This window comes from Streptomyces sp. NPDC059852 (genome assembly GCF_042731455.1).
In the GTDB taxonomy this organism is placed as follows: domain Bacteria; phylum Actinomycetota; class Actinomycetes; order Streptomycetales; family Streptomycetaceae; genus Streptomyces.
Window position 1 is genome coordinate 1 of the sequence record NZ_JBHWJK010000017.1, and the last position, 171,289, is coordinate 171,289.

Annotated in this window: 158 protein-coding genes and 2 pseudogenes; 71 read left to right on the top strand and 89 right to left on the bottom strand. The window is 73.7% G+C overall.

Translation table 11 applies throughout. The annotated features are described in order from the left end of the window. Positions 1–140 precede the first annotated feature (140 nt). Complete coding sequence (locus ACFV46_RS21615) at positions 141–803, bottom strand: response regulator transcription factor (RefSeq protein WP_062739789.1); 663 nt, start codon at positions 801–803, stop codon at positions 141–143. A 229-nt stretch (positions 804–1,032) separates the two neighbouring features. Then, the gene (locus ACFV46_RS21620) at positions 1,033–1,710 is read right to left on the bottom strand and encodes a DUF3000 domain-containing protein (RefSeq protein WP_115504767.1); all 678 of its coding nucleotides are present in this window, start codon (positions 1,708–1,710) and stop codon (positions 1,033–1,035) included. A gap of 105 nt (positions 1,711–1,815) precedes the next feature. Between ACFV46_RS21620 and hemE the strand changes: the two genes are divergently transcribed. After that, complete coding sequence (gene hemE / locus ACFV46_RS21625; RefSeq protein ID WP_385499274.1) at positions 1,816–2,871, top strand: uroporphyrinogen decarboxylase; 1,056 nt, start codon at positions 1,816–1,818, stop codon at positions 2,869–2,871. A gap of 44 nt (positions 2,872–2,915) precedes the next feature. Here the strand turns inward: hemE and ACFV46_RS21630 are convergent, their stop codons facing one another. Further along, positions 2,916–3,734 (bottom strand): rhomboid family intramembrane serine protease, encoded by an 819-nt coding sequence (locus ACFV46_RS21630; protein ID WP_361936473.1) that lies wholly within the window; start codon positions 3,732–3,734, stop codon positions 2,916–2,918. Positions 3,735–3,859: 125 nt separating this feature from the next. Between ACFV46_RS21630 and ACFV46_RS21635 the strand changes: the two genes are divergently transcribed. Continuing rightward, complete coding sequence (locus ACFV46_RS21635) at positions 3,860–4,183, top strand: hypothetical protein (protein ID WP_361351846.1); 324 nt, start codon at positions 3,860–3,862, stop codon at positions 4,181–4,183. Between the two features lie 20 nt (positions 4,184–4,203). Here the strand turns inward: ACFV46_RS21635 and ACFV46_RS21640 are convergent, their stop codons facing one another. Both ACFV46_RS21640 and ACFV46_RS21645 read right to left on the bottom strand, forming a co-directional pair. After that, entirely contained in the window at positions 4,204–5,601 is a 1,398-nt protein-coding gene (locus ACFV46_RS21640) for an FAD-dependent oxidoreductase (protein ID WP_361936469.1), read from the bottom strand. Between the two features lie 27 nt (positions 5,602–5,628). After that, a complete protein-coding gene (locus tag ACFV46_RS21645) occupies positions 5,629–6,633 on the bottom strand; it encodes a DUF4349 domain-containing protein (RefSeq protein WP_385499277.1) in 1,005 nt (334 codons plus the stop codon). 186 nt (positions 6,634–6,819) lie between these two features. On the opposite strand from ACFV46_RS21645, the gene hemG reads away from it, so the two are divergent. Next, positions 6,820–8,301 carry a protoporphyrinogen oxidase gene (hemG, locus tag ACFV46_RS21650; RefSeq protein WP_385499278.1) on the top strand — a complete coding sequence of 494 codons (1,482 nt, stop codon included), beginning with the start codon at positions 6,820–6,822 and terminating at the stop codon, positions 8,299–8,301. Between the two features lie 4 nt (positions 8,302–8,305). Continuing rightward, the gene (gene hemQ / locus ACFV46_RS21655; RefSeq protein ID WP_361936462.1) at positions 8,306–9,037 is read left to right on the top strand and encodes a hydrogen peroxide-dependent heme synthase; all 732 of its coding nucleotides are present in this window, start codon (positions 8,306–8,308) and stop codon (positions 9,035–9,037) included. A gap of 69 nt (positions 9,038–9,106) precedes the next feature. Here the strand turns inward: hemQ and ACFV46_RS21660 are convergent, their stop codons facing one another. The 12 genes from ACFV46_RS21660 to zapE form a co-directional block, all read right to left on the bottom strand. After that, the gene (locus ACFV46_RS21660; protein WP_385499279.1) at positions 9,107–10,750 is read right to left on the bottom strand and encodes an alpha/beta hydrolase; all 1,644 of its coding nucleotides are present in this window, start codon (positions 10,748–10,750) and stop codon (positions 9,107–9,109) included. A 104-nt stretch (positions 10,751–10,854) separates the two neighbouring features. Then, positions 10,855–11,670: a TIGR04222 domain-containing membrane protein gene (locus ACFV46_RS21665; protein WP_385499280.1), complete on the bottom strand. Its 816-nt coding sequence runs from the start codon at positions 11,668–11,670 to the stop codon at positions 10,855–10,857. A gap of 102 nt (positions 11,671–11,772) precedes the next feature. Then, positions 11,773–12,582, bottom strand: a complete 810-nt coding sequence (locus ACFV46_RS21670) for a DUF4142 domain-containing protein (protein WP_361936453.1) — start codon at positions 12,580–12,582, stop codon at positions 11,773–11,775. Positions 12,583–12,727: 145 nt separating this feature from the next. Beyond that, positions 12,728–14,026: a DUF692 domain-containing protein gene (locus tag ACFV46_RS21675; protein ID WP_385499390.1), complete on the bottom strand. Its 1,299-nt coding sequence runs from the start codon at positions 14,024–14,026 to the stop codon at positions 12,728–12,730. Between the two features lie 169 nt (positions 14,027–14,195). Then, positions 14,196–14,927 (bottom strand): peptidyl-tRNA hydrolase, encoded by a 732-nt coding sequence (locus ACFV46_RS21680; protein WP_385499282.1) that lies wholly within the window; start codon positions 14,925–14,927, stop codon positions 14,196–14,198. A gap of 42 nt (positions 14,928–14,969) precedes the next feature. After that, a complete protein-coding gene (locus tag ACFV46_RS21685; RefSeq protein ID WP_361936447.1) occupies positions 14,970–15,149 on the bottom strand; it encodes a hypothetical protein in 180 nt (59 codons plus the stop codon). Positions 15,150–15,167: 18 nt separating this feature from the next. Then, positions 15,168–16,034, bottom strand: coding sequence for a polysaccharide deacetylase family protein (locus tag ACFV46_RS21690; RefSeq protein ID WP_361936444.1), 867 nt, complete (start codon positions 16,032–16,034; stop codon positions 15,168–15,170). A gap of 127 nt (positions 16,035–16,161) precedes the next feature. After that, the gene (locus ACFV46_RS21695; RefSeq protein WP_361936441.1) at positions 16,162–17,559 is read right to left on the bottom strand and encodes a PhoX family protein; all 1,398 of its coding nucleotides are present in this window, start codon (positions 17,557–17,559) and stop codon (positions 16,162–16,164) included. A 94-nt stretch (positions 17,560–17,653) separates the two neighbouring features. Then, complete coding sequence (locus ACFV46_RS21700) at positions 17,654–18,568, bottom strand: slipin family protein (RefSeq protein ID WP_361936438.1); 915 nt, start codon at positions 18,566–18,568, stop codon at positions 17,654–17,656. A 97-nt stretch (positions 18,569–18,665) separates the two neighbouring features. Next, positions 18,666–20,132 (bottom strand): SulP family inorganic anion transporter, encoded by a 1,467-nt coding sequence (locus ACFV46_RS21705; protein ID WP_385499284.1) that lies wholly within the window; start codon positions 20,130–20,132, stop codon positions 18,666–18,668. Continuing rightward, positions 20,129–20,707 carry a carbonic anhydrase gene (locus ACFV46_RS21710; protein ID WP_385499285.1) on the bottom strand — a complete coding sequence of 193 codons (579 nt, stop codon included), beginning with the start codon at positions 20,705–20,707 and terminating at the stop codon, positions 20,129–20,131. Before ACFV46_RS21710 ends, ACFV46_RS21705 begins: the two co-directional genes overlap by 4 nt. 427 nt (positions 20,708–21,134) lie before the next feature. Beyond that, positions 21,135–22,244 carry a cell division protein ZapE gene (gene zapE, locus ACFV46_RS21715; RefSeq protein WP_385499287.1) on the bottom strand — a complete coding sequence of 370 codons (1,110 nt, stop codon included), beginning with the start codon at positions 22,242–22,244 and terminating at the stop codon, positions 21,135–21,137. 128 nt (positions 22,245–22,372) lie between these two features. Between zapE and ACFV46_RS21720 the strand changes: the two genes are divergently transcribed. From ACFV46_RS21720 to ACFV46_RS21755, 8 genes are all read left to right on the top strand, one after another. Continuing rightward, on the top strand, positions 22,373–23,173 hold the full coding sequence (locus tag ACFV46_RS21720; protein ID WP_385499288.1) for a pyrimidine reductase family protein: 801 nt from the start codon (positions 22,373–22,375) through the stop codon (positions 23,171–23,173). Positions 23,174–23,314: 141 nt separating this feature from the next. Then, complete coding sequence (locus tag ACFV46_RS21725) at positions 23,315–23,788, top strand: indole-3-glycerol phosphate synthase (protein WP_199835578.1); 474 nt, start codon at positions 23,315–23,317, stop codon at positions 23,786–23,788. 89 nt (positions 23,789–23,877) lie between these two features. Next, on the top strand, positions 23,878–25,269 hold the full coding sequence (gene murC, locus ACFV46_RS21730) for a UDP-N-acetylmuramate--L-alanine ligase (protein WP_361936424.1): 1,392 nt from the start codon (positions 23,878–23,880) through the stop codon (positions 25,267–25,269). A gap of 13 nt (positions 25,270–25,282) precedes the next feature. Beyond that, positions 25,283–25,690 (top strand): peptide-methionine (R)-S-oxide reductase MsrB, encoded by a 408-nt coding sequence (msrB, locus tag ACFV46_RS21735; protein ID WP_361936421.1) that lies wholly within the window; start codon positions 25,283–25,285, stop codon positions 25,688–25,690. 132 nt (positions 25,691–25,822) lie between these two features. Continuing rightward, the gene (locus ACFV46_RS21740; RefSeq protein ID WP_361936418.1) at positions 25,823–26,569 is read left to right on the top strand and encodes a PP2C family serine/threonine-protein phosphatase; all 747 of its coding nucleotides are present in this window, start codon (positions 25,823–25,825) and stop codon (positions 26,567–26,569) included. 51 nt (positions 26,570–26,620) lie between these two features. Beyond that, positions 26,621–27,622 (top strand): N-acetylglucosamine kinase, encoded by a 1,002-nt coding sequence (locus ACFV46_RS21745; protein WP_385499292.1) that lies wholly within the window; start codon positions 26,621–26,623, stop codon positions 27,620–27,622. A gap of 192 nt (positions 27,623–27,814) precedes the next feature. Continuing rightward, complete coding sequence (locus ACFV46_RS21750) at positions 27,815–28,585, top strand: SIS domain-containing protein (RefSeq protein WP_361936412.1); 771 nt, start codon at positions 27,815–27,817, stop codon at positions 28,583–28,585. Positions 28,586–28,698: 113 nt separating this feature from the next. Continuing rightward, positions 28,699–29,280, top strand: a complete 582-nt coding sequence (locus ACFV46_RS21755; RefSeq protein ID WP_361936410.1) for a hypothetical protein — start codon at positions 28,699–28,701, stop codon at positions 29,278–29,280. 33 nt (positions 29,281–29,313) lie between these two features. Here the strand turns inward: ACFV46_RS21755 and ACFV46_RS21760 are convergent, their stop codons facing one another. Both ACFV46_RS21760 and ACFV46_RS21765 read right to left on the bottom strand, forming a co-directional pair. After that, positions 29,314–30,069: a DUF4142 domain-containing protein gene (locus tag ACFV46_RS21760; protein ID WP_361936407.1), complete on the bottom strand. Its 756-nt coding sequence runs from the start codon at positions 30,067–30,069 to the stop codon at positions 29,314–29,316. A gap of 137 nt (positions 30,070–30,206) precedes the next feature. Next, positions 30,207–31,592 carry a hypothetical protein gene (locus ACFV46_RS21765; protein WP_385499293.1) on the bottom strand — a complete coding sequence of 462 codons (1,386 nt, stop codon included), beginning with the start codon at positions 31,590–31,592 and terminating at the stop codon, positions 30,207–30,209. Between the two features lie 113 nt (positions 31,593–31,705). Between ACFV46_RS21765 and ACFV46_RS21770 the strand changes: the two genes are divergently transcribed. The 5 genes from ACFV46_RS21770 to ACFV46_RS21790 all read left to right on the top strand — a co-directional run bounded on the left by ACFV46_RS21770 (position 31,706) and on the right by ACFV46_RS21790 (position 36,675). Then, on the top strand, positions 31,706–32,932 hold the full coding sequence (locus ACFV46_RS21770) for a molybdopterin-dependent oxidoreductase (RefSeq protein WP_385499295.1): 1,227 nt from the start codon (positions 31,706–31,708) through the stop codon (positions 32,930–32,932). Beyond that, positions 32,932–33,390 (top strand): hypothetical protein, encoded by a 459-nt coding sequence (locus ACFV46_RS21775; protein WP_385499296.1) that lies wholly within the window; start codon positions 32,932–32,934, stop codon positions 33,388–33,390. Before ACFV46_RS21770 ends, ACFV46_RS21775 begins: the two co-directional genes overlap by 1 nt. Before the next feature lie 81 nt (positions 33,391–33,471). Further along, positions 33,472–34,161, top strand: coding sequence for a response regulator transcription factor (locus ACFV46_RS21780; protein WP_385499297.1), 690 nt, complete (start codon positions 33,472–33,474; stop codon positions 34,159–34,161). Beyond that, positions 34,158–35,612 (top strand): ATP-binding protein, encoded by a 1,455-nt coding sequence (locus ACFV46_RS21785; protein ID WP_376726842.1) that lies wholly within the window; start codon positions 34,158–34,160, stop codon positions 35,610–35,612. Before ACFV46_RS21780 ends, ACFV46_RS21785 begins: the two co-directional genes overlap by 4 nt. Positions 35,613–35,664: 52 nt before the next feature. Continuing rightward, positions 35,665–36,675, top strand: coding sequence for an NAD-dependent epimerase/dehydratase family protein (locus ACFV46_RS21790; protein ID WP_361936393.1), 1,011 nt, complete (start codon positions 35,665–35,667; stop codon positions 36,673–36,675). A 34-nt stretch (positions 36,676–36,709) separates the two neighbouring features. Here ACFV46_RS21790 and ACFV46_RS21795 read toward each other — a convergent pair whose 3' ends face one another. After that, positions 36,710–37,822, bottom strand: a complete 1,113-nt coding sequence (locus ACFV46_RS21795) for a sensor histidine kinase (RefSeq protein ID WP_385499299.1) — start codon at positions 37,820–37,822, stop codon at positions 36,710–36,712. A gap of 1 nt (position 37,823) precedes the next feature. Beyond that, positions 37,824–38,552, bottom strand: coding sequence for a response regulator transcription factor (locus ACFV46_RS21800; RefSeq protein ID WP_385499301.1), 729 nt, complete (start codon positions 38,550–38,552; stop codon positions 37,824–37,826). A 104-nt stretch (positions 38,553–38,656) separates the two neighbouring features. Here ACFV46_RS21800 and ACFV46_RS21805 point away from each other — a divergent pair, with 104 nt between their 5' ends. The 6 genes from ACFV46_RS21805 (at position 38,657) to ACFV46_RS21830 (ending at position 43,279) form a co-directional block, all read left to right on the top strand. Further along, positions 38,657–39,394 carry a glycosyltransferase family 2 protein gene (locus tag ACFV46_RS21805; RefSeq protein ID WP_385499303.1) on the top strand — a complete coding sequence of 246 codons (738 nt, stop codon included), beginning with the start codon at positions 38,657–38,659 and terminating at the stop codon, positions 39,392–39,394. After that, complete coding sequence (locus tag ACFV46_RS21810) at positions 39,391–40,002, top strand: DUF2064 domain-containing protein (RefSeq protein WP_385499304.1); 612 nt, start codon at positions 39,391–39,393, stop codon at positions 40,000–40,002. Before ACFV46_RS21805 ends, ACFV46_RS21810 begins: the two co-directional genes overlap by 4 nt. Then, the gene (locus ACFV46_RS21815; protein WP_376726845.1) at positions 39,999–40,718 is read left to right on the top strand and encodes a class I SAM-dependent methyltransferase; all 720 of its coding nucleotides are present in this window, start codon (positions 39,999–40,001) and stop codon (positions 40,716–40,718) included. The genes ACFV46_RS21810 and ACFV46_RS21815 overlap by 4 nt, the downstream gene beginning before the upstream one ends. A 73-nt stretch (positions 40,719–40,791) precedes the next feature. Continuing rightward, the gene (locus ACFV46_RS21820) at positions 40,792–41,931 is read left to right on the top strand and encodes an ABC transporter ATP-binding protein (RefSeq protein WP_385499306.1); all 1,140 of its coding nucleotides are present in this window, start codon (positions 40,792–40,794) and stop codon (positions 41,929–41,931) included. Next, positions 41,928–42,614, top strand: coding sequence for an ABC transporter permease (locus ACFV46_RS21825; protein WP_376726847.1), 687 nt, complete (start codon positions 41,928–41,930; stop codon positions 42,612–42,614). Before ACFV46_RS21820 ends, ACFV46_RS21825 begins: the two co-directional genes overlap by 4 nt. Then, positions 42,611–43,279, top strand: a complete 669-nt coding sequence (locus tag ACFV46_RS21830; RefSeq protein ID WP_385499309.1) for an ABC transporter permease — start codon at positions 42,611–42,613, stop codon at positions 43,277–43,279. The genes ACFV46_RS21825 and ACFV46_RS21830 overlap by 4 nt, the downstream gene beginning before the upstream one ends. Before the next feature lie 34 nt (positions 43,280–43,313). Here the strand turns inward: ACFV46_RS21830 and ACFV46_RS21835 are convergent, their stop codons facing one another. The 4 genes from ACFV46_RS21835 to ACFV46_RS21850 are packed head-to-tail and all read right to left on the bottom strand — an operon-like array spanning position 43,314 to position 47,205. Beyond that, positions 43,314–43,913, bottom strand: a complete 600-nt coding sequence (locus ACFV46_RS21835; protein WP_376726848.1) for an ATP/GTP-binding protein — start codon at positions 43,911–43,913, stop codon at positions 43,314–43,316. Next, complete coding sequence (locus ACFV46_RS21840; protein WP_062668591.1) at positions 43,900–44,325, bottom strand: DUF742 domain-containing protein; 426 nt, start codon at positions 44,323–44,325, stop codon at positions 43,900–43,902. Before ACFV46_RS21840 ends, ACFV46_RS21835 begins: the two co-directional genes overlap by 14 nt. 25 nt (positions 44,326–44,350) lie before the next feature. Further along, positions 44,351–44,833, bottom strand: a complete 483-nt coding sequence (locus ACFV46_RS21845) for a roadblock/LC7 domain-containing protein (protein WP_062668590.1) — start codon at positions 44,831–44,833, stop codon at positions 44,351–44,353. Further along, positions 44,830–47,205: an ATP-binding protein gene (locus ACFV46_RS21850; protein WP_385499391.1), complete on the bottom strand. Its 2,376-nt coding sequence runs from the start codon at positions 47,203–47,205 to the stop codon at positions 44,830–44,832. Before ACFV46_RS21850 ends, ACFV46_RS21845 begins: the two co-directional genes overlap by 4 nt. 344 nt (positions 47,206–47,549) lie before the next feature. Here ACFV46_RS21850 and ACFV46_RS21855 point away from each other — a divergent pair, with 344 nt between their 5' ends. After that, positions 47,550–48,506 carry an ABC transporter substrate-binding protein gene (locus ACFV46_RS21855; protein ID WP_361937136.1) on the top strand — a complete coding sequence of 319 codons (957 nt, stop codon included), beginning with the start codon at positions 47,550–47,552 and terminating at the stop codon, positions 48,504–48,506. A 69-nt stretch (positions 48,507–48,575) separates the two neighbouring features. Here ACFV46_RS21855 and ACFV46_RS21860 read toward each other — a convergent pair whose 3' ends face one another. The 6 genes from ACFV46_RS21860 to ACFV46_RS21885 form a co-directional block, all read right to left on the bottom strand. Further along, positions 48,576–48,935 carry a DUF742 domain-containing protein gene (locus ACFV46_RS21860; RefSeq protein WP_361937138.1) on the bottom strand — a complete coding sequence of 120 codons (360 nt, stop codon included), beginning with the start codon at positions 48,933–48,935 and terminating at the stop codon, positions 48,576–48,578. 1 nt (position 48,936) lies between these two features. Then, positions 48,937–49,356 (bottom strand): roadblock/LC7 domain-containing protein, encoded by a 420-nt coding sequence (locus tag ACFV46_RS21865; protein ID WP_062668586.1) that lies wholly within the window; start codon positions 49,354–49,356, stop codon positions 48,937–48,939. A gap of 11 nt (positions 49,357–49,367) precedes the next feature. Then, positions 49,368–51,713, bottom strand: coding sequence for a nitrate- and nitrite sensing domain-containing protein (locus ACFV46_RS21870; RefSeq protein WP_385499311.1), 2,346 nt, complete (start codon positions 51,711–51,713; stop codon positions 49,368–49,370). A 188-nt stretch (positions 51,714–51,901) separates the two neighbouring features. After that, entirely contained in the window at positions 51,902–52,897 is a 996-nt protein-coding gene (locus tag ACFV46_RS21875) for a substrate-binding domain-containing protein (RefSeq protein ID WP_361937142.1), read from the bottom strand. A gap of 237 nt (positions 52,898–53,134) precedes the next feature. Then, positions 53,135–53,545, bottom strand: coding sequence for a DUF6114 domain-containing protein (locus tag ACFV46_RS21880; protein WP_361937143.1), 411 nt, complete (start codon positions 53,543–53,545; stop codon positions 53,135–53,137). After that, entirely contained in the window at positions 53,545–54,204 is a 660-nt protein-coding gene (locus tag ACFV46_RS21885) for a DUF6230 family protein (RefSeq protein ID WP_062668583.1), read from the bottom strand. The genes ACFV46_RS21880 and ACFV46_RS21885 overlap by 1 nt, the downstream gene beginning before the upstream one ends. A gap of 605 nt (positions 54,205–54,809) precedes the next feature. Between ACFV46_RS21885 and ACFV46_RS21890 the strand changes: the two genes are divergently transcribed. After that, a complete protein-coding gene (locus tag ACFV46_RS21890; RefSeq protein WP_376726850.1) occupies positions 54,810–55,463 on the top strand; it encodes a Tat pathway signal sequence domain protein in 654 nt (217 codons plus the stop codon). An 18-nt stretch (positions 55,464–55,481) separates the two neighbouring features. Here ACFV46_RS21890 and ACFV46_RS21895 read toward each other — a convergent pair whose 3' ends face one another. Both ACFV46_RS21895 and ACFV46_RS21900 read right to left on the bottom strand, forming a co-directional pair. Continuing rightward, positions 55,482–56,453 (bottom strand): lytic polysaccharide monooxygenase, encoded by a 972-nt coding sequence (locus ACFV46_RS21895; protein ID WP_385499313.1) that lies wholly within the window; start codon positions 56,451–56,453, stop codon positions 55,482–55,484. Between the two features lie 480 nt (positions 56,454–56,933). After that, the gene (locus ACFV46_RS21900; protein ID WP_361932487.1) at positions 56,934–57,596 is read right to left on the bottom strand and encodes a ScbR family autoregulator-binding transcription factor; all 663 of its coding nucleotides are present in this window, start codon (positions 57,594–57,596) and stop codon (positions 56,934–56,936) included. 189 nt (positions 57,597–57,785) lie between these two features. On the opposite strand from ACFV46_RS21900, the gene ACFV46_RS21905 reads away from it, so the two are divergent. From ACFV46_RS21905 to cyc2, 4 genes are all read left to right on the top strand, one after another. Further along, a complete protein-coding gene (locus ACFV46_RS21905) occupies positions 57,786–58,727 on the top strand; it encodes a ScbA/BarX family gamma-butyrolactone biosynthesis protein (RefSeq protein ID WP_385499314.1) in 942 nt (313 codons plus the stop codon). A 74-nt stretch (positions 58,728–58,801) separates the two neighbouring features. Then, positions 58,802–59,449, top strand: coding sequence for a ScbR family autoregulator-binding transcription factor (locus ACFV46_RS21910; protein ID WP_361932483.1), 648 nt, complete (start codon positions 58,802–58,804; stop codon positions 59,447–59,449). A gap of 22 nt (positions 59,450–59,471) precedes the next feature. Beyond that, complete coding sequence (locus tag ACFV46_RS21915; RefSeq protein ID WP_385499316.1) at positions 59,472–60,656, top strand: damage-control phosphatase ARMT1 family protein; 1,185 nt, start codon at positions 59,472–59,474, stop codon at positions 60,654–60,656. Between the two features lie 162 nt (positions 60,657–60,818). Then, a complete protein-coding gene (gene cyc2, locus ACFV46_RS21920) occupies positions 60,819–62,981 on the top strand; it encodes a germacradienol/geosmin synthase Cyc2 (protein WP_385499317.1) in 2,163 nt (720 codons plus the stop codon). A 55-nt stretch (positions 62,982–63,036) separates the two neighbouring features. Here the strand turns inward: cyc2 and ACFV46_RS21925 are convergent, their stop codons facing one another. After that, on the bottom strand, positions 63,037–63,516 hold the full coding sequence (locus ACFV46_RS21925; protein ID WP_385499318.1) for a nucleoside deaminase: 480 nt from the start codon (positions 63,514–63,516) through the stop codon (positions 63,037–63,039). 99 nt (positions 63,517–63,615) lie between these two features. On the opposite strand from ACFV46_RS21925, the gene ACFV46_RS21930 reads away from it, so the two are divergent. From ACFV46_RS21930 to ACFV46_RS21940, 3 genes are all read left to right on the top strand, one after another. Continuing rightward, on the top strand, positions 63,616–64,173 hold the full coding sequence (locus ACFV46_RS21930; RefSeq protein ID WP_361932475.1) for a PDZ domain-containing protein: 558 nt from the start codon (positions 63,616–63,618) through the stop codon (positions 64,171–64,173). A gap of 124 nt (positions 64,174–64,297) precedes the next feature. Beyond that, positions 64,298–65,425: an aminopeptidase P family protein gene (locus ACFV46_RS21935; RefSeq protein WP_385499319.1), complete on the top strand. Its 1,128-nt coding sequence runs from the start codon at positions 64,298–64,300 to the stop codon at positions 65,423–65,425. Positions 65,426–65,495: 70 nt separating this feature from the next. Continuing rightward, complete coding sequence (locus ACFV46_RS21940) at positions 65,496–66,425, top strand: phosphotransferase family protein (RefSeq protein WP_385499320.1); 930 nt, start codon at positions 65,496–65,498, stop codon at positions 66,423–66,425. A 67-nt stretch (positions 66,426–66,492) separates the two neighbouring features. On the opposite strand, the gene treZ is transcribed toward ACFV46_RS21940, so the two are convergent. Continuing rightward, on the bottom strand, positions 66,493–68,238 hold the full coding sequence (gene treZ / locus ACFV46_RS21945; protein ID WP_385499321.1) for a malto-oligosyltrehalose trehalohydrolase: 1,746 nt from the start codon (positions 68,236–68,238) through the stop codon (positions 66,493–66,495). 182 nt (positions 68,239–68,420) lie between these two features. Between treZ and ACFV46_RS21950 the strand changes: the two genes are divergently transcribed. The 3 genes from ACFV46_RS21950 (at position 68,421) to ACFV46_RS21960 (ending at position 70,880) form a co-directional block, all read left to right on the top strand. Beyond that, positions 68,421–68,972, top strand: coding sequence for a DUF1707 and FHA domain-containing protein (locus ACFV46_RS21950; protein ID WP_062668573.1), 552 nt, complete (start codon positions 68,421–68,423; stop codon positions 68,970–68,972). 142 nt (positions 68,973–69,114) lie between these two features. Further along, entirely contained in the window at positions 69,115–70,470 is a 1,356-nt protein-coding gene (locus tag ACFV46_RS21955; protein WP_385499393.1) for a M14 family zinc carboxypeptidase, read from the top strand. After that, complete coding sequence (locus ACFV46_RS21960) at positions 70,467–70,880, top strand: SSI family serine proteinase inhibitor (protein WP_361932464.1); 414 nt, start codon at positions 70,467–70,469, stop codon at positions 70,878–70,880. Before ACFV46_RS21955 ends, ACFV46_RS21960 begins: the two co-directional genes overlap by 4 nt. Before the next feature lie 28 nt (positions 70,881–70,908). Here the strand turns inward: ACFV46_RS21960 and ACFV46_RS21965 are convergent, their stop codons facing one another. The 3 genes from ACFV46_RS21965 to glgX form a co-directional block, all read right to left on the bottom strand. Beyond that, the gene (locus ACFV46_RS21965) at positions 70,909–72,159 is read right to left on the bottom strand and encodes a M14 family zinc carboxypeptidase (protein WP_361932461.1); all 1,251 of its coding nucleotides are present in this window, start codon (positions 72,157–72,159) and stop codon (positions 70,909–70,911) included. 130 nt (positions 72,160–72,289) lie between these two features. Beyond that, positions 72,290–74,641 (bottom strand): malto-oligosyltrehalose synthase, encoded by a 2,352-nt coding sequence (gene treY, locus ACFV46_RS21970; RefSeq protein WP_385499322.1) that lies wholly within the window; start codon positions 74,639–74,641, stop codon positions 72,290–72,292. Positions 74,642–74,745: 104 nt separating this feature from the next. Next, positions 74,746–76,890 (bottom strand): glycogen debranching protein GlgX, encoded by a 2,145-nt coding sequence (gene glgX / locus ACFV46_RS21975; protein ID WP_385499324.1) that lies wholly within the window; start codon positions 76,888–76,890, stop codon positions 74,746–74,748. Between the two features lie 181 nt (positions 76,891–77,071). Here glgX and ACFV46_RS21980 point away from each other — a divergent pair, with 181 nt between their 5' ends. From ACFV46_RS21980 to ACFV46_RS21995, 4 genes are all read left to right on the top strand, one after another. Beyond that, a complete protein-coding gene (locus ACFV46_RS21980; RefSeq protein ID WP_385499326.1) occupies positions 77,072–77,908 on the top strand; it encodes a Tat pathway signal sequence domain protein in 837 nt (278 codons plus the stop codon). An 80-nt stretch (positions 77,909–77,988) separates the two neighbouring features. Further along, positions 77,989–79,332, top strand: coding sequence for a copper amine oxidase (locus ACFV46_RS21985; protein WP_361932450.1), 1,344 nt, complete (start codon positions 77,989–77,991; stop codon positions 79,330–79,332). A 102-nt stretch (positions 79,333–79,434) separates the two neighbouring features. After that, positions 79,435–80,673: an SAV2148 family HEPN domain-containing protein gene (locus ACFV46_RS21990; RefSeq protein ID WP_361932447.1), complete on the top strand. Its 1,239-nt coding sequence runs from the start codon at positions 79,435–79,437 to the stop codon at positions 80,671–80,673. A gap of 118 nt (positions 80,674–80,791) precedes the next feature. Further along, positions 80,792–81,574 carry a 3'-5' exonuclease gene (locus tag ACFV46_RS21995; RefSeq protein WP_376726864.1) on the top strand — a complete coding sequence of 261 codons (783 nt, stop codon included), beginning with the start codon at positions 80,792–80,794 and terminating at the stop codon, positions 81,572–81,574. Between the two features lie 86 nt (positions 81,575–81,660). Here the strand turns inward: ACFV46_RS21995 and ACFV46_RS22000 are convergent, their stop codons facing one another. Together ACFV46_RS22000 and ACFV46_RS22005 are read right to left on the bottom strand one after the other, a co-directional pair. Continuing rightward, on the bottom strand, positions 81,661–82,188 hold the full coding sequence (locus ACFV46_RS22000; RefSeq protein ID WP_385499327.1) for a YbaK/EbsC family protein: 528 nt from the start codon (positions 82,186–82,188) through the stop codon (positions 81,661–81,663). Beyond that, positions 82,134–83,117: a DMT family transporter gene (locus ACFV46_RS22005; RefSeq protein ID WP_385499328.1), complete on the bottom strand. Its 984-nt coding sequence runs from the start codon at positions 83,115–83,117 to the stop codon at positions 82,134–82,136. Before ACFV46_RS22005 ends, ACFV46_RS22000 begins: the two co-directional genes overlap by 55 nt. 81 nt (positions 83,118–83,198) lie before the next feature. Between ACFV46_RS22005 and ACFV46_RS22010 the strand changes: the two genes are divergently transcribed. Continuing rightward, positions 83,199–84,104 carry a LysR family transcriptional regulator gene (locus ACFV46_RS22010; protein ID WP_385499329.1) on the top strand — a complete coding sequence of 302 codons (906 nt, stop codon included), beginning with the start codon at positions 83,199–83,201 and terminating at the stop codon, positions 84,102–84,104. 7 nt (positions 84,105–84,111) lie between these two features. Here ACFV46_RS22010 and ACFV46_RS22015 read toward each other — a convergent pair whose 3' ends face one another. Continuing rightward, on the bottom strand, positions 84,112–84,975 hold the full coding sequence (locus ACFV46_RS22015) for a phosphotransferase enzyme family protein (RefSeq protein WP_385499330.1): 864 nt from the start codon (positions 84,973–84,975) through the stop codon (positions 84,112–84,114). Positions 84,976–85,143: 168 nt separating this feature from the next. Between ACFV46_RS22015 and ACFV46_RS22020 the strand changes: the two genes are divergently transcribed. The 4 genes and pseudogenes from ACFV46_RS22020 (at position 85,144) to mgt (ending at position 89,456) form a co-directional block, all read left to right on the top strand. Next, positions 85,144–86,079 (top strand): carbohydrate ABC transporter permease, encoded by a 936-nt coding sequence (locus ACFV46_RS22020; protein WP_376726868.1) that lies wholly within the window; start codon positions 85,144–85,146, stop codon positions 86,077–86,079. Further along, on the top strand, positions 86,076–86,909 hold the full coding sequence (locus ACFV46_RS22025) for a carbohydrate ABC transporter permease (RefSeq protein ID WP_385499331.1): 834 nt from the start codon (positions 86,076–86,078) through the stop codon (positions 86,907–86,909). Before ACFV46_RS22020 ends, ACFV46_RS22025 begins: the two co-directional genes overlap by 4 nt. Next, complete coding sequence (locus ACFV46_RS22030) at positions 86,909–88,183, top strand: ABC transporter substrate-binding protein (protein WP_385499332.1); 1,275 nt, start codon at positions 86,909–86,911, stop codon at positions 88,181–88,183. Before ACFV46_RS22025 ends, ACFV46_RS22030 begins: the two co-directional genes overlap by 1 nt. A gap of 12 nt (positions 88,184–88,195) precedes the next feature. Beyond that, positions 88,196–89,456, top strand: a pseudogene (mgt, locus tag ACFV46_RS22035) (macrolide-inactivating glycosyltransferase). Positions 89,457–89,520: 64 nt separating this feature from the next. Here mgt and ACFV46_RS22040 read toward each other — a convergent pair. Continuing rightward, entirely contained in the window at positions 89,521–91,788 is a 2,268-nt protein-coding gene (locus ACFV46_RS22040) for an MMPL family transporter (RefSeq protein ID WP_361932424.1), read from the bottom strand. A 356-nt stretch (positions 91,789–92,144) separates the two neighbouring features. Between ACFV46_RS22040 and ACFV46_RS22045 the strand changes: the two genes are divergently transcribed. The 3 genes from ACFV46_RS22045 to ACFV46_RS22055 are packed head-to-tail and all read left to right on the top strand — an operon-like array spanning position 92,145 to position 94,076. After that, on the top strand, positions 92,145–92,693 hold the full coding sequence (locus ACFV46_RS22045; protein ID WP_361932422.1) for a DUF1697 domain-containing protein: 549 nt from the start codon (positions 92,145–92,147) through the stop codon (positions 92,691–92,693). Next, a complete protein-coding gene (locus tag ACFV46_RS22050; protein ID WP_361932420.1) occupies positions 92,686–93,057 on the top strand; it encodes a nuclear transport factor 2 family protein in 372 nt (123 codons plus the stop codon). The genes ACFV46_RS22045 and ACFV46_RS22050 overlap by 8 nt, the downstream gene beginning before the upstream one ends. Before the next feature lie 2 nt (positions 93,058–93,059). Next, positions 93,060–94,076 (top strand): ketopantoate reductase family protein, encoded by a 1,017-nt coding sequence (locus tag ACFV46_RS22055; protein ID WP_385499394.1) that lies wholly within the window; start codon positions 93,060–93,062, stop codon positions 94,074–94,076. A gap of 6 nt (positions 94,077–94,082) precedes the next feature. Here ACFV46_RS22055 and ACFV46_RS22060 read toward each other — a convergent pair whose 3' ends face one another. The 15 genes from ACFV46_RS22060 to ACFV46_RS22130 all read right to left on the bottom strand — a co-directional run bounded on the left by ACFV46_RS22060 (position 94,083) and on the right by ACFV46_RS22130 (position 108,660). Next, positions 94,083–94,820, bottom strand: coding sequence for a sirohydrochlorin chelatase (locus ACFV46_RS22060; RefSeq protein WP_376726873.1), 738 nt, complete (start codon positions 94,818–94,820; stop codon positions 94,083–94,085). 6 nt (positions 94,821–94,826) lie between these two features. Further along, positions 94,827–95,720 carry an ABC transporter permease gene (locus ACFV46_RS22065; protein WP_385499335.1) on the bottom strand — a complete coding sequence of 298 codons (894 nt, stop codon included), beginning with the start codon at positions 95,718–95,720 and terminating at the stop codon, positions 94,827–94,829. Further along, a complete protein-coding gene (locus ACFV46_RS22070; protein WP_361932415.1) occupies positions 95,707–96,495 on the bottom strand; it encodes an ABC transporter ATP-binding protein in 789 nt (262 codons plus the stop codon). Before ACFV46_RS22070 ends, ACFV46_RS22065 begins: the two co-directional genes overlap by 14 nt. Positions 96,496–96,528: 33 nt before the next feature. Next, the gene (locus tag ACFV46_RS22075) at positions 96,529–97,641 is read right to left on the bottom strand and encodes an aliphatic sulfonate ABC transporter substrate-binding protein (RefSeq protein ID WP_385499336.1); all 1,113 of its coding nucleotides are present in this window, start codon (positions 97,639–97,641) and stop codon (positions 96,529–96,531) included. 1 nt (position 97,642) lies between these two features. Next, on the bottom strand, positions 97,643–98,977 hold the full coding sequence (locus ACFV46_RS22080) for a sulfate adenylyltransferase subunit 1 (RefSeq protein ID WP_385499337.1): 1,335 nt from the start codon (positions 98,975–98,977) through the stop codon (positions 97,643–97,645). Positions 98,978–98,979: 2 nt separating this feature from the next. Further along, positions 98,980–99,918, bottom strand: a complete 939-nt coding sequence (gene cysD, locus ACFV46_RS22085; RefSeq protein WP_361932411.1) for a sulfate adenylyltransferase subunit CysD — start codon at positions 99,916–99,918, stop codon at positions 98,980–98,982. After that, positions 99,915–100,451 (bottom strand): adenylyl-sulfate kinase, encoded by a 537-nt coding sequence (gene cysC / locus ACFV46_RS22090; protein WP_385499338.1) that lies wholly within the window; start codon positions 100,449–100,451, stop codon positions 99,915–99,917. The genes cysD and cysC overlap by 4 nt, the downstream gene beginning before the upstream one ends. A 26-nt stretch (positions 100,452–100,477) precedes the next feature. Next, positions 100,478–101,185, bottom strand: a complete 708-nt coding sequence (locus ACFV46_RS22095; RefSeq protein ID WP_361932407.1) for a phosphoadenylyl-sulfate reductase — start codon at positions 101,183–101,185, stop codon at positions 100,478–100,480. Then, positions 101,182–101,361 (bottom strand): hypothetical protein, encoded by a 180-nt coding sequence (locus ACFV46_RS22100; RefSeq protein WP_361932405.1) that lies wholly within the window; start codon positions 101,359–101,361, stop codon positions 101,182–101,184. Before ACFV46_RS22100 ends, ACFV46_RS22095 begins: the two co-directional genes overlap by 4 nt. Next, positions 101,358–103,058, bottom strand: coding sequence for a nitrite/sulfite reductase (locus ACFV46_RS22105; RefSeq protein WP_361932401.1), 1,701 nt, complete (start codon positions 103,056–103,058; stop codon positions 101,358–101,360). Before ACFV46_RS22105 ends, ACFV46_RS22100 begins: the two co-directional genes overlap by 4 nt. 130 nt (positions 103,059–103,188) lie before the next feature. Next, entirely contained in the window at positions 103,189–103,272 is an 84-nt protein-coding gene (locus ACFV46_RS22110) for a putative leader peptide (protein WP_351391960.1), read from the bottom strand. 126 nt (positions 103,273–103,398) lie between these two features. Then, on the bottom strand, positions 103,399–103,971 hold the full coding sequence (locus tag ACFV46_RS22115) for a GNAT family N-acetyltransferase (RefSeq protein ID WP_385499341.1): 573 nt from the start codon (positions 103,969–103,971) through the stop codon (positions 103,399–103,401). A gap of 67 nt (positions 103,972–104,038) precedes the next feature. Continuing rightward, positions 104,039–105,319 (bottom strand): hypothetical protein, encoded by a 1,281-nt coding sequence (locus ACFV46_RS22120; protein WP_361932395.1) that lies wholly within the window; start codon positions 105,317–105,319, stop codon positions 104,039–104,041. A 150-nt stretch (positions 105,320–105,469) separates the two neighbouring features. Then, on the bottom strand, positions 105,470–106,762 hold the full coding sequence (locus ACFV46_RS22125) for a GAF domain-containing protein (protein ID WP_361932393.1): 1,293 nt from the start codon (positions 106,760–106,762) through the stop codon (positions 105,470–105,472). A gap of 263 nt (positions 106,763–107,025) precedes the next feature. Continuing rightward, positions 107,026–108,660, bottom strand: a complete 1,635-nt coding sequence (locus ACFV46_RS22130) for an acyl-CoA dehydrogenase family protein (RefSeq protein WP_385499342.1) — start codon at positions 108,658–108,660, stop codon at positions 107,026–107,028. A gap of 113 nt (positions 108,661–108,773) precedes the next feature. On the opposite strand from ACFV46_RS22130, the gene ACFV46_RS22135 reads away from it, so the two are divergent. Further along, positions 108,774–109,922: a YihY/virulence factor BrkB family protein gene (locus ACFV46_RS22135; RefSeq protein ID WP_361932387.1), complete on the top strand. Its 1,149-nt coding sequence runs from the start codon at positions 108,774–108,776 to the stop codon at positions 109,920–109,922. Between the two features lie 15 nt (positions 109,923–109,937). Here the strand turns inward: ACFV46_RS22135 and ACFV46_RS22140 are convergent, their stop codons facing one another. Then, the gene (locus tag ACFV46_RS22140) at positions 109,938–110,789 is read right to left on the bottom strand and encodes an NmrA family transcriptional regulator (protein ID WP_385499344.1); all 852 of its coding nucleotides are present in this window, start codon (positions 110,787–110,789) and stop codon (positions 109,938–109,940) included. Positions 110,790–110,869: 80 nt separating this feature from the next. Here ACFV46_RS22140 and ACFV46_RS22145 point away from each other — a divergent pair, with 80 nt between their 5' ends. Both ACFV46_RS22145 and ACFV46_RS22150 read left to right on the top strand, forming a co-directional pair. After that, on the top strand, positions 110,870–111,829 hold the full coding sequence (locus tag ACFV46_RS22145; RefSeq protein ID WP_385499346.1) for a cupin domain-containing protein: 960 nt from the start codon (positions 110,870–110,872) through the stop codon (positions 111,827–111,829). Beyond that, a complete protein-coding gene (locus tag ACFV46_RS22150) occupies positions 111,822–112,505 on the top strand; it encodes a helix-turn-helix domain-containing protein (RefSeq protein ID WP_385499347.1) in 684 nt (227 codons plus the stop codon). The genes ACFV46_RS22145 and ACFV46_RS22150 overlap by 8 nt, the downstream gene beginning before the upstream one ends. Here ACFV46_RS22150 and ACFV46_RS22155 read toward each other — a convergent pair. Further along, positions 112,491–112,889 carry a VOC family protein gene (locus ACFV46_RS22155; RefSeq protein ID WP_385499348.1) on the bottom strand — a complete coding sequence of 133 codons (399 nt, stop codon included), beginning with the start codon at positions 112,887–112,889 and terminating at the stop codon, positions 112,491–112,493. The genes ACFV46_RS22150 and ACFV46_RS22155 overlap by 15 nt on opposite strands. Positions 112,890–113,101: 212 nt before the next feature. Here ACFV46_RS22155 and ACFV46_RS22160 point away from each other — a divergent pair, with 212 nt between their 5' ends. Continuing rightward, positions 113,102–113,776, top strand: coding sequence for a ThuA domain-containing protein (locus ACFV46_RS22160; RefSeq protein WP_385499350.1), 675 nt, complete (start codon positions 113,102–113,104; stop codon positions 113,774–113,776). Here ACFV46_RS22160 and ACFV46_RS22165 read toward each other — a convergent pair. After that, positions 113,766–114,917: a ferritin-like protein gene (locus ACFV46_RS22165; protein WP_385499351.1), complete on the bottom strand. Its 1,152-nt coding sequence runs from the start codon at positions 114,915–114,917 to the stop codon at positions 113,766–113,768. The two genes, ACFV46_RS22160 and ACFV46_RS22165, sit on opposite strands and share 11 nt — an antisense overlap. Positions 114,918–115,202: 285 nt before the next feature. Between ACFV46_RS22165 and ACFV46_RS22170 the strand changes: the two genes are divergently transcribed. After that, positions 115,203–116,780, top strand: a complete 1,578-nt coding sequence (locus tag ACFV46_RS22170; RefSeq protein WP_385499353.1) for a carboxylesterase/lipase family protein — start codon at positions 115,203–115,205, stop codon at positions 116,778–116,780. Between the two features lie 281 nt (positions 116,781–117,061). Here the strand turns inward: ACFV46_RS22170 and mmuM are convergent, their stop codons facing one another. Next, a complete protein-coding gene (mmuM, locus tag ACFV46_RS22175) occupies positions 117,062–117,985 on the bottom strand; it encodes a homocysteine S-methyltransferase (RefSeq protein WP_385499354.1) in 924 nt (307 codons plus the stop codon). Positions 117,986–118,121: 136 nt separating this feature from the next. On the opposite strand from mmuM, the gene ACFV46_RS22180 reads away from it, so the two are divergent. Beyond that, positions 118,122–118,892 (top strand): isocitrate lyase/phosphoenolpyruvate mutase family protein, encoded by a 771-nt coding sequence (locus ACFV46_RS22180; protein ID WP_385499395.1) that lies wholly within the window; start codon positions 118,122–118,124, stop codon positions 118,890–118,892. A 347-nt stretch (positions 118,893–119,239) separates the two neighbouring features. On the opposite strand, the gene ACFV46_RS22185 is transcribed toward ACFV46_RS22180, so the two are convergent. The 3 genes from ACFV46_RS22185 to ACFV46_RS22195 form a co-directional block, all read right to left on the bottom strand. Further along, the gene (locus ACFV46_RS22185; protein WP_376726886.1) at positions 119,240–119,842 is read right to left on the bottom strand and encodes a TetR/AcrR family transcriptional regulator; all 603 of its coding nucleotides are present in this window, start codon (positions 119,840–119,842) and stop codon (positions 119,240–119,242) included. 85 nt (positions 119,843–119,927) lie between these two features. Then, the gene (locus tag ACFV46_RS22190) at positions 119,928–120,623 is read right to left on the bottom strand and encodes a response regulator (RefSeq protein WP_385499356.1); all 696 of its coding nucleotides are present in this window, start codon (positions 120,621–120,623) and stop codon (positions 119,928–119,930) included. Beyond that, positions 120,620–120,979, bottom strand: a complete 360-nt coding sequence (locus tag ACFV46_RS22195) for an ATP-binding protein (RefSeq protein ID WP_361932353.1) — start codon at positions 120,977–120,979, stop codon at positions 120,620–120,622. Before ACFV46_RS22195 ends, ACFV46_RS22190 begins: the two co-directional genes overlap by 4 nt. A gap of 35 nt (positions 120,980–121,014) precedes the next feature. Between ACFV46_RS22195 and ACFV46_RS22200 the strand changes: the two genes are divergently transcribed. Next, complete coding sequence (locus ACFV46_RS22200; protein ID WP_385499358.1) at positions 121,015–121,746, top strand: ABC transporter permease; 732 nt, start codon at positions 121,015–121,017, stop codon at positions 121,744–121,746. Between the two features lie 4 nt (positions 121,747–121,750). On the opposite strand, the pseudogene ACFV46_RS22205 reads toward ACFV46_RS22200, so the two are convergent. Continuing rightward, a pseudogene (locus tag ACFV46_RS22205) lies at positions 121,751–121,930 on the bottom strand (hypothetical protein); the annotation flags it as partial. Between the two features lie 105 nt (positions 121,931–122,035). Further along, complete coding sequence (locus ACFV46_RS22210; protein WP_361932348.1) at positions 122,036–123,289, bottom strand: D-arabinono-1,4-lactone oxidase; 1,254 nt, start codon at positions 123,287–123,289, stop codon at positions 122,036–122,038. A gap of 120 nt (positions 123,290–123,409) precedes the next feature. On the opposite strand from ACFV46_RS22210, the gene ACFV46_RS22215 reads away from it, so the two are divergent. From ACFV46_RS22215 to ACFV46_RS22240, 6 genes are all read left to right on the top strand, one after another. After that, a complete protein-coding gene (locus ACFV46_RS22215) occupies positions 123,410–124,420 on the top strand; it encodes a hydroxyacid dehydrogenase (protein WP_385499359.1) in 1,011 nt (336 codons plus the stop codon). Positions 124,421–124,527: 107 nt separating this feature from the next. Further along, a complete protein-coding gene (locus ACFV46_RS22220; protein WP_385499361.1) occupies positions 124,528–125,847 on the top strand; it encodes a radical SAM protein in 1,320 nt (439 codons plus the stop codon). Positions 125,848–126,046: 199 nt separating this feature from the next. Then, positions 126,047–127,534, top strand: coding sequence for a cellulose binding domain-containing protein (locus ACFV46_RS22225; protein WP_385499362.1), 1,488 nt, complete (start codon positions 126,047–126,049; stop codon positions 127,532–127,534). 227 nt (positions 127,535–127,761) lie between these two features. Next, positions 127,762–128,868, top strand: a complete 1,107-nt coding sequence (gene rsgA / locus ACFV46_RS22230; RefSeq protein WP_361932337.1) for a ribosome small subunit-dependent GTPase A — start codon at positions 127,762–127,764, stop codon at positions 128,866–128,868. Between the two features lie 79 nt (positions 128,869–128,947). Beyond that, positions 128,948–130,354: a DNA-3-methyladenine glycosylase 2 family protein gene (locus tag ACFV46_RS22235; protein ID WP_385499364.1), complete on the top strand. Its 1,407-nt coding sequence runs from the start codon at positions 128,948–128,950 to the stop codon at positions 130,352–130,354. Then, a complete protein-coding gene (locus ACFV46_RS22240) occupies positions 130,351–130,869 on the top strand; it encodes a methylated-DNA--[protein]-cysteine S-methyltransferase (RefSeq protein WP_361932332.1) in 519 nt (172 codons plus the stop codon). The genes ACFV46_RS22235 and ACFV46_RS22240 overlap by 4 nt, the downstream gene beginning before the upstream one ends. 7 nt (positions 130,870–130,876) lie before the next feature. Here ACFV46_RS22240 and ACFV46_RS22245 read toward each other — a convergent pair whose 3' ends face one another. Next, entirely contained in the window at positions 130,877–131,359 is a 483-nt protein-coding gene (locus tag ACFV46_RS22245) for a DUF456 domain-containing protein (protein ID WP_361932329.1), read from the bottom strand. A 186-nt stretch (positions 131,360–131,545) separates the two neighbouring features. Between ACFV46_RS22245 and ACFV46_RS22250 the strand changes: the two genes are divergently transcribed. Next, positions 131,546–132,844, top strand: coding sequence for a protein phosphatase 2C domain-containing protein (locus ACFV46_RS22250; RefSeq protein WP_385499365.1), 1,299 nt, complete (start codon positions 131,546–131,548; stop codon positions 132,842–132,844). Here ACFV46_RS22250 and ACFV46_RS22255 read toward each other — a convergent pair whose 3' ends face one another. Then, complete coding sequence (locus ACFV46_RS22255; RefSeq protein WP_385499367.1) at positions 132,845–134,161, bottom strand: helix-turn-helix domain-containing protein; 1,317 nt, start codon at positions 134,159–134,161, stop codon at positions 132,845–132,847. Between the two features lie 251 nt (positions 134,162–134,412). Here ACFV46_RS22255 and ACFV46_RS22260 point away from each other — a divergent pair, with 251 nt between their 5' ends. Beyond that, positions 134,413–135,027, top strand: a complete 615-nt coding sequence (locus ACFV46_RS22260) for a hypothetical protein (protein ID WP_361932319.1) — start codon at positions 134,413–134,415, stop codon at positions 135,025–135,027. Between the two features lie 557 nt (positions 135,028–135,584). After that, positions 135,585–136,064: an ATP-binding protein gene (locus ACFV46_RS22265; protein ID WP_376726895.1), complete on the top strand. Its 480-nt coding sequence runs from the start codon at positions 135,585–135,587 to the stop codon at positions 136,062–136,064. Positions 136,065–136,133: 69 nt separating this feature from the next. Here ACFV46_RS22265 and ACFV46_RS22270 read toward each other — a convergent pair whose 3' ends face one another. Beyond that, entirely contained in the window at positions 136,134–137,171 is a 1,038-nt protein-coding gene (locus tag ACFV46_RS22270; RefSeq protein ID WP_361932313.1) for a DUF2637 domain-containing protein, read from the bottom strand. Between the two features lie 329 nt (positions 137,172–137,500). Continuing rightward, the gene (locus ACFV46_RS22275) at positions 137,501–138,352 is read right to left on the bottom strand and encodes a (2Fe-2S)-binding protein (protein ID WP_361932310.1); all 852 of its coding nucleotides are present in this window, start codon (positions 138,350–138,352) and stop codon (positions 137,501–137,503) included. A 153-nt stretch (positions 138,353–138,505) separates the two neighbouring features. Between ACFV46_RS22275 and ACFV46_RS22280 the strand changes: the two genes are divergently transcribed. Continuing rightward, positions 138,506–139,306 (top strand): GntR family transcriptional regulator, encoded by an 801-nt coding sequence (locus tag ACFV46_RS22280; protein ID WP_385499369.1) that lies wholly within the window; start codon positions 138,506–138,508, stop codon positions 139,304–139,306. 43 nt (positions 139,307–139,349) lie between these two features. Here ACFV46_RS22280 and ACFV46_RS22285 read toward each other — a convergent pair whose 3' ends face one another. Further along, on the bottom strand, positions 139,350–140,114 hold the full coding sequence (locus ACFV46_RS22285) for a hypothetical protein (RefSeq protein ID WP_376726896.1): 765 nt from the start codon (positions 140,112–140,114) through the stop codon (positions 139,350–139,352). 168 nt (positions 140,115–140,282) lie between these two features. Then, complete coding sequence (locus tag ACFV46_RS22290) at positions 140,283–141,947, bottom strand: PucR family transcriptional regulator ligand-binding domain-containing protein (RefSeq protein ID WP_361932302.1); 1,665 nt, start codon at positions 141,945–141,947, stop codon at positions 140,283–140,285. 375 nt (positions 141,948–142,322) lie between these two features. Between ACFV46_RS22290 and ACFV46_RS22295 the strand changes: the two genes are divergently transcribed. The 5 genes from ACFV46_RS22295 (at position 142,323) to ACFV46_RS22315 (ending at position 149,003) form a co-directional block, all read left to right on the top strand. Then, positions 142,323–143,222, top strand: coding sequence for a xanthine dehydrogenase family protein subunit M (locus tag ACFV46_RS22295; protein ID WP_361932300.1), 900 nt, complete (start codon positions 142,323–142,325; stop codon positions 143,220–143,222). Beyond that, a complete protein-coding gene (locus tag ACFV46_RS22300; RefSeq protein WP_361932298.1) occupies positions 143,222–143,791 on the top strand; it encodes a (2Fe-2S)-binding protein in 570 nt (189 codons plus the stop codon). Before ACFV46_RS22295 ends, ACFV46_RS22300 begins: the two co-directional genes overlap by 1 nt. Before the next feature lie 2 nt (positions 143,792–143,793). Then, positions 143,794–146,181 carry a xanthine dehydrogenase family protein molybdopterin-binding subunit gene (locus ACFV46_RS22305; protein ID WP_385499372.1) on the top strand — a complete coding sequence of 796 codons (2,388 nt, stop codon included), beginning with the start codon at positions 143,794–143,796 and terminating at the stop codon, positions 146,179–146,181. A gap of 166 nt (positions 146,182–146,347) precedes the next feature. After that, positions 146,348–147,805, top strand: coding sequence for an NCS2 family permease (locus ACFV46_RS22310; protein ID WP_361932293.1), 1,458 nt, complete (start codon positions 146,348–146,350; stop codon positions 147,803–147,805). A 46-nt stretch (positions 147,806–147,851) separates the two neighbouring features. Continuing rightward, positions 147,852–149,003 carry an XdhC family protein gene (locus ACFV46_RS22315; RefSeq protein WP_376726899.1) on the top strand — a complete coding sequence of 384 codons (1,152 nt, stop codon included), beginning with the start codon at positions 147,852–147,854 and terminating at the stop codon, positions 149,001–149,003. Here ACFV46_RS22315 and ACFV46_RS22320 read toward each other — a convergent pair. The 6 genes from ACFV46_RS22320 to ACFV46_RS22345 form a co-directional block, all read right to left on the bottom strand. After that, a complete protein-coding gene (locus ACFV46_RS22320; RefSeq protein WP_385499374.1) occupies positions 148,955–150,262 on the bottom strand; it encodes a lanthionine synthetase LanC family protein in 1,308 nt (435 codons plus the stop codon). The genes ACFV46_RS22315 and ACFV46_RS22320 overlap by 49 nt on opposite strands. A gap of 65 nt (positions 150,263–150,327) precedes the next feature. Next, positions 150,328–150,768, bottom strand: coding sequence for an SRPBCC family protein (locus tag ACFV46_RS22325; protein WP_385499376.1), 441 nt, complete (start codon positions 150,766–150,768; stop codon positions 150,328–150,330). Positions 150,769–150,819: 51 nt separating this feature from the next. Next, positions 150,820–151,575 carry a polysaccharide deacetylase family protein gene (locus tag ACFV46_RS22330; RefSeq protein WP_385499377.1) on the bottom strand — a complete coding sequence of 252 codons (756 nt, stop codon included), beginning with the start codon at positions 151,573–151,575 and terminating at the stop codon, positions 150,820–150,822. Positions 151,576–151,710: 135 nt separating this feature from the next. Next, positions 151,711–152,853, bottom strand: coding sequence for a PP2C family protein-serine/threonine phosphatase (locus ACFV46_RS22335; protein ID WP_361932280.1), 1,143 nt, complete (start codon positions 152,851–152,853; stop codon positions 151,711–151,713). A 112-nt stretch (positions 152,854–152,965) separates the two neighbouring features. Next, positions 152,966–153,730: an IclR family transcriptional regulator gene (locus ACFV46_RS22340; RefSeq protein ID WP_361932277.1), complete on the bottom strand. Its 765-nt coding sequence runs from the start codon at positions 153,728–153,730 to the stop codon at positions 152,966–152,968. Between the two features lie 63 nt (positions 153,731–153,793). Then, the gene (locus ACFV46_RS22345) at positions 153,794–155,860 is read right to left on the bottom strand and encodes a SpoIIE family protein phosphatase (protein ID WP_385499378.1); all 2,067 of its coding nucleotides are present in this window, start codon (positions 155,858–155,860) and stop codon (positions 153,794–153,796) included. A gap of 195 nt (positions 155,861–156,055) precedes the next feature. Here ACFV46_RS22345 and ACFV46_RS22350 point away from each other — a divergent pair, with 195 nt between their 5' ends. Beyond that, positions 156,056–158,503, top strand: coding sequence for a SpoIIE family protein phosphatase (locus ACFV46_RS22350; protein WP_385499380.1), 2,448 nt, complete (start codon positions 156,056–156,058; stop codon positions 158,501–158,503). Between the two features lie 9 nt (positions 158,504–158,512). On the opposite strand, the gene ACFV46_RS22355 is transcribed toward ACFV46_RS22350, so the two are convergent. The 3 genes from ACFV46_RS22355 to ACFV46_RS22365 all read right to left on the bottom strand — a co-directional run bounded on the left by ACFV46_RS22355 (position 158,513) and on the right by ACFV46_RS22365 (position 161,993). Beyond that, complete coding sequence (locus tag ACFV46_RS22355) at positions 158,513–160,105, bottom strand: DHA2 family efflux MFS transporter permease subunit (protein WP_376726905.1); 1,593 nt, start codon at positions 160,103–160,105, stop codon at positions 158,513–158,515. Positions 160,106–160,175: 70 nt separating this feature from the next. Then, on the bottom strand, positions 160,176–160,661 hold the full coding sequence (locus ACFV46_RS22360; RefSeq protein WP_361932265.1) for a MarR family transcriptional regulator: 486 nt from the start codon (positions 160,659–160,661) through the stop codon (positions 160,176–160,178). Positions 160,662–160,820: 159 nt separating this feature from the next. Beyond that, positions 160,821–161,993 (bottom strand): hypothetical protein, encoded by a 1,173-nt coding sequence (locus tag ACFV46_RS22365; protein WP_385499382.1) that lies wholly within the window; start codon positions 161,991–161,993, stop codon positions 160,821–160,823. Between the two features lie 250 nt (positions 161,994–162,243). Here ACFV46_RS22365 and ACFV46_RS22370 point away from each other — a divergent pair, with 250 nt between their 5' ends. Then, complete coding sequence (locus ACFV46_RS22370; RefSeq protein WP_385499396.1) at positions 162,244–163,338, top strand: winged helix DNA-binding domain-containing protein; 1,095 nt, start codon at positions 162,244–162,246, stop codon at positions 163,336–163,338. Between the two features lie 135 nt (positions 163,339–163,473). Here ACFV46_RS22370 and ACFV46_RS22375 read toward each other — a convergent pair whose 3' ends face one another. From ACFV46_RS22375 to ACFV46_RS22410, 8 genes are all read right to left on the bottom strand, one after another. After that, positions 163,474–164,256 (bottom strand): enoyl-CoA hydratase/isomerase family protein, encoded by a 783-nt coding sequence (locus ACFV46_RS22375; protein WP_361932258.1) that lies wholly within the window; start codon positions 164,254–164,256, stop codon positions 163,474–163,476. Continuing rightward, complete coding sequence (locus tag ACFV46_RS22380; RefSeq protein ID WP_385499384.1) at positions 164,253–165,503, bottom strand: cytochrome P450; 1,251 nt, start codon at positions 165,501–165,503, stop codon at positions 164,253–164,255. The genes ACFV46_RS22375 and ACFV46_RS22380 overlap by 4 nt, the downstream gene beginning before the upstream one ends. Positions 165,504–165,596: 93 nt before the next feature. Further along, positions 165,597–166,964 carry a cytochrome P450 gene (locus tag ACFV46_RS22385; RefSeq protein WP_385499385.1) on the bottom strand — a complete coding sequence of 456 codons (1,368 nt, stop codon included), beginning with the start codon at positions 166,962–166,964 and terminating at the stop codon, positions 165,597–165,599. A gap of 9 nt (positions 166,965–166,973) precedes the next feature. Next, positions 166,974–167,534, bottom strand: coding sequence for an ATP/GTP-binding protein (locus ACFV46_RS22390; protein ID WP_283285015.1), 561 nt, complete (start codon positions 167,532–167,534; stop codon positions 166,974–166,976). A 3-nt stretch (positions 167,535–167,537) separates the two neighbouring features. Further along, positions 167,538–167,924, bottom strand: a complete 387-nt coding sequence (locus tag ACFV46_RS22395) for a DUF742 domain-containing protein (protein WP_361352301.1) — start codon at positions 167,922–167,924, stop codon at positions 167,538–167,540. Beyond that, on the bottom strand, positions 167,917–168,765 hold the full coding sequence (locus ACFV46_RS22400) for a roadblock/LC7 domain-containing protein (protein ID WP_385499386.1): 849 nt from the start codon (positions 168,763–168,765) through the stop codon (positions 167,917–167,919). Before ACFV46_RS22400 ends, ACFV46_RS22395 begins: the two co-directional genes overlap by 8 nt. Further along, the gene (locus ACFV46_RS22405) at positions 168,762–169,901 is read right to left on the bottom strand and encodes an ATP-binding protein (protein WP_385499388.1); all 1,140 of its coding nucleotides are present in this window, start codon (positions 169,899–169,901) and stop codon (positions 168,762–168,764) included. Before ACFV46_RS22405 ends, ACFV46_RS22400 begins: the two co-directional genes overlap by 4 nt. A gap of 625 nt (positions 169,902–170,526) precedes the next feature. Next, positions 170,527–171,174 (bottom strand): LysE family translocator, encoded by a 648-nt coding sequence (locus ACFV46_RS22410; RefSeq protein ID WP_376726912.1) that lies wholly within the window; start codon positions 171,172–171,174, stop codon positions 170,527–170,529. Positions 171,175–171,289 lie beyond the last annotated feature (115 nt).

Below are 171,289 nucleotides of genomic sequence, written 5' to 3' on the forward strand. Positions count from 1 at the left end.
CCGTCGGCAGGCGCCGGGGGGTCGTAAACCAGTCAGTCCGGTGGGGGAGCGGGCGCACGACGAGGGTGGGGACGGGAGGGAGGGGGAGGGGGCCGTTCACCTCGGTGGACGGCGGGCGGGTCGGCCGGACGGGTGGGAGATCAGTGGATGATGCCGGTCCGCAGGGCCACGGCGACCATGCCGGCGCGGTCACCGGTGCCGAGCTTGCGGGCGATGCGGGCGAGGTGGCTCTTGACGGTCAGCGCGGACAGGCCCATCGAGACGCCGATGGCCTTGTTCGACTGGCCCTCCGCCACCAGCCGCAGGACCTCGACCTCACGGCCGGACAGTTCGCGGTAGCCGCCCGGGTGGCTCGGGGCACCCGGGTGGCGGCGGTGCATACGGGCGGCGGCGGAGCCGATGGGGGCGGCACCGGGGCGGGTGGGGAGCCCGAGGTTGGTGCGGGTGCCGGTGACGACGTAGCCCTTCACACCGCCCGCGAGGGCGTTGCGCACGGCGCCGATGTCGTCGGCGGCGGAGAGGGCGAGGCCGTTGGGCCAGCCCGCGGCGCGGGTCTCGGACAGCAGGGTGAGGCCGGAGCCGTCGGGGAGGTGGACGTCGGCGACGCAGATGTCGCGGGGGTTGCCGATGCGGGGACGAGCCTCCGCGACGGACGAGGCTTCGATGACGTCGCGCACACCGAGCGCCCAGAGGTGGCGGGTGACGGTGGAGCGGACGCGGGGGTCGGCCACGACCACCATGGCGGTCGGCTTGTTCGGGCGGTAGGCGACCAGGCTTGCGGGCTGCTCGAGGAGAACGGACACCGGGCCTCCTGGGGTGCGGGGACGGCTTTCAAGGTCACAGTCGTCTTCGGCACCAAACCTCTGGCCCTTTAGGGAAAGATCACGATTTAGTGAGTAACAATTGGGGCAATTCGGACAGGTGGTCGATCGTTCGAGACCGGTATCGGTTCGATCGAGGACGGTTTCCTGACCGAAAGTGGCCGTATCGACAAAGTGACGGGCAGGGCGGACCCCTCGGTCCGCCCGCGCGTCAGCGTGCCTGCGGGTCCCGGCGCTGCGGCAGCGTCACCACCGAGGCGTCCCCGGGGCCCGCCGGCGGCAGCCCCGCGACCTGGGCGAGCAGATCGCACCACGACGTCAGATGGGCCGCGGTGTCCGGGACGCCGCCCAGGCCCTCGCGCGGGGTCCACGAGGCACGGATCTCGATCTGCGAGGCTGCCGGGCGCTCCGACAGCCCCCCGAAGTAGTGAGAGCTCGCCCGGGTCACGGTCCCGCTCGGCTCCCCGTACGACAGCCCGCGCGCCTGGAGCGCGCCGGTCAGCCAGGACCAGCACACCTCGGGCAGCAGCGGATCGGCGGCCATCTCCGGCTCCAGCTCCGCGCGCACCAGCGTCACCAGCCGGAACGTCCCCCGCCAGGCGTCGTGCCCGTCGGGGTCGTGCAGCAGCACGAGACGGCCGTCGGCCAGGTCCTGGTCGCCGTCGACGACGGTCGCCTCCAGGGCGTACGCGTACGGGGCGAGACGCTGGGGCGCCTTGGTCTGCTCCACCTCGATCTGCGGGCGCAGCCGGCTGCCGCGCAGGGCCTCCACCGCGGCTCGGAAGGCCGGCGGGGCCGTGCTCCGCGCATTCCGGTCCGCCTCTCCGCCGCCCTTCGCGTCATCCGCTCCGCCAGTGCCGTCCGACAGTCTTCCCTGAGCCGCAGCCATGCCGGGAAGATTAAGGGGAACAGGGGCCGCGTGCAGGGAGGGACACCCGGACATCACCGCCGCCCCCGGCGCCCCGCCCTCCCCGGCCGTGCGAGACTTGGGCCCGTGAGTGCCAACCAGACGCCGCCTTCCGCCCCGTACGACTCCGCCTTCCTGAAGGCGTGCCGGCGCGAGCCCGTGCCGCACACACCGGTCTGGTTCATGCGGCAGGCCGGGCGCTCACTGCCTGAGTACCGCAAGGTCCGTCAGGGCATCGGGATGCTCGACTCCTGCATGCGGCCCGACCTGGTCGCCGAGATCACCCTGCAGCCCGTGCGCCGGCACGGCGTCGACGCGGCGATCTACTTCAGCGACATCGTCGTCCCGCTCAAGGCCATCGGCGTCGACCTCGACATCAAGCCCGGCGTCGGCCCCGTCGTGGAGCAGCCCGTGCGCACCCGCGCCGACCTGGCCCGGCTGCGGGACCTCACCCCCGAGGACGTCTCCTACGTCACCGAGGCCATCGGCCTGCTGACGGCCGAGCTCGGGGCCACCCCGCTCATCGGTTTCGCCGGCGCTCCGTTCACCCTCGCGAGCTACCTCGTCGAGGGCGGTCCGTCCCGCACGTACGAGAACGCCAAGGCGATGATGTACGGCGACCCGGAGCTCTGGGCCGACCTGCTCGACCGGCTCGCGGAGATCACGGCCGCCTTCCTCAAGGTGCAGATCGAGGCCGGCGCCTCCGCCGTCCAGCTCTTCGACTCCTGGGCCGGCGCGCTCGCCCCCGCCGACTACCGGCGTTCGGTGCTGCCCGCCTCAGCGAAGGTCTTCGACGCGGTCGCCGGCTACGGCGTCCCGCGCATCCACTTCGGCGTCGGCACCGGCGAACTGCTGGGCCTCATGGGCGAGGCCGGCGCGGACGTCGTCGGCGTCGACTGGCGCGTTCCGCTCGACGAGGCCGTCCGCCGGGTAGGCCCCGGCAAGGCGCTGCAGGGCAACCTCGACCCGACCGTGCTGTTCGCCGGGACCGAGGCCGTGGAGACGAAGGCCCGTGAGGTCCTCGACGCCGCCGCCGGTCTGGAGGGCCACGTCTTCAACCTCGGCCACGGCGTCATGCCGTCCACCGACCCCGACGCCCTGACCCGGCTCGTCGAGTACGTCCACACCCGGACGGCCGGCTGACCCCTGCGGGCCCCCGCTCGCGAACCACAGCGTGCGACGCCCCCTCACCACCCGGGCCGCGCCCGCCTGCCGAACAGCAGGCCGCGCGGCTCCGGGGGCGGGGGCGTCCCCGGGCGCAGCGGCCACGCGATCACCATGCCCGCCAGGAAACCCACCACATGCGCCGCGTACGCCACCGTGCCCGCGTCCGAGACGCCCTGGCCGTGCGAGTACACGGCCTGGAGCACGAACCAGAAGCCGAGCACCAGCCACGCGGGCAGCCGCAGCGGCAGGAAGACCAGGAACGGCACGAGGACCCACACCCGGGCCCTCGGGTACAGCACCAGATAGGCGCCCAGCACCCCCGCGATGGCCCCGGACGCGCCGATCAGCGGTTCCGCCGAGCCGTCGTTGAGCAACGCGAAGCCGTACGAGGCCGCATAGCCGCAGACGACGTAGAACAGCAGGAACCGCACATGGCCCATGCGGTCCTCGATGTTGTTGCCGAAGATCAGCAGGAACAGCATGTTGCCCAGCAGATGCAGCCATCCGCCGTGCAGGAACAGCGCGGTGAACACCGACAGCGCCGGGGACTTGTCGTAGTCCGGCGGGCCGATCACACAGCCCGGGCCGTGCGGCCCGACGGCGACACCGCCCGTGGGCACCATGCCGGGCAGCTGACCGTGGATCAGCTCCCGCGGGACGGCCGCGTACTGCTCCAGGAACGCCTGAAGATGGCACAGCTGCGCCAGGCTGCTCTCCCCGGCCACGGAGCCGGCGCCGCCGGGCATGAAGAGGAAGACCAGGACGTTCGCGATGATCAACGCGTAGGTCACATGGGGCGTACGGCTCACGGGGTTGACGTCATGGACGGGGATGACCACGACACATATGTGCCCCCGATCGGTCCGCCGAATCGGTGAACACCGGCGTGTCCCGCCGCGTATGTCTCGGCAACCGCCCACGGCACGGGGAAGGCGGGCCGTGGGGACGACGTGAGGAACAGGCGATGAGCGACCGAGTTACTCCTCCGATACACGCACTGCCCGACGGGGAGGCCGAGATCGCCGTGGTGCTGCGGCTGCCGTGGGAGGACGTGGCCCGGCTGGGCCAGGACGCCGGGCGGCTCGCCACGCAGATGCAGCGGCCGGTGACCCTGGACGAGGCCGTCAGCCACCGGCTGCGGTCCGCGCGGCCCGCAGCCGCGCACGCCAAGCCCGCGGGGGAGCAGCCCGCCGCCATGCCGAGCAGCGCGTCCGTGTCCTCGCTGCCCTCGCGGCCGCCCGCCGAACAGGCGCGGCAGGCCATCGAGAGGATCAACGGCAGCGCGTGAGCGGCCTCCCGGCCACCGGCTCACAAGACGCCGTGCACCGCCTTGGACGCCTTGCGGGCCGCCACCAGGACCGGGTCCCACACCGGCGAGAACGGCGGCGCGTACCCCAGGTCCAGCGACGTCATCTGCTCCACCGTCATCCCGGCCGTGAGCGCCACCGCCGCGACGTCGACCCGCTTGCCCGCGCCCTCCCGGCCGACGATCTGCACGCCGAGCAGCCGTCCCGTGCGGTGCTCGGCGAGCATCTTGACCGTCATCGGGGAGGCGCCCGGGTAGTACCCGGCGCGGCTCGTGGACTCGATGGTGGCGGTGACGTACCGCAGGCCCGCCCTGCGCGCGTCCTTCTCGCGCAGGCCCGTGCGGGCGATCTCCAGGTCGCACACCTTGCTGACGGCCGTGCCGACCACCCCGGGGAACGTGGCGTACCCGCCGCCGACGTTGGTGCCGATGACCTGGCCGTGTTTGTTGGCGTGGGTGCCGAGCGGAACGTGGCGCTCCTGGCCGGAGACCAGGTCGAGGACCTCCACGCAGTCGCCGCCGGCGTAGACGTCGGCCTGGCCGCGTACCCGCAGGGACCGGTCGGTGAGGAGTCCGCCGTGCTCGCCCAGCGGCAGGCCCGCCGCCCGCGCCAGGGCGGTCTCCGGGCGGACGCCGATACCCAGGACGACCACGTCCGCCGGGTACTCGGCGTCCTCGGTGGCCACGGCCCGTACGTGCCCGTCGTCACCGGTGAGGATCTTGGTGACCTCGGTGTCGCCCACCATGGCGATGCCGAGGCCCTCCATGGCCTCGCGCACCAGCCGGCCCATGTCCGGGTCCAGCGTCGACATGGGCTCGCTGCCCCGGTTGACGACCGTCACCTCGTAGCCGCGGTTGATGAGGGCCTCGGCCATCTCCACGCCGATGTACCCCGCGCCGACCACCACCGCGCGCCGGCCCCGCGTGCGTGACAGCGTGTCGATCAGGGCCTGCCCGTCGTCCAGCGTCTGCACCCCGTGCACACCGGGCGCGTCGGCCCCCGGCATGTCGGGCCGGATCGGCCGCGCCCCGGTCGCGATCACGAGCTTGTCGTACGACGTCCAGGACTCGTCGCCCGAGTCGACGTCACGCGCGCGTACCCGCCGCCCGGCCACGTCGATCTCGGTGACCTCGGTCCGCAGCCGCAGATCGATGTCCCGCGCCCGGTGCTCCTCGGCGGTCCGCGCGATCAACTGCTCGCGTCGCTCGACGTCACCGCCCACCCAGTACGGGATGCCGCAGGCCGAGTAGGAGGTGAAGTGGCCGCGTTCGAAAGCCACGATCTCCAGGTCCCCGGCGTCCCTGAGCCGCCGTGCCTGCGACGCCGCGGACATCCCCGCGGCGTCGCCACCGATCACGACCAGCCGTTCCCGCACACTCCGCGCAGCGCTCATGTCCATGCGAACACGCTACGGGGGCCCGGCATTTCAGTGCCGCTCGCCACCCTGTTCGCCGCCCGCGCGCGTGCCCTCCGGCGCCGGACGCGCCGCCGGCAGCGGCCCGACGGTGCCCAGCGGGTCCGGCGCGACGGGCCGGGCCGGCCTGCGCGGCCGCAGGACCTTCACCCACAGCAGCACGAGCAGCGCCGCCACCGCCAGGAACGGCAGCACGGCCCCGAACACCACGGCCAGCCAGCGCAGCATCGTCACGAACGCGTCCCAGCCGCCCGCGAGCGCGTCCAGGAAGCCCGGGCCGTCGTCCTCGGGAGCCGCCTTCTTCGTCACCGGGGTCTGTGACAGGGACAGGGTGATGGTCGCGAGGCTCGTGCGGTCCTTCAGGGACGCCTGCTGGGCGAGCAGCGCCTCCAGGTCCGCCTGCCGGCTGCTCAGCTCGCCCTCCAGCGTCACCACGTCGCTCAGCTTCGTCGCCCGGTCCATCAGCTCCCGGATCCGGGCCACGCTGGCCCGCTGCGAGGTGATGCGGCTCTCCACGTCGACGACCTGGTCGGTGACGTCCTGGGCCTTGGCGCTGCGCTCGACGAGCTTCCCGGTGCCCTCCAGGTCCTTCAGCACCTCGGCGTACTGCTCCACCGGCACCCGCAGGACCACGCGGGTGCGTTCGTGGCCGTCGCCGTCCCGGCGGGTGGTCTCGTCGCCGACGAACCCGCCCGCGTCCTCCACCGCGGTGCGGGCCTCGTCCAGCGCCTCGGGCACGTCCTTCACCCGCACGGTCAGCGAGGCCGTGCGGATGATGTGGGTGGCGGCGGCCTTGGGCGCCGTGGACGGCTGCCTGCGGGCCGCGCCGCCCGACCCGGAGTCGGCGGCGCCGCCCGGCGCGGCCTCCTTGGCGTCCGCCTTGGCGGCCTCGCCCCCGGCCGCCGAATCGGAGGAGGCGCCGTCGCCGGCGCCGCTGCACCCGGTCAGCGCGAGCGCGGTGGCCAGCAGGAGGCCGGCGAGGGCCTGGACGGATCGTGCGGAACGGCGTGCGCGCATGGCGGGTACCCCCGAGGGCTCGTCGTGGACGACTGACGCATCTTCGACGCCCGGCCCCGCCGGAACGTTGGCGGCGAACGGTCCCGATGAGGTCACGGTCGGGACTCGGCGCGGGCACACCGGGCCCGGCGGGGTGGGCCGTACGGCCCTGGCGGCGCGGCCGGAGCCGTTTGAGAGAGTGGGATCATGCGCGAGCACACCGAGGAGCACGAGGACACCCGCACGGGACCCGGCGGCCGGGTCGTCGTCATCGGCGGCGGCATCGCCGGGCTGGCGGCCGCCCACCGGCTGCTGGCCGGCGGCAGCGACGTCACCGTGCTGGAGGCGTCGGACCGCGTCGGCGGCAAGCTGCTGCCCGGCCGGATCGCCGGGGTGCGGGTGGACCTCGGCGCCGAGTCGATGCTCGCCCGCCGCCCCGAGGCCGTCGCCCTCGCCCGCGAGGTGGGTCTCGCCGAGCGGCTCCAGCCGCCCGCCACCGCGACCGCGTCGATCTGGACGCGCGGTGCCCTGCGCCCCATGCCCAAGGGCCATGTGATGGGTGTCCCCGGCACCGCGGCCGCCCTGTCCGGCCTGCTCTCGCAGGAGGGCCTCGCCCGGATCGAGCGCGACGCTGACCTGCCGCGCACCGAGGTCGGCGACGACGTCGCCGTCGGCGCGTACGTCGCGGAGCGCCTCGGCCGCGAGGTCGTCGACCGCCTCGTCGAACCCCTGCTGGGCGGCGTGTACGCGGGCGACGCCTACCGCATCTCGCTGCGCTCCGCCGTCCCCCAGCTCTACCAGGCCGCCCGCACCCACGACTCGCTCACCGAGGCGGTGCGCGGGATCCAGGCCGCGGCCGCCGCCCGGCAGCAGACCGGACCGGTGTTCATGGGAATCGAGGGCGGCGTCGGGCAGCTCCCGCTCGCCGTCGCCGCGTCCGTCCGCGCGCGCGGCGGTGAGATCGTCACCGGCGCGCCGGTCACCGAGCTGCGCCGCGAGGGGCCCACCGGATGGCGTGTCGTCGCCGGCGACCGGGTGCTGCGCGCCGACGCCGTCGTCGTCGCCGTGCCCGCCCCGGCCGCGGCGGCCCTGCTGCGGGCGGAGGCGCCCGCGGCCGCCGCCGAGCTCGACACCGTCGAGTACGCCTCGATGGCCCTGGTCACCCTGGCGTACCGGCGCGCCGACGCAGCCGCGCTGCCCGACGGCAGCGGCTTCCTGGTGCCGCCCGTCGACGGCCGCACCATCAAGGCGTCGACGTTCGCCTCCCGCAAGTGGGGCTGGATCGCCGACGAGGACCCGGACGTGCTGGTGCTGCGCACCTCCGTCGGCCGGTACGGCGAGACGGAGATCCTGTCCCACGACGACGCCGACCTCGTCGCCGTCTCCCGGCGCGACCTCCACGAGGCGACGGGCCTGGCCGCCGCGCCCCTGGAGACCCGCGTCACCCGCTGGACCGGCGGACTGCCCCAGTACCCCGTCGGTCACCACGCACGCGTGGCCCGTATCCGCGCGCGCGTCGCCGAACTTCCCGGCCTGGCCGTGTGCGGCGCCCCGTACGACGGGGTGGGCATCCCGGCCTGTATCGCCAGCGCCCACGCGGCGGTCGACCAGCTGGCCGGCGACCTGAGCGGTGTGCAGCAGCTCACCGCCCACCCGGTGCAGAGTCTGCACGGAGGAGCAGGAGAATGAGGACATGAGTGACGACGCCTCCACCCCCGAGACCGGCAGGATCCCGAACAAGGGCAAGCTGGCCAAGGACCTCAACGAGGTCATCCGCTACACCCTCTGGTCGGTCTTCAAGCTGAAGGACGTGCTCCCGGAGGACCGCTCGGGCTACGCCGACGAGGTCCAGGAGCTGTTCGACCAGCTCGCCGCCAAGGACGTGACCATCCGCGGCACCTACGACGTCTCCGGTCTGCGCGCCGACGCCGACGTCATGATCTGGTGGCACGCGGAGACCAGCGACCAGCTCCAGGAGGCGTACAACCTCTTCCGCCGCACCCGGCTGGGCCGCGCGCTGGAGCCCGTCTGGTCGAACATGGCGCTGCACCGCCCCGCCGAGTTCAACCGCTCGCACATCCCGGCGTTCCTCGCCGACGAGACGCCCCGCGACTACGTCAGCGTGTACCCGTTCGTGCGCTCCTACGACTGGTACCTGCTGCCCGACGAGGACCGCCGCCGCATGCTCGCCGACCACGGCAAGATGGCCCGCGGCTACCCCGACGTCCGCGCCAACACGGTCGCCTCGTTCTCCCTCGGCGACTACGAGTGGATCCTGGCCTTCGAGGCCGACGAGCTGTACCGCATCGTCGACCTGATGCGGCACCTGCGCGGCTCGGAGGCGCGCCGGCACGTCCGCGAGGAGGTCCCGTTCTACACCGGCCGCCGCAAGTCGGTGGCGGACCTGATCGCCGGACTGGCCTGACCCGCGACGCACGAAGGCCCGGGGGATCACCCCGGGCCTTCGTGCGTCGTGCGGTGGTGCCGTGTCCGCTCAGCCGGCGGCCTTCGGCCGCTCACCCGGCTTCGATGCGGCCGGCCGCTTCGACGTACGGGCGTCCGCGCGCTGCGGTTCGGGCTGCGGGCGCCCCTCGCACGACGCCCGGCGCGCCGGGAGCCGCCCTTCCAGCAGATAGGCGTCGACGTGCGCGTTGACGCAGGCGTTGGGCCCGTACGCGATGCCGTGCGTCCCGGCGTTGCGCTCGGTCACCAGCACCGAGCCGGCCAGCCGGCGGTGCATCTCCAGCGCCCCGTCGTACGGGGTGGCCGCGTCCCGCTCGGCGGCCAGGATCAGGATCGGGGGTACCTCGCCCGGCCCGGTCCGCACGTCCACCGGCTGCTGCCGGGGCGCCTTCCAGAACGCGCACGGCAGGTTCATCCAGGCGTTGTCCCAGGTCTCGAAGGGCGCGACCCGCGCGAGCCGCGTGTTGTCCCGGTCCCACACCCGCCAGTCCGTCGGCCAGGGCGCGTCGTTGCACTCCACGGCCGTGTAGACGGCGTTGGTGTTCTCCTCCTCGGCCGCCGCCTCCGGCACCGGTGACGCCAGCTCCACCAGCGGCTTGGGGTCGCCCTTCAGATACGCCGACAGCGCCCGCGCCCGCGAGGGCCAGTAGTCGTCGTAGTAACCGGCCTGGAGGAACGCCTCCTGCAGCTGCCCCGGACCGATCCGCCCGCCGGCCGGCTTCGCCGCCAGCCGCGCCCGCGCCTTGTCGTAGCCGCGCTGCACCGCCTCCGCGGTGCGGCCGAGCCCGTAGTCGGCGTGGTGCTCGGCCACCCACTCCCGGAAATCGGCCCAGCGGCTCTCGAACGCCACCGACTGGGCGAGGTTGTTGTGATACCAGATCTGCGCGGGGTCCGGGTTCACCGCCGAGTCGAACACCATGCGCCGCACATGCGTGGGGAAGAGGTGCGCGTACAGCGCGCCGAAGTAGGTGCCGTACGACGCGCCCATGAACGTCAGCTTCGGCTCGCCCAGCGCGGCACGCAGGACGTCCAGGTCGCGGGCGTTGTTCAGGGAGTTGTAGTGCCGCAGCGCGCTGCCCGCCCGCCGGGCGCAGCCGCGCGCGTACGCCTTGGCCCGTGCGACGCGCTCCTTCTTGTCCGCCTCGGTCGGGTGGACCGGCGCCAGGGTCGGCGCCTTCAGGTACTGCTCGGGGTTCTGGCAGGACAGCTTGGCGGACGGCCCGACGCCGCGGGGGGCGTAGCCCACCAGGTCGTAGGCGGCCGCCAGACGCTTCCACGCGGGCAGCACCCCGATCAGCGGGAAGTGCAGTCCCGACGCGCCCGGACCGCCCGGGTTGTAGACCAGGGCGCCCTTGCGCGGCACCCGGTGCTTGCTGTTGCCCGGGTCCCGGTGGGTGGCGCGCACCCGGCTGACGGTGAGCCGGATCTGCTCGCCGTACGGGCGCGCGTAGTCGAGGGGGACGGACACCGTCCCGCACTTCACGTTCTCCGGGAGGCCCTGTCCCTTGGGGCAGGTGCCGAAGTCGATGCCGGCGGTCTCCGCGCGCAGGGCGGCGACCGCGGTGCCGTGTCTCTCGCTCCAGCCGGGGGCGGCCCCGGTGGCTCCCGCCGGCGCGGCGGACAGGGTCGTCAGGAGCAGTGCCCCCGCGGCCGAGTAGAGGGCGGCAGCTCGCATCGCGTATCCCTTCGGTGCACGGCAGCAACAGAAGGGATATTTCGTTCGCCGGTTGAGGAAGTAAAGCACCGCCCGCCGGTGTCGGCGTCAATGCCCCCTATGCGTCACGCGATCCCGGGCGTGCCGTCGGGGCGCCGGTCCGTCCCCGGGGCCGGGTCGCGGTGGGCGAAGGCCGCCCGCAGCTCCGGCTCGCCGACGGCCCGCACCCCGCGCACGGCGACGGCGGTGAGGAAGGTGTGGTCGTCGGAGCCCCGGGAGCGCCGGGCGAGGGAGTTCAGCAGCCGCTGCCCGGCCGGGGAGGCCCACTGGGCGTACGGGGAGATCTCGACCCGGGCGATGGCCAGACAGCTCACGGTGAGGATCAGGGGGAGCGCGAACCAGAGCGCGACCAGCTGCCCCGGCATGTCGTCGCGGCCGGGCGTCAGCAGCGCGACGGCGCCGAGCACCGGCACGGCCAGGGCGGCGAACCGCACCTGACGGATCGCCGACGAGATGTCGCGGCGCGGCCCGTCGGGGACGGCGAGGCCCGCGCCCACCAGCCGGTCGGCGAGGCTGCCGACGGCGTCGGCGGCGGCCGCCGCGTCCCGCACCGGCGCTATCCGCGACTGGCCTCCGGGTCCGATGGCCCCGATCACCGAACGCTCGATCTCGTCGCGGCCGCGCGGATCGACCACCGTCGCCCACCCGGTGTGCGCGAGCAGCAGCCGGCGCTGCCGGGCCATCGACACGAGGGTCAGATCGGCGACCCGGCGCGGCCCGCCGGACAGGAACGCGGCCTCGTACAGGGTCAGATCGTGCCGCCGGGCGGCGGGCGCGCCGTTCACGTCCGTGGCCGCGGCGTGTACGGCGGCGAGGCACAGCCGGGTGCAGGCCGTGCCGGCGACGGCCCAGGCCAGCAGCAGGAGAAGGACCCAGAACATGCCGTTTTTCTATGCCAGAAGCACGGCGTGGCGCCATGGTTTGTTCACCATCCGGACACGGATGTGCGAGGTTGTGACGTTCCGGATCGCGACGGACGGCGATCAGGGGCTTCCCGAACCCTCCTGCGGCTCCCGGGTGGTGGACGGGCGGGGACTGCTGGCCGCCGGCGGCAGCGCGTACGACGGCGACGGATCCGGGTTCGCCGGCGCCGCCGGGGACGGGTCGGCGACCGGGCCGGGCGGGGCCGGGGAGGGGACGAGCGGAGGCGTGCTGTCGGCGGCCAGGTCCCGGGCCAGCGCCTCGTAGTCGACCTGGCCGGTGGCCTCCAGGACCGTGATGTGGTCCAGGACGGTGGTGTTGGCGTCGTCGGCCAGCTTGCGGACCAGCGAGTTGCGGGTGCCGGCGCGCACCTCGGCGACGACCGGGAACACCTTGCCGTGCGCCAGCCGCAGGATGTTCGCGAACTTCTGGTCGAAGTCGGCGCCTTCGGCCGCGCTCAGCTCCATCAGCCACCCGCGCTGCTGCTCCGTCGGCTCGTCGGGCAGCTGGAGGCCGAGCTGGGCGGCCACCTCCCGCACCCGGTCGTCGAGGAACGTGTGCCCCTCGACGAGGTGCCGCCCGGCGGTCCGTACGGCGTCGGTGGTGCCCTTCTGCTGGGCGAGCCGGCCGGCGGGCAGCTCCCACAGGCCCGCGAGCCGGACCTTCGTGATGAGGTCGCGGTCGAGGGCCGACAGGGGGCCGTAGCCGGTCGTGACGCTCTGGGCGTCGAGCACGGCGAGACCGGTCCCTGACCGGTCGGCGTACGACCAGATCGGGAAGATCATCGCCGCGAGGGTGGCCACCAGGCCCGTGACGATGAGACCGGTGCCGCTGAGGATGCCTCGGCCCTTGAGGGGAGGTCGCGGTCGCATGAGGTGCCTCCTGTCGCGGCACCGCACGTCAGTGCGCTTCGGGGATGGGATGGGCATATTACTTCGAGCCCACGCCAACTGCCGTCGGCCGTCACGGAGTCCGACGTACAGGGAGGAAACGCCCAAAAAGCAGGTGGGGTGACCGTCAGCGGCGCAGCAGCACCCGGCGCGTGGCCCGCGCCAGCCGGACCGCCGGGCGGTGCGAGCGCGGCCTCGGGCCCGACCGCTCCCGCCACCACTCCCGCAGCTCCGCCCGGGCACGCTCGTCGGCCGGCCGCCCTTCCGTCAGGAGGTGCCCGGCGAAGTCCAGCGCGTCCCGCCGGTAGCCGCCGGTCATCGGGTTGCGCTGCGCGTACGCGAGGAACGCCGGCCGGTAGCCGTCGCCGAGGATCACCGGCAGTTCGGGCGCCACCTTGGCCACCACGTCCGCCCGCTTCCCGGCGAGCGCCCGCGCCTGCACCCCGAGCCGCACCCGGTCGAAGCCCTCCGGCGCCGGGGTCCCCGCGACGAGGGCCGACAGCAGCGCCGTCTGCGCCAGCGCCAGCCGTTCGCGGACCGGCGCGGGGGGCTCGGCGACCACGGGAGCCCCCGTCCGCGCCGGGGCCGCCTCCCGCCGTGACCCGCCGGTCGCCAGCGCCTCCCGGATCGTGCCCAGCTCCCGCTCCAGCTCCGCCGGCTCGGGGAAGTTCTCGTCGCGCTCCAGCAGCACCCCCGGCGGGGAAACCCGCGACGCGAGGTCCGTCAGGATGTCGAGGACCGGCCGGGGCACCGGGTGGGCGTGGCTGTCGTGCCACACCCCGTCGCGCTCGAAGCCGCCCGCCACATGCACGTACGCGAGGGCCTCCAGCGGCAGTTCGGCGAGCGCCTTGGCGGGGTCCTCGCCCCGGTTGACGTGGTTGGTGTGCAGGTTGGCCACATCGATCAGCAGCCGTACACCGGTGCGGTCGGCCAGCTCGTACAGGAACTGGCCCTCCGTCATCTCCTCGCCCGGCCAGGAGAACAGGGCCGCGATGTTCTCCACGGCGAGCGGCACCGGCAGCGCGTCCTGTGCGATCCGCACGTTCTCGCAGAGCACGGCCAGGGCGTCCCGGGTGCGCGGGACCGGCAGGAGGTGCCCCGCCTCCAGACGCGGCGACGCGGTCAGCGCGCCGCCCGCCCGCACGAACGCGATGTGCTCGGTGACCAGCGGCGAGCCCAGGGCCGTCGCCCGCTCGGCGAGCGCGGTCAGCCGCCCCTCGTCGGGCCGTTCGGCGCCGCCCAGGCCGAGGGAGACGCCGTGCGGGACCACGGTGACCCCGCGCTCCCGCAGCCGCAGCAGGGACTCCGGGAGGTGCCCGGGGCAGACGTTCTCGGCGACCGTCTCGACCCAGTCGACGCCCGGCATGCGCTCCACGGCGTCCGCGATCTCCGGACGCCACCCGATCCCCGTCCCCAGCCGCACCATCGTCCCCACCTCCACCTCGCGCCGGTCCGCCGCCCCCATCCCCGGGCGCTCCGGACGTGACGGGGGTATGGCCCCGCGCGGACCCGCCCGAACCCTCGGGATGCCACCTTCAGAGCAAGATTTGAGGTTCGCCGCCCCCCGTCCCGTACGCGGGGGACGCCAGGAATGTTCAGGCGCCGGGCGCCCGGCGCAGCGCCGGGTGGTCGGCGACGACGGTGCAGGAGCCCGGCGCGATCTCCGTGAACCCGGCGTCCCGCACCAGCGGCAGACCGGACCGCGTCAGCTCCCGCCAGCGCGCCGGGTCCGCGGTCCGCACGGCCAGCGGGAACCCGGCCGCGCGCCAGGCGTCCCGGTCCGCGTCCGGCAGCTCCCACCAGGCGAGCTGCGCCGCGTGCCCGGTCTGCGCCATCGCCTTGCCGGCCGACATGTCGAGGTCCGGGTTCAGCCACAGCACCGGCTCGGCGGGCCCGGCGGCCACGGGCGGCTCCGGGTCGTCGAGGTCGGTGCCGGAGACCTGGAGCTTCGCCAGGTCCTTGGGCCAGCCGTCCAGCGGGACCGGCGGGAACACCCGCACCTCCGCGGACTTGCCGGTGACGGTGATGCCGGGCAGCTCCTGGGCGCGCCGCCACTCGGCGCCCCGTGCCCGCCGCACCACCTTGCGGATGCGCGCGTCCTCCCAGCCCCGGACGGCCCGGGCCCACTCGCCCTCGCCGAGGGAGCGCTCGTCGCTCAGGAACACCAGGACGGCCCGCGCCGACGTCTCCAGCGCGTCGGTACGGGCCGGGGGAGCGGCACGCTCGATCCGTACGACCAGCGGCAGGACGAACTGCGGGGCGCTGTCGCGCGCCTCCGACGCGGAGCGGAAGGGGCTGTCACCGGCGGGCGTGGGCTCACTGTTCACACGCCCCAGTCTGCCAACCCGCCGCGCGGACCGGCGACGCGGTCAGCCGGAGCAGGCCGTGCGCTGCGCCTCCTGCCACTCGCAGACCGGGCAGAGCGTGATGCCCTTGTACGACTCCGGGTACTCCGTCGGCTCCCGGCACAGCACACACTCCGCGTACGGCGGCCCGTCCGCCTTCGGCGGCTTCACCCCGTCGACGATCGTGCAGTAGTCCTCGCTCATGCCTCCAGCGTAGAACGGTCAGCGGCGACCGCCCGAGGCGCCGATCAGCTCCGACACCCGCACGAACCGGTAGCCCCGGTGGCGCAGCTCCGGCACCACCTCGCGCACCACGCGCTCGGTCGTCGGGGCCGCGCTCAGCGTGCAGTGCAGCACCACCACCGATCCGGGCCGCACCCCGTCCAGCACGTCCCGGGCGACCGCCCCGGCGTCCGTGGCGAAGGCGTCCCCGCTCACCACGTCCCACTGCACGGCCGTGACACCGGCCGGGGTCAGGGCCCGCAGCGCCCGTGTGTCGTGGCAGCCGCCGGGGAAGCGGAAGTACGGCATCGCGTCGGGAACACCGGCCCTGCGGAAGGCCGCGTAGGCCCGCTCCACGTCGGCGCGCATCCGCTCCTCGTCCACGGTCGGCAGGCCGTAGCAGTCCTCGGTGAAGGCGTAGTGGCTGTAGGAGTGGTTGGCGATCTCGAACAGGGGGTCGTGGCCGAGGGAGCGGGCCTGCCGCGGGTACTGCTCGGCCCACCGGCCCGTCATGAACACGGTGGCCGGCACCTTCAGCTCCCGCAGGGCCGCGATCAGCCCCGGGTTGTCGAACCGCTCGCCCCGCGCCGCGCGCGGGCCCTGGTCGGCGGTCATGTCGGCGTCGAAGGTCAGGGCGACGGCCCGGTCGCCGGTGCGGGGACCGTGCTCGAAGACCGGGGTCAGGCCCGCCGGCCCGGGGGCGAGGGTCGGCGGCCCGGCGGCGGCCGAGGGCGAGGGTGAGGCGACGGCGGAGCCGGGGGCGGCGCGCGGGGCGCGGACCGGCTGCGGTGCCGAGCACGCGGCGAGTGCGGTGAGCGCCGTGCCGAGGGCGCAGACGGCGGCGATCCGCCGGACGCGAGTGATCACCGCTCGACAATATGAGGATCAGATGGACATTCCGGTGCGCCGGTGGGGGCGCCGGGCCGGAGTCACCCGGCCGGTCGGTGGGGGCGCCGGGGGGCGCCCCACCGACCGGCGGGTCGGGTCCGCCGGGTCAGCGGCGCCAGGGTCCCGTCACCGCGAACGTGGTCCCGGGCTGGTAGCAGTTGACGTACATCGTGTCGCCGTCGGGGGAGAAGGTGACGCCGGCGAACTCGCCCCACTCCGGCTCCTCCGGGGTGTTGATGTTCTGGGCGTTGCGCGCCATCGCGTACACCTCGCCGCGCCGGGTGACGCCGAAGACGTGCTGGGCGCCGTTGCCGTCCTCGCACACCATCAGGCCGCCGCTGGGGGCGAGGCAGATGTTGTCCGGGGACTCGCCGGGGAGCTGGACGTCGGTGTCGGGGCCGAAGACGATCACCAGGGTGAGCCGGCGCTCGGTGGGGTCGTAGCGCCAGATCTGCCCGTAGTGGTCGGCCGCCGAGCCGTCCGAGCGGCGGGCGAAGGACGAGACGAAGTACACCGACCGCCCGCCCCAGTAGCAGCCCTCGAGCTTCTGCGCGTGGGTGATGCCCTTCGGGCCGAAGTCCTGGAAGCGGATCGGGGTCTCGGCGGCGAGCGGGTCGGGCACGTCCACCCACTCGACGCGGTCGAACGTGGTGCCCGTCTCCTGGATCGTGGACAGGTCGGGCACGCCCGGCACCCGCATGGCCTGCAGGCGCCCGCCGGCGCGCAACGAGCCGAGGCCGCCCTGCGGCCGTTCGGGCAGGAAGCGGTAGAACAGCCCGAACGGCCGCTCGAACGCGTCCTCCGTCTCGTAGACGACCCCGCGCTTCGGGTCGACCGCGATGGCCTCGTGCTGGAAGCGGCCCATGGCGGTGAGCGGGACCGCGCCCGAGCGGTGCGGGTCGTCCGGGTCGACCTCGAAGATGAAGCCGTGGTCCTTGGTGTAGCCGTTGGTGCCGGCCTTGTCCTCGGTCTCCTCGCAGGTCAGCCAGGTGCCCCAAGGGGTGGGGCCGCCCGCGCAGTTGACGGCGGTGCCGGCGATGGCGACGCGCTCGGACAGCACGTGGTTGCGCCCGTCCAGGGTCAGCGCCGTACAGCCGCCCTTGCCCTCCGGGTCGTAGGTCAGGCCCTTGACGGTGGGGACGGGGATCGCGGCGTCCGCGCGGTTCTCGTGGTTGCGCACCAGCTGGACGCGGCCGGAGCGGGCGCCGAAGGCGGACATGCCGTCGCAGTGGGAGGGGACCCTGCCCTCACCGGAACGGAGCTGGTCCCCCTCACGGGAGAGCACCCGGTAGGAGAAACCTTTTGGCAGGTCGAGCAGGCCCTTCGGATCGGGGACCAGCGGGCCGTACCCGGAGTGACCCAGGTTCTGGGCGGCGGCGGTTCCGGTGAAGAGTTCGGTGACGTTGCCGGCGAAGGCGATCGAGACGCCCAGCGCGCCGGAACGGGCCAGGAGCTGACGGCGGGTCGAGCCGGAGCCGCCGGGTGCGGATGCGGTTGCGGACATGGGGGGAACAACCTTCCTGCTGGCGGACAGGAGATGTGACCCAGCCGTGTCTATCACCTGGCGGGACTCGCGGGAACCACGCGTGTAGCTCGTGTCACTTCCCTTGCGCGTCACCGATGATGTCGTCGATCGTCCGTTCGACCGTGCGCTCCGGTGGGGGTTCGACCGCCTTCGGCGCGTCCGCGTCCTCGGTCTCCGGCGGCTGCTCGGCCGGGCGGGCGGCGGGCGCGGGCGCCTGGTGCTCCCCGTGGTCCTCGCCCCGCTCCAGGAAGCGCAGCAGCTCCACCGGGATCGGCAGGACGAGCGTGGAGTTCTTCTCCGCGGCCACCGCCATCACGGTCTGCAGCAGCCGCAGCTGGAGCGCGGAGGGGGTCTCGGCCATCTGCCGGGCGGCGTCGGCGAGTTTGCGGGAGGCCTGGAGCTCGGCGTCCGCGTTGATGATCCGGGCCCGCCGCTCGCGGTCCGCCTCGGCCTGGCGGGCCATGGAGCGCTTCATCGACTCCGGCAGGGACACGTCCTTGATCTCGACGCGGTCCACCTGCACGCCCCAGCCGATCGCCGGGCTGTCGATCATCAGCTCCAGGCCCTGGTTGAGCTTCTCCCGGTTGGAGAGCAGGTCGTCCAGGTCGCTCTTGCCGATGATGGAGCGCAGCGAGGTCTGCGCCATCTGCGAGACCGCGTACTTGTAGTCCTCGACCGTGATCAGGGCGCTCGCGGCGTCGACCACCTTGAAGTACACGACCGCGTCCACCCGCACGGTCACGTTGTCGCGGGTGATGCCCTCCTGGCCCGGCACCGGCAGCGTCACGATCTGCATGTTGACCTTGTGCAGCCGGTCCACGAACGGAACGATCATCGTGAACCCCGGCGGGCGCACCTCCCCGGCGAGCCGCCCGAGCCGCAGCACCACCCCGCGCTCGTACTGCTTCACCACACGGGCCGCCGCGGCCACGTAGACCACGCCGAAGGCGGCCACTCCGGCGGCGGCGCCCAGCAGCTCCTCGACCATGTCGACCTCCTCGCGGAGAGGCCCGTTCCGGCGTCTCTGCAACGATATGCCCGCTCCCTGCCGCGGGGCCATCAGACCGCCGGACGGGCGGGCGGGGTCAGCGCGCGGTGAGGCGCACGGGCGTGGTGCCCGCCGCGCTGTGCCGTGCGGCCCAGTTCTCCAGGGCCGTGCGGCAGGCGTGGTCGAGGTGGTGCAGGCCGGACAGGTCGAGCTCCACCGGGCGGTCCTGCGGCAGGGCCTCCAGGCTGTCGAGGATCTTCGGCAGCCGCAGGAAGGTCGCGTTGCCCGACAGCCGCGCCCGGACCGGCCCGGCGCCCGGGTCCCGCACCTCCAGGCGTACCTGCGAGGCCCCCCAGGCGGCCTTGGCCACCGACAGGGCGAGACCGATCAGCACGCCCTCGAACATGTTCAGCGCGACGATCGACACCGCCGTGGCGACGAGGACCAGCGCCTCGCCGCGCTCACCGCGCCACAGCGTCAGCAGCCCCCGGAACGGGATCAGCTTCCAGCCCGCGTGCAGCAGGACGCCGGCCAGCGCGGGCAGCGGCAGCAGCCCCAGCGCGGCGGGCAGCAGCGCCGCGAACACCAGCAGCCAGACGCCGTGCAGAACGCGGGCCGCCCGGGTCCGCGCACCCGCCCGCACATTCGCCGAGCTGCGGACGATGACCGCCGTCATCGGCAGGGCGCCCAGCAGGCCGCAGACGGCGTTGCCCGTGCCCTGTGCCATCAGCTCCTGGTCGTACCGGGTGCGGGGGCCGTCGTGCATCCGGTCCACGGCCGCGGCGCTGAACAGCGACTCGGCGGACGCGATCAGGGTGAAGGCGACGATCGTGGCATAGACCGCCGGGTCGGCCAGGACGCCGAGGGCGTCCCCGCCGGGTGGCTGGACGGCACCCAGCAGGCCCTCGACCTCGACGGTGGCGACCGGCAGCGAGAAGGCCGCCGCGGCCGCCGTCGCCAGCGCGACGGCCGCGAGCGGGCCGGGGACCGCACGCACCCGGCGCGGCAGCCGCGGCCACACCACCAGGACGGCGACGGTGCCCGCGCCCAGCCCGATCGCGGCCAGCGTCTCCGTGTCCCCGGCGGCCCGGGCGAGCGTGCCGGGCAGCCCGGCCAGCCGCTCGGTGCCCGAGGCGGGTGCCTCGGCGTCGGCGACCGAGTAGAGCTGCCCGGCGATCAGCACCAGTCCGATGCCGGCCAGCATGCCCTCGACGACGGAGACCGAGATGGCCCGGAACCAGCGGCCCAGCCGCAGGGCGCCCATGAGGATCTGGAGCAGGCCGGTGGCGAGCACCAGGACGCCGAGGGCCGGCAGCCCGAACTCCCGCACCGCCTCGAGCACCAGCACGGTCAGACCGGCGGCGGGACCGGAGACCTGCAGGGTGCTGCCGCGGAGCAGGCCGGTGACGACGCCGCCCACGATGCCGGTGACGAGCCCCAGTTCGGCGGGGACCCCGGAGGCGACGGCCACGCCGACGCACAGCGGCAGCGCGACCAGGAACACGACCAGGGAGGCGGCGAGGTCCCGCCGTATGTGGGGGAGCGCGCCGCGCCGGGCGGTCACAGCGCCTCGAAGGCGTCGGTCGCGGGGTCGTGGACCCGCACGCTCCCGCGGTGCACCTCGTAGTACCAGGCGTGCACGGTGAGCAGGCCCGCCGCGAGCCGTCGCTCGACGCACGGGTACGAGCGCAGCCGCAGCACCTGGGCCAGCACATGGGCCTGGACGCCCTCGGCGACCTCCGGGTCCTCGGGGGTGCCGGCCGGGGGTGGCGCCGCGTGCGCCAGCCAGTCGCGGACGGCCGGGACGGTGTCCAGGTCGTCGCCGCGCACCAGCGCGCCCACCGCTCCGCAGTGGGAGTGGCCGCAGACCACGACGTCGCCGACGCCGAGGACCTCCACGGCGTACTCGATGGTGGCGGCCTCGGCGGTGGGCCGCCCGGAGCCGTACGGGGGGACGATGTTGCCCGCGGTGCGCAGCTCGAAGAGCTCGCCGGGCCGGGCGCCCGTGATCAGGGCCGGTACGACCCGGGAGTCGGAGCAGGTGATGAAGAGGACCTGGGGGGACTGTCCTGCCGCCAGCGGGGCGAACTCCTCAGGGCGCTGTCCGAACATACGGGCGTTGTCGATGAGGGGCTGCATGGGTGGTGACTCCTCCTGGCGCGTCTCGGCGGGCGCGTCGGGGTGTGCGTGACAGAGGTGGGGGGACCGCCTACCGCACCGCCCCGGGGAACTCTTCCCCGGGGACGAGCCGTGGCCTTTGCTTCACGCCTCGTATGCGCGGGTGCGAAGGAGGCGGGCGATGTCTGCGGAGGGGGTGCGGGCCGGGGGAAGCGCGGAGGAGGACACCGATCCTGGCCGTCCCACCTCGGAACATGCGCTCCCCTCCGGTCCGTACGCACCCCATGCACCGACCAACGGCTGGTCAACCGTTGGTCAAGAAAGAAGGTAACCCGGCGAGGTTGTTTGCAAGCTCAACCTGACGCCCCAGGTCGCGAAGCGCCTCAAAGGAGAGGGTGATATGGCCTGAACTCCCGCTGTGCGCCGGAGGGTTGCGCCGAGGCGGCCGTCAGTCGGCCACGAGCCCCCGCGCGTCGCGGGCCAGCGCCGTCAGCCTGGAGATGGCGCGGAAGTACTTCTTGCGGTAGCCGCCGTCCAGCATCTCCTCGCTGAACAGCCGGTCGAAGGGCAGCCCCGAGGCCAGGACCGGGACCTCACGGTCGTAGAGCCGGTCGGCGAGCACCACCAGCCGCAGGGCGGTGGACTGGTCCGGGATCGGCTGCACCCCGGTGAGGCAGACCGCCTTCAGGCCGTCCGTCAGCGCGCCGTAGCGGCTCGGGTGGACGCGGGCCAGGTGCTCCAGCAGCCCGGGGAAGTCGTCGAGCGAGGCGCCCTCGGTGGCGTACGCCGCCCGGGTCACCTGCTCGTCCGAGAACGGGTCCGGAGCCTGCGGCAGACCACGGTGGCGGTAGTCCTCGCCGTCGATGCGCAGCGCGCGGAAGTGGGCCGACAGGCCCTGGATCTCGCGCAGGAAGTCGGCCGCCGCGAAGCGGCCCTCGCCGAGCTTGCCGGGCAGGGTGTTGGAGGTGGCGGCGAGCGCGACGCCCGCGTCGACCAGCTTGCCGAGCAGGGTGGAGACGAGGACGGTGTCGCCCGGGTCGTCCAGCTCGAACTCGTCGATGCAGAGCAGACGGTGACCGGAGAGGGTCTGCACGGTCTGCTGGAAGCCGAGGGCGCCGACCAGGTTCGTCAGCTCCACGAAGGTGCCGAACGCCTTCAGGGACGGCTCGGCCGGGGTGGCGTGCCACAGGGAGGCGAGCAGATGGGTCTTGCCGACCCCGTAGCCGCCGTCGAGGTAGACGCCGCGCGGTCCCGCCGGGGCCTTCGGCGCCTTCGCCCGGCCGAAGCCCAGCAGACCGCGCCGGGGCTTGCCGCCGCCGCTCGCGTGGGCTCCGCCGAGTCCGGCCGCGAAGGACTCGAGGACCTGGACCGCCTCGGTCTGGCTGGGCTGGTTCGGGTCCGGGATGTACGTGCCGAAGCGGACCGAGTCGAAGCGCGGCGGCGGCACCATCTCGGCGACCAGCCGGTCCGCCGGTACATGCGGCTCGCGGGCGCACAGGGAGAGCGGGCTCGCTTCGGCTATCGGGCTCGGCTGGGACGCGGCGGAGGAGGACGACACGGTTCACCATGGTAGGGCCTGCCCGGCGCGCCCCGGCGTCCGCCCGGACGGCGCCCACGCCGGTGACGTGGGCGAGCGCGCGTGAGGAGGACGGGGCGGTGACCGGGCGCCGTGCCACACTCCTTGCCATGCGACGCCTGTTCCCCGTGACCGACGAGACGACGCCGAGCGCTTCCGGGAGGAGCGGATCCGGACGGGAGTGGAGCCTTGCCGAGCTCGCCGCCGTGTACGCCTACCCGGACGCCGGGCCCGGCGGGGGCACCCCGTGGCTGCGGGGCAACATGGTCTCCACGCTCGACGGCGCCGCCCAGCACGAGGGGCGGTCGCAGCCCATCTCCTGCGCGGCCGACATGCGGATCTTCGGCACGCTGCGGGCGCTGGCGGACGTCGTGGTCGTCGGTGCTGAAACGGTCCGCCAGGAGGGGTACCGCCCGGCTCGGGCGCGGGCCGAGTTCGCCGGGGCGCGGGCCGCCGCCGGGCAGGCGCCCGCCCCCGCCGTCGCGGTGATCAGCGCGAGCCTCGACCTGGACTTCGGACTGCCGCTGTTCACCTCGCCCCTCGTGCCGACGCTGGTGCTGACCGGCGCCGCCGCGCCCGCGGACCGGGTCGCGCAGGCGGAGCGGTCGGGCGCCCGGGTGGTGATCGCCGGTGACGGCGCCGGCGTCGACCCCGCCCGTGCCGTGGCCGCCCTCGCCGGGCTCGGCCACACCCGGCTGCTGACCGAGGGCGGCCCGCGGCTGCTCGGGCAGCTGGTGGCGGGCGGGGTGCTCGACGAACTGTGCCTGACGATCTCGCCGATGCTGACCGCCGGGGACGCCCAGCGCATCGCCGGAGGACCCTCGGTGGAGGTGCCGCGGCGGTTCGAGCTGGCGTCCCTGCTGGAGGAGGACGGCTTCCTGTTCAGCCGGTACCGGCGGCCGCGAGGTTAGCGGGGGCGGCAGGGGGGTTCTCTGATCCATGGCCCGGGAAACGGCGGAATAGACCGTTCCGCTTGGCTTCCGCCGGGCAGACTACATTTCGCAGTCCCCGTGCCCGCACGGGGCAGGATGGTTTCCGCAGAAGGGGCGCCGGTGTTCACAAGCGTTTTGATGATCGAGAAGGCCCTGACGTCCGCCGACGTGGAGTTCGTCACCACCTTGCACGGCGACGAGGAGGTCGCCTTCCACGTACTGCTCCAGCCGCGCGGCGAGCAGGCCGACCGGCTGCTGCGCGCCATCGACGACATCGCGCTCGGCGAGCTGGACGAGGCGGTGCGCGAGGGCGAGACCCCCGAGGGCGAGGAGGCCCTGAGCACGGGCGAACGCGCCCTGGAGGTGTCGCTCACCGCCCTGCGCACCGCCGGGGCGCAGGCCGAGGGCCGGCTGCTGGAGGACCATCCGCTGGACGCGCTCAAGGACGTCGTGCGCGAGGTCGGGGCGGACGAGGTCATCGTGCTGACCGACCCGCACTACGTGGAGGAGTTCTTCCACCGGGACTGGGCCTCGCGGGCCCGGCACAAGGTGGGCGTGCCGGTGCTGAAGCTGTTCTCGCACAGCAAGGCCTGAGGAGAGCCGGGAGCGCCCCCGGGCGGTGGGCCCGCCGCGTGCTAATAGGCTGGGGCCTCACCGTCGTATCGCACTCCTGGGAGACACGCATGGCACCCGGCCTTCCCCCCGCCATGGACCGACCGCACTTCATCGGCATCGGCGGGGCCGGCATGTCGGGCATCGCGAAGATCCTCGCGCAGCGCGGGGCCGCGGTGGCCGGCAGCGACGCCAAGGAGTCCGCGACGGCCGGGGCGCTGCGGGCGCTCGGCGTCACCGTGCACATCGGGCACGCCGCGGAGCACCTCGCCGACGACGCCAGCTGCGTCGTGGTGTCGTCGGCGATCCGGCAGGACAACCCCGAGCTGGCCCGCGCCGCCGAGCTGGGCGTCCCCGTGGTGCACCGCTCCGACGCGCTCGCCGCGCTGATGGACGGGCTGCGCCCGATCGCCGTCGCCGGCACCCACGGCAAGACGACCACCACCTCCATGCTGGCCGTCTCCCTCACCGAGCTGGGCCTGCGCCCGTCGTACGCCATCGGTGGCGACCTGGACGCCCCCGGCTCCAACGCGCTGCACGGCGACGGCGACATCTTCGTCGCCGAGGCGGACGAATCGGACCGCAGCTTCCACAAGTACGCGCCCGACGTCGCGATCGTCCTCAACGTCGAGCTCGACCACCACGCGAACTACGCGTCGCTGGAGGAGATCTACGAGTCCTTCGTGACGTTCGCCGACCGGATCACCGAGGGCGGCACCCTGGTGATCTCCGCCGACCAGGACGGCGCCCGGGAACTCACCCGCCGTGTCGCCGGGCGCGGGCCGCGCGTCGTGACGTACGGCGAGGCGCCGGACGCCGACGTGCGGGTCCTGTCCGTCGTGCCGCAGGGCCTCAAGAGCGAGGTCACGGTCCTCCTGGACGGGCGGGAGCTCACCTTCACGGTCTCCGTTCCGGGCCGCCACTACGCCCTGAACGCCGTCGCCGCCCTCGCGGCGGGCGCGGCGCTGGGCATCCCGGCCGCCGAGCTGGCCCCCGCGATCGCCGCGTACACCGGTGTGAAGCGGCGGCTCCAGCTCAAGGGCGAAGCCGCCGGCGCGCAGGTCATCGACTCCTACGCCCACCACCCGACCGAGATGACGGCCGACCTCCAGGCCATGCGGGCCGCCGCCGGCGACGCCCGCATCCTGGTCGTCTACCAGCCCCACCTCTTCTCCCGCACCCAGGAGCTCGGCAAGGAGATGGGCGAGGCCCTGGCCCTGGCCGACGCCTCGCTGGTCCTCGACATCTACCCGGCCCGCGAGGACCCGATCCCGGGCATCACCAGCGAGCTGGTCGTCGACGCCGCCCGCGCGGCCGGGGCCGACGTGACCCCCGTGCACGACAAGGGCGAGGTGCCCTCGCTGGTCGCGGGAATGACGAAGCCCGGTGATCTCGTTCTCACCATGGGCGCGGGCGATGTCACCGACCTCGGCCCGCTCATCCTGGACCGCCTGTCGAAGTGAGGGGCACACACCCATGTCGTACGACGTAGAGAAGCCGGACGAGGAGTGGCGCGCGGAACTGAGCCCGGCCGAGTACGCCGTGCTGCGCCAGGCCGGTACGGAACCGGCCTTCACCGGTGAGTACACCGACACCAGGACCGAGGGCGTCTACTCCTGTCGCGCCTGCGGCGCCGAGCTGTTCACGTCCACCACCAAGTTCGAGTCGCACTGCGGCTGGCCGTCCTTCTACGACCCGAAGGACACCGACGCGGTGGAGCTGATCGAGGACCGCTCGCACGGGATGGTGCGCACCGAGGTGCGGTGCGCCCGGTGCGGCTCGCACCTCGGGCACGTCTTCGAGGGCGAGGGGTACCCGACCCCGACCGATCAGCGGTACTGCATCAACAGCATCTCGCTGCGGCTGACGCCGGCCGAGAGCTGACAGCCGGACAGCCGGACATGTGCGGCCGGGGGTGGACCCCGGCCGCACGTGCGTCCGGGCCCTGCGTGTTCCTAGACTCGTAGCAGGCCCCTTTGTCGGCGGTGCGCCCGGTACGGAAGGCGGTGGCGCCGCATGCCGTACGTCGCGGTGAGCGCGATCACCCATCCCGGACTGCTGCGCGAGCGCAACGAGGACAGTCTGGCCGTCGGACCGTGGACGCTGTGCGCCACGGTGACCGAGAGCCCCCAGACCCTGGTCTTCCCGCTCGGCACCCCGGTCGTCGTGGCCGTCGCCGACGGGCTCGGCGGGCATCCCGGCGGTGACCTGGCCAGCTCGCTGGTCGTGCGCCGGATCGCGATGCTCGGCCCCGCCCTCGGCAGCGAGGTCGCCGTCCGCGACGCCCTGAACGCCTGCAACCGCGCCGTCCACCAGGCCGCCGGCGGCGACGAGCGGACCGAGCTGACCGCCATGGGGACGACGGTCGCCGGCGTGGTCGTCGGCGAGGACAGCGTGCTCGTGTTCAACGTGGGCGACAGCCAGGTCCTCGCGGCCGACGGCGACGGCCTGCGGCAGGTCAGCGTCGACGACAACCCGCCGCACCCGCCCGGCCGTACGACGTCCCTGGTCACCCAGTGCCTCGGGGGCTCGCCCACCTTCCGCGAGGTCCACCCGCACGTCAGCACCGAACCCCTCGTGCCCGGCACGCGCTACGTCGTGTGCTCGGACGGCCTGACGGACCCGGTGCCCGCCGACACGGTGGGCGCGATCCTGCGCGAGCACGATGACGGCCGGGCCGCGTTCGAACTGTGGCGGGCCGCGATCGAGGCGGGCGGGCCGGACAACATCACCGTCGCGGTGCTGCGCTTCGGCGACGAGTAGCGCGGCACGCTCCTTGTCCCGGTGTCCACCGGTCCTTCACGATGGGCGCCGATGACTGTCGACCCCGCCGGTGCGCCCGCGTACGTCGTCGGTGTGGACGCCGGGGGCACCCGCACCCGGGCCGTCCTGGCGCCCCTGGCCGGCGGCGCGCCCCTCCGCGAGGGGCGGGGCGGGCCCGGGAACGCGCTGAGCGTGTCCGAGGCCGACCTCACCGGCCATCTCGCCGCCGCCCTGGCCGGGGCCGTCCCGCCGCGGTTGCGGGGCCAGGTGGTGGCGGTCGCGGGCGGTTTCGCCGGGGCCTCCCGGCTGGCGCCCGACGAACCCGGGCACCTGCGCGCGCACGCCGCCCTCACCGCCGCGCTGCGCCAGGTGGGGATCACCGCCGGGACCGTCGAGATCCACGGCGACGGCGAGGTCGCGTTCGCCTCCGCGCCGGGCGGCCCCGCCGACGGGATCGCCGTGATCGCCGGCACGGGCGCCGTCGCCGTCCGCATCGCCGGGCGGGTGTGCCGCGCCACCGCGGGCGGCGACGGTTGGCTGCTGGGCGACGACGGCGCCGGGTTCTGGATCGGGCGCGAGGCGGTGCGGGTGGCCCTGCGGGCGGCGGACGGCCGGGGCGGGCCGACGGCCCTGGCCTGGTCGGTCGGCCACACCCTCGGGGTGCCCCCGGACGTGCTGCCGCCCGTCCCGTACGACGGCACCGGCTGGGACCGGGAACACCGGGAGGCGTACCGGATGCGGCTGCTGCCCGCCGTGATGGGGCGGCACCCGGTGCGGCTCGCCGAACTCGCGCCGCTGGTGGCCACGGCCGCGGTCGAGGGCGACGCGGTGTCCGCCGCCGTCCTGGCGACGGCGGCGGACCACCTGGCGGATCTCGTCCACGCCCTGGCCCCCCACCCCGGCGAACGGATCGTCCTCACCGGTGGCCTCCTCGGCCCGGCCGGCCCCCTGACCCCTCCCCTCCTGGCCCGGCTCCGCCCACTGGACCTCACCCCCGCCCTGGTGACGGACGGCTGCCGGGGGGCGGTGACGCTGGCGCGGCTGGCGGCGTGAGCTCTGGGGTCGGTCAGCGGGTGCACGCGTGTGCCGCGCGGTGGGGTCGGGTCGCTCGCGGTGGCGACGCGGCGGCTGCGCACATCGGGGCGTCTGCGGGGGTCGGCTGCGGGAGCGGTCGGCGGTAGCGTTCGGTTCGCCGACTCATCCGTGGGCCGCAACTTGGTGGATTCGTTCATCGCGGGAGGGTTCATGTCCGACGCGTCCGTGAGCGCCGAGCGTTTCGTGCAGGAGAGCAGAGCCGTCCTCGACCGCCTCACCGGGACCGCGTCCGTACGGGAGGACGTGGCCCGCGCCGCCGGGCTCATCGCCGGATGCGTCCGGGCCGACGGGGTCGTCCAGGCGTTCGGCACCGGCCACTCCCAGGCCGTCGTCCTCGAGATCGCCGGACGCGCCGGGGGACTGGTGCCCACCAACCGGCTGAGCATCGCCGACCTCGTCCTGTACGGCGGTGAGTCCCCGGACGTCCTCGACGACCCGCTCCTGGAGCGCCGGGCGGGGGTCGCCACCCGCATCTACGACCTGGCCGACCCACGCCCCCAGGACCTGTTCGTCGTGATCTCCAACTCCGGCGTCAACAACGTCGTCGTGGAGATGGCCCTGCACGCCAAGGAGCGCGGGCACGACGTCCTCGCCCTGACCTCCCTCGCCCACACGCGCGCCGTCCCGGCCGGGCACGCCGGCGGCCGCAAGCTCGCCGACATCGCCGACGTCGTCCTCGACAACGCGGCCCCACGCGGGGACGCCCTGCTGGAGCTGCCCGGCGGCGGCGCCGTGTGCGCCCTGTCCACGCTCACCGGCGTCCTCCTCGTGCAGATGGCCGTGGCCGAGGCGACCGCGCTGCTCCTCGCCGCCGGTCAACGGCCGCCGGTCTACGTCTCGGCCAATGTGCCGGGCGGCTACGAGGGCAATCTGGAGCTGGAGAAGCGGTACGCCGGACGCATCCGCCGCACCGCGAGCTGACTGCCCCGAACGTCCCCCCGCAGGGGGCCGGTGAGGGCCGTTCGGGTAAGTGCGGCGGCCCTCGAATGGGCGCACACTGGAAAGGTGCTGTCGGTGCTCAAGGGGGTGTCGGCATGGCGGCGTCCGAGTGCACGAAGGTCCGGCTGTGGCGGTGGCGGTCCAATCCGCTGAAGCGGCGCAGCGACGTCATCGAGGCGTGGGTGGTCCTGTGCGCCTGGCTGCTCGCGCTGGTGGGCGGCGTCTTCGCCGGCTGCGCGGCGGCGGACGCCGTGGTCGGCTCCGCCGAGCGCGTCCGCGCCGAGACCCGTCGGGTGACCGCCGTCCTGGTGCGGGACGCGGAGGAGCCGGGGCCCGCCCGCGTGACCACCGACCACCTGGTGTGGGCGCCGGTCCGCTGGAGCGACCCGGGCGGCACGACCCGCACCGACGAGGCGCGGGTCCCGCCGAAGGCCAAGGCCGGCGGCAAGGTGCAGGTGTGGACCGACCGGCACGGCCGTGTCGTCAACGAACCGCTGTCCGGCGCCGAGACGACCCTGCACGCGGTCTCCGGCGGCCTGCTCGCCGGCGCCGGCGGGGCCGGTCTCGTCCTGGGCGCCGGCTGGGTGGTCCGCCTGATGATGGACCGGCGGCGGCTGGAGCAGTGGGCCGCGGAGTGGGAGCGGCTGGACACGCCCTGGGGCTGGAAGACCGGCTGAGCCGTGGTGCCCCCGGGAGACGGGGGCACCGGCTCACTTGACGTCCGCGCTGGGCAGCGCCTTCGGGGACTTGGTGTCCAGGTTCTCCAGGCCCAGGCCCTTGGGGATGGCGAGCGTGAGGACCGGCGCGCCCGGCTGTGGCGGGGGCGGGGTCAGCTGGTCCTGGGGCAGCTTCGGGGGCGTGGTCTGCTGGAAGTTGTTCTGGTCGAAGTTGACCAGTCCGGTCTTCTCCAGGACCGTGATGTGGTCGAGCACGGTGTCGTTCGCCAAGTCGGCCAGCTGGCGCACCATGGTGTTCTGGGTGTTCGCCCGGATCTTCGCGATCACCGGGAAGATCTGACCATGGGTCACCCGCATGATCGCCACACCGGTCGAGTCGAACTCCTTGCCCGTCTTGGAGTCCACCGTCGCGACGAACTGCTGCTGCTGTGGGCTCGCCTGGTTCGGCAGGGTGATGTTCAGCTGTGACGCGATCTTGCGGCAGGCGAGGTCGAGGCGGGCGTGACCGACCACCAGGTGCTTGCCGGCCTCCTTCATCGCCGGTGTCGTGCCCCGCTGCATCGCCATCATGCCCAGCGGGTGCTCCCAGAGCCCGGCCGCCCGCACCTTGACCACGAAGTCACGGTCCGCCTCGGTCAGCGGCCCCCACTGCGTGTTGGCGATGACGCGGTCCTGGCTGACCGAGGTGGTCTGCACACCCAGCATGGCGGGGTAGGCGAGGGCGGACAGGGTCAGGACCAGGGCGCCTCCCACGAAGACGGTGCCAACCATGCGGCGCGAGACGGGCATCGTGCCTCCAGACGTGAACGACTCGTACCCCCAGAGGTACGGACGGGACGGCAGGAACAATCACCGCTGCGGGAAAAACTTACGATCCGCTGTGCGGCGTACGTCACACGGCCCCCGCCCGCGCTGCCGCGGCCGGCTCACCAGCCCGTCAGCAGCAGATGGTTGACGAGCAGGGCCACCAGCGCCTGGGCCGCCAGCCAGCCCCGGGCCCCGGTCAGAAAAGCCGTCGCGGGCAGCAGCCACAGGGCGAACGGCAGCCAGATCCGCTCCGTCTCCGCCTTGCTCATCCCGGACAGGTCCGCGACGAGCAGCGTGGCCAGCGCGGCCAGGACGAGCACGGCGAGCCGCCCGCCGGCGGTGCGGGCCCGGCGCACGAGCACGGCCCCGGCCCGGCGCAGGCCCGCCACGGTCGCCGTCCCCACCACCGCCACCAGGCACGCCAGGTTCGCCCACACCCAGTACGGCTGCGGCCGGTCGCCGCCGACGCCCTGGTGGTAGCGGGTGACCAGCAGGTCGTACGCGTCCCACCAGAAGAAGCCGAAGGCCGTGAACACCAGCGGCACCACCGCGCACCCCGCCAGGACGAACGGCAGCGGCCGCAGGCGTGCCGGACCCAGCCACAGCACGGCCGCACCGATCACCACGAGCAGCGTCAGCCCGTACGAGAGGTAGACGGCGAGGCCCGCCAGCAGCCCCGCGGCCAGGCCCGCCGAGCGGGGCCGGCGCCCCGTCACCGCCAGCGCGAGGAACGCCGCCGCCCACGCCGCGACCGCCGCGAAGTACGCGTCGGCGGAGGTGCCCAGCCACACCGCGCCCGGCATCAGGACGAGGAACGGCGCGGCGCGCCGGGCGTGCCGCTCGGAGGCGAGCGCGCGGACGGCGACGAGGACGGCGACCGCCGCCGTGGTGCCGAGGGTGATGCACCAGGCCGCCGCCCAGGCCCCGCCGCCCAGACCGGCCCGGTCCAGGTACACGAAGGTGAGCGTGGCCGCCGGCGGGTGCCCGGCGACATGCGCGGGCCAGTGGTCCGGAGTGCCGAGCAGGATGTGCCCGGTGAAGTCCCGCAGGGCCGCCGGGATGTCCTGGAAACGGCCGACGGCCCGGAGGTACTCGTGCCGTGTCGTCAGCCGGCCGGCGACGCCCCGCTGCCAGCCGTCGACCAGCGCCAGCGACCAGGTCCAGGCCAGGGCGGCCCCCCACACGGCCGCGAGCAGCCGGCGCCAGGGCAGCCGGGCGGCCACGGCCGGTCCGTACGCCACCACGGCGACCGCGACGACAAGCGCGGCCGGAGTGCCGGGACCGAGGTGCGGATGCCAGGTCGCGAGCAGGGGCGGCCAGTTGACGTGGAGGGTGCCGTCGCGGCGCTCCACGACGGTCCCGGCCACCGCCGCCGCCGTGAACAGCAGGACGGCTGCGCCGGCCGCGTACAGGTCGCGGCGCGACGCGCGGCGGTCGTCGCCGGGGCGGGCGTCCGAACGGGCCTCGGGCGTCTCGGGCGTCTCGGGGAGGAGATCACGGGTCACGCGAGCACGCTAGGACGCCCGGGGTCCGCCCCCCGTGTGACAAGCGGAGACGTCAGCGATCCGTCATGGTTCGCCTCGCGCCCCGCGGGGCCGGCGCCGCCTACGGTCGGCACATGGCACGGTCCCCCTTCGCCCCCTCGTTCTGGCGCAGTCCGCTGCGCGGACCCTGGCTGACCTCGGTGCTCGGCTTCGTCCTGCTCGGCGGCATCACGGTGGTGTTCGTGACCGGGCTGCTGTCGTACGCCGCCTACAACCCGGACCTGTCGCCGGTGAACGACAAGACCCCCGGCAAGGGCGTCCTCGGCTTCTACCTCTTCCCCTGGCCGACCGGGCCGCGCTGGCTGTACCGGCTGAACCAGGGCGTCCACGTCACCCTCGGCATCACCCTGATCCCCGTGCTGCTGGCCAAGCTGTGGTCGGTCGCCCCGCTGCTGTTCCGGCTGCCGCCCGCCCGGTCCGTCGCGCACGCGCTGGAACGCCTCTCGCTGCTGTTCCTGGTCGGCGGCGCGCTGTTCGAGTTCGTGACGGGCGTGCTCGACATCCAGCTCGACTACGTCTTCCCGGGGTCCTTCTACCACCTGCACTTCTACGGGGCGTGGGTCTTCTTCGCCGCGTTCGTCGTCCATGTGCTGCTCAGGGTGCCCGCGGCCCGGCGCGGTCGGAGGGATCTACGGGAGGCGTCCGGCGGGCTGGTGGCGCCGGAGCCCGCCGGGCCGACCGTCTCGCGGCGCGGCGCCCTCGCCTTCGTCGGCGGCGGCTCCCTGCTGCTGTTCGCCACCACCGTGGGGCAGAACTTCGACGGGGTCCCGCGCCGGACCGCCCTGCTCGCCCCGCACGGCGGCGCCGAACCCGGCAGCGGCCCGGGAGCCTTCCAGATCAACAAGACGGCCCGGTACGCCGGGATCCGCGCGGCCGAGACGTCCGAGGAGGCGTGGCGGCTCGTGGTGACGGGTCGCGCCGGACGAACCGTCCGTCTCTCCCGCGCCGACCTGCTCGCCCTGCCGCAGCACGAGGCGGCCCTGCCGATCGCCTGCGTGGAGGGCTGGTCCACCTCCGACCAGCGCTGGCGCGGGGTGCGGCTGCGCGACCTTGCGGCGCTCGCGGGTGACGAAGAGGCTCCGTCCGACGTCCTCGTGGAGTCCCTCCAGCGGCACGGCGCCTTCCGGCGGGCGGCCCTGCGCGCCGACCAGGTCGCCGACCCGCGCAGCCTGCTCGCCCTCGCCGTCAACGGCGCCGGCCTCACCCTCGACCACGGGTATCCGGCCCGCGTCATCGTGCCCGCCGCGCCCGGGGTGCTGAACACCAAGTGGGTGGCGCGGCTGACCTTCGAGGACCTGTGATGCGCCGGCGACGCCCGCCCCTCGGCAGCCCCGCGCATCTGCTCCTGCTCGCCTGCTCCTTCGCGCTCACGGGGTACGCGGGGGTGCGGCTGCTCGAGACGGACCCGTTGGCGGTCGCGCTGTGGTTCGTGGGCACGGCCGTCCTCCACGACCTCGTCCTCGTGCCGCTGTACGGGGCCGCGGACCGCGCGCTGCTGCGCGGCACGGAACGCTCCGGCCACCGCGCCCGGACGATGTACGTGCGGGTGCCCGCCGCCCTGTCGCTGCTGCTCCTGCTGGTGTGGTTCCCGCTGATCACCGGCCGTGTCGCGGACCGCTACGCGCGTGCCACCGGCCTCTCCCCGGACGGCTTCCTGGCCCGGTGGCTCCTCATCACGGCCGCGCTGTGCGGGGGTTCCGCGGTGGTGTACGCACTGCGCCACCGCCGGCCCCGCACGCACCGGCCGCCCGGCGCCTGAAAGCTGTCGGCCACCTGTCGATCCGGCTCCGCGGCGCACCCGCCCCTCGGCGTACCGCACCAAGTGCCGCAGTATGAACGGGTGGAGAACGTACGCCTGCTCGTCGTGGACGACGATCCGCCCATCGCCGACCTCGTCGCGACCGTCGCCCGCTACGAGGGTTGGGACGCCGTCACCGCCAACTCCGGTGCGGAGGCGCTGCGCAGAGCCGCCGAGTTCCACCCGGACATCGTGGTGCTCGACCTGATGCTGCCCGACGTCGACGGCTTCGGGGTCCTGGACCGGCTGCGCGCCGGCGGCCGGATGGTGCCCGTGGTGTTCCTCACCGCCCGCGACGGCGTCGCCGACCGGGTCGCCGGGCTCACCCGCGGTGGCGACGACTACCTGGTCAAACCGTTCGCCGTCGAGGAGCTGATGGCCCGGCTGCGCACCGTGCTCCGGCGCAGCACCGGCCCCGGTCTCCAGCGCTCGGTCCTGCGGGTCGCCGATCTGACGATGGACGAGGACACCCGCGAGGTCCGGCGCGGCGACCGGCTGCTCACCCTCACCCCGACCGAGTACGAGGTGCTGCGCTATCTCATGCGCAGGTCGCCGGCCGTGCTCACCAAGGCCCAGATCCTCGACCACGTCTGGGAGTACGGCTTCGGCGGCCGCTCCAACGTCGTCGAACTCGTCGTCAGCAGGCTGCGCCGCAAGCTCGACGACACCGGCGCCCCGCTGATCCACACCGTGCGCGGCTTCGGCTACGTGGTCCGGGAGGCGTCGGGGTGATCGCGCGACTGCGCCGGGCGTACCGCGCGATGCGCCTCGGGACCCGGCTGGCGCTCGGTCTGGCCGTGCTGTCGCTCACGGTGTTCGCGGTGGTCGGCACCGCGCTGACCACGTATATGCGCGAGTACCTGGCCGCACAGCTCGACACCCAGCTGGCGCACGGGCAGATCGCCCAGTCCAAGTCCATCGCCGACCACGGCACGCTCGGCGGCAAGAAGTACTACAGCTGGTTCTACGCCGTGTACGACGTGACGGACGGCAGGGCCGTGCTGCGCACCCCGGAGGACCCCGCCGATCTCCCCGACGACGTCGCCGACTTCACCGCGCTGGCCCGCGCGCAGGCCGGCGCGCACCGGGAGGTGCTGCGCACCGCGGATCTGCGGGGCGAGGGCGAGTACCGGCTGCGGGCCTGCGAGGTCGAGCCCGGTGTGGTCCTGGTCAGCGCCGCGCCCCTGGACGGCATCGAGGACACCGTCGGCCGGCTGGTCACCCTCCAGGCCGTGACCTTCGGGCTGGCGCTGGCCGCCCTGGTGGCCCTCGGCCGGGGCATGCTGCGACGCGGCCTCGAGCCGCTGGGCGACATGGCGCGCACCGCGCGGGACATCACCTCGCACGACCTGACCGACTCCGCGCGGCTGCCGATGCGGCACGACCGGCGCGGCGGCGGACCCGAGGTGGAGGAGCTGCGCACCGCGTTCAACACGATGCTGGAGCACATCGACGACTCGCTGGCCGTACGGGCGGAGGCGGAGCGCCGGCTGCGCCGGTTCGTGGCGGACGCCTCGCACGAACTGCGCACGCCCCTGATGTCGGTGCGCGGTTACGCCGACCTGTTCCAGTACGCCGCCGCCAACGCCCCCGAGGAGCGCGAGCGGCATCTCGCGCGACTGCGCGCCGAGGCCGCCCGGATGGGCGTCCTCCTCGACGACCTGCTGCTGCTCGCCCGGCTCGACGCCGCGGACGTGGAGACGCCGCTGCGCCCGGTGGAGGCCGATCTGGTCGAGCTGGTGGCGCAGGCGGCCGACGCCTTCCGGGCCACCCGCCCCGGCCACCCGCTCACGGTCGTCCCCGGCCCCGGTCCGCTGCCGCTGCGCCTGGACCCGCAGCGCATCCGCCAGGTCCTGGACAACCTCCTCACCAACGCGGCCGTGCACACCCCGCCCGGCACCCCGGTGTCCATCGCCGTGTCCGTCGGGGACGGCACCGCGCGGGTCTCCGTCACCGACGCCGGGCCCGGCATACCGCCCGCCGACGCCGAACGCGTCTTCGACCGCTTCTACCGGGTCGACAAGGCCCGCAGCCGCGACCGCGGCGGCAGCGGACTCGGGCTCGCCGTCGCCCGGTCCCTCGTCGAGGCCCACGGCGGCCGCATCACCGTCTCCGGGGAGCCGGGGCGGACCCGCTTCACGGTGACGCTCCCGCTGACCGCCCCCGCCCTTACGAACCCGTGACATGGGGGCCGTGCGACGGCTCGGGGGAGCGGCGGCGCCCTAGCGTGGACGCATGCGTGTACTGGTCACCGGCGGCGCCGGATTCATCGGGTCCTCCCTCGTCCGGGCGCTCGCCGCCCACGGGCACGAACCGGTGGTGTACGACGTCCGCACCGATCCCGCGGCGGACGTGCGCGACCCCGACGCCGTACGGCACGCCCTCGCCGGTGTCGACGCGGTCTGCCACCAGGCGGCCATGGTCGGCCTCGGCACCGGCTTCGAGGACGCCCCGGAGTACGTCTCCCGCAACGACCTCGGGACGGCCGTGCTGCTCACGGCGATGGCCGGGGCCGGAGTGCGCCGGCTGGTGTTGGCCGGGTCGATGGTCGTGTACGGCGAGGGCCGCTACACCTGCGCCCGGCACGGCGTCGTCCGGCCCGGCCCGCGCACCGTCGCCGCCCTGGACGCGGGCCGCTTCGAGCCGCCCTGCCCGGTCTGCGGCGCCGATCTGACGCCGGGGCTGGTGGGGGAGGACGCCCCGGCCGACCCGCGCAACGTGTACGCGACGACCAAGCTCGCCCAGGAACACCTGGCGGCGGCCTGGGCCCGCGCGACCGGCGGCACCGCGGTGTCGCTGCGCTACCACAACGTCTACGGGCCGGGCATGCCCCGCGACACCCCGTACGCGGGTGTCGCGTCCTTCTTCCGCTCCTCCCTCGCGCGCGGGGAGGCGCCCCGCGTCTTCGAGGACGGGCGCCAGCGGCGGGACTTCGTCCATGTGCGCGACGTGGCCGCCGCGAACGTGGCCGCGCTGGAGGCGACCGGCGGGGACCTGGCGCCGGGCGCGCTGACCGCGTACAACACCGGGAGCGGGGAGCCGCACACCGTCGGCGAGACGGCCGATGCCCTCGCGACCGCGCACGGCGGCCCCCGGCCGGTGGTGACGGGGGAGTACCGTCTCGGGGACGTCCGGCACATCACGGCCGACTCCACGCGGCTGCGTGCCGAACTGGGCTGGAAACCGCGGGTGTCCTTCGCCGAGGGAATGGCGGAGTTCGCCGGGGCGGACCCGCGCGACGGGTGACCGCCCCCGCACCGGCCGGTGGTGCTGCCCGCGTTCAGGAAGCGGCGGCGGGCAGCACCACCTCGAAGCGGCAGCCGCCGGGCACGTTGCGCACGGTCGCCCGGCCCTCGTGCGCCTCCACGATGCCCCGCACGATGGCGAGTCCGAGTCCGGCGCCCGCCGGGGGCGTCCGGGCGTGCGTCCCGCGCCAGCCCGTGTCGAAGACGCGCGGCAGGTCCTCCTCCGGGATGCCGCCGCACCCGTCGGTCACCGACAGCACCACGCCGTCGGGGGAGCGTTCGGCGGCGACGGCGACCGTGCCGTCCGCGGGGGTCCGGCGGATCGCGTTGACCAGCAGATTGCCCAGCACCCGGCTCATCTCCCGGCCGTCCACCTGCACCGGCAGCGCCTCCACCCGGTCGCCGACCAGCCGTACGCCCTGCTCCCTGGCCAGCGCGTCCGCGCCCGCGAGGGCGTCGCCCACCAGGTCGTACAGGGACAGCCGGGCGAACGACAGCTTCAGCGTGCCGGCGTGGATCCGGGACAGCTCGAACAGGTCGCCGACCATGCCGTCGAGGCGTTCGACCTCCATCCGGATCTGCTTCAGATAGCGGTCCGGGTCGGCGGCCACCCCGTCCTCCAGGGCCTCCGCCATCGCGCGCAGCCCGGCCAGCGGGGTGCGCAGATCGTGCGAGATCCAGGCGACCAGTTGGCGGCGCGAGGACTCCAGGGCGCGCTCCCGCTCCCGGGACTCCGCGAGCCGGGCGCTGGTCGCCTCCAGTTCCCGGCTCAGCGCGGCGAGTTCCGCCGTGGCGGGCCCGTCGGGGGACGTGAACGCCCCGCCGTCGCCGAAGGAGCGGGCGGCGAGTGCCAGGGCGTGGCTGCGGGCGGCGACCCAGCGGCCCAGGAGCAGCGCGGTCGCCAGGGAGACCACCGCGGCCATCGCGACGACGGTCGTGACGACACTCAGGTCGTGCCCGGACAGGAACATCGCCTGCGCCACGGCGAGCGTGCCCGCCAGCATCGCGGTGACGCCGACGCCCGCGACGACGGCGAGGTGCGTGATCAGCGAGCGCCGCCGGATCAGCAGCAGCACACAGGCGCCCAGGACGCCCGCCGCGGCGGCGCCCAGGAACGCGAACAGGGCGATGAGCAGCGTGTCGCGCACGTCAGCCCTCCTCGGCGGGGGCGGCGCCGTCGGTGTCGAAGCGGTAGCCGACGCCCCACACGGTCTGGATCAGCCGCGGCCGGGCCGGGTCGTCCTCGACCTTGCCGCGCAGCCGGCGCACATGGACGGTTACGGTCGACAGGTCGCCGAAGTCCCAGCCCCACACCTCGCGCATCAGGTCCTCACGGCCGAACACCCGGCCGCGATGGCGCAGGAAGAACGTCAGCAGGTCGAACTCGCGGATCGTCAGCGCGAGTTCGGCCCCGTTCTTGGTCGCGCGGCGGGCCGCCGGGTCCACCGACAGGCCCCCGGCGCCCAGGACGCCGGACGGCTGCGCGGGGCGGGCGCGGCGCAGCACCGACCCGACGCGCAGGACGAGTTCGCGGGGGCTGAACGGCTTGGTGACGTAGTCGTCCGCCCCGACCTCCAGACCGAGGATGCGGTCGTCCTCGTCGCCGCGCGCGGTCAGCATGATGACCGGGACCGGGCCCTGGCCGCGCATCCGGCGGCACACCTCCAGGCCGTCCATGCCGGGCAGCATCAGGTCGAGGACGACGAGGTCGGGGCGGCGCGCCGCCGCCGCGGCGAGGGCGGAGGGCCCGTCGCCCGCCCGGTCCACCACGTACCCGGCGCGATCCAGGTACCCGGAGACGATCTCGGCCACGGTGGGGTCGTCGTCCACGACGAGGACCCGTGCCCCGGCCCCGCCGCTCGGCTCTTGCTGCTTCATACGGCCAGCCTCGCACCCTCCGCGCGCGCGAGGCGCCGCCCGGACCGTGACGTCCGCGTTCCGTAAGGAGCCGTCGTCCGTTATGCCCGGTTCGTGCTCGTAGGGTGAAAGCCGTGACGATCTCCTCACCCCGAGCCACCCCCGTGGACCCGGCACCCGTCGACGTCGTGCTGCCCTGCCTCGACGAGGCCGGGGCGCTGCCCTGGGTCCTGGACCGCGTCCCGCCCGGGTGGCGGGCGCTCGTCGTGGACAACGGCTCCACCGACGGCTCCGCGGACCTCGCGGCCCGCCTCGGCGCCACCGTCGTCCGCGAGACGCGGCGCGGCTTCGGCGCCGCCTGCCACGCGGGCCTGACCGCCGCCACCGCCCCCGTCGTCTGCTTCTGCGACTGCGACGCCTCCCTCGACCCCGGCGACCTGGTGCCGTTCGTGGAACGCGTCGCGGCCGGCGAGGCCGACCTGGTCCTCGGCCGCCGCCGGCCCGAGCGGCGGGGCGCCTGGCCGCCGCACGCCCGCGCCGCCAACCTCGCCCTCACCCGGCTCCTGCGCCGCCGCACCGGGCTGCGACTGCACGACCTCGGCCCGCTGCGCGCCGCCCGCCGGGAGGAACTGCTCGCCCTGGACCTGACGGACCGGCGCAGCGGCTACCCCCTGCAGATGGTGGTGCGGGCCGCCGACGCCGGCTGGCGCATCGCCGAGGACGACGTGCCCTACCGTCCCCGTACCGGTGCCTCCAAGGTCACCGGGACCTGGCGCGGCACCTGGCACGCGGTCCGCGACATGAGCCGCGTGCTGGCCGAGGAACCCGCGGCACCCGGCGTCCGGGAAGGGGCCCGTCCGTGACCACCCTCCTCGTCATCGCCAAGGAGCCCCGCCCCGGCCGGGTCAAGACCCGGCTCACCCCGCCCTTCACCCCGGAGGAGGCCGCCGCGCTCGCCGAGGCCGCCCTCGCGGACACCCTGGACACCGTCGCGCGCACCCCCGCCCGGCGCCGCGTCCTCGTCCTCGACGGCACGCCGGGCCCCTGGCTGCCGCCCGGCTTCGACGTCGTCCCGCAGAGCACGGGCGGACTCGACGAACGGCTCGCCGCCGCGTTCGCCGCCTGCGACGGCCCGGCCCTGCTCATCGGCATGGACACCCCGCAGGTCACCCCTGAACTGCTCACCGTCGACTGGGCGGACTGCGACGCCTGGTTCGGCCGGGCACGGGACGGCGGCTTCTGGGCGCTCGGCCTCGCCGAACCCGACCCGGACCGGCTGCGCGGCGTCCCCATGTCGCAGCCGTACACCGGCGCCGCCCAGCGCGCCCGGCTCGCCGGACTGCGGGTGCGGGACCTGCCCGGCCTGCGGGACGTCGACACCGCGCTCGACGCCGAACTGGTCGCCGCCGCGGCCCCCGGCGGACGGTTCGCCACGGCCCTGGCCCGGCTCGGCCCGGCGGCCCGCCGATGAGCGGGCTCAGAGAGGCGGCGGCCCCCGCGGACCCGGTCGCGCCCTGGTCCGCCGACCCGTACGCGCGCGCCCTCGGCAGCGGCCGCGGCCCCCTCTACCTGCGGCGCGCCGACGGCTGGCTGCTGCCGCTGGACGTGGAGCGCTGGTGCGCCGACGCCGACGCGGTGGACCGTGAGGTGCTGCGGCGCTGCGAGGGCGCGGTGCTCGACGTCGGCTGCGGCCCCGGACGGCTGGTCGCGGCCCTGGCCCGGCAGGGCCGTACGGTCCTCGGCATCGACGTCAGCGACGCCGCCGTCGCCCGCACCGCGCGGCTCGGCGGTCCCGCGCTGCGCCGATCCGTCTTCGATCCGCTGCCCGGCGAGGGCCGTTGGGGCACCGCCCTGCTCCTCGACGGCAACATCGGCATCGGCGGCGACCCGGCGGCCCTGCTGGAGCGCCTCGCCCGACTCGTGCGCCCCGGCGGGCTGTTGCTCGCCGAGACCGTGCCCGGCCTCGATCTCGACGAGCGCGTCCAGGTCCATGTCACCGACGCCCGGGGCGCCGAGGGCCCCCTCTTCCCCTGGGCCCGCCTCGGCACCCCCGCCCTGCTCCGGCACGCGGCACGGGCCGGATGGAGCCCCGCCGGACAGTGGACGGTGGAAGGGCGGGCCTTCGCCGCGCTGCGCGCCCACGCGATACCGGACCAGCGCAAAGGTGCCGCAACACAAGGCGTCTAGACTCGGGCTCCATCGGCCGGCCCGTGGGTCGCACGCGGGCGAAACCTGCCAGACCCGAAGGGTATTCGGCGTTTTGATACGGATAGATGCAGTCACCAAGCGATACCCGGACGGCACGGTGGCGGTCGACCGGCTGTCGCTGGAGATACCCGACCGCTCGATCACCGTCCTCGTGGGACCGTCCGGCTGCGGCAAGACGACCACACTGCGGATGATCAACCGGATGGTCGAGCCCAGCGAGGGCACCATCCTCCTCGACGGCGTGGACATCCAGCAGCAGCCGGTCAACACCCTGCGCCGGTCGATGGGGTACGTCATCCAGAACGCGGGCCTCTTCCAGCACCGCACGATCCTCGACAACATCGCGACCGTGCCCCGCCTGCTCGGCTGGGGCAAGGAGAAGTCCCGCGCCCGCGCCCGGGAGCTGATGGAACGCGTCGGCCTCGACGGCTCCCTCGCCAAGCGCTACCCGTACCAGCTCTCCGGCGGCCAGCAGCAGCGCGTCGGCGTCGCCCGCGCGCTCGCCGCGGACCCGCCGGTGCTGCTGATGGACGAGCCGTTCTCGGCCGTCGACCCCGTGGTGCGCAAGGGACTCCAGGACGAACTCCTGCGCATCCAGGAGGAACTGGGCAAGACCATCGTCTTCGTCACCCACGACATCGACGAGGCCGTCAAACTCGGCACCATGGTCGCCGTGATGCGCACCGGCGGTCATCTGGCCCAGTTCGCCCCGCCCGCCGAACTGCTCACCGACCCCGCCGACGCGTTCGTCGAGGACTTCCTCGGCAACGACCGCGGCATCCGCCGGCTGTCCTTCTTCTCCTCGGCCGGACTCGACCTGCTCACCGGGCCGATCGTCGCCGTCGACGCCTCCGCCGAGCAGATCGCCGCCGCCGCCCGCGCCGGCGCCCCCTACCTCCTCGTCGTCGACACCGACGGCCGGCCCGTCGGCTGGGGCGATCCCGCCGAGCTGATGGCCGGGTCGATCGCCACCGCCGAACTCCTCTCGCACGGACGGCCGTTCACCGCCGGTGGCGACTCCCTGCGGGCCGCCCTGGACTGCGCGGTGCTCTCGCCGACCGGCTGGGCCGTCGCCGTGGACGGCGAGGGACGGGCCACCGGGGTGGTCTCGCAGACGTCCATCGGCGACGCCATCCGGGGCGCGCACGCCGGCCGCGCCGCCGCCGGCACGGCCCAGAAGGTCGCCCCGTGAACGACCTCTTCGACATGCCGAGCTATCTGGAGCACAGCTTCCTCGGCCTCGTGGGGCTGCATCTGCGCGAGGCGCTGGTGCCGGTGCTGGCCGGGCTCCTCCTGGCGCTGCCGCTCGCCCAGCTGTGCGTCCGCTTCCGCTGGCTGTACCCGCCGGTGCTGTGGGTGACGACCGTGCTCTACGCCATCCCGTCGCTGGCGTTCTTCGTCGTCCTCATCGACTACACCGGGCTGAGCGAGCTGACGGTGATGATCCCGCTGGCCGTCTACAGTCTGGTCGTGCTCGTCCCGGCCATCGTGGACGGGGTGCGCTCGGTGCCGCAGGAGACGCTGGCCGCGGCCACCGCGATGGGCCTGGGCCCCGTACGCCGCTATCTCCAGGTGCAGTTGCCCATCGCGGCGCCCGCCATCCTCGCCGGGCTGCGGGTCGCGGCCGTCTCCAGCATCTCCCTCGTCAGCGTCGGCATGCTCATCGGCAACGAGGGCGCGCTCGGCAACATGCTCGACGCCGGACTGAAGTACAACCAGCCCCGGCTGGTCTGGCTGTCCGTGATCTCCACCGCCGTCCTCGCCATCCTCGTGGACGCCCTGCTGATCGTCCTGCGGGTGTGGGTGACGCCCTGGATGCCGCGCGGCGGCGGCCGGGGCACCCGGACCGTCCTCGCGAAGGGAGCCGCCCGGTGAACATCCTGAACTTCGCCGACGCGTTCTTCAGCGACAGCGCCCACTGGCAGGGCTACGACGGCATCCCGGTCCGGCTCGGCGAGCACGTCCAGTACACGCTGACGGCCCTCGGTATCGCCGCCGCCATCGGGCTGCCCGTCGGGCTGCTCACCGGTCACACCGGGCGCGGCGGCAACGTGCTCGCCCTCATCGCCACCTCGGGCCGCGCGCTGCCGAGCTTCGGCCTGATGGTGCTCATGTTCATCCTGCTGGGTCTCGGCATGGCCCCGGTGATGATCCCGCTGGTGGTGCTCGCCGTCCCGCCCATCCTGGTCACCACCAACGAGGCGATGCGCTCCCTGGACCCGGCGCCCGTGGACGCGGCGCGCGGCATGGGCATGGGCGAGGCGCAGGTCCTGTTCCGGGTCGAACTGCCCACGGCGCTCCCGCTGATCCTCAGCGGGCTGCGCTCCGCCGCCATCCAGATCGTCTCGACGGCCACGATCGCAGCGTACGTCAGCTTCGGCGGCCTCGGCCGCTACATCGTGGACGGCCTCTACCAGCGGGACTACGAGAAGGTCGTGGGCGGCGCCACGCTGGTGGCCGGGCTCGCGGTGGCCACCCTGCTGGTGTTCTGGGCGGCGGCCCGGCTCGCGGTCTCCCGGGGCGTGCGCAGGCCCACCTGACCGTACGGCGGTGCCGGCCCGCCCGGCACCGCCGTCAGCCCTCCGTGCGGGCCAGGGCCAGTTCGAGGACGACGAGCAGGGCGTCCCGCACCGAGCCGGTCTCCCGGGCGTCGAACACGACCACGGGGACCCCCTCGCTGACGTCGAGCGCCCAGCGGACCTCGTCCAGGGTGTGCTCGACCCGCCCGTCGAAGGCGTTGACGGCGACCGCGAACGGGATGCCCTTGTGCTCGAAGTAGTCGACGGCGGCGAAGCAGTCGTCGAGCCGCCGGGTGTCGACGATGACGAGGGCGCCGACCGCGCCCTCCACCAGGTCGTCCCACATGAACCCGAACCGCTCCTGCCCGGGCGTGCCGAACAGGTACAGCTTCAGGGTCGGGTCGATGGTGATGCAGCCGAAGTCCATGGCGACCGTCGTCGTGGCCTTCTGCGGGGTGTGCGTGAGGTCGTCGACGCCCGCCGCGACCTCCGTGATGGCCGCCTCCGTGGTGAGCGGCTCGATCTCGGATATCGCCCCCACGGCGGTGGTCTTGCCCACGCCGAAGCCGCCCGCGATCACCATCTTGACCGGCAGCGGCGGCCGTGCCGTCGCCGGTCCGGCCGGGGCGCCGGCGGCCGTTTCAGTCGCTGTCACTGAGGACCCCTCGTGCGTCGGGGATGGCGCGCAGGCCCTCGATGACCCTGCGCAGGACGGAGGCGTCGTGGACGACGCCGGAGTCGGGCACGTGCACCGTCAGCCGGCCCTCGTCGCGCAGGTCCTCGGCGAGGACCCGCACCACGTTCAGATGCAGCCGCAGCCGGGCCGCGATCTCCGCGAGGGACTGCGGCAGCCGGCACACGGCGACGATGTCGCGCCGCTCGAAGGCCAGCCGGTCGAGCCCGTCCAGCCCCTCGGCGGTGGCCACCACCTGGGTCTCGACGGGCATCGCCCGGTCGCCGGTGGTGTCCGCGACCCGGCCGGCGGTGAGCAGGAACGGCCGCACGGCGGACGCCTGCCCGACCGGTTCCGGGCCGCTCGGCTCCGGCGGTGGGATGTCGTCCGCCATGGGGTGTCCGCTCCTTCCGGCCCGGTCAGCGGGCCGAGGCCGCACCGACGCTGTTCTTCAGCTCCAGGACGAGCTGCGGGCTCAGGGCGGCTCCGGCCCGGTTCGCGAACACCGTCATCTCGTAGGCGATGTTGCCCAGCTTGGCCTCCTTGTCGGTGACCACGCCGAGGACGGCGCCGCTGCCGATCGCGGAGACCAGCACATGGCCGCCGTCCAGATCGATGATGACCTTGTTGAGCGCGCCGAGACCGTAGTTGCCGGACGCGCCCGCGGCGAGGCTGGTGATTCCCGAGACGATCGCGGCGAGCCGCTCGGAGTCGGCCTGCTGCCGCAGCTCCGACACGGCGATGAGCAGCCCGTCCGAGGAGACGGCGATGGCGTCCACGACGCCGGCCGTCTCGGTCGCGAAGCGATTCAGCAACCAGGTGAAGTCGGCTGCGGCGGCGGCCAGTTCGGCTGACGAGGCATCCGTGCCTCCTGCCGGGGTGCCACCTGTCGACGTGCTCACTGCTCCGCTCCTTCCGGGGGGTCGTTCGGGTCCTGGGCTGGGGAGTTCGGTGCCGGGACCGGGACGGCCCCGCTCTCGCGGTGCGCGCGCTCCACGGCGGCCTCGAACGCGTCGAGTTCGTCGCGTACGGCGTCTGCGTCGACGACCCGGGGCCGGTCCGGCACCACGGCCGCCCGGTCGTCGCCCGCCCCGCCCTTGCGCAGGGTCGCGCCCCGGACCCGCCGCCGCAGCGGGCGGACGGAGGACGGGGCGCCGGGACCGGCGGGGGCCTCCGCGGAGCGGGGGGCGGGCACGGTCGCCGCGGGGCGCCTGGCACGGCGGGGGAGGGGGCCGGAGGCGTCCGGGTCCGCCGGTACGGCGTCCGCGGGCACCGGGCCGGTGGCCGTGGCCCCCGACGGTTCCGGGGCGGGCCGCGCTGTGCCGGCCAGGGCCGTGAGGGCCGGGGTGGACGTCGTCGCCGTCGTGCTGCCGGTCACCAGGCGGGCCGAGGGGATCGTCACCTCGGCCGTGACACCGCCGCCCGGGGTACGGGACAGGGTGACGCCGATCTTCCAGCGGCGGGCGAGCGTGCCGACCACGAACAGGCCGAGCACCTTCGTCGGGACGAGGTCGAGCCGTTCGCGGCGGATCAGACGGGCGTTCTCCTCCGCCAGGCGCTCCGCGCTCATGCCCAGGCCGTGGTCGCTCACCACGATCACCGCGTCGTCGCCGTCCGTGGCGACCGTCACCTCGACAGGGCTGTCGGCGGGCGAGAACGACACGGCGTTCTCCAGGAGTTCGGCCACCATCAGCGTGAGGTCGCCGATGACCTCCGGTTCCAGGACGGCCTCGGACCGCGCCCGCAGCTCCACCCGCTGGAAGCCCTCGATCTGGCCGAGCGCCGCCCGCACGACGTTGGTGAGCGAGGTGGGACCGGCGTCCAGGGCGGCCTCGTGGATGCCGGCCAGCAGCATCAGGCTGTCGGCGTTGCGCCGCAGACGGACCGCGATGTGGTCGATGGAGTAGAGGCGTTCGAGCAGCGCGGGGTCGGTCTCGCCGCGCTCCACCGCGTCGATCAGGGTGAGCTGACGGGACGTCAGGTTGCTGACGCGGCGGCCGACGTTGCCGAACATCTCGGCGACGTTGCGCCGGCTCAGCACCTGCCGCTCCAGCAGCGCCGCCGCTGTCGTCTGCACCTCGTTGAAGCTCTCGGCGAGTTCGCCGATCTCGTCGCGCGCGGTGACCGGCATCTCGCGCAGCCGGGGCGGCCCCTCGTCCTCGGCGTCGTCGTCCGCGACCCGCGCCAGCTCGCGCCGGGCCACGTCGGCGACCTGCCGCGCGGCGCCGGTGAGCGCGACCACCGGCCGCACCACGGAACGGCGTACGAGCACGGCGAGGACCAGCCACAGGGCGAAGCCCAGCAGCGCGGCGCCGAGGAGCAGCAGCGCCCGCCACGCGGCCGTCTCGGACGCGTCCTCCGCCCGGTCGGCGATCTGGTCGATCAGCGAGGTCGTGATCGACAGCCGGGTCTTGGCCTGGTCGCGGTAGGAGTCGTACGAGTCGAGGGCGCGGTCGAGGGACCTACGGACCTCGGCGGGGGAGCCGGCCTGCGCGGCGCCGGGGTCGATCTGCAGCTCGGCGTACTGCCGGCTGATGACGGACTGCGCGGGGGTGTAGCGGATCCCGGCGAAGGTGTCGGCCTGCTCCTCGGTGGCGAAGCGGGTGAACCGCTCGGCCTGGTGCGTGAACTCGTCGTAGGCGCCGATCGCGCCGATGACCTCGATGAGCGCGTTGGAGTCACCGGTCGACGCAGAGAAGACGGCCGTCTCGAACTCGCTGTGCGCGGCGGCCGAGCGCAGGAGGGAGTCCAGCAGGTTGCCGGTGAAGGTGGTGGCGAGCTCGGGGTTGCGGTCCAGGGCCAGGCCGTCGATCAGCTGGCTCGCGGCGTCGGTGTACGCCGGGTCGATGTTGTTGGCCGGCAGGTAGCCGTCCTCGACGGTGTCCCGCAGCCCGGCGAGGCCCTCGACGTTCTTCAGTGCCTGGGCCTCGGTGTCCGGCAGCCGCTCGCCGAACGCCTCGCGCACCCGCCCGACCTGGGTGTCCACCCGTTCCTGGGCGGTGCGGTAGGCGGACGCCGAGGGCTCGCCGCCGCCCGCCGCCTCGTGCCGTACGGAGAGCAGCACGGCCTGCTGGTGCTCGGCGGCCAGCCGGTCGACGAGCTTCGCGACCTCGACGCTCTCGCGGACCAGCCGGGCGGCGTTCGCCGCCTCGCGCGACTGCGCGGTCTGGTCGGCGATGAGGTAGGCCAGCAGGGCCGCGACGACCGTCAGCGGCACACCCACCAGGAGGTTCAGCTTGTGCCGGAAGGGCCAGCGGTCGGGGTGACCGCGCATCCGGCGGGGGCGGGGTCCGCCTGCCTCGCTCGTGGACACCGGGATTCCTCCTTCGTGGGCGCCGCACCGGGTGCGCACGCCGCACGTGACCGCTGTTGCCGACTTCCGATCGATTCTGTGCGGGACAGTACCGTCCCTTCGGTGCTGTGACCGGAACTGTACGTCAAGATTCCGTTACACGACCCGGGCGTCCCGATCGTCCCACCTTCACACCACGGACAACTCCTCGACACATTACGGATTTTGAGTCCGATCGGTGACCTGGCAGCCCTTGACTGACCGAGAACCCGCTGGATTGGATCAGTGGAAAAGCTCTCCCAACCCCACGGACCGGAACGGGAATCGTGACTTTCACCGCCCTGCGCAGCAGCTCCCTCAGGAACCATCCCGGCGCGGCCGCCCTCGCGCTCGCGGCCGCCGCGGCGCTGCTGACGGGATGTTCCTCCTCCGACGACAAGTCCGACCCCCTCGCCGAGGACAAGGCGAGCGGCGACACCGTCGTCGTCGGCTCGAACAACTTCGCCGAGAGCGTCCTCATCGCCGACATCTACGGCGAGGCCCTCAAGGCCAAGGGCATCAAGGTCAGTTACAAGCCCAACATCGGCAGCCGCGAGACCACGTACGGCCTGCTCAAGAACGGCTCCGTCACGGTCCTTCCGGAGTACAACGGCTCGCTGCTCGCCTACCTCGACCCGAAGGCGCCGCAGGAGTCCGCCGAGGCCGTCAACACCGCCGTCAAGAGCAAGCTGGACGCCAAGCTCACCCTGCTGGAGTCCTCCCCGGCCGAGGACAAGGACTCCGTCAGCGTCAACGCCGAGACGGCGAAGAAGTACGACCTGACGGCCGACTCCACCCTCGCGGACCTCAAGGACGCGGCGCCCGAGCTGCTGATCGGCGGCTCGCCCGAGTTCCAGACCCGCCACCAGGGCCTGAAGGGCCTGGAGGCCGAGTACGGACTGAAGTTCAAGTCCTTCAAGGCGCTGGACGCGGGCGGCCCGCTGACCCAGGCGGCCCTGACGAAGAACACCGTGCAGGCCGCGGACATCTTCACCACGGACCCCACCATCACCAAGGAGGGCTTCGTCGTCCTCAAGGACCCGAAGAACCTCTTCGGGTTCGCCAACGTGACCCCGCTCGTCTACAAGAGCGGTCTGTCCGAGGAGGGCGTCGCGGCGCTCAACGCCGTCTCCGCCAAGCTGGACACCAAGACGCTCCTCGACCTGGACTCCCAGGTCCAGCTGGAGAACAAGGACCCGCTCGACGTGGCCAAGGCCTGGCTGAAGTCGGCCGGCCTGGCCTGACGACGCTCCCGGCGCGCCGGTGACGGGCGTAGGCCCTCACCGGCGCGTCCGCGTGTCCGGACCGCCCGCTCAGAGCCGGTCGAGGCCGTCCCGCAGCTTCTCCAGCAGTCCCGGCTCGGCCGTGCCGGGCGTCACCGGCCGCGGACGGTGCACGGTGATCAGACCCGCCTCCAGCAGATCGCACAGCATGATCGCGACGACGCTCACCGGCAGGTCGAGGCGGGCCGCGAGCTCCGCGACGGCGACCGGGCGCGCACAGCGCCGCAGGATGCGCAGCTGCTCGGGCTGCGGGCGCGGTGCCCGCTCCGGCGGCGGATCGACCGCCGTCACCCGCGTGATCAGGGTGAAGTCGCCACGGCTGGGCCGGGTCCGGCCGCCCGTGAGGGTGAAGGGACGTACCAGCCGGCCCGCCGTATGGTCTGGGCCCACCTCACGCACCCGGGCCGACGTGGGCCCGCGGTGCCGCCGACAGGTGCTCACCGATCTTCTTCACCAGCATGTTCATCTGGTACGCCACCACGCCGACGTCGGCGCCCTGGTTCGTGAGGACGACCAGATGGGCGCCCGGTCCCGCCGTGGTCAGGATGAGATAGCTCTGGGCCATCTCGATCAGCGCCTGGCGCACCGGACCGCCCCGGAAGTCCATGCTGACGCCCTTGCTCAGACTCATCAGGCCGGACGCGGTCGCCGCCAGCCGCTCGGCGTCGTCGCGCAGGAAACCCGTCGACTTGCTCACCACCAGCCCGTCCTCGGAGAGCACGACGGCGTGGTTGACGCCGGCGACCCGCTCGACGAGTCCGGTGAGCAACTGGTCGAGCTGGGTGTCGGTGGCGGGAGAGGGGCGTGTCATGGCGGAGTCCTTCATGAGCGGTCGGACGGGCTGGCGGGCGTGGGGGACGTGGGGGAGGAGCAGGCGCCGGACGGGGCGGGGTCGCGCTCCGGCGGGTCGGTGGGGTCGGCGGGTCCGGAGCCGTCCTCGGCCCGGGCCCGGAGCGTGCCGCGCTGGAAGCCGCCGAGGGAGGAGGCGGCCCGCTCGGCGGTGAAGTCGTCGTCCGCGCACCCGTCCTCGCCGGCGGGCGGGGCCTCGTCGCGCGGCCCCGGGGCGGGAGCGGCCCGCCGCACCCGGCGCGGCAGGGGCGTCAGCTCCTCCTCCGGGTCCGGCAGGCGGGCGGCGGGCACCTCGGGCGGCGCCTCCTGGGCGGGGGCCTCCGACGCGGGGGCCGGCGCCTCCAGGTCCTCCTCGCCGGGGCCCTCGTCCTTGTCGGGGTCCTCGTCGGGCACGTCCGTCACCACGACCTCGTGCGGGACGAGCACGATCGCCGTGGTGCCGCCGTACGGCGAGGGGCGCAGGGTGACCGTGATCCCGTGCCGCCGGGCGAGGCGCGCGATCACGAACATGCCGAGCCGCAGATCGTCGGCGAGCGCCACCACGTCGAACTTCGGCGCCTCGGCCAACTGGCCGTTGAACGCGGTGTAGTCCTCCTCGGACAGGCCGAGCCCCCGGTCCTCGACCTCCACGGCCAGCCCCTTGGCGACCATGGCGGCCCGCACCGCGACCGGCGCGGGCGCCGGCGAGTACAGCGTCGCGTTCTCGATCAGCTCGGCCAGCAGATGGATGAGGTCGGCGACCGCGGGCGGCGCGATGTGCACCTCCTCCTCGGTGTGCACCTGGACCCGCCGGTACTCGGCGACCTCGCCGACCGCGCTGCGCAGGATGTCGATCAGGGCGACCGGCTCGCTCCAGCTGCGGCCGGGCCGCTCGCCACTGATGATCACCAGGTTCTCCTGGTAGCGGCGCAGCTGGCTGGCCGTGGAGTCCAGGGCGTACAGGCCCTTCAGCACGTCGGGGTCCTCGTGCGCCCGCTCCAGCGCGTCGAGTTCGGTCAGCTGCAGGTTGACCAGGTTCTGGCTCTGCCGGGCGATGCCCAGGATGACCTTCTGGAACCCCCGCCGGGTGTCGGCCAGTTCGACGGCGGTGTGCACGGCGGTGCGCTGCGCGGCGTTGAACGCCTGCGCCACCTCGCCGAGTTCGTCACGGCCGTAGTCCAGCGGCGGCGTCGCCAGCTCCACGTCGACCTTCTCGCCCCGCTCCAGCCGGGCCACCACGTCGGGCAGCCGCTCCTCGGCGAGGGCCAGGGTGGCCTCACGCAGGCCGCGCAGCCGCCGCGACAGCGAGCGGGTGATCCGCCAGGACACCGCGAGGCACAGCAGCACCGCCACCAGACCGCCCGCGCTCAGCAGCGCGGCCGTGACCAGCAGCCCGCGCGCGTCGTCCGCGCTGCGGTCCAGCAGGGCGGACGTCTGCCCCCGGATGAGTCCCGTGTACGCGTCGGACACCTGGAGCAGCGAAGCCCGCCACTCCTCGCGCACCTCCGGGATCGCGACCGAGCCGCCGTCCCCCGTGGGGCGGGCCGCGAGCACCCGGTCCTCGATGGACTCCAGGGTGCGCCACTGCGGGCTGCGCAGGATCCGCTCGGTCCGCGCCTTCGCGTCACCGGTCAGCGACGGGAGGATCTGGTCGCCGACGATCCAGCGCCGGGTGCCGACCAGTTTCCCGAACTCCGTCCACGTCGCGGCGTCCATCCGCCCCGAGGGACCCGCCAGGGTCAGCAGCGCGTCCTCCTGGGACATCAGCTCCGCCGCGTGCTCCAGCGAGACCAGCGGCGCGGCCTGCGACGTCAGGTCGCCGTCGTCGACCTGGGACAGCTCCCGGAAGACGTGGATCTGGTCGTCGATGATCGACGTGTACTGGCCCAGCGCCTGCGCGGGGGTGATGTCGGTGGGGTGGTCCACCTGGCCCCGGTAGTACTCCAGGCTGCCCGCGGAGCCGACGACCGAGTACAGCCGGGCCTTGATCCGTTCGGGCGCCCGCTTGATGTCGTCCGACCGGTCGAGGAGTTCGGCGACGGCCTCGTCCGTACGGGCGCGCTGGTCCTCCAGGGCGTCACGGGCCGCCTTCTGCCGCGAGGCCAGCCACACCGCCGAGTAGCTGCGCTCCCGTTGCAGGGCGAGGGTGGCCTCGGTGCCCATGGCCCCGGTCGACTCGCTCAGCTCGGTCTGCGCCCGCAGCCGCAGCCCCTCGGAGAACATCTGGACCGTCGTGACGCTCCACACGGCGGCGAGCGTCACCCCGGGCACCAGGGCCAGCAGGAGCAGGGAGAGGCGGATGGAGCCGAGGCGGCGCCGGGGACCTGTCCGTGGAGACATCGTCGTCCTTGGGCGTTCAGCGGAGGGCGGAGGCGGGCAGCGCGGGGGAGTGGGTCGTACGGGGGACCGGGGCCGGGGGTGACGGTGCGGCCGGTAGGGCGCGGGGGGTGCGCAGGATGCTATCCGCACATGTGACCGTCCGTGTCACGCGTGACGAAACTGTGGCACCACCGCGCGAGGTGTCCGGTTCAGCGGGTCCCGGCGCCGGCGAACCGGGCGACCGCGGCCACGTTCTTGCTCGTGACGAAGGCCGGACCGGTGAGCACCGGTTTCTCCCCGCCGCCGAGCGTGTTGCCGTTGGTCCGGTACAGCCACAGCGCGTCGACGGCGAGATAGCCCTGCAGATAGGGCTGCTGGTCCACGGCGAACCCCACGTCGCCGGACTGGACCGCCGGGACGAGGTCCTTGCTGAGGTCGAAGGTCGCGACCCTCGCCCTGCTGCGGGCGTCCCGCACCGAGCGCACCGCGGCCAGCGCGAACTGGGCGCCGTTGGCGACGACTTCGTCGATCGTCGGGTCCTGGCCGAGCCGGGCGGTGACGGCCGCGGTGACGGCGTCCAGATCGGTGCCGTCCACGTACAGGTTCTCGCTCTCTCCGCCGAACGCCTTCTTCACGCCCGCGCAGCGGGCCTCCAGGGACACGTTGCCGCGCTCGTGGACGACGCACAGGGCGTGCCGTGCCCCGAGGTCGTCGAGCCTGTCGCCGACGGCTCGGCCCGCGACGCTCTCGTCCTGGCCGAAGAAGCCGAGCAGACCCGCCGAACGCCAGGCGTCGATGCCGGAGTTGAGGCCGACCACCGGGATGCCGGCCGCCCGCGCCTCGGCGACGGCCCGTGCCATCGCCCCCGGCTTCGCCAGGGTCACCGCGATGCCGTCGACCCGCTGCCGGACCACGTCCCGCATCAGCGCGGCCTGACCGGCCGGGTCGGCGTCACTGGCGTAGGTCAGCGCGACGCCGTCCTTCGCCGCGGCCGCCTCGGCGCCCCTGCGCACCAGGTCCCAGAAGGCGTCGCCCTCCCCGCCGTGGGTGATGAGGGCGATCCTCGGCCCGGAGGGGCCGCCCGCCGCGTCCGTGCCCTTCTCGTCGCCGGTCCCGCCGCCGGAGCACCCGGCCAGCACCAGACAGACGGTGGCCGTCCATATCGCGACCCGGAAGGCGGCGGACGACGGGCGTGGGGTGTTCATGGTGGTGCGGCACCTCGCTGTGCGGCCGAGCAGGAGGAACGAACGGGAGCACGGCCGGCGTCGCACGGCTGGGATCCGCCGGTCTGCTGAACTCCCGTTGGGGCGGAGCCAATCGCGTGCGGCCACCGGTAGTCAAGTGCGTCACCACCCGGGGTGAGCCGCCGCTGCCACATCGTGATGAACCGCCCACGCGGACACGCCCGGGACCCGGGTTCCGCCCGGTGTGCCCGCGTGTGCTCAGCCCGCCTCCGCGGCGGCGCGCCGACGCTCCCGCCGGCTCTTGCGCGGCTCCTGGTCCGGCAGCCAGCCGAACACCAGGCAGCTCCCGACCACCCCGAGGAGCAGTCCGACCAGGAACCCGCCGAGGTTGGAGGTGAGCCAGGTCCCCAGCGAGACAAGGACACCGGTGATCGAGTAGAAGAGCCGCTGTGCCGGGTTGAACAGGGTCAGCAGGCCGAGCAGCACCATGAGCACGGGCAGCAGATACCCGGCCAGCCCCTGCATGCCGATGTGCAGGACGACCTTCAGCGAGGCCTTCATGGTGAGCAGGATCCAGGCACCGCCGAGCGCCAGCAGCAGCCCGCCCCAGAACGGCCGGTCGGACCGCCATCGGCGGAAGGCGGCCCGCGCGCCCGCTCGCCCGTCCATCAGCACCCCGAGCCGCTGAACCGCAGTTTCAGGCCGGGCAGCTTGAACACACCAGCGGTGGTGGCGTAGTTGGTCTGCCGCAGGTTCGCGATCCGCACGGTGTCGGCCTGCTGGCTGAAGACGCCGATCGGGCCCTTCACCCCGGCCTTGGTCAGGGTGCTCGCGTCGTTGCCGATCTCGATGTTGTTGAACGCCGCGTCGCCGGACAGCTCGGTGGAGTCGGTGGTCAGATCGCTGGCGGTCACCTTCTCGGCGCCGCTGCCCGCGGTGATGAGGAGGTTGGTGCCGCCGAGGTCGACGCTCTGGCACAGCTTGGTGAGCGTGGCGTTCTTGATGGCGGAGGTGACGATCAGGACCTGGCCGCCGGTGTCGCCCTCGTTGGGGCTGCCCGGGGCCATCTCGTCGAGACCGCCGAACTGCTCGAAGCCGGTGCCGTTCAGCTCCGTGGCGGTGACCGTGAACGGCATGCCGGAGATGGCGAACTGCACACCCAGCGCCCCCTCCGCGGTGAGCACCGCGAGGCCGGCGGCGACCAGGGTGGCCGGCACCGCCATCACGGCGGCCCGGCGGGCCCGGACGCGCCCGCGGCGTACGGAACCGCTTTCCGGCTGCTCGGGGGTGTCACCGGAGGACGAGGTGACGTCGGAGGACGAGGCCATGACTGCTCCCAGGTGCGAAGGACACGGGTAGGGCATCAGCGGCACGTTGTCCTGGCGCGGACAGCGCCCGCGGCCGCACGTCTCCCCGCACCTCCCGGCGGATGCAAGGGCTTTCACGTACTCCGCGGTAGCCAAAGCCGGAAGTTACCGGTGGTTACACCTGAGGGTCAAGGCAGTTGTGGAAAAACGGTGCCGATGGTGTGGCGCTCGTGCCCGGCGGACCGCCCGCGACCTTGCGAACCCCTCGACATCTCGACAACTCCCGTAGAGGCGCTTGACGTTGACGGGCACTCAGGTCTACAACTCTCGCAAGGTTCCCCTGGATCCGTGGCGCCGGATCCCCGTCGCGTGGCCCCTGCCCGCGCTCCCGGACCGCATCTCCTTCACACTCCGCTTCGGCGAGATCCTCCCCGCGCGCCGTCACGGTCGCTCCCCCCTCGACCCGTGCCGGGCGGCCGCTGCCGGGCCCTGGCGTACGGAGAAGGCGCCATGGGCCGGCGGCGGCGCACGCAGCACTTCCCCCACAGCCCCCCACAGGGCTCCCCGACTCCCTGGGCGACCTGAACCGCCCAGGGCTCCCCCTACGAAAGTCGAGGTACAGCCGCATGCGCACCCGCACCCTCACGACCCTCGCCGGCGCCGTCGCCGCGCTCACCCTCCCGTTCGCCGTCCCCGCCTCGGCGGCCGACGGCGCCGTGCTCACCGTCGGGTCCCCCGACGGAGCGGCGGTCGCCGCCGGGGACGTCCTCACCGCGCCGCTGGCCGCCGGGACCAACGCGACCTTCTACTCAAGCGCCACCGGCACCAGCGGCCTGACCTGCACCTCGTCCCAGTTCACCGCCGCCGTGACCGGCAACCCGGCCGCGCCCGGCACCGCCACCGAGTCGGTCACCGCGCACACCTTCGACGCCGCCAGCTGTTCCACCAACGTGGTGGGCGTCCTCGGCGTCACCAGCATCACCGTCAACAACCTGCCGTACGACTCCACCGTCGCCTCGGACGGCACGGTGACCGTCACCCCGCCCGCCGGCTCCACCGTGCGCACCACCGTCGTGCTGCGCACCCTGCTGGGCAGCGTCAACTGCGTCTACCAGGCGCCGGGGCTGACCGGCACGGCGAGCAACGACGACCACACCATCACCTTCACCCGCCAGCAGTTCAGCAAGGTCTCCGGCTCGTCCCTGTGCTTCGCCAACGGCTACTTCACCGCCAAGTACGCCCCCGTGAACGCCGACGGCGAAGTGGTGTACGTCAACTAGTCGCCGTCGAACCGGAGTTCACTTCCGGCGCAGACGCAGGGCCAGCGCGGCGCCCCCGGTGAGCACCAGCACCGTGGCGGCGCCGCCCGCGACGAGCGGCGCCGAGGCCCCCGTACCGGACGTGCCGGTGGACACCACCGGAGTGCCGGCGGGGGCCTCGGCGGCGCGCGGGGCACCGGAGGCGGCCTGCTCGGCGGCGTCGGTGGCGGAGGCCGTGGGCGAGGCGGCGACCGGCGCCTTCTTCGTGGGTGTCGCGCCGCCCCCCGGGGTGGCCTTCGCGCCCCGCCCCGCCCCTGCCGCGCCCGTCGCCGCGCCCGCGCCGCCCGTACCGTCTCCCGTCGCGGCCGGGAACACCACGTCGGAGCACGAGTAGTAGGTGTCCGGCGTACTGGTGTTGCGCCACACCGTGTACAGCACATGGTGGCCCGAGCGGTCGGAGGGCAGTTTCGCCGTGATCCGGTACGCGCCGTTCGTCAGCGCCGGGTCCTTGACCGACGCGAACGGCCGGTCCGGCAGATCCGACCAGGTCAGCGGTTTCGCCGGGTCGTAGCCGGCCTTGGTGAGATAGAGCTCGAACGTGCCGGTGTGCGGGATGGTCGAGGAGTACCGCATCGTCAGGGTGGCGCCGGGGGTGAGCCGGGTCGAGGGCCAGTCGGACCGCGCGAGGTCGAGGCCCCGGTAGGCGGTCAGCCCTCCGCTGCACAGTCCGCCGTCGGGCACGACCTGCCGGTCCCGCCCGTTCACGTTCGCGATCCGCAGGTTGTCCCAGGCCGTGAAGGGCGCCCCGTTGGCCGCTACGGCCGCCCGGCACGCCGCCGACCGGGACGCGGCACCGCCCTCGGGGGAGCAGGCGTACACCCGGCTCACCGGATCCGTCGGCGCCCCATGCGCGTGAGCGGGCCCCGCCGCCCACACCGTGAGCAGCGACGGCACGGCGACGGCGGCCGCCAGAGCGGCGCGATGCGAACTGATCCAGGGCATCCGGGACATCCGGAACGACTCCTCGGCCGACGGCAACGGTCCCTGTGCAGTACGGGAATCGCGCCCGGCGCGTTCAGAGCGCGCCGAGCCGGGGCGAAGCCCGCGTTCACCGGTCGGGCACAGGACGTCGAGGGTGGGTCTCCGGCCCGGTCGAGGGTTTCCCCTGTATCCCGATGACCTTCTCTCTGCCTATCGTTCGACCACAGCCGGCCCACCGGTGACCCCGCGGGGGCCCGGCTCACGCCGGTCCGGCCGCCGCGTTCGCACGTCCTGTCGCCCACCCGCGCCCTCGCCGCGTACCACGGGACGGCTCGACAACCAGAGCCTGACCTTCTGGACCGACGCCGGCCGGACGTCCCCCTGGGGACGCCATGAGCGGGCGGGCCGGCCGATGCGGATGGGGCATCGGCCGGCCCGCCGTCCTTCCCTCCGCCACCGGACGCCTCGCACGGAAACCGTCACTCCGGTCCGATGCGATCACGGTCCGTGTCAGGTGTGGCCCACGCCGACGGCCGTCGCGTCGAGGGCGGCCAGCACCCGCAGTCCCCGGTCGGGCTCCCGGTCGATGCCGGTCAGCAGGCCCGGCACCGCGATGCCCGGCAGCAGATGCCCCCACAACTGCGAGATACGCTCCGCCAGATCCGCCCGGTCGGTCAGCGCCCGGGACATCAGCTGGATCCCGGCGAACGAGCCGACCAGCAGCTCCACCGTCTGCCGGGGCCGTACGGTGGGCAGCAACTCCCCCCGCGCCAGCGCCTGTTCCAGGACGACGACGAGCAGGTCCGCCCACTGCCGGAACGCCCCGGAGTGGTCGACGCCGGACGGCGCGCTCTGGTCCACGGCGAGCCGCACGCTCCCCTTGAGCAGCGCGTTGTGCCGCAGCCGCTGCCCGAACACGAAGGTCATGTCGACGACTTCCTGCAGCTTGCAGGGCTGGGGCGGTACCGCCCCGAACGAGATCTGCTCGTCCAGCACGGCCTGCGCGAGCGACTCCTTGGAGGGGAAGTGGAAGTACAGGGCGCCCTTGGTCACCGCGGCGCGCTCCAGGACCATCGAGATGGTCGTGGCGGCGTACCCGTGCTCGTCGAAGACCGCCCCGGCCGCCTCCAGGATCACCTGCCGCGTTCTGATGGCGCGCTCCTGCCTCGCCATAACAGCCCCTTCATCACCCCGAGTCGGCCTGTGCGCCCCGCGTGCGCCGGAGCGGTGGGGCACGGGCGAGCGACCCGCGGCCGCATTGAAAACAAACCGGTCGCCTCGTACTCTAACGCTCGCGGCACGGGCACCTCGCCGCCTGTTCAGCGCACGTACGGGCACACACGGGGGACCCAAGGAGGGGACATGCCACCTTCGCGGCCACTCGCCACGACCCCGCTCGCCGGACTCCCCACGGCGCCCGACGGATTGACGGCCACGGTACCCCGCCAGCTCGTCCACCGGGCTTCCGTAGCCGAAACGTTTCTCACCGGGGCGGTCGCCACCGGAGCCGACTCCTTCGACGTCTTCGCCGAGTGGCCGCGCACCCATCAGCTGCTCGTCTCGCCCGACCGGTCGGCCTACCAGCCGCTGCTCGTCGCCGAGACCGTCCGCCAGGCCGGCACCCTCCTCGCCCACACCGCCTACGACGTCCCCCTCGGACACCACTTCGTGCTGCGGGAGTTGGCGATCACCACCCGACCCGAACTCCTCACCGTCGGCCCCGCGCCCGCCGAACCCCTGCTGCGTGTCACCGTCACCGACGTCACCCGCCGCGGCGGCCGGCCCACCGGGTTCCGCTACGAGGCCGACGTCCTGCTCGGCTCCGCGAGCGTCGCGACCGCACAGGTGGCGGCGACCTGGACCGGCGAGGCCGTCTACCGGCGGCTGCGCGGCGGACGTTCCGCCGCCACCGTCCCCGTCCTGCCCCTCCCGCCGGGCCTGCCGCCCACCGCCGTGGGCCGCGCCTCGGCCGCCGACGTCGTCCTGGCCCCGGCCGTCGCTCCGGGCCGCCGTCAGCTGCGCGTCGATACCGGTCATGCTGTTTTCTTCGATCATCCCCTGGACCACGTCCCCGGGATGCTCCTGCTGGAGGCCGTCTGCCAGATGCTCGCCGCGGACCCCGCGAGCCGCGGACGGATCCCGGTCTCCTTCTCCTGCGTCTTCCACCGGTACGCCGAACTCGACCTGCCCACCTGGATCGAGCGGACCGGGGCGGCCGTTCCCGGTGGCACGGCCGTCCGCGTCACGGCCCGTCAGAAAGACGCGGTGGTATTCGAGTGTGGGGTGGGGACCGAGGAGCGCTGAGCTATCGTGTGCAGGGAGTAAGAAACAAACGGCATGTCCCGTTCTTTTCCGCCCCCTTCAGGAGTGTCCCCCCGATGGCGAGGCAGCTACGCGCCGAACAGACCCGCACGACGATCCTCACAGCCGCCGCGGAACTGTTCGACCGTCATGGCTACGAATCCACCAGTCTGAGCGACATCGTCGAACAGGCCCAGGTCACCAAGGGGGCCCTGTACTTCCACTTCGCGGCGAAGGAGGATCTCGCCCAGGCCATCATGGAGCTCCAGTCGCGGGCGTCCCGGCAGGTCGCCGCCGAGATGGAGGGCCGTGGCTACTCCTCCCTCGAGTCCCTGATACGCACGACGTTCGGCATCACCCGCCTGTCCGTCGAAGGGCCCATCCCGCGCGCCGGACTGCGCCTGGCCACCGGGGGAGTGGTGATCCGCCCGCCCCTGCGGCACCCGTTCACCGAGCTGCTGGACATCACCACCCGCCGGCTCGTGTGCGCCGCCCAGGAGTCCGACCTGCACCCCGACGTCGACGCCGAGGCCGCCGCACACGCGCTGGTCTGCTTCTTCGTCGGCACCCGGGTCGTCGGCCGGTCCACGGAGAGCGTCGCCCGCCAGCCCCGCCGGGTCGCCGAGATGTGGCACCTGATGATCCGGGGACTGGTCCCGGTGCCCCGTCGCGCCCGCTACCTCACCCTCGCGACACAGCTCGAACGGGAGCTCAGAGCCGTATGACCCGGGCGGTACGGTGAGGCGCATGCCACGGTCCGACGCCCCGCTCCCACCCGTCCTCCTCGCCGACGAGCCGGGCTCCTTCCCGCACGGCGTCCTCGCCGAACGGCACCCCGCGATCATCCGCCAGGTCCGGGACGCGCTCCCCTACGGCCCCGAGCAGCGCCGCGCCCTGGACGCCCTGCTCGCGAACTGCCTCGACGGCGTGATCGAACCGCTGCCCGCCGACGCCCACGACCGGGACCGCTGGACGGCCTGGGGCGCCGGCACCCACACCGGCCGGTCCTGGTTCGACGTGCCGTGGCTGTGGTCCGAGAGCTTCTTCCACCGCCGTCTCCTCGACGCCGTGGGCTACTTCGCCCCCGGCCCCTGGCAGGGCGTCGACCCGTTCCGCCCGTCCAAGACGGCCGAACTCGACTCGCCCGGGACCGACGAGGAACTGGCCGCCCTCGACGCCCTCGCCGGTCTGCCCCCGGCCGAACAGGACCGCGCGCTGCTGCACGGCTCCCTGTGGGGCAACCGGGCCGACCTCAGCTTCCGGCTGGGCGCCACGGGCGGCCCGTCCGGCTCCGGCACCCCGCCCCTGGTGGCCGACGACAGCGACGTCCTCTGGTCGCTGCTCCCGCCCTCCGGCACGGCCACCGTCTGCCTGATCGCCGACAACGCCGGCCGCGAACTCGTCCCCGACCTGCTGCTCATCGCCCGGCTCCTCACCGAGGGACGTGCCGCCCGCGTCCTGCTGCACGTCAAACCGCAGCCGTACTACGTCTCCGACGCCACGCACACCGACGTGCTCGACGCCCTGCGCCGGCTCGTCACCGCCCCGGGAGCCGCCGCCGGGCACGGGCGCGTCCTGTGGGAGGCGCTGACCGACGGCCGGCTGACCGTGCGCGCCCACCCCTTCTCCTGCGCCCCGCTGCCGTACGCGGACATGCCCGACGACCTCCGTGGGGAACTGGCCTCGGCGACCCTGACCATCCTCAAGGGCGACCTCAACTACCGCCGTCTCGTGGGAGACCGGCGCTGGCCACCCACCACCCCGTTCGCCGAGGTGACCGCCCACTTCCCCAGTCCGGTCGCGGCCCTGCGGACCCTGAAGTCCGACGTGGTCACCGGACTGGACGCCGGCACGGAGGCCGCGCTGGTGACCGCCGAGGGAGAGAAGTGGCGGACGGCCGGGACACACGCGCTGATCCAGGTGCGGACCTGACGGAGGCGGCGGCTGCGGCCGTGGGGCGTTCGCGCGCCGGTGATCGCCCCCGGGCGTCACAACCCCCGCCCGGGACGCCCGCTTTCGCCCCCGTTTCACGCGATGGTGTGATCATGTGCGGCCCGGAGGATGCCCGCCGAAGGCCCTGGGTAGGGCCGGGCCATGACGCAGCAGCCCTTCGAACTCCCGCACTTCTACATGCCGTATCCCGCGCGGCTCAATCCGCACGTCGACGAGGCCCGCGCCCACTCGACGGCGTGGGCGCGCGAGATGGGCATGCTGGAGGGCTCCGGGATCTGGGAGCAGTCCGACCTCGACGCGCACGACTACGGCCTGCTCTGCGCCTACACCCACCCTGAGTGCGACGGACCCGCGCTGTCCCTCATCACGGACTGGTACGTGTGGGTCTTCTTCTTCGACGACCACTTCCTGGACATGTACAAGCGGACCCAGGACCGCGCCGCCGGCAAGGCCCACCTCGACCGGCTCGCCCTGTTCATGCCGATGGACCCGGCCACCCCGATGCCGGAGCCGGAGAACCCGGTGGAGGCCGGACTCGCCGACCTGTGGACGCGCACCGTCCCGGCCATGTCCGCGAACTGGCGCCGCCGCTTCGCCGTCGCCACCGAGCACCTGCTCAACGAGTCCCTGTGGGAGCTGTCCAACATCAACGAGGGGCGGATCGCCAACCCCGTCGAGTACATCGAGATGCGCCGCAAGGTGGGCGGCGCCCCCTGGTCCGCCGGTCTGGTGGAGTACGCGCGGGCCGAGGTGCCCGCCGCCGTCGCCGACTCGCGGCCGATGCGGGTGCTGATGGAGACGTTCTCCGACGCCGTGCACCTGCGCAACGACCTCTTCTCCTACCAGCGCGAGGTCGAGGACGAGGGCGAACTCAGCAACGGCGTCCTGGTCCTGGAGACCTTCTTCGGCTGCTCCACCCAGGAGGCGGCCGACATGGTGAACGACGTCCTCACCTCACGGCTCCACCAGTTCGAGCACACCGCCCTCACCGAAGTGCCCGCGGTGGCCCTGGAGAACGGGCTCACCCCCGACGAGATCGCCGCCGTCGCCGCCTACACCCTGGGTCTGCAGGACTGGCAGTCCGGCGGCCACGAATGGCACATGCGCTCCAGCCGGTACATGAACGAGCGAGCCCGCACCACCCGGCCCTGGCACGGACTCTCCGGCCCCGGCACCTCCGCCGCCGACGTCGGCGCCCTGCTCGCCTCGGCCGGGGCGGAGCGGGCGCGCGCCCACACCCATGTGCCGTACCAGCGGGTCGGACCGTCCGTGATCCCCGACTTCCACATGCCCTACCAGGTGGAGCTGTGCCCGCATCTGCCGGGCGCCCGGCAGGGGCTCGTGGAGTGGTCGCACCGCATGGGCATCCTCCAGGAGGGCGTCTGGGACGAGGACCGGCTCGCCGCCGCCGACCTCGCCCTGTGCTCGGCGGGCCTGGACCCCGACGCCACTAAGGAGGCCCTCGACCTCAGCGCCCACTGGCTGGCCTGGGGCACCTACGGCGACGACTACTACCCCCTCGTCTTCGGCCACCGCCGCGACCTGGCCGCCGCGAAGCTCACCACCGAGCGCCTGGCCGCCTGTATGCCCGTCGACGACGGGGAGGTCACGCTCGTCCCGTCCAACGCGATGGAACGCGCGCTGATCGACCTGTGGACACGGACGACGGCGGACATGACGCCCGAGCAGCGGGGCACCTTCAAGAACGCGGTCAACTCCATGACACAGAGCTGGCTGTGGGAGCTGCACAACCAGCTCCTGCACCGCGTCCCGGACCCGGTCGACTACCTGGAGATGCGCCGGTCCACCTTCGGCTCCGACCTCACCATGGCGATGTGCCGGATGGGCCACGGCCCCGCGGTGCCCCCGGAGGTGTACCGCAGCGGACCGGTGCGCTCCCTGGAGAACGCCGCGATGGACTACGCCTGCCTGCTCAACGACGTCTTCTCGTACCAGAAGGAGATCGAGTACGAGGGCGAGGTCCACAACTCCATCCTGGTCGTGCAGAACTTCTTCGGCTGCGACTACCCGGCCGCGCTCACCGTGGTCCAGGATCTGATGAACCAGCGGATGCGGCAGTTCGAGCATGTCGTCGCGCACGAACTGCCGGTCGTGTACGACGACTTCCAGCTCTCCGAAGAGGCACGGGACGCCATGGCGACCTATGTGACCGACCTGCAGAACTGGATGGCGGGCATCCTCAACTGGCATCGCAGCGTGGACCGTTACAAGGCCGACTACCTGGCGCGGCGCGCCCACGGCTTCCTGCCGGACCGGCCGCCCGCCGTACCCGTCCTGGGCTGACCCGGACGCCCCCGCCTCCGCCCTGTCGTGATCCGGGGCGGGGGCGTCCTGCGTGTCAGTACTCCTCGCGGTCGGGCGCGGCCCGCCACGCGTCGAACGGCTCGGTCCGGCCCGGCACGTCCAGCCGCTCCAGCGACAGCGGCCAGGACACGTCGTCCCGCCGGGCGAACAGCTCGTGCAGAGCCGCGTCGTCGAAGCCGGCCGCCGCCGCGTCGTGCCGGTCGGCGCCGTACACGACCCGGTCCAGGCGCGCCCACAGGGCCGCGGTCAGGCACATCGGGCACGGCTCGCACGACACGATCAGCGCACAGCCCTCCAGGGAGGCGCTGCCCAGCTCCGCGCACGCGGCCCGCAGCGCGCACACCTCGGCGTGCGCGGTGGGGTCGTGGGCGGCGGTCACACGGTTGGTGCCGGTGGCGACCACCTCGCCGTCCTGGACGACCAGCGCGCCGAACGGGCCGCCGCCCTCGGCCACGCTCGCCGTGGCCAGCGCGACGGCCCGCCGCATCCACACACGCTCGTCTCGCGTCGGCACGGTCACTCCTCGGGTCGGGGGATCCGGCGGGTCAGTCTCACTCGATCGTGGCTCGTCGTGCGCCGGTGCGCAGGGTAGTCACCTGCCGGAGGCGATCCGATGGAACAGACTGCGTTGCGACCCAAGCCCATGCCTGGTCAGGGGCCCACCGACAAGGACCGGACGGACGGGGGCGCCCGCCGCCCGCACGCCGCGCCCCGCAGGCGCGGGCGGCGCCTGGCGAACCTCGCCGTCGCGGTCCTCGCGGCCCTGGTCCTCGTCCTGGCGGGCGTCGGGCTCGGCACGCTCGGCAGCACGATGGTCGGCATGAGGGAACTCGCCGCACTCCAGCGCCGGAGCGCGCCCGCCCCCACCCCCACCCCCGCCCCGGCACCGGCCACCGCGTCGCCCACCGGCGCGACGCTGGGGATCGAGGCCGTCGACACACGCGGGCCGGGTGCCCTGGTCGTCGCCGTCCATGTCCCCGGCCCCGGCTACACGGCCGGACTGGTCCGCGGGGACGTCGTCCTCGCCCTCGGCCGGTCACGCGTCGACGACGCGTCGTCCCTCGCCCGAGCGGTCTCCCGCGCCCGCCCCGGCCGTGGCATCACCCTGACGGTCCGCCACGCGGACGGCACCCGCCAGCACCTGACGGCGGTCCCGGGCATCACGACGTGACCACCCGGACGGCGGACATCCGGACGGCGACCGATCGCCGAGGTTCCCCCGACCGGCTCGCGTGGGTTGCCTCGGGCGGGCAGGATGCTGCCCGTACTCCTTCTACGTGACCTGGGAGGCCCGGATGAGTGGCACCGTGCGCGCGCCCTTCACCGCCGACGACTACCGGGCCCGGATGGAGCGTGCCGTCGGGGCCGCCGAGGGTGCCGGGCTCGCCGGGCTGCTGGTGGCGCCCGGACCCGACATGGTGTGGCTCACCGGGTACTCCCCGCCCGCCGACACCGAGCGGCTCACCCTGCTGGTCCTCACCGCGGACCACGGGCCCGTCCTCGTCGTCCCCGCCCTGGAGGCCCCGGACGCCGCGAAGGCCGCCGGCGCACCCGTCATGACCCTGCGCGACTGGACCGACGGCCAGGACCCCTACGCCGCCACCGCCGCCCTCCTGGACACGAGCGGCCGGTTCGGCATCAGCGACAACGCCTGGGCGATGCATCTGCTCGCCCTCCAGCGGGCCCTGCCCGGCACCTCGTACGCCTCCCTCACCGACGCCCTGCCGATGCTGCGGGCCGTCAAGGACGCGGCCGAGCTGGAACTGCTGGCCGCCGCGGGCGCCGCCGCGGACGCGGCGTTCGAGGAGATCCGCACGGTCCCCTTCGGCGGGCGCCGGGAGTCCGAGGTGGCCGCCGACCTCGCGGAGCTGCTGCGGCGCTTCGGGCACGCGCAGGTCGACTTCACCATCGTCGCCTCAGGACCGAACGGCGCCGACCCGCACCACGAGGCCGGCGACCGGCGCATCGAGCGGGGCGACATGGTCGTCCTCGACTTCGGCGGCCTGAGGGACGGCTACGGCTCCGACACCTCCCGCACGGTCCACGTCGGACCGCCCACCGACGAGGAGCGCCGCGTCCACGACCTGGTGCGCGCCGCCCAGGAGGCCGGGTACCGGGCCGTGCGGCCCGGCGCGGCCTGCCAGGACGTCGACCGGGCCGCCCGCGCCGTCATCGACGAGGCCGGCTACGGGCCGTACTTCATCCACCGCACCGGTCACGGCATCGGCGTCACCACGCACGAGCCGCCGTACATGATCGAGGGCGAGGAACAGCCCCTGGTGCCCGGCATGTGCTTCTCCGTCGAACCGGGCGTCTATCTCCCCGGCCGCTTCGGCGTGCGCATCGAGGACATCGTCACCGTCACCGAGGACGGCGCCCGGCGCCTGAACGACACCACCCGGGAGATGGTGATGGTCGACTGACCGGCACCGGCACCGGCACCGGCCCGGAGCAAGGAGCCCCCGTCCACCCCCGAGCGACAACGGCGCGACCATGACCCAGGCACCGACACCCACCGCGGACACCGTCCGCCGGCTGGTCCGTTCCCTGATCGAGGACGGCACCGGCGGCTCGGCCGGCCCCGAGATCCGCCCCGCCTCCCCGGGCGCCGGCCCCACCACCTGGCTGGTCGGCGCCCGCCATGTGCTGCGCCTCGCCCCCGACCGGGAGGCCGCCGTCCGCCAGCGCCGCGAACTGCGGGTGCGCGAGCTGGTCCGCCCGCACGTGCCCGTCGCCGTGCCGACGAGCGTCGCCCACGGCGAGTGGGCGCCCGGCCTGACCTACACCCTCGACACCCGGATGCCCGGCGCCCCGGGCACCGAGAACAAGGTGTCCGCCATCGGCGAGGCCGACCTGTCCGGGCTGCTCACCGGCCTGCACCAGATCTCCGTACGGCAGGCCGAGACGCTGGGCGTGCCGCGCGCCGCCCCGCGCTCGCTGGAGACCCTGCGCCGCACCGCCGAGAGCGCCGCGGCCCGGCTGGCCGCCGCCGACGAGTTCGACGCCGAGCGCCTGCGCCAGCTGACCCGGCCCGCGGCCGTGCAGCTCGGGGCGCAGCCCAGTGCTCCCGTCCTCGTCCACCACGCCCTCACCGGCGACCACCTCGTCGTCAGCGCCGACGGCCGGGTGCGCGGCGTCCTCGGCTGGGACGGCACCGTCGTCGGAGACCCCGCCGAGGACATCGCGGGCCTCGCGCTCGCCGTGGGCTCACCGGCCGCCGTCCGCGCCGCCACCCTCTCCGGGTACGGCGCCCGCCCCTGCCTGCGCGGCCTCTGGCTGGCCCGCTGCGACGCGATCGTGCGCCTGGCGGCCCGCCTGGACGGGCAGGGCACGACCCCTCTGCCCGTGCTGCGCACCTGGCTGCGCAACGCCTGGGAGGCGATCCTGCTGGAGCGGGTCACGGACGGCGACCCCGAGCCCTGAGACGCGCCGAACTCCGAAGCCCGGTCAGGACTCCGAGCCCTGAGGCGCCCCCAACTCCGAGGCCCGGTCAGGACTGGAGCAGGACCACTGCCGACTCGCCCGGCACGTGCAGCACCCCGTCCGCGCCCGGTGACTCCACCGGCTCCCACGCGGCCAGGACCTCCGCCTTGCGCGGGCCCAGCGGGATCGCCGCCGGGCGGTCGGACAGGTTCACGGCCACCCGGACGTCCCCGCGCCGGAAGGCGAGCCAGCGGGCCTGCTCGTCGTAGGCGACCTTGGTGTCGGCGAGGTCGGGGTCGGTGAGGTCGGGCTGTTCGTGGCGCAGGGCGATCAGGCGCCGGTACCAGGCGAGCACGCGCGCGTGCGGCTCGCGGCCGGGCTCGGACCAGTCCAGGCAGGAGCGCTCCCGGGTCGCCGGGTCCTGCGGGTCCGGCACGTCCTCCTCGGCCCAGCCGTGCGCGGCGAACTCCCGCCGCCTGCCCCGGCGTACGGCCTCGGCGAGCTCGGGGTCGGTGTGGTCGGTGAAGAACTGCCAGGGCGTGCCCGCCGCCCACTCCTCGCCCTGGAACAGCATCGGCGTGAACGGCGCCGTCAGCGTCAGCGTGGCCGCGCAGGCCAGCAGGCCGGGGGAGAGGGAGGCGGCGAGCCGGTCGCCCTGGGCGCGGTTGCCGACCTGGTCGTGGGTCTGGCTGTAGCCGAGCAGCCGGTGCCCGCCCACCCGCGTACGGTCCAGCGGGCGGCCGTGACGGCGCCCCCGGAAGCTGGAGTAGGTGCCGTCGTGGAAGTAGCCGCCGGTCAGGGTCTTGGCCACGGCGGCCAGCGGCGCCCGCGCGAAGTCGGCGTAGTAGCCCTGGGACTCACCGGTCAGGGCCGTGTGCAGGGCGTGGTGGAAGTCGTCGTTCCACTGGGCGTGCAGTCCGAGCCCGCCGTTCTCGCGCGCGGTGATCAGCCGCGGGTCGTTCAGGTCGGTCTCCGCGATCAGCGACAGCGGCCGGCCCAGCTCGTCCGCGAGGGCGTCGACGGCCGTCGACAGCTCCTCCAGGAAGTGGCACGCGCGCGTGTCCACCAGCGCGTGCACCGCGTCCAGGCGCAGCCCGTCGAGCCGGTAGTCCCGCAGCCAGGCCAGGGCGCTGCCGACGAGGAAGGCGCGCACCTCGTCCGAGCCGGGCGCGTCCAGGTTGACCGCGGCGCCCCAGGGCGTCTGGTGCCGGTCGGTCAGGTACGGCCCGAAGGCGGGCAGGTGATTGCCGGACGGGCCGAAGTGGTTGTGGACCACGTCCAGCACCACGCCGAGCCCCAGTGTGTGCGCCCGGTCGACGAAGCGTTTCAGCGCCTCGGGCCCGCCGTACGGCTCGTGCACCGCCCACAGCGAGACCCCCTCGTACCCCCAGCCGTGCCGGCCGGGGAAGGGCGTCAGCGGCATCAACTCGACGTGCGTCACGCCCAGTTCGGCGACATGTCCCAGCCGGTCGGCGGCGGCGTCCAGGGTGCCCTCCCGGGTGTACGTGCCGACGTGCAGCTCGTACAGGACCGCGCCGGGCAGCGGCCGGCCCGCCCACTCGGCGCCCCACGCGAACCGCCCGTGGCCGACGACCGCGCTCAGCCCGTCCGGGCCGTCCGGCTGCCGCAGCGACCGCGGATCGGGCAGCACCGGCCCGTCGTCCAGCGCGAAGCCGTACCGGCTGCCGTCCCGCGCGTCCGCCTCCCCCCGCCACCATCCCGCACGCTCCGGATCGGGCTCCAACGCGCGCGTGGCGCCGTCGCAATGGAGCGTGACCCGGTCGGCCTCTGGTGCCCACACCTCGAACTGCACGGACGGTTCCCCTTCGTCTGCTCACGGTGACGTAGCCCGTCCATGGTGCTCCACCGGAGATCGATCCGCTGCGGGATCCACCCTTTCGCGACGGACGGCGTGCCGCGCGCACCGCCGCCCACCCCGCCCGCCGTTTCCGCGTTTCCTGGACAGCCGGGACGCGCTGACCGACAATCGGCACCGTGACGTCGTCCTTCGAGTTCCACACGTACCCCGCGCGGCTGTCCGACGCGGAGCGCGACAAGGCGCTGAAGGTGCTCCGTGACGGCGTCGCCATGGGCCGGCTGTCGCACGACACGTTCGTCCGGCGCATGGAGCTGGCCCTCGCCGCCCGCCGCTCGGACGAACTCCTCGCCCTCACCGCGGATCTGCCCTCGCAGGGGCGGCTGTCCCGCATGGTGTTCGGCACCGTCGAGGCGGTCTCCGGCTTCACCGTACGGCTGCGCCGCGCCTGGCAGGCCGAGCGGCTGCCCAAGCTGCTGCTGCCCCATCCCGCGACCGGGCATCCGCTGCGGATAGGCCGCGACCCCGCCAACGGGCTGCGGCTCACGCACGAGACGGTGTCCCGCGTGCACGCCGAACTGAGCCACCAGGCCGGTCTGTGGGTGCTGCGCGACCTCGGCTCCACCAACGGCACCACGGTCAACGGCCGTCGGGTCATCGGCGCCGTCGTCGTCCGGGAGGGCGACCAGATCGGCTTCGGGCGGATGGCGTTCCGCCTGGCCGCGCACTGACGGGAGACCGCCCGCGGACCGGCCGGGTGACCCAAGTCGCTTTGCCCGTCGCGGTGTTGACGTACACCTCAAGTCGTGACTGACTGTGCGTACACCATGCACACCAGGTGAACCGACGGCACCACATTCGTGGAGGTGTGCCCTGCCGCCCCTCCTGCGTTATCCGACCGTCGACGAGCTCGGGGCGCGAGCGGCCTCGTTCGTCGCCCGCCACCCCCGGCAGGCGCGGTTGCGCCGGGTCGGGACCTCACGGGCCGGTACGCCCCTGTGGCTGCTGTCCGTCGGCCACGGCGGCCGCCAGGCCCTCGTCGTGGCCGGGCCGCACGCCAACGAGCCGGTGGGCGGCGCCACCGTCCTGCGGCTCGCCGAGCGCGTGCTGGCCGACCCCGCTCTGCATGAGGGCGCCGACGCCACCTGGAACCTGCTGCTCTGCCTCGACCCCGACGGCCTGCGCCGCAACGAGGGCTGGCTGCGGGGCCCGTACGCCCTCGGCGACTACTTCCGGCGCTTCTTCCGGCCCGGCTTCCTGGAGCAGCCCGAGTGGCTGCCGGACGGCGCGGACGCCGTGACGCTCCCCGAGACCCGCACCCTGCTCGCGCTCCAGGACGAGCTGCGGCCCTTCCTGCAGTGCTCGCTGCACGGCGTCGACGTGGGCGGCGGCTTCGTCGAGCTGACCCACGACCTGCCCGGGCTCGCCCAGCGCGTCGCGCACAGCGCCGCCCGCCTGGGCATCCCGCGCGAGCTCGGGCCGTACGACACCCTGTACTGGCCGGAGCTGGGCCCCGCCGTCTACCGGATCCCGCGGCCCCGGCGCGGCAGTCTGGCCGCCGCCATCACCGAGGCGGCCGTGGAGTCGACCTGGTTCCACCCGCACCGGCACGGCACCGTCACGGCGGTCGTCGAGGCCCCCATGTGGGGGGTGGCGGCGGTGGAGGACGGCGCCCCGCCCACCGACGAGGAAACGGTTTTGCGCAGGGTGAGCCACACCCTGCGCGACGACACCCTGGTCCTGGAACGGCTCCTGGACCGCCTGCGCCCCCATCTGCCGGCCGGCCCCGAGACGGCCCGGCTGCTCGCCCCGGTCGACGACTACCTACTGGTCTGCCCGGGCCTCGCCGACACCTGGGACCCCGACGTCCCGGACCCCGTGGGCACCCACCCGCTGCCCCTGCTCAGCACCGCCCATCTGGCCGCCCTGCGCATCGCCGGACGGCGGCTCGCCCTGCGCACCGCCGGACTGCTGCACCAGCTCGTCACCGGCGCCGGCCGCGACCCGGCGGGCGTCCTGCCCGAGCTGGAGCGATGGCTCGACACCTGGTGCGACGACTACCGCGACGGGTGCGGGGCCCGCTGGATCCCGGTCGCCCGCCAGGTCGAGTACCAGTCGCGCGTCGTGCTCTCCGCGTTCGAACTCGCCCACCGGCACGCCTCCGGGCGATCCCGTTCGGGTGAGTCGGGCTGGAACACCGGCGCCACCGTGCCGATGCATCGGGAATGACCCGACGCACCACACTCGCACGAGGCGGCCTGCTCGCGGCCGCCGCCGCCCTGCTCCTCGGCGCCGCCGCACCCCACGCGACGGCCCAGCGGGCGGACTCCGGCAACTGGCTCTTCGTCACCGTCACCCAGGGCGACGGCCGGCACGGCGAACGCCCCGGCCGGCTCCTGCTCTGCGACCCGCCGCAGGGCCACGCCAAGGCGGCCGAGGCCTGCGCGCAGCTGGACGCGGTGGACGGCGACATCCGCAGGCTCGAACGGCGCGACACCTACTGCCCGATGGTCTACGCGCCCGTCACCGCCCACGCGCGCGGCGAGTGGAACGGCCACCCGATCGACTACCGCGAGACCTTCGCCAACGGCTGCGGCCTCGCCGCGCGCACCGGCGCGGTCTTCGCCGTGGAGGACTGACCGGACGGCACGCGCGCGTACCGGCGGCTCAGAGCGGCCGGTCGCGCGCGTGCAGCGCCGCCGCGAGAACCGTGCGGGACTGGTGCTCGACCTGGTGCTCCAACGGCACCCAGCGAGCCCGGAACCGCTCGGCGAACGACTCGCTCCAGGCCGCCACCAGCTGGTCCAGCCGCTGCGCCCCCCGGTCGTCGGCCTCCCGCAGCACCCGCAGCAGCATCGCCGCCGCCCGCAGCGGCAGCCGGCGCCCGAACGCGTCGACGCTCCCGATGTACGCCATGGTGCCGTCGGCGGGCGGGGTGCGCGTCCAGTCCGCGGCCAGCCCCGGCACCAGCTCCAGCGCCCACTGCGCCGCCCGCAGCAGCGGTCCGTCGACGCCCGCAAGACGGGGCCGCGCCTGCGCCAGCACCCGCTCCACCTCCAGCGCGTCCCGCAGCAGCCGGGCCGCCAGCCGCCGCATCGCGCGGTCCGGCGCCGGGTGCGGGGCCGGGTCGTCCACCAGGTCGCTGGCCCACATCGGCACCTCCACCACCGCGGTCAGCCCGCCGTAGCGGTGCGCGTGGTACCAGGTGCTGCTGCGCGCGTCGTCCGGCATGCTCGGATACGCCGCCCGCGCGTCCGGCGCCGGCATCACATGCACCCCCGGACCGGACGCCGGCCAGCCCACCGCGTCCGACGCGCCGGTCTCCACCGGGATGTGCAGCTCCGCCGCCGACTTCGCGAACGGCTCGGCGAGCCCGGGGACGTCCCGGGTCAGCTGCACCCAGCTGCCGCCCAGGTCGGTGCCGTGCAGCGTCACCTGGAGATAGGGCCGCAGCTCGTCGATGACCGCCGTCAGCGCCCGGGTCTCGGGCGGCAGCCGGTCGGGCGGCAGCGTCGCCGGCGCCCACTCCGGCTGCTCCGGGGCGGCGGGCCGGAAGAAGCCGCGGTGGTAGTCGTACAGGCTGCGCGGCGCCGGGGTGACGTGCAGGCTCGCCCCGTCGGGGTCCGCGCAGAGCAGGAGGTGCCAGGAGACGTCCGCCCGCAACTCCGGCTCCAGCAGCACCCGTTCGGCGATGGCGAGCAGCGCGGGTCCGCCGGAGGGCTCGTTGGCGTGGGCGCCCGCGACCACCAGGACGGCCCGTGCGGCGTGGCCGATCGACAGCAGGTGCAGGGGCCTGCCCGCCCGGGAGACCCCCACCTGCCGCAGCGTGCACAGCGCCGGGCGGTGGGCGGCCAGCGAGCGGGCCGACCGCGCCAGCTCGGCGGGTGTGGGGTAGCGCAGCTCCGTCAGGGAACTCACCCCCGTCACGTCCGCCCGGCGTCGCCACCCGCAGTACCCCACGGACTCGTTGAGCTGTCAAGGAGCACAGGGGGAGCCCAGCGGGGGCGCCCGGGGGCGTCACGGCCTGCCGGGGCCCCGGGCCCGGCCGTCACTCCCCGGTGCGTTCCAGCAGCGCCACCGGCAGCCGCTCGAGGAGCTGCTCCACGCGCGCGTGGCCCGTGTACTCACGCCCCGGGTCCAGTACGTCGACCCAGCGGCCCGGTGGCAGCGCGAGCTTGGTGTCCCGCCAGCCGCCGTCCCGCGCCAGCCGCAGCGACAGCCGAGTGACGACGGTCAGGACCTCACCCGACCGCACGAACGCCACACAGTGCCCGGCCGCCGGACCCTCGGCGGCGAGCGGCTCGTACGACGCCGCGTCGCCGAACACCTCGGGGCGCCGCCTGCGCAGCCGCAGCGCCGCCGCCGTCACCGTGCCCTTGTCGCCCGCGTCGGCGGGCGGGAACGCCACGGCCCGGCGGTTGTCCGGGTCCACCAGCGCCCGGTACTCGCCCTCGGTGCCCTGGTAGACGTCCGGCACGCCCGGCATCGTCAGCTGCGTCAGGGCCATGCCGAGCACATTGGCCCGGATGTGCGGCTCGAGGCCGCGCCGGAAGGCCGTCACCCGCTCGCCGGGGACCCCGCACGGCCCCGCGGCCACGAAGGCGGCCACCGCCTCCTCGTACGGCGGCTCCTGCTCCGTCCAGCTGGTGAACAGGCCCGCCTCCCGGACGTGCTTCAGCAGGGCCCCCTGCACGCGCTCGGCGTCGGCCTCGCCCAGCCCGAACACCGTCTGCCAGGCCGCCCACGCCAGCTGCGCGTCGGGGACGCCCTCGCCGTCCCGGGTCACCTCCGCCACGACGTCCGCCCAGTCCGCCGGGCACTCGGTGAGCACGGCCAGCGCGGCCCGCACGTCGGCGCTGCGCTTGGTGTCGTGCGTGGACACCACCGTCCCGGTCAGCGGCCAGTCGCGCTGCACGCGCGCGCAGTACGCGTGGAACCGGTCCGGGGACACGGAAGGGCTACCCGGGTCGCCGCCCACCTCCGTCGCCGACAGCAGCGCCACATGCCGGTAGAACGCCGTGTCCTCCACCGACTTGGCCCGCAGCGCCGACGACGTCTGCGCGAACCGCGTCCGGAACTCCTCGGCGGCCGGCCCGTCCCCGGCCCGCCCGAGCACCAGGTCCCGGACCACGTCCACGGCACCCGCCTCCTCGGGCACGGCGAAGGCGAGCCGCGCCTCTGCGGCGGCCTCCTCCGTGAGCACGAGGGAGGCGTCCGTCGAGGCGTACGGCCGGTAGACGTCCATCCGGACCAGCAGCTCCTGGAGGGCCGTGCGCAGCGCCCAGGGCGCCCGGTCGCGCAGCGCCGGGTCCGGGGAGGTGTCGCAGACCCGGTGCGCCGCCCGCGTCAGCCGGTCGACCTCCGCGGCCAGCTCATGGGTGAGCACCTTGTACCCGGCCCGCCGCACCGTCGCGTCCCAGTCGCCGCCCCGGTCGGTCTGCGGGGCCGCGAACCGCCGGTACGCGCCCAGCAGTTCGCCGTACCCGGCGGGGTCGGTGAACAGGCCGTCGATGTGCCGCAGGGCGTCGTAGCCGGTGGTGCCGGCGACCGGCCAGGCGGCCGGCAGATGCTCCCGGTCGGACAGGATCTTCTCCACGACGGTCCAGCGCCCGCCGGTCGCCTCGTGCAGCCGCCGCAGATACCCGTCGGGGTCGGCGAGGCCGTCGGGGTGGTCGACGCGCAGCCCGTCGACCACGCCCTCGTGCAGCAGCTGGAGGATCTTGCCGTGGGTGGCCTCGAACACCTCGGGGTCCTCCACCCGCACCCCGATCAGCTCCGAGATGGAGAAGAACCGCCGGTAGTTCAGCTCGGTCCGGGCCAGCCGCCACCACGCCAGCCGGTACCACTGGGCGTCGAGCAGCCGGGGCAGCGGGAGATCGCCGGTGCCCTCACGGAGCGGGAACACATGGTCGTGGTAGCGCAGCACGTCGCCGTCCACCACCAGATCGTCCAGCACCGCGCCGAGCGGACCGCCGAGGACCGGGAGCAGCACCCGGCCGCCCTGCGCCTCCCAGTCGATGTCGAACCAGCGCGCGTACCGGGACGCGGAGCCCTCGCGCAGGACGTCCCACAGGGCGCGGTTGTGGCGCGGGGCCATCGCCATGTGGTTCGGCACGATGTCCAGCACCAGGCCCAGGCCGTGCTCCCGGGCGGTGCGCGACAGGGCGCGCAGCCCCTCCTCGCCACCCAGCTCCTCGCGTACCCGCGCGTGGTCCACGACGTCGTAGCCGTGCCCCGACCCCGGAACCGCCTCCAGGACGGGGGACAGGTGCAGATGCGAGACGCCGAGCGAGGACAGGTACGGCACGGCCTCGGCCGCGGCCGGGAACGGGAACGAGGGCTGCAGCTGCAGTCGGTAGGTGGCGGTCGGCACCATCGGGTCAGGTCGCTCAGGTGTCATGCAGAGCTACGTACCCCTCTGGCCGCCCTTCGTGTCATCACCCGCCGCCACGTGGGCCCACGCGCGGGTGCGGCCCGGCCGGTCGGACCGCACCCGCGCCGCGCCTACACGGGCCGCTGCAGCACCGTCAGGCTGCGGTCCACGAGCGTCAGCCGCTCCCCGGCCTGCACTTTCGGCCCCGTGCCGGGCGGCACCCCGTCCGGGCGGGCGGTGTCGACCACGACCTGCCACTGCCGGCCGTGGTCGACCGGCACGACGAAGTCGAGCGTCTTCGGCGAGGCGTTGAACATCAGCAGGAACGAGTCGTCCGCGATCCGCTCCCCGCGCGGTCCGGGCTCGGAGATCGCGTTGCCGTTGAGGAACACCGTCAGCGCCGACGCCTGCGCCCGGTCCCAGTCCCGCTGGGTCATCTCCTTGCCCTCCGGAGTGAACCAGGCGATGTCCGACAGGTCGTCGTGGGTGCCCTCCACGGGCCGCCCGTGGAAGAAGCGGCGCCTGCGGAACACCGGGTGGTCGTGGCGCATGCCCACCATCGCGCGCGTGAAGGCGAGCAGGTCCAGCGACGGGCTTCTCCCGGCCCCCTCCTCCTCGCCCTCGCCGGGCTGCGGCCACCGCACCCACGCCAGCTCGCTGTCCTGGCAGTAGGCGTTGTTGTTGCCCCGCTGGGTGCGGGCGAACTCGTCGCCGTGGCTGATCATCGGCACGCCCTGGGACAGCATGAGCGTGGCGATGAAGTTGCGCATCTGCCGGGCTCGCAGCGCCAGCACGTCCGGGTCGTCGGTCTCGCCCTCGGCGCCGCAGTTCCAGGACCGGTTGTGGCTCTCGCCGTCGCGGTTGTCCTCGCCGTTGGCGTCGTTGTGCTTCTCGTTGTACGCCACGAGGTCGTGCAGGGTGAAGCCGTCGTGGCAGGTGACGAAGTTGATGGAGGCCAGCGGGCGGCGCCCGTCGTCCTGGTAGAGGTCCGAGGAGCCGGTCAGCCGGGAGGCGAACTCCGCGAGGGTGCGCGGCTCGCCCCGCCACAGGTCCCGCACGGTGTCGCGGTACTTGCCGTTCCACTCGGTCCACAGCGGCGGGAAGTTGCCCACCTGGTAGCCGCCCTCGCCCACGTCCCAGGGCTCCGCGATCAGCTTCACCTGGGAGACCACCGGGTCCTGCTGCACCAGGTCGAAGAACGACGACAGCCGGTCCACCTCGTGGAACTGGCGTGCGAGCGTCGCCGCGAGGTCGAAGCGGAAGCCGTCGACGTGCATCTCGGTGACCCAGTACCGCAGCGAGTCCATGATCAGCTGGAGCACGTGCGGGGACCGCATGAGCAGCGAGTTCCCCGTGCCGGTGGTGTCCATGTAGTACCGCGGGTCGTCCGTCAGCCGGTAGTACTGGGGGTTGTCCAGGCCCCGGAACGACAGCGTCGGCCCGAGGTGGTTCCCCTCGGCCGTGTGGTTGTAGACGACGTCGAGGATGACCTCGATACCGGCCTCGTGCAGCGCCCGTACCGCCGACTTGAACTCCAGGACCTGCTGGCCGCGGTCGCCCCAGGAGGCGTACGCGTTGTGCGGGGCGAAGAAGCCGATCGTGTTGTAGCCCCAGTAGTTGTTCAGCCCCATGTCGACCAGCCGGTGGTCGTTCACGAACTGGTGGACCGGCATCAGCTCCAGCGCCGTCACACCCAGCTCGGTCAGGTGCTCGATCAGCGCCGGGTGGGCGAGGCCCGCGTAGGTGCCGCGCAGTTCCTCCGGCAGCCCCGGATGGCGCATCGTCAGGCCCTTCACATGGGCCTCGTAGATCACCGTGTGGTGGTACTCGGTGCGGGGGCGACGGTCGTCGCCCCAGTCGAAGTACGGGTTCACCACGACGGACGACATCGTGTGCGGCGCCGAGTCGAGGTCGTTGCGCCGGTCGGGTTCGCCGAAGTGGTAGCCGTAGACCTCCTCGCCCCACTGGACCGAGCCGCTGACCGCCTTCGCGTACGGGTCGAGGAGCAGCTTGGCGGAGTTGCAGCGCAGCCCCCGCTCCGGGGCGTACGGACCGTGCACCCGGAATCCGTACCGCTGCCCCGGCATGACGCCAGGCACGTACGCGTGGCGTACGAAGGCGTCGCTCTCCCGCAGTTCCACCGCCGTCTCCGAGCCGTCGTCGTGCAGCAGACACAGCTCTACTCGGTCCGCGGCCTCCGTGAAGACCGCGAAGTTGGTCCCGGCGCCGTCGTACGTGGCGCCGAGTGGATATGCCTCTCCAGGCCAGACCTGCATGGACACGACTCTTTCAGCTCGACCCCGCCGTCGGGGGCGCCTTGACGTCGAGTCTCCCCGAAAGTGAGGGAACCACCCCCGACTTACATCCCTCTTACCGGTCGACCAGTGCATACACCCGTATGCCGAAAGTGTGGGGCAAACACATACTCCCGATGACCTGGGGGAGTAGGGGGAAGACGTGCGCGACATAGTGCACCGCCATCTGGGGAAAGTGATGGCCGGAGCGGCCATCGCGGTGGCGGGGACCGCCGTGATGGTCGGGATCACCCTGCCGGGTACGGCGGGGGCCGGCGAGCAGGCGGGGAACACCGCGGGGCAGGCGGCGGCCGGGCAGCAGGGGGCCGCGGGACAGGGCGCCGCGGGACAGGGCGCCGGCGCGGTGGCGCCGGGCGTCGTGGAGGAGGCCCCGGAAGAGGGAGCCAAGGGCGTCGGCGACGACCCGCTGACCGACGACGAGACCGAGCTCGCCGCCCAGCTCGCGGCGAGCGCGCAGCTGCGCACCGCCGGGGAGGACGTGGCCGGGGACCGCGGCGCGCAGCGCCTCGGCGTCGAGCTGGCCGAGCCGGACGGCGGTGCGACGGACCGCGCGGGCGGGCCGCGCCGGGCCGAGGTGACGTTCTACGACTACAAGACCGACGCGCTCGTCACCCGGACCGTCGACCTGGACACCGGCAAGGTCGAGCGGACCGTCACCGAGAAGGGCGTCCAGCCGCCGCTGAGCCGGGCCGAGTACGCCGAGGCCGCGAAGCTGCTCATCGCCCACCCGCTGGGCGCGGGCCTGAAGGCGGACTACAAGGACGCCACCGGCAAGGCGCTCACCTCACCGGACCAGCTGCTGCTCAACGGCGCCGTGTACCGGGCCACGCCGGGCGGCCAGCCCGCCGCGCTCGGGCAGTGCGGCGAGCACCGCTGCGTGCGGCTGTTCCCGAAGGTGAGGAACGGGCCCTGGATCGACGCCCGGTCCTTCGTGATCGACCTGAGCGCCCGCCAGGTCGCCCGCCTCGGCACCCGCTGAGGCCCGCTCCGCCTCTCCACCGGGCCCGACCCGCCCGGACACCACGTACTCGCATCTCCTGCAAGAGGAGTCACCTCGTCATGCGTGCAAACACTTCCACCGGCGGTTCCCGCCCGAGGAGAAGGATCCGGGCCCGCAGGAGCGCCGCCGTCGGCGTGTCCCTGGCCGCCCTGGCCGCCGGCGCCACGACCGGCGCGGGCACCGCCACCGCCCAGCCGCGGGCCGCCGCCGCGGCCGCCGCCGACTGCAGCGCCGCCTACCGCATCGAGCAGAAGCTCGGCAGCGGCACCACCTGGCGCATGTGCTGGCGCTACGACGGCAAGGCCGGGCTGGTCCTGGAGAAGATCTCCTACCAGCCCAAGGGCGAGACCAAGCCCATCAAGGTCCTCAACAGCGCCCGCCTCGGCCAGATCCACGTCCCGTACGACGACGGCAGCGTCGAGTACGACGACCTGACGGGCTTCGGCTTCGCCCAGGGCCTGATGCCCCTGAAGGCCACCGAGTGCCCCGGCGGCACGATCAAGTCCGTCAAGGTCCCCGAGGCATGGGACCCGCAGAACCCGAACGTCAAGGGCCTGTGCACCACGACCCGTTCGCGGGGCCACGCCTACCGGATGCAGGGCGACACCGCGAACAAGGTCTACGAGGCACAGGGCAAGGACCTGCTCGTGTACACCGTCAACCAGGTCGGCTGGTACGAGTACATGACCGAGTGGCGCTTCCAGGACGACGGCACGGTCACCATGAACGTCGGCGCCACCGGCAGCCTGTCGTACGACGACTACGACGCCGGGGACGGCCGGGGCTGGCCCATCGGCAAGGGCGACCGCGCCAAGGCCACCAGCCACAGCCACAACGTCTTCTGGCGCCTCGACTTCGCCCTGGACGGCTCCACCAAGAACCGCGTCGAGCAGTACGACTCGACGGTGACGGCACCCGCCTCCGGCGACCGCGCACCGAAGACGAGGACCAGCGTCACCAAGGTCACCAAGGAGCTCGCCGGGGACGCCAAGGCGTACCGCTGGTGGCGGATGGTCAGCGCCACCGGCAAGAACAAGGACGGCCACGCCCGTTCGTACGAGATCGTCCCCGGCGTCAGCACCAAGTACCCGGGCCGCGCGTACACCAAGCACGACCTGTACGTCACCGAGTACGCCGCGTGCGAGAAGTTCGCGACCCACAACCCGGGTTGCGGCAACGGGTCCCCCAAGTCGGTGGACAAGTGGGTGAGCGGGCAGACCCTCAAGCACCCCATCACCTGGATGAACGTCGGCTTCCACCACATCGCCCGCGACGAGGACCAGCAGCCCATGCCGGTCCACTGGCAGGGATTCTCCATCGTGCCGCGCGATGTGACGGCCATGAACCCGCTCACGCCGAGCGAGCTGGCGTGGCAGAACGGCCACTGGCAGCCGCGCAGTTGAGAAACGACCTGTCCATCCGGCTGCACCGCCCGCCGCTCCCGGAGTACCCTTCCTTGATCGTTGGGACGGGGAGTGCTCGGGGGAGCGGAAGGCGGTGCGCGGGTGGGCTCGGGAGGGCTGGAGTTGCCCCCTGGTGACGAGGGTCACGAGGGGAACTCCCCGGACGTCCCGCCCGGCACGGTGTCCCTGGCCCGGCCGATGGAGACCAGTTCCATCGGCCCGGAGCTGGACTGGGACCCCGGGGCCTGGCGCGAGGTGCGCACCCGCGCCCAGCGGGCCGGACGCGCCTACATCTGGCTGAACCTCGTCGAACAGCGGCTGCGGGCCGTCGTGGCCGCCGTGCTGCGGCCCGTCTACGAACCCGTCCACGGGGACGACTGGGTGGTGGCCGCCGCCGGACCGGCCGGTCAGGAGTGGGTCCAGCGCGCGGTCGCCGTACGCGAGGTCAGCCGCCGCAAGGGCTATCTGCTCGACCCGGCCGACGACAACGTCCTCAGCTTCCTCACGCTGCCCCAACTGCGCGAACTGATGGTGCAGCACTGGCCGTGCTTCGAGCCGTACCTCGACGACCGCCGGGACGTCGAACTCGCCCTGGACGAGCTCGAGGTGACCCGGAACGTCGTCTCGCGCAACCGCGCCCTGTCCGAGGCCGTCCTCAACCAGGCCGAACGGGCCTCCGCCCGCCTGCTGGAGGCGCTCGGCACGGGCGGGGACGTGCCGTCAGCCCGCCGGCTGCCCATCGACGCCGTCGAGGACCTGGTGGGCGACCGCTACTCCGACGTCGTCGCCGTGCACTCCGACCGGGTGCGGCTGCTGCGCCGCTTCCCCGCCGAGGACATCTTCGGCGGCGCGCGCCGCCTCGACGCCATCGGCATCGGCCTCAACCTGCTCGTGCAGAACTTCTCTGGACGGCGGCTGGTCCGGCTCGCGGAGGCCGGCTGCCGGGTGCGGCTGCTGTTCCTCAACCCCGCCTCCAGCGCCGTCAAGCGGCGCGAGCGGGAACTGGGCATCAAGCGGGGCGAGCTGAGCCGCGCGGTGGAGATGAACATCCTGCACATGCGCCGGGTGCGGTCGCGGCTGCGCGACCCGGGCGCCTTCGAGATCCAGGTCTTCGACGAGACGCCCCGCTTCACGGCCTACCTCGTGGACGGCGACGGCGCCGACGGCATCGCGGTCGTCCAGAACTACCTGCGGCGCACCCGCGGCATGGAGGCGCCGGTCCTGGTGCTGCGCAACGGCAGCAGGGTCGTCAAGTCGGACGAGATCGACGAGGGCGGTCTCTTCCCCACCTACCGCGAGGAGTTCGAGGTCATGTGGGCGGATTCGCGCCCCGTGTCCTGAACTGTCCCTCAGGGTGGGAAGTGTCCCACCGGGCAGGCGGAACGCGATCCTCGGATTGTCAGTGGCCCGTGGGAAGGTGGAGACCACTGGGGGACGCACCACATGAAGGGGGACCGCCATGGGCTGGCACCGTGAGCTGCTGATCGGCTTCGACCTGGAGACGACCGGGACCGATCCGCGCGAGGCGCGCATCGTCACGGCCGCCGTCGTCGAGGTCAGGGACGGCGCGCTCCTGGGGCACCGGCAGTGGCTGGCCGACCCGGGCGTCCCGATCCCGGCGGAGGCGGTCGCCGTCCACGGTGTCAGCAACGAGCGCGCGGCCGCCGAGGGCCGCCCCGCCGACCAGGTCGCCGACGCCGTCGCCGACGTCCTGGTGGCGTACTGGAAGGCGGGCGTCCCGGTCGTCGCCTACAACGCCGCGTTCGACCTGAGCCTGCTCTCCGCCGAGCTGCGCCGGCACGGCCTGCCGTCCCTGCGCGAGCGCCTCGGCGGGCCCGACCCGGCGCCGGTCGTCGACCCGTACACCATCGACCGCCGGGTCGACCGCTACCGCCGGGGCAAGCGCAACCTCGAAGCGGTCTGCCGGGAGTACGGCGTGGAGCTCGCCTCCGCCCACGACGCCTTCGCCGACGCGCTCGCCGCGGCCCGCCTGGCCGGCGCGATAGCCGCCCGCCACCCCAAGATCGCGTCCCTCGGCCCGGCGGAGCTGCACCGCCGCCAGATCGAGTGGTACGCCGAGTGGGCGGCGGACTTCCAGACCTTCCTGCGCGGCAAGGGCGACCCGACGGCGGTCGTCGACGGCACCTGGCCGGTCCGCGAGCCCGAAGCCCCCGCGGTGGGCCCGGCCGTGGTCGGCCGCGCGGTGCCCGGCGAGGTCCAGATCCCGGCGGAGAAGCCGTAGGGGGTGTCTCAATTCCCGCCTGCCTCCCGGCGTCAGACCGCGAGACCCGCCCTGCCGGGCGGACGACGTGAAGTGCCGGACACGACCTAGCTCGCTTCCCTCGCGGCCGTCGCGATCCGCTCCACCCGGGGCCCGGCCAGCCGCCGGTAGTCCGCGCCCGAGAGGCACAGCGAGCGGTCCAGCCGGGCCGCGTTGAAGTACAGCCTCGGCCGGGCGACGACCTCCGGGTCCGCGACCAGTTCCAGTTCCGGGTCGAAGCTGAACGGCAGGACCGTGCCGGGGACCGCGCGGGCCAGTCGCTGCGCGGTCGCCGCGTCGCAGAACCCGGCGTACCGGGCCCCGTACAGCGTCCGCACGGCGTCCAGGTCCACCCGCCGGTCCCCGGGGACCACGGCGAGCACATGCCGGGTGGTGCGCCGGTCCACCTTGACCCGCAGCACGAGGCACTTCGCGGCCTCGGACGCCGGGTGCCCGCGCAGGGCGCAGACCGCCTCGGTGGCCCCCTCCGGCTCGTGGTCCACCAGCCGGTACGGGACCCCGGCGGAGTCGAGCAGCGCGATCAGGCGCTCGTACGTGCCGTGGACGGAGGAGGTGTCGAGGTCGTGCTCGGGCATACGGGGTCCTCGCTGACGGGGTGAGGGAGGGACGGTGAGGGCTTCGCGGCCCGGCGGTGCTCGCGCTCCACGGCCTGCCCCCAGTAGGTGCCGGCGACCATCAGGGCCGCGCCGAGACCGGTGAGCGCGGTGAGCCGCTCACCGCCGAGCGCCACGCCCACGGCGACCGCCCACACCGGTTCGGTGCCCAGCAGCAGGCTGGCCCGGCTCGCGGACGTGCGCTGCACGGCCCAGGTCTGGGCGAGGAAGGCGAACACACTGCAGAACAGGGCCAGATACGCGAGCTGCGCCCAGGTCGCGGTGTCCGCGCCGCCCAGCGCGGGCAGGTCGGGGACCGCGACCGGCAGGAACAGGGCGGTGCCGACGAGGGTCTGCACGGTCGTCAGACGCAGCGGCCGGATCGCCCGCCCCGAGGTCAGCCGCCCCACCAGCACGACGTGCCCGGCCCGGATCAGCGCGGCGCCCAGCATCAGCAGATCGCCGGAGCGGGGCGCGTGGAAGCCGGTGCCGGACATCAGCAGGGCGATGGCCAGGACGCAGACGCCGGTCGCCGCGAAGAACGCGCCGGGCAGCGGGCCGCGCCGGCCGCCGCGGTCGAGGAGCGGGGTCAGGACGATGGTCAGGCTGATGATGAGCCCGGCGTTGGCGGCGCTCGTGTGCGCGACGCCGTACGTCTCCACCACGAGGACGGCGGCCTGGGTCAGCCCCAGGGGCAGCCCGGCGCGCAGTTCGGCGCGGGTCCACAGGCGGGGACCCCGTCGGCCGCCCGCACTCAGGGCCAGGCAGGCGATGGCGGACAGGGCGTAGCGGACGAACAGCACGAGCAGGACGGGCAGCGCGGCGGTGGCCGTCTGGGCGGACAGATAACTGGAGCCCCAGACCAGCGCGACGAGAAGGAGTACCGGATCGGTACGGCGGACGTCGGACACGCCCCCCACGGTGCACCGGAACGTCCGTGAAGCCCAGTACCAGTTTCTTCAACGATCTTTTAGCCTTCCTACACTGGGACGATGGACGAACGGCAGCTGAGGATCCTGCGCGAGCTCGGTGAACTGGGCAGCGTCACGGCCGTCGCGGAGGCCCTGCTGGTGACCCCGTCGGCGATCTCCCAGCACCTGCGGCTGCTCCAGCGGACGGTCCCGGTGCCGCTCACCGAGCGACAGGGCAGGCGGCTGGTGCTGACCGACGCGGGGCAGGCGCTGGCGGGCGCGGCGGTGGAGGTCGAGACGGCGCTGGCGCGCGCCCGGGGCAGCGTCGAGGAGTTCGTGGAACGCCCCGGCGGGGAGGTGTCGGTCGCCGCCTTCCACAGCGCGGGCGGCGCCTTCTTCCCGCTCCTGCTGCGGGCCCTCGCCGGCCCCGGGCGACCGGTGCCGAGGCTCGCCGACGAGGACGTGCCGCAGGAGGACTTCCCGCGTCTGACGCGGGAGTACGACATCGTCCTCGGGCACCGCCTGGACCACGCCCCGCCCTGGCCGGACACCGTGAAGGTGACCACGCTCCTGCGTGAACCGCTGGACGTGGCCATGCCCAAGGAGCACCCGCTGGCCGTGAAGAGCCGGGTCACCCCGCGCGACGTGGCCGACGAGCCGTGGATCACCGTGCACGACGGCTTCCCGGTGAAGGCGACGATCGACGCCATCGCGGCGGCCGCCGGACGCAGGCTCGACCTGGCGCACCGCATCAACGAGTTCGCGGTGGTGGCGGAGGCCGTCGCCGCGGGGGGCGGCATCGCCCTGATGCCCCGCTGGACCGTGCGCCCCCACCCCGCCCTGACCCTCCGCCCCCTCAGCGGCGTGCGGGCACGACGGCACATCGACGCCCTCCACCGCCCGGAGCGCCTGGCCCGGAAGGCGGTCCGCACCGTCCTCGCCGAACTCGTCCGCGCGGCCCGCTCGATCCGGGAGCGGGACGCCTGAGCCGACGTCAGAACGGGTACCAGCGCACCGTCTCGTCCCCGTCCCGCAGGGACGCCACCCGCCGCCGGAACTCCTCCAGTGCCTTCGGGTTGCCCGGCGCGTGCTGCGCCACCCAGGCGCAGCTCGCCGTCTCGCGCGCTCCTCGCAGCACCGCGCACCCGTCCCAGGCGCGCACGTCCCAGCCGTACGTCTCCACGAACGCCTCGTAGGCCGCAGCGGGCAGCCCGTACCGGTCGCGGGAGAGCGCCATGACCACCAGGTCGTGCTCGCGCAGATCCGCGGAGAACGTCTCCAGGTCGACCAGCACCGGCCCGTGCGGGCCCACATGCACATTGCGCGGCAACGCGTCCCCGTGGATGGGCCCCGGCGTCAGACGGGGCGTCAGACGCGCGGCGGCCTCGGCGAAGCCGTCCCGGCGCTCCCGCAGATACGCGGCGTCCGCCGGGTCGATCGCGTCGCCCGCCAGCCGCAGCCAGCGCTCCACACCGCCCAGCAGCTCGCGTGGCGGCAGGGCGAACGGCGGCGCGGGAAGGGCGTGCACGACCCGCAGCAGCGCGGCCAGGTCCCGGGCCTCGGCGGGCCGTACGGCGTCGGGCAGCCGGTGCCACACCGTCACCGGGTGCCCGTCCACCAGCAGCGCCTCGGAGGCGGCGGCCCGGACGGCCGGGACCCCGGCCTCCGCCAGCCACACCGCGATCCGCAGCTCGCGCCGCGCCCGCTCCAGCAGCTCGGCGTCCCGGCCCACCTTGACGACCAGGTCGCCGGCGGCGAACACCGCGTTCTCCCCGAGGGACAGCAGCCGCGCGTCCCCGGCCGGGACGGACAGGACCCCCGCCGCCGCCAGCACCTCGCGCGCCCGTGCCTCGTCCATCGCCCGCCTCCGTGGGGTCGTACGCCTTCGTGAACGGCGGACGCATTCCCGCCATTCGCGCCCAGTCTCGCATTTCCACAGGTCGGCCGCGTGCGGGCGGTCTTGACGGGCTCCGGCGCGTTCACGACCATGACGAGGCCGTCCGAGCCGTGCGAAGGGGCTGATGCCGTGACCTCGCTGACCGAGGCCGAGAGGCCGGCCGCCCGCGCGCCCCGCCTCGGCGGCGACCGGCGGGTCACGGACCGCGGGGCCTGGTTCCTGGTGCTGCCCGCGCTCATCCCCATCCTGATCCTCAGCGTCGGCCCGCTGCTGTACGGCATCCTGCTGTCCTTCACCGACGCCCAGTCCGGACGCACCGAGGCCACCCGGTGGATCGGCGGGCTCAACTTCCGGGACCTGCTGCACGACACGCTGTTCTGGGAGTCGTTCCGCATCGGCCTGGTCTGGGCCGTCGCCGTCACCGTGCCGCAGTTCCTGCTGGCCCTCGGCCTCGCGCTGCTGCTCAACCAGGACCTGCGGCTGCGCTGGCTGGCCCGCGCCCTCGCGATCGTCCCGTGGGCCATGCCCGAGGTCGTCGTCGGCGTCATGTGGCGGCTGGTCTACGCCCCCGACGCCGGCATCCTCAACGAGACCCTGCGCGACCTGGGCCTCGGCGACGGCCGGGACTGGCTGAGCGGGCTCGGCACGGCCCTGCCCGCGGTGGTCGTCGTCGGCGTCTGGGCCGGGATGCCGACCACCACGGTCGCCCTGCTCGCCGGCCTGCAGAACACCCCGCGCGAACTGCACGAGGCGGCCGCCGTGGACGGTGCCGGCGCCTGGCGCCGCTTCCGCACGGTCACCTGGCCCGCGCTGAGACCGGTGGCCCTGTCCATCACCGCGCTCAACCTGATCTGGAACTTCAACTCCTTCGCCCTGGTCTACGTCCTCACCAGCGGAGGTCCGGGCGGCCGCACCCGGCTGCCGATGCTCTTCGCCTACGAAGAGGCGTTCCGGTACGGGCAGTTCGGCTACGCGGCGGCCATGGGATGCGTGATGGTCGCGGCGGTCTCGGTCCTGCTCGCGGTCCTCCTGGCGGGCCGGCTCCGGGGCGGTGAGGCGGCATGAGGACCAGCCGGGCCGGCCGCGCCGGCCAGTACGCCGCCCTGCTCGCCTATCTCGTCTTCCTGGCGTTCCCCTTCCTGTGGCTGGTCTCCACCGCCTTCAAACCCCCGCGGGAACTGGGCAGTCTGCACCCCACCTGGATCCCGAAGGACCCGACGCTCGCCAACTTCCGGCAGGCGTTCGACGAACAGCCCCTGCTGGACGCCGCCCTGAACTCCCTGGCCGCCGCCCTCGGCACCGCCGTGGTCGCCGTGCTCCTCGCGACCCCGATGGCGTACGTCCTGGCACGCCGGCGGACCCGGCTCGGGCGGGCCGCGACCGGCTGGGTGGTCGTCAGCCAGGCGTTCCCGCTCGTCCTGGTGATCATCCCGCTGTTCCTGGTGCTGAAGAACCTGCGGCTGATCGACTCGATGACGGGGCTGGTCATGGTCTACGTGGTGTGGGCGCTGCCGTTCGCGCTCTGGATGCTCGTCGGATACGTCCGCGCGGTGCCGCGCGAACTGGAGGAGGCGGCGGCGGTCGACGGGGCCGGGCGGCTGCGGACCCTCGTCTCGGTGACCGCGCCCCTGCTCGCACCCGGCCTGGTGGCGACGGCCCTGTTCGCGTTCGTCACCGCGTGGAACGAGTTCTTCTTCGCGCTGGTGCTGCTGAAGACCCCGGAGAAACAGACCCTCCCGGTCGTCCTCACCCACTTCATCGGCGCGGAGGGCGTCGCGGACCTCGGGCCGCTGGCCGCCGCCGCGTTCCTCGCGACGCTGCCGTCCCTGGTGGTGTTCGCGCTCATCCAGCGGCGGATCACGGGCGGCATGCTCACCGGGGCGGTGAAGAGCTGATGCGCGCGCGACTGCTCTGGGTGCTCGTCCTGGCCCTGCTGGCCGCCGGCTGCGGCGGCGACGCCGACCCGGACGGCCCCGTCACCCTGCGCTTCCAGTCGCTGGCCTGGCAGGAGGAGTCCGTCCGGGTCAACAAGGAGCTGGTGGCCGAGTGGAACGCCACCCACCCGGACGTCAAGGTCGAGTACGTCCAGGGCAGTTGGGACAGCGTCCACGACCAGCTCCTGACGTCCTTCGAGGGCGGCGAGGCACCGGACATCATCCACGACGCCTCCGACGACCTGGCCGACTTCGCCTACGGCGGCTACCTCGCCGACCTGACCGGCCTCCTGCCCGAACGGCTCACGAAGGACATACCGCGGCACAGCTGGGAGACGACGACCTTCGGGGACGGCGTCTACGGCGTGCCCTTCCTCCAGGAACCGCGCGTGCTCATCGCCAACGCCACCTGGCTCGACGAGGCGGGCGTGCGCATCCCCACGCCGGAACACCCCTGGACCTGGCGGGAGTTCCGGGAGATCACCGACCGGCTGAGCGGCGACGGCCGGTACGGGGTCGCCTGGCCGCTGAAGGAACCCGTCTCCGTCAGCCTCAACCTGTCGCTGTCGGCCGGCGGGCGGCTCTTCCACCGGGGCCCGGACGGCAAGGTGACCGTGCGCTTCGAGGAGGGCGACGCGGTGATGCCGCGCACCGTCCACGACCAGGTCGCCACCGACCGCAGCGCCGCCCCGAGCACCCTGGGCAGCGGCGGCTCCGACACCCTGCCCGGCTTCTTCGGCGGCCGGTACGCGATGGTGCCGCTGGGCTTCTCCTACCGGCAGCAGATCGTGCAGCAGGCCCCCGAGGGCTTCGACTGGCGGGTGCTGCCCGCCCCGGCCGGCGCCGACGGCCTCACCCAGGGCGTCAGCCCGCAGACCCTGTCCATCGCCGAGGACAGCCCGCACCGCAAGGAGGCCGCCGCGTTCATCGACTTCCTGCTGCGCCCGCGGAACATGGTGCGCCTGGCGCTCGGCGACTGGATGCTGCCGACCGGCGCCGAGGCCCTGAAGGACCCGGCCCTGCACACCACCGAGCACGACTGGGCGACCGGCACCGCCCTCGCCGGCCGGCTGCGCCCGGCGCCCGCCCAGTCCGTGCGGGGCTACCCCGAGTTCAAGGACAAGGTCGCCACCCCGGCCTTCCAGGAGTACTACAGCGGCGCCATCGACCTCGCCGAGCTGCGCACCCGCCTGGAACGCGACGGCAACCTGGTCCTCGCGCGCTACCAACGCTGACCGACCCGGACTATCCTGTTGCACGAGACGTATCGTCTCGCCTAGGGTCGGGGTCATGACCCGTCCCGCGCACATCGCCATGTTCTCCATCGCCGCCCACGGCCACGTGAACCCCAGCCTCGAGGTGATCCGCGAACTCGTGGCGCGCGGGCACCGCGTCACCTACGCCATCCCGCCGGTCTTCGCCGACAAGGTCGCCGCGACCGGCGCCGAGCCGAAGCTCTGGAACTCCACGCTGCCCGGCCCCGACGCCGACCCGGAGGCGTGGGGGAGCACCCTCCTGGACAACGTCGAGCCGTTCCTGGCCGACGCGATCCAGGCCCTCCCGCAGCTGACCGAGGCGTACGAGGGCGACGAGCCCGACCTCGTCCTGCACGACATCACCTCCTACCCGGCCCGCGTCCTCGCCCACCGCTGGGGCGTGCCGGCCGTATCGCTGTCCCCGAACCTCGTCGCCTGGGAGGGCTACGAGGAGGAGATCGCCGAGCCCATGTGGGCCGGGCCGAAGAAGACCGAGCGCGGGCAGGCGTACTACCGGCGCTTCGAGAACTGGCTGAAGGAGAACGGCGTCGATCTGCACCCCGACCCGTTCGCCGGCCGGCCCGACCGCTCGATCGTCCTCATCCCGCGCGCCCTCCAGCCCCACGCCGACCGGGTCGACGAGCGGGTGTACTCCTTCGTCGGCGCCTGCCAGGGCGACCGCGCCGCCGAAGGCGACTGGCGGCGGCCGGCCGGCGCCGAGAAGGTCGCGCTCGTCTCCCTCGGCTCGGCGTTCACCAAGCAGCCGGCGTTCTACCGCGAGTGCGTGCGGGCCTTCGCCGGGCTGCCCGGCTGGCACCTGGTGCTCCAGATCGGCCGGCGCGTCGACCCCGCCGAACTCGGGGAGATCCCCGCCGACGTCGAGGTGCGCGACTGGGTCCCGCAGCTGACGATCCTCAGGCAGGCCGACCTGTTCGTCACCCACGCCGGCGCGGGCGGCAGCCAGGAGGGCCTGGCCACGGCCACTCCGATGATCGCCGTACCGCAGGCCGTGGACCAGTTCGGCAACGCCGACATGCTCCAGGCCCTCGGCGTCGCCCGGCACATCCCGACCGAGGAGGCCACCGCGGAGGTTCTGCGCGAGGCCGCCCTCGCACTCACCGCCGACCCCGAGGTCGCCCGCCGCCTGAAGGACATCCAGACCGAGATGGCCCAGGAGGGCGGCACCCGACGAGCCGCCGACCTGATCGAGGCAGAGCTGGACGCCGCCCGCGCGGCCGGCGCCGGAGCCTGACACGGCGGGACCCGCCGGCTCCCTGCGGAGTCGGCGGGTCCCGGTGTCCGGACGGCCGGGCGGGTCAGACCGGTACCCGCTCGCCCTCGTCGTCGCGGGCCGCCGTCCGCGTCACGGCCTCCGCCGACTCGTCGTGGGTCAGGTCCGGCAGGCGGTGGAGCCACTTCGGCAGGTACCAGTTGCGCTCGCCCAGCAGCGCCATCACCGCCGGGAGCAGGACGCCCCGGATGATCGTGGCGTCGATCAGGACCGCCGCTGCGAGGCCCACGCCCATCTGCTTCATGGACTGCATCGACAGGGTGCCGAAGATCGCGAAGACGGCGACCATGATGACCGCGGCGCTGGTGACGACGCCGGCCGTGGTGACCACGCCGTGCTGGATGGCGTCCTTCGTCGTCCGGCCGCGCAGCCGTGCCTCACGGATCCGCGAGACCACGAACACGTGGTAGTCCATCGACAGGCCGAACAGGATCACGAAGAGGAACAGCGGCAGCCAGGTGATGATGGCGCCCACGCCCTCCGCGCCCACCAGGGAGGCGCCCCAGCCGTGCTGGAAGACGGCGACCAGGATGCCGTACGCCGCGCCCACCGACAGCAGGTTGAGCACGATCGAGGTGGCGGCGATCGTCAGGGACCGGAAGGACAGCAGCATCAGGCCGAAGGCGAAGACCACGACGAACGCGAAGACCGGGACGACCGCTCCGGCCAGCTGGTCGTTGAAGTCCTTCGACCCCGCGACCTGACCGGTGATCGGCGCCTCGAGGCCGTCGACCTTGCCGAGCGTGGCCGGGCGGACCTCGTCGCGCAGCTTGTCCAGGCTCGCGCCCGCCTTGTCCAGGTCGGAACCGCCGACCAGCGGGACGTACACGAAGGCGACGTTCTGCGCGTCGTGCAGCCTGATGTCGACCGGGCCGCGCGAGGCGCCCGAAGCGACCGCCCGCTCACGGAAGGCGGCGAGCGCGGACTTCACCTCGGGGGCGTTGATGTCGTCCGCCTTGACGACGACCTCGGCCGGCTCGGAGCCGCCCGGGAAGGCCTCGTTGACCCGGTTGTACGTCTGCACGATCGGCAGCGAGTCACCGAACTCCTGGTCCAGCGTGAGGTTCTGGGTCTTCATGCCGACCGCGGGCGCGGCGACGGCGAGCAGCGCGCCGGCGGCCACGACGACCGAGACGACCGGACGGGCCAGCACCGCCTTGAGGACGGCCGACCAGAAGCGGCTCTCCCGGTTCACCCGGCCCTTGTTGCGGCGCAGCCGGCTCTGCGGGTGCAGGAACGGGATCTTCCCCTTCTCGACGCGCTCGCCGAGCAGCGACAGCAGCGCCGGCAGCACGGTCACGGACCCGACCATGGCGACCGCCACGACCATCAGCGAGGCCAGGCCCATCGCCTCGAACTCGGCGAGACCGGTGAACAGCATGCCCGCCATCGCCACGCACACCGTGACACCCGAGACGATGATCGCGCGGCCGCTGGTGGCGGCGGCGACCCGCAGGGCCGTCTGCGCGTCCCGGCCCGCCTCGCGCTCCTCGCGCTCGCGGCGCAGGTAGAACAGGCAGTAGTCGACGCCGACGGCCAGACCGACCAGCAGCATCACGGAGTTGGCGGTGTCGGACATCGGCATGACGTGGCTGACGAGGCCCATCAGACCCATCGTCGCCATGATCGCGGTGATGGCCAGCAGCACCGGCAGCAGCGCCGCCACCAGCGCGCCGAAGGCGATGAGCAGAATGCCGAGGGCCACCGGAACAGCGGAGTACTCGGCCTTCTGGAAGTCGTCCCCGAACGCGTCGTCGAACGTCTTCATCATGCTGGCGCCGCCGATCTCCTCGATCCGCAGCGAGCCGTGGTCCTTCTGGACCTCCTCGACGGCCTTCAGCACGGGCTCGACGCGCTCGCCGGCGGTGTCGGAGTCCCCGCGCATGTCGAACTGGACCAGCGCGCTGCGGCCGTCCTCGGAGATGGTCTTCGTGTCGTACGGGGACGTCACGTCCCGGACCTCGCCGGTGCGCTCCACCGCCTTCACGACCGCCTCGACGGCACCGCGGAACGCCGGGTCGGTCGCCTTCAGCGACGTGTCCTTCGCCTGGATCAGGACGGTCTCACCGGCGGGCTCCTCGATGCCGGCGTCCTCGATGATCCGGGCGGCGGTGTGCGTCTCCCCCTTGAGCTGGTCGCTGTCCTTCACATCGACCCGGCCCGCCGCCGAACCGAGGCCCATCGCCAGGACGACGAACAGCACCCAGATCCCGACGGCCGTCCATCGGTGCCGGGCGCTCCAGCCGCCGGCGCGAGCGGCGAGCCCCCGCACTCGCGTCTTCGTGTTCCCCATGAGGGCCTGCCCCCTGTGGTCGCGGCGACGACCCCCTGCCGTCACCTTTCGTCTCTCGACGCTATGGGCCGGGCGGAACGGTCTCGTCGTGCTGCCCGGTGAAGTGCGGCGGGCGGACCTCATCCCGTCGTACGCCGGGCCCTCCGCTCAGGGGAGGACGGCGGCCCCTTACATCTATCCCGGGCGGTCGGGGACACCGATCAGGGATCAGCTTCCGGGACGAGTGGGGACGACCGGGACGCCGGAGCTTGTGCTTCGTGCTGACCGGTAAGTAACTTACGGTTGCGGTCGTCGTGCCCACCCCCACGGGGCACGACGGCCGTACGAACGCCCGCGCACCGCCATAAGGTGGCCGGATGACGACGACGTACGCGGCGCTGCTGCGCGGAATCAACGTGGGCGGCAGCCGGAAGGTCCCCATGGCCGACCTGCGCGCCCTGCTGACCGGCCTCGGACTCGACGGCGTCCGCACCCACCTCCAGAGCGGTCAGGCCGTGTTCACCGCCGCCCGCGGCGACGAGGACTCCCTCGCCGCGGACATCACCACGGCGATCGAGAAGCGCTTCGGTTTCCCCGTGGACGTGATCGTCCGCGACCACGCGTATCTGAAGGCCGTCGCCGACGCCTGCCCGTTCCCCGCGGACACCCTGGAGGGCAGGCAGCTCCACGTCACCTACTTCTCCGGGCCCGTGGACGCCGCCCGCTTCGCCGAGATCGACCGGGCCGCCCATCTGCCGGAGGAGTTCCGGCTCGGCGACCGCGCGCTGTACCTGTACGTCCCCGACGGCCTCGGCCGCTCCAAGCTCGCCGAGGCCCTGGCGCGCCCCCGGCTCACCAAGGGCCTGATCGCGACCAGCCGCAACTGGAACACCGTCGTGAAACTCGTGGAGATGACCGGTGCCTGACCGTGACCCCGCCGTGCGGGCCGCCATCGAGGGCGAGTTGAGACTGCTGGACCCCGAGGTCCGCCGCTCCCCGGAACTCCTCGGGGCCCTGCTGCACCCGGAGTTCCACGAGGTCGGCTCCTCCGGCCGGCTCTGGGACCGGGCGTCGACGATGGCCCGGCTGCCCCTGGACACCGACCCGCACCGGTACGTCGTCACCTCGCCCGTCCAGGGCGCCCGGCTCGCCCCCGACGTCGTCCACCTCGTCTTCGACACCGAACGCGACGGGCTCCGCGCCCACCGCAGCTCGCTGTGGCGGCGGACGGACGCGGGCTGGCAGATGTACTTCCACCAAGGAACGCCGTACGGCGGGGAAGAGGCATGACCGTGCGCTACGTCATCATCGGGGCCGGAGCCGTCGGAGGCGTCGTCGGCGGACGGCTCGCCGAGGCCGGACACGAGGTCGTCCTCGTGGCGCGCGGCGCCCACCACGACGCCCTACGGGACCGCGGCCTGCGGCTCAGGGTCCCCGAGGGCGAGCTGACCCTGCCCATACCCGTCGTCGACGGCCCGGACGCCCTCGGGGAACTGCGCCCCGACGACGTCCTCGTCCTCGCCGTGAAGACCCAGGACACCGAGGCGGCGCTGCGGACCTGGGGCCCGGCACCGGTCGCCGGCGGCGGCACGGCCGCCGAAACGCTGCCCCTGGTCTGCGCGCAGAACGGCGTCGAGAGCCAGCGCCTCGCCCTGCGGCTGTTCCGGCGCGTGTACGGCGTCTGCGTCTGGCTGCCCTGCACCTACGTCGAACCGGGCGTGGTCTCCGCCGCCGGCACCCCCCTCACCGGCATCCTGCACCTCGGCCGCCATCCGCACGGCACCGACGAGACCGCCCGTCTCATCGCCGCCGACCTGGAGAAGTCCCACTTCGAGGCGCCGGTCGTGCCCGATGTCGCGCGCTGGCAGTACGCCAAGCTGCTGGCCAACCTCGGCAACGCCGTCGAGGCGCTGACCGGCCCCGTCGCCGGGGACGAGGCGACCGGCCTGCTGCGGCGCGTGCAGGAGGAGGGCGCGGCCGTCCTGCGGGCCGCCGGCATCGCGTACGCGACGCCCGAGGAACAGCGGGCCGTCCGCGGCGACAAGGTCACCCTCGTCCCTCTCGACGGCGTCCCGCGCGGCGGAGGCTCCTCCTGGCAGTCCCTCGCCCGGGGTACCGGCACGATCGAGTCCGACTACCTCAACGGCGAGATCACCCTCCTGGGCCGCCTCCACGGTGTACCCACACCACTGAACGAACTCCTCCAGCACCTCGCCGGCACCTTCGCCCGCGAGCGCCGGGAGCCGGGGTCGATGCCGGTGACGGAACTGGTGCGGCGCGCGGACGAGGCGGCGGCCCGAGCGCACTGACGTGCCTCAGGCGCCGAGCGCCGTCAGCACCGGTCTGCGGGCCGCGTCGTAGCGGTGCAGCAGCAGCCGCGCCACCTCGGGCGCCGGCCCCAGCACGTCCGCGAGGACGTCCGCGCCGGCCGCGCCCCCCGCGATGCGGTCCGGCAGCCGGCCCGGTGCCAGCACGTACGGCGCCACGGCCACCCGCGCACATCCGAGGTCCCGCAGCTCACGGACGGCGTCCTCGGTGCGCGGAAGGGCGGCGGAGGCGAACGCAGGCCGCACGGCGCACCAACCGGTGTGCCGCCACTCCCGCGCGATTTCTGCGATCACTGCGATCGCCTCCGGGTCGGTGGACCCCGCCGAGGCCAGCACGACCCCGGTCGAGGACTTGTCGGCGGGCGTCAGGCCCGCCTCGTACAGCCGGCGCTCCAGGGCGGCGAGGAGCAGCGGCGACGGGCCGAGCACCTCCGCCTGCCGGATCCGCAGCCTCGCCGGCGCCTCCCGCAGCACCGCCGGGATGTCGGCCTTCGCATGGAAGGCGCGCGTCAACAGCAGCGGCAGCGCCACGACGTCCCGGACGCCCTCGGCGGCCAGCGACTCCAGCACGCCCTGCACGGACGGCACGTTGAAGTCCAGGAAGCCGGTCTCCACGCGCAGGCCGGGGCGCAGCGCGCGCACCCGCCGGACGAGGGCGTGCACGGTCGCGGCATGCCGCGGGTCACGGCTGCCGTGGGCGACGACGAGGAGGACCGGCTGGGTCACGGGGGTTCAGCTCCTTGCCAGCAGACCGCGACCGCGCAGCACCCGGCGCTCCAGCGGACTGAAGATCAGCAGGTCGATGGCGATGCCGACGACCAGGATGAGCAGGATGGCGAAGAAGACCATGGGCATGGAGCTGGTGTTGCGGCCGTTCTCCAGGAGCTGGCCGAGGCCCACGCCCAGATCGGGGGAGGAGGCGATGATCTCCGCGGCCATCAGGGACCGCCAGGAGAACGCCCAGCCCTGCTTCAGCCCCGCCAGGTAGCCGGGCAGCGCCGCCGGCATCACCACGTGCCAGGTGCCCTTCAGGCCCGTCGCACCGAGTGTGCGGCCGGCCCGCAGGAACAGCGGCGGCACCTGGTCGACGCCCGACACCAGCCCGTTGGCGATCGAGGGCACCGCGCCCAGCAGGATCACCGCGAACATCATCCGGTCGTTCAGACCGAGCCAGATCACGGCGGGCGGCACCCAGGCCACGGACGGCAGCGACTGCAGCCCGGACAGGATCGGGCCGATCGCGGCCCGCACGAACCGCACCCGGGCGACGATCAGCCCGAGCGGCGTGCCGATCGCGAGCGCCAGCAGGAAGCCGAGCAGACCACGCGAGACCGACGTCCAGATGTACTGGTGGAGGGTCCCCTCCAGCCACGACTCGCGCAGCTCGTCCCACACGGCGGACGGCGGCGGCAGCTTGGTCGGGTCGTCGGCGATCCCGGACGACACCAGGAACTGCCAGAACGCCAGCACCAGCAGGACGGCGACGACCGGCGGCAGGACCTTCTGCGTGAGGGTCCTCCGCAACGGCGTACGGCCGCTGTCCACCGTCTCCAGGGCGTCCAGACCCGCCTCGAGCCCGGCGAGATCGGTGCCGTCCTTCGCGGCGGTCGTCTCAGTGCTGGCCATGGCGGCGGATCTCCCCACGCAGTTCTTCGGTGATCTCCCGGGACAGCTCGGCGACCTCGGCGTCCTCGATGCGGCGCGGCTGCGGGATGCCGACCGTCCACTCCCGGGCCACCCGGCCCGGACGGGAGGACAGCAGCACGACCCGCTGGGCCAGCCGCACGGCCTCGCGGACGTTGTGCGTCACGAACAGCACGGACACACCGGTCTCCCGCCAGATACGGGTGAGCTCGTCGTGGAGCACGTCCCGGGTGATGGCGTCCAGGGCGGCGAACGGCTCGTCCATGAGCAGGAGCCGGCTGTCCTGGGCCAGCGCTCGTGCCATGGCGACGCGCTGGCGCATACCGCCGGACAGCTCGTGCACCCGCTTGCCGTACGCGCCCTTGAGCCGCACCAGCTCCAGCAGCTCCTCGGCGCGCTCACGCCGCTGCGCCTTGGCCACACCCCGGAGCTTCAACGCGAGTTCGATGTTCTTGCCCGCCGTCAGCCAGGGGAACAGGGCGTGTTCCTGGAACATGAGGGCGGGGCGGCCGTCGGTGGTGATGCTGCCCGCGCTGGGCCGGTCGAGGCCGGCGACCAGGTTGAGCAGGGTGGACTTGCCGCAGCCGGAGGCTCCGAGAAGCGTGACGAACTCGCCGGGGGCGACGTCGAGGGTGATGTCGTCGAGGACGAGCTGCTGCCCGGCCGGGCCGGCGAAGGACTTCGAGACGTGCTCGATCCGTGCGGCGTGCCCGACGGACGCGTCCGTGCCGGCGGCCGTGGCGAGGGCGGTGGCCATGGTCGTCACCTCCTGGGAACTCGATGGATGGGCTTACTCGGCGCCGAGACCGGCGTCGTCGACCGCGGGAGCGCCCTCGGCCTTCAGGATCTTGTTCAGCGGGCCCAGGTCGTAGATGCCGGTCAGGTCGGGCGACCCGAGCAGACCCGCCTGGACCGCGTGACCGGCCTGGGTGCGCAGGGTCGCCGCCAGCGGGTCGTCGGTGACCGCGAGGGACCGCCACGCCGGATCGAGCACCGCGGCGGGCAGCGGCTTGCCGGTGTCGGCCTCCAGCTGGGCGTTGGCCGCGGCCTTCGCCCGCCCCTCGTGGGCGGTGATCCAGCGGTTCGCCTTCACGGACGCCCGCAGGACCGCCTCGACGGCCTTCGGGTGCTCCTTCAGGAAGCGCTGCGACACGACGACGTTCGTGATCACGAACTTCTCGCCGGGCCACAGGCTCGACTCGTCCAGGAGCACCTTGCCGCCCTCGGCGACCAGCTTCGAGGCGGTCGGCTCGGGCACCCACGCACCGTCGATCGAACCGGACCTGTAGGCGTCCGGGGTGATCTTGTTGTCGGTGCGGACGACGGACACGTCACCCTTGCCGCTCTCGGCGTCGACCTTCCAGCCCTGGTCCTCGGCCCAGTGGAGGAACGCCACGTCCTGGGTGTTGCCGAGTTGCGGGGTGGCGATCTTCTTGCCCTTGACGTCCTTCAGGGACGTGATCTTCTTCGGGTCGACGACGAGCTTGACGCCGCCCGACGCCGAACCGGACACGATCCGCAGGTTCGTGCCCCGCGCCTTGACGTACCCGTTGACGGCGGGGGAGGGGCCGATCCAGCCGATGTCGATCGAGCCGGAGTTCAGCGCCTCGATCTCCGACGGACCGGCGTTGAACGTGGCGTACTCCGCCCGGGTGCCGCCCAGCTCCTTCTGGAACAGGCCCTCGTGCCGGCCGACCAGGGCCGTGGCGTGGGTCAGGTTCCCGAAGTAGCCGATGCGCACCGAGTCCAGGCCGTCCACCTTGGGCGCCCCGGCGACGGCGTGCTCGCCGGAGTCCTCGGCCCGCGAGCCGTAGCCGCACGCCGCGAGGGCGAGCAGCGGCAGCGCGGCCAGGACGGCGAGCGTCCGGCGCGGGGCGCGGCGGGCGGACACGGAACGTGTCACGTCAGAAATCCCACCCGTCGTCCTCGGGCTCCTCCTTGACCGGCTCCGGGGAGGCGAAGGACTCGCCGACCATGCCCGCGGTGAGCGTGGTGCCGTCGCTCGGGTCGATCAGGATGAACGAGCCCGTGCGGCGGGAGTCGGCGTAGGAGTCCACCGGCAGCGGCTCGGCGGTGCGCACCTTGACGCGGCCGATGTCGTTGGCGACGAGCTGCCCGGGGTGCGGGTGCAGGGACAGGTCGGAGAGCGTGAGCCGGGACGGGATGTCCTTGACGATCGCCTTGACGGTCCGGGTGCCGTGCTTGAGCAGCACCCGGTGGCCGACGGTCAGCGGGGCGTCGGCGACATGGCAGACCGTGGCCTCGATGTCCTGCGAGGTCGGGGGCGCGTCCGCGGTCGGCACGATCAGGTCGCCGCGCGAGACGTCGATGTTGTCCTCCAGCAGGACGGTCACCGACTGCGTGGTCCAGGCGACGTCGACGGGCTCGCCCAGCAGGTCGATCCCCGAGATCCGCGAGGTGCGCCCGGACGGCAGCACGGTCACCGGCTCGCCGACCCGGAACGAACCGGCGGCGATCTGTCCGGCGTACCCCCGGTAGTCGGGGTGCTCGGCGCTCTGCGGGCGGATCACGTACTGCACGGGCAGCCGGGCGTGGCAGTGGCTCAGGTCGTGGCTGACCGGGACCGTCTCCAGGTGCTCCAGGAACGTCGGCCCGCCGTACCAGTCCATGTGCGCGGACGGGTCCACCACGTTGTCGCCGGCCAGCGCCGAGATCGGGATGGCGGTGATCTCCGGGACGCCCAGCTCCAGCGCGTACGCCGTGAACTCCTCGGCGATCGCGGCGAACACGGACTCCCGGTAGTCCACCAGGTCCATCTTGTTCACGGCGAGCACCACGTGCGGGACGCGCAGCAGGGCGGCGATGGCCGCGTGGCGCCGGGTCTGCTCGACGACGCCGTTGCGGGCGTCGACCAGGATCACCGTCAGCTCGGCGGTGGAGGCACCGGTCACCATGTTCCGGGTGTACTGCACATGGCCCGGGGTGTCGGCGAGGATGAACCGGCGGCGCGGCGTGGCGAAGTAACGGTACGCCACGTCGATGGTGATGCCCTGCTCGCGCTCGGCGCGCAGGCCGTCGGTGAGCAGCGCGAGGTCGGGGGTGTCCTGGCCGCGGTTGCGGGAGGCGTGCTCGACGGCCTCCAGCTGGTCGGCGAGCACCGACTTGGAGTCGTGCAGCAGCCGCCCGACCAGCGTGGACTTGCCGTCGTCGACGGAGCCGGCGGTGGCGAACCGCAGCAGGGTGGTGGCCGAGAGTTCCTCGGTCGTCGTGGTGCTCATGCTTAGAAGTACCCCTCGCGCTTGCGGTCTTCCATCGCGGCCTCGGAGAGCTTGTCGTCGGCGCGGGTGGCGCCGCGCTCGGTCAGCCGGGACGCGGCGATCTCGGTGATGACCTGCTCCAGGCTCACCGCGTCGGACTCCACGGCCCCGGTGCAGGACATGTCGCCGACCGTGCGGTAGCGCACGAGGCGCTTCTCGACGGTCTCCTCGTCCTTCGGGCCGCCCCACTCGCCGGCCGTCAGCCACATGCCGTTGCGCAGGAACACCTCGCGCTCGTGCGCGAAGTAGATCTGCGGCAGCTCGATGCCCTCGCGGGCGATGTACTGCCAGACGTCCAGCTCGGTCCAGTTGGACAGCGGGAAGACCCGGACGTGCTCGCCGGGGGCGTGCCGCCCGTTGTACAGGTTCCACAGCTCGGGGCGCTGGCGGCGCGGGTCCCACTGGGAGAACTCGTCGCGGAGGCTGAACACCCGCTCCTTCGCGCGGGCCTTCTCCTCGTCGCGGCGTCCGCCGCCGAACACCGCGTCGAACTTCTCCGCCTGGATCTTCTCCGTCAGCGGCAGCGTCTGCAGCGGGTTGCGGGTGCCGTCCGGGCGCTCCTTGAGCACCCCCCGGTCGATGTAGTCCTGCACGGAGGCGACGTGCAGCCGCAGCCGGTGCCTGTCGACCGTGCGGTCCCGGTACTCGATGACCTCCGGGAAGTTGTGGCCCGTGTCCACGTGCAGCAGTGAGAACGGCACCGGCGCGGGCGCGAACGCCTTCAGCGCCAGATGCAGCATGACGATGGAGTCCTTGCCGCCGGAGAACAGGATCACCGGCCGCTCGAACTCGCCTGCCACCTCACGGAAGATGTGGACCGCCTCGGACTCCAGGGCGTCCAGGTGCGACAGGGCGTACGGGCTGTCCGTACCCTCCTGCGGCGTCGCGACGGTCGTCGTCATGCCAGTCCCCTTTCGGTGAGCAGGGCGTACACGGACGCCGCGGACTCCTGCACGGTCTGGTGCTGCGACTCGATCCGCAGATCCGGCGCCTCGGGCTCCTCGTACGGGTCGTCGACGCCGGTGAGCCCGCTCAGCTCACCGGCGGCCTGCTTGGCGTACAGACCCTTCACATCGCGGACGGAGCACACGTCGACCGGTGTGGCCACGTGCACCTCCAGATAGGGCGCCCCGCTCTCCTGGTGGCGCTTGCGGACCGCCTCGCGGCTGTCGGCGTAGGGCGCGATCACCGGGACGAGCGTCGTGACGCCGTTGCGGGCGAGCAGTTCGGCGACGAAGCCGATGCGCTGCACGTTGGCGTGCCGGTCCTCGCGGCTGAAGCCGAGGCCCGCCGAGATGAACTCGCGGATCTCGTCGCCGTCGAGGACCTCGACCCGGTGGCCCTCGGCGCGCAGCCGGCCGGCCAGTTCATGGGCGATGGTGGTCTTGCCGGCGCTCGGCAGACCCGTGAGCCAGACGGTGGCTCCGGTCGTCACGTGGTTCTCCTGAGTCTGGGGGGTCGTCATCCGTGCAGTCCGCACTCGGTCTTGGCGCGGCCCGCCCAGCGGCCGGCGCGCGCGTCCTCGCCCGCGAGGACCCGGCGGGTGCACGGGGCGCAGCCGACGGAGGCGTAGCCGTCCATGAGCAGCGGGTTGGTCAGCACGCCGTGTTCGGCGACGTAGGCGTCGACGTCGTCCTGGGTCCAGCGGGCGATGGGGGAGACCTTGACCTTGCGCCGCTTCTCGTCCCAGCCGACCACCGGCGTGTTCGCCCGGGTCGGGGACTCGTCGCGGCGCAGCCCGGTCGCCCAGGCCAGGTAGCCGGTCAGGCCCCGCTCCAGCGGCTCGACCTTGCGCAGGGCGCAGCACAGGTCGGGGTCCCGGTCGTGCAGCTTCGGGCCGTACTCGGCGTCCTGCTCGGCGACCGTCTGCCGGGGGGTGAGGGTGATGACGTTGACGTCCATCACGGCCTCGACGGCGTCCCGGGTGCCGATGGTCTCCTCGAAGTGGTAGCCGGTGTCCAGGAACACCACGTCGACGCCGGGCATCGCACGGGAGGCGAGGTGGGCGACGACCGCGTCCTCCATCGAGGAGGTCACACAGAACCGCTCACCGAAGGTGCCGGCCGCCCACTGGAGGATCTCCAGCGCGGAGGCGTCCTCCAGGTCCCGGCCCGCCTGCTCGGCGAGCGCGCGCAGCTCGTCCGTCGTGCGTTCGTGAGTCGCCGTCATATCTCGTCTCCCCCCGTCTCGTTGTGCCGAAGGCCCTGTGCGAGCAGGCCGAGGAACTTCAGCCGGAAGGCGCGGTTGCACGCGGCGCACTCCCAGGCGCCGTGGCCCTCCTCGCTCGGGCGCAGGTCCTCGTCGCCGCAGTAGGGGCAGTAGAAGGGCGCGGCCCGCTCGCTCATGACAGGGCCTCCTCCGAGGCGCGCGCGGCCCAGGACGCGAACCGCTCGCCGTCCTCGCGCTCCGCCTGGAACCGCTTGAGGACCCGCTCGACGTAGTCGGGCAGCTCGTCGGAGGTGACCTTCAGACCGCGGACCTTGCGGCCGAACCCGGCCTCCAGGCCGAGCGCGCCGCCGAGGTGCACCTGGTATCCCTCCACCTGCTCGCCCCGGTCGTTGAGGACCAGCTGCCCCTTGAGACCGATGTCCGCCACCTGGATACGGGCGCAGGCGTTCGGGCAGCCGTTGAGGTTGATGGTCAGCGGCTCCTCGAAGTCCGGCAGGCGGCGCTCCAGTTCGTCGATCAGCTGGGAGCCGCGCTGCTTGGTCTCGACGATCGCGAGCTTGCAGAACTCGATGCCGGTGCAGGCCATCGTGCCGCGCCGGAAGGTGGAAGGACGCGCGGTCAGGTCCAGCGCCTCCAGGCCCTCGACCAGCGAGTCGACCTGGTCCTGCTCGACGTCGAGGACGATCATCTTCTGCTCGACGGTGGTGCGCACCCGGCCCGAGCCATGCGCCTCGGCCAGGTCGGCGATCTTCGTGAGCGTGGCGCCGTCGACGCGTCCCACGCGCGGGGCGAAGCCGACGTAGAAGCGGCCGTCCCGCTGCCGGTGCACGCCGATGTGGTCGCGCCACTGCTGGACGGGCTGCTCGGGTGCGGGCCCGTCGATCAGCTTGCGCCCGCCCAGGTACTCGTCCTCCAGGACCTGGCGGAACTTCTCCGCGCCCCAGTCGGCGACGAGGAACTTCAGCCGGGCCCGGTTGCGCAGCCGGCGGTAGCCGTAGTCACGGAAGATCGAGATGACGCCCTCGTAGACGTCCGGCACCTCGTCGATCGGCACCCAGGCGCCGAGCCGCACACCCAGCTTGGGGTTGGTGGACAGGCCGCCGCCGACCCAGAGGTCGAAGCCGGGGCCGTGCTCGGGGTGCTGTACGCCGACGAACGCGACGTCGTTGATCTCGTGCACCACGTCGAGGAGCGGCGATCCCGAGATGGCCGTCTTGAACTTGCGGGGGAGGTTGGAGTAGGCCGGGTTGTTCAGGACCCGGCGCTTCATCTCCTCCAGCGCGGGGGTGGCGTCGATGATCTCGTCCTCGGCGATCCCGGCGACCGGCGAGCCGATCATCACGCGCGGGGTGTCGCCGCAGGCCGTGACCGTGGACAGCCCCACGCCCTCCAGCCGCTCCCAGATCGCGGGCACGTCCTCGATCCGGATCCAGTGGTACTGGACGTTCTGCCGGTCGGTGATGTCCGCGGTCCCGCGCGCGTACTCCTGCGAGACCTCGCCGATCACCCGCAGCTGCTGCGTGGTCAGCGCACCGCCGTCGATGCGGACGCGCAGCATGAAGTAGGAGTCGTCCAGCTCCTCCGGCTCCAGGACGGCCGTCTTGCCGCCGTCGATGCCGGGCTTGCGCTGGGTGTAGAGCCCCCACCAGCGCATCCGTCCACGCAGGTCGTTGGGGTCGATGGAGTCGAAGCCGCGCTTGGAGTAGATCGTCTCAATGCGTGTCCGCACATTGAGACCGTCGTCGTCCTTCTTGAACTGCTCGTTGCCGTTCAGCGGGGTGTGGTGGCCCACGGCCCACTGACCCTCACCGCGGTGACGGCTCACCTTGCGGCGCGGAGTCGCGGCGGCAGGCTTCTGCGGGGTGGCGGCCATGGTTGATACGTCCTTCGGGACAGGCGGGAATGCGGCTTTGACCTGCGCATACGGGCGCACGGGCAGAGGTGCGCGGCATCGCGCGGGACGGAAGCGTGGAGAAAGAGAGGTGTCGGGCGCTTGAGGGCGGTCAGCGCACCGGACAGATGGCGCTGGACATGCGGCCCAGGTCGACGTGCCGCCGACTCACCAAGGCAATTCCAGTTCCAGGCATGACGGAAGCGTGGCACGGCGATCTGAGACCAGTCCAGCTTCGTCCGAGATGCGGACACCCTTGTCCCGTAGAGTGAGACAAGGGTGTCGTGGGTCACAAGGCCCGAGGGGACCGGTTCCGGCCAGGTCAGCCAGGGTACGCACCGGGCCACGGCCCGGGCGTCGCCACCTCGGCCTCCTCCTCGACCTTCGTGTCGAACAGCGTGAAGCCCCGGCGCTGGTAGTTGGCCATCGCGTGCTCCCCGTCCTTGCTGCAGGTGTGCAGCCACACCCGCTTGGTCGGCGGCAGCTCCGGCCACCGCTCGGCCAGGTCCCAGGCGCGGGCGGTGCCGTACGACAGCAGATGGCCGCCGATCCGCCGCCCGCGGAACGCCGGGATCAGGCCGAAGTAGACGATCTCCACGACCCCGCCGTCCTGCGCCTCGAGCTCCACATAGCCCGCCGGTGTCCCGCGGTCGTACGCCACCCACGTCTCGACGCCCGGACGGGCCAGCTGCTCCTGCCAGCGCGTGTAGCTCCAGCCGAGCCGGTCCACCCAGCGGATGTCCCCGCCGACGGACGCGTACAGGAAACGGCTGAACTCGGGCGAGGGGACCTCGGCGCGGACGACCCGTACGTCCCCGTCCGGCGCGGGGGCCGGGAGGAGGTCGGTGGGGGCGGTCTGTTCCAGGGACCAGGTGGTCACGGTGATGCTGGGCATGCCGTCAGGCAATCATCCCGACGGCGGATCTGTCGATCGGCCCCTGTTCCCGGACCGGGGCCGCCCCTCAGTCCAGGGCGGCGTCGATCGACCGCAGCGGCACCGCGAACAGCGTCCGGCCGGACTGGGACCACACCTCGCCGGTCGCCTCCCAGTACGACAGGGAACCGGCTCCCATGCCCCAGCACCGCGGGGCGCCCTCCGTGCCGCACCGCGTCGCCTCGGCCCCGTCGGTGTCCTGACGCCACAGGCTGCCGTGCCGGTCCGTACGGGCCGGGGCGCGCCCCACGTACCAGCCGGCCCCGTCCGTCCCCGGTGCCCGGCGCGACAGGACGCCCTCGACGCCGGACGCCTCCGTCTCGTACGCCTCGACCGCCCGGGCCGCCCCGGTGCCGTCCGTGGCCAGCAGACCGGTGCGGGCCGGGTCCTTGCTGAACGCGTACCGCCACAGCCGGGCGTGCCCGTCGCCGTCCGCCGCGGTCCACTCGCTCGCGACCAGGCTGTCCGGCGCCGTGCTGCGGTCCAGCGACACCGCCCCCAGCCGGGGCGCGTCCCGGCCGGTCAGCCGGTACGAGCCGACGGCCGGCAGCACGAAATCGAGGCCGTGCGCCGACCAGCCCGAGCCGACCCGGCCCACGGCGGCGCTGTCGACCGTCGTGCGCTGGACGCGGTCCAGGTCGTACACGTACAGCCCGTCGCCCGCGGTCACGAGCAGCTTGTCCTGGTACCAGACCATGCCGGTCAGACGGGAGGTCATCGGGCGGTAGTCCCGTCCGCCGTCCACCGGGACGACGAGCAGCACCGAGGTGTACAGCAGCTGGTCCATGTCGGTGGCGTCCACGAACGACACCCGGGCCAGCGAACCGCCGCCCTGGCTCCAGCCGGACAGGATCACCCGGTGGTCGTTCCACCAGCCGTCGTCGTCGGCGTCGCCCGAGGTGGTCACCGCGCCGGCGCGCCAGGACCGGGTGTCCCCGGCGTCCCAGCAGTACGCGCGGGTGGCCGCCGGGGCGACCGGCAGCCCCGTACGCTCCGCGGCCGTGCACCCGTCCGCGTCCCGCAGCGTGTGCTGGGCGCTTTCCAGAACGGCGCCCACCCCGACCGGCCTCCCCATCGCGGAGGACAGCCTGTCGAGCGTCGCCTCGGGGACGAGGTGCTCGCGCAGCCGCAGCGCGTCCGTCCCGGCGGCCCCCGCGAGCGGCTTCAACGCCCCCGGATCGTCACCCACCGTGGCCTGCGAGGCGCTGATCATCGTGGCGGCGGCGGTGAGGGCCAGGGCGGTTCCGGCGAGGAACGCGCGCAGCGCACGGCCCTGCTTGCGTCGACGGTGTCTGCCGCGGTGCTTCATCAAACCTCCCGAGGCGAGCCAACTGCGCCCATCGGTCCGAGCGTTGACCAAAGGAGCAGGTGGGGCGGCCCGTACCAGGGATGCTACGGCAGGAAGGCACGCTCGGGGACGAAGACCCTGCAAATATGCGGAAGAAGGTTCCGAGCCGGGTCATCCCGACCGCGATCCTGCCTCGCGCACCCGCGCGATCCCGGGTGCCGTCGAATGCGGCAGCAGGGCGCCCGGGTCCCGCGGCAGCACCACCTCGACCTCGGCGTCCTCCCGGAAGCGGTACGGCCGGTGCTCCAGATGCGCTCCGAGATAGCGGCGCACCCGCGACATCTCGGCACGCACCGTCACCGTGCGCCGCGCGTCCCCGAACATGTCCTCCGCCAGGCGCGCCGCGCTGCGCCCGCCCCGGTCCATCGCCAGCAGGCACAGCAACTCGGCGTGCCGGGGACTCAGTTCGTGACTCCACGTCCCGGCACCCCCGGACACCGTCACCGACCAGCGCCGCGGCTCGCCCAGGTCCAGCGTGATCCGGGTCGCGCCGGGCGCCCCGGGTTCGTCGCAGGCCCGCAGCAGCCAGCCCCCGGCCAGCGGCTCCATCGTGCACAGCCCGAGCGGCGGCAGCCATCTGCGGCCCGGCACCGGCGACTTGGGCAGCGCGACCCGGTGCACGTACGGCATCCCGGTCACCGCCGCCGTCCAGCCGTCCCGGTCCACGACGACGGCCCGCCCGGTCAGCCGGGCCAGCGCCGGCGCCGCCACCGCCCGCAGCCGCTCCAGCGAGGCCGTGTGCAGCTCCCGCAGCCGGGCCTCGGCCAGCTTGGCCACGGAGTCGACCCAGGCGAGCGTCGCCGGATGCATCGTCTCCAGCGGCCCGCTCACGTCCACCACACCGATCAGCCGGCCGTCCCGCGGGTCCGTGATGGGCGCGCCCGTGCACGTCCACGAGGTCTGCGAGCGCTGGAAGTGCTCGGCGGCGAAGACCTGCACGGGCCGGCGCACCACCGCCGGGGTGCCCACGCCGTTCGTGCCGACGACGCTCTCCCGCCAGTCCGCGCCGAGTTCGAAGCCGAGGCCGTCGGCCTTCCGCAGCACCGAGGGGCTGCCCTCCCGCCACAGCACCCGGCCCTCGTCGTCGGCGACGACCATGATGTGGTGGGCGACGTCCGCGACCGACAGCAGGCCCTCGCGCAGCACCGGCAGCACATGCCGCAGCGCGGTCTCCTCCCGGCGCCGCTGCACCTCCTCCCGGGAGAGCAGGCCCGCGCGGACGTCGTGGTCCGGGTCCACACCGCTGCGCAGCATGCGTTCCCAGGACTGCTCGATCACCGGGCGCGGCGCCACGGGCGCGCGCTGCCCGGAGAGCGTGGCGGCGCGGACGTCGCTGAGCACGCGCGCGGCGCGTGCCGAGTCCACGGCGGCCAGCTGCGTCACGTCCGTCGGCGAGAGCGCCAAGGGTCCTCCCGGCAGAAGAGGTCTCAACCTGACTGTGCGTCTCATTGTGTGCGTCTCATAGTGCCGCTCCGGCGCACCCGGAGGGACACGGTCCGCACACAGACGCCAACAAGTTGCAACCCCTTGCAACCCTGGTGGACGGCTCTGGCCTGATCGAGACTTGAGCGACGCCGTCCCGAGCGGCGTCCGCCGCCTCGAACGGGTCGGCAGCGGGGGTGGTGCCGTGTCGGCGCAGCACCACCCCCGCCTCCCGTTCCCGCAGGTCAGAAGGATGGACGCGCCCGCTCCACCAGCGCGGCCCGCGCCAGGCTGTGCGGCAGCGTCCCGAACGCGCCGCCCGCGTCGCCGCCGAGCCGCGACGCGCAGAACGCGTCGGCGACGTCCGATGGCGCGAAACGCACCAGCAGCGACCCCTGGAGCACCAGCGCGAGCCGCTCGGTCACGCGCCGGGCACGCGCCTCGACGCCCTCCAGATCGGCCAGTTCCGTCAACAGCGCCCTGATCGCCGCGTCCAGCCGGTGATCGGCGCCCCGGGCCAGGCCGACCTCCCGCAGATACGCGTCCAGCGCCGCGGGCTCCCGCCGCAGCACCCGCAGCACGTCCAGCGCCTGGACGTTGCCCGCGCCCTCCCAGATCGAGTTCAGCGGCGACTCGCGCACCAGCCGCGGCAGCTGCGACTCCTCGACGTACCCGTTGCCGCCCAGGCACTCCGCCGCCTCCACGGCGACCGGCGCGCACCGCTTGGTCACCCAGTACTTGGCGGCCGGCACGGCGATCCGCAGCAGCGCCCGCTCCTGCTCGCCCCCGTCGTCGTACCCGGCCGCCAGCCGCAGGGCGAGCGTGGTCGCCGCCTCCGACTCGACGGCCAGATCGGCCAGGACGTTGCGCATGAGCGGCTGGTCGGCCAGCTTCGCGCCGAACGCCTCACGGTGGGCGCAGTGGTGGACCGCCTGCGCCACCGCCTGCCGCATCAGCCCGGCCGAGCCGAGCACACAGTCCAGGCGGGTCGCCGCGACCATCCCGATGATGGTGCGCACCCCGCGCCCCTCCTCGCCGACCCGGCGCGCCCACGTCCCGTCGAACTCGACCTCGGCGGACGCGTTGGACCGGTTGCCCAGCTTGTCCTTGAGCCGCTGGAGGAGGAACACGTTGCGGCCGCCGTCCTGGAGCACCCGGGGCACCAGGAAGCACGTCAGCCCGCCGGGAGCCTGCGCGAGCACCAGGAACGCGTCGGACATCGGCGCCGAGCAGAACCACTTGTGGCCGGTCAGCGCGTAGGTGCCGGACTCGCCGAGCGGCACCGCCCGCGTCGTGTTGGCGCGGACGTCGCTGCCGCCCTGCTTCTCCGTCATGCCCATCCCGAACAGCACGCCCGCCTTGCCCGCCGCCGGCCGCAGCCCGCGGTCGTACACGACGGACGTCAGCCGCGGCTCCCACTCGGCGGCGAGGGCGGGGTCGGTGCGCAGGGCGGGGACCGCCGCATGGGTCATCGACAGCGGACAGGTGTTGCCCGCCTCCACCTGCGTCCACAGCATGAACGCCGCCGCCCGCCGCACATGCCCGGCGGGCCGCGTCCACGCCGCCGTCAGCCCCGCGGAGACGCCCTTGCCGAGCAGCCGGTGCCAGGACGGATGGAAGTCGACCTCGTCGACACGACGGCCGTAGCGGTCGTGGGTCCGCAGCCGCGGAGGGTTCTCGTTCGCCAGCACCCCCCACTCCTGCACCTGCGCCGATCCGCACGTCCGTCCCAGCGCCGAGAGCTCCCCGGCGACCTCGTCGCGCAGAGCGGGCGGCAGATGCCGTTCGACGGCCGAGACCAGGGCCCGGTCGGTGGTGTAGGCGTCGTACCCGGTCAGGGGCGGGGGCTGGTTGGTCACGCTGTGAGTGCTGCCTGCCATGCCGGTGAACCTATCCCTCCCGGGCGCCGTGCTCCCCAGCCTGACACGGCCGGCCGCTATCCGTGGCGGGCGCCCCGATGAGAGCGCCCGCGCGTGGCGGATACCTTTGGTTCGTGCAGCCAGCAAGTGAATCCCCCGAGCAGCCCTCCGGCCGTCTCCACCGGGCGCGTGCCCTCTACCGGAACGTCTCGAAGCGCAGGACCGCCTGGCTGCTGCTGAAGGACACGGTCAACTCCTGCATCGAGTACCGCATCCTGGGGCTCGCGGCGGAGGCGGCGTTCTTCACGCTGCTGTCCGTCCCGCCGCTGCTGCTCAGCCTCATCGGCCTCCTCGGCTACGTCGACGACTGGACCGGCACCGACACCATCACCAGTCTGGAGACCAACCTCCTGGAGGCGTCCCGCACCGTCCTGTCCGACAAGGGCGTCCGCCAGATCGCCCAGCCGATCCTGGACGACGTGATGAAGGGCGGCCGCCCCGACGTGATCTCGGTCGGCTTCCTGTTCGCCCTGTGGTCCGGGTCGCGCGCGGTGAACGTCTTCATAGACACGATCACCGTCATGTACGGCCTCGACGGGGTGCGCGGCATCGTCAAGACCCGCCTCGTGGCGTTCCTGCTGTTCCTCGCCGCCCTGCTGATCGGCTCGGTGGCGCTGCCGCTGATGGTGGCGGGCCCGGACGCCGTCGTACGGATCCTGCCCTGGTCGGAGACCGTGGTGCAGGTGCTGTACTGGCCCGTCGTCATCGTCCTGTCGGTCGCGTTCCTGACGACGCTGTACCACGTGTCCGTGCCCGTGCGCTCCCCCTGGATCGAGGACGTGCCCGGCGCCCTGGTCGCCCTCGCGATGTGGGTGCTCGGCAGCTTCCTGCTGCGCATCTACCTCACCAGCACCATCGAGGGCGCCACGATCTACGGCTCCCTCGCGGCGGCCGTCGCCGTCCTGCTGTGGATCGGCGTGTCCGCGTTCGCGGTGCTCGTCGGGGCCGCGGTGAACGCCGCGATCGACCGGGTCTGGCCGGCCGCCGCGACCGCCGCGGCCCGCGAGGCCAACGAGCGGGTGCGCGAGGCCCAGGTCGCCGAGTACGTGGCGCGCGCCGCCGCCGGTCTGGAGACGGACCCCGACGACCCGGACATGCCGTCCGAGTTCCCCGAGCGCTGGTCCCGCTTCCTGCCCCCGGAGGACGTCACCTCACGGCTGCGGACCCACGTCAAGAACCCGCACCACCCTCACCACCCGCACAAGAAGAACGGCGACTCCTGACGCCGGAGGGCGGGCTCAGATCCTCCACACGCCCGCCGCCGCGGCCTCCCGCACGAACGAGGAGAAGTCACGCGGGGCGCGTCCCAGCACCTCGCGCACATCGTCCGTGAGATGCGCGTTTCGGCCGTCCAGCAGCGTCTCGAAGACGTCCACCAGCAGCGCCGCCTCCTCCACCGGCACCCCGAACCCGGTGAGCGCCCGACCATAGGCCCGCGCGGGCACCGGCGTGTACACGACCGGGCGGCCCGCCGCCGCGGAGATCTCCGCGACCGCCTCCCGCCAGGCGAGCAGCCGCGGCCCGGTCAGCCGCAGCGTCCGCCCCGCGTACCGGACGCCGTCCGCCAGCACCGCCGTCACCACGTCCGCGATGTCCCGGACGTCGACGAACGGCTCGCGCACCTCACCGGCGGGGAACACCAGCTCCCCGTGGGCGATCCCCTCCACCAGCGGCCCCTCGCTGAAGTTCTGCGCGAACCACGCGGCCCGTACGACCGTCCAGTCCGCTCCGGACGCCTTCAGCGCCTCCTCCGCCGGCAGCGCCTGGTCCTCACCGCGGGCCGACAGCAGCACCAGCCGCCGCACCCCCAGCCCCACCGCCTGGAGCGCCAGCGCGCCGACGCCCTTGGCCGCCGCCGGGTCGCCGATGTCGGTCGGGTACATCAGATACGCCGCGTCCGCGCCCCGCAGGGTCCCCTCCCACGTCGAGCGGTCCGCCCAGTCGAAGCCCGTCGCGCGGGACGCCGCCCGGACCGTGAACCCCGCCGCGCCCGCCGCGCGGGCCACCCGGCTCCCGGTGCGTCCCGACGCCCCGGTCACCACCACCGTCGTCCCGTTCCCGCCCGTCGTGTTCCGCTCAGTTCGTGTCATGCCCCCAGTCAACGGCCGCGCGGTCCGGCCGCCCATCGCCGAGCGGCTCCCTCGCATACGCGGGCGTCTACCCTGACGGCATGGACGCCCTCGCCGGTCTGCTCGACGGCCCGCGCGCACGCGGTGCCTTCCTGATCCGCGCGTGCTTCGACCCGCCCTGGTCCGTCCGAGTCGAGGACCGCGCCCCGCTCACCGTCATGGTCATGGTCCGCGGCACGGCCTGGGTGACGCCCGACCGGGGCGAGCCGGTCCGGCTGCGTGCCGGCGACCTCGCGATCGCCCGCGGCCCCGACCCCTACACCTGCGCCGACGACCCGGACACCGCACCGCAGGCGCTGATCCTGCCCGGCGCCGAGTGCCGGTACCCCGACGGGCGGTCCCTCAACGGCTCGATGGACCTGGGCGTCCGCACCTGGGGCGACCGGCCCGACGGCTCGGCCGTCCTGCTGATCGGCACCTATCTCCGGCAGGGCGAGATCAGCGGGCGGCTGCTGAACTGCCTGCCCCCGGTGCTGTCCCTGCCCGCCGACGTGTGGGACCACCCGCTCACCCCCTACCTGATGACGGAGATCGCCCGGGACGCACCCGGCCAGGAGGTCGTCCTGGACCGGCTGCTCGACCTGCTGGTCATCGCCGCGCTCCGCACCTGGTTCGCCCGGCCCGAGGCCGAACCCCCGGCCTGGTACCGGGCGCTGGCCGACCCGGTCGTCGGACGGGCGCTGCGACTCCTCCAGGACGACCCCGCCCACCCGTGGACCGTCGCCTCGCTGGCCGCGAAGGCCGGGGTGTCCCGGGCCGCGCTGTCACGGCGGTTCACCGACCTGGTGGGGGAGGCGCCGATGACGTACCTCACGGGATGGCGGCTGGCGCTCGCGGCGGACGCCCTGCGCGACACCGACGACACCCTCGAGGCCATCGCACGGCGCGTCGGCTACGGCAGCCCCTTCGCGCTGTCCAGCGCCTTCAAGCGGGTGTACGGGGTGAGCCCGCAGGAGCACCGGCGGCGCCCGGCCACGGCCCGGGAGGACGCCCGTGTATGAGGAGCGGCCGTCCCGGCTGCCGGGGGCCGTCGTCTGGACGAACACCCCGGACGCGTCCGACAGCGGGCGGGTCCTGCCCGACGGCTGCATGGACCTGCTGTGGCACGAGGGACGCCTGCTGGTGGCCGGGCCCGACACCCGCGCCCAGGTCACCGAGGGCACGGCGGGCGTCTGGAGCGGCGTCCGGTTCTTCCCCGGGACAGCGCCCGCCTTCCTGGGCGTCCCCGCGCACGAACTGCGCGACCGGCGCGTCGACCTCACCGACCTGTGGCCGGCCCCCCGGGTGCGCAGGCTCGGCGCCCGCGTCGGGGCCGCCGCCGACCCCCGGACCGCCCTGGAGGACACCGCCCTCGCCCTGGCCGCCCGGGCACAGCCGCCCGACCCGCTGCTGAGGCATCTCGTCACCGCCCTCGACGCCGGCCGCCCCGTCGCCGCCGTCGCCGACGAACTGGAGCTGGGTGCCCGGCAGTTGCACCGCCGCTCCCTGGCCGCCTTCGGATACGGCCCGAAGACGCTGGCCCGCGTCCTGCGTCTCCAGCGTGCCCTGCGGCTGGCCCGCGCCGGCGTGCCCTTCGCGGAGACAGCCGCCCGCGCCGGCTTCGCCGACCAGGCCCATCTCGCGCGTGACGTCAAGGACTTGACGGGCGTCCCGCTCGGCGCGCTACTCCGCCGCTAGCGGCGCGAACAGGTCGACGCCGTTGCCGTCCGGGTCCTGGACGACGGCGTAGCGCTGTCCCCAGAAGGCGTCCCACGGCTTGAGTGCGCCGTGGTACCCGGCGCCCACCAGTTCCTCGTACACCGCGTCGACCTCGGCCGGGCCGTCGCACCGCAGCGCCAGCGCCGCCCGGCCGCCCCCGGCGGGCGGCCGCCACTCCGGGTGGAACGACCGGATCGTGTCCTCGGTGTCGAGCAGCAGCCGTACCCCGCCGGGCGGAGCGGCCTCGGCGTGCGGCTCGCTCTCGGAGCCCTCGGGGAAGGTGAACCCGAGACGCCGGTAGAAGGCGACGGAGGCGGCCATGTCGGAGACGACCAGGCCGACGGCATCGAATCGTGGAGTCATACGGTCACCGTAGGAGCCGGGGCAGGGCCCGTCTTGAAGGAAACGGACACCGTGGCGGGGGCCGCGACGCGCGCCCAGTGGAACCCGACGGCACCCTGCTGCGGAGGCGGCTCACCGCGCCACGCAGAGCCCGGCTCCGACGGAACCCCCGACAGCGGACGGGAGTTCACGACGGGACGAGCCGGCGGCACCCGCCGTCTACGCTGGACCGCATGGCCGTACGACTCCTCGTCTTCACCCGCACCACCGACTACCGGCACGCCTCCATCCCGGCCGGGGTGGAGGCCCTGCGCACGCTCGGCGGCTTCGAGGTGGACCACACCGAGGACCCGGCGGCCCTCGAACGCCCCCTCGACGGCTACGCGGCCGTCGTCTTCCTCTCCACCAGCGGCGACGTGCTCACCCCGGCCGGCCGCGACCGGCTCCTCGCCTACCTCGGTTCCGGCGGCGGCTTCGCCGGGATCCACGCCGCCGCCTGCACCGAGTACGGCTGGCCCGCCTACGGCGACCTGCTCGGCGCCCGCTTCGACCGGCACCCCGACCTTCAGCCCGGCAAGGCCGTCGTCGAGGACCACGACCACCCCGCCACCCGGCACCTGCCGCCCGTGTGGGAGCTCACCGACGAGTGGTACGACTTCCGCCGCAGCCCCCGGGGCGCCGTCCGGGTGCTGGTCTCCGCCGACGAGTCGTCGTACGACGGAGGCGGCATGGGCGACGACCACCCGCTGGTGTGGTGCCGCGAGCACGGCGCCGGACGCGTCTTCTACACGGCCCTCGGCCACGCCGCCGAGCTGTACGACGACCCCGCCTTCCGCGCGCATCTGCGGGGCGGGATCGGCTGGGCGGCGGGCTGGGCTGAGGCGGACAAGACGCCCCCTAGCGCTTAGGCCGGGACAGGGCGTGGAACTGGGGGCCGTAGGTGCCCCGGCGGTCCGGCAGCGGGGTCTCCATCAGCTCCACGGCCGGGTCCGCCAGACCGCGCATCGTGTGGATGCCGGCCCCCAGACTGCGGTGCCCGCCGCCCGCCCACGCGTCGTCCAGGGAGTCCAGCACCGTGCTGTACATAGCGTCGAAGCGGTACAGCACCCCTCCGACGTGCACCGAGGCGCGGGGCCAGCCGCCCACCGGGACCGGCGCCATGGGCCGCACCTCCGGGAACGGCACAGGCGGGCCGACGTACCGCCAGCCCTCGTCGGTCTGCCGCAGCTCCCGGCCGTGGTAGATCTCCCCGAACGCGTAGTAGTGCGCGGGCGCGTCGTGCGAGAACGAGTCGTTCGGTGAGGACGCCGTCCCCTCGCCCTGCTCCCGGATGACCTCGATGTCGTGCTCGACGTCGTCCAGGGTCCGCACCGGCCGCAGTTCGTCGGAGTCGATGCGCCGGCTCACCTGCCCCCGCGTCGACAGCTCCGGCCGCACCGCCCGGAACGCGTTCAGCATGCCCTCATAGAACTCGCCGACCGTCGGGGACGCCTGCGCGCTGCGCACCAGCGAGTCCTCGGGCGCCTCGATCGCCATCATCACGTCCCGGACGAAGGACTTCGTCAGCCCCGACAGATAGACGTTCACACCCGCCCGCACCCCGCCGGGCAGCGGCCCCGGGTAGACGGGCGCGGCGGCCTTGACCTGCGGCCGGCCACCGATGGCGACCAGCAGGTTGCAGACGATGCCCAGGTGGTACATCTCGTCGCCGACGATGCGCCGGATCATCCGCGCCACCTCGCTGCGCTGGTCCTTCACCGACCACCAGCCGCACAGATAGGGCGGGATCGTGGCGAGTTCCAGGCCGACGGCGACCTGGAGCGCGGACCGCAGCCAGGCGACCCCGCGGGCGTCCTCCGGGACCGCCATCAGCCGGGCCACCGACCCGAGCCGGGCCGCGGCGGCCGGCGCGCCCGCCAGGGGCGCGGCCTGTGCGGCCTGCGCGGTGCCGGCGACCGCGGCCGGGGCTCCGGCCGCCAGCGCGGCCGTCGCCAGGAAACTCCTGCGCTTGAACGGGGCAACCGCCGGCTCGTCCGGCTCTTCGCTCATACCCGCCTACCTCGCCTCGGCTCATGGGGCGGGGCCCCGCCCGCTGCTCGGCGCAGGCTCGCGGGGCCCCTTCGACAGCTCGCGAAGCTAGCAGCGATCACGGCCGCCACCAGGGCACACGTGCCGAGCGGCGCCGCGACCACCCGGCCGGTCCAACGCCGCGCCCCACCCGCGTGACGTACGCCGAACGGCCGCGTCCACCCCCCGTCCGGTGGAATATCCGGCCAGAATGAGGTGCTGTGATCTTCACGGTGCACCAGCGCGGTGGAGGAGGCTGACGGACGTATGACGGCACTCCGGACGGACCCTGTGGACCCTGCCGATCCCGTGGTGAGAACGCCCCACGGCGCGGTACGGGGCAGATTCGAGCACGGCGTCGCCGTGTTCAAGGGCATCCCCTACGCGGCGCCCCCCGTCGGCCCGCGCCGGTTCCGGCCGCCGGAGCCGCCCGAGCCCTGGGACGGTGTGCGCGACGCCCTCGCCTTCGGGCCGACCGCGCCGAAGCCGCCGTACTCCGAGGCGTTCGCGCAGTACCTCTCCGACCCGTTCGTGCCCGGCGACGACTGCCTCAACCTCAACGTGTGGACGCCCGACCCCGCGCCCGGCGCCCGGCTGCCCGTCATGGTCTTCCTGCACGGCGGCGCCCTCACCCGCGGCTCCTCCGGCGTGCCCGTGTACGACGGGCACGCCTTCGCCCGGGACGGCGTCGTCCTCGTCTCGGTGAACTACCGGCTCGGCGTCGAGGGCTACGGCTACTTCCCGGACGCCCCGGCCAACCCGGGTCTGCGCGACCAGCTCGCCGCCCTGGAGTGGGTGCACGCGTCCATAGCCGCGTTCGGCGGCGACCCCGGCCGGGTCACCCTGTTCGGGCAGTCCGCCGGGGCCATCAGCACCGGCGCGCTGATCGCCGCCCCGCAGGCCCAGGGCCTGGTGCGGCGGGCGATCCTGCAGAGCGGGCCGCCCGAGGCCGGCCAACGGGACAAGGTGCGGCGCATGGTGCGCCGGATGGCGGCCCGGCTGAAGGTCCCCGCCACCGCCGCCGCGTTCGCCGAGGTCGACCGCGAGCTGCTGCTGCGCACCCAGGGCGAGGTGGGCCGGCTCAGCTCGCCCGTGCTGGGCGGACCCGCCTTCGGGATCGTCGTCGACGGCGACCTCGTGCCCCGCGACCCGCTGGAGGCGCTGACCGACGGCGCCGCGGCGGGCGTCGAGCTGATGATGGGCTGGACCAGGGACGAGTACCGGCTGTGGCTGGTGCCCGGCGGCCTCCTCGAGCGGGTCGACCGGCTCGGTGCCGTCGCCCTCGCCGGAGCCATGGCCCGCTGCCACGTCGGCGCCGACGTCCCCCGCGGCTACCGCGCGCTGCACCCGGAGGCCGGCGCCGCCGAGATCGTCGGCCAGATGGTCACCGACCACCTGCTGCGCGTCCCCCTGCACCGCCTGGCCGACGCCCGCCCCGGATCGTCGTACGTGTACGAGTTCGCCTGGCCCTCCAACCTGCCCGACCTGGGCTCCTGCCATGCCCTGGAGCTGGGCTTCGTCTTCGACACCGGCGACTCTCCGGAGTCCCGCAAGCTGGCCGGCGAGGGCGCCCCGCAGGAGCTGGCGGACGAGATGCACGGCGCGTGGGTGCGGTTCGCGACGGACGGCGACCCCGGCTGGCGCCCCTGGGACCCCACACACCCGGTCCGGATCTTCGGCGACGGCGAGCCCCGCACGGACCTCGGCCCCCGCGACGCCGAAGTGGCCCTGTGGACCACCCCCCGCCCCGTCCCCGCCCTGCCCGCCGGCACCACGCCCCGCAACACGGAGATGCGCGCGGTGGTCCGCCGCCTACGCCTGCCGGGAGCGGTCCGCCGCCACTGAGGACTGCGCCGCGGGGGCGGTTCCCTGTGGTGTGCCGTCCCCGGACGCACGCGCCGCCGGACGATCCCGGGACCGGACGGCGGGCGGTCGGCCCGCTCGGTGCGTCGCTCAGCCGTCGTGCCCGGCCGTCGGGTGCCATCGGATGCGACGCGGGGCGGCCCGTCGGCGTTCGTCCAGCCCTCCGATGCCCCGCGCGACTCCCGCGCCGCGCACCGCTGCCCGCATGGGGGTGCCCGCGCGCCGCGCCGGGGCGCGGCCGGGTACCGGGCGACCCGTGGGCGTCAGGCCCTGGGTGTCAGCGTCCGCGCCAGGGCGGTGATCGTCGGCGGGTCGACGCGGCAGCAGCCGCCGATCAGGCGGGCGCCTGACGCCTGCCAGGTGCGGGCCAGGGCGGGGGCGAGGGTGACGCGGCCGTCCCAGGTGCGGGACGTCGCGTCCCAGGACTCGCCGCTGTTCGGGTAGACCACCACGGGCCGGCCCGTCACCCGGGCGGCGATCTCGACGGCGCCCTCGACGTCCTCGGGGGCGCAGCAGTTCACGCCCACCGCGATCACCTCGTCGGCGTCGGCGGCGAGCCCGAACGCCTCCTCCAGCGGCTGCCCGGCGCGGGTGCGGTCGCCGCCGACCGAGTACGACAGCCAGGCGGGGACGCCCAGTCCGCGGACCGCCCGCAGCAGCGCCTCGGCCTCGTCGGCGTCAGGGACCGTCTCCAGCGCGAGCACGTCGGGCCGGGCCGCCGCCAGGACCTCCAGCCGGGGCCGGTGGAACCGCTCCAGCTCCGCGACGCTCAGCCCGTAGCGCCCCCGGTACTCGGAGCCGTCCGCGAGCATCGCCCCGTACGGCCCGGCGGACGCCGCCACCCACAGCGGCCGGCCGACCCCGCGGGCCCGCGCCCGCCGCGCCGCCTCGCGCGCCAGCTCCACGCTCGACGCGATCAGCCCGGCGGCCCGCTCGCGGTCCAGCCCGCGCCGCGCGAAGCCCTCGAAGGTGGCCTGGTAGCTCGCGGTGATCGCCACGTCGGCGCCCGCCTCGAAGTAGGCCAGGTGCGCCGCGACGATCGCCTCGGGCTCCTCCGCCAGCAGCCGGGCCGACCAGAGCTCGTCGCTCAGGTCGTGACCCATGGCCTCCAGCTGGTTGGACAGACCGCCGTCGAGCACGACGGTGGACGAGGCGAGGGCATCGGCGAGGGGAGGCGTGCCGTTCATGTCTGCGACGGTAACCGGTGAACCCGCAGGCGGTCCGGCGCCGTGGGGGCGGGTCCGGGTGGGATGGGGGCGCCTGACGCGGACACTTCGGCCGGGACCGAACGGACCGGGCCCTAGCGTTGCCCGTATGACGCCCATGACCCCGTTCGCCGCGCTCCACCACGGTGCCGCGCCCCTGCTGCTCCCCAACGCCTGGGACCACGCCTCCGCGGCCGCTCTGGTGGCGCGGGGCTTCCCGGCGGTCGGCACGACGAGTCTGGGCGTCGCCGCGGCGGCCGGGCTGCCCGACGGCTCCTCCGCCACCCGCGAGGAGACCCTCCGCCTCGCCCTGGTGCTGGGCTCCGGGCCGGGTCTCCTGTCGGTCGACGCGGAGGACGGCTACAGCGACGACCCCGAGGAGGTGGCCGCGTTCGCCCGGCAGCTCGCGGCCGTCGGGGCCGTCGGCGTCAACCTGGAGGACCGCCTGGGCGATCCCGTGCGGCACGCGGCGAAGATCGCGGCGGTCAAGGCGGCCGTCCCGGGCCTGTTCGTGAACGCCCGGACCGACACCCACTGGCTCGGCGACGGCGGCGAGGACCCGAGGCCCCGCCTCGACGCCTACCAGGAGGCGGGCGCCGACGGGGTGTTCGTGCCCGGGCTCACCGACGCCCGGCAGATCGAGGCCCTCGTGAAGGACCTCGACGTCCCCCTCAACGTCCTCCACAGCCCGGCCGGTCCCGGCGTCCCCCGGCTCGCCGAGCTCGGCGTCCGCCGTGTCAGTCTCGGCTCCCTGCTCTACCGCGTGGCCCTGGGGGCCGCGCTCGACGCGGTCGGAGAGATCGCCGCGGGGAGGGCTCCCGCGGGGACCGTCCCGTCGTACGGGGAGGTCGAGGCGCTGGCCCGGCGGGACCCCCTGCGGCCTTGCTAGCCCGGAGCCCGTCCGCGGGTGTCAGACCCGTTCAGCGACCAAGGTGCCGGGCCCGCGCACGCCGGAGATCGGATACCGGGCGGGCCGACCCGTCGAGCGCGTCGGGCAGTATCCCGAACAGGGCCTGGGGGGCGGCGTATCCGGTGGCCGCCGCGCCGAGTCCGCCGAGCCGGCCGACGAGGCGGGCCGGAGGCGAGCCGGCCGCGGGCTCCCCGTCCGGGGCGGGCGGCGCGGGTCGAGGGCGGCGGGATCTCGACGGGCCGCGTCCTCACCGCTGTCGGGACAGGACGCGCTCCCTCCCCCGTGGCGGCAGCGTGTGGCTTCCGCGCGGCTTCCGGCTCACGTGGTCAGCGGGGCGCCTGCGGCTGCGGTCGGCCGGGCCCGCCGCGCGGCCAGTGCGTGAGGGCCACGTGCAGGGCGTCGACGGCCCGGTCCCAGGACTCCTCCACGTCCCGGGGGGCGCCGAACGCCCCGGTGGACTCCAGCGAGCAGTAGCCGTGGAACGTGCTGCGCAGCAGCCGGACGGCGTCGGTGAGGTCGGGCTCGTCGAGGCCGTAGGCGCGCAGCACGCCGTAGGTGATCTCGGCGGTCCGGCGCAGGGCGGGGGAGTCGGCGATCAGCTCCTGGTCGATCGGCATCTGGGTCGCCGCGTACCGGCCGGGGTGCTCCAGGGCGTACGCCCGGTAGGCCGCCGCGAAGGCGACGAGCGCGTCCTTGCCGGCGCGTCCCGCCACGGCCGCCGCGATCCGGTCGATCAGCTCGCCGCCGGCCAGCAGCGCCACCCGGGTCCGCAGGTCCTGGAGGCTCCTGACGTGCGAGTAGAGGCTCGCGTCCTTCACTCCGAAGTGCCGGGCCAGCGCGGACAGGCTGACGTTGTCGAACCCCACCTCGTCGGCGAGCTCGGCCGCCGCCGCGGCGAGGCGGTCGGCGGTCAGTCCTGCGCGGGCCATGGGGGTCCTTCGGGAAAGGGGAGGTGACAGGCCCAGATGCTAATGCCCCGGCGGGGCCCGGGCCGGGGCCGCCCGCCGGGCCTCCTCAGGGCCGCCCGTCGGAGCCGCCCGGCCGGACCAGGCCCGTCTCGTACGCCAGGACGACCGCCTGCGCCCGGTCCCGCAGGTCCAGCTTGGCGAAGATCCGCGCCACATGGGACTTCACGGTGGCCTCGCTGAGCGTGAGCCGGGCGGCGAGCTCCGCGTTGGACAGGCCCCGGTCGAGCAGCGTCAGCACCTCCAGCTCGCGCGGAGTCAGCCGGTCCAGGTCGGCGGGGACGGCCGGCGGCCCGGCGGCCTCCTCCGAGGCGAAGCGCTCCACCAGGCGCCGGGTGATGGCGGGCGCGAGCAGCGCGTCCCCCGTGCCGACCAGCCGTACGGCCGCCGCCAGGTGCTCGGGCGTCACGTCCTTCAGCAGGAAGCCGCTCGCCCCCATCGACAGGGCCGCGTAGACGTACCGGTCGACGTCGAAGGTGGTGAGCATCAGCACCCGGCAGCGCGGCGACTCCCGCAGGATGCGGCGGGTCGCCTCCAGGCCGTCCATGGTGGGCATGCGGATGTCCATCAGGACGACGTCCGGGGCGAGTTCACGGGCCAGCGTCACCGCCTCCACCCCGTCCGCGGCCTCACCGACGACCTCGATGCCGCGCACCGTCAGGATCAGCCGGAACCCGGTGCGGATCAGGGTCTGGTCGTCGGCGATCAGCACCCGGGGCCCGGCCCCGTCCACCGGCGCGCTCACGGCCGGTCCAGCGGGATGCGGGCGCGGACCCGGTAGCCGCCGCCGAGGCGCCGGCGGGCGTCCAGGTCGCCGCCGTACACCGCGACCCGCTCGCGCAGGCCCAGCAGGCCGCGCCCGGTGCCCTCGCGGTGCCCGCCCGCCGCCGGGCGCGGCGCCGGGCCGCCGGTCAGCACGCTGGGCCCGGTGTTCAGCACCTCGACGCGCAGCGCGTGATCGGCGTAGCGGACGCTGACCTCCGCCCGGCCGCCGTCGCCGTGCCGCAGGGCGTTCGTCAGCGCCTCCTGGACGATCCGGTACGCCGTCACGTCGATCCCCTGCGGCAGCGGGCGGGGGTCGCCGGAGATCCGCACCTCCACCGGCCCTCGGTGACGTGCTCACCGAGGGCCGGTGGATGCGCGACGACCACGAGATCGTGGCCGGCTCGGCGTTCCTGCGGCAGAACGGCGTCCGGGTCGGCGACCGGATCACCCTGGAGAAGGGCGGGCAGCGACGGTCGATGCGGGTCGTCGGGGAGGTCATGCAGAACAACGCCCGCGTGGTGGTCACCGGCTGGCCGGCGCTCCACGCCATGGCGCCCGACGAGAAGCCCATCGCCTATCACGTCAGGCTCCGCGACGGCGCCGACCCGGCCGCCTACGCCCGCGCCGCGCGCGCCGCCGACTCCGGGGTGAGCCCGGCGCCGAGGGGTCCCGACAACCTCACCCGCACCATCGTCGGCTCCGCCACCGCGCTCACCCTGATGCTCGCGCTGGTCTCCGCGCTCGGTGTGTTCAACACCGTCGTCCTCAACACCCGTGACCGGCGCCGGGACCTGGGCACGCTGAAGTCCATGGGCATGACGCCGGGACAGGTCACCCTGATGACGGTGACGTCGATGGCGGTCCTCGGCGTGCTCGGCTCCCTGCTCGGCATCCCGCTGGGCGTCGCGGGCTACGAACTGGTCGTCCCGCGCATGGCGGACGCCGTCGACATCACCCTGCCCGCCTTCATGACGGACGTATGGCGCGCCCCGGCCCTCGCCGCGCTCGCCCTCGCCGGAGTGGCCATCGCCGTCCTCGGCGCCCTGGTGCCGGCCCGCCGGGCCGGCCGCCTGACCATCGCGGAGGTGCTGCGCGGCGAGTGACCGCCGAGCCGATGCCGTGCCGGGCGTGGTCGCGGCGGACCCACACCGTGTCGCCCGGCACCAGATCGGTGCGGTGCCGGGCAACTGGACGCCGCCCTCGACGCAGTCCGCCGAGTTCCGCCCAGCGGACGTCGCACCGGGCGCCGTTCTCCTGCGGGCGGACGTAGGTCGTGTCCGCAAAGTCCCGCCTGCCGCCTGGCCCGCCCTACGGGCGAACGACGGGACCTTGCGGACACGAGGTAGGGGGTGGCGGGGGCACGGCGAGCGGGTGCGGACCTCCGGCCCCGGCTCAGTCGCCCAGCACGTCCCGCACGAACGCGTTGGCGAACGTGCCCTTCGGGTCCAGGTCACGGGCCAGCGCCCGGAAGTCGTCGAGCCGCGGATAGCGGGAGCGCAGCTCCCCGGCGGGCGTGGTGAACACCTTCCCCCAGTGCGGCCGGGGCGCGAACGCGTCCAGCGCCGCCTCCAGCCGCCGCACCACGGGCAGTACGGCCGCCGTGTCCTCGATCCATGTGAAGTGCAGGGCCACCGTGTCCCGGCCGTACGACGGGCTGAGCCACTGCCCGTCGGCGGCGACCGCGCGTACCTCGCAGGTCTGCAGCACCGGGGCGACGGTGTCGCGGATCGCGTCGACCGCGTGCAGCGCCTCCAGGGCGCGCTCGCGCGGCAGCAGGTACTCCGACTGGAGTTCGGCCCCGCTGCTCGGCGTGAACTCGGCCCGGAAGTGCGGCAGTCGCTCGTGCCACGGCCCGGGCACCCCGAACTGCTCGGTGCAGTTCTCGGCGGGCATCCCCGGCACCGGGTGCAGCTTCTCGGTGGCGGGCGCCGCCCACGGCACCTCGGGCAGCGGCTGGTCGGTGCGCCGCTTGAGCCACACCTGCCGGAAGCCCGGCGCGCGCCAGTCGGTGAACAGGCTGACGCTGTACGCCGCCGACATCACCGTCTCGAACGCGGCCGCGTCCAGGCCGGCCAGCGGCAGCTCGGTGAACACGTGCTGCTCGACCTCGAAGGCCGGCTCCAGGTCGAGGGTGAGCGCGGTGACCACACCGAGGGCGCCCAGCGAGGTGACGGCACCCCCGAACCGCGGATCGCCCCGGCCGATGCGCACCGCCGAGCCGTCGGCGGTGATCAGCTCCACCTCGCGCACCGCCGACGCCAGGGAGCCGTTGCCGACCCCGGAGCCATGGGTGCCGGTGGCGACGGAACCGGCCACCGAGATGTGCGGCAGCGACGCCATGTTGGGCAGCGCCAGGCCGTGCGCGTGCACCGCGCGGGCCAGCTCGGCGTACCGGATGCCGCCCGCGACGCGGACCGTGCGCGCGGCGCCGTCCACGTCGACCAGCGGAGGCAGGGCGGCGATCGACAGCAGGACGCCCTCGGGCCCGGGCTCGGCGATCTCGTTGAAGGAGTGCCCGCTGCCCAGCACCCGCACGCGGGGGCTCGCGGCCACCAGGGCGGAGACCTCGTCCAGCGACACCGGGCGGTGCAGCTCCCCGGCGCCGTACGTGATGTTGCCCGCCCAGTTGGTGATCGTCCCGGTCATCCTGTCGCCCTTCACGGTGCGTGTCTGTCGCGTTGACCCTCTCATCCGCGGATGCCTACGGTAGAGACCGTTTTCCACGACCGACGTCCGGGCCCGTCCCACCGAGCCGGAGGCCACGCGTTGACCCAGCGCCCGTACGCCGTTCTCGCCCTGTCCGCGGAGAACGTCCCACTGGTCTTCCCGTCCCCGGTGCTGGCGCGGCTGCGCGAGGCGGTGGACGTCGACGCCGGCCTGGTGGCCGAGGACCTCACGGACCCGCGCGTGAAGGACGCCCTCGCCCGCGCCGAGATCCTGATCACCGGCTGGGGCTCCCCCCGGCTGGACGCGGCCGCCCTGGACGCGGTCCCGCGGCTGCGGGCCGTGCTGCACGCGGCCGGCTCGGTCAAGGGGATCGTCACGCCCGAGCTGTGGCGCCGGGGGATCGCCGTCGGCTCGGCGGCGGCCGCCAACGCCCTGCCCGTCGCCGAGTACACGCTCGCCATGATCCTGCTCTCCGGCAAGGACCTGTTCGCCGTCCGCGACCGGCTGCGCGCCGAGCGGGACGCCTTCGGGGGCTGGGGGCTGCTGCCCGGCATCGGCAACCTCGGGCGCCGGGTCGGCGTCATCGGCGCCTCCCGCATCGGCCGCCGTCTGATCGGGCTGCTGCGCCCCTTCGACCTGGTGCCCGCGCTGTCCGACCCGTACGTCGGCGAGGAGACGGCCGCCGCCCTCGGCGTGCCCCTGCTGCCGCTGGACGAGCTGCTGCGCACCTCGGACGTCGTGACCGTCCACGCCCCCGCCACCCCCGAGACCCGGCATCTGATCGGCGCCCGCGAGCTCGCCCTCATGCCCGACGGCGCCGTCCTGATCAACACCGCGCGCGGCTCGCTGCTCGACCACGACGCCCTGGTCGCCGAGCTGCGCACCGGCCGGCTCTCCGCGATCCTCGACGTCACCGACCCCGAGCCGCTGCCCGCCTCGTCCCCGCTCTACGACCTGCCGAACGCCGTCCTCACCCCGCACCGGGCGGGCTCCCAGGGCAACGAGACGGCCCGGCTGGGCCTCGTCGTCGCCGAGGAGGCGGCCCGCCTCGCCGCGGGTTCCCCGCTCGCCCACGCGGTCGACCCGGCGGCGCTGGAGCGCGAGGCGTAGACGTCCGCGGGACGCCACGACCTGCCGGAAGGGGCCCCGGCGCGGCCGGCGCTCGGGCGGGGGCATACCGTGAGGAGTCGTACGCCTGAGCCGGGAGGAGATTACGGATGGGCAGCCGCACCGCACTGGTCGAGGATCTGATGGAGCGATTCCCGCACGTTCCGCGGGAAGCCGTCTTCAAGGAGGATCTGCTCCGGGGCGGGGTCGCCTTCGACCCGTCCGCCCTGAGCGACAACGAGGGCGGTGAGGTCAAACCGAAGTCGTACTTCATCTTCTCGTTCGACCACGGCACCCTGCCCGAGCTCGGCGAGGCCGCCCTGCGCCGCCCGCCCGAGGAGATCATCCTCACCGGCGGCCCCTACGACCTGCGCCGCACCGTCGTGTCGGTCCGGGTGAACCCGTCGTCCCCGTACCGGGTCGCCGCCGACGAGCACGGCATGCTCGGCCTCTACCTGGACGGCAAGCGCATCTCGGACGTCGGCGTGCCGCCGATGCCGGAGTACTACCGGCACAAGCTGTCCAACGGGAAGTCGGTGATGGAGGTCGCCCCCACCATCCAGTGGGGCTACCTGATCTACCTGACCGTCTTCCGGGTCTGCCAGTACTTCGGCGCCAAGGAGGAGTGCCAGTACTGCGACATCAACCACAACTGGCGCCAGCACAAGGCGGCCGGGCGGCCCTACACCGGCGTCAAGGACGTCGAGGAGGTCCTCGAGGCGCTGGAGATCATCGACCGGTACGACACGGCGAAGGCGTCCACCGCCTACACCCTCACCGGCGGCGCGATCACGAAGACGGTCTCCGGGCGGGACGAGGCCGACTTCTACGGCCACTACGCCAAGGCCATCGAGGAGCGCTTCCCCGGCCGCTGGATCGGCAAGGTCGTCGCCCAGGCGCTGCCCAAGGACGACGTGCAGCGCTTCAAGGACTACGGCGTGCAGATCTACCACCCCAACTACGAGGTGTGGGACGAGTACCTGTTCAAGATGTACTGCCCGGGCAAGGAGCGGTACGTCGGCCGCGACGAGTGGCACCGGCGCATCCTCGACTCCGCCGAGATCTTCGGCGCGCGCAACGTGATCCCGAACTTCGTGGCCGGCGTGGAGATGGCCGAGCCGTTCGGCTTCAAGACGGTCGACGAGGCGATCGCGTCCACCACGGAGGGCCTGCGCTTCTTCATGTCGAAGGGCATCACGCCCCGCTTCACCACCTGGTGCCCCGAGCCGACGACCCCGCTCGGCAAGGCCAACCCGCAGGGCGCGCCGCTGGAGTACCACATCCGGCTGCTCCAGGCGTACCGCCGGACCATGGAGGAGTTCGGGCTGTCCTCGCCCCCCGGCTACGGCCCGCCCGGACCCGGCCGCGCGGTGTTCTCCGTGAGTTCCTTCATGGACAGCCTTCCGGCCGAGGAGTCCGCCACGGTATAGGTGGTGTCACGGATGAGCCGGACGGGGTCCGCATCCGTACCTCAGGGCACGGGCGGGGCACCACGGTCCGTCATGGCGTCTGAACAGAGCGCTTGTCAGTTGTGACGGAGACGTGAAAAGCTCCTGCCCTGCCGCGAGGTAACCCACAACTCCCCTTTTCCTTGGGTGAGTTGTCCTCGGATGTGGATGCAGGAGACTCATGCCGGACCTGCCGACCCCTCAGGACGCCACCGAGGCGGCCCTGTTCGCCGAGTGCTGGGACGCCGTGCTGTCGTACGCCGACCTGTGCACCGTCGGCCCCGAGTCGGCGGGCCATCTGGCCTCGGAGGCCTTCGCGGCCGGACTGCGCGAGGCCCGCGAGGCCGGGACGGGGCCGGGTGCCGCCCGCCGTCCGGCCCGGCTGCCCCGCGTCCCCCTGCTGCTGGTCGCCGTGCGCACCACGGCGGCCGCCTGGGAGGAGGGCGGCCGGGGCGACGGCCTCGACCCCGACCTGAGGCTGTGGCTCAACTCCGAGCAGGCCGCCCGCTATTCGGGCCCCCCGCTCGGACGCCCCGTCGCGTTGCGCGGCCTGCGGGACATGCAGGAACCGGACGCGGCCCTGCTGTGGCTCACCGAGGTCGAGGCGCTCCCACCGCACGTCGTCGCCCGCAGGCTGGGCCTCGACCCGGCCACCGTCTCCGACGAACTCGCCCAGGTGCGCGCCCTGTTCCGGGACCGCTGCCGGCGCAACCACCTCGACACCCCGATGGACGCGCGCTGCCGCAGCTACGCCCGCCTCCTCGACGCGGTGAACCGCTCGCCCGCCGCCGACATGCCCGGCGACCTCTCCCGTCACCTCGCCACCTGTGTGCCGTGCGCCGAGGCCGCCGCCTGTCTGCGGCCGCACGGCGGCGGCCTGCCCGCCGCCCTCGCCGGGGGTGTGCTCGGCTGGGGCGGCCTCGCCTATCTGGAGCGCCGCCGCCGCGCCGCCGAGGCACGCCTGGCCGCCCACCCCGGCGCGGACACGGACACCGGTCCGGCCCGCCCGGGCGCGCAGAAGGCGCGGATGGTGCGCGGCGCCCTGCTCGTCACCGCCGTCCTCGTCTCCGGGCTCGCCCTCGCGGTGTCGATGACCCAGGGCGGCTCCTCCGCCGGCGCCCGTGCGGCCGACGGCGACCTCACCGAACGCCGCCCGGTCGCCGACCCCACGATCTCCCTGCCGGTCACGGCCGCCACCCGGCCGGCCCGCGAGGCCCCGAAGCCGTCGGCGAGCGCCTCGCGCTCCACGGACCCCTCCCCGCGCGACCCCGACCCGGACCCCGAACCGCAGGGCACCACCTCCCCGACGGCCCGCCCGGACACACCCCGGCCCTCCACGTCCCCAACCCCCTCCTGCACGGCCGTCTACGACCTCGTCAACGAGTGGACCGACGGCTTCCAGGCCATCGTCACCGTCACCACCGACCGCCCTCTGGACGGCTGGAGCGTCGCCTGGTCCTTCCGGGACGGCCAGCGGGTCGGCCAGATGTGGGACGCCGCCTACGCCCAGAACGGCCCCCGCGTCACCGCCTCCGCCGCCGACTACAACAAGTCCGTGGCGGCCGGCGGCAAGATCACCTTCGGTTTCCTGGGCTCCTGGCGGGGTGCCAACTCCCCGGCGTACGACCTCGCTCTCGACGGGCGGGCCTGCGCCCTGAAAACCGGTTGACGGCGGTGTGCGGGGCCCGGCTAGAGTGACGGCGTTCCCACAGCGGTGGCCCACGGCCGCCGCCGTCCGACGGAAGTGACGAGGAGGTGCCGACCGATGGCTGTCTTTGCGACGAGCGCTGCCCGCAAGCGATCCATCCCGTCCACCTCCGTGGCCACCGGCTGACACCACACTCCCGCGCGCCCTCACGCGCGCCGGCCGGGGCCGCCCTTGTGAAGGGTCACCCGTTGACTTCCAGCTCAGCCTCCTCCTCCGTCCACACCGCGCTCGCCCCCTACGGCTGGGACGCGGCATGGGCGGACGCCTTCGCCCCGCACGCGGCCGAAGGACTCCTCCCGGGACGCGTCGTCCGCGTCGACCGGGGCCAGTGCGACGTCGTCACCGCGGACGGCGTCGTACGCGCCGACACGGCCTTCGTCACCCCGCACGACCCCATGAAGGTCGTGTGCACGGGCGACTGGGCCGCCGTCGACCCCGCGGGCGCCCACCCGCGTTACGTCCAGGCGTATCTGCCGCGCCGCACCGCCTTCGTGCGGTCCACCTCCTCCAAGCGGTCCGAGGGGCAGATCCTCGCCGCCAACGTCGACCACGCCATCGTCGCCGTGTCGCTGGCCGCCGAACTCGACCTCGGCCGGATCGAGCGCTTCCTCGCGCTGGCCTGGGAGTCGGGCGCCCAGCCGATCGTCGTCCTCACCAAGGCCGACCTCGTACCCGACGCGGTGACGCTCTCGTACCTCGTGCGGGACGTGGAGACCACGGCACCCGGCGTCCCCGTGCTCCCGGTCAGCAGCGTGGACGGGGACGGCCTCGACGTGCTCGTCGCCCTGGTCGGCGGCGGCACCAGCGTGCTCCTCGGGCAGTCCGGCGCGGGCAAGTCCACCCTCGCCAACGCGCTGCTCGGCGAGGACGTGATGGAGGTGCGGGCCACCCGTGACGTGGACGGCAAGGGCCGCCACACGACCACCACCCGCAACCTCCTCGCGCTGCCCGGCGGCGGGGTCCTCATCGACACACCGGGCCTGCGCGGCGTCGGCCTCTGGGACGCCGAGACCGGCGTCGGCCAGGTCTTCTCCGAGATCGAGGCACTGGCCGGGCGGTGCCGCTTCCACGACTGCGCCCACGAGGCGGAGCCGGGCTGCGCCGTACTGGCGGCGATCGACTCCGGTGAGCTGCCGGTGCGCCGGCTGGAGAGCTACCGCAAGCTCAAGCGGGAGAACCAGTACATCGTGGCCAAGACCGACGCACGGCTGCGCGCCGAGCTGCGCCGGGAGTGGAAGCGCAAGGGCGCGCAGGGCCGGGCCGCGATGGAGGCCAAGCGCGGCCGGCTGCGGTGACGCGGGCCCGTCCTCCCGTCCTTTCTCAGTGTCCGATTCCCGCCAGCGCCGCACCCCGGTACGGCGGACACTGGACAGCGTGAAGGACGAGGACAGCAGATACGAGGCGGTGCGCAGCCGCGACGCCCGGTTCGACGGCGAGTTCTTCTTCGCCGTCGAGACGACCGGCGTCTACTGCCGCCCCAGCTGCCCGGCGGTCACGCCGAAGCGGCAGAACGTGCGGTTCTTCGCGACGGCCGCCGCCGCGCAGAGCTCGGGGTTCCGGGCCTGCCGGCGGTGCCGTCCGGACGCCGTGCCCGGCTCCGCCGCCTGGAACGTACGGGCGGACGTGGTGGGCCGGGCGATGCGGCTGATCGGCGACGGCATCGTCGACCGGGAGGGCGTCGCCGGGCTCGCCGCGCGGCTCGGCTACAGCGCCCGGCAGGTGCAGCGGCAGCTCACCGCCGAGCTCGGCGCCGGACCCGTCGCACTGGCCCGCGCCCAGCGGGCCCACACCGCACGGGTGCTGCTCCAGACCACCGGCCTGCCGATCACCCGGATCGCCTTCGCCGCCGGATTCGCCAGCGTCCGGCAGTTCAACGACACGATCCGGGCCGTCTACGCCCGCACCCCGAGCGAACTGCGCGCCGCCGCACCCCGCGGCGGCCGCCCCGACGGGCGTACGGCCGCCTCGTCCGGCGGCATCCCGCTGCGCCTCGCCCACCGGGGCCCGTACCACGCCGGAACCGTCTTCGATCTGCTCGCCGAGGAGGCCGTGCCCGGCGTCGAGGAGGTCACCGGCCCTTCCGGCGCCCGCCTCTACCGCCGCACCCTGCGCCTCCCGCACGGCAGCGCCGTCGCCGCCGTGGCGGAGAGCACGGCGGCGCCCGGAAGGGGCGGGGCCACCCATCCCGGCGGCTGGCTCGACGCCCGGCTCCACCTCACCGACCTCCGCGACCTGACCACGGCCGTGCAGCGGCTGCGGCGCCTGTTCGACCTGGACGCCGACCCGTACGCCGTCGACGCGCGGCTCGGCGCCGACGCCCGGCTCGCGCCGCTCGTCGCGGCCCGGCCCGGACTGCGCTCACCCGGTGCCGCCGACCCCGACGAACTGGCCGTACGCGCCGTCGCCGGGCCCCGGCGGGCCGCCGAACTGGTCGGCCGGTACGGCAAGGCGCTCGACGCGCCCAGCGGTGGCCTCACCCATCTGTTCCCCGAGCCCGCCGTGCTCGCCGGCGCCGAACCCGGCGGACCGCTGGGCGCGCTGACCGCCGCCCTCGCCGACGGCGCCGTACGGCTGGACGCGGGCGCCGACCGGGACGAGGCGTACCGTGCCCTGCGGGACCTGCCCGGCCTGGACGCCCGCACCGCCGCCGTGATCCGTACCCGCGCCCTCGCCGACCCGGACGTGGCGCCGCCCGGCACCGACCTGCCCGACGCCTGGCGCCCCTGGCGCTCCTACGCGCTGCGCCACCTGCGCGCCGCCGGCGAGCCCGACCCCCGATGACCACGACCGAGAGGACCGCCATGGCCCCCCGCATCCCCTGGACCGAGGTCGCGAGCCCCCTCGGCCCCCTCCTGCTCACCGCCGACCCCGCCACCGGCGCCCTGACCTCCGTGTCCGTGCCGGGCCAGAAGGGCGGCCGGACGGTCCTGGCGGACTGGCGGCACGACCCGGGTCCCTTCCGCGCCGCCGAGGAGCAGCTCGCCGCCTACTTCGCCGGGGAGCTGAAGGAGTTCCACCTGGAGCTGAGCACACACGGCAGCGCGTTCCGGGAGCGCGTCTGGGCCGCACTCGACGACGTCCCGTACGGGGCCACCACGACCTACGGCGAGATCGCCGCGCGCATCGGCGCCTCCCGGCCCGCGGTCCGGGCCGTAGGCGGCGCGATCGGCGCCAACCCGCTGCTCGTCGTGCGCCCCTGCCACCGGGTGATCGGCGCGGACGGCTCGCTGACCGGATACGCGGGCGGACTCGAGCGCAAGGTCCGGCTGCTCACCCTGGAGGGCACGCTGCCGTAGGGGAGGGTCAGCCCCAGATCACCGCGCCCAGCCAGGCCCCGGCGATCAGCTGGCAGGTGAACAGCTCCGCCAGCACGCTGGAGCCGCCCGAGCGCATCGCCGTGCGCACCGCGGCCCGTGCCTCGCCGTGCCGGCCGAGGCGGCGCCGGGCCTCCACATAGGCACCGGCCAGGAACCCGGGCACCGAGCCGATCACCGGGACCAGGATGAACCCCAGGAAGGAGCCCGCGGCCGCGTACGCCGCCATGCGGCGCCCGGCCCAACCGGGGCGCAGCCGCCGGGGCGGAAGCGCCCAGCGCACCACCTGGGAGACGAACAGCGCGAGGGTGGCCCCGACGAGCACCCACCACGTGACCGGCTGGACGTCCTCCAGCGCCCACCACAGGACGGCGGCCCACACGAGCAACGACCCCGGCACACCGGGCACCATCACCCCGCACAGGCCGAGCAGGAGGACCAGGCCCACCAGCACGAGGTCCCAGACTCCCATCTGACCAGAGTGCAGGAGCCCGCGAGGACGCGCAGATCAGACGCTGCCGCCCGGGCGCCACGGCGCGCGGCACACGGTCGTACGCCCGTTCGTCCTGTCACCCGACGTGTCCCTCTCGGTGCCGTACGCGGCCGGATTTCCCGATGCCCCGTTCCCATCCGGGCCCCGCGGGGAAGAATCGGGTGCATGAATCAGCAGGGGGGCAAGCCCACCGGTCACGAGGACGACTGGTGGGGCCAGCTGTACGGCGACGCCGAGGACGCGGGCCCGTCCGCGGCGCCCGACTCGCTCGACGACCGGTACGCCTCGGCCGCGGGCGCCGTGAACCGGCGGCCGGACACCGTCCCGGCGCCGCGGTCCGACCCGGACGCCCCCGAGCGGGAGGTGCCGGCGTTCCCGGCCGGTCTGCCGAGGCCGCCGGGCTTCACCGTGGAACCGGCGACGGGTCCGGCTGATGCGCCGGCGCCGGCTCCGGCGGACGAGGAGCCGCCCCCGCCGTCCGCCGAGGACCGGCCGGCCCGCGCGCCGGACTACGTGGGCGCCGGGCCGCCCACCTACGACCCCGAACCGACCGCGCTGCCCCCGGCCGACCCGGACGACCTCGGGGACCTGGTCGCCGACACCGTCCTCGACGGCGCCCGCTACGGCACCGCCACCCTGCGGGCCGTGTCCCTGCGCGGCGACTCCGCCCGCTACCGGGGCGAGCCCCGCCGCGACTCCCTGCTCACCGCCCGCTTCGGCACCGGCGAACACGCCCTGCTCCTGGTCGCCATGGCCACCGGAGCCCGTGCCACCCCGGGCGCGCACCGGGCCGCCGCCGAGGCGTGCCGGTGGATCGGCCGGGCCGTCGGCCGCAGCCACGAACGGCTCGCGGCGGACATGCGGGCCGGCCGGCGCGGCGATCTGAAGTCCGGGCTGCACCGTCTCACCGGCCGCAGCCTCGGCCGGCTCCGCGCCAGCGCCGTCGAACAGGGCGTCGACCCGGAGGAGTACGCGGCCGTCCTGCGCTGCCTGCTGCTGCCCGCCGACCCCGAGTGCCGCACGCGGGTCTTCTTCGGGGCCGGCGCCGGAGGGCTGTTCCGGCTGCGGGACGGGGAGTGGCAGGACATCGAGCCGCGGGTGACCGACGTCGCCGGCGAACCCGTCGTCGGCTTCGGTTCGCCGCCCGCCGAGACCCCCGAGGGCGACCGGCTCACCATGGACCTCGGCATCCCCACCCCGCCGAGCCCCTACGAACCGGCGCCCGAGCCGCCCCGCGAGCCCTTCCGCTTCCGTGCCTCCGTGGCCCGCCCCGGCGACACCCTGCTGCTGTGCACGAGCGGGCTCGCCGACCCGCTGCGCGGCGAACCCGAACTCGCGGCCCACCTCCGGCGGCGCTGGTCCCGCTCCGGGCCGCCCGGCCTCGCCGACTTCCTCGCCGACACCCAGGTCCGGGTCAAGGGCTACGCCGACGACCGTACGGCCGCCGCCGTCTGGGAGGCGTGATCAGCTGTACGGCACCCACGCCCGGTCGGACGTCTCGTACACGTAGCGCGGCAGCGACCCGATGCCCGTCGTACGGAACGGGCGGCCCGCGTCGTCGATGCGGACCGTGCCGGTGCGGCCCTGCGAGGACCAGTCGAGCTCCAGGTACCAGGAGCAGTCGCAGGCCCGGGTCTGTGCGGTGACCAGCAGCACCTCCGGGTCCGTCGCGGACACCCGGTAGGGCAGCCGCATCGCCGGGATCGGGGTGCCCGTGTCGTTGCCGTCCTGAGGGCGGGCGACGGGCCGGTCCTTGTCCAGGTCGACGTCGAAGAAGCGCGGTGTCAGCGCTCCGCCGCAGCCCCGGTCCATCGCGTACACGGAGCCCTCGAGCGGCGCCGCGCGGCGCATGACCCGGACCCGCAGTGCCTCCAGGACGACGGCCGTGGAACTGCGGCCCTGCACCGACACCCGGACCATGGTCTGCCGCCCGTGCACGGCGCCCAGCGAGGTCGCCCAGGTGCGGGCGTCCTGCGGCGGGGGTGGCGGCGGGACCTGCTGCGGCGGCCGGGTGAGGACGTAGTCGTGGCCGCACCCGGCCTGCCAGACATGCGCGTCGACGCTCCAGGCCAGGGGCGTGCCCGCCGCGGGCTTCGGCCGCCCGGTCCCCTTAGGCGCTCCGGTGCCGCCCGCCTCGCGCGGCGCCGACTTCGTCGAGCCGGTGGGGGAGGGGGACGCCTTGGTCGTGGTGGGTGCGGGAGAGCGGGGCGGGGACGGGCGGGACGTGGGCGCCGGTGTCGTACGGGCCGGATCGGCGGCCTGGACCCGGTCCGCGCCGCGGGGCCGGTCGTCCGGGAGGGCGGCGAGCGTGCCGAGACCGGCGAGGAGCGCGGTGGCCGCCGCCGTCAGCACGAGCAGCCTGCGGCGGCGGGAGCGGGGGCGGGCGGACGCGGGGGAGAGCGGGGGAGTGACGTCGGGGGCGGGCCCGGCCGGTGCCGCCGCAGGCTCGTCCGGTGCCTCGGCGGTCTCGTCCTGGGCCGGTTCCGGTGCCTCGGCGGCCGGCTTCGCGCCCTGGGTGCGTGCCCGCTGACGGGCCGCCACCGCGAGGATCCAGAGCCGGTGCAGCTCCAGCCGCTCCTCGGGGGTCGCCGCGCACAGCGCCGCGAACCGCTCCACGGGGGCGAAGTCGAGCGGGACGGCCTCACCGGCGCAGTAGCGGTGCAGCGTGGAGGTGTTCATCGCGAGCCGGCGGGCCAGTTGACCGTAGCTGCGGTCGGTGCGCTCCTTGAGCCGTCTGAGCAGCGCCGCGAACTCCTGGACGTCGTCCCGCACTTCCGACACCGTTCCCCCGTGTCCTGTCGGTCCCGGGACACGGCATCCCAGGCACTCCCTGTACCTGCACGTCACAGGGGCTGGGATGGTTCCACCGTCGCGGATCGGCGTCCGGCGCTTGCGGCCACCGGCTGTGACGGCTGATGCTTCTGGTGCCGCACCGACCGGGCCGCGACGACCGCACGGCGTCGGGCGGCCCGGCCTTCTTCGGCCTTCTTCCGCGGTCGTCACGCACCGATTCATCCCACGGGGGGACACCCATGTCCAGGACCATCCGCACCGGAGTGCTCGCCGCGCTCGCCGTGGCGGGACTCACCGCCGGCTCCGCGCTCACCGCCCAACCGGCCGGCGCCGCGCCCGGGAAGCCCGCGCCGAAGTTCCTCTCGGCGTCCCAGCTGCCGCCGCACCCCTCCGGCTGGACCGCGGGCCCGGTCTCCGACGGGGTGCCGCAGGAGCTGGAGTTCTGCTTCGGTGAGGCCCTGCTCGCCTACGACATCCGCCACCGCGACTTCCGCACCGACCTGGACACCAACGCCCAGCAGATCGTCGTCGTGGTCGGAGACGATGCCAAGGCGAAGGCCCTCGCCCAGCGGCTCGACCAGGAGGTGCGGCGCTGCGCCCGGCGGGCCGACGCCGATCCCGAGATCAAGGCCGAGTACCGCGCGTACGGCACGCTGCCGGTGGAGGAGGGGGCTCGGGTGCACGGGGTGCACACCCGCACGGCGTGGGGCGCGATGGACATCGGCCTGACGTCGGTCGGCCGGGACGGCGGCACGGTCACCCTCGTCCGGTGGGGGCAGATGGGGGGCTTCGCGGACGCGCCGGTCACGGCGTTCAAGAAGACGACCACCACCGCGGTCGACAAGCTGTACTGACCGCACCGCCGGCCCGGCACGGGGCCGCCCTCCCGTACGGGGGTCGGGCGGGCGGCCCCGGCGGGCGCGAACAGCGTCCGGTTTCAGCCACTTTCCCAGGACGGGGGCGTCGGCGCCGAGGGGCCTCGGCCGCCGACACCCCCGTCCACTCGTGTGTCCGTACCGGGTACGCCGTCTTCGGCAGGGCGGGGTCGGCGTTCCGTGTGATCCCGCCCGGTTACGGTCCCCTCACGCGGGCCGGCGCGGCGGCCGTGTGCCGGGGCGCCGCACGGCCCTCTCCTGCCCGCACCGGAGGACGGCACCGCCTCACGCCGTCACAAACCCCGTCCCGCCCCGTTCTGGGCGCGCGGCAGGTGCCGGTCGCGGCGCGTCCGTCGCGCCGGGCGGACGCGGGGCGGTGCTCCGCCGTCCACCCACCCGTCAGGACCGGCCGCCGATGGCCGAACACCCGGTCGTCGACGGCGGAGCATGACTGTTCGCCGCCGCGACCGGGGAATGGTTCCCGTGAACGTGTTCGAGCCAGGAGGGGAACCGACATCGGCACGCAGGCGGGGGTCATGAAGAGGCAGGCACGGGGAGGCGGTCCCACGGCGTACGGGGCCTCCTCGGCGAAGACGGTGGAGGACGGGACCGCGGACGCCGGGGAACACACGCGGACCTCCCAGCTCAGGCGCAGACTCGGCCGGGCCGACCTGCGGGCGGTACCGGAGGCGCGCAGGGCGCTGCGCGAACTGCTGCGGCAGTGCGGCAGGCCCGGCGGCTCCGACACCGCCGAACTGCTCACCAGTGAACTCGTCACCAACGCACTCGTGCACACCGACCGGGACGCGGTCCTGACCGCGACCGTGGGACCGCACGGACTGCGCGTGGAGGTCAGGGACTTCACGTCCCGGCGCCCCAGGATGCGCGTACCGGACGCCGACACCGGTACGAACGGCCGGGGCCTGCTGCTCGTCCAGTCCCTGGCGGACGCCTGGGGCGTGCGCGTGCACGGTGTGGGCAAGGTGGTGTGGTTCGAGCTCGGCGCGGACGTGTGACGCGCGGGGCGACGGGAAGGGGCGCGACCCGTGCCGTGGGTCGCGCCCCTTCCCGTCGTCAGGACCGGCTCAGCCGAACTGCTGCTCCAGGTCCTTGAGCTTGCGCTCCAGCGAGTCCAGCCGCGGCAGCGCCATCGTGTCGTCCTCCGCGGTCAGGTCCACGGTCACCGGTTCCGAACCGGTGCGTACGGGCTCAAGAGAAGGGCGCGTGCGCACGGGCAGTGGGTCCGGCGCCGATATGGCAGGCTCCGCGGTGACCTGCGACGGGGCGGGCTCCAGGGCCTGCGGCTCGCCCTGCCGGCCGGTGCCGCGGCCGATGAAGCCGCGGTGGCCGCGGCTGATGGCCTTGAGCTGGGCGCGCTCCATGCGCTCCTTGTCCCGGCGGCGCAGGCGGGCCGCCTCCTTCTGCCGCTTGTCCTCGCGGACCTCGTCGACCGCCTCGTCCAGGCTGCGGACGTTCTCCAGCAGCATGAGCGACCACGCCTTGTACGTCTCGCGCGGGGCCCGCAGCCAGCGCACGATGCGGATCTGGGGCAGCGGGCGCGGCACCAGACCCTGCTCGCGCAGCGCCGCCCGGCGGGTCTGCTTCAGGGCGCGGTCGAACAGCACGGCCGCCGACAGGGACATGCCGGCGAAGAAGTGCGGGGCGCCGGCGTGGCTGAGGCCGCGTGGTGCGTGGACCCAGTTGAACCAGGCCGCGGCACCCGCGAACGTCCACACGAGTATGCGCGAGCCGAGCGCCGCGTCGCCGTGGCTGGCCTCGCGCACGGCGAGCACGGAACAGAACATCGCCGCGCCGTCGAGACCGAACGGCACGAGGTACTGCCAGCCGTCGCTGAGGCCCAGGTTCTGCTCACCGAAGCCGACCAGCCCCTTGAAGGAGAGTGCGGCGGCGACGGCGGCACAGCAGAAGAGCAGCACATAGGAAGCCGTGCCGTAGATGGCCTCCTTGCGCCTGCGGCGCTCCTCGCTGCGCTCCCAGGAGTCCTCGGTCGCGTGCTCCCCGGACCGCTTGCCGCGCGCGAGCACCGCCACCGCCGCCAGCATGCCCAGGAGCAGCACGGCGCCCGGAAGCAGCCAGTTCAGCGATATGTCGGTCAATCTCATCTGGGGTCCCTTGCATTGGGATAGGGCGTAACGCCCGCCATAGTGGCCCAATCCCGCTGGCCCTCAGGGGGTTTCGGGGCAAGAGGCCGCCAAGGAGGTGCAAGGGGATGCCCAGGGCGGCGTTCTGCTCGAACTGCCGCTTGAGGGGCGGGAGTTGAGTTCGAACAACACTACCCGTGCGGGTGGTTCCACGGAAAGTTCCCGCGCGAAGTGAGGAAGTTGTGAAACGAGGGTTGCCGGGACGGGGTGCCGTTCGTCGGTGATCTTAAGGCACGCGGGGGTGGAACCGCTCCCGAGGGGGCGTCAGTTCGCCCTATGCGATGGCCTGTTCAGGCCGCCGCGCCCAGGAGCTTGGCGAGGCGGTCGGCGTCACAGGTGCGCGGGCAGGTCGCACACGTGTCCTCGGGGCGCACGGTGTAGAACATGCAGCAGCTCGCCCGGTCGCGGGTGGGCAGGGACTCGCCGTCCGGACCGGTCAGCTCACGGAACGCGGCCGAACCCACGTACGGCCGCGTCGCCCCCGGCAGCAGCAGCTCCAGCTCGTGGCGGGCCCGCTCCTGCTCGCCGTCCCCGAACAGATGCGCCACGTACCACAGGCCCTCGACCACCTCGTCGGTCGCCGTCCCCCACAGGGCGCGTCCGCGCCGCCGCATCCGGGGGCCGAAGCCGCCGAGGACCGGCTCCAGGTGCTCGGCGACGGACTCGCGCACCTCGGCCCGCAAAGCCTCCTCGTCGGGGACCACGCGCGCGCCGGGCAGACCGGCCGCCGGATCGCCGGGCAGGCAGGCGAAGGAGGCGGGACGCGCGGCGAGACGGCCCAGGGGGGCGCCGGGGTCCGTGCGGTCGTACGAGACATGCGTCACGGGGAAGCGCGGGACGCGGCGGAGCAGGAACCAGGGAACGGTGATCAGCAGGCACGCCGGCCAGGCGTAGCGGTGCAGCCCGAAGCTGGCGACGACGTCCGGGCGGGCGGAGTGCCCGTAGTCCCGCAGCACCTGGGCGTCGTCCCAGGCGAGGAACGCGTCGAGGGCGGCGCCGCCCTCCGCCAGCGCGCTCGCGGTGACCCAGCCGCCGTCCCGGGGCAGCGCCGCGTCGGTGGCGGGCTGGGTGATGTCGAGCCCCGGGAGGACCTCGGCGAGACGGGCGTAGGCGTGCGCGAGGGCTGAGGAGGGCACGGGCATCGGACCGCCAATCCGCGAGGCGCTGAAGGTAAGCCTTACCTTACCCCGAGCCCGGCGAGGTTTGAACTGTCGCGTTCTGCGCCTAAGGTGCTTGACGGGTGAGTAACAAGCCGCCGTAATACCCCACGTACCGACCGTCCCGGAGGAGGACCCGTGAAGCAGGGCGCGCGCAGCTCCGCGACGGCGGGGACGCCGAGGACGCCGCACGTCCAGCAGGCCGCGGCGGCCGCGCCGGAACCCCGGATCCCGGCGCAGGGCACGCCGTCCGCCGCCGCGCGCGGCGAGCACACCCACAGCGAGCCGCCCATCCCCGCGCCGCGCCCGGTCGTGCAGCGCGCCTCCGTGCGGGGGCAGATCCTCGACGCGCTGCGCACCGCGCTCGTCACCGGCGAGCTGGCGCCCGGCGCCGTCTACTCGGCCCCCGCCCTCGGCGAGCGCTTCGGCGTCTCGGCGACCCCGGTCCGGGAGGCCATGCAGCAGCTGGCCCAGGAGGGCGCCGTCGAGGTGGTCCCCAACCGGGGGTTCCGGGTCGTGGAGCGCGGCGCCCGGGACCTGGCCGAACTCGCCGAGGTCCGGGCGCTCGTCGAGGTCCCCGTCATGCTCCGGCTCGCCCGCGCGGTGCCCGCCGAGCGCTGGGCCGAGATGCGCCCGCTGGCCGAGGCGACCGTCCGCGCGGCGGCCACCGGATGCCGGGCCACCTACGCGGAGTCCGACCGCACCTTCCACCGCGCCGTGCTCTCCCTCGCCGGCAACGCCCAGCTCGTGCGGATCGCCGACGACCTGCACCGCCGCGCCCAGTGGCCGCTGACCGGCCCGTCCCGCCCCCCGGGCCGCGGCCACGCCGACCTCCTGGCCGACGCGGCCGAGCACACGGCCCTCCTCGACGCCCTCATCGCCCGCGACCTGGACGTCGTCCGCGCCCTGGTGGGCGAACACTTCGCCGGCGCCCACTGAAAGCGTTTCCCATGACCTCTCGGGCTGGACGCCCTCACGACTCTCAGGCCGTGGCCGCCGGTGGTGCCGGGGTCAGTTGCTCCTCCAGCCAGGTGGGGACCCCGCCAAGGAGGCGGAACAGGCGGCGGGCCTCCTCGCGGAGCCGGGACGCCTCCGGTTCGGTCTCCGTGTCCGCCAGGGAGACCAGGGCCGGGGCGGTGCCGACCAGGTAGCCCAGCTCCTCGCGGATGCGCAGGGACTCGGCGAAGCCGTGCCGGGCCTCGGCCAGTTCCCCGTCGCGCAGGGCCAGCCCGGCCAGGTGCCGCCAGGTGAACGACAGCAGCAGCGGGTCGGCGTGTGCCGTGGCGCCCGCGTGTGCCCGGCGGTAGGCCGCGCGGGCCGCCTGGGGCGAGCGCGCCAGGTTCTCCGCGAGGAGGCCGCGGCGGAAGTCCAGCAGGGCCCGGGCCGGCGCCCCCGGCGCGATCAGCGCCGCCGCCCGGCCCAGCGCCGCCCGCGCCTCGTCGGCCCGGTCGCGCACGGAGTGCAGCGTCGCCGCGTACGCAAGTTGCCCTCTTTCACAAGCGGCCGCGCCGCGTTCGTCGTCGGTGTGGGCCAGCGCCTCGGCCGTACGGAGCGCGTCCTCGGCCTCCTCCCAGCCCCGCTCGGTGTAGAGACACCGTTCCACCAGCAGGGCCGCGCGCTGGAGCGCGGCCGGTGCGGTGACCGGCTGGAGCAGGGCCGCCGCGTCCGCCCAGCACGCGCGGGAGCGCAGCCGCCATACCGCGGTCTGGAGTGGATCGTCGCCGGCGGTCGTTCCGTTACCAGACATGGCGGTATACGCCACCTCGCCCTCCCCGAGCACGCCATCGAGCTGTTGAGTGGTGGCGGCATCTCAGCACGAATCATCGCGCCCGGCCAAGAGGGTGGGTGAAGGATTTCACAAAGTCGTGGGACACGGACGGCACTTGGTGCCACCCCGCGCGCCCCCGCGCCGGGTTCAGCTCATCCGCAACGCCAGGAAGAAATCGAGCTTGTCCTCCAGCCGGGACAGGTCCCGGCCCGTCAACTGCTCGATCCTGCCCACGCGATAGCGCAGCGTGTTGACGTGCAGGTGGAGCCGGGTCGCGCACCGCGTCCAGGACCCGTCGCAGTCGAGGAACGCCTCCAGCGTGGGGATCAGCTCCGCGCGGTGCCGGCGGTCGTAGTCCCGCAGCGGGTCCAGCAGCCGGGCGGTGAACGCCCGCCGGACGTCGTCGGGCACGAACGGCAGCAGCAGGACGTGCGAGGCCAGCTCCTGGTGGCCCGCCGCGCACACCCGCCCCACGCGGGCCGCCGCGACCCGGCGCGCGTGCCGGGCCTCCTCCAAGGCGCCGCGCAGCCCCTCCGCGGAGTGCACAGCGGCGCTCACCCCGAGCGTGATCCGGCCGTCGTCGTCCAGCCCCGCCGACAGCGGCTCGCCCACGGCGTCCAGCAGCGCGTCGGCGAGGACGCCGGCCTCGGAGCCGTCGTGCTCGGCGGAGACCGCGGGCAGCGGCACCAGCGCGATCGCCTCCTCACCGGTGTGCGCCACCGCGATGCGGTCCGAGGGCTCCGGTCCGGTCGCGCGGGGATCGACCAGGATCTCCTCCAGCAGCGCCTGCGCGGCCGGACCCGGCTCGATGGCGCCGTCCGCCCACTCGACCCGGGCGACCACCACCTGCCAGTGCGGCGCCGCCCCGAGGCCGGGCAGCAGCACCGGCGCCGCCACCCGCAGCCGGGCGGCGATCTCGGCCGGCGCGGCGCCCGTCTGGACCAGCTCGAGGACCTCCTGCGCGAGCCGGCGCCGCACCGTGCGGGCGGCGTCCCGGCGGTCGCGCTCCACCGCGATCAGCTGGGTCACGCCCTGCAGCAGGTCCAGCCGCTCCGCGGGCCAGTCACCGGCGTCCGCCTCCACGGCCAGCAGCCACTCGGACAGCACCGTCTCCCGGGCGTCCCCGGCCGGCCGCCCGCCGCTGCGGATCGGGAAGAGCGAGTACACCGTCGTACCCAGGGTCACCCGGTGCGGGCCTCGGCGCCCCGAGCGGGCGGCCGCCAGATGCCCGGCCGCCAGCCGCGCGCACAGGTCGGGGGGCAGCGCGGGACCCGCCGCCTTCGAACCGGCTATCAGCCGTCCCGCCGGCGACAGCACCCAGGCCCGCAGGTCCAGGTCCGAGCCGAGCAGATCCAGGACCACGTCCGGGCCGCCGCCCGCCGGGCCGGACGTCATCAGCCGGCGGTGCCGGTCGACCACGGCCGCCAGGTCCCCGGCCCGCTCGCCGCTGACCTGCCGGACGACATGCTCGGTGACCGTCGCGAACGCCACCGACTCGTGCACCGCGAACAGCGGCAGCCGGTGCCGGGCGCAGGCGACCACCAGATCCTCCGGCACCTCCCCGAGCTCGGCCTCACCTGCCGCCAGCGCCGCCACACCGGCCTGCACGAGGATGCGCACGAAAGGGTCGGAGTCCGCGGCGTCCCGGCGCCACGCCAGACCGGTGAGCACCAGCTCCCCGCCCGAGAGATAGCGGCTGGGGTCCCTCAGATCCGTGGTCATGACACCGCGCACCGTACGGTCGAGCTCGTCCTCGCCGCCGAGCAGCTTCAGGCCCAGCGCGTCGGTGTCCAGCAGTGCGCGCAGCCGCATTCTCGTCGCCGCCGTTCCTTGTCTCGAAAACTACGATGGATCATGAGGGGTCCGTGGCAGGCCCGGTCACGGGCCGGCGAGCGGCCCCCACGGGCGGCGCGCTCGTCGTCTTTCGGACGGTGTCCCAGGTCACAGAGCCGTGCCGGATGTTTCCCCGGGGAAGCAGGGAGGTTACAGGTGTCCTCCGTTCATACGAATCTACAAGATGCCCGTCGTGGCCAGCCAACTCCTTCATGGTTTCCGTGACTGACCCCGGTGGAGCACGGGCCTGTGTACTGACGTCATTCCGCGTGAACAGCACATGAACGAGCCGGGCCCGCCGCACCCGATCTGGCTCGATCCGGACGACCCACGAGACGAAGAAGAGAGCCGGTCATGGACTTCCTTCGCCCCGCCAGCTGGGAGGAGGCGCTCGCCGCGAAGGCCGAGCACCCCACCGCTGTGCCGATTGCGGGCGGCACCGACGTGATGGTCGAGATCAACTTCGACCACCGCCGGCCCGAGTACCTCCTCGACCTGAACCGGATCGAGGACCTCTCCGCATGGGAGGTCGGCGAGGACAGCGTGCGGCTCGGCGCCTCGGTGCCGTACACCAGGATCATGGAGGATCTGCGGGCCGAGCTGCCGGGCCTCGCCCTGGCCTCGCACACCGTCGCCTCCCCGCAGATCCGCAACCGCGGAGGCGTCGGCGGCAACCTCGGCACCGCCTCCCCGGCCGGTGACGCCCACCCCGCCCTCCTCGCCGCCGGCGCCGAGGTCGAGGCCGAGTCGGTGCGCGGCAGCCGCCGTATCCCGATCGACGACTTCTACACCGGCGTGAAGCGCAACGCGCTCGCGCCCGACGAGCTGATCCGCGCCGTGCACATCAAGAAGGCCGACGGGCCCCAGCAGTTCTCGAAGGTCGGCACCCGCAACGCCATGGTCATCGCCGTGTGCGCCTTCGGCCTCGCCCTGCACCCCGGGACCCGGACCGTCCGCACCGGCATCGGCTCCGCCGCGCCGACCCCCATCCGGGCGAAGGCCGCCGAGGAGTTCCTGAACGCCGCGCTGGAGGAGGGCGGCTTCTGGGACAACGGCAAGATCATCACGCCGTCGGTCGCGAAGCGGTTCGCGGACCTGTGCGCCGCCGCCTGCAACCCCATCGACGACGTCCGCGGCACCGCGAGCTACCGCCGGCACGCGGTCGGCGTCATGGCCCGCCGCACCTTGACCTGGACCTGGGAGTCCTACCGCCGCAGCGACGGCACGACCGATCAGGAAGGGAGTGTCGCCTGATGCGCGTCAACTTCACCGTCAACGGACGCCCGCAGGAAGCCGACGACGTGTGGGAGGGCGAGTCCCTGCTCTACGTCCTGCGCGAGCGGCTCGGCCTGCCCGGCTCCAAGAACGCCTGCGAGCAGGGCGAGTGCGGCTCCTGCACGGTCCGCCTGGACGGCGTCCCGGTGTGCTCGTGCCTGGTCGCGGCCGGACAGGTCGAGGGCCGCGACGTCGTGACCGTCGAGGGCCTCGCGGACCACGCCCGGCAGCGCTCCTGTGGCGGCTCCCCCGGCACCTCGCTGGACGAGGCGAGGAACTGGCAGGCCGGGGGCACCGACTCGCAGACCGGCGAGGGCACCGAACTGGCTCCGATCCAGCAGGCGTTCATCGACGCCGGCGCCGTCCAGTGCGGCTTCTGCACCCCCGGCCTGCTGGTCGCCGCCGACGAGATGCTGGAACGCAACCCCAACCCGACCGACGCGGACATCCGCGAAGCCCTGTCGGGCAACCTGTGCCGCTGCACCGGCTACGAGAAGATCATGGACGCGGTCCGCCTGGCGGCCGCCCGGCAGGGAGAGGCGGTCTGACGATGGCGTCCCCCAGCGGAACCCCCACGAAGATCACCCAGGGCGCGCCGACCAAGGGCGGCATCGGCGAGTCCACGCTCCGCCCCGACGGCACCCTCAAGGTCACCGGCGAGTTCGCCTACTCGTCCGACATGTGGCACGAGGACATGCTCTGGGGCCAGATCCTGCGCTCCACCGTCGCCCACGCCGAGATCGTGTCCATCGACACCGCCGAGGCCCTGGCCACCCCGGGTGTGTACGCCGTCCTGACCTACGACGACCTGCCGACCGACGTGCGGAACTACGGTCTGGAGATCCAGGACACCCCGGTCCTCGCGCACGGCAAGGTCCGCCACCACGGCGAGCCCGTCGCCCTCGTCGCCGCCGACCACCCGGAGACCGCGCGCCGCGCCGCCGCCAAGATCAAGGTCGAGTACCGGGAGCTGCCCGTCATCACCGACGAGGCGTCCGCGACCGCCCCCGACGCGATCCTCGTCCACGAGAACCGCGACGACCACCACGCCGGGCACGTCCCGCACCCGAACATCGTGCACCGGCAGCCGATCGTCCGCGGCGACGCGGCCCGCGCCGCCGGGCGGGCCGACGTGATCGTCACCGGCGAGTACACCTTCGGCATGCAGGACCAGGCGTTCCTCGGCCCCGAGTCCGGCCTCGCCGTGCCCGACGAGGACGGCGGCGTCCACCTCTACATCGCCACCCAGTGGCTGCACAGCGACCTGCGCCAGATCGCCCCCGTCCTCGGCCTGCCCGAGAGCAAGGTCCGGATGACGCTGTCCGGCGTCGGCGGGGCCTTCGGCGGCCGCGAGGACCTGTCCATGCAGATCCACGCCTGCCTGCTCGCGCTGCGCACCGGCAAGCCCGTCAAGATGGTCTACAACCGGTTCGAGTCCTTCTTCGGGCACGTCCACCGCCACCCCGCCAAGCTGTACTACGAGCACGGCGCGACCCGTGACGGCAAACTGACCCACGTCAAGTGCCGCATCGTGCTCGACGGCGGCGCGTACGCCTCCGCCTCCCCGGCCGTCGTCGGCAACGCCTCCTCGCTGTCCATCGGCCCCTACGTGGTCGACGACGTCGACATCGAGGCCATCGCCCTCTACACCAACAACCCGCCCTGCGGCGCCATGCGCGGCTTCGGCGCGGTCCAGGCGTGCTTCGCCTACGAGGCGCAGATGGACAAGCTCGCGAAGGAACTCGGCCTGGACCCGGTGGAGTTCCGGCAGCGCAACGCCATGGAACAGGGCACGATCATGCCGACGGGCCAGCCCGTCGACTCGCCGGCCCCCGTCGCCGAACTCCTGCGCCGGGTCAAGGCGATGCCGCTGCCGCCGGAGCGCCAGTGGGAGTCCAGCGAGGGCGCCGACGTACGGCAGCTGCCCGGCGGCCTGTCCAACACCACGCACGGCGAGGGCGTCGTCCGGGGCATCGGCTACGCCGTCGGCATCAAGAACGTCGGCTTCTCCGAGGGCTTCGACGACTACTCGACGGCCAAGGTGCGCATGGAGGTCGTCGGCGGCGAGCCCGTCGCCACCGTGCACACCGCGATGGCGGAGGTCGGCCAGGGCGGCGTCACCGTCCACGCGCAGATCGCCCGCTCCGAGCTCGGCGTCGCCCAGGTGACCATCCACCCGGCGGACACCCAGGTCGGCTCGGCCGGCTCCACCTCGGCCTCCCGTCAGACGTACGTCACCGGCGGCGCCGTGAAGAACTCCTGCGAACTGGTCCGCGAGAAGGTGCTGGAGATCGGCCGGCGCAGGTTCGGCTCCTACCACCCGGCCTGGGCCACCGCCGAACTCCTCCTGGAGGGCGGCAAGGTCGTCACCGACGGCGGCGAGGTCCTCGCCGACCTCGTGGACGTCCTGGAGGACGAGAGCGTCGAGGTCGAGGCCGAGTGGCGGCACCGCCCCACCGAGCCCTTCGACCTGCGCACCGGGCAGGGCAACGGCCACGTGCAGTACTCGTTCGCCGCGCACCGCGCCGTCGTCGAGGTCGACACCGAGCTCGGCCTGGTCAAGGTGATCGAACTGGCCTGCGCCCAGGACGTCGGCAAGGCGCTCAACCCGCTGTCCGTCGTCGGCCAGATCCAGGGCGGCACCACCCAGGGACTGGGCGTGGCCGTCATGGAGGAGATCATCGTCGACCCGAAGACGGCGAAGGTGAAGAACCCCTCCTTCACGGACTACCTGATCCCCACGATCCTCGACACGCCGACCATCCCCGTCGACGTGCTCGAACTCGCCGACGACCACGCGCCGTACGGGCTGCGCGGCGTCGGCGAGGCCCCCACCCTGTCGTCCACCCCGGCCGTCCTCGCGGCGATCCGGGAGGCGACGGGCCTGGAGCTGAACCGGACGCCCGTACGTCCCGAACACCTCACAGGAACCGCCTAGCGGCACCCGGCGCCGGGCGACGCCTCACCAACGGCCACCCCGGCGCCGGTCGCGCACGTCCACGTTCGTCTCGGGCCGTCCCCCGGGTCGTGCACCTCCCCAAATCCCGCACAGAGCCTCCGACGGCACACGCGGGTGCCCCTTTGAACCTTGGGAGCAGGCCCACATGACCCAGCAGTCGCTCAAGCCCACGGTCACCGCCGACGACGCGGGTGAAGGAACCCGCGTCCCGGCCGGCCGGTCGTGGCTCGACCGGTACTTCCACATATCCCACCGAGGATCCACGGTCGCGCGCGAGGTGCGCGGTGGCGTCACGACCTTCATGGCGATGGCGTACATCCTCCTGCTCAACCCCCTGATCCTGTCCGGCAAGGACGCGGCGGGGGACACCCTCGCGCAGCAGGCGCTCATCACCGCGACCGCGTTCGCGGCGGCCTTCTCCACGCTGCTGATGGGCTTCTTCGGCAAGGTGCCGCTCGCCCTCGCCGCCGGCCTCTCCGTCTCGGGCGTGCTCGCCTCGCAGGTCGTGCCGCGGATGACCTGGCCGCAGGCCATGGGCATGTGCGTGATGTACGGCGTCGTCATCATGCTGCTGGTCGTCACCGGTCTCCGCGAGCTGATCATGAACGCGATCCCGCTCGCCCTCAAACACGCCATCACCATGGGCATCGGCCTGTTCGTCGCCCTGATCGGCTTCTACAAGGCCGGCTTCGTGCACCAGGGCGAGGCCACCCCGGTCACCCTCGGCCCGGCCGGTGAACTGGCCGGCTGGCCGGTGCTGCTGTTCGCCGTCACCCTCCTCGCCATCTTCATGCTCCAGGCGCGCGGCGTCCCGGGCGCCATCCTCATCGGCATCGTGGGCGGCACGGTCCTCGCCGTCGTCCTGAACGCGCTCGACGCCGTCGACCCGAAGCAGTGGGCGGGCGGCGCCCCCGAACTGCACGGCGGCGCGGTGTCCATGCCGGACTTCTCCCTCTTCGGGCACGTCGAGTTCGGCGGCTGGGGCGAGGTCGGCGCGATGACCGTCGGCATGATCGTGTTCACGCTGGTGCTCGCCGGGTTCTTCGACGCGATGGCCACCATCATCGGCGTGGGCACCGAGGCGAAGCTCGCCGACGACAAGGGCCGGATGCCGGGCCTGTCCAAGGCGCTGTTCATCGACGGCGCGGGCGGCGCGATCGGCGGGGCGGCCGGCGCCTCGGGCCAGACCGTGTTCGTCGAGTCGGCGACCGGGGTCGGCGAGGGCGCCCGTACGGGCCTGTCCTCCGTGGTCACCGGACTGTTCTTCGCCGCCTGCCTGTTCTTCACCCCGCTCACGGCGATCGTGCCGGGCGAGGTGGCGGCGGCCGCCCTGGTCGTGATCGGCGCCATGATGATGATGAACGCCCGGCACGTCGACTGGTCCGACCGGGCCACCGCGATCCCGGTCTTCCTCACCGTCGTGATCATGCCGTTCACATACTCGATCACGGCCGGTGTCGCCGCCGGGGTCATCTCGTACGCCGCGATCCGCGTCGCCCAGGGCAAGGCCCGGGAGATCGGGGCCTTCATGTGGGGCCTGACCGCCGTCTTCCTGGTCTACTTCGCCCTCAACCCGATCGAGAGCTGGATGGGCGTGCACTAGCGCGCCCGCGCCCCTTCCCACACAACCGTCTTGAGGAGACCGACAGATGCTGGACATCGCCGAGGAACTGCACCGGTGGGTCGAGCAGGGACGTGACTTCGCCGTGGCCACCGTGGTGGCGGTCGGCGGCAGCGCGCCCCGTCAGCCCGGCGCCGCGCTCGCGGTGGACGCCGAGGGCACGGCGATCGGCTCGGTCTCCGGTGGCTGTGTGGAGGGCGCGGTGTACGAGTTGTGCGAGCAGGCGCTGCGGGACGGCGAGACCGTCCTGGAGCGCTTCGGCTACAGCGACGACGACGCCTTCGCGGTCGGCCTGACCTGCGGCGGCGTCATCGACGTCCTGGTCACGCCGGTCCGGGCCGAGGACCCGGTCCGCCGGGTGGTGGCGGCGGCGCTGGCCGCCGCCGCGGCCGGCGAGGCGGCCGCCGTGGCCCGGATCGTGTCCGGACCCGCCGACCTGGTGGGCCGCGCGCTGCTGGTCCGTCCCGACGGCGGCCACGAGGGCGGCTGCGGCGGCCACCCCGAGCTGGACCGCACGGTGGCCGCCGAGGCGGCGGCGTTCCTCGACGCCGGACGCACCGGCACCCTGGAGATCGGCGAGCGGGGCTCGCGCTGCGGGGAGCCGCTGACCGTGCTGGTGGAGTCCTCCGTGCCGCCGCCCCGGATGATCGTCTTCGGCGCGATCGACTTCGCCTCGGCGCTGGTCCGGGTCGGCGCGTTCCTCGGCTACCGCGTCACGGTGTGCGACGCCCGCCCGGTCTTCGCGACGAAGGCCCGCTTCCCGGAGGCCGACGAGGTCGTCGTGGAGTGGCCGCACCGGTACCTGGAGCGCACCGAGACCGACGCCCGCACGGTCCTGTGCGTGCTCACGCACGACGCCAAGTTCGACGTGCCTCTGCTGCGGCACGCCCTGCGCCTGCCGGTCGCCTACGTCGGCGCGATGGGCTCGCGCCGCACCCACCTGGACCGCAACGAACGCCTGCGCGAGGTCGGCGTCACCGAACTGGAACTGGCCCGGCTGCGCTCGCCGATCGGCCTGGACCTCGGCGCGCGCACCCCCGAGGAGACGGCCTTGTCGATCGCGGCGGAGATCGTCGCGAACCGGCGCGGCGGCAGCGGGGTCTCACTGACCGGGGCGCACACGCCGATCCATCACGACACCGCGTCCACACCCGCCGGAAGGATCGGGTCGGTGGCCTGAGTCCGGGGCGCCGGCTGGTCGGGCCAGGCGACGGCGTACGCCGGGTCGCCGCCGCGCACGATCCGCGCATGGCGCAGGAGTTCGCGCACGATGCCCGCGTTGCCCATCGCCCAGCCGCACTCGGGTTCCAGGTCGCTCGGCGTGGCGCGGTGCTCGACGTGGGACCAGCGGGCGCCGTCGGCGTCCCGCACGGCGTTCGCGCCGAGCGCGGCCACGAGCGTACGGGCGAAGGCGGGGGAGTCGCCCCGCTCGGCGATCCGGTCGCCGGCGAGGGCCAGGACGCCCGCCGTGCCGCAGCAGCGCCCGTCGTTGTCCCAGAAGCCGGGGCGCAGCCGGCGCGGCAGTCCCGACCGGGTCACGGTGTGCCAGCAGCGGTCGGCCAGCGCCGCCCACGCCGGGTCGCCGGTGACGTCCCGCAGCAGCCGGAACACCTGTGCGTCGCCGGCCGGCCCGTGGCACCAGCCGTAGCTGTACCGAGGGGTGACGTCGGGGAAGTGGGGCGGGTCGGAGTGGGGGACGAGGAAGCCGTCCGGTCCGTCCTCGTCGCGCGCCACCACGTCGGCGGCCCCGGCGAGGGCGAGGTCGAGCAGATCGGAGCGCCCTGTCGCCCCGCCGACCGCGGCCAGTCCGTACACGACACCGAGGGTGCCGTGCGACACGTGGTGCATGCGGCCCTCGACGCCGGGACGGAACGGCCACCGCACACCGGCGGCCGTCGGCTCGGCCGTGCGCGCGTACGGCTCCACGGCGAGCACCGCGAGGTCGTCGCGTCCGGCGATCAGGGCGCCGAGGCCGATGCCCGCGTTGCCGCCCATCAGTTCGTACAGCTCGCCCCAGCGCTCCCCGTCGAAGGCCGCCCGCACGCCCTCCAGGGCCCGTTCGGCGGCGGCTCCGGCCCGGGCGTCGCCCAGCTCGCTGTGGACGGCACGCAGGGCGAGCGCGATGCCGGTGCGGCCGAAGTACAGGGAGTGGTCCTCCCACGACCCGGCGAACTCCTCCAGGGCGCGGGCCGCGCGCACGGCGGTGTCCGCGTAGACGTCGTCCCCGAAGTGCCGCCACGCCTCCAGCAGGGTGGGGACGACCCCGGCCGTGCCGTTGTAGAGCATCGGGTCGATCGCGTCGTCCGACGGCCGGACCGGCCACCCCAGCCCGTCGCCGTCGCCGGTCCTGCGCCCGGCAGCGATCAGCCAGCGCAGCCCGTCCACGGCCAGCGCCTCGGCCTCGCCGGCCGTCGCGGGCTCCACGTCCGCAGTGGTCATGCCGCCGTCCCCCCTCGTCTCCGCCGACCGCCAACCCTACGCAGCGGCAAGGACGTTCGGCCGGCTCAGGGGGTGCGCAGCAGCCGGTTCATCGCCTGTCCGAACAGGTACCGGCCCGCCAGCCCCACCACACCGTCCAGGGGGCGCGGCACGAACCGGACGCACACCTCCTCGTGCCACACTGCCCGGGTGCGGCCGCCGGGTCCCGGGCGCACCTCGATCTCCGCCCAGCCGGTCATCACCCGGCCCCGCTTCTCCAGCCGGCACCGGCCCGGCGCGGTGGTCCCGGGCGGCTCCCACCGGGTGACGTCCATCGGGTCGTCGAAGCCGAGCGGGCCGAGCCCGGTACGGGCGACGAAGCGCGTGCCCACCCGCGTGGGCCCCGCGGTGACGACGCGGATCCGGGTGAACGGGACGACGTCGCCGTGGCGATGCCACTCCGTCAGGCGGCGCCACGCCTCGTCGAGGGGGAGCGGAACCGTGCGCTGGAGGAGGAAGGTGGCCACGGGGCGATCCTACGGAACGTCCTCGCCCGATCGGCGCTGGTCACGCCCGGCTCACCGGTACACCTCGCCCGGCTCGGCCCGTCCCGGGGCGAGCAGCTGGGGAACCGTCACGAACTGGTACCCGCGCTTCTTCAGGCCCTCGATGATCCCGGGGACCGCCGGCACGGTGCCGTCGTAGAGGTCGTGCAGCAGGATGATGCCGTCGCGTTCGGTCTGCTCGAGGACGCGCTGCTCGATGAGGGCGGAGTCGTCGGTGCTGTAGTCCTTGGCCGTCACGGTCCACAGGACCTCCGACATGCCGAGCTCGCGGCAGATGTCGTGGACCGTGTCGTTCGTGCGTCCCTGCGGTGGGCGCATCAGGGTGGGGCGCCGCCCGACGAGGGCCGCTATCTCCTTGTTGGGCCGCTCTATCTCCTCGCGTATCTCGTCCGCTCCCAGATCCGTGAGCCGCTTGTGGTCCCAGGTGTGGTTGGCGATCTCGTGGCCCTCGTCCGCCATCCGCCGGACCAGGTCCGGGTACTTCTCGATGTGGCGCTTGCCGAGGAGGAAGAAGGTCGCCGGGACCTTCTCGTCCTTGAGGATGTCCAGCAGGCGCGCGGAGTGCTCGCTGGGCCCGGCGTCGAAGGTCAGCGCGACGCACTTGGCCTCCCGGCAGTCGACGCCGCCGAAGGGGGCGTGGGCGGTGCTGCGCGCGCGGGCGGTGGCGGGTGACGTGGTGTCCAGGCGTACGTACTGGTCGAAGGCCATGAGACCGGCCGCCGCCGTCACGACGACGGCGGCGGACAACCAGATCCAGGTTTTTCTCATCTTCCGGGGCAGTAGGCGCATGCCCGGACTATACATAGCGTGTATACGCGCGGTGTATAGCGGGGGTCATAGTCCCTGAACAGGCGTTTCGCCGCCGTCCCGGAGCGGGGCGGCGGCGAAAGGGGCCGGCGTCGTTCAGGCCGGCAGGCTGCTGACGCGCCCGGGGTCCCGCGGGGCTGCGGGCGCGGAGGCGTTCCGCTCGGCCGGGACCGGCTTGCGCAGGAGCAGCAGGGCCGCGTCGTCGTGCAGATGCCCGCCGACGTGGTGCAGCAGTTCGTCGTGCAGCGCGGTGACGGTGTGCGCGGGGTCGTCGCAGGTGTGCCGTGCGAGGCCCTCGGCCAGCGGATAGAACTCGCGGTCGTGGTCACGCGCCTCGGTGACCCCGTCGGTGTAGAGCAGCAGCTGGTCGCCGTCGGCGAAGGGCAGCACGTGCAGCCCGGGCGTCTCGCCGGACAGGGCGCGCAGCCCGAGGGGCGGGGCCGGACGGGCCGGCTCGACCGGTACGACGGCCGAGTCCCGCACCAGCAGGGGCGGGGCGTGTCCGCAGTTGACCACTTCCAGCTCCCCGGGCCGGGGGTACCCGGCCACCACGGCGGTCACGAAGTCGTCGGGCTCCAGGTTCCTGGCCAGGCTGCGCTCGATGCGGGCGACCACGTCGAGCAGGTCGGGCTCGTCGTGCGCGGCCTCCCGGAACACCCCGACGACCAGGGCGGCCATGCCCACGGCCGGCAGGCCCTTGCCGCGGACGTCGCCGACGATCATCCGGACCCCGTGCGGCGTGGACACCAGGGCGTAGAGGTCGCCGCCGATCCGCGCCTCCGCCGCCGCGGCGCTGTAGCGCACCGCCACCTGGAACGGGCCGACGGTCGACGGGACCGGCTGGAGCAGGGCGTGCTGCGCGGCCTCGGCGACGGACCGCACCGCCTCCAGCACCCGTTCACGGCGCCCGCCCAGCACGGTGGTCAGCCCGCAGGCCAGGGTGACGACCGCGAGGGAGACCAGCGTCGTGCCCAGGACGCGGCCCGGGGCGCCGTGATGGAGGCCGAGGGCCACCCCGAGAGCGCCGGCGAACAGCCCCGCGCACAGGACCGTGCGGGGACCACCGGCGGTGGCGGCGAGCGCCGGCACCGTGGCGAGCAGGGGCACCCAGGCCGCCCTGGAGCCGCCGAGCAGGTCGGCGAGCGCGAGCCCGGTGACGATCAGTATCAGCAGTACGGCCACGGCGACGACCCATCGCCGCGACCAGTGGTCAGGTCCGTGTTCGGGGGCCCGGCTCATCCTTGTCCGCTGTCCTCGTCTGTGCGCCCGGAGCGAAGAGCACCCCGGAAACCGGATATGTCCTACTTATGAGGAAACCGGTGCGGGGTGCGTCCGGGCAAGCGGCGGGATTTCAGATAGTGAGCGACAGGCTCCGCGTCACCCGGTCCGCGGTCGGCAGCAGCAGCGCGGTGACGTCCTCCAGCCGCCCGCGCCGGTCCGCCCGCAGCGACACCCCCAGCGAGCCCAGCGTGCCGCCGCTGTACACGGGCACCGCGACACAGACCGTGCCGAGCGCGTACTCCTCCATGTCCGTGACCGCGGGGGCCAGCGGCGAGGTGTCCAGCCGGCGCAGCAGCTCGGGCGGGTCCGTGATCGTCCTCGGCGTCAGATCGGCCAGGTGGTGCCGCGACAGGTACTCCCGGCGCGCCTCCTCGTCCATCTCCCGCAGAACCGACTTGCCGAGCGCCGTGGCGTGCCCGGCGTCCTCGAACCCCACCCACAGATCGACACGCGGGGCCCGCGGGCCGTCGACGATCTCGGCGACCCGGATCTCCCCGTCCTCGTAGAACGTCAGATAGGCGGCGCTCGACAGCTCGTCCCGCAGCGCGGCGAGCGCCGGACGTACCCGGCTGAGCAGCGTCTGGGCCCGGCCCGAGGAGGTCCGCAGCGTCCCCAGCCGGTCGCCCAGCACGAACCCGCCGTCGTCGAGCTTGCGCACATAGCCGTCGTGCACCAGCGTCCGCAGCAGGTGGTAGGTCGTCGCCAGCGGCAGCTCCGTCTCCCGCGCCAGCTGTTTGGCGGGCGCGCCGTTGTCGTGCGCGCTCATCGCCTCCAGCAGCCGGAACGCCCGCTGGACGGAGCCGATGAGGGTGGGACCGTTCGGAGCAGCACCCATAGCAACCAGGGTGCGCCCCGCCACGGCCCCCGGCAAGGCGGGTCCGGGTCCGGGGCACCCCGGTCACACCATCCGCGCCACCAGCAGCGCCACGTCGTCGTGGTCGTCGGGATGGCGCAGGTCGTACAGGAGCAGGTCGCAGGTCTCCTCCAGGGGCCGGCGCGGCTCGTCCAGGAAGCCGAGCATCACGTCCAGCCGGTCGTCGATGGAGTGGTGCCGCGTCTCCACCAGCCCGTCCGTGTACAGGACCAGCAGGTCGCCCGGCACCAGTTCGACCGTGGTCGTCTCGAACGGCACACCCCCCACCCCCAGCGGCGCGCCCGACGGCAGCCGCAGCAGCCGCGGGTTCTGGCCCGGACGCGACAGCGCGGGCGGCATGTGCCCGGCGTTCGCGACCTGAAACCGCCGGGTGCGCGGATCGTAGACCGCGTACAGGCAGGTCACGATGTAGTGCTCCAGATCGCAGGTGATCTTGTCCAGATGGTGGAGCACCGCGCCGGGATCGAGGTCGAGGTCCGCATACGCGCAGGTCGCCGTGCGCAGCCGGCCCATCGTGGCCGCCGCGTCGATGCCGTTGCCCATCACGTCCCCGACGACCAGCGCGGTCTTGTCGTCCTCCAGCGGCAGCACGTCGTACCAGTCGCCGCCGACCTCGCTGGTCGCCTGCGCCGGCTGGTAGCGGGAGGCCAGCTCCAGACCCGTGTGGTGCGGCGCGTGGTCGGGCAGCAGGCTGCGCTGCAGGGTCAGCGCCGTGTTGCGCACGCTCTGGAACCAGCGCGCGTTGTCGATGGCCACGGCGGCCCGCCCCGCCAGCTCCCCGGCGAGCACCACGTCGTCCTCGTCGAACGGCAGCGGATTGCGCGTCCGCTTCAGGTCGAGCGCCCCGAGCACCTCGCCGTGCGCGATCAGCGGCACCGCCAGGTACGAGTGCACGCCCGCCCGCGCCAGCAGCTCCGTGGCCTGCGCGTCCCGGCCGATCCGCGGCAGATCCGCCTCGCCCACGTGCCGCACCAGCACCGGCCGCGCGGTGTGCACGCACAGGGTGACCAGCCGGTCCCCCTCGTACGCGGCGAGATCACCGGGTGGGTCGGCGGCCCGGAGCGCGGCGCTCGGATAGGCCGACTTCAGCGCGAGGGCGCGGAACAGCTCAGGGCCCTTCTCCGGCCTGCGGGTGCGCCGGCACGCCAGCGCCGAGTCCAGCACGTCCACGGCGACGACGTCAGCCAGCTCGGGCGTGGCCACGTCCGCCAGCTCGTCGGCGGTCCGCTCCACCTCCAGCGAGGTGCCGACCCGCGTGGACGCCTCCGCGATCAGCGCGAGCCGGCGCCGGGCCCGGTCGGCCGCGGCGGCGGCCCGGTGCCGCTCGGTGACGTCGACGAACGAGAGGGCGGCGCCCAGCACCCGCCCGCCGGAGTCCTCCAGCCGGTAGAACGACAGCGACCAGGCCCGCTCACGGTCCGGCTCGTCCGGTGGACGGCCCACGTGGTACTGGTCCAGCAGCGGCGTCCCGGTCGTCATCACCTGACGTACGCACGCTTCGATGGTGTCCAGGTCGGACAGCGGCAGCGTCTCCCGCAGGCGACGGCCCACGTGCTCGCCGGCCGGAGTGCTGTCGACCCGCTCCAGCGCCGGGTTGACCAGCAGGAAGCGCAGATCCGGGCCGACCAGCGCGATGCCGATGGGGGACTGGTTGATCAGCCGCTCGCACAGCGCCAGATCCGTCTCGACCCGCTGGAGCAGCGAGTGGTCGGCCGCGATGCCGAGGGCGTACACGTCCCCGAGGTCGTCCAGCAGCCGCATGTTGCGGAACTCCGTCATCCGCGTACTGCCGTCCTTGTGCCGCACCGGGAACGTGCCGGCCCAGCTCTGGCCGGTCCGCAGCACCTCCGCGAACAGCTTCGTCACCGACGGCAGATGCTCGGGGTGGATGAACAGCCGGGCCGCGTGCGTACCCAGCGCCTCCTCGGAGGAGTACCCGAACAGTTCCTCGGCCTGCGGGGTCCAGAAGACGATGCGCCCGTCGGCGTCCAGCACCACCGCGGCCACGCTCAGCACGTCGAGCAGTCCGGTCGGCCGGGGCGGCTCGGCACCACGGCCACCCGCGTCGGACTCCAGGGATCCGGCTGTCATCGCGGCGCCTCCTCCACCCCCGGGTGGGCTCACCGGCCGCGGGCGCCCCCGGACACGGCGACGCGGGGCCGGCACCTCCATGCTCTCTCCACCGCGCCCGGCGCGCACCGGGCGGGCCGTCCCGTGCGCGCCGCAGACGCAAGCAGGAACATGGGTCCTGTGAGGACGGGAACCACGGACACTGCGTGAGGAGCCATGGACGCCCCGCGAGACACCCCGGACACCCCCGGAGCCGAGGCCCGGCGGGAGCCCTTCGACGCGGCCGGCGACGCCGCCGCCGTCGTCTCCGCGGGCGGGCTGGTGCTCGCCTGGACCCGGGCCGCCGAGGACCTCCTCGGACTCCCGGCGGCCGACGTCGTCGGCACGCGGGGGCTGGACCTGCTGGCGACGCCCGGCGACCGCGCGCGGGCGGTCGCCGTCGCCGAACGCTGCCGGTCCGGCTCGGGCTGGAGCGGCCGGTTCCCGGTCCGGCGCCGCGACGGGCACACCGTCGACGTCGACGTACGGGTCTCCCCGGGCTTCCGCGTCGGCCAGGAGGAGTGCTACCTGGTCTCCGCGCGGGACCGGCCCCCGCCGTGGATCGTCGGCGAGTCGGTCCTCAACGGCTTCCTGACCCGCTCACCGGTCGGCATGGCCGTCGTGGACCGGCGGCTGCGCTACGTCTGGCTGAACGACACCCTGGAGCGCCTCGGCGGGGTCCCGCGCGGGCAGCGGCTCGGCCGCAGGCTGGGCGACCTGCTGCCCGGCCTCGAGGCGGAGACCATCGAGGGCCTGATGAGCAAGGTTTTGGAGACCCGCGTCCCGGTCACCGACTACGAGTACGTCGGCTGGAGCTGGTCCGACCCGCACCGCCAGCGCGCGTACTCGACGTCGTTCTTCCCGCTCATCGACCCCGACGACACGGTCAGCGGCGTCTGCTACATGGTCCTCGACATCACCGAGCGGTGGACCGCCCACCGGCTGCTGACCCTCGTCAACGAGGCCGGCACCCGGATCGGCACCACCCTCGACGTGCTGACCACCGCGCAGGAACTCGCCGACTTCGCCGTGCCCGCGTTCGCGGACTTCGTCGCCGTGGATCTGCTGGACCCGGTGCTCAGCACCGAGGGGCACGGCGCCTGGCTCACCGACGCGGGCCCGGCCCTCGTCGGCGCGACGATGCGCCGGGCCGGTCTGCGGTCGGTCCACGACGGCGCCCCGGAGGCCGTCGCACACGTCGGCGACGCGGTGGACTTCGTCCCGCCGCCCCACGACGAGCACCTCCTCGGCCAGGGCGGCCCCGTCCTCATCCCGGTCCTCGACCCGTTCGACTCCCGGTGGGCCGCCGAACAGCCCCGCCGGGCGGCCAGCATGCGCGCCCACGGGCTGCACTCGCTGATCTGCGTGCCCATGCGGGCCCGCGACACCGCGCTCGGCCTCGCCACGTTCATCCGCTCGCGCAACCCCGCCTCCTTCCGGTCCGACGACGTCCTCGTCGCCCAGGAACTGGTGGCCCGCGCGGCGCTCTGCGTCGACAACGCCCGCCGCTACACCCGGGAGCACGCCGCGGCCGTCACCCTCCAGCGCAGTCTGCTGCCGCAGGCACTGACCGGCGGCACGGCCCTGGAGGTGGCCTCCGCCTACCGCCCGGCCGACCCCACGGACGGCGTCGGCGGCGACTGGTTCGACGTCATCCCGCTGTCGGGTGCCCGGGTCGGGCTCGTCGTCGGCGACGTCGTCGGGCACGGCATCGCCGCCGCGGCCGCGATGGGCCGGCTGCGCACCGCCGTGCAGACCCTCGCCGACATGGAGCTGCCACCCGACGAACTCCTCGCGCACCTCGACGACCTGGTCCTGCGGCTCAGCGAGGAGCAGCCCGACGCGGGCGGGGCCGGCTTCCTCGGCGCGACCTGCCTGTACGCGGTCTACGACCCCGTCACCCGGCTCTGCACGATGGCGCGCGCCGGGCACCCGCCGCCCGTCGTCGTGACTCCCGACGGACAGGTGTCCTATCCCGAGCCACCGGCCGGGCCGCCGCTCGGCCTGGGCGGCCTGGCCTTCGAGTCCGCCGAGATCGAACTCGCCGAGCACAGCCTGCTCGGCCTCTACACCAACGGCCTCGTCGAGAGCGAGACCGCCGACGTCGACAGCGGCATGACCCGGCTGGGCGACCTGCTCTCCCGCCGCGGTCTCGACCTCGACACGCTCTGTGCGTCCGCGGTGCGCGACCTCGTGCCGGAGCAGCAGCCCGACGACGTCGCCCTGCTGCTGACCCGCACCCGGGCACTCGACCCCGGCGACGTCGTCTCCTGGGACGTGCCCGCCGACCCGGCCGCCGTCGCCGAGGCACGCGCCCTGGCCACCCGGCAGATGGCCGCCTGGCACCTCGACGACCTCGCCATGACCACCGAACTGATCGTCAGCGAACTGGTCACCAACGCGATCCGCTACGCCGAACCGCCGGTGCGCCTGCGGCTCCTGCGCGACGCCCGGCTGACCTGCGAGGTCGCCGACGCCAGCAGCACCGCGCCCCGGCTGCGCCACGCCCGCAGCACGGACGAGGGCGGCCGGGGCCTGTTCCTGGTGGCGCAGCTCGCGCACCGCTGGGGCGTCCGCTACACACCCGGCGGGAAGATCATCTGGGCGGAGCAGGAACTTCCCTGACCGCCGCCCTCAGGGGCGGTCCGCCACCGGCGTGCCGCGCACCCCGGCCGCGGCGACCAGCGCGCCGATCACACACAGGGTCCCGGCGACCAGGACCGAGGTGTGCACCCCGTTCATGAACGCCGCCCGGCTCCCCTCGGCGACGGCCGCCCTCAGCTGCTCCGGCATGTCGGCGGTGACCGGGGCGACCCCCATGGCCACCGCGTCCTTGGCGCCGCCCAGGCCCCCGGCCGCCGCCGCGGGCACCCCGGCCGAGGTCAGCTCGCCGGTCAGGGTGGCCCCGACCCGGCTGCTGATCAGGGACACCAGCACCGACGTGCCGAGCGCGCCGCCGATCTGCAGGGCGGTCCCCTGGAGACCACCCGCGACCCCGCCGTCCTGGACGGGCGCGTTGCCGACGATGGCGTCCGACGAGGAGGCCATCACCATGCCGACACCCAGACCGAGTCCGACGAACGGCGGCCACATCGTGGCGTACGACGACTCCGCGCTCCAGCTGAGCATCGTGAAGCAGGCCGCGCCCTGGAGCGCCATGCCGAGCGGCATCGTGAAGCGGGGCCCGAACCGGCCGGTGAGCGCCGCGCCGAGGGGCGAGGCCACGACCGACGCCAGGCTCAGCGGCAGGGTGCGCACACCGGCCTCCACGGGGGAGAAGCCGCGCACGTTCTGCAGGTACAGCATGACGAAGAAGATCACACCGAGCAGCACGAAGAAGTTCAGCGCCGTGATGACGGTGCCGATGGTGAGCGCCGGGCTGCGGAACAGCCGCATCGGCAGCAGCGGGGCGGCTGTCCGGGTCTCGTACACCCCGAACACCAGCAGGACCAGCACCCCGGCCCCGATCGAGCCGAGCGTGCCGGCCGAGGCCCAGCCCCACGACTCGCCCTTGACGACGCCGAACACCACGGCGAGCAGCCCCACGGCCAGCAGGACCACGCCGCCGATGTCGAACCTGTCGTGCGCGGCGGCCGCGTTGCGGGTCTGCGGCAGCACGAGGGCGCTGAAGACGAGGGCGGCGGCCCCGATGGGCGCGTTGATGTAGAACACGGACTCCCAGCTGACGTGCTCCACCAGCAGCCCGCCGACGATGGGGCCGAGGGCCGTGGACACCGAGGAGATCATGGCCCAGATGCCGACCGCCATGCCGAACTTCCGGGGCGGGAAGACCGCCCGCAGCATGCCGAGCGTGTTGGGCAGCAGGAGGGCACCGAAGAAGCCCTGCGCCGCACGGAAGGCGATGACGCCCTCGATGGACCCGGCGAGCCCGATGGCGACGGACGCGAGGGTGAAGCCGGCGACGCCGGCCAGGTAGAAGGTGCGGCGCCCGAACCGGTCACCGAGCTTGCCGCCGAGGATCAGCGCGGCGGCCAGCGCCAGCAGATAGGAGTTGGTCACCCACTGCAGATCGGCCGTGGAGGCGTTCAGGTCCCGGCCGATCTCCGGGTTGGCGATGGAGACGACCGAACCGTCGAGCCCGACCATGAACAGGCCGAAGGCGACGGCGAGGAGCGTCAGCCAGGGGTTGGCCCGCCGGCCGCGCGGCGGGTCGGCGGGGAGCCCGGAGGCGGGCAGGGCGGAGGCGTCGGTGGCCACGGAGGGCATGAGGGTACGAGTCCTTGAGACGTGAGGGATACGACGGGATGCGGCCGGAGGCGATGTCGGCGGCGCGCGCTCAGCGCGTGGCGCCGCCGTGGGCCCGCTCGGTGAGTTCGGTGAGTGCCGCGAAGGCGCCGAGCGCCGAACCCAGGGCGTCCCGCTGGCCGTCGGTCAGCGCACGCATCGCCCGCGCGAGGTGCCGGCCCATCAGGCCCGTGACCTCGGCCAGCCGCTCCCGGGAGGTCGGCGTCAGGTGCAGATGCGCGATCCGCTTGTCCGCGGGGTCCTGGCGGCGCTCCAGCATCCCCTGCTCGGTCATCTGGGTCACCAGCGCGCTCACGTTGTTCGGCTTCATGCGCAGCGCCTCGGCCGCCTCCCGCACGGTGACCCCGTCGTGGGCCTCGACATGCCGCAGCAGGGCGAGCTGTGCCTCGGGGGGCTTGGGGTGCGGGAACTCCTGACCGACCTGCCGGTCGAGGGCCCGGTGCAGCGCGGGCAGGCACGCCACGAGTGCGGCGGCCACCTCGTCGATGTCCTGGACGGACGCGCTGGGGGCGGGCATACCGGAAGCGTATGTATGAAGAGATAGCTATGTCAAAGGAGGTTTTCCGGGGGCGGCTGTAGGGCCGACGGCCGACGGCGGACGGGTCCGTGGAACGGCCGGCCCCGGTGATCCGGGACCGGCCGTTCATCGGGCACGGTTCAGGGCGTCAGCCCCACCTCACTCGTCATGCCCGTCGTGCCCTCCCTTGCCCTTGTGCTCACCCTTGCTGGGCTTGTCGGGGTGGGCGGGCTTCTCCGGGTGATCGGGCTTCGAGGGGTGAGCCGGCTTGGAGGGGTGGTCCGGCTTGGCGGGCTTGCTGGGGTGCTCGGGCTTGGCCGGCTTGCTCGGGTAGGCGGGCTTGCTCGGGTGCTCGGGCTTGCTGGGCTTGGCCGGGTACACGGGCTTGGACGGCCGCTCGGGCTTGCTCGGCTTGGCCGGGTACTCAGGCTTCGCAGGCTTGGCGGGGTACGCGGGCTTCGACGGCTGCTCAGGCTTGGCGGGCTTGGCCGGGTACGCGGGCTTCTCCGGGTGGGCCGGCTTGGCGGGCTTGGCCGGGTAGGCCGGCTTGCTGGGAAGTTCGGGCTTCGCCGGGTAGTCGGGCTTCGCAGGCTTGGCGGGGTAGGCCGGCTTGCTGGGAAGTTCGGGCTTGGCGGGCTTCGCCGGATATGCGGGCTTGGCCGGGTACTCAGGCTTGGCGGGCTTCGCGGGATATGCGGGCTTGGCCGGGTACTCAGGCTTGGCGGGCTTCGCGGGATATGCGGGCTTGGCCGGGTACTCAGGCTTGGCAGGCTTCGCGGGGTACGCGGGCTTAGCCGGGTATTCGGGCTTGGCGGGCTTGGCCGGGTACGCGGGCTTAGCCGGGTACTCCGGCTTCGCGGGTTTGGCGGGGTACGCGGGCTTGGCCGGGTATTCGGGCTTGGCGGGGTACGCGGGTTTCGACGGCTGCTCAGGCTTGGCGGGCTTGGCCGGGTACGCGGGCTTCTCCGGGTGGGCCGGCTTCGCCGGGTACTCGGGGTTGACCGGCTTCGCGGGGTGTGCCGGCTGCTCCGGCTTGACCGGGTGTTCGGGCTTGGCCGGGTGCACCGGCTGCTCCGGCTTCGCCGGGTATTCCGGCTTGGCGGGGTGCACCGGCTGGCCCGGCTTCTCCGGGTGGCCCGGTTTCGCCGGGTACGCCGGCTGAGGCCCGTGAGCCGGGGCCGGGGCCTGGGCCGGCTTCGCCGGGTACGGCGAGTGCGGCGGGGCGTGATCATCGGCAAGGGCGGAGCCCGTGCTGGCCAGGGCGGCTGCGGCGAGCGCGGCTGCCATGGCGGCGGGCGCCAGGACGGATCGCCATCTCGGCGGTGTCCTCATCTTCCACTCTCCTCGACTGGGTTCAGGGCCTCGTGACGGCGGGTCAGCACCATGAGCCGGATAGTGGAATGAATAGGAAATCGGCTGATATGAATAACGCCGGGACGGTCAAAGGCCACCGAATGACGTAGCCCGGCACCGCCAGTCGGCCCGGCCTCGAGCCCGTCGAATAGGACAGGATCCGTCCTCGATCCTCCGTACCCTGCGGAGCATGAAGCGGACCTCCACCACGACGAAGGCGGCGAGGGCGATGAGCGGCACGGACCCCGTCCTGAGCACCCGCGCCCTCAACCGCGCCACGCTGGAACGGCAGTTGCTGCTGCGCCGCTCACCCCTCACCGTCCCCGAGGCGGTGACGCATCTCGTCGGCCTCCAGGCGCAGGAGGTGAAGCCGCCGTACTACGCGCTCGCCGCCCGCCTCGACGGGTTCACGCCCGAGGCGCTGTCCGCACCGCTCGGCGACCGGTCGCTCGTCCGCATGGTCACCATGCGCTCCACGATCCATCTGCACACCGCCGACGACGGCCTGACGCTGCGTCCGCTCGTGCAGCCCGCCCGGGAACGGGAGATCACCTACTTCCGCAAGGGCCTCGTGGACGTCGACCTGGACCGGCTCGCCGTGCTCGCCCGCGAGCTCGTCGAGGAGGCGCCCCGCACGATGAAGCAGCTGCGCGAGGCCCTGAGCGCCGAGTGGCCGGAAGCCGACCCGCAGTCGCTGGCCGTGGCCGCCCGCTGCCGGCTCCCGCTGGTCCAGATCACCCCGCGCGGCCAGTGGGGCCGCAGCGCCCAGGTGACCCTGACGACCCTCGAACACTGGCTGGGACGTCCGGCCGAGCCGGCCGCCTCCGCCGACGACACGGTCCTGCGCTATCTGGCCGCCTTCGGTCCGGCGTCCGTGAAGGACATGCAGACCTGGGCCGGGCTCACCCGGATGCGCGCCGTCTTCGAGCGGCTGCGGCCCGACCTGGTCACCTTCCGGGACGAGAACGGCGTCGAGCTGTTCGACCTGCCCGACGCCCCGCGCCCCGACCCGGACACCCCGGCGCCGCCGCGCCTGCTGCCCGAGTTCGACAACCTCCTGCTCTCCCACGCCGACCGCGGCCGGGTCATCCCGCCGGCCCACCGCGGCCGTACCTGGCAGGCGAACACCTTCTACTGCCCGCTGCTGGTCGACGGCTTCCTCGCGGGCGTCTGGCGCCTCATCGGCGACGCCCTCGTCATCGAACCGTTCTCCGGCCTGGGCCGGGCCGAGCGCGCCGAGGTGACCGAGGAGGCGGAGCGCGTGCTCGGCGTCCTGCACCCGCGGGACTCCTACGACGTCCGCTTCGGCACCGTCATCCCCTGACCGGCACGCGGACGCCCCCGGTCCGCCCACCCCGACGGGTCGGGCGGGCGGACCGGGGGCGTGAAGGCTGCGGCTAGGGCGCCTCGTTTGGATCAGACCCCGCTCCCTGATCCGGCCTGATCCAAACGAATGACCCTAGGGGCGCGCGGCCGGGGCGGTCAGCCGCGCCGTCAGCAGGTGCGAGTCGAGCAGGGACAGATCGGCCGTGCGGTCGGCGCGGGCGTAGCCGGCGAGCATCCGCTTGGTGAGGACGAGCGCCTCCGGCTGTCTGCGCAGGAGCGGTCTCACCCAGGAGCCGACGACCTGGTCGAGCCCGTCGGCGGGGGCCGTCCGGTGGACGAGGCCGAGCCGCTGCGCGGTGGCCGCGTCGAACATGTCGCACGTGAGCATCAGTTCACGGATCCGGGCCGCGCCGGCCTCGGCGACGAGACGGCCCATGGCCCCGCCCCAGGCGGGCGGCAGGCCCAGCCCCACCTCGGGCATACGGAACCGGGTGGTGTCGGCGGCGGCCCGCAGATCGCAGTAGGAGGCGAGGGCGAGCCCCGCGCCGACGACCTTGCCGTGCAGCCGGGCGACGGTGACGACGTGGGTCGTCTCCAGCGCCTGGCAGAGCCGCTGCGCCTTGTCGGCGACGCGCCGCAGGTCGCCGCCGGTGGGGTCGGCGGCGAGGGACTGCTGGTACTCGGAGCGGTCGGCGCCCAGGCAGAAGTCCTCGCCGTCGGACGACAGGACGAGGACGCGCAGGTCGGGCCGTTCGTGCAGGCCGTCGAGGACGGCCAGGAGATCGTCCAGGGCGGCGACCCCGAGCGTGTCGTCACCCTGCTCGGGGTTGAGGCGTACGTGCAGGACCGGGCCGTCCTCGTCGACGGCCACGGCCTTGAGCGCGCGGTGGGTGAGGGGGGAGGGGGTCTCGGTCATGCGAGGGCGACGTCCAGGTTCGACAGGCGCCTGAAGGCCACCCGGGGCTCCCATGTGGGGCGCCGGGCGAGCGTGAGGCGGGGCAGACGGCTGATCATGTGATGGAGGAGGGTCTGCGCTTCCAGCCGGGCGAGGGGCGCGCCGAGGCAGTAGTGGATGCCGTTGCTGAAGGCGAGATGGTCGGAGCGGGGCCGCTCGGGGTCGAAGCGGTCCGGGTCGGCGTGCCGGGTCGGATCGCGGTGTGCGGCGCCCACCATCAGGTGGACCATGGCGTCCTTGGGGACCTCGACGCCCCCGACAACGGTGTCGTCGGCCGCGACACGGCTGATCACATGGGTGGGCGGGTCGTGGCGCAGTGTCTCCTCGACGAAGGCGGGCACCAGGGTGGGGTCGGCGGCGAGCAGATCCCGGCGCAGCGGCTGCTCCAGCAACCGCAGGGCCATGGTGGACAGCAGGGTGGACGTGGTCTCCAGCGCCGCGAGGAGCACGAAGAGGGCGAGGAAGTACACGGATTCGTCGGCCTGGTCCCGGTCGGGTTCCAGGGTGTCGAAGGTGTGGATCCACAGGGACACCGGGTCGTCGCCGGGCTCTGCGCGACGCCGGCGGACCAGCTCCATGAAGTACGCGCGCAGTTCGGCCGTCGCCGCGTCGGACCGGGCCAACTGGCTGGCCGTCGGGAGGAGTTCCTGGGTGAACACCTGCTCGTGGGTGAGTTCGCGCAGCCGGGGCCAGTCGGCCGCGGGCAGGCCGAGCCAGTCGCCGATCGTGGCGACCGGCAGCTCTTCGCTCACGAGCGGGACGAAGTCGGCGGTACCGTGGCGCAGTTGCTCGGTGAAGGACAGCAGGAGGCGGTCGGTGGTACGCCCGACCGTGCGTCCGATCCGCTCCAACGTCTTGCGGCCGAACGTTCCTGCCGCCCTGCGTATTCGGGTGTGGTCCGGCGGATTGAGCGCGGGCAGCGTGTTGCTCATCTCCTGGGAGGAGGGAGCGTTCCAGCGGGTGCCCGGGCCCTGTTGCGCGCGCCAGCGCTTGTCCGGTTCGAGCCAGTCACGCGAGCGCAGTATCTGGTCGCACAGGTCGAAACCCGTGACGATCACATTGCCCCAAGGGGCGGGTGTGACCGGGCCCATGGCTCTGAGCCGGGCGTAGTAGGGAAAAGGATCGGCCTGCCCCTCCGCCGTCCGCAGACGGGCGAAGAGGCTGACAGCCGAACGACGGTCGTGTGACGGGCGAGCGTCCACCACCACGATGGCGGCTCCTTCCTGGGAGATCAGCCGCCATACGTACCCATGCGGTGATTGAAGCATCCACTTGTGGAGGTCAGGTGAGGGTTACCTTCGTCACTCGCCGCCGAGCCAGGCCCGGAAGCGGGAGAACAGGCCACGCGGGTGGGCTTGTTGAGTGGTTGGCTGAGAACGTGCGGTCGTCGTGTGCTGCGGCGCCGAAACAGCCGGCTGCGGCGCCGCAGAGCGAGCGGATTCGGCCGGGGACGGGCCGGCCGGGCGCGGTGTGAACCGGACGGGCAGCGACGCCAGCGAACGGCTCCACGGCCCCTCCCCCCAGTTGAGATCCTTGAAGGGGACGCGCATCTCGAGGTCGGGCAGCCCGTTGAGCAGGCACTCGACGGCGCTCACCGCGATCATGAAGGCCGGGTCCTTGGCGGGGCACGCGTGCGGACCGGCTCCGAACGCCAAGTGGGCCTTGGCACTGAGCTGTTCACGGTGCTGCGCCAGCTTCGGATCCGTGTTCGCCGCCGCGAACGAGATCAGGACAGGGTCGCCCGCCCGGAGGATCCTGCCGCCCAGCTGCACATCGTGCGTGGGGTAGTGACCGGCGTAGTTGGCGATCGGCGCGAAGTTCCACAGCGTCTGCGCGACCGCGTCCTCGACGGGCAGCGCGGCCTGCGCGTCCTCGCTCAGATACAGGGCCGTGCTGGTGCCGATGGCGGCGGCCAGCGGGGCGGTGCCGCCGGACAGCAGGGTGACCAGCTGGTGCAGGACCTCCTCGTCGCTGAGCCGCGCCGCGTGCTGCATCAGCTTCGTCGTCAGGTCCTCGCCGGGCCGGCGGTGCTTGAGGGCGATCAGCTCGGCCAGCGCGCCCCCCAGCACCTCGTCGGCGCCCGGAGTGCCCTGGAAGATGCCGCTGATGCCGGCGATGACCCGGTCACCGAGCTCGGGCGGGCAGCCGAACAGCTCGCTGAAGACCAGCAGCGGCAGCGGCATGGCGTACGCGGCCATCAGCTCGGCGTGCCCGAACGCGTCCGAGCCGAACTGGCTGACCAGGTAGTCCGCCGACTGCTGCACCTTGCGGCGCAGATGCAGCTCGTTGACGGTGGCGAGGCTGTCGACGACCGCCTGCCGCAGCCGCGCGTGCGCCGCCCCGTCGCTGAACAGGGCGTTCGGGCGGTAGCCCATCATGGGCAGCGCCGGGCTGTCCGCGGGCACCCGCCCCTCGTTCAGGGCGTTCCAGCGGCGCGAGTCACGGACGAACGACGCCGGGTTCTGCAGGATGAACAGCGCGGCGTCGTAGCTGGTGACCAGCTCGACCTCGACGCCCGGCGCGATGTCGACGGGCGCGCTCGGGCCGAGGGAGCGCAGATGGCCGTACGTGGCCTCGGGGTCGGCGGCGAACTCGGGGCCGTACAGCTGCGCGTTGCCGTGCGCGGGGCACCCGGCGGGTATGCCCCGCGGGGAGTGGGGTTCTTGCATGGCGAGCTCCTAGTCGAGCAGGGACATGAGGTGCTGCACGAGGGCGATCAGGGCCTGCAGCGCCGACTTCTGGTCGCGCACGTCACAGGCCACGACGGGGGTGTCGGGGTGCAGGTTCAGCGCCTCGCGGACTTCGTCGAGGGGGTAGGTGGTGGCCCCCTCGAAGTGGTTCACGCCGATGGCGTAGGTCAGACCGAAGCGCTCGACCAGGTCCAGGACCGGGAAGGACTCGTCGAGCCGCTGCGGGTCGACGATGAGGAGGGCGCCGAGCGCTCCGCGGGACAGCTCCTCCCACATCTCCTTGAAACGCTCCTGACCGGGCGTTCCGAAGACGTAGAGGACCAGTTCGTCGCTGAGCGTGAGCCGGCCGAAGTCCATGGCGACCGTGGTGGTCGTCTTGTCGGGTGTGCGCGACAGGTCGTCGTAGCCCACACTCGCCTCGGTGATCTCCTCCTCGGTCTGCAGGGGCTCGATCTCGGAGATGTTGCCGATGTAGGTGGTCTTGCCGACTCCGAAGGGCCCTACGACGAGGACTTTCACCGAGCGCACGTCGTCTGCGTCCAGGTACACGGGTTACGCTCCGATGTTCTTCAGGCCTTCGAGGACGGCACTGAGCAGTTCTCGGTCTTTGCTGTCGGCCCGGGGGGCGGGCTTGCGGACGAGGACCAGACCGCTCTCCTCCAGCTGTGCCAGGAGGATGCGCACGATGCCGAGCGGCAGGTGCGTACGGCCGGCGATCTCGGCCACGGCCAGCATGCGGTTGGCGACCAGATCCATGATCGCCTGCTCCTCCGGGGCGAGGGTGCGGGCCGTGGCGGCGGTGTCCTTGTGCGCGGTCACCAGGGCGGTGCGCTCGTACTGCTGGTCCGGCGGCAGGGCACGGCCGTTGGTGATCACGAAGAACGGGACTAACGCGGACGTCAGTTCCACTTCCGGGTCGGAGTCGTGTGCGTCAGACATCGCTCGGCGCCTCCTGTCGCGGTACGCGCTCCTCGGTCAGCCGGGGCACCACCTCGCCCAGGCGCGTGGTGAACTCCTCGATGTCGGTGTCGTGTTCGGCCGCCGCGGCCAGCAGGCGGCCGTGGTCACCGGCGATCAGGAAGATCCAGCCGTGCTGGAACTCGATGACGGTCTGCCGCCACTCCGCGCCCGCCTGCGCCCCGGCGAACTGGGACGTGACCCGGCTGTAGGCGTGGATGCCCATCATGGCGGCGGAGATGGTGTCGACCAGGTCCCGGTCGATCCCGCTGGTCGCCCCCAGGGGCAGGCCCTCCGCGCCCAGCAGCACGGCGTGCCGGGCACCGTGCACTCCGGAGATCACCTCGTCGAGGTCGGCGAGCACCGTGCCGGAACGGCCGCCCTCCTCCGCCCCGTTGGAGGAGCCCGCCCCGTGCAGGGACGGTTCCTCGGCGTCGACCCGGGGCGGGGTCGTCAGGTTGTTGCCCAGACGCGCCACGAGCCGGTGCATCCGGAAGGAGATCTGCTGGATGTCGACGTCGAGTTCCGCCGCGGCGGCCAGATAGGCCCCCTGACCCGCCCCGATGAGGAAGATCCACCCGTGCGAGAACTCGATGATCGTCTGGTGCCACTGCGGGTCCTGCACCGGTTCGATGAAACGGGCCGCGGCACGGCTCAGCGCCTGCATGCCGGCCATGGCGGCCGAGATGGTCCTCAGGTCGTCGTCGACGAGACCCTGGGTGGCCCCCCGCGAGATGCCGTCAGCGGAGAGCAAGACGGCGTGCCGTGCCTTGGGCACGTTGGTCACGATGTCTTCGAGCATCCACGACAGGTCGGTGGTCATGCGTCTTGGGGCCCTTCAGTGGCTGCGGAATCGAACGTGCGGCCCGAGATGGTGCCTCGTTGCAGGGCGCCCAGGGCACCCCGGCTGCGTCCGGAGAGGCGTCCGGTGTCCTGGGCCGCCCGGGACGGCTGGCGCGGGTCGTCCGGGGCGGTCGCCCGGGACACGCGCTTGGGCAGGCCGTGCACGGTGCGCGGCCGGCTCGGCGCGGACTGGTCGTCGCGCACGATGCTCACCGGGGCCGGAGCCTCCTCCACGGGGGCCGGCTGCTCCTCCGTCCACAGCTCCTCGGGCAGCAGCACCACGGCACGGACGCCGCCGTACCGGGAGATGCCCGTGACGTCGACCCGGAAGCCGTACTGGCGGGCGAGCAGGCCGATCAGCGGGAAGCCGAACTTCGGCTGGTTGCCCAGCTGCGAGAGCCGGGGGACGAAGTCGCCGGACAGCAGGGCGGTGGCCCGCTGGCGCTCCTCGTCGTTCATGCCGACACCGGCGTCGTCGATGACGATGCACAGGTTCTTCTGGATCCGCTGGAACGTCACCTCGATCGGTGCGTCCTGCTGGGAGAAGCTGGCAGCGTTGTCGAGCAGCTCCGCCACGGCGAGCGCGACGGGCGAGACGGCCGACGCCTTCAGCGCGAAACCGGTCTGCTGCATGATCTCGACCCGGCGGAAGTTGCGGATCTGCGACTGCGCGTTGCGCACCACGTCGTACACGCTGCCCGGCCGGTTGCGGCGGCCGGCCGGCGCGCCGCACAGCACGGCGATGCCCTGGGCCTTGCGCTGCATCTGCGCGTTGGCGTGCGTGACTTCGAGGAGTTCGGCGAGGACCGGGTGGTTGCCGTACTTGCCCTGGATGCCCTCCAGGACGGTCATCTGCTCGGCGGCCAGGCTCTGCAGGAAGCGGGCGGAACCCTTGAGGACCGCCTTGGTGCTGTCCTCGGCCGCCTCCTCCGCCTGCCGGATGGTGGTGTCGAACTGGTGCTTGTACCGGGCCAATTCGGCCTGCACCGAGGTGAGGTGGCCCTGCGACTGAGCGAGCTCCGCCTTCAGCGCCTGCTCGGCCTGCTGCTTTCTCCTCCCCAGGGCTCTGTTGCGGACGACGAGTGCCACGATCGCTGCGACGGCTATGGCCGTCATCGCAACCAGGCACCACGCAAGCGCGTCTCGAGACATGGAAACCTTTCCCGGCGCATGAAATGCGGACGTAGACGGATAACTCCCCCGCGAGTACGCACCCACGACAAACCATGCCGCCTACCCGAGCTCTGTGGCTGCTGAGCGTGCGGACCCCAAGTCAACGCTTGAAGTAAGTGGATCAAGGTCGCAGATGCGGGGATGCTATCACCGGCGTGACGGCGCCCGAGAGCGCGCCACCGTTCCTCCGCAAGGCCAACACGCCTTCTGTGGACGGATGTTGCCTGCTGTTCAGCGAGGCGGGTTCATCGGTGGTGGAGGACGCCGGCCTGCGGGGCGACGACGGCGGGACAGCCTGGTTCCTTCCGGGGCCGTCGGCTCGCCCGCCCGTCGGGCCGGGTGCACGGGTCCACAGCGACTCCTTCGCGATGGGGTCCTGGAGGCGACTGTCCCCCCGCGCGCGGCATGACGCCGCGTCAGTCTGCCGAAAGTAAGATGATCGTAACAGGTCTCACGCTGTGTGCGTGCCCGGGCACAGAAGCCGGGACAGCCCACCGGGGGACGGGAGTTCGCACGGTCGGCCGACCCGGCCGAGGGCGCTGCCGGACACCTGGCGGCGGCCCAGGGCTCAGTCCGCGCGGCCCGTCACCGCGACCGTGACGCCGAGGCCGATCATCGTGCAGCCGCCCGCGCCGCCTATCAGGGACAGCCGGCGGTCGGAGCGGGCGAACCAGGTGCGGGCGGCGGAGGCCGTGAGGCCCCACAGGGTGTCCGTGACCAGGCCGATCGTGATGGGGACCAGACCGAGCACCAGCATCTGCAACGGGACCCGACCCGCCGAGTGGTCCACGAACTGGGGGAGCACCGCGGCGAAGAACACCACCCCCTTGGGGTTGGTGACGCCGACGAGCACACCGTCCAGCAGGGTGCGCAGATCGCCGCGCGCCGGCTCTCGTGCCCCGGTGCCGATCGCCGACGCCTTCAGCTCCTTGCGGTGCCGGAACGCCTGGACCCCGAGCCAGACCAGGTAGGCGGCACCGGCCAGCTTCACCGTGAGGTAGACGGTCACGGACCGCTCCACGAGGGAGCCGATCCCGACCGCGACGGCGACCACCAGCAGATAGGAGCCGACGACGTTGCCCAGCGCGGTCGCCACGGCGGTGCGGCGCCCGTGCGCCAGGGCGCGGCCGATGACGAACAGGACGCTGGGTCCCGGAATCACGATCACCAGCAGCGACATCGCCGCGAACGCCAGCATCCGGTCGGTGGACACCATGCCCTCACCCCCACATCCCTGTCGGTGGCTCATTCAAACAGGAGCCACCGACGACGGACAGGGAGTGGTGAGGAGGGGAATGGACAGGGGGCGTTGCGGGCCGCTCGTGGAGGCC

What these genes read in the sequence shown, in the direction of transcription:
- ACFV46_RS21985 (WP_361932450.1), top strand. Translation starts at nt 77,989, where the DNA reads ATGCGTGCAAACACTTCCACCGGCGGTTCCCGCCCGAGGAGAAGGATC.
- murC (WP_361936424.1), top strand. Translation starts at nt 23,878, where the DNA reads ATGGCACCCGGCCTTCCCCCCGCCATGGACCGACCGCACTTCATCGGC.
- ACFV46_RS22130 (WP_385499342.1), bottom strand. Translation starts at nt 108,660, where the DNA reads ATGGCAGGCAGCACTCACAGCGTGACCAACCAGCCCCCGCCCCTGACC.
- ACFV46_RS21760 (WP_361936407.1), bottom strand. Translation starts at nt 30,069, where the DNA reads ATGCCCGTCTCGCGCCGCATGGTTGGCACCGTCTTCGTGGGAGGCGCC.
- ACFV46_RS22295 (WP_361932300.1), top strand. Translation starts at nt 142,323, where the DNA reads ATGGACTTCCTTCGCCCCGCCAGCTGGGAGGAGGCGCTCGCCGCGAAG.
- ACFV46_RS22045 (WP_361932422.1), top strand. Translation starts at nt 92,145, where the DNA reads ATGACGACGACGTACGCGGCGCTGCTGCGCGGAATCAACGTGGGCGGC.
- ACFV46_RS22165 (WP_385499351.1), bottom strand. Translation starts at nt 114,917, where the DNA reads ATGAGCGAAGAGCCGGACGAGCCGGCGGTTGCCCCGTTCAAGCGCAGG.
- glgX (WP_385499324.1), bottom strand. Translation starts at nt 76,890, where the DNA reads ATGCAGGTCTGGCCTGGAGAGGCATATCCACTCGGCGCCACGTACGAC.
- ACFV46_RS22250 (WP_385499365.1), top strand. Translation starts at nt 131,546, where the DNA reads ATGAATCAGCAGGGGGGCAAGCCCACCGGTCACGAGGACGACTGGTGG.
- ACFV46_RS22185 (WP_376726886.1), bottom strand. Translation starts at nt 119,842, where the DNA reads ATGGCCCGCGCAGGACTGACCGCCGACCGCCTCGCCGCGGCGGCGGCC.
- ACFV46_RS21685 (WP_361936447.1), bottom strand. Translation starts at nt 15,149, where the DNA reads ATGAGCGAGGACTACTGCACGATCGTCGACGGGGTGAAGCCGCCGAAG.
- ACFV46_RS22025 (WP_385499331.1), top strand. Translation starts at nt 86,076, where the DNA reads ATGAGGACCAGCCGGGCCGGCCGCGCCGGCCAGTACGCCGCCCTGCTC.
- ACFV46_RS21895 (WP_385499313.1), bottom strand. Translation starts at nt 56,453, where the DNA reads ATGTCCCGGATGCCCTGGATCAGTTCGCATCGCGCCGCTCTGGCGGCC.
- ACFV46_RS22350 (WP_385499380.1), top strand. Translation starts at nt 156,056, where the DNA reads ATGGACGCCCCGCGAGACACCCCGGACACCCCCGGAGCCGAGGCCCGG.
- ACFV46_RS21995 (WP_376726864.1), top strand. Translation starts at nt 80,792, where the DNA reads ATGGGCTGGCACCGTGAGCTGCTGATCGGCTTCGACCTGGAGACGACC.
- ACFV46_RS21665 (WP_385499280.1), bottom strand. Translation starts at nt 11,670, where the DNA reads ATGTTCTGGGTCCTTCTCCTGCTGCTGGCCTGGGCCGTCGCCGGCACG.
- ACFV46_RS22385 (WP_385499385.1), bottom strand. Translation starts at nt 166,964, where the DNA reads ATGCAAGAACCCCACTCCCCGCGGGGCATACCCGCCGGGTGCCCCGCG.
- ACFV46_RS21885 (WP_062668583.1), bottom strand. Translation starts at nt 54,204, where the DNA reads ATGGCCTCGTCCTCCGACGTCACCTCGTCCTCCGGTGACACCCCCGAG.
- ACFV46_RS21640 (WP_361936469.1), bottom strand. Translation starts at nt 5,601, where the DNA reads ATGGACATGAGCGCTGCGCGGAGTGTGCGGGAACGGCTGGTCGTGATC.
- ACFV46_RS22310 (WP_361932293.1), top strand. Translation starts at nt 146,348, where the DNA reads ATGACCCAGCAGTCGCTCAAGCCCACGGTCACCGCCGACGACGCGGGT.
- ACFV46_RS22345 (WP_385499378.1), bottom strand. Translation starts at nt 155,860, where the DNA reads ATGACAGCCGGATCCCTGGAGTCCGACGCGGGTGGCCGTGGTGCCGAG.
- ACFV46_RS21670 (WP_361936453.1), bottom strand. Translation starts at nt 12,582, where the DNA reads ATGCGACCGCGACCTCCCCTCAAGGGCCGAGGCATCCTCAGCGGCACC.
- msrB (WP_361936421.1), top strand. Translation starts at nt 25,283, where the DNA reads ATGTCGTACGACGTAGAGAAGCCGGACGAGGAGTGGCGCGCGGAACTG.
- ACFV46_RS22320 (WP_385499374.1), bottom strand. Translation starts at nt 150,262, where the DNA reads ATGACCACTGCGGACGTGGAGCCCGCGACGGCCGGCGAGGCCGAGGCG.
- ACFV46_RS22105 (WP_361932401.1), bottom strand. Translation starts at nt 103,058, where the DNA reads ATGGCCGCCACCCCGCAGAAGCCTGCCGCCGCGACTCCGCGCCGCAAG.
- ACFV46_RS22365 (WP_385499382.1), bottom strand. Translation starts at nt 161,993, where the DNA reads ATGAGGACACCGCCGAGATGGCGATCCGTCCTGGCGCCCGCCGCCATG.
- ACFV46_RS21875 (WP_361937142.1), bottom strand. Translation starts at nt 52,897, where the DNA reads ATGAACACCCCACGCCCGTCGTCCGCCGCCTTCCGGGTCGCGATATGG.
- ACFV46_RS21740 (WP_361936418.1), top strand. Translation starts at nt 25,823, where the DNA reads ATGCCGTACGTCGCGGTGAGCGCGATCACCCATCCCGGACTGCTGCGC.
- ACFV46_RS21635 (WP_361351846.1), top strand. Translation starts at nt 3,860, where the DNA reads ATGAGCGACCGAGTTACTCCTCCGATACACGCACTGCCCGACGGGGAG.
- ACFV46_RS22405 (WP_385499388.1), bottom strand. Translation starts at nt 169,901, where the DNA reads ATGACGGCCATAGCCGTCGCAGCGATCGTGGCACTCGTCGTCCGCAAC.
- ACFV46_RS21675 (WP_385499390.1), bottom strand. Translation starts at nt 14,026, where the DNA reads ATGGTGCGGCTGGGGACGGGGATCGGGTGGCGTCCGGAGATCGCGGAC.
- ACFV46_RS22170 (WP_385499353.1), top strand. Translation starts at nt 115,203, where the DNA reads ATGACGGCACTCCGGACGGACCCTGTGGACCCTGCCGATCCCGTGGTG.
- ACFV46_RS22275 (WP_361932310.1), bottom strand. Translation starts at nt 138,352, where the DNA reads ATGCCCGTGCCCTCCTCAGCCCTCGCGCACGCCTACGCCCGTCTCGCC.
- ACFV46_RS22080 (WP_385499337.1), bottom strand. Translation starts at nt 98,977, where the DNA reads ATGAGCACCACGACGACCGAGGAACTCTCGGCCACCACCCTGCTGCGG.
- ACFV46_RS22040 (WP_361932424.1), bottom strand. Translation starts at nt 91,788, where the DNA reads ATGGGGAACACGAAGACGCGAGTGCGGGGGCTCGCCGCTCGCGCCGGC.
- ACFV46_RS21755 (WP_361936410.1), top strand. Translation starts at nt 28,699, where the DNA reads ATGGCGGCGTCCGAGTGCACGAAGGTCCGGCTGTGGCGGTGGCGGTCC.
- ACFV46_RS22240 (WP_361932332.1), top strand. Translation starts at nt 130,351, where the DNA reads ATGACCACGACCGAGAGGACCGCCATGGCCCCCCGCATCCCCTGGACC.
- hemQ (WP_361936462.1), top strand. Translation starts at nt 8,306, where the DNA reads ATGAGTGACGACGCCTCCACCCCCGAGACCGGCAGGATCCCGAACAAG.
- cyc2 (WP_385499317.1), top strand. Translation starts at nt 60,819, where the DNA reads ATGACGCAGCAGCCCTTCGAACTCCCGCACTTCTACATGCCGTATCCC.
- ACFV46_RS22095 (WP_361932407.1), bottom strand. Translation starts at nt 101,185, where the DNA reads ATGACGGCGACTCACGAACGCACGACGGACGAGCTGCGCGCGCTCGCC.
- ACFV46_RS22305 (WP_385499372.1), top strand. Translation starts at nt 143,794, where the DNA reads ATGGCGTCCCCCAGCGGAACCCCCACGAAGATCACCCAGGGCGCGCCG.
- ACFV46_RS21900 (WP_361932487.1), bottom strand. Translation starts at nt 57,596, where the DNA reads ATGGCGAGGCAGGAGCGCGCCATCAGAACGCGGCAGGTGATCCTGGAG.
- ACFV46_RS22225 (WP_385499362.1), top strand. Translation starts at nt 126,047, where the DNA reads ATGCCGGACCTGCCGACCCCTCAGGACGCCACCGAGGCGGCCCTGTTC.
- ACFV46_RS21890 (WP_376726850.1), top strand. Translation starts at nt 54,810, where the DNA reads ATGCGCACCCGCACCCTCACGACCCTCGCCGGCGCCGTCGCCGCGCTC.
- ACFV46_RS21770 (WP_385499295.1), top strand. Translation starts at nt 31,706, where the DNA reads ATGGCACGGTCCCCCTTCGCCCCCTCGTTCTGGCGCAGTCCGCTGCGC.
- ACFV46_RS21700 (WP_361936438.1), bottom strand. Translation starts at nt 18,568, where the DNA reads ATGGTCGAGGAGCTGCTGGGCGCCGCCGCCGGAGTGGCCGCCTTCGGC.
- ACFV46_RS22245 (WP_361932329.1), bottom strand. Translation starts at nt 131,359, where the DNA reads ATGGGAGTCTGGGACCTCGTGCTGGTGGGCCTGGTCCTCCTGCTCGGC.
- ACFV46_RS21800 (WP_385499301.1), bottom strand. Translation starts at nt 38,552, where the DNA reads ATGAAGCAGCAAGAGCCGAGCGGCGGGGCCGGGGCACGGGTCCTCGTC.
- ACFV46_RS21870 (WP_385499311.1), bottom strand. Translation starts at nt 51,713, where the DNA reads ATGTCTCCACGGACAGGTCCCCGGCGCCGCCTCGGCTCCATCCGCCTC.
- ACFV46_RS21815 (WP_376726845.1), top strand. Translation starts at nt 39,999, where the DNA reads ATGAGCGGGCTCAGAGAGGCGGCGGCCCCCGCGGACCCGGTCGCGCCC.
- ACFV46_RS22265 (WP_376726895.1), top strand. Translation starts at nt 135,585, where the DNA reads ATGAAGAGGCAGGCACGGGGAGGCGGTCCCACGGCGTACGGGGCCTCC.
- ACFV46_RS22375 (WP_361932258.1), bottom strand. Translation starts at nt 164,256, where the DNA reads ATGACCGAGACCCCCTCCCCCCTCACCCACCGCGCGCTCAAGGCCGTG.
- ACFV46_RS22145 (WP_385499346.1), top strand. Translation starts at nt 110,870, where the DNA reads ATGGACGCCCTCGCCGGTCTGCTCGACGGCCCGCGCGCACGCGGTGCC.
- ACFV46_RS22400 (WP_385499386.1), bottom strand. Translation starts at nt 168,765, where the DNA reads ATGACCACCGACCTGTCGTGGATGCTCGAAGACATCGTGACCAACGTG.
- ACFV46_RS22335 (WP_361932280.1), bottom strand. Translation starts at nt 152,853, where the DNA reads ATGAGCCGGGCCCCCGAACACGGACCTGACCACTGGTCGCGGCGATGG.
- ACFV46_RS21960 (WP_361932464.1), top strand. Translation starts at nt 70,467, where the DNA reads ATGACCCGACGCACCACACTCGCACGAGGCGGCCTGCTCGCGGCCGCC.
- ACFV46_RS22220 (WP_385499361.1), top strand. Translation starts at nt 124,528, where the DNA reads ATGGGCAGCCGCACCGCACTGGTCGAGGATCTGATGGAGCGATTCCCG.
- hemG (WP_385499278.1), top strand. Translation starts at nt 6,820, where the DNA reads ATGCGCGAGCACACCGAGGAGCACGAGGACACCCGCACGGGACCCGGC.
- ACFV46_RS22300 (WP_361932298.1), top strand. Translation starts at nt 143,222, where the DNA reads ATGCGCGTCAACTTCACCGTCAACGGACGCCCGCAGGAAGCCGACGAC.
- ACFV46_RS22140 (WP_385499344.1), bottom strand. Translation starts at nt 110,789, where the DNA reads ATGACACGAACTGAGCGGAACACGACGGGCGGGAACGGGACGACGGTG.
- ACFV46_RS21880 (WP_361937143.1), bottom strand. Translation starts at nt 53,545, where the DNA reads ATGGACGGGCGAGCGGGCGCGCGGGCCGCCTTCCGCCGATGGCGGTCC.
- ACFV46_RS21910 (WP_361932483.1), top strand. Translation starts at nt 58,802, where the DNA reads ATGGCGAGGCAGCTACGCGCCGAACAGACCCGCACGACGATCCTCACA.
- ACFV46_RS21660 (WP_385499279.1), bottom strand. Translation starts at nt 10,750, where the DNA reads ATGCGAGCTGCCGCCCTCTACTCGGCCGCGGGGGCACTGCTCCTGACG.
- ACFV46_RS22070 (WP_361932415.1), bottom strand. Translation starts at nt 96,495, where the DNA reads ATGGCCACCGCCCTCGCCACGGCCGCCGGCACGGACGCGTCCGTCGGG.
- ACFV46_RS22360 (WP_361932265.1), bottom strand. Translation starts at nt 160,661, where the DNA reads ATGCCCGCCCCCAGCGCGTCCGTCCAGGACATCGACGAGGTGGCCGCC.
- ACFV46_RS22010 (WP_385499329.1), top strand. Translation starts at nt 83,199, where the DNA reads ATGGACGAACGGCAGCTGAGGATCCTGCGCGAGCTCGGTGAACTGGGC.
- ACFV46_RS22260 (WP_361932319.1), top strand. Translation starts at nt 134,413, where the DNA reads ATGTCCAGGACCATCCGCACCGGAGTGCTCGCCGCGCTCGCCGTGGCG.
- ACFV46_RS21745 (WP_385499292.1), top strand. Translation starts at nt 26,621, where the DNA reads ATGACTGTCGACCCCGCCGGTGCGCCCGCGTACGTCGTCGGTGTGGAC.
- ACFV46_RS22410 (WP_376726912.1), bottom strand. Translation starts at nt 171,174, where the DNA reads ATGGTGTCCACCGACCGGATGCTGGCGTTCGCGGCGATGTCGCTGCTG.
- ACFV46_RS22370 (WP_385499396.1), top strand. Translation starts at nt 162,244, where the DNA reads ATGAGCGGCACGGACCCCGTCCTGAGCACCCGCGCCCTCAACCGCGCC.
- ACFV46_RS22210 (WP_361932348.1), bottom strand. Translation starts at nt 123,289, where the DNA reads ATGACCGGGACGATCACCAACTGGGCGGGCAACATCACGTACGGCGCC.
- treY (WP_385499322.1), bottom strand. Translation starts at nt 74,641, where the DNA reads ATGACACCTGAGCGACCTGACCCGATGGTGCCGACCGCCACCTACCGA.
- ACFV46_RS21620 (WP_115504767.1), bottom strand. Translation starts at nt 1,710, where the DNA reads ATGGCTGCGGCTCAGGGAAGACTGTCGGACGGCACTGGCGGAGCGGAT.
- ACFV46_RS22065 (WP_385499335.1), bottom strand. Translation starts at nt 95,720, where the DNA reads ATGGCCAGCACTGAGACGACCGCCGCGAAGGACGGCACCGATCTCGCC.
- cysD (WP_361932411.1), bottom strand. Translation starts at nt 99,918, where the DNA reads ATGACGACGACCGTCGCGACGCCGCAGGAGGGTACGGACAGCCCGTAC.
- ACFV46_RS21645 (WP_385499277.1), bottom strand. Translation starts at nt 6,633, where the DNA reads ATGCGCGCACGCCGTTCCGCACGATCCGTCCAGGCCCTCGCCGGCCTC.
- ACFV46_RS21720 (WP_385499288.1), top strand. Translation starts at nt 22,373, where the DNA reads ATGCGACGCCTGTTCCCCGTGACCGACGAGACGACGCCGAGCGCTTCC.
- ACFV46_RS22120 (WP_361932395.1), bottom strand. Translation starts at nt 105,319, where the DNA reads ATGAAGCACCGCGGCAGACACCGTCGACGCAAGCAGGGCCGTGCGCTG.
- ACFV46_RS22030 (WP_385499332.1), top strand. Translation starts at nt 86,909, where the DNA reads ATGCGCGCGCGACTGCTCTGGGTGCTCGTCCTGGCCCTGCTGGCCGCC.
- ACFV46_RS21840 (WP_062668591.1), bottom strand. Translation starts at nt 44,325, where the DNA reads ATGGCGGACGACATCCCACCGCCGGAGCCGAGCGGCCCGGAACCGGTC.
- ACFV46_RS22015 (WP_385499330.1), bottom strand. Translation starts at nt 84,975, where the DNA reads ATGGACGAGGCACGGGCGCGCGAGGTGCTGGCGGCGGCGGGGGTCCTG.
- ACFV46_RS22395 (WP_361352301.1), bottom strand. Translation starts at nt 167,924, where the DNA reads ATGTCTGACGCACACGACTCCGACCCGGAAGTGGAACTGACGTCCGCG.
- ACFV46_RS21930 (WP_361932475.1), top strand. Translation starts at nt 63,616, where the DNA reads ATGGAACAGACTGCGTTGCGACCCAAGCCCATGCCTGGTCAGGGGCCC.
- ACFV46_RS22355 (WP_376726905.1), bottom strand. Translation starts at nt 160,105, where the DNA reads ATGCCCTCCGTGGCCACCGACGCCTCCGCCCTGCCCGCCTCCGGGCTC.
- ACFV46_RS21775 (WP_385499296.1), top strand. Translation starts at nt 32,932, where the DNA reads ATGCGCCGGCGACGCCCGCCCCTCGGCAGCCCCGCGCATCTGCTCCTG.
- ACFV46_RS22000 (WP_385499327.1), bottom strand. Translation starts at nt 82,188, where the DNA reads ATGCCCGAGCACGACCTCGACACCTCCTCCGTCCACGGCACGTACGAG.
- ACFV46_RS21710 (WP_385499285.1), bottom strand. Translation starts at nt 20,707, where the DNA reads ATGCAGCCCCTCATCGACAACGCCCGTATGTTCGGACAGCGCCCTGAG.
- ACFV46_RS21850 (WP_385499391.1), bottom strand. Translation starts at nt 47,205, where the DNA reads ATGCGCGGTCACCCCGACCGCTGGCCCTTCCGGCACAAGCTGAACCTC.
- ACFV46_RS21940 (WP_385499320.1), top strand. Translation starts at nt 65,496, where the DNA reads ATGACCCAGGCACCGACACCCACCGCGGACACCGTCCGCCGGCTGGTC.
- ACFV46_RS21750 (WP_361936412.1), top strand. Translation starts at nt 27,815, where the DNA reads ATGTCCGACGCGTCCGTGAGCGCCGAGCGTTTCGTGCAGGAGAGCAGA.
- ACFV46_RS21790 (WP_361936393.1), top strand. Translation starts at nt 35,665, where the DNA reads ATGCGTGTACTGGTCACCGGCGGCGCCGGATTCATCGGGTCCTCCCTC.
- ACFV46_RS22155 (WP_385499348.1), bottom strand. Translation starts at nt 112,889, where the DNA reads ATGACTCCACGATTCGATGCCGTCGGCCTGGTCGTCTCCGACATGGCC.
- ACFV46_RS21915 (WP_385499316.1), top strand. Translation starts at nt 59,472, where the DNA reads ATGCCACGGTCCGACGCCCCGCTCCCACCCGTCCTCCTCGCCGACGAG.
- ACFV46_RS22270 (WP_361932313.1), bottom strand. Translation starts at nt 137,171, where the DNA reads ATGAGATTGACCGACATATCGCTGAACTGGCTGCTTCCGGGCGCCGTG.
- ACFV46_RS22160 (WP_385499350.1), top strand. Translation starts at nt 113,102, where the DNA reads ATGGCCGTACGACTCCTCGTCTTCACCCGCACCACCGACTACCGGCAC.
- ACFV46_RS21865 (WP_062668586.1), bottom strand. Translation starts at nt 49,356, where the DNA reads ATGACACGCCCCTCTCCCGCCACCGACACCCAGCTCGACCAGTTGCTC.
- ACFV46_RS22285 (WP_376726896.1), bottom strand. Translation starts at nt 140,114, where the DNA reads ATGTCTGGTAACGGAACGACCGCCGGCGACGATCCACTCCAGACCGCG.
- ACFV46_RS22200 (WP_385499358.1), top strand. Translation starts at nt 121,015, where the DNA reads ATGCGCGACGACCACGAGATCGTGGCCGGCTCGGCGTTCCTGCGGCAG.
- ACFV46_RS21695 (WP_361936441.1), bottom strand. Translation starts at nt 17,559, where the DNA reads ATGTCCGCAACCGCATCCGCACCCGGCGGCTCCGGCTCGACCCGCCGT.
- mmuM (WP_385499354.1), bottom strand. Translation starts at nt 117,985, where the DNA reads ATGAACGGCACGCCTCCCCTCGCCGATGCCCTCGCCTCGTCCACCGTC.
- ACFV46_RS22100 (WP_361932405.1), bottom strand. Translation starts at nt 101,361, where the DNA reads ATGAGCGAGCGGGCCGCGCCCTTCTACTGCCCCTACTGCGGCGACGAG.
- ACFV46_RS22330 (WP_385499377.1), bottom strand. Translation starts at nt 151,575, where the DNA reads ATGAGAAAAACCTGGATCTGGTTGTCCGCCGCCGTCGTCGTGACGGCG.
- ACFV46_RS22115 (WP_385499341.1), bottom strand. Translation starts at nt 103,971, where the DNA reads ATGCCCAGCATCACCGTGACCACCTGGTCCCTGGAACAGACCGCCCCC.
- ACFV46_RS22340 (WP_361932277.1), bottom strand. Translation starts at nt 153,730, where the DNA reads ATGGGTGCTGCTCCGAACGGTCCCACCCTCATCGGCTCCGTCCAGCGG.
- ACFV46_RS21905 (WP_385499314.1), top strand. Translation starts at nt 57,786, where the DNA reads ATGCCACCTTCGCGGCCACTCGCCACGACCCCGCTCGCCGGACTCCCC.
- ACFV46_RS22180 (WP_385499395.1), top strand. Translation starts at nt 118,122, where the DNA reads ATGACCCCGTTCGCCGCGCTCCACCACGGTGCCGCGCCCCTGCTGCTC.
- ACFV46_RS22315 (WP_376726899.1), top strand. Translation starts at nt 147,852, where the DNA reads ATGCTGGACATCGCCGAGGAACTGCACCGGTGGGTCGAGCAGGGACGT.
- ACFV46_RS22110 (WP_351391960.1), bottom strand. Translation starts at nt 103,272, where the DNA reads ATGCCTGGAACTGGAATTGCCTTGGTGAGTCGGCGGCACGTCGACCTG.
- ACFV46_RS22290 (WP_361932302.1), bottom strand. Translation starts at nt 141,947, where the DNA reads ATGCGGCTGCGCGCACTGCTGGACACCGACGCGCTGGGCCTGAAGCTG.
- ACFV46_RS21935 (WP_385499319.1), top strand. Translation starts at nt 64,298, where the DNA reads ATGAGTGGCACCGTGCGCGCGCCCTTCACCGCCGACGACTACCGGGCC.